Source organism: Candidatus Flexicrinis affinis (assembly GCA_016716525.1).
GTDB classification, from domain to species: Bacteria; Chloroflexota; Anaerolineae; order Aggregatilineales; family Phototrophicaceae; genus Flexicrinis; species Flexicrinis affinis.
In genome coordinates, this window is sequence record JADJWE010000001.1 from 1,499,459 (window position 1) to 1,730,144 (window position 230,686).

Annotated in this window: 221 protein-coding genes, 2 tRNA genes and 1 riboswitch (2 of these 224 cut by a window edge); of the genes, 79 read left to right on the forward strand and 144 right to left on the reverse strand. The window is 62.3% G+C overall.

The features are described from left to right. The 4 genes from IPM16_06385 to IPM16_06400 all read right to left on the reverse strand — a co-directional run. On the reverse strand, positions 1 to 247 hold the 5' end (the start) of the coding sequence (locus tag IPM16_06385) for an ATP phosphoribosyltransferase regulatory subunit (GenBank protein MBK9122734.1). 1,082 nt of this gene lie to the left of the window's left edge; only the first 247 of its 1,329 coding nucleotides appear in the window; it begins with the start codon at positions 245 to 247; the stop codon falls past the left edge of the window. 74 nt (positions 248 to 321) lie between these two features. Beyond that, positions 322 to 1,119, reverse strand: coding sequence for an SH3 domain-containing protein (locus tag IPM16_06390; protein MBK9122735.1), 798 nt, complete (start codon positions 1,117 to 1,119; stop codon positions 322 to 324). Next, positions 1,112 to 2,674 carry a LysM peptidoglycan-binding domain-containing protein gene (locus IPM16_06395; protein ID MBK9122736.1) on the reverse strand — a complete coding sequence of 521 codons (1,563 nt, stop codon included), beginning with the start codon at positions 2,672 to 2,674 and terminating at the stop codon, positions 1,112 to 1,114. Before IPM16_06395 ends, IPM16_06390 begins: the two co-directional genes overlap by 8 nt. 3 nt (positions 2,675 to 2,677) lie before the next feature. Continuing rightward, the gene (locus tag IPM16_06400) at positions 2,678 to 3,979 is read right to left on the reverse strand and encodes a PD40 domain-containing protein (GenBank protein MBK9122737.1); all 1,302 of its coding nucleotides are present in this window, start codon (positions 3,977 to 3,979) and stop codon (positions 2,678 to 2,680) included. A 101-nt stretch (positions 3,980 to 4,080) separates the two neighbouring features. On the opposite strand from IPM16_06400, the gene IPM16_06405 reads away from it, so the two are divergent. Next, positions 4,081 to 4,401, forward strand: a complete 321-nt coding sequence (locus tag IPM16_06405) for an SCP2 sterol-binding domain-containing protein (protein MBK9122738.1) — start codon at positions 4,081 to 4,083, stop codon at positions 4,399 to 4,401. On the opposite strand, the gene IPM16_06410 is transcribed toward IPM16_06405, so the two are convergent. Genes IPM16_06410 through IPM16_06420 form a run of 3 tightly spaced genes read right to left on the reverse strand, consistent with a single transcriptional unit; the run spans position 4,398 to position 10,323 of the window. Then, entirely contained in the window at positions 4,398 to 6,641 is a 2,244-nt protein-coding gene (locus IPM16_06410) for a GAF domain-containing protein (GenBank protein MBK9122739.1), read from the reverse strand. The two genes, IPM16_06405 and IPM16_06410, sit on opposite strands and share 4 nt — an antisense overlap. 19 nt (positions 6,642 to 6,660) lie before the next feature. Continuing rightward, a complete protein-coding gene (locus IPM16_06415) occupies positions 6,661 to 7,344 on the reverse strand; it encodes a response regulator transcription factor (protein MBK9122740.1) in 684 nt (227 codons plus the stop codon). Positions 7,345 to 7,392: 48 nt separating this feature from the next. After that, positions 7,393 to 10,323: a GAF domain-containing protein gene (locus tag IPM16_06420; GenBank protein MBK9122741.1), complete on the reverse strand. Its 2,931-nt coding sequence runs from the start codon at positions 10,321 to 10,323 to the stop codon at positions 7,393 to 7,395. Positions 10,324 to 10,521: 198 nt separating this feature from the next. Here IPM16_06420 and IPM16_06425 point away from each other — a divergent pair, with 198 nt between their 5' ends. From IPM16_06425 to IPM16_06475, 11 genes are all read left to right on the forward strand, one after another. After that, a complete protein-coding gene (locus IPM16_06425) occupies positions 10,522 to 16,533 on the forward strand; it encodes a PKD domain-containing protein (GenBank protein MBK9122742.1) in 6,012 nt (2,003 codons plus the stop codon). A 49-nt stretch (positions 16,534 to 16,582) separates the two neighbouring features. Further along, on the forward strand, positions 16,583 to 17,605 hold the full coding sequence (locus IPM16_06430; protein ID MBK9122743.1) for a methyltransferase domain-containing protein: 1,023 nt from the start codon (positions 16,583 to 16,585) through the stop codon (positions 17,603 to 17,605). A gap of 33 nt (positions 17,606 to 17,638) precedes the next feature. Then, positions 17,639 to 19,246, forward strand: a complete 1,608-nt coding sequence (locus IPM16_06435; GenBank protein ID MBK9122744.1) for a DPP IV N-terminal domain-containing protein — start codon at positions 17,639 to 17,641, stop codon at positions 19,244 to 19,246. Continuing rightward, positions 19,246 to 22,383 carry an O-antigen ligase family protein gene (locus IPM16_06440; GenBank protein MBK9122745.1) on the forward strand — a complete coding sequence of 1,046 codons (3,138 nt, stop codon included), beginning with the start codon at positions 19,246 to 19,248 and terminating at the stop codon, positions 22,381 to 22,383. Before IPM16_06435 ends, IPM16_06440 begins: the two co-directional genes overlap by 1 nt. Positions 22,384 to 22,431: 48 nt before the next feature. Beyond that, a complete protein-coding gene (locus tag IPM16_06445; GenBank protein ID MBK9122746.1) occupies positions 22,432 to 23,379 on the forward strand; it encodes an SDR family oxidoreductase in 948 nt (315 codons plus the stop codon). Then, positions 23,376 to 24,848 carry an O-antigen ligase family protein gene (locus IPM16_06450; GenBank protein MBK9122747.1) on the forward strand — a complete coding sequence of 491 codons (1,473 nt, stop codon included), beginning with the start codon at positions 23,376 to 23,378 and terminating at the stop codon, positions 24,846 to 24,848. The genes IPM16_06445 and IPM16_06450 overlap by 4 nt, the downstream gene beginning before the upstream one ends. Beyond that, positions 24,845 to 25,438: a GtrA family protein gene (locus IPM16_06455; protein ID MBK9122748.1), complete on the forward strand. Its 594-nt coding sequence runs from the start codon at positions 24,845 to 24,847 to the stop codon at positions 25,436 to 25,438. Before IPM16_06450 ends, IPM16_06455 begins: the two co-directional genes overlap by 4 nt. 1 nt (position 25,439) lies before the next feature. Beyond that, complete coding sequence (locus tag IPM16_06460) at positions 25,440 to 26,570, forward strand: glycosyltransferase family 4 protein (protein ID MBK9122749.1); 1,131 nt, start codon at positions 25,440 to 25,442, stop codon at positions 26,568 to 26,570. A gap of 101 nt (positions 26,571 to 26,671) precedes the next feature. Further along, positions 26,672 to 27,100: an acyl-CoA thioesterase gene (locus IPM16_06465; protein ID MBK9122750.1), complete on the forward strand. Its 429-nt coding sequence runs from the start codon at positions 26,672 to 26,674 to the stop codon at positions 27,098 to 27,100. A gap of 158 nt (positions 27,101 to 27,258) precedes the next feature. Continuing rightward, positions 27,259 to 28,287 carry an AAA family ATPase gene (locus tag IPM16_06470; GenBank protein ID MBK9122751.1) on the forward strand — a complete coding sequence of 343 codons (1,029 nt, stop codon included), beginning with the start codon at positions 27,259 to 27,261 and terminating at the stop codon, positions 28,285 to 28,287. Next, complete coding sequence (locus IPM16_06475; protein MBK9122752.1) at positions 28,256 to 28,900, forward strand: hypothetical protein; 645 nt, start codon at positions 28,256 to 28,258, stop codon at positions 28,898 to 28,900. The genes IPM16_06470 and IPM16_06475 overlap by 32 nt, the downstream gene beginning before the upstream one ends. 42 nt (positions 28,901 to 28,942) lie before the next feature. On the opposite strand, the gene IPM16_06480 is transcribed toward IPM16_06475, so the two are convergent. Beyond that, positions 28,943 to 29,176 (reverse strand): acyl carrier protein, encoded by a 234-nt coding sequence (locus IPM16_06480; protein ID MBK9122753.1) that lies wholly within the window; start codon positions 29,174 to 29,176, stop codon positions 28,943 to 28,945. 153 nt (positions 29,177 to 29,329) lie between these two features. On the opposite strand from IPM16_06480, the gene IPM16_06485 reads away from it, so the two are divergent. Beyond that, a complete protein-coding gene (locus IPM16_06485; protein MBK9122754.1) occupies positions 29,330 to 30,376 on the forward strand; it encodes a type 2 isopentenyl-diphosphate Delta-isomerase in 1,047 nt (348 codons plus the stop codon). Next, positions 30,373 to 31,389, forward strand: a complete 1,017-nt coding sequence (locus IPM16_06490; GenBank protein ID MBK9122755.1) for a polyprenyl synthetase family protein — start codon at positions 30,373 to 30,375, stop codon at positions 31,387 to 31,389. Before IPM16_06485 ends, IPM16_06490 begins: the two co-directional genes overlap by 4 nt. Here the strand turns inward: IPM16_06490 and hemW are convergent. Beyond that, positions 31,386 to 32,549: a radical SAM family heme chaperone HemW gene (gene hemW, locus IPM16_06495; GenBank protein MBK9122756.1), complete on the reverse strand. Its 1,164-nt coding sequence runs from the start codon at positions 32,547 to 32,549 to the stop codon at positions 31,386 to 31,388. The genes IPM16_06490 and hemW overlap by 4 nt on opposite strands. Before the next feature lie 128 nt (positions 32,550 to 32,677). Here hemW and IPM16_06500 point away from each other — a divergent pair, with 128 nt between their 5' ends. The 6 genes from IPM16_06500 (at position 32,678) to IPM16_06525 (ending at position 38,781) form a co-directional block, all read left to right on the forward strand. Then, the gene (locus IPM16_06500) at positions 32,678 to 34,639 is read left to right on the forward strand and encodes a PQQ-binding-like beta-propeller repeat protein (GenBank protein ID MBK9122757.1); all 1,962 of its coding nucleotides are present in this window, start codon (positions 32,678 to 32,680) and stop codon (positions 34,637 to 34,639) included. Positions 34,640 to 34,722: 83 nt separating this feature from the next. Continuing rightward, entirely contained in the window at positions 34,723 to 35,637 is a 915-nt protein-coding gene (locus IPM16_06505) for a serine/threonine-protein phosphatase (protein MBK9122758.1), read from the forward strand. Positions 35,638 to 35,665: 28 nt separating this feature from the next. Next, complete coding sequence (locus IPM16_06510) at positions 35,666 to 37,156, forward strand: VWA domain-containing protein (GenBank protein ID MBK9122759.1); 1,491 nt, start codon at positions 35,666 to 35,668, stop codon at positions 37,154 to 37,156. Positions 37,157 to 37,320: 164 nt separating this feature from the next. Next, positions 37,321 to 37,728, forward strand: a complete 408-nt coding sequence (locus IPM16_06515; GenBank protein ID MBK9122760.1) for an FHA domain-containing protein — start codon at positions 37,321 to 37,323, stop codon at positions 37,726 to 37,728. 45 nt (positions 37,729 to 37,773) lie between these two features. Then, entirely contained in the window at positions 37,774 to 38,019 is a 246-nt protein-coding gene (locus tag IPM16_06520; protein MBK9122761.1) for a hypothetical protein, read from the forward strand. 9 nt (positions 38,020 to 38,028) lie between these two features. After that, positions 38,029 to 38,781: a response regulator transcription factor gene (locus IPM16_06525; protein ID MBK9122762.1), complete on the forward strand. Its 753-nt coding sequence runs from the start codon at positions 38,029 to 38,031 to the stop codon at positions 38,779 to 38,781. Here the strand turns inward: IPM16_06525 and menH are convergent. Further along, a complete protein-coding gene (gene menH / locus IPM16_06530; protein MBK9122763.1) occupies positions 38,753 to 39,517 on the reverse strand; it encodes a 2-succinyl-6-hydroxy-2,4-cyclohexadiene-1-carboxylate synthase in 765 nt (254 codons plus the stop codon). The two genes, IPM16_06525 and menH, sit on opposite strands and share 29 nt — an antisense overlap. Positions 39,518 to 39,691: 174 nt before the next feature. Between menH and IPM16_06535 the strand changes: the two genes are divergently transcribed. The 5 genes from IPM16_06535 (at position 39,692) to menE (ending at position 45,805) form a co-directional block, all read left to right on the forward strand. Then, positions 39,692 to 40,303 carry a TetR/AcrR family transcriptional regulator gene (locus IPM16_06535; GenBank protein MBK9122764.1) on the forward strand — a complete coding sequence of 204 codons (612 nt, stop codon included), beginning with the start codon at positions 39,692 to 39,694 and terminating at the stop codon, positions 40,301 to 40,303. Further along, positions 40,300 to 41,667, forward strand: coding sequence for an isochorismate synthase (locus tag IPM16_06540; GenBank protein ID MBK9122765.1), 1,368 nt, complete (start codon positions 40,300 to 40,302; stop codon positions 41,665 to 41,667). The genes IPM16_06535 and IPM16_06540 overlap by 4 nt, the downstream gene beginning before the upstream one ends. Next, positions 41,664 to 43,418, forward strand: coding sequence for a 2-succinyl-5-enolpyruvyl-6-hydroxy-3-cyclohexene-1-carboxylic-acid synthase (gene menD / locus IPM16_06545; GenBank protein MBK9122766.1), 1,755 nt, complete (start codon positions 41,664 to 41,666; stop codon positions 43,416 to 43,418). Before IPM16_06540 ends, menD begins: the two co-directional genes overlap by 4 nt. A gap of 26 nt (positions 43,419 to 43,444) precedes the next feature. After that, positions 43,445 to 44,272, forward strand: a complete 828-nt coding sequence (gene menB, locus IPM16_06550; protein MBK9122767.1) for a 1,4-dihydroxy-2-naphthoyl-CoA synthase — start codon at positions 43,445 to 43,447, stop codon at positions 44,270 to 44,272. A gap of 75 nt (positions 44,273 to 44,347) precedes the next feature. Then, positions 44,348 to 45,805: an o-succinylbenzoate--CoA ligase gene (gene menE, locus IPM16_06555; protein ID MBK9122768.1), complete on the forward strand. Its 1,458-nt coding sequence runs from the start codon at positions 44,348 to 44,350 to the stop codon at positions 45,803 to 45,805. A 25-nt stretch (positions 45,806 to 45,830) separates the two neighbouring features. Here the strand turns inward: menE and IPM16_06560 are convergent, their stop codons facing one another. The 8 genes from IPM16_06560 to sufC all read right to left on the reverse strand — a co-directional run bounded on the left by IPM16_06560 (position 45,831) and on the right by sufC (position 56,832). Continuing rightward, the gene (locus IPM16_06560; protein MBK9122769.1) at positions 45,831 to 50,390 is read right to left on the reverse strand and encodes an efflux RND transporter permease subunit; all 4,560 of its coding nucleotides are present in this window, start codon (positions 50,388 to 50,390) and stop codon (positions 45,831 to 45,833) included. Between the two features lie 216 nt (positions 50,391 to 50,606). Beyond that, entirely contained in the window at positions 50,607 to 51,350 is a 744-nt protein-coding gene (locus IPM16_06565; GenBank protein MBK9122770.1) for a zinc metallopeptidase, read from the reverse strand. A 62-nt stretch (positions 51,351 to 51,412) separates the two neighbouring features. Further along, a complete protein-coding gene (locus IPM16_06570) occupies positions 51,413 to 52,099 on the reverse strand; it encodes a methyltransferase domain-containing protein (GenBank protein MBK9122771.1) in 687 nt (228 codons plus the stop codon). Continuing rightward, on the reverse strand, positions 52,099 to 52,845 hold the full coding sequence (locus tag IPM16_06575) for a glycerophosphodiester phosphodiesterase (protein ID MBK9122772.1): 747 nt from the start codon (positions 52,843 to 52,845) through the stop codon (positions 52,099 to 52,101). The genes IPM16_06570 and IPM16_06575 overlap by 1 nt, the downstream gene beginning before the upstream one ends. 60 nt (positions 52,846 to 52,905) lie before the next feature. Beyond that, complete coding sequence (locus IPM16_06580; protein ID MBK9122773.1) at positions 52,906 to 53,226, reverse strand: non-heme iron oxygenase ferredoxin subunit; 321 nt, start codon at positions 53,224 to 53,226, stop codon at positions 52,906 to 52,908. Positions 53,227 to 53,230: 4 nt separating this feature from the next. After that, a complete protein-coding gene (gene sufD, locus IPM16_06585; protein MBK9122774.1) occupies positions 53,231 to 54,574 on the reverse strand; it encodes a Fe-S cluster assembly protein SufD in 1,344 nt (447 codons plus the stop codon). Further along, the gene (gene sufB, locus IPM16_06590; protein MBK9122775.1) at positions 54,574 to 56,022 is read right to left on the reverse strand and encodes a Fe-S cluster assembly protein SufB; all 1,449 of its coding nucleotides are present in this window, start codon (positions 56,020 to 56,022) and stop codon (positions 54,574 to 54,576) included. Before sufB ends, sufD begins: the two co-directional genes overlap by 1 nt. A 21-nt stretch (positions 56,023 to 56,043) precedes the next feature. After that, the gene (sufC, locus tag IPM16_06595; protein ID MBK9122776.1) at positions 56,044 to 56,832 is read right to left on the reverse strand and encodes a Fe-S cluster assembly ATPase SufC; all 789 of its coding nucleotides are present in this window, start codon (positions 56,830 to 56,832) and stop codon (positions 56,044 to 56,046) included. A 174-nt stretch (positions 56,833 to 57,006) separates the two neighbouring features. Between sufC and IPM16_06600 the strand changes: the two genes are divergently transcribed. Together IPM16_06600 and IPM16_06605 are read left to right on the forward strand one after the other, a co-directional pair. After that, positions 57,007 to 57,318 carry a DUF59 domain-containing protein gene (locus tag IPM16_06600; protein MBK9122777.1) on the forward strand — a complete coding sequence of 104 codons (312 nt, stop codon included), beginning with the start codon at positions 57,007 to 57,009 and terminating at the stop codon, positions 57,316 to 57,318. A gap of 63 nt (positions 57,319 to 57,381) precedes the next feature. Beyond that, a tRNA-Pro gene (locus IPM16_06605) sits at positions 57,382 to 57,455 on the forward strand. Positions 57,456 to 57,637: 182 nt separating this feature from the next. On the opposite strand, the gene IPM16_06610 is transcribed toward IPM16_06605, so the two are convergent. Both IPM16_06610 and IPM16_06615 read right to left on the reverse strand, forming a co-directional pair. After that, positions 57,638 to 58,126, reverse strand: coding sequence for a hypothetical protein (locus IPM16_06610; protein ID MBK9122778.1), 489 nt, complete (start codon positions 58,124 to 58,126; stop codon positions 57,638 to 57,640). 81 nt (positions 58,127 to 58,207) lie between these two features. Further along, on the reverse strand, positions 58,208 to 58,456 hold the full coding sequence (locus IPM16_06615; protein ID MBK9122779.1) for a hypothetical protein: 249 nt from the start codon (positions 58,454 to 58,456) through the stop codon (positions 58,208 to 58,210). Between the two features lie 197 nt (positions 58,457 to 58,653). Between IPM16_06615 and IPM16_06620 the strand changes: the two genes are divergently transcribed. The 10 genes from IPM16_06620 (at position 58,654) to IPM16_06665 (ending at position 65,389) form a co-directional block, all read left to right on the forward strand. Beyond that, positions 58,654 to 58,881 carry a hypothetical protein gene (locus IPM16_06620; protein ID MBK9122780.1) on the forward strand — a complete coding sequence of 76 codons (228 nt, stop codon included), beginning with the start codon at positions 58,654 to 58,656 and terminating at the stop codon, positions 58,879 to 58,881. Positions 58,882 to 58,987: 106 nt separating this feature from the next. After that, positions 58,988 to 59,479 carry a hypothetical protein gene (locus tag IPM16_06625; GenBank protein MBK9122781.1) on the forward strand — a complete coding sequence of 164 codons (492 nt, stop codon included), beginning with the start codon at positions 58,988 to 58,990 and terminating at the stop codon, positions 59,477 to 59,479. Positions 59,480 to 59,496: 17 nt separating this feature from the next. Next, positions 59,497 to 60,333 (forward strand): ATP-binding protein, encoded by an 837-nt coding sequence (locus IPM16_06630; protein MBK9122782.1) that lies wholly within the window; start codon positions 59,497 to 59,499, stop codon positions 60,331 to 60,333. Positions 60,334 to 60,512: 179 nt separating this feature from the next. Beyond that, positions 60,513 to 60,725 (forward strand): hypothetical protein, encoded by a 213-nt coding sequence (locus IPM16_06635; GenBank protein MBK9122783.1) that lies wholly within the window; start codon positions 60,513 to 60,515, stop codon positions 60,723 to 60,725. Continuing rightward, the gene (locus IPM16_06640) at positions 60,722 to 61,129 is read left to right on the forward strand and encodes a hypothetical protein (GenBank protein MBK9122784.1); all 408 of its coding nucleotides are present in this window, start codon (positions 60,722 to 60,724) and stop codon (positions 61,127 to 61,129) included. The genes IPM16_06635 and IPM16_06640 overlap by 4 nt, the downstream gene beginning before the upstream one ends. Beyond that, positions 61,126 to 62,295, forward strand: a complete 1,170-nt coding sequence (locus IPM16_06645; GenBank protein ID MBK9122785.1) for a hypothetical protein — start codon at positions 61,126 to 61,128, stop codon at positions 62,293 to 62,295. Before IPM16_06640 ends, IPM16_06645 begins: the two co-directional genes overlap by 4 nt. 292 nt (positions 62,296 to 62,587) lie before the next feature. After that, a complete protein-coding gene (locus tag IPM16_06650; GenBank protein MBK9122786.1) occupies positions 62,588 to 62,932 on the forward strand; it encodes a hypothetical protein in 345 nt (114 codons plus the stop codon). An 8-nt stretch (positions 62,933 to 62,940) separates the two neighbouring features. Then, positions 62,941 to 63,903, forward strand: coding sequence for a hypothetical protein (locus tag IPM16_06655; protein MBK9122787.1), 963 nt, complete (start codon positions 62,941 to 62,943; stop codon positions 63,901 to 63,903). A gap of 30 nt (positions 63,904 to 63,933) precedes the next feature. Further along, on the forward strand, positions 63,934 to 64,305 hold the full coding sequence (locus tag IPM16_06660; protein ID MBK9122788.1) for a ParB-like nuclease domain-containing protein: 372 nt from the start codon (positions 63,934 to 63,936) through the stop codon (positions 64,303 to 64,305). Between the two features lie 70 nt (positions 64,306 to 64,375). Then, the gene (locus tag IPM16_06665; GenBank protein MBK9122789.1) at positions 64,376 to 65,389 is read left to right on the forward strand and encodes a hypothetical protein; all 1,014 of its coding nucleotides are present in this window, start codon (positions 64,376 to 64,378) and stop codon (positions 65,387 to 65,389) included. A 150-nt stretch (positions 65,390 to 65,539) separates the two neighbouring features. Here the strand turns inward: IPM16_06665 and IPM16_06670 are convergent, their stop codons facing one another. Next, on the reverse strand, positions 65,540 to 66,067 hold the full coding sequence (locus tag IPM16_06670; GenBank protein MBK9122790.1) for a hypothetical protein: 528 nt from the start codon (positions 66,065 to 66,067) through the stop codon (positions 65,540 to 65,542). Here IPM16_06670 and IPM16_06675 point away from each other — a divergent pair. After that, a complete protein-coding gene (locus IPM16_06675; protein ID MBK9122791.1) occupies positions 66,066 to 66,260 on the forward strand; it encodes a hypothetical protein in 195 nt (64 codons plus the stop codon). The two genes, IPM16_06670 and IPM16_06675, sit on opposite strands and share 2 nt — an antisense overlap. A gap of 222 nt (positions 66,261 to 66,482) precedes the next feature. Here the strand turns inward: IPM16_06675 and IPM16_06680 are convergent, their stop codons facing one another. Beyond that, entirely contained in the window at positions 66,483 to 67,838 is a 1,356-nt protein-coding gene (locus IPM16_06680) for an excalibur calcium-binding domain-containing protein (protein MBK9122792.1), read from the reverse strand. 153 nt (positions 67,839 to 67,991) lie between these two features. Here IPM16_06680 and IPM16_06685 point away from each other — a divergent pair, with 153 nt between their 5' ends. Further along, positions 67,992 to 71,039: a class I SAM-dependent DNA methyltransferase gene (locus IPM16_06685; GenBank protein MBK9122793.1), complete on the forward strand. Its 3,048-nt coding sequence runs from the start codon at positions 67,992 to 67,994 to the stop codon at positions 71,037 to 71,039. Positions 71,040 to 71,421: 382 nt separating this feature from the next. On the opposite strand, the gene IPM16_06690 is transcribed toward IPM16_06685, so the two are convergent. The 39 genes from IPM16_06690 to IPM16_06880 all read right to left on the reverse strand — a co-directional run bounded on the left by IPM16_06690 (position 71,422) and on the right by IPM16_06880 (position 100,199). Continuing rightward, entirely contained in the window at positions 71,422 to 71,868 is a 447-nt protein-coding gene (locus IPM16_06690; GenBank protein ID MBK9122794.1) for a hypothetical protein, read from the reverse strand. After that, positions 71,865 to 72,698: a hypothetical protein gene (locus IPM16_06695; protein ID MBK9122795.1), complete on the reverse strand. Its 834-nt coding sequence runs from the start codon at positions 72,696 to 72,698 to the stop codon at positions 71,865 to 71,867. The genes IPM16_06690 and IPM16_06695 overlap by 4 nt, the downstream gene beginning before the upstream one ends. Next, positions 72,698 to 73,528, reverse strand: coding sequence for a hypothetical protein (locus tag IPM16_06700; protein ID MBK9122796.1), 831 nt, complete (start codon positions 73,526 to 73,528; stop codon positions 72,698 to 72,700). The genes IPM16_06695 and IPM16_06700 overlap by 1 nt, the downstream gene beginning before the upstream one ends. Positions 73,529 to 73,547: 19 nt before the next feature. Next, positions 73,548 to 73,958: a hypothetical protein gene (locus IPM16_06705; GenBank protein MBK9122797.1), complete on the reverse strand. Its 411-nt coding sequence runs from the start codon at positions 73,956 to 73,958 to the stop codon at positions 73,548 to 73,550. Between the two features lie 12 nt (positions 73,959 to 73,970). Beyond that, the gene (locus IPM16_06710) at positions 73,971 to 75,176 is read right to left on the reverse strand and encodes an SH3 domain-containing protein (protein MBK9122798.1); all 1,206 of its coding nucleotides are present in this window, start codon (positions 75,174 to 75,176) and stop codon (positions 73,971 to 73,973) included. Beyond that, the gene (locus IPM16_06715) at positions 75,176 to 75,424 is read right to left on the reverse strand and encodes a hypothetical protein (GenBank protein ID MBK9122799.1); all 249 of its coding nucleotides are present in this window, start codon (positions 75,422 to 75,424) and stop codon (positions 75,176 to 75,178) included. The genes IPM16_06710 and IPM16_06715 overlap by 1 nt, the downstream gene beginning before the upstream one ends. Positions 75,425 to 75,673: 249 nt before the next feature. Next, positions 75,674 to 76,141, reverse strand: coding sequence for a hypothetical protein (locus IPM16_06720; protein ID MBK9122800.1), 468 nt, complete (start codon positions 76,139 to 76,141; stop codon positions 75,674 to 75,676). After that, a complete protein-coding gene (locus IPM16_06725) occupies positions 76,095 to 76,859 on the reverse strand; it encodes a hypothetical protein (protein ID MBK9122801.1) in 765 nt (254 codons plus the stop codon). Before IPM16_06725 ends, IPM16_06720 begins: the two co-directional genes overlap by 47 nt. 28 nt (positions 76,860 to 76,887) lie before the next feature. Next, the gene (locus IPM16_06730; protein ID MBK9122802.1) at positions 76,888 to 77,418 is read right to left on the reverse strand and encodes a hypothetical protein; all 531 of its coding nucleotides are present in this window, start codon (positions 77,416 to 77,418) and stop codon (positions 76,888 to 76,890) included. Positions 77,419 to 77,590: 172 nt separating this feature from the next. After that, positions 77,591 to 79,600, reverse strand: a complete 2,010-nt coding sequence (locus tag IPM16_06735) for a hypothetical protein (GenBank protein ID MBK9122803.1) — start codon at positions 79,598 to 79,600, stop codon at positions 77,591 to 77,593. A 3-nt stretch (positions 79,601 to 79,603) separates the two neighbouring features. Beyond that, positions 79,604 to 79,852 (reverse strand): hypothetical protein, encoded by a 249-nt coding sequence (locus tag IPM16_06740; GenBank protein MBK9122804.1) that lies wholly within the window; start codon positions 79,850 to 79,852, stop codon positions 79,604 to 79,606. Between the two features lie 43 nt (positions 79,853 to 79,895). Next, positions 79,896 to 82,328, reverse strand: a complete 2,433-nt coding sequence (locus IPM16_06745) for a phage tail tape measure protein (protein ID MBK9122805.1) — start codon at positions 82,326 to 82,328, stop codon at positions 79,896 to 79,898. Positions 82,329 to 82,724: 396 nt separating this feature from the next. Continuing rightward, positions 82,725 to 82,967 carry a hypothetical protein gene (locus tag IPM16_06750; protein ID MBK9122806.1) on the reverse strand — a complete coding sequence of 81 codons (243 nt, stop codon included), beginning with the start codon at positions 82,965 to 82,967 and terminating at the stop codon, positions 82,725 to 82,727. Beyond that, complete coding sequence (locus IPM16_06755; protein ID MBK9122807.1) at positions 82,936 to 83,538, reverse strand: hypothetical protein; 603 nt, start codon at positions 83,536 to 83,538, stop codon at positions 82,936 to 82,938. Before IPM16_06755 ends, IPM16_06750 begins: the two co-directional genes overlap by 32 nt. A 59-nt stretch (positions 83,539 to 83,597) precedes the next feature. Continuing rightward, positions 83,598 to 84,044 carry a hypothetical protein gene (locus IPM16_06760; protein MBK9122808.1) on the reverse strand — a complete coding sequence of 149 codons (447 nt, stop codon included), beginning with the start codon at positions 84,042 to 84,044 and terminating at the stop codon, positions 83,598 to 83,600. A gap of 12 nt (positions 84,045 to 84,056) precedes the next feature. Further along, positions 84,057 to 84,494 carry a hypothetical protein gene (locus tag IPM16_06765; protein MBK9122809.1) on the reverse strand — a complete coding sequence of 146 codons (438 nt, stop codon included), beginning with the start codon at positions 84,492 to 84,494 and terminating at the stop codon, positions 84,057 to 84,059. 4 nt (positions 84,495 to 84,498) lie between these two features. Beyond that, positions 84,499 to 84,909 carry a hypothetical protein gene (locus IPM16_06770; GenBank protein ID MBK9122810.1) on the reverse strand — a complete coding sequence of 137 codons (411 nt, stop codon included), beginning with the start codon at positions 84,907 to 84,909 and terminating at the stop codon, positions 84,499 to 84,501. Beyond that, a complete protein-coding gene (locus IPM16_06775) occupies positions 84,906 to 85,283 on the reverse strand; it encodes a hypothetical protein (protein ID MBK9122811.1) in 378 nt (125 codons plus the stop codon). Before IPM16_06775 ends, IPM16_06770 begins: the two co-directional genes overlap by 4 nt. Next, entirely contained in the window at positions 85,283 to 85,669 is a 387-nt protein-coding gene (locus tag IPM16_06780) for a hypothetical protein (protein ID MBK9122812.1), read from the reverse strand. The genes IPM16_06775 and IPM16_06780 overlap by 1 nt, the downstream gene beginning before the upstream one ends. Before the next feature lie 12 nt (positions 85,670 to 85,681). Next, a complete protein-coding gene (locus IPM16_06785) occupies positions 85,682 to 85,921 on the reverse strand; it encodes a hypothetical protein (protein MBK9122813.1) in 240 nt (79 codons plus the stop codon). Between the two features lie 27 nt (positions 85,922 to 85,948). Continuing rightward, the gene (locus tag IPM16_06790; protein ID MBK9122814.1) at positions 85,949 to 87,025 is read right to left on the reverse strand and encodes a hypothetical protein; all 1,077 of its coding nucleotides are present in this window, start codon (positions 87,023 to 87,025) and stop codon (positions 85,949 to 85,951) included. A 30-nt stretch (positions 87,026 to 87,055) separates the two neighbouring features. Next, entirely contained in the window at positions 87,056 to 87,493 is a 438-nt protein-coding gene (locus tag IPM16_06795) for a DUF2190 family protein (GenBank protein ID MBK9122815.1), read from the reverse strand. A 24-nt stretch (positions 87,494 to 87,517) separates the two neighbouring features. Continuing rightward, the gene (locus tag IPM16_06800; protein MBK9122816.1) at positions 87,518 to 88,072 is read right to left on the reverse strand and encodes a hypothetical protein; all 555 of its coding nucleotides are present in this window, start codon (positions 88,070 to 88,072) and stop codon (positions 87,518 to 87,520) included. A 141-nt stretch (positions 88,073 to 88,213) separates the two neighbouring features. Then, positions 88,214 to 88,618: a hypothetical protein gene (locus IPM16_06805; GenBank protein ID MBK9122817.1), complete on the reverse strand. Its 405-nt coding sequence runs from the start codon at positions 88,616 to 88,618 to the stop codon at positions 88,214 to 88,216. 92 nt (positions 88,619 to 88,710) lie between these two features. Further along, positions 88,711 to 89,775: a hypothetical protein gene (locus IPM16_06810; protein ID MBK9122818.1), complete on the reverse strand. Its 1,065-nt coding sequence runs from the start codon at positions 89,773 to 89,775 to the stop codon at positions 88,711 to 88,713. Then, on the reverse strand, positions 89,759 to 91,144 hold the full coding sequence (locus IPM16_06815) for a phage portal protein (protein ID MBK9122819.1): 1,386 nt from the start codon (positions 91,142 to 91,144) through the stop codon (positions 89,759 to 89,761). Before IPM16_06815 ends, IPM16_06810 begins: the two co-directional genes overlap by 17 nt. 8 nt (positions 91,145 to 91,152) lie before the next feature. Beyond that, a complete protein-coding gene (locus IPM16_06820; GenBank protein ID MBK9122820.1) occupies positions 91,153 to 91,317 on the reverse strand; it encodes a hypothetical protein in 165 nt (54 codons plus the stop codon). An 11-nt stretch (positions 91,318 to 91,328) separates the two neighbouring features. Beyond that, on the reverse strand, positions 91,329 to 92,669 hold the full coding sequence (locus IPM16_06825; protein MBK9122821.1) for a hypothetical protein: 1,341 nt from the start codon (positions 92,667 to 92,669) through the stop codon (positions 91,329 to 91,331). A gap of 28 nt (positions 92,670 to 92,697) precedes the next feature. Next, positions 92,698 to 93,174, reverse strand: coding sequence for a hypothetical protein (locus tag IPM16_06830; protein MBK9122822.1), 477 nt, complete (start codon positions 93,172 to 93,174; stop codon positions 92,698 to 92,700). A 92-nt stretch (positions 93,175 to 93,266) separates the two neighbouring features. Further along, entirely contained in the window at positions 93,267 to 93,674 is a 408-nt protein-coding gene (locus IPM16_06835) for a hypothetical protein (GenBank protein MBK9122823.1), read from the reverse strand. Between the two features lie 49 nt (positions 93,675 to 93,723). Beyond that, complete coding sequence (locus tag IPM16_06840) at positions 93,724 to 93,918, reverse strand: hypothetical protein (protein MBK9122824.1); 195 nt, start codon at positions 93,916 to 93,918, stop codon at positions 93,724 to 93,726. Next, positions 93,915 to 94,154, reverse strand: coding sequence for a hypothetical protein (locus tag IPM16_06845; GenBank protein ID MBK9122825.1), 240 nt, complete (start codon positions 94,152 to 94,154; stop codon positions 93,915 to 93,917). The genes IPM16_06840 and IPM16_06845 overlap by 4 nt, the downstream gene beginning before the upstream one ends. Beyond that, the gene (locus IPM16_06850) at positions 94,147 to 94,680 is read right to left on the reverse strand and encodes a hypothetical protein (protein ID MBK9122826.1); all 534 of its coding nucleotides are present in this window, start codon (positions 94,678 to 94,680) and stop codon (positions 94,147 to 94,149) included. The genes IPM16_06845 and IPM16_06850 overlap by 8 nt, the downstream gene beginning before the upstream one ends. Continuing rightward, a complete protein-coding gene (locus tag IPM16_06855; protein MBK9122827.1) occupies positions 94,677 to 96,677 on the reverse strand; it encodes a DUF87 domain-containing protein in 2,001 nt (666 codons plus the stop codon). Before IPM16_06855 ends, IPM16_06850 begins: the two co-directional genes overlap by 4 nt. Beyond that, positions 96,674 to 97,345 (reverse strand): hypothetical protein, encoded by a 672-nt coding sequence (locus IPM16_06860; GenBank protein MBK9122828.1) that lies wholly within the window; start codon positions 97,343 to 97,345, stop codon positions 96,674 to 96,676. The genes IPM16_06855 and IPM16_06860 overlap by 4 nt, the downstream gene beginning before the upstream one ends. Continuing rightward, the gene (locus IPM16_06865; protein ID MBK9122829.1) at positions 97,342 to 98,163 is read right to left on the reverse strand and encodes a ParA family protein; all 822 of its coding nucleotides are present in this window, start codon (positions 98,161 to 98,163) and stop codon (positions 97,342 to 97,344) included. The genes IPM16_06860 and IPM16_06865 overlap by 4 nt, the downstream gene beginning before the upstream one ends. After that, positions 98,160 to 98,810, reverse strand: coding sequence for a hypothetical protein (locus IPM16_06870; protein MBK9122830.1), 651 nt, complete (start codon positions 98,808 to 98,810; stop codon positions 98,160 to 98,162). Before IPM16_06870 ends, IPM16_06865 begins: the two co-directional genes overlap by 4 nt. Positions 98,811 to 98,833: 23 nt before the next feature. Continuing rightward, the gene (locus tag IPM16_06875) at positions 98,834 to 99,073 is read right to left on the reverse strand and encodes a hypothetical protein (GenBank protein MBK9122831.1); all 240 of its coding nucleotides are present in this window, start codon (positions 99,071 to 99,073) and stop codon (positions 98,834 to 98,836) included. A 1-nt stretch (position 99,074) separates the two neighbouring features. After that, on the reverse strand, positions 99,075 to 100,199 hold the full coding sequence (locus IPM16_06880) for a hypothetical protein (protein ID MBK9122832.1): 1,125 nt from the start codon (positions 100,197 to 100,199) through the stop codon (positions 99,075 to 99,077). Positions 100,200 to 100,438: 239 nt separating this feature from the next. Here IPM16_06880 and IPM16_06885 point away from each other — a divergent pair, with 239 nt between their 5' ends. Beyond that, entirely contained in the window at positions 100,439 to 101,356 is a 918-nt protein-coding gene (locus IPM16_06885) for a tyrosine-type recombinase/integrase (GenBank protein MBK9122833.1), read from the forward strand. 135 nt (positions 101,357 to 101,491) lie between these two features. Further along, positions 101,492 to 101,803 carry a hypothetical protein gene (locus IPM16_06890; GenBank protein MBK9122834.1) on the forward strand — a complete coding sequence of 104 codons (312 nt, stop codon included), beginning with the start codon at positions 101,492 to 101,494 and terminating at the stop codon, positions 101,801 to 101,803. A 26-nt stretch (positions 101,804 to 101,829) separates the two neighbouring features. Here IPM16_06890 and IPM16_06895 read toward each other — a convergent pair whose 3' ends face one another. The 4 genes from IPM16_06895 to IPM16_06910 form a co-directional block, all read right to left on the reverse strand. Then, positions 101,830 to 102,753: an rRNA adenine N(6)-methyltransferase family protein gene (locus IPM16_06895; protein MBK9122835.1), complete on the reverse strand. Its 924-nt coding sequence runs from the start codon at positions 102,751 to 102,753 to the stop codon at positions 101,830 to 101,832. A 7-nt stretch (positions 102,754 to 102,760) separates the two neighbouring features. Beyond that, positions 102,761 to 104,419, reverse strand: coding sequence for an LCP family protein (locus tag IPM16_06900; GenBank protein ID MBK9122836.1), 1,659 nt, complete (start codon positions 104,417 to 104,419; stop codon positions 102,761 to 102,763). A 99-nt stretch (positions 104,420 to 104,518) separates the two neighbouring features. Beyond that, positions 104,519 to 106,162: a hypothetical protein gene (locus IPM16_06905; GenBank protein ID MBK9122837.1), complete on the reverse strand. Its 1,644-nt coding sequence runs from the start codon at positions 106,160 to 106,162 to the stop codon at positions 104,519 to 104,521. Positions 106,163 to 106,166: 4 nt separating this feature from the next. After that, positions 106,167 to 109,283, reverse strand: a complete 3,117-nt coding sequence (locus IPM16_06910) for a hypothetical protein (protein MBK9122838.1) — start codon at positions 109,281 to 109,283, stop codon at positions 106,167 to 106,169. Positions 109,284 to 109,426: 143 nt separating this feature from the next. Here IPM16_06910 and IPM16_06915 point away from each other — a divergent pair, with 143 nt between their 5' ends. Both IPM16_06915 and IPM16_06920 read left to right on the forward strand, forming a co-directional pair. Further along, the gene (locus IPM16_06915; GenBank protein MBK9122839.1) at positions 109,427 to 109,927 is read left to right on the forward strand and encodes an NUDIX hydrolase; all 501 of its coding nucleotides are present in this window, start codon (positions 109,427 to 109,429) and stop codon (positions 109,925 to 109,927) included. Next, on the forward strand, positions 109,917 to 111,536 hold the full coding sequence (locus IPM16_06920) for a serine hydrolase (protein ID MBK9122840.1): 1,620 nt from the start codon (positions 109,917 to 109,919) through the stop codon (positions 111,534 to 111,536). The genes IPM16_06915 and IPM16_06920 overlap by 11 nt, the downstream gene beginning before the upstream one ends. Positions 111,537 to 111,540: 4 nt before the next feature. On the opposite strand, the gene IPM16_06925 is transcribed toward IPM16_06920, so the two are convergent. Both IPM16_06925 and IPM16_06930 read right to left on the reverse strand, forming a co-directional pair. Beyond that, positions 111,541 to 111,960 carry an ATP-binding protein gene (locus IPM16_06925; protein ID MBK9122841.1) on the reverse strand — a complete coding sequence of 140 codons (420 nt, stop codon included), beginning with the start codon at positions 111,958 to 111,960 and terminating at the stop codon, positions 111,541 to 111,543. A 23-nt stretch (positions 111,961 to 111,983) separates the two neighbouring features. Beyond that, positions 111,984 to 112,316, reverse strand: a complete 333-nt coding sequence (locus IPM16_06930) for an STAS domain-containing protein (GenBank protein MBK9122842.1) — start codon at positions 112,314 to 112,316, stop codon at positions 111,984 to 111,986. Positions 112,317 to 112,431: 115 nt separating this feature from the next. Here IPM16_06930 and IPM16_06935 point away from each other — a divergent pair, with 115 nt between their 5' ends. Continuing rightward, positions 112,432 to 112,707, forward strand: coding sequence for a hypothetical protein (locus IPM16_06935; GenBank protein ID MBK9122843.1), 276 nt, complete (start codon positions 112,432 to 112,434; stop codon positions 112,705 to 112,707). Between the two features lie 16 nt (positions 112,708 to 112,723). On the opposite strand, the gene IPM16_06940 is transcribed toward IPM16_06935, so the two are convergent. The 10 genes from IPM16_06940 to IPM16_06985 form a co-directional block, all read right to left on the reverse strand. Further along, positions 112,724 to 113,779: an Mrp/NBP35 family ATP-binding protein gene (locus IPM16_06940; protein ID MBK9122844.1), complete on the reverse strand. Its 1,056-nt coding sequence runs from the start codon at positions 113,777 to 113,779 to the stop codon at positions 112,724 to 112,726. Between the two features lie 2 nt (positions 113,780 to 113,781). Continuing rightward, positions 113,782 to 114,228 carry a hypothetical protein gene (locus IPM16_06945; GenBank protein ID MBK9122845.1) on the reverse strand — a complete coding sequence of 149 codons (447 nt, stop codon included), beginning with the start codon at positions 114,226 to 114,228 and terminating at the stop codon, positions 113,782 to 113,784. Continuing rightward, positions 114,225 to 115,076, reverse strand: coding sequence for a deoxyribodipyrimidine photo-lyase (locus tag IPM16_06950; GenBank protein MBK9122846.1), 852 nt, complete (start codon positions 115,074 to 115,076; stop codon positions 114,225 to 114,227). Before IPM16_06950 ends, IPM16_06945 begins: the two co-directional genes overlap by 4 nt. Positions 115,077 to 115,096: 20 nt before the next feature. After that, positions 115,097 to 116,359: a glycosyltransferase family 1 protein gene (locus tag IPM16_06955; protein ID MBK9122847.1), complete on the reverse strand. Its 1,263-nt coding sequence runs from the start codon at positions 116,357 to 116,359 to the stop codon at positions 115,097 to 115,099. A 77-nt stretch (positions 116,360 to 116,436) separates the two neighbouring features. Continuing rightward, positions 116,437 to 117,303: a 4Fe-4S binding protein gene (locus IPM16_06960; GenBank protein ID MBK9122848.1), complete on the reverse strand. Its 867-nt coding sequence runs from the start codon at positions 117,301 to 117,303 to the stop codon at positions 116,437 to 116,439. Between the two features lie 11 nt (positions 117,304 to 117,314). Beyond that, complete coding sequence (locus tag IPM16_06965; GenBank protein MBK9122849.1) at positions 117,315 to 119,183, reverse strand: NADH-quinone oxidoreductase subunit D; 1,869 nt, start codon at positions 119,181 to 119,183, stop codon at positions 117,315 to 117,317. Between the two features lie 23 nt (positions 119,184 to 119,206). Beyond that, positions 119,207 to 120,046, reverse strand: a complete 840-nt coding sequence (nuoB, locus tag IPM16_06970; GenBank protein ID MBK9122850.1) for an NADH-quinone oxidoreductase subunit NuoB — start codon at positions 120,044 to 120,046, stop codon at positions 119,207 to 119,209. Further along, a complete protein-coding gene (gene iscX, locus IPM16_06975; protein ID MBK9122851.1) occupies positions 120,043 to 120,246 on the reverse strand; it encodes a Fe-S cluster assembly protein IscX in 204 nt (67 codons plus the stop codon). The genes nuoB and iscX overlap by 4 nt, the downstream gene beginning before the upstream one ends. A 43-nt stretch (positions 120,247 to 120,289) precedes the next feature. After that, positions 120,290 to 121,795: an aldehyde dehydrogenase family protein gene (locus IPM16_06980; GenBank protein MBK9122852.1), complete on the reverse strand. Its 1,506-nt coding sequence runs from the start codon at positions 121,793 to 121,795 to the stop codon at positions 120,290 to 120,292. Between the two features lie 73 nt (positions 121,796 to 121,868). Further along, on the reverse strand, positions 121,869 to 122,825 hold the full coding sequence (locus IPM16_06985) for a homoserine kinase (GenBank protein MBK9122853.1): 957 nt from the start codon (positions 122,823 to 122,825) through the stop codon (positions 121,869 to 121,871). 73 nt (positions 122,826 to 122,898) lie between these two features. Here IPM16_06985 and IPM16_06990 point away from each other — a divergent pair, with 73 nt between their 5' ends. Beyond that, positions 122,899 to 124,191 (forward strand): threonine synthase, encoded by a 1,293-nt coding sequence (locus IPM16_06990; GenBank protein MBK9122854.1) that lies wholly within the window; start codon positions 122,899 to 122,901, stop codon positions 124,189 to 124,191. 8 nt (positions 124,192 to 124,199) lie between these two features. Here IPM16_06990 and IPM16_06995 read toward each other — a convergent pair whose 3' ends face one another. Then, positions 124,200 to 125,441, reverse strand: coding sequence for an aminotransferase class I/II-fold pyridoxal phosphate-dependent enzyme (locus tag IPM16_06995; protein MBK9122855.1), 1,242 nt, complete (start codon positions 125,439 to 125,441; stop codon positions 124,200 to 124,202). Between the two features lie 150 nt (positions 125,442 to 125,591). After that, a riboswitch (SAM riboswitch) is annotated at positions 125,592 to 125,703 on the reverse strand. Between the two features lie 107 nt (positions 125,704 to 125,810). On the opposite strand from IPM16_06995, the gene IPM16_07000 reads away from it, so the two are divergent. After that, a complete protein-coding gene (locus tag IPM16_07000; GenBank protein MBK9122856.1) occupies positions 125,811 to 126,971 on the forward strand; it encodes an FAD-dependent oxidoreductase in 1,161 nt (386 codons plus the stop codon). Position 126,972: 1 nt separating this feature from the next. On the opposite strand, the gene IPM16_07005 is transcribed toward IPM16_07000, so the two are convergent. The 3 genes from IPM16_07005 to upp form a co-directional block, all read right to left on the reverse strand. Further along, positions 126,973 to 128,784, reverse strand: a complete 1,812-nt coding sequence (locus IPM16_07005; protein MBK9122857.1) for an ABC transporter ATP-binding protein — start codon at positions 128,782 to 128,784, stop codon at positions 126,973 to 126,975. Then, positions 128,784 to 129,416, reverse strand: coding sequence for a hypothetical protein (locus tag IPM16_07010; protein MBK9122858.1), 633 nt, complete (start codon positions 129,414 to 129,416; stop codon positions 128,784 to 128,786). Before IPM16_07010 ends, IPM16_07005 begins: the two co-directional genes overlap by 1 nt. Positions 129,417 to 129,558: 142 nt before the next feature. Next, positions 129,559 to 130,179 (reverse strand): uracil phosphoribosyltransferase, encoded by a 621-nt coding sequence (upp, locus tag IPM16_07015; protein MBK9122859.1) that lies wholly within the window; start codon positions 130,177 to 130,179, stop codon positions 129,559 to 129,561. Positions 130,180 to 130,314: 135 nt separating this feature from the next. Between upp and ruvB the strand changes: the two genes are divergently transcribed. From ruvB to IPM16_07055, 8 genes are all read left to right on the forward strand, one after another. Beyond that, on the forward strand, positions 130,315 to 131,349 hold the full coding sequence (gene ruvB, locus IPM16_07020) for a Holliday junction branch migration DNA helicase RuvB (GenBank protein MBK9122860.1): 1,035 nt from the start codon (positions 130,315 to 130,317) through the stop codon (positions 131,347 to 131,349). Between the two features lie 6 nt (positions 131,350 to 131,355). Continuing rightward, positions 131,356 to 132,426 carry a tRNA preQ1(34) S-adenosylmethionine ribosyltransferase-isomerase QueA gene (gene queA / locus IPM16_07025; GenBank protein ID MBK9122861.1) on the forward strand — a complete coding sequence of 357 codons (1,071 nt, stop codon included), beginning with the start codon at positions 131,356 to 131,358 and terminating at the stop codon, positions 132,424 to 132,426. 59 nt (positions 132,427 to 132,485) lie between these two features. Next, entirely contained in the window at positions 132,486 to 132,878 is a 393-nt protein-coding gene (locus IPM16_07030; protein ID MBK9122862.1) for a hypothetical protein, read from the forward strand. A 175-nt stretch (positions 132,879 to 133,053) separates the two neighbouring features. After that, positions 133,054 to 133,365, forward strand: coding sequence for a 50S ribosomal protein L21 (gene rplU, locus IPM16_07035; protein MBK9122863.1), 312 nt, complete (start codon positions 133,054 to 133,056; stop codon positions 133,363 to 133,365). 29 nt (positions 133,366 to 133,394) lie between these two features. After that, entirely contained in the window at positions 133,395 to 133,712 is a 318-nt protein-coding gene (gene rpmA / locus IPM16_07040; protein ID MBK9122864.1) for a 50S ribosomal protein L27, read from the forward strand. Positions 133,713 to 133,786: 74 nt separating this feature from the next. Further along, complete coding sequence (gene rpmE, locus IPM16_07045; protein MBK9122865.1) at positions 133,787 to 134,257, forward strand: 50S ribosomal protein L31; 471 nt, start codon at positions 133,787 to 133,789, stop codon at positions 134,255 to 134,257. 95 nt (positions 134,258 to 134,352) lie between these two features. Continuing rightward, positions 134,353 to 134,946 carry a thymidine kinase gene (locus tag IPM16_07050; protein MBK9122866.1) on the forward strand — a complete coding sequence of 198 codons (594 nt, stop codon included), beginning with the start codon at positions 134,353 to 134,355 and terminating at the stop codon, positions 134,944 to 134,946. A gap of 94 nt (positions 134,947 to 135,040) precedes the next feature. Next, positions 135,041 to 136,219 carry a hypothetical protein gene (locus IPM16_07055; protein MBK9122867.1) on the forward strand — a complete coding sequence of 393 codons (1,179 nt, stop codon included), beginning with the start codon at positions 135,041 to 135,043 and terminating at the stop codon, positions 136,217 to 136,219. Positions 136,220 to 136,288: 69 nt separating this feature from the next. Here the strand turns inward: IPM16_07055 and IPM16_07060 are convergent, their stop codons facing one another. Genes IPM16_07060 through IPM16_07070 form a run of 3 tightly spaced genes read right to left on the reverse strand, consistent with a single transcriptional unit; the run spans position 136,289 to position 139,526 of the window. Next, positions 136,289 to 137,743 carry a LysM peptidoglycan-binding domain-containing protein gene (locus IPM16_07060; protein ID MBK9122868.1) on the reverse strand — a complete coding sequence of 485 codons (1,455 nt, stop codon included), beginning with the start codon at positions 137,741 to 137,743 and terminating at the stop codon, positions 136,289 to 136,291. 20 nt (positions 137,744 to 137,763) lie between these two features. After that, complete coding sequence (locus tag IPM16_07065; protein ID MBK9122869.1) at positions 137,764 to 138,141, reverse strand: DUF192 domain-containing protein; 378 nt, start codon at positions 138,139 to 138,141, stop codon at positions 137,764 to 137,766. Beyond that, positions 138,138 to 139,526 carry a LysM peptidoglycan-binding domain-containing protein gene (locus IPM16_07070; protein MBK9122870.1) on the reverse strand — a complete coding sequence of 463 codons (1,389 nt, stop codon included), beginning with the start codon at positions 139,524 to 139,526 and terminating at the stop codon, positions 138,138 to 138,140. The genes IPM16_07065 and IPM16_07070 overlap by 4 nt, the downstream gene beginning before the upstream one ends. 191 nt (positions 139,527 to 139,717) lie before the next feature. Here IPM16_07070 and IPM16_07075 point away from each other — a divergent pair, with 191 nt between their 5' ends. Further along, the gene (locus IPM16_07075) at positions 139,718 to 140,596 is read left to right on the forward strand and encodes a hypothetical protein (GenBank protein ID MBK9122871.1); all 879 of its coding nucleotides are present in this window, start codon (positions 139,718 to 139,720) and stop codon (positions 140,594 to 140,596) included. Beyond that, a complete protein-coding gene (sucD, locus tag IPM16_07080; GenBank protein ID MBK9122872.1) occupies positions 140,596 to 141,462 on the forward strand; it encodes a succinate--CoA ligase subunit alpha in 867 nt (288 codons plus the stop codon). The genes IPM16_07075 and sucD overlap by 1 nt, the downstream gene beginning before the upstream one ends. On the opposite strand, the gene IPM16_07085 is transcribed toward sucD, so the two are convergent. From IPM16_07085 to IPM16_07135, 11 genes are read right to left on the reverse strand one after another with little or no spacing between them, the layout of a single operon-like run. Beyond that, positions 141,446 to 142,183 (reverse strand): hypothetical protein, encoded by a 738-nt coding sequence (locus IPM16_07085; GenBank protein MBK9122873.1) that lies wholly within the window; start codon positions 142,181 to 142,183, stop codon positions 141,446 to 141,448. The two genes, sucD and IPM16_07085, sit on opposite strands and share 17 nt — an antisense overlap. Beyond that, on the reverse strand, positions 142,167 to 143,387 hold the full coding sequence (locus IPM16_07090) for a BatD family protein (GenBank protein ID MBK9122874.1): 1,221 nt from the start codon (positions 143,385 to 143,387) through the stop codon (positions 142,167 to 142,169). The genes IPM16_07085 and IPM16_07090 overlap by 17 nt, the downstream gene beginning before the upstream one ends. Before the next feature lie 8 nt (positions 143,388 to 143,395). Further along, positions 143,396 to 144,148: a hypothetical protein gene (locus IPM16_07095; protein MBK9122875.1), complete on the reverse strand. Its 753-nt coding sequence runs from the start codon at positions 144,146 to 144,148 to the stop codon at positions 143,396 to 143,398. Beyond that, positions 144,149 to 145,102 carry a VWA domain-containing protein gene (locus tag IPM16_07100; GenBank protein MBK9122876.1) on the reverse strand — a complete coding sequence of 318 codons (954 nt, stop codon included), beginning with the start codon at positions 145,100 to 145,102 and terminating at the stop codon, positions 144,149 to 144,151. 9 nt (positions 145,103 to 145,111) lie between these two features. Then, positions 145,112 to 146,119: a VWA domain-containing protein gene (locus IPM16_07105; protein ID MBK9122877.1), complete on the reverse strand. Its 1,008-nt coding sequence runs from the start codon at positions 146,117 to 146,119 to the stop codon at positions 145,112 to 145,114. Next, positions 146,112 to 146,906, reverse strand: coding sequence for a hypothetical protein (locus IPM16_07110; protein MBK9122878.1), 795 nt, complete (start codon positions 146,904 to 146,906; stop codon positions 146,112 to 146,114). The genes IPM16_07105 and IPM16_07110 overlap by 8 nt, the downstream gene beginning before the upstream one ends. Further along, positions 146,903 to 147,796, reverse strand: coding sequence for a DUF58 domain-containing protein (locus IPM16_07115; protein ID MBK9122879.1), 894 nt, complete (start codon positions 147,794 to 147,796; stop codon positions 146,903 to 146,905). Before IPM16_07115 ends, IPM16_07110 begins: the two co-directional genes overlap by 4 nt. Then, positions 147,793 to 148,761, reverse strand: a complete 969-nt coding sequence (locus IPM16_07120) for a MoxR family ATPase (GenBank protein MBK9122880.1) — start codon at positions 148,759 to 148,761, stop codon at positions 147,793 to 147,795. Before IPM16_07120 ends, IPM16_07115 begins: the two co-directional genes overlap by 4 nt. A 2-nt stretch (positions 148,762 to 148,763) precedes the next feature. After that, positions 148,764 to 149,054 (reverse strand): hypothetical protein, encoded by a 291-nt coding sequence (locus IPM16_07125; GenBank protein ID MBK9122881.1) that lies wholly within the window; start codon positions 149,052 to 149,054, stop codon positions 148,764 to 148,766. Positions 149,055 to 149,060: 6 nt separating this feature from the next. Then, the gene (locus IPM16_07130; protein MBK9122882.1) at positions 149,061 to 149,477 is read right to left on the reverse strand and encodes a hypothetical protein; all 417 of its coding nucleotides are present in this window, start codon (positions 149,475 to 149,477) and stop codon (positions 149,061 to 149,063) included. Between the two features lie 58 nt (positions 149,478 to 149,535). Then, positions 149,536 to 150,060 (reverse strand): 8-oxo-dGTP diphosphatase, encoded by a 525-nt coding sequence (locus IPM16_07135; GenBank protein ID MBK9122883.1) that lies wholly within the window; start codon positions 150,058 to 150,060, stop codon positions 149,536 to 149,538. A gap of 248 nt (positions 150,061 to 150,308) precedes the next feature. Here IPM16_07135 and IPM16_07140 point away from each other — a divergent pair, with 248 nt between their 5' ends. Next, entirely contained in the window at positions 150,309 to 155,012 is a 4,704-nt protein-coding gene (locus IPM16_07140; GenBank protein MBK9122884.1) for an ExeM/NucH family extracellular endonuclease, read from the forward strand. Between the two features lie 298 nt (positions 155,013 to 155,310). Here the strand turns inward: IPM16_07140 and IPM16_07145 are convergent, their stop codons facing one another. Further along, positions 155,311 to 157,233 (reverse strand): substrate-binding domain-containing protein, encoded by a 1,923-nt coding sequence (locus IPM16_07145; protein ID MBK9122885.1) that lies wholly within the window; start codon positions 157,231 to 157,233, stop codon positions 155,311 to 155,313. Positions 157,234 to 157,351: 118 nt separating this feature from the next. Here IPM16_07145 and IPM16_07150 point away from each other — a divergent pair, with 118 nt between their 5' ends. The 3 genes from IPM16_07150 to IPM16_07160 are packed head-to-tail and all read left to right on the forward strand — an operon-like array spanning position 157,352 to position 159,204. Next, complete coding sequence (locus tag IPM16_07150) at positions 157,352 to 157,753, forward strand: globin (GenBank protein MBK9122886.1); 402 nt, start codon at positions 157,352 to 157,354, stop codon at positions 157,751 to 157,753. Beyond that, positions 157,743 to 158,120: a hypothetical protein gene (locus IPM16_07155; GenBank protein ID MBK9122887.1), complete on the forward strand. Its 378-nt coding sequence runs from the start codon at positions 157,743 to 157,745 to the stop codon at positions 158,118 to 158,120. The genes IPM16_07150 and IPM16_07155 overlap by 11 nt, the downstream gene beginning before the upstream one ends. Positions 158,121 to 158,127: 7 nt before the next feature. Further along, positions 158,128 to 159,204: an undecaprenyl/decaprenyl-phosphate alpha-N-acetylglucosaminyl 1-phosphate transferase gene (locus tag IPM16_07160; GenBank protein MBK9122888.1), complete on the forward strand. Its 1,077-nt coding sequence runs from the start codon at positions 158,128 to 158,130 to the stop codon at positions 159,202 to 159,204. Here IPM16_07160 and IPM16_07165 read toward each other — a convergent pair. From IPM16_07165 to IPM16_07195, 7 genes are all read right to left on the reverse strand, one after another. Then, entirely contained in the window at positions 159,156 to 160,379 is a 1,224-nt protein-coding gene (locus tag IPM16_07165; GenBank protein ID MBK9122889.1) for a hypothetical protein, read from the reverse strand. The genes IPM16_07160 and IPM16_07165 overlap by 49 nt on opposite strands. A gap of 9 nt (positions 160,380 to 160,388) precedes the next feature. After that, positions 160,389 to 161,159 carry a triose-phosphate isomerase gene (locus IPM16_07170; GenBank protein MBK9122890.1) on the reverse strand — a complete coding sequence of 257 codons (771 nt, stop codon included), beginning with the start codon at positions 161,157 to 161,159 and terminating at the stop codon, positions 160,389 to 160,391. Continuing rightward, complete coding sequence (locus tag IPM16_07175; GenBank protein MBK9122891.1) at positions 161,156 to 162,346, reverse strand: phosphoglycerate kinase; 1,191 nt, start codon at positions 162,344 to 162,346, stop codon at positions 161,156 to 161,158. Before IPM16_07175 ends, IPM16_07170 begins: the two co-directional genes overlap by 4 nt. 90 nt (positions 162,347 to 162,436) lie before the next feature. Beyond that, the gene (gap, locus tag IPM16_07180; GenBank protein ID MBK9122892.1) at positions 162,437 to 163,444 is read right to left on the reverse strand and encodes a type I glyceraldehyde-3-phosphate dehydrogenase; all 1,008 of its coding nucleotides are present in this window, start codon (positions 163,442 to 163,444) and stop codon (positions 162,437 to 162,439) included. Between the two features lie 72 nt (positions 163,445 to 163,516). Next, positions 163,517 to 164,674, reverse strand: coding sequence for a YvcK family protein (locus IPM16_07185; protein MBK9122893.1), 1,158 nt, complete (start codon positions 164,672 to 164,674; stop codon positions 163,517 to 163,519). 1 nt (position 164,675) lies between these two features. Then, positions 164,676 to 165,410, reverse strand: coding sequence for a TIGR01906 family membrane protein (locus IPM16_07190; protein ID MBK9122894.1), 735 nt, complete (start codon positions 165,408 to 165,410; stop codon positions 164,676 to 164,678). Beyond that, positions 165,410 to 166,993 carry a fused MFS/spermidine synthase gene (locus tag IPM16_07195; protein MBK9122895.1) on the reverse strand — a complete coding sequence of 528 codons (1,584 nt, stop codon included), beginning with the start codon at positions 166,991 to 166,993 and terminating at the stop codon, positions 165,410 to 165,412. Before IPM16_07195 ends, IPM16_07190 begins: the two co-directional genes overlap by 1 nt. Before the next feature lie 216 nt (positions 166,994 to 167,209). Between IPM16_07195 and IPM16_07200 the strand changes: the two genes are divergently transcribed. The 6 genes from IPM16_07200 (at position 167,210) to clpX (ending at position 173,480) form a co-directional block, all read left to right on the forward strand. Next, the gene (locus IPM16_07200) at positions 167,210 to 168,877 is read left to right on the forward strand and encodes a hypothetical protein (protein ID MBK9122896.1); all 1,668 of its coding nucleotides are present in this window, start codon (positions 167,210 to 167,212) and stop codon (positions 168,875 to 168,877) included. A 133-nt stretch (positions 168,878 to 169,010) separates the two neighbouring features. Continuing rightward, a complete protein-coding gene (locus tag IPM16_07205) occupies positions 169,011 to 169,634 on the forward strand; it encodes a GNAT family N-acetyltransferase (GenBank protein MBK9122897.1) in 624 nt (207 codons plus the stop codon). 49 nt (positions 169,635 to 169,683) lie between these two features. Further along, positions 169,684 to 169,765: transfer RNA gene (locus IPM16_07210), tRNA-Leu, on the forward strand. Between the two features lie 118 nt (positions 169,766 to 169,883). Then, positions 169,884 to 171,494 (forward strand): trigger factor, encoded by a 1,611-nt coding sequence (tig, locus tag IPM16_07215; protein MBK9122898.1) that lies wholly within the window; start codon positions 169,884 to 169,886, stop codon positions 171,492 to 171,494. A gap of 36 nt (positions 171,495 to 171,530) precedes the next feature. Further along, positions 171,531 to 172,145 (forward strand): ATP-dependent Clp protease proteolytic subunit, encoded by a 615-nt coding sequence (locus IPM16_07220; protein ID MBK9122899.1) that lies wholly within the window; start codon positions 171,531 to 171,533, stop codon positions 172,143 to 172,145. Between the two features lie 3 nt (positions 172,146 to 172,148). After that, positions 172,149 to 173,480 (forward strand): ATP-dependent Clp protease ATP-binding subunit ClpX, encoded by a 1,332-nt coding sequence (gene clpX, locus IPM16_07225; protein MBK9122900.1) that lies wholly within the window; start codon positions 172,149 to 172,151, stop codon positions 173,478 to 173,480. A 60-nt stretch (positions 173,481 to 173,540) separates the two neighbouring features. Here the strand turns inward: clpX and IPM16_07230 are convergent, their stop codons facing one another. The 11 genes from IPM16_07230 to IPM16_07280 form a co-directional block, all read right to left on the reverse strand. Continuing rightward, the gene (locus IPM16_07230; protein MBK9122901.1) at positions 173,541 to 174,158 is read right to left on the reverse strand and encodes an MBL fold metallo-hydrolase; all 618 of its coding nucleotides are present in this window, start codon (positions 174,156 to 174,158) and stop codon (positions 173,541 to 173,543) included. Positions 174,159 to 174,161: 3 nt separating this feature from the next. Next, on the reverse strand, positions 174,162 to 174,956 hold the full coding sequence (pyrF, locus tag IPM16_07235) for an orotidine-5'-phosphate decarboxylase (GenBank protein MBK9122902.1): 795 nt from the start codon (positions 174,954 to 174,956) through the stop codon (positions 174,162 to 174,164). Beyond that, positions 174,953 to 175,591 (reverse strand): orotate phosphoribosyltransferase, encoded by a 639-nt coding sequence (locus tag IPM16_07240; protein ID MBK9122903.1) that lies wholly within the window; start codon positions 175,589 to 175,591, stop codon positions 174,953 to 174,955. Before IPM16_07240 ends, pyrF begins: the two co-directional genes overlap by 4 nt. Further along, the gene (locus IPM16_07245; protein MBK9122904.1) at positions 175,588 to 176,700 is read right to left on the reverse strand and encodes a hypothetical protein; all 1,113 of its coding nucleotides are present in this window, start codon (positions 176,698 to 176,700) and stop codon (positions 175,588 to 175,590) included. The genes IPM16_07240 and IPM16_07245 overlap by 4 nt, the downstream gene beginning before the upstream one ends. After that, positions 176,676 to 177,761: a dihydroorotase family protein gene (locus tag IPM16_07250; GenBank protein MBK9122905.1), complete on the reverse strand. Its 1,086-nt coding sequence runs from the start codon at positions 177,759 to 177,761 to the stop codon at positions 176,676 to 176,678. The genes IPM16_07245 and IPM16_07250 overlap by 25 nt, the downstream gene beginning before the upstream one ends. Continuing rightward, positions 177,761 to 178,825: an aspartate carbamoyltransferase gene (gene pyrB, locus IPM16_07255; GenBank protein MBK9122906.1), complete on the reverse strand. Its 1,065-nt coding sequence runs from the start codon at positions 178,823 to 178,825 to the stop codon at positions 177,761 to 177,763. Before pyrB ends, IPM16_07250 begins: the two co-directional genes overlap by 1 nt. Continuing rightward, positions 178,822 to 179,160, reverse strand: a complete 339-nt coding sequence (locus IPM16_07260) for a DUF971 domain-containing protein (protein ID MBK9122907.1) — start codon at positions 179,158 to 179,160, stop codon at positions 178,822 to 178,824. The genes pyrB and IPM16_07260 overlap by 4 nt, the downstream gene beginning before the upstream one ends. 97 nt (positions 179,161 to 179,257) lie before the next feature. After that, the gene (locus IPM16_07265) at positions 179,258 to 179,704 is read right to left on the reverse strand and encodes a hypothetical protein (protein MBK9122908.1); all 447 of its coding nucleotides are present in this window, start codon (positions 179,702 to 179,704) and stop codon (positions 179,258 to 179,260) included. 142 nt (positions 179,705 to 179,846) lie between these two features. After that, complete coding sequence (locus tag IPM16_07270) at positions 179,847 to 181,193, reverse strand: CpXC domain-containing protein (GenBank protein ID MBK9122909.1); 1,347 nt, start codon at positions 181,191 to 181,193, stop codon at positions 179,847 to 179,849. 24 nt (positions 181,194 to 181,217) lie between these two features. Further along, a complete protein-coding gene (locus IPM16_07275; GenBank protein MBK9122910.1) occupies positions 181,218 to 182,798 on the reverse strand; it encodes a PAS domain S-box protein in 1,581 nt (526 codons plus the stop codon). A gap of 63 nt (positions 182,799 to 182,861) precedes the next feature. Further along, a complete protein-coding gene (locus tag IPM16_07280; GenBank protein MBK9122911.1) occupies positions 182,862 to 183,842 on the reverse strand; it encodes an ROK family protein in 981 nt (326 codons plus the stop codon). Positions 183,843 to 184,114: 272 nt separating this feature from the next. On the opposite strand from IPM16_07280, the gene IPM16_07285 reads away from it, so the two are divergent. The 4 genes from IPM16_07285 (at position 184,115) to IPM16_07300 (ending at position 189,134) form a co-directional block, all read left to right on the forward strand. Then, on the forward strand, positions 184,115 to 185,458 hold the full coding sequence (locus IPM16_07285) for an AAA family ATPase (protein ID MBK9122912.1): 1,344 nt from the start codon (positions 184,115 to 184,117) through the stop codon (positions 185,456 to 185,458). A gap of 83 nt (positions 185,459 to 185,541) precedes the next feature. Beyond that, on the forward strand, positions 185,542 to 186,807 hold the full coding sequence (obgE, locus tag IPM16_07290; GenBank protein MBK9122913.1) for a GTPase ObgE: 1,266 nt from the start codon (positions 185,542 to 185,544) through the stop codon (positions 186,805 to 186,807). Further along, on the forward strand, positions 186,804 to 187,424 hold the full coding sequence (gene nadD, locus IPM16_07295) for a nicotinate (nicotinamide) nucleotide adenylyltransferase (GenBank protein ID MBK9122914.1): 621 nt from the start codon (positions 186,804 to 186,806) through the stop codon (positions 187,422 to 187,424). Before obgE ends, nadD begins: the two co-directional genes overlap by 4 nt. Then, entirely contained in the window at positions 187,425 to 189,134 is a 1,710-nt protein-coding gene (locus IPM16_07300; protein MBK9122915.1) for a transporter substrate-binding domain-containing protein, read from the forward strand. It begins immediately after the preceding gene. On the opposite strand, the gene IPM16_07305 is transcribed toward IPM16_07300, so the two are convergent. The 14 genes from IPM16_07305 to IPM16_07370 form a co-directional block, all read right to left on the reverse strand. Next, positions 189,131 to 189,562 (reverse strand): hypothetical protein, encoded by a 432-nt coding sequence (locus IPM16_07305; protein ID MBK9122916.1) that lies wholly within the window; start codon positions 189,560 to 189,562, stop codon positions 189,131 to 189,133. The two genes, IPM16_07300 and IPM16_07305, sit on opposite strands and share 4 nt — an antisense overlap. A 42-nt stretch (positions 189,563 to 189,604) precedes the next feature. Beyond that, the gene (locus tag IPM16_07310) at positions 189,605 to 190,456 is read right to left on the reverse strand and encodes a sulfotransferase family 2 domain-containing protein (GenBank protein MBK9122917.1); all 852 of its coding nucleotides are present in this window, start codon (positions 190,454 to 190,456) and stop codon (positions 189,605 to 189,607) included. A 2-nt stretch (positions 190,457 to 190,458) separates the two neighbouring features. Beyond that, positions 190,459 to 191,520, reverse strand: coding sequence for a 3-isopropylmalate dehydrogenase (gene leuB / locus IPM16_07315; GenBank protein MBK9122918.1), 1,062 nt, complete (start codon positions 191,518 to 191,520; stop codon positions 190,459 to 190,461). Positions 191,521 to 191,545: 25 nt separating this feature from the next. Further along, positions 191,546 to 191,908: a cupin domain-containing protein gene (locus tag IPM16_07320; protein MBK9122919.1), complete on the reverse strand. Its 363-nt coding sequence runs from the start codon at positions 191,906 to 191,908 to the stop codon at positions 191,546 to 191,548. Next, positions 191,905 to 193,491: a citramalate synthase gene (locus IPM16_07325; GenBank protein MBK9122920.1), complete on the reverse strand. Its 1,587-nt coding sequence runs from the start codon at positions 193,489 to 193,491 to the stop codon at positions 191,905 to 191,907. Before IPM16_07325 ends, IPM16_07320 begins: the two co-directional genes overlap by 4 nt. 7 nt (positions 193,492 to 193,498) lie before the next feature. Continuing rightward, the gene (gene leuD, locus IPM16_07330) at positions 193,499 to 194,104 is read right to left on the reverse strand and encodes a 3-isopropylmalate dehydratase small subunit (GenBank protein ID MBK9122921.1); all 606 of its coding nucleotides are present in this window, start codon (positions 194,102 to 194,104) and stop codon (positions 193,499 to 193,501) included. 7 nt (positions 194,105 to 194,111) lie between these two features. Further along, positions 194,112 to 194,747, reverse strand: a complete 636-nt coding sequence (locus IPM16_07335) for a hypothetical protein (protein ID MBK9122922.1) — start codon at positions 194,745 to 194,747, stop codon at positions 194,112 to 194,114. Between the two features lie 8 nt (positions 194,748 to 194,755). Beyond that, positions 194,756 to 196,180 carry a 3-isopropylmalate dehydratase large subunit gene (gene leuC, locus IPM16_07340; protein ID MBK9122923.1) on the reverse strand — a complete coding sequence of 475 codons (1,425 nt, stop codon included), beginning with the start codon at positions 196,178 to 196,180 and terminating at the stop codon, positions 194,756 to 194,758. A 15-nt stretch (positions 196,181 to 196,195) separates the two neighbouring features. Beyond that, positions 196,196 to 196,453, reverse strand: a complete 258-nt coding sequence (locus IPM16_07345) for a hypothetical protein (GenBank protein ID MBK9122924.1) — start codon at positions 196,451 to 196,453, stop codon at positions 196,196 to 196,198. 2 nt (positions 196,454 to 196,455) lie between these two features. Next, the gene (locus IPM16_07350) at positions 196,456 to 198,060 is read right to left on the reverse strand and encodes a 2-isopropylmalate synthase (protein ID MBK9122925.1); all 1,605 of its coding nucleotides are present in this window, start codon (positions 198,058 to 198,060) and stop codon (positions 196,456 to 196,458) included. Positions 198,061 to 198,196: 136 nt separating this feature from the next. Next, complete coding sequence (ilvC, locus tag IPM16_07355) at positions 198,197 to 199,204, reverse strand: ketol-acid reductoisomerase (GenBank protein MBK9122926.1); 1,008 nt, start codon at positions 199,202 to 199,204, stop codon at positions 198,197 to 198,199. A gap of 53 nt (positions 199,205 to 199,257) precedes the next feature. Then, positions 199,258 to 199,827, reverse strand: a complete 570-nt coding sequence (ilvN, locus tag IPM16_07360) for an acetolactate synthase small subunit (protein MBK9122927.1) — start codon at positions 199,825 to 199,827, stop codon at positions 199,258 to 199,260. Further along, on the reverse strand, positions 199,824 to 201,530 hold the full coding sequence (ilvB, locus tag IPM16_07365; GenBank protein ID MBK9122928.1) for a biosynthetic-type acetolactate synthase large subunit: 1,707 nt from the start codon (positions 201,528 to 201,530) through the stop codon (positions 199,824 to 199,826). Before ilvB ends, ilvN begins: the two co-directional genes overlap by 4 nt. Positions 201,531 to 201,597: 67 nt before the next feature. Next, on the reverse strand, positions 201,598 to 202,518 hold the full coding sequence (locus IPM16_07370; GenBank protein ID MBK9122929.1) for a branched-chain amino acid transaminase: 921 nt from the start codon (positions 202,516 to 202,518) through the stop codon (positions 201,598 to 201,600). A 540-nt stretch (positions 202,519 to 203,058) separates the two neighbouring features. On the opposite strand from IPM16_07370, the gene IPM16_07375 reads away from it, so the two are divergent. Continuing rightward, entirely contained in the window at positions 203,059 to 203,985 is a 927-nt protein-coding gene (locus tag IPM16_07375; protein ID MBK9122930.1) for a DMT family transporter, read from the forward strand. Between the two features lie 79 nt (positions 203,986 to 204,064). After that, a complete protein-coding gene (locus tag IPM16_07380; GenBank protein ID MBK9122931.1) occupies positions 204,065 to 205,042 on the forward strand; it encodes a Gfo/Idh/MocA family oxidoreductase in 978 nt (325 codons plus the stop codon). A 4-nt stretch (positions 205,043 to 205,046) separates the two neighbouring features. Here the strand turns inward: IPM16_07380 and IPM16_07385 are convergent, their stop codons facing one another. The 5 genes from IPM16_07385 to IPM16_07405 form a co-directional block, all read right to left on the reverse strand. After that, entirely contained in the window at positions 205,047 to 205,679 is a 633-nt protein-coding gene (locus IPM16_07385; protein MBK9122932.1) for a ComF family protein, read from the reverse strand. A gap of 3 nt (positions 205,680 to 205,682) precedes the next feature. Beyond that, positions 205,683 to 207,053, reverse strand: a complete 1,371-nt coding sequence (gene argH / locus IPM16_07390; protein ID MBK9122933.1) for an argininosuccinate lyase — start codon at positions 207,051 to 207,053, stop codon at positions 205,683 to 205,685. 110 nt (positions 207,054 to 207,163) lie between these two features. Further along, complete coding sequence (locus IPM16_07395) at positions 207,164 to 208,426, reverse strand: argininosuccinate synthase (GenBank protein MBK9122934.1); 1,263 nt, start codon at positions 208,424 to 208,426, stop codon at positions 207,164 to 207,166. A 213-nt stretch (positions 208,427 to 208,639) separates the two neighbouring features. Continuing rightward, positions 208,640 to 209,665 (reverse strand): PPC domain-containing protein, encoded by a 1,026-nt coding sequence (locus IPM16_07400; protein MBK9122935.1) that lies wholly within the window; start codon positions 209,663 to 209,665, stop codon positions 208,640 to 208,642. 136 nt (positions 209,666 to 209,801) lie between these two features. Continuing rightward, positions 209,802 to 211,175, reverse strand: a complete 1,374-nt coding sequence (locus tag IPM16_07405) for an SH3 domain-containing protein (protein ID MBK9122936.1) — start codon at positions 211,173 to 211,175, stop codon at positions 209,802 to 209,804. Between the two features lie 186 nt (positions 211,176 to 211,361). Between IPM16_07405 and IPM16_07410 the strand changes: the two genes are divergently transcribed. Then, the gene (locus IPM16_07410; protein MBK9122937.1) at positions 211,362 to 211,667 is read left to right on the forward strand and encodes a hypothetical protein; all 306 of its coding nucleotides are present in this window, start codon (positions 211,362 to 211,364) and stop codon (positions 211,665 to 211,667) included. 69 nt (positions 211,668 to 211,736) lie between these two features. Here the strand turns inward: IPM16_07410 and IPM16_07415 are convergent, their stop codons facing one another. The 4 genes from IPM16_07415 to IPM16_07430 all read right to left on the reverse strand — a co-directional run bounded on the left by IPM16_07415 (position 211,737) and on the right by IPM16_07430 (position 215,240). Continuing rightward, the gene (locus IPM16_07415; protein MBK9122938.1) at positions 211,737 to 212,993 is read right to left on the reverse strand and encodes a glycosyltransferase; all 1,257 of its coding nucleotides are present in this window, start codon (positions 212,991 to 212,993) and stop codon (positions 211,737 to 211,739) included. Beyond that, a complete protein-coding gene (locus IPM16_07420) occupies positions 212,990 to 214,036 on the reverse strand; it encodes a GNAT family N-acetyltransferase (protein ID MBK9122939.1) in 1,047 nt (348 codons plus the stop codon). Before IPM16_07420 ends, IPM16_07415 begins: the two co-directional genes overlap by 4 nt. Positions 214,037 to 214,113: 77 nt before the next feature. Next, entirely contained in the window at positions 214,114 to 214,779 is a 666-nt protein-coding gene (locus tag IPM16_07425; GenBank protein ID MBK9122940.1) for an LON peptidase substrate-binding domain-containing protein, read from the reverse strand. Positions 214,780 to 214,856: 77 nt separating this feature from the next. After that, positions 214,857 to 215,240, reverse strand: a complete 384-nt coding sequence (locus tag IPM16_07430) for a VOC family protein (GenBank protein MBK9122941.1) — start codon at positions 215,238 to 215,240, stop codon at positions 214,857 to 214,859. Positions 215,241 to 215,314: 74 nt separating this feature from the next. On the opposite strand from IPM16_07430, the gene IPM16_07435 reads away from it, so the two are divergent. Both IPM16_07435 and IPM16_07440 read left to right on the forward strand, forming a co-directional pair. Then, positions 215,315 to 216,730, forward strand: a complete 1,416-nt coding sequence (locus tag IPM16_07435; GenBank protein MBK9122942.1) for a glycosyltransferase family 4 protein — start codon at positions 215,315 to 215,317, stop codon at positions 216,728 to 216,730. A gap of 32 nt (positions 216,731 to 216,762) precedes the next feature. Then, positions 216,763 to 217,929, forward strand: coding sequence for a radical SAM protein (locus IPM16_07440; GenBank protein ID MBK9122943.1), 1,167 nt, complete (start codon positions 216,763 to 216,765; stop codon positions 217,927 to 217,929). Between the two features lie 33 nt (positions 217,930 to 217,962). On the opposite strand, the gene IPM16_07445 is transcribed toward IPM16_07440, so the two are convergent. From IPM16_07445 to IPM16_07465, 5 genes are all read right to left on the reverse strand, one after another. Continuing rightward, on the reverse strand, positions 217,963 to 218,835 hold the full coding sequence (locus tag IPM16_07445; protein ID MBK9122944.1) for a patatin-like phospholipase family protein: 873 nt from the start codon (positions 218,833 to 218,835) through the stop codon (positions 217,963 to 217,965). Beyond that, a complete protein-coding gene (locus tag IPM16_07450) occupies positions 218,832 to 221,303 on the reverse strand; it encodes an alpha/beta fold hydrolase (protein MBK9122945.1) in 2,472 nt (823 codons plus the stop codon). The genes IPM16_07445 and IPM16_07450 overlap by 4 nt, the downstream gene beginning before the upstream one ends. A 72-nt stretch (positions 221,304 to 221,375) precedes the next feature. Further along, positions 221,376 to 222,326, reverse strand: coding sequence for a glycosyltransferase (locus tag IPM16_07455; GenBank protein ID MBK9122946.1), 951 nt, complete (start codon positions 222,324 to 222,326; stop codon positions 221,376 to 221,378). Further along, positions 222,323 to 223,282 (reverse strand): glycosyltransferase, encoded by a 960-nt coding sequence (locus IPM16_07460; GenBank protein MBK9122947.1) that lies wholly within the window; start codon positions 223,280 to 223,282, stop codon positions 222,323 to 222,325. The genes IPM16_07455 and IPM16_07460 overlap by 4 nt, the downstream gene beginning before the upstream one ends. A gap of 3 nt (positions 223,283 to 223,285) precedes the next feature. Beyond that, the gene (locus IPM16_07465) at positions 223,286 to 226,330 is read right to left on the reverse strand and encodes a hypothetical protein (GenBank protein ID MBK9122948.1); all 3,045 of its coding nucleotides are present in this window, start codon (positions 226,328 to 226,330) and stop codon (positions 223,286 to 223,288) included. A 138-nt stretch (positions 226,331 to 226,468) separates the two neighbouring features. Here IPM16_07465 and IPM16_07470 point away from each other — a divergent pair, with 138 nt between their 5' ends. Next, a complete protein-coding gene (locus IPM16_07470) occupies positions 226,469 to 226,840 on the forward strand; it encodes a roadblock/LC7 domain-containing protein (protein MBK9122949.1) in 372 nt (123 codons plus the stop codon). A gap of 18 nt (positions 226,841 to 226,858) precedes the next feature. After that, positions 226,859 to 227,713, forward strand: coding sequence for a response regulator (locus IPM16_07475; protein ID MBK9122950.1), 855 nt, complete (start codon positions 226,859 to 226,861; stop codon positions 227,711 to 227,713). 167 nt (positions 227,714 to 227,880) lie between these two features. Here the strand turns inward: IPM16_07475 and IPM16_07480 are convergent, their stop codons facing one another. Further along, the gene (locus IPM16_07480) at positions 227,881 to 228,303 is read right to left on the reverse strand and encodes a hypothetical protein (GenBank protein ID MBK9122951.1); all 423 of its coding nucleotides are present in this window, start codon (positions 228,301 to 228,303) and stop codon (positions 227,881 to 227,883) included. Between the two features lie 160 nt (positions 228,304 to 228,463). Between IPM16_07480 and IPM16_07485 the strand changes: the two genes are divergently transcribed. Together IPM16_07485 and IPM16_07490 are read left to right on the forward strand one after the other, a co-directional pair. Continuing rightward, the gene (locus IPM16_07485; GenBank protein MBK9122952.1) at positions 228,464 to 229,663 is read left to right on the forward strand and encodes a hypothetical protein; all 1,200 of its coding nucleotides are present in this window, start codon (positions 228,464 to 228,466) and stop codon (positions 229,661 to 229,663) included. A 2-nt stretch (positions 229,664 to 229,665) separates the two neighbouring features. Next, on the forward strand, positions 229,666 to 230,337 hold the full coding sequence (locus IPM16_07490) for a CYTH domain-containing protein (GenBank protein ID MBK9122953.1): 672 nt from the start codon (positions 229,666 to 229,668) through the stop codon (positions 230,335 to 230,337). Between the two features lie 44 nt (positions 230,338 to 230,381). On the opposite strand, the gene thyA is transcribed toward IPM16_07490, so the two are convergent. Then, positions 230,382 to 230,686, reverse strand: the 3' end of a protein-coding gene (gene thyA, locus IPM16_07495) for a thymidylate synthase (protein ID MBK9122954.1). It continues 676 nt past the right edge of the window; 305 of the gene's 981 nt are visible here — the last part of the coding sequence; its start codon lies off the right edge, out of view — the gene reads right to left on this strand; its stop codon occupies positions 230,382 to 230,384.

Below are 230,686 nucleotides of genomic sequence, written 5' to 3' on the forward strand. Positions count from 1 at the left end.
CGGGGCCACTGAACTGCCAACGCACCACAGCCTCGGGTGCAGCACCATAGCCTCGCACGGCCGACGCGGTGAACTCCGGGCGCAAGGCGTATTCTGCCCCGTGATGGTTGAGTGTTAGCAATCGGGAAATCACCCGATCCCCACCTTTTGTCGAGTACAAATCGGATCGTTCCAAAAGTGGAGTATCGCGCTGAACGTAGCCGGCAGCTGCTAGATGCGACTTGAAGCCATCGAGCGAAAACGACATGGTCTGACCTTGTGTCGGAGATTGGCAGCAATAATACGGGCAATCCCGTGGGATTCAATGCCACATCCGGCTACCTACCGGCGCCTGAAACTGACCACCAACCCCAACATACCAAACCCTACCAGCGCGACAATAGGAATTAGCGGAGGAACTCCGCCGCGCTCAAGGGCAATCGGCAAGATAGAAGGTTCCGTAGTTGCTGTAGGTTGAACCGACGCCGCCGCGATATCTTCCTCGATATTCGGTACCGGCGTGAACGTCGGAAGGCGTTCGCTCCCTTGAGCATCGACGAGGACATCCGCCGCGGTCGCATTTGCGTCTACACCGACCGGGCCGGTCAGCACCCGCGCACCTGCCGTCGCGGTCAGGTCGCCGCCGGGCTGTGACGCAACCGCCTCCGCCGTCTGGGTTGCTGCTGCCACAATCGGGTCGGCAGTGGGCTGCGTAACGGAAAGGTCCGGGATCAGACCCGGATCACCAATGATCTGAACGAGTTCGTCATAGACCCATCCGTAGCCCGTCGGCGAATTCGGATAACGAAACTGGATCCAGCGGAAGTAGCGACCCGTCGCCGCATATCGCTCGCCGGGGACAATCAACCCGAGCCGTGCCGCATCGGTCGATGCCTCCGCGCGCACATTGACGCTCGAAAGCGCCTCGATCTGCGTCGGTCCGATGTCGGTCGCGGTCGGATCAGGGACGACTGGTGTTGCCGACGGTGCGCCAAGTACCGGAAGTGGCGTGGACGTCGCAAGCTGTACAACGATAGGCGTTGGCTCGACCTGTGCTGTGGCCTGTCCAGCAAGCGGCAGAAGTGTCAAGGCAGCGGCGGCGATTACGACAATCCGCGCTGTCAGGGGTCTGTTATTCATGTGTAACCCTATTGATCGGATCGGTACGTGTCTGCTCTGCCACGCGCTCATCCGTACCACGGACAAGCCGGCCCTGATACTCCTGGCCAAATAGGCCCGTGCTTTCCCAGCCGCCCAGGACCAGGCTGAAGGCGGATCCGCCGGTACATGCGGAACAGTCGGCAGGGACCCACTCGCCGTTGAATCGGCGCGCGATGTGAAGATGCGTCGCCGTTGACACGCCACCCTCGCACGAGGGATAGCCGAGTGCATCTCCAGTCGCAACACGCATTCCGAGTGGCGGCATACTGTCCGTTGTTAAGTGTAGATAAAGCAAGTTCCATCCCGTACGTTCGTCTCCGTCGCCGTCGAGATCTAGTATCAGCGTTCCCGCATCGCGATACGCGATTACTCCGTCTGCCGCAGCGCGGGCCGGAAATTCGGAGATGAAGCACAGGCTGTCGCGCGATTCGTCAGGCGGCGCGAAGTCCAGCGCAGACCACGCGCTGCCTGATCCCCACCCGCCATGCGGGCCGCCGGTGAACAACCATGTCTCCCCGCGCGCAAACGGCAAAGCGAGCGGTCCGGGTTGTGCCCATACAACCTCACCTGCCGACTGCGGTTCACCGAAGAGCGTCGTGTACGTTGCTCGCCAACCCGACAGGCTGACGTCAGCCAACCAGTCGGCGGCGGGCCGGTCCAGCGACAGCGCGCGTAGGATTGCCACGGTCTCGGAATTCAGGCTTGGATCGATCAGGAGGCGGATGCCTCCCTCTAGCTCGAGAATCGACAGGTCGCCGTACTTGTGCTGGTAGTAGCCGCGGTTCAGCTCGTTGGCCAGCCAGGAGACCTGACGGTAGAGACCGGTGCGATTGACGGGAAGCGACTCTTCGATATCGACGAGAGGTTCACGCACGTTGGCCGGGTTCGATTGTGTAATCCAACCTGCCCGATACTCTAGGAATGCCAGCAGCACGCGCGGATCGACGCTGGTTTCGACAGCCACGCGGTCGACAATCTGCGCAGCCGTAAGCGAACGTGTCGTGCGGTCTCCGGTCGCCGTGCGCTCCTCGACCGGTTCCACGAGGCCAGCGAAGTAACCGGCAAACCGTGAGGTCAGCTCGACCGATTGACGTGGGCTGGTTGGTCCGCGCACCAGGCTGCCGGAAGGCAGCAGCAGGACCGATGGCGTTACGAGGGTCGGCCCGCCGGGAACGCGCAGCTCCTGTCCGACAAAGAGCAGATTGGGGTTCTCCAACTGGTTCAGCTCGACGAGAGTGTCCATTGTCGTTTCGTACTGTTGCGCGATGGCAAACAACGTTTCCCCTGCGACGACGGTGTGGATGCGTGTGTCCTGCGAACTCTCCGCGAATTCAAGCCCACCGCTCGTCAGGGTAGCCGCAGTGTCCACAGTATCGGCCGTATCGGCCGTCGCAATAGGAGATTGAACATCAGCCGTTGCGTCTTGCGGGGGAACAGTGCTCGGTGTCGCCGTGACAAAGACAACACGTGACTCCGGCGCACCTGTGCAGGCCGCAGCGAGAAGGACGATCAGTCCGAATACAACGCGTTTCAAGGGCTAATTGAAGCTCCAAGTCGAGAAGTCACCGTGCCCCGGGCTCCAAACTACTGGAGGGTCCGACTGCGTGTCAAGGACGGAGATCAGCGACGGTGCGTTTTCAACCCGCTCGGCATAAGTCAGATACCTTCCGTCAGGCGACCAAATTCTGTGGCTCTGCGAGTACTGATCGAAATAGGCGAGGAAGTACAACATATTGGAGGTCGGTACGAATGACACAAGGTCAGTCTTGCTGTCGCTCACAACGTCGAGGATCGACCACGTGAACGCGGGGGTTGGTTCGCCTTGAACACGCGTGACAACCCCACCGCCGGCGCTTGGTTCTCCGCGCGTTCCCGGTGTGATGTAGGCGATTCGCTCGCTGTCTGGTGCCCAGAAGAAGGCAAGGACGTTGAGATCTTCAGAACTGGCGACGAGTTCGGCCGCTTCCACATCCACTACGAGGACCGCACTGGCTCCGAGGCGGTTCACGGCCCGATAAGCGAGGTATCTCCCGTCAGGGGACCAACTCATCGCTACAGTGTTGGGAAACCCGCGGACGGCCTGAGGTATTCCCCGCACCAGAACGGTCCGGTCGCTTCCGTCGATTACGACCAAGGCATTCGTCTGTCCGGACCTTTCAGCGAGAACTAGGGCCGCCCTATCGCCGGTTGGCGCCCAGACCGGTGCCTGAAATCCGTTAGGCACGACGAGCAGATCGCTCGCCTCTGCTTCGGATGTGGTGTCAAATACGGATACCTGGCGATTGTTCCGATGCCACAACATGCGGTGGCCGTCGCCATTCCAACTGAAATAGAACGGCGCGCCGGTACCTGCCGTACGGGCAGATACGGTCCCATCAGACTGCCGGATCAGCTCGACCTTGAACGTGTCGCTGAAGCGCGTAATGAGGATAGCGAGATCACGGCAGTCGACTCCTTCGCTGCAAGCTCCGGGTGACCAGTAGGCGTAGGTGTAACCCTCATTGTCAGCTTCATACAAGAGCTTTGCGGCGGTCAGGTCAGACGACGCAACAAACGCCTGCAAAACGAAGTCATCTGAGAATGTGATGTCGCAGCAGAAGAACGCAAGGCGGTCGTCAGTGGACCACGTCGGGAAAACGTAGCGTCGAATGCTTGACGCGTCTGACGTCAGTGCGGTTGGCTGCTGCTCCCCGCCGGGCTGCAAGACGTAGATATTGTGATCCACGCCGACGTATGCGATCGTGCCCGTCTCGGGCCGCTCGGTCGTACTCTGTGCGCCAACCGAAGCACCGAGTGACAGCAAGCATGCAATGGTTAGAATGCGTAGGTATGCGCGCATCGAGTAAACCTCGCGACAGCCTTGGGTGGCGTGGACTTTGCGAGTATACTACCCGCATCGTCATATCAATCATTGGAACGACAGATTAGGAGCCGGTGAAGATGACTGACTTGTCATCCGTGTTTGAGGAGATGGTTGCGCGCTTCAAGCCTGATAAGGCAATGGGTGTGGACGCCGTCATCCAGTTTGATTTTAGTGGCGAGAACGGCGGCATGTACTGGGTTAAGGTGGCCGATGGAACGGTTGTCGCCGGTGAAGGCGCCGCCGAGAATCCCAAGATCACGATCAAGTCGTCGGCCGAGACATGGCTCGACGTCGCAACTGGCAAAAGCCCGGTCATCAATGCCTTTATGATGGGCAAGCTGAAGGTTCAAGGCGACATGGGCTTGGCCATCAAGATGCAGAGCATGTTCGCGCTCTAGTCGTGTGTTTCGGGCGGGCCAAGCGCCCGCCCCGTCTCCCCCTGTGAAGCGACCTGTCGCACGCCCTCCGACACTGTAAATAGCAGTGTAAAACAACTCCCCTGCCCTTCCACACTCTTCAGCGCGACTGTGCCGCCATGCAGTTCCATAATGGCTTTGACCAGCGCAAGCCCAAGGCCGCTGCCGCTGACGTGCTCGAATCCGCGCTGTCTGCCGCGAAAGAATCGGTCGAAGACGTGACTTTGGATGTCGGCCGGTATCCCGATTCCAGTGTCTATCACATGGATCGCAACCTGCCTGCCGGCCTCACGGACCTCGCTCGAAACAGTAACGCTGCTGCCTTTCTCCGAGAACTTGATCGCGTTTTCGATGAGATTGGAAAGTGCTCGCTCGAACTGCTCGCCGTCAACATCGAGGATCAACGTCCGATCAACCGCGTTCGTGATCGATACATCCCGGTCGAGCCGTGTCCGGTCAAGATCCTGAATGACCTTCGCTGCAATCGGATAGATCTCGTGTGGTAGCCGCTGCAGCCGGCCTGTGCGGATCCGTTCAAGATCCAGAACGCCGCGAATGATGCGATCCATTCGATCGAGTTGACGATCGAGTGCGTCCAGTGACTCGTTGAGCGCCGAGTCCTCGCGAGTCCGCAACAGGTCGACATTCAACATCGCGCCCATCAGCGGATTCTTCAGATCATGGCTGACCATCCGAATCATCTCGCCCTTCATCCGGTCGAGTTCCTTGAGGCGGCTCACGTCGTGCATTACAGCGACCCAGCCTTCATGCCGTGTCTTGCCGAGCCGCGCCACATGGCACTGAAAAGTAACCGAATCGAGGCCGATTTCGTACTCGTGAACCTTGAAGAGCTGCAAATCGCGCGCCATTGCCTCAAGCGATGGCGGAAAGTACTGCGCCGGAATTCGAATGTCACTCGCATCGGTGCCCTGTTCGACATCGAGCAGGCTGAGTGCCGCAGGGTTTGCAAACAGTACCTTCAACCGCCGATCGACTGCAATTACCGGATTCTCTGTGCTCAACAGGAGCGACTCGAGCTGGGCGCTGTTGGCTTCGATCTGGCGCAGCAATCGGCGCTGCTTGTCGAGAAGGGCGCTGTATGCGATTGCCACGGCGGCCTGCGGCGCGAGCAATTCGAGTCGAAATACGTCGTCCGAGCGAAACATGCGTCCCTGATGACCGGATACGACGAACAACACACCGGCAACCGAGCCCTGATACGTCAGCGGCACGGCCGCAAATGAACCGAAAGTCTGCTCAGCTAGCGGCAAATCGGGCTCAAAGCGCCAGTCTCGACCGTAGTTCTCGACAAGTTGCGCCTTCTCCGACCGAACGGCTTGCCCGCATACACCGTTGTCGATCGACATCTTCAAACCGTGATACGACGACGGCAAGTTGTGTGTTGCCGCAAGGTACAGATGGTCTTCATCGCGCAGGAAGACACCCGCAGCATCACCGCCTATCCAATTTGTCGCTTGGAGTGCGATTTGTCCGAGGACCTCGTCGAGCTGCGGCTGACCGGCGATCTCCTTGCTCAAGCTGTGAAGCGCCGCAATCTGCTGCTCGCGCTCGGCAAGAGGGCGAATGATCTCGCGCCGGATGACTCCGATCGTCATCAGGAGAAGGCCGCCAGAGCACAGATTCGTCGAGATCGCGACGATTCCAAGCGCCGGATTCGCGAATGCCAAGCCCTGACCGGCAACAAACAGCGCAGCGCCGCTCAATATGGTCGGCGAGGTCAGTTTGCGCCGGTTCGCGAACAGCTGATACACGCCTAAAACGCTGTAAGCGAAGAACAGCAGCATGGGCAGGGGCGAGAGCTGCGACGTGGCCTGGCCGGATTCGACCAGAACCAGCGGAGAGAACACCAGTCTTGAAACAACAACCGCGCCAATGCCGAGCAAAGCAGCGCGGAGCAGCGGCGCCGCGCGTGTACCGGTGAGCGACGCGGCGAAGGCGTAGAACGCCACACTTGACGCAGCAAACCCCGCATCATGTACCACTGCGGCGGCCGACACCATCGTGCTGTTTAAGGCGAACTGGCCGGCCAGCTTGGTGACGATGGAACCGAGATTCCATGCAACTACCAAGCCAAGCAGCGTCACCAGTAGTGCGATATGACGCTTGTTCAGGTTGTGCCAAATCAGGAGCAGTGCGAATGAAAAAGTGAGTGCAAGCACCACGCCGTCAAGGACAATTGTGACGATCGTGGAGTCAATCATCCGCTAAACAGCCGTGACGCTACTTGGGCAGATGCTTCTCGAACCGATAACCGATGCGGTGTTCGGTCAGGATATAACGCGGGTTTCCGGCGTCTGGTTCGATCTTGCGGCGCAGTTGGCTGATATAGACGCGCGGATAATACTTGTCGTCGATATATTCGTGCCCCCAAACCTGTTCAAGCAGATCGCGCTGGTGGACCACACGCCCGGCGTTTTCGAGCAGGACGATCAGCAGCTTAAATTCGGTGGGCGTCAAGTGGACGCGCCTTCCCTGAACACGCACGTGCCTCCGCTGCGGATCCACGCTGAGGTATCCGTCATCATAATCGGCAGATGCTGGCGATGCGCGCCTTAGGAGGGCTTGAACGCGGGCCGAAAACTCGTTCAATCGCACCGGTTTGACCAGATACTCGTCGGCACCAGCCTGCAAGCCTTCGACAATATCCTCTTCGGTAATCGCCTGCGCGGACATCAACATGATGGGTACGTCTGATGAATCGCGGATTCGGCGGCATACATCGAGGCCGCTAAGCTCTCCCGGCATGACTATATCCAGCACGACAAGGTCGGGTCCCCACAGTTCATAGGTTTTCAACGCATCCAGACCGTTGTACCGCGTCTGGACTTCGAAGTGATCGTTCCGCAGCCGAGTGGAAAGCGCTTCGCCAATCACCAACTCGTCGTCAACAATTAAGACCTTCATCGCCTCGCACCCGTTTGGCTTCGACCGACAAGAGTTATGACAACCATATCACTGTTCGGATACCGTCGTGCGTTGTTGTGCGGGCGCGGTCGGCAGCGTAAACGCAAAGATGCTGCCCCCACCCGGATTGTCCTCGATCCATACACGCCCGCCGTGAGCCTCGATGGTCAATTTGGCAAACGTTAGGCCGAGGCCAACGCCGCCTCGAGCGCTGCGCCGGCCTTCCACCTGCACAAAGCCGTCAAACAGGCGTGACTTGTAGTCCTCCGGGATGCCAAGCCCCTGATCGCGCACCTCAATGCGCACGAAGCCATTATCTGGCTCATGCGGGAAACAGTGGATCGAGACCAGCGAGTGTTTCGGGCTGTATTTGAGTGCATTGTCGATGAAGTTGAGCATCACACGCTCGATCTTGTCGGAATCGACATTGATATTGGGAATGTTCCCGTCCCCGATGAGTTCGACCTCGATGTCTAGCTCCTTCGCTAGAGGCGCGAGTTCCTCAATAACCGAGCGCGCAATCTCACCGAAATCGATACTGCTGCGCTCCACGAGCATGCCACCGCTTTGCATCTTTGCGATATCAAGCAGCGAGTCCACCCGGTTAAGGATTTTCTTCACCGCTCTCCGGCTAATCCCGGTCGCAGACTCCACGACCGACCAGTAAGGGCTATCCTTCGGGATCATCTCGTAGAGCAGGCGTTGGCTTGTGGTCACGGCCGTCAATGGGCTTCTCAGGTCGTGGATGATCATGTTGGTGAGTTCTTCCCGTGACCGCTCGAGTTCTTGCTGGGCCGTTCGGTCGTAAAACACCAACATTAGGCCGATTGATGCGCTGTCGGAGCTGCTTACAGGTACGATGCGACGCTCAACCGCACGCTGCGAGCCGCTGGGAAGGGAGACGTTGTACGTCGTGGCTTCATGCTGTTCCGAGTAGGTGTCCATGTGCAGCACAAACGCCACCGCTTCCTCGCGTGACGCGAAACCTACGCGCTCGGCAAACAGCAGTCCATCGACTTCAAGCAGCTCAAGGAAATTGGCGTGGAGCAGATCCTCGGAAGCCAGCCCAACGATCGACATTCGGGGATTCGCCAAGACGACATCCCCTTGCCGATCGATCATCATGATGCCCTCGACCATGGTATCCAGCAGGCGCGCGAGCCGTTCGCGATCGGCCTCACGCCGCTGGAACAAGCGACCGTTCTCAAGCGCAATTACGGCCTGGTTGCTGATCTGTTCGACAAACCGGATGTCCTCTGCACCGAACCCGCTGGGCGAGCTGTGTTCCAACCAGATGACGCCGAACAAGAAACTTGCCTGCACCATAGGCACAATCAGCAGCGAATTGGATTCTTGTGTGAGAAACGGCGGCATGCCAACCGTATGCATGTCCCGCCGGATCACAAACGCGCCGCTAGCCGGGTCGATCTGCCGCAGCGCTGCGATAACGCTGGCAAACTGCGTCTGGTCGTCTTCGATGCCACGTGTCGCACCGATTTGAGGGGTCGAGGCGATATCGTCCAGCAGCACGAGTAAACCGGTCTCTGCGCCTGTCGCCGACAGGACCTCGTCGAGCACCTGCTCGCACATGCTCCCAACATCTACCGATGACGAAAGCGAACGGCTCAGCACGGCCAGAGTCATGAGGCGTTCGGCGTTGCGCTGGAAGGCTTCATTGGCCTCTACGTACTGCCTCGCGTTGTACAACGACTGTGCCGCCTGTGTCGTAAACGCCCGGAGAATCTCGAGCCGCCGGTCATTTGGGTCGATCGTGTGCGTGAAGTACAGCGCGAGTACGCCGAGAACTGCGCCGCCTGCCACCAGCGGAAACTCGATCAGCGATCGCTGCTTGCGATGAACTCCAACACTCCGCAGCATCTCGGCCCGTGGATCTCTGGCGATGTCGGGGACGACCAGAGGGTGTGCGTCGAAGCGGTCGCTATCGTCCACTTGTAGAGACATCAACGGCACGGAGATGGCTTCGAACTCAACGTCGGAGAGGCCGACAGCCCGCGCCAGCAGATACTGGTCATTCCAGTTCAGATAGACGGCGTAGCCGGTTGCGCCAGTCAGCACGGAGGCGCACGAGATAATGTGGTCCACCAGCGTGTCCGGGGACAGCGTGCCGCTGAGCGTGGCCACGACTTCGTTGAGCAACGACATTTGGCTGATCTGAGAATCTTGATCGGCCATCAGCACCGTATTCTGCACGGCTAGCGACTGCTGGACTTCGAGGTCGTCGCGCAACTTCTGCTCTGCCCGCCCAAGCCCGCTAAGGGCAATCACGATGAGCATTGCGCCGTAAGCGAATACGAGTTCGGCCGTTGTCCCGAGTTTTGAAGCGATCTCACCCCCAAGCACGGCTAACGGAAGCGGAAGCGCCAAAACAACCACGATCGGCGGCAATTCGCGAATCAGAACCTCACCCGGCCGCAGCGTATCGAGCCTGAGTAGCAGATACGCGCCGGAGTAAACGGCCAGAAAGGCGAGCATCGACAGAACGAGTGCACCAAAGTTCTCGGCCGGGTAAGCGCTGACAGGCGCCGACGGCACGACGCCGGCGACCTGACGAAATACTGTGACAAAGGAGTATGCGCTCAGCACGACGCCAGCGAATGGGGCCACCAGCTTGGGCCAGTCTCGCAGGGCGTTAACGCCGCGCCGCTGCATGAGGGTCAGATGCAGAACCGTGCCAAGGAATGTGGACACGGCTGCGGCGACAATCATGGCGTCGACGCCGCTGGAACTTGCGCTCAGCAGTCCAACAAGCACGAACACGTGCCCGGCACTCAGCCGTAGTGACTTCAGCTGAACCGGTATCGCATACGCGAACAGTATGAGAACGCCGTACAGAATTGTGCGCTGAACGTCGCTAGGCTCATTCAGGCGTGCTGTACTCACTATGCCTGCAATGACGGCTGCGGCGAGAATTGTGAGTAGAACCAGCAGCCCGCGCGCTGCATTTCGAACTGTCGACACTGACATTCAGCCCAATTGTGATTTCCGGCGTGATGACTCCGCCTATCAATGATAATAGGCAGCGATCAAATGCGCCAAAGCCGCCCAATTGAAGATCAATCATAGGTCAAGCGTCGGACCACTGTCGTGTCGTTCGCTTGGCCTGCGTTATCATAATACTATGGGTAGTATACGAATCCGCCTTGAGAGGACACACTTATGGCCACTCGAAGAGTTCTAGTGTTGGTCGTCTTGGCCATGTTCGCGCTTCTAATGGCGGCATGCAACTTGACGGGTGGACCAGAGGAGACGGAACTCACACCCGTTCCAACCTCAACGCCTACCCTGTCGGCGCAGGTGACGGGCAGCGTGCCGACGTCAGTCAGCGTCACAACGCTGCCTGTCCTTACACAAGTCGGGCCACCCACGTCGATCGCCATCATTCCGCCGACCGCGATATCGGTGATCCCGACCGCTACCCCGTCCACGATCAGCATTGTGCTGCTGTCGCCGATTCCCGGAAACGTGGTGACTAGCAACGTTCAGGTGCTGGGCTCGGCGATCCATCCGAACTTCCTCCAGTATCAGCTCGAGTATGGCCCCGATCCAAACCCGGGCAACTTGTGGTACGCCATAGGCGGACCGCGCCAATTCCCGGTGCTCAACGGCGTTCTGGGTATTTGGTCGACGAACGCGATCCCGGACGGGAACTACCAGCTCCGCCTGCGCGTCTACTTGCGCGATGGCAGCAATCCCCAAACGGTTGTAAACAACATCCGCGTGCAAAACGCCATACCGACTCCGGTGCCAACCGCGACCCCGTCGATCCCGCGGCCAATTGCGGCCTTTACACAGGATCGCACCTCGGGCGAGGCGCCGCTGGTGGTCCGCTTCACGAATCGCTCAACGGGGCAAATCTCAGGCTACAACTGGTCGTTCGGAGACGGCAGCAGCAGCGCCGAGATCAGCCCGGTACATGTATTCCGTGCGGCTGGCGAGTATGAGGTCAAGTTGACGGTTGTTGGCCCGGGTGGGCAGTCCAACGTCTCGCAAATCATCACGGTCAATACCAACCCGCCGGTGGCGTTGTACGAACAGAGTGCGGTTAGCGGGCCTTCGCCGCTCACCGTTCAGTTCACGGACCGATCCACGGGCGTAATCGATAGTTGGCGCTGGGACTTCGGCGACGGTACAACCTCGACCGAGCGCAGCCCGCGCAAGGTGTTTACAGCAGAAGGCACCTACAATATCTCGCTGCGGGTGCGCGGGCCGGGTGGCACGGGCCGTGCCTTCAGCGTCGTAACAGTGTCGAACCCGCAGGTACCGCCCCCTCAGGCAAACTTCACGCCGACCAACACCGGGGGTATCGCACCGCTTTCGATCCAATACACGGACACTTCCCAAGGTCAAATTACGTCGCGGCTTTGGGAGTTCGGGGACGGCACGACCAGCACCGATCAGAACCCAATTCACCAGTTCGTCAATCCGGGCGTCTACACGGTTCGCTTGACGGTCAATGGTCCGGGCGGCACGGCGACTCAGAGTGGAACAGTCACGGTCACGCGTGCGCCGCAGGCCCCTGAGGCGCGCTTTACCGCCAATCCTACATCTGGCGATGCTCCGCTTATCGTGACGTTCCAGAATTTCACGACCGGTGACGTTACGGGTTATCGGTGGGACTTCGGCGACGGGACACCGATCGATCAGACTCAGGCGCCCACGCATACCTACACCAGCCCGGGAACTTACCGTGTTCGTTTGACTGCGCTCGGCCCTGACGGGTTATCCGATACGGCTGAAGCCGACATCAGCGTGACCCGCCCGCTGGCGCCGCCGAGTGCCGACTTCAACGTATCGCCGCAGGAAGGGTCTGCGCCGCTGGACGTGCAGTTCAACAACTTGTCTTCAGGCGACGACATCCAGTCCAACTGGGACTTTGGCGATGGCGAGTCGCTGGCGACCAACGAGCCGATCGTGTTCCACACGTACGAGGAAAACGGTACGTATACGGTCATCCTGACAGTCGTCGGGCCGGGTGGCCCTGCGAGCAGTGCAACGCGTACGATCACGGTCACGGACCGCGTGCAGGCGGCGTTTGAAGTCGTGAACCTCACCGATCCGCCGGGTCTAGGTGTCGCGTTCCAGGATCGTTCCACAGGCAATCTCACGTCTTGGAACTGGTCGTTTGGAGATGGTGGTTCCAGCACCGATCAGAATCCGTCGCACACCTTCGGTCAGGCGGGCACGTATCAGGTGCGGCTTGTCGTCACCTCGCAGGACGGGGTGCAAAGCGAAGCGACCCAGAGCGTGACCGTTTCGGCTCCGCTGCCGCCGGCGCCTGAGGCGAGCTTCGAGGTCACGGTCGATGACCTGACCGCGCAGTTCACGAACACATCGACGGGTCAAATAGATTCCACGTCGTGGAATTTCGGCGACGGGCAGACTTCTTCCAACTCGAACCCGTCTCACACGTTTGCCGCCGCAGGGACATATACTGTCGAACTGACTGTATCCAACGCTGGCGGTTCGGACAGCTTCAGTCTGCCCGTGACGGTCAACGCCCCACCACCTGCCCCGCCGACTTCGGCATTTAGCTTCTCGGTTGAAGACCTGAACGTTACGCTTACCGACGAGTCGACCGGCGAAGGCATATTCTCGTGGGCATGGGAATTCGGCGACGGTTCATCCTCTAACGAGCAGAACCCGACCCACACGTTCGCCGCCGCGGGCACCTACCGCGTACGCCTCACAGTGACCAATGCCGGCGGCAGCGATCGCAGCGGGCAGGACGTCACCGTAACGGCGCCGCTGCCGAGTGCGCCGCAGTCTGCCTTCACCTTCAGCCCGAGCGGTTTGGACGTTGACTTCACGGACGAATCGACGGGTCAGATCGACACTTGGCAGTGGGACTTTGGCGACGGGGCATCGTCTACCGACCAGAATCCGTCCCATTCCTACGCGGCCGACGGTACATACACCGTTCGATTGACGGTCGCCAACGCAGGTGGTTCGAACTTCAGCGAGCAGCAGGTAGAGGTTACCGCCCCGCTGCCGAATGCGCCGGTGAGCTCCTTCACGTTCTCTGTGCAGGACTTGACGGCGTCGTTTACCGATACGTCGACCGGCGAGAACATCACGTCGTGGTTCTGGGAGTTCGGCGATGGCAACACTTCGAACGAACAGAATCCGACTCATGCCTATGCGGCGCCGGGCACCTATCGCGCTCGCCTGACCGTTGAGAACGCAGGCGGCAGCGATCGAAGCGGGCAGGATGTCACTGTATCGGCCCCGGTGCCAGACGCGCCGACGTCAGCCTTCACGTTCAGCGTAAACAACCTCGATGTGCAGTTCACTGACCTCTCGACCGGCCAGATCGACACTTGGCAGTGGGATTTCGGCGACGGCAACACGTCTGATCAACAGAGTCCGGCACACAGCTATGAGAGTGACGGCACGTATACTGTGCGTCTGACGGTCGCCAATGCCGGCGGTTCGAACTCCAGCGAGCAGCAGGTGACGGTATCAGCTCCACTGCCGAACGCGCCGACATCGGTATTCACGTTCAGCGTGAACAACCTCGATGTGCAGTTCAACGACCAGTCGACCGGCCAGATCGACACGTGGCAGTGGGACTTCGGCGACGGCAACACGTCCAACCAGCAAAGCCCGTCGCACAGCTACGCCAACGGCGGGACGTACATCGTCCGCCTTACGGTGGCTAACGCGGGCGGCTCGAACTTCAGTGAACAGCAGGTGGCGGTGTCTGCCCCGCTGCCGAACGCGCCGACATCGGCATTCACGTTCAGCGTGAACAACCTCGATGTGCAGTTCAACGACCAGTCGACCGGCCAGATCGACACGTGGCAGTGGGACTTCGGCGACGGCAACTCGTCGAATCAGCAAAGCCCGTCGCACAGCTACGCCAACGGCGGGACGTACATCGTCCGCCTAGCGGTCGCCAATGCCGGCGGTTCGAACTTCAGCGAACAGCAGGTGGCAGTGTCTGCCCCGCTGCCGAACGCTCCAACATCCGCGTTCACGTTCAGCGTGAACAACCTCGATGTGCAGTTCAACGACCAGTCGACCGGCCAGATTGACACATGGCAGTGGGACTTTGGCGACGGCAACTCGTCGAATCAGCAAAGCCCGTCGCACAGCTATGCTAACGGCGGGACGTACCTCGTTCGCCTGACGGTGGCCAATGCGGGCGGTTCGAACTTCAGCGAGCAGCAGGTGGCGGTGTCTGCCCCGCTGCCGGATGCGCCGGTGAGCTCCTTCACGTTCACTGTGCAAGACCTGTCCGCGTCGTTCACCGATACCTCGACCGGCGAGGACATTACGTCCTGGTTCTGGGAGTTCGGCGATGGCAACACCTCGACGGAGCGGAATCCGAGCCACATGTATGGTGCGCCGGGCACCTATCGCGCCCGACTGACGGTTGAGAACGCTGGAGGCAGTGACCGGAGTGGTCAGGACGTAACCGTAACCGCTCCGCTGCCGCCCGCCCCACAATCGGCATTCACGTTCAGCGCCAACGGTCTGAACGTGCAGTTCACCGATCTCTCGACAGGTCAGGTCGACTCGTACTTCTGGGAGTTTGGCGATGGCACGCAGGCGTTCGACCGGAATCCGGCGCACAGCTACGCGACGGACGGCACGTATACGGTCCGCCTAACCGTCAGCAACGCCGGCGGCTCGACTGCGAGCGAGCAGCAGGTGTCGGTTTCGACGCCGCTGCCACAGGCGCCGCAGTCGGCATTCACGTTCAGCGCCAACGGTCTGAACGTACAGTTCACCGATCTCTCGACCGGTCAGGTTGACTCGTACTTCTGGGAATTTGGCGATGGCACGCAGGCGTTCGACCGGAATCCGGCGCACAGCTACGCGACCGACGGTACGTACACGGTCCGCCTGACGGTAAGCAACGCGGGCGGCTCGAATGCCAGCGAGCAGCAGGTATCGGTAAAGGCGCCGCTGCCGCAAGCGCCGCAGTCGGCGTTTACGTTCAGTGCCAACAATCTCGACGTCCAGTTCTCCGATCTTTCGACCGGGACGATCGACAGTTGGTTCTGGGAGTTCGGCGATGGCGCAACGGCCACCGATCAGAATCCGTTCCACACCTATCCGGGTCCGGGTACGTACCGCGTAACCTTAACCGTAGCGAATGCGGGCGGCTCGAATCAGTCCGCGCAGGACGTGACTGTCAGCACACCGGTGCCCAACGCACCTGTGCCTGACTTCACGTTCGATGTCAACGATCTCACGGTCACGTTTACCGACGCAACGTCGGGCGACGTAACGGACCGGCTGTGGGAGTTTGGCGACGGCGCGACGAGTACCGAGACGAATCCGACCTACACTTACGCCGGCTACGGGGAATTCACGGTGCGGCTGACGGCATCGAATGCTGGCGGTAGCAACGCTGTCGAGTATCCGGTGCTCCTACAAGCCCCTGAGCAGCCCCCGCAGGAGAGTATCGCCGATACCGCCCCCGTAGAGCCCAACGTCAACGACCTCGCGGGTCGCCTGTCGACCATCCTGAACGGCTCCGGCAACAATGCCGCGTCGTTCGCCGTCATCGGCGACCGGTCGATCGACCCGAGCATGTTCTTGAGTCCGTTTGGCGACGGCCAGTACGAACTGTCCGAGGCAGGTTCCAGCGTGGACGGAATCATCCAGTTCTATCTGGCGACGACGCTAGACGACGGATCGAACCCGTTCCAGCGTGTCGGCTCGGCGGTGGACAGCAACTTGCGTGCTGCCAACTTCGCCTACGACTTTGGTGATTGCGGCGATACGTTGGTCGCCTGCGAACTGGACGCAATCTCACCCGCCATCACGATCATCAGCCTCGGCTATCAGGACGGTCGTGACGGCACGAGCCCTGACGACTTCCGCTCATCGCTGAACGAGATCGTCACAACGACAATTGGCCGTGGCAGCATTCCTGTGCTGCTGACGCCGTACACGCGCCCCGGCGACGACGTGAACATCAAGGCCTTGGCCGAGGTGATCATCAACTACGGCCGCGATAACGATCTGCCGGTCGTCAACGTGTGGCGTATGTTCAACGAGTTGGTCGAGCCGCTGAACGGAAACAATCCGTCGGTTGCCAATCAGGGGGCCGATCGGCTTGGCGACAACCAGATCGCGCGCTTCGGTGAAAACGCTCGCAACTACTACGTGCTCAATACGCTGCGGCGAGTCCTTCAAGCTGTCGGTCAGTTCTAAGCTGCCGAAATCTGGGGCGGTCGAATGGCCGCCCCAGCGGTTTCCCCTTATGCGAAATGACGAATTCGAACTGGAAGTCCTGCCCGGCTTGGAGCACATATGCGCCCAAGAAGCAGTCGAGAAGTTGGGTGGCGGGCAGGTTGTCACGGGTCTGCGCAGCGGTGCCGTCTCGGTTGAGCCGACTGTCGACGTCGACGCGCTGCGCACACTGCGCACCGCAAACTCGGTGTACGCTGTCGTTACGGCGCCCGTGCCTCGCCCAAAGGCGCTGTTAGGCCATCAGTATTGGACCCGGATTGTGTCGGTTTGCCGTGAGATTGTCCGGGGCGATCCGTCTTTCCGAACGCTCGGTTTGGACGCGGCAGGCGCACAGAGTTCAGTGATGCAGCGAATCAAGACCGAACTGGCCGATTCGCTTGGTCTTGTCGTAGCCGACGAGAAAGGCGATCTCCACGTCCGGATTCGTCCCGTACGCGATGGCAATGGCTGGCAGGTTCTTGTCCGCGTTACGCCGCGCCCGCTTGCAACCCGTCCATGGCGTGTCCACAACTATGAAGGCGCGCTCAACGCCTGTGTCGCCGCTGCGATGATCCGTCTCGCCAAGCCGACTCCGGCGGACTGCGTGTTGAATGTGTGCTGCGGGTCCGGCACGCTGATGGTCGAGCTGAACCAAGCGGCTATTGTGCGCCAGTGCATCGGCGTCGACGTCAACACCGATGCGCTGTCTCTGGCATCCGCACATCTCGCAGTCGCGCAGGTCGATACGTGCGCGCTTCTTGCGGGCGATGCAACCGCCCTGCCGTTACACGACAACTCCGCTAGCCTCATCTTGGCCGACTTGCCGTTCGGTCAGCGCGTCGGCTCTCACGCCGAGAACCTTGTCCTCTACCCCGCCCTCATCGACGAAGCGGCGCGTGTCGGTGCAGCGGGTGCCCGCTTGGTCCTCATCACTCACGAGAAACGCCTGATCCGGCAGATCGTCCATGACCACGCGGCTTGGGAGGTTGTCAAGGAACTCGAAATCAACCAGAACGGGCTGCATCCCGTGATCGTCGTGTTGGAGCGCCGTTGAATTGGCTCTTCTGCTCGTGATAGGATTCCAGCCATGATGCGTATGACTCAAACACTGCTCGCTGTCCTTCTCCTGCTCTTCGCGGGTGGATGTCAGCCGCCTGCCGACGACACCCAAATGATCGTGTCGCTCGTTGTCGATGGACGTAGCCTGACCTACGATGTGCCAGAGCCGATCACGGTTGCCGAGTTCCTCGCCCAAGTCGACGTGACGCTGGGCGATCTGGATCGCGTCGTGCCTCCTCCGTTCACACAGATCTCCGATGGCCTACAGATTACCGTCCGGCGAGTGGCTGAAGAAACCGAATGCGAGGATCGCGACCTGCCATTTACCCGTCGCACGCTGATCAATGAACAGCTCGAACCGGGTGCAGAAGTGCTTTTTCAGGCGGGTCAGAACGGGCGAGAACGTCAATGTTTCCGGGTGCAGTTTGTCGATGGAATCCGCGCCGAATCCGTTCCGATCGGCGAGCCCACCGTGCTGGCAAGCGCGGTCGAAGAGATCGTGTATGTCGGGCCGACGACGCGCCTGTCGCCCGTCGACATCCGTGGGACGCTCGCATATGTCAGCGGCGGCAACGCATGGGTGATGCGCGGCAGCAGCGATTCGCGCAGGCCAGTGACGAACACAGGCGACGTTGACCCGAGCCGCGCTTACAGCTTGAGCGCAGACGGGCGGCAGCTGCTGTACACACGAACCACGGCGACCGGAAGCGAGTTCGGCAACCAGCTTAGCGTGGTTCTCGACGTTACTGCGTCCTCTCCGCAGTCGGTCGATTTGCGGCCGACCAACGTGCTTTGGGCCGAATGGGTCCCCGGGCGGGCCAACACCGTCAGCTACACGCGAGCGCAACCGCGATCGACAAGCCCGGGCTGGGGAGCCTACAACGACCTTTGGCTCATCACACTTGACGCCACGACCGGCGAGGAGATCGACATCGACCCCTTGATCGACGAGTCGCCGGGACGCGGCGGTCCGTTCTCGTGGTGGGGACGGGGCTACGCATGGTCGCCCGATGGCGGCGCGCTGGCGTGGGTCCATGCCGACAGTGTCGGCCTTGTGGACTTGGAGAGCGGGACGCTGGACACGCCGCTCGTCTCGTTTGTCCCGTTCACACCGCGCAGCGATTGGTCATGGCGCACGTCAGTGTCTTGGTCGCCTGACGCAGATCTGCTCCTGACGGTCGTTCACGGCGAGCCGGTCGGCAGCGAGGCGGCAGAGCGTTCTCCGATCTTCGACGTGGCCGTGCTTGCACGCGACGGTTCCTTTTCGGCGACCGTGTACGAGCAGTCCGGGATATGGGCGTTTCCGAAATTCGCGCCGCCAAATAGCGGCCCCGGCGCTGCAACAGGACGGCGGCCCGGGATGTCCTACTTGCTGGCGCGCCAGCCGCTTGTCAGCGTCGGTGACAGTGCCGAGTACGACCTGTACGTCGCCGACGTAGATGGCAGTAATGCCCGACGGATATTCCCGCCGGAGGATCAGCGGGGGATCACACAGCGCGATTACTCGTGGAGCCCTGACGGCAGCTACATTGCGATCGTGTATCAGGGCAACGTGTGGGTTGTGGATGTCGTCACTGCGGCGTCCTTTCAGGTTACGTTGGACGGTTCTGCGTCGCATCCCGTTTGGGCCCGGTGATGCGCTCGCCTCTGCGCAAGCTTGCCCTCGTTTTGATCGCCGTCTTGGTTGTGATACTGACAGGCACGGCCGCGATTGCTGTCGAGGTTTCGGTCAATACGCTTGCGCGCGGCACGGTTGACCCCGTAAGTGCCGATTCACTGCCCTATTGGCAGGAACGGTTCGGCGTAAACGCGGAGCTTCGCACAATTCCGGCCGACCAGCTTGACGATCAGCTCGCGTTGATGCGTGCTGCGGGAGTGCGGTGGGTCCGGCAGGAATTCGACTGGAATGCGCTTGTACCAGAGCGCGGCCGCTACGAATGGGTGGCATACGACCGGATCGTGTCGGCGGTAGACGCCGTCTCCGAAATCGAACTGCTTGCGGTGTTGGTCAACACGCCTGCGTGGGCGCGCGATCCACGCGCGCCGAACAACCTCACGTCCCCGCCGCAGAGTACGGCAGAATTTGCCGAGTTTGCAGGGTCCGTCGCCGCGCGCTATGCGGATTCGGTCGATTACTATCAAGTGTGGGACGAGCCGAACCTCCTAACCAACTGGGGCATGCTAGCACCCTCCGCCTCGCGTTATGCTGCGCTTCTGGCGGATGCGTCGCAATCGCTGCGGGGGGCCGACCCGACGGCATTCGTCATCGCTGCCGGCCTTGCCCCTACGCAAGAACGCGGTCCGGACAATATCCATGAGATCGCCTACCTCAATGACCTACTCACGTTTGGCGCGGCGCAGTCTGTCGATGCCTTCGCCGTGAAGCCTTACGGGTTGGATATCGGGCCGTACGATCGCACGATTGCGGATCACGTCTTGAACTTCTCCCGTGCCGTCACTACCTACGAAGCGCTCGCCCAGCACGGGACACCGGTACCGCCGATTTGGGCGACGCAATGGGGGTGGAACACGCTCCCCGATTCGTGGCGCGGCCTGCCATCCATCTGGGGCTCCGTAACCCCGCAGCAGCAGATCGAGTACACGCTCGGCGCGCTCGACCGCATCCGGGCCGAATGGCCGTGGATGGGCCCGGCGATCCTGCATCATTGGAATCCGCCCTACCCCCCCGACCATCCGCAGCAGGGCTTCGCACTCACTCGGCCCGACGGAACGGCGACCCCGTTGTTGACCACGCTGCTGGAACGCGCACAAACATCATCGGTGGGCGCGCCCACCGGGTGGCATGCGGTGCGTACCGCATACGCCGAGTACTCGGGCGTATGGACCTTTCGGGGTGATTCCGCCGACATCGGGTGGCTGCGTGATAGCCGTCTCACGTTTACGTTTGAGGGAACCTCCGTCGCCCTCCTCCTGCGCCAAGGCGATTACGTGGCAAACCTCTATGCGGAAGTGGATGGCGAGCCGGCCAATGCCCTCCCGCGCGATGCCGCCGGGCGGGCTTACGTCGCGCTGCAGAGCGCCGATCGGCTGCCCCGGCAGGGTCCTGTTCTAATCGCCTCGGGGCTGGCGCCCGGCGTGCACACGCTTACCATCGTGGCTGATCAAGGCTTTGACCAGTACGCCCTGATCGGGTATGCCGTTGGTCCGCCATCCCCCGTGCCGTCATGGACGCATTGGCGCGCCGCGTCTTGGATTGCCGTTGTGGTGGCGTTGGCGGGCTTCGCTGGCGTGCTATGGTACGTGGACGGCCTCTCAACCTTACTTCGTTCGGCGCGGCGTGCATTTGATCGCCTTAACACGCCGGTGCAGTTGGCGATCGCGGGGCTGAGCTCTGCGGCGCTCATGCTCACGATGGCGGTGTCCTTTGGCGCGACGGATGGCGCATGGGCCCGCCGCGATCCCCTGCTGGCGCTTATCGCTGTGGTCAGCGCAGGCACGGTATACGTCAATCTAACGCTTCCGGTCACGCTTATTGCGCTCGTTGTTCTACAGTGGTGCATCTTTCAACGCGTCGTGCTCGGCCTCGCGTTGACAGCATTCTTCGCGCCATTTTTCTTGTTTCCGGTAGAACTGTTCACGTTCGCGTTCCCGATGGTCGAGATCGTTCTCCTGATGACGCTTGCCTCGTGGGTCGTTCAGTCTGCCGCGGGTGAAGCACGCCGACGCCAAGCTGGGACTACCCGTAGTTCGATACGTCTGTCCGGCCTTGACGTGCTCGTCATCGCATATGTGGTTCTGGGGATCGCCGCCGCCTCATGGTCGGCACTCAAGGGGCCAGCTCTCACCGAACTGCGCACGCTCTTCTTGGAACCGGCGGCTTTCTACCTCGTTGCGCGGACGACCCTGCGTTCGCGGTCCGATTTGCTCGTCGTCATCGGCGCGTTCCTCGCGGCGGGGGTTGCGGCAGCGGGAATCGGACTGGCCCAGTACTTTACCGGAGCGGCGATCATCACCGCAGAAGACGGCAGCAGACGGCTTGCCGGCGTGTACGGATCGCCAAATAACCTCGCGCTGTACCTCGGCCGTGTCATCCCGTTCCTTGCCGCGGCGGCGCTGTCGTTCACCAATCGCTGGCGGTGGATGGCGATCGGTTCGCTGGTTGTGACGGTCTTGGCGGCGATTCTCACACAAAGCGTCGGCGGGCTGTTCATCGGAATCCCGGCAGGCGTGACTATCGCCGTGTTGGCGCTCTACGGTCGTCGCGCCGTGCCGTGGCTGATCGGCGCCGCCATTCTCGCGGCTGTCGTATTTGTCGTGCTGGCCGGGCAGTCGGATCGGTTCGGCCGCGCGCTCGACTTCACGCAGGGCACGAACTTCTACCGTATCCGCGTGATGCAAAGCGCGGTCAACGTGATCGCGGATCACCCGCTAACCGGCCTCGGGCTGGACCAATTTTTGTACGCGTTCCGCGATCGATACATTTTCCCCGATGCGTGGCCCGAACCTGACCTCTCGCACCCGCACAATATGCTGCTCGACTTCTGGGTGCGCCTCGGCATTGGCGGCGCTGTGCTGGCGATCGCGTTCGTCGTGGTCAGTCTGCGTACAGCTCTTGGCGCAGTTGGCGCGATTGGGCAGCGCGTCGAGTCTCGCTGGCTAGCGGCGGGCCTGCTTGGCGCGCTTGCGGCACTCTATGCGCACGGCATGGTCGACAACAGCGTGTTCGTGATCGATCTCGCATTTGTGTTCATGCTGCTGTTGTGTGCCGTCCAGTTCGTGCGGCGCGCCGAGCCAAGCAGCCCTTCGGCCTGACGTCTGGTATCGTGCGATGGTAAACTGGCGGACGTTCACGGAGGGCCAATGCGCGTAGTTATCGCTGGCGGTGCAGGATTTATCGGGTCGCATTTGTGCGACCGCTTCATTGCGGACGGGCATACGGTCGTCGCCGTTGACAATTTGATTACGGGAAGCGAGACCAACGTCCAGCACCTCTCAGATCGAGCGGCGTTCTCCTTCTTGAAGCAGGATATTTGCGAACCTTTTGAGATTGACGGACCGGTTGACCTCGTGCTCAACTTCGCGTCACCTGCCAGCCCGGTCGACTATCTTGAGCTGCCGCTGGAAACGCTGATGGTCGGCTCGTACGGGACTCGGAACACCCTCGAACTGGCGCGCATTAAAGGCGCCACGTATGTTCTGGCGTCGACCTCCGAAGTCTACGGCGATCCGCTTGTACATCCCCAACATGAAGGCTACTACGGCAACGTAAACCCGATCGGCCCGCGCAGCGTCTACGACGAGGCCAAGCGATTCGCCGAAGCAATGACGATGGCGTATCACACGAAGTTTGGTTTGAACACGCACATCGTCCGCATCTTCAACACGTATGGGCCACGGATGCGTCTCAATGACGGGCGTGTCGTGCCGAACTTCGTCGATCAGGCGCTGCGCGGCGAACCGTTGACCATCTACGGCGATGGCAGCCAAACTCGCAGTTTCCAGTACGTTTCCGACCTGATCGAGGGGGTAGTCCGGCTCTCGCAGTCGAATTATCACCTGCCGGTTAACATCGGTAACCCGAACGAACTGGCGATACACGAGTTCGCCGAGGTCGTCAACATGCTGGTGGACAATCCGGCAGGCGTCGTCTACGTGCACGATGGCCGTACTCGTGACGACCCGCAGACGCGCCGCCCGGACATCGCATTGGCCGCCCGGCTCCTCGGCTGGGAACCTCACGTCTCCCTGCACGATGGCTTAGTAGACACGTTCGCGTACTTCGAGGAACAGCGCAAACGCGCGCCATGAGCGTAGGATCGTTGACGCCGTCCCGTGCAATCCTGCCGATCGGCGCACTTGTCGCAGCGGGCGCGATCGGCGCGGCGTCTGCAGTCCTCCCAGCGTCCACGCTGGCATTAGTCGTTGCCACATTCGTCATTGTTCTGGCCTTACTTCTGGCCACACCGGTCGCCGTATTTGCGCTTCTGATCCTCGCGCCCCTTTCGGCCCTCCTGTCGGTACGCATGCCCGGCGTGCTGCCGGCGGACCTCGGCCAAGTGCTGCTTGCATTGTCACTGAGCGCACTCATCGCAGCGGCTGTCATCCGCCGTCGCATTTCGCTGCCGCGGCTCGGCAGTCCGATCATGCTTGGCTTGCTTGCATTCGTCGTCGCAGGCGGCATCAGCGCGTTTTCCGCCGCGAGCCTATCTGCATGGACGGTCGAGTGGCTGAAGTGGCTCCTGATGGCCGCCGTCGCCGCGTGGGTAATCGCCTACCGGCGCTGGGAGTGGGTGCTCTTCGCGGTGACGATGGCCGGTGTCGCAAACGCGATCGTCGGAATCTGGATCTACTTTGGGGGAAGCGGGGCGGAGCACTTTCTCATAACCCCGGGCTCGTATCGCGCCTTCGGAACCTTCGAGCAGCCCAATCCATTCGCCGCCTTCATGGGGATAGTCGCGCCTGTGGCGGGTGCCGCGAGTGTCGGCTACATCCGCGCGGCATGGGCGATGCGCCGCAGCAGTTATCGATCCAGATGGGGAACAAACGTGCTCTGCGCCGGTTATTACGGAGTGGCCTCGGCGCTGATGCTTGCTGCCCTCGTATTCTCGTGGAGCCGCGGGGCGTGGCTTGCGGCCGGGGTGGCTGGTGTCGTCGTCGCCTTAGCGATGCCGCGCCGGCGTTTGCACAGCGCCGTCCTGCTGGCTGGCATCGTCGCTGCGAGCGTGTTGGCGATCGCATCCGGTAGGCTGCCAGCTTCGATTACCGAGCGGGTCGCGAGCGCATTCACCGACCTCGTCAATGTGTCGGACGTCCGCGGCGCCGATGTTACGCCTGAGAACTATGCGGTCGTCGAACGGCTGGCGCATTGGCAGGCTGCGGTCGAGATGGCGCGCCTGTCGCCTGTCACGGGTGTCGGGCTGGGCAACTATGAGGTCGTGTACCCGCAGGTGCGGTTAATGTCTTGGAAATTCGCTCTCGGGCATGCCCACAATTACTACTTGAATGTTCTTGCCGAGACTGGCATGATTGGCGTCTTGGCCTACGCTGGAATGTGGGTGGTGTTCGTTGTCGTTTCGGCGCGAGCGCGTGCCCATCCCGACCCGTTAGCTTCGTCCATCGCGGCCGGTCTGCTTGGGAGTTGGACGTATATCATCGTCCACAGCGTGACCGACCAAGTCTTTGTGAACTACGCCTTTCTGCACGTTGGCGTGCTGATAGGTCTCGCCGGTCTTCTGCACGGGCAGACGTGGAAACTCAACAGGCTGAATCCCCAATGACGACAACCGAGGCAGCCGTGGTCGAAACCACAGACGTGCGCCACTTCCGCACGCCGCTGGATGGAATCATTCGCTACGCAGCGAATCGGTTCGGCCCGACGCGTGCAAAGGAAATGGAACGCTTCTTCCGGTTCGCCGTGGTCGGCGCTTCGGGTGCAGTCATCGACCTCGGCCTGCTGTTCATCCTTCAGCAGACGATCATTCCGCCCACCCGTGGCCTTACAGTCGCGCTTGCGAGCGGGATCGCATTCTTTACTGCGGTCATCAGCAATTTTGTCTGGACGCGTCTATGGGTGTATCCGGACTCGCGTTCGCGCTCGATGCGTCGCCAGCTCGCGATGTTTACCCTTGTGAGTGTCGCGGGCGGCCTTTTCCGACTTCTCTGGATGGCGCTTATGGCGTTTCCGATCGGCGCGCTCGTCACACCGATCGCCGCGCCGGTAATTCAGGCCGTCGTCGGTGAGTTCGAGGTCAACCAGTTTACTGAGGCGCGTATCGGCAGTATCGTGGCGCAGATGATCGCGATGGTCATCGTGATGATGTGGAACTTCTACGCCAATCGTCATTGGACGTATAACGACGTGGATTGACATGGCGCGCGTCGCCATTGAGTACTCCCCTGCCCTGCTTCAGGCCGGCGGCGTTGGTCGCAGCGTCCGCGAGATGACGGCGGCACTGCTCCAGTCTGCCCGACACGAATACACGCTGGTCACCAGCGGCCTTCCCGCGCCTCGCCTTCCGACTGAATTAGCTGCCCAACAGCGCAGCATTCCCATTCCCGACCGCGTGTTGACCCGCCTCTGGCATCGTGCCGGCGCAGCGTTTCCCGCGTCCCTGTTCGTGCGTGGCCACGACCTGTTCTTCGCGACGAACTTTGCGCTGCCGCCGCTTCCGCGCGGCATGCGATCTGCCGTGTTCATCCACGACCTGACCTACTTGCATGCCGCTGATGCCGCTGTTCCCTCATTGATCGCATTCCTCTCGAGCGTCGTCCCACGGGCCGTGGCGACTGCCGACGTCGTGGTCGTCAATTCCCTCTCCACCAAGTCCGATCTCGTCGCTGCGTACGGTGTCGACCCGGAGCGTATCCACCCTGTTCAGTTCGGTGTCGGCACGCAGTTCCGTCCGGTCGAAAAAGCGGTCGCGCAGTCGACCGCCGCGCGCTATGGCCTCGGCGGTACACCTTACGTTCTTGCCGTCGGAACGCTGCAGCCGCGAAAGAACTACGCACGGCTGATCGAAGCCGTCGGTAGTCTCCGCAGCTCAGGGCATAACGTTCACCTTGCGATTGCCGGCCCCGAGGGCTGGATGACGGAAGAACTCCGCGTAGGCGCGAACGGTTCAGGCGACTTTGTGCACCTGTTGGGTAAGGTGCCCGACGGCGATCTGCCGGCCCTATACAGTGGCGCGCTCTGTTTTGCGATGCCTTCGCTTTACGAGGGGTACGGCCTGCCGGTGCTAGAGGCGATGGCGTGTGGCGCACCGGTCGTAACGTCGAATGTTTCGTCTCTGCCCGAGGCGGCAGGTGGCGCTGCGCTTCTAGTTGATCCGCGTGACGTGGATGCGCTCGCCGACGCGCTTGGCGGTCTTGTGACGAACGCGGAACTCCGGGCGGATCTCGCGCAGCGTGGGCTTGACCGGGTGCGCGGCCTGACTTGGGCTCGCACGGCGGCGGAACTGGAATCGGCGTTCGACTTCGCGCTTGCCAATCCCCGGTCGTGACGAACGCCGGGTATAATCGCAGCACACGAGAGGGGGTACCGGTGGCCGACTCACATCCCGCAAAATCGATCGCCAAGTCGCGCGTGTCGCTTAGTTCCGTCATGGGGCCGCACGATACCAACATTCACGGCAACATCCACGGCGGCGTCATCATGAAGCTTGTCGACGAGGTCGGCGCGCTCGCGGCCGTTCGCCATGCTCGCATGCCGGTGGTGACGATCGTGATCGACAGCATGATGTTCCTTGAGCCGATCCGGGTCGGAAATGTGGTTACGTTGAACGCAGAGCTGACGTGGGTCGGCCGAACGTCAATGGAGGTGCGTGTCGAAGTTACGGCCGAGAACCCGCTGACGGGCACCGTTACCATGACGAACACCGCCTATCTCGTCTACGTCGCGCTTGATCCGGACGGCCGCCCTGCCCCGGTGCCGCGTTTGATCTATGAGAATGACGAGCAGCGTAAGCGTGCCGAGGGCGCCGAAGTCCGACAGCAGGAACGCAAACGGCGTCAAAGCGAGGACTCGCGATGACCGACGATCGCCAAGACGCGGTTAGCTCGCCAGATTCGGAAGGGCCGACGACAGGTCGCTCGGTTCTGCTGGAACTGCTCAGGTCGTCGGGTGCGAACGCGGTATTGGCGGAGCGACCGACCGACCTCGGGCTTGCCGAACACCGGCCTTACCCGTTTATGGCGCTGGTCGGCCAGACCGACATGCGGGTGGCGCTGCTGTTGGCAGTGATCAATCCGAATATCGGGGGCGTGCTGCTGATCGGCCAGCGCGGGACCGGCAAGACGACAGCCGTGCGCAGCCTGACCGACATCCTCCCCGCTGTAGAAGTCAGTGACTGTGAGGAAGGCGTCATCGAGGAAGACCTCAAGTCGCCGTACGCCGAGACGCTGTACCCCGACTGCTACGAGAAGCACAAGCGCGGGGAACCCATATCGCATTTCGAGGCGGTCAAGCTCGTCGAGCTGCCGCTGACGGCGCGACTCGATGACGTCGTCGGTGGCATCAACGAGCGAATTGCTGTACAGCGCAATCGTGTTCGCCTTGAGCGTGGCATTCTGGCGCGTGCCGACCGCAATATCCTCTATGTCGATGAGGTCAACCTGCTTGACGACACGATCGTCGACGCGATCTTGGATGCTGCGGCGCAAGGAAGCTACAGCGTGCGCCGGGGGCCGATGGTCGGGACGTATCGGTCGCGCTTTGTACTTGTCGGCAGCATGAACCCGGAGGAAGGCAACCTGCGGCCTCAAATCCTCGACCGGTTCGGCCTGCGTGTCGGTGTGCGCGGGCTGTTCGACGGGGACGAGCGTCGCATCGTGTTCGACCGGATGCGGGCGTTTCGGACGAATCCGTCAGCCTTCATCCAGAGCTTCGAGTGGGCGACCGCTGAGGCGCGCGATGAAGTACAGGCGGCAAAGGAGCGGCTGGAAAAGACGTCGCTTTCCGACGAGGCGTTCGACGTGGGATTCGAGCTTATTCGACAGCTCGAGATCGACTCTCATCGGGCCGATTACGTCATGTTCGAGGCGGCGCGCGCCTACGCAGCGATTGACGGTCGCACACGTGCTACCGTGGACGACTTGTTGGCCATCGCACCGCTTGCACTCCGCCAGCGCCGCAGCACGTATATGAAACAGTTTTTCCTTGAGCAAACCCAAGAAGACGAGGAAATTCGTGCAAGCATCGAAGCACTTCGGCCGAAGTGAAGCGGCAGCGGCGGCGCTGACCGTTGTCGCCGCCGTCGGTTATGCGCTGCCGTGGGCCACGGCCACAGCCTCGGCTCTGACCTTCTCCGCGTACGACCTCGCGGAGTGGACAAGCCTGATTCCCGGCGTAAGGTACGGCGTGGAGCCCATGGCCGTACCGGGGCAGCTGCGTGCGGTCCTGATTTCCCTAACGCTGTTGGTCGTCCTTCTCCCAGCGCGGCGTAAGTCTATCTTCGGCGTGGTGTCCGCTGTCGCCGCGATTACACTGGTGGTCGCGCAGCTTCCGCCATTGGAGTACTTCATGGGCGCGGGTTTCCGTGCCGACGTGAACTACGGCCAGCAGTTCACCTTCTCGCTGTTAGCGCTGATCGGCGCGACCTTGTGCTGGATGGTCCCGCGTGGGGCGCCCCGGACGATCGCGATGGTGCTCACGGGTGCGTCGGGTGCGGTCATCGCGGTCACAGCCGCCGCGCGCGGACTGGAAGCCATGGCCGGATTAGCTGTCGGTTTCTCACTGGGTATCGGGCCGTGGATAACCGCCGGGAGCATCGCCGCGCTCGCGGTGATTGCGCTTCGAAGCTACGTCCGCCCGAAATCAAAAGGGGCGCCGTAAGCGCCCCCCGAGTCGTTCGATGGATAATGCGGGCCGCAGCGCCTACATGCGCTCCTTGATGTATTCGATCGCCGCACCGACAGTCTCGATCTTCTGGGCGTCCTCGTCCTTGATCTCGCCGCCGAACTGACGTTCAAATTCCATGATCAGCTCGACGAGGTCGAGCGAATCCGCTTCCAGATCATTGCGAAAGTGCGCGTCCAGCGTCACTTTTTCCTCTTCCACACCGAGAAGATCGATGACGATCTTTTTGACTTTTTCCTCAACCGTCTCCATGGCTCCCTACCTGCCTCCTGCTAGGTCATCCTCAAGTGATAGCGCAAGATTATACCGCCGAATGAAATCGGTGCTAGTCTGCTTCTGCCGTCATTGACACACCAACACCCCGGAAGTACGATTGCGCCACTCCGACATAAGGAACACCTAAGCATGTCAGAAGTGACGCCACCAACGACCGAAAGCCGCAAGGTCGACCACATCAAGATCAATCTCGAACGCGACGTCCAGTTCCCCCGGCTTACGACGGGCTTGGAGCGCCTGCGTCTGCTGCACAACGCAGTTCCCGAGCTTGACTTGGCTGAAGTCGATACGACGCTTACGTTGTTCGGCAAGCGGTTGACTGCGCCGATTCTCGTCTCGTCCATGACCGGCGGGACAGGCATGGCGAGCACGATCAACCGCAACCTCGCCGCGGTCGCAGATCGACACGGCTTGGCGATGGGTGTCGGCTCGCAGCGTGCAGCAGTCGAAGATCCGGCGCTGGCCGAGTCGTACAAGATTCGCGCCGTGGCGCCCAACCTGCTGCTGTTCGCGAACATCGGTGCGGTGCAGTTCAACTACGGCTACGGCGTCGACCTATGCCGCCGCGCGGTCGACATGATCGAAGCGGACGCGCTGATCTTGCATTTCAACGTTCTGCAAGAGGCCGTGCAGCCGGAAGGCGACACCAACTTCAGCGACCTGCTCGACAAGATTGCGGAAGTCGCAACACACGTCGGAGTTCCTGTGATCGCCAAGGAAGTCGGCTGGGGATTCAGCGAACAAAACGTACGCGACCTTGCGGCGGCGGGTGTAGCCGCGATTGACGTGGCAGGTGCCGGTGGCACGTCGTGGAGCCAGGTCGAACGCTTCCGGGCGCCATCCCGCTTCCACGAGGAAGTTGCTTCGGCGTTTGAGGATTGGGGCATCACGACCGTCGAGGCCCTGAAGTATGCGCGGCTCGGCGCGCCCCAGCTCCCGATCTTCGCCAGCGGCGGGCTGCGTACCGGTGTCGACATCGCCAAGTGCATCGCGTTAGGGGCCAGCCTTGGCGGAATCGCCGGGCAGTTCTTGCGTGCCGCGACCGAATCCGAGGACGCGGTTGAGCATGTTGTTTCCGTCTTGACCGCTCAACTGCGGATTGCCATGCAGTGTACGGGAAGCCATACGCTCGGCGACCTGCGCAGTGTCACCCTGCTCGAGGATACGCACGCTTGAACCTGTCTCTGATCTCCGACTTCGTCATTGCCACAGAGAAAGCCATTCGTAGCGCTCTCGATGTGATCCCAATGGACAGCTCCGGCTTCGGAACGATGGTGCGTTATCCATTTGGACTCGTCGACGAATACGGTGTGCCGTTCGCTGGGCAGACTGGCAAGCGCATCCGCCCTGCCCTTCTCTTGCTGTGTGCCGACGCCACCGGGTGCGATTGGCGACCCGCCGTGCCCGCAGCTACAGCCGTCGAGCTGCTGCATAACTTCTCGCTCGTCCATGACGACGTGCAGGACAACTCTCCACTCCGCCATGGCCGCCCGACAGTCTGGCGCGTCTGGGGAATCGCCAACGCTATCAACGTCGGGGACGCGCTCTTTGCGCTGAGTCTGCACGTGCTGCAGAATTTGAGCAGCACCGGTGTGGCGCCGGATGTCGTCATTGCCGCAAGCCGGTTGTTCACTGAGACCGCGCTGAAGCTCACGCGTGGTCAGCACCTTGACATGCGCTTCGAGACACTGGATGACGTCTCAGTGGACGCATACCTTGAGATGATCGCCGGCAAAACGGCTGCACTGCTCGGTGTCTGCGGCCAGCTCGGGGCGTTGATCGCTACGGGAGATACGAAGCGTGCCGAGCACTTTGGCGCGTACGCGCTCAACGTCGGCATGGCCTTCCAGATCAGGGACGACATCCTGGGTATATGGGGTGACGAAGCCGTTACGGGAAAGTCGGCATCATCCGATATCGAGGCGCGCAAAAAGTCGCTGCCTGTCCTGCATGGGCTTCCCGCCAGCGAAGAACTGCGCGACTTGTATGCCCGCCCGGCTATGTCCCCATCCGACATCGCTAGTGCTGTCCGGATTCTTGACGAGGTTGGGGCGCGTGACTACGCCGTTCAGCTTGAGCAGCACTACACCCAGCAGGCGATGCACGCACTGGATCGCGCTGCGCCGACGCCCGAGGGCCGGGAGAAGCTGCTCGCCCTGACCACCGCCTTGTTTGCGAGAAGCAGCTAGATCAAATCGCGCAGGACGACGTTGCTCAGAAAGCGCCCGCGTTCGGTTAGTACTACGCGGGTTTCGTTGACGTGCAGCAGTCCCGCGCTCACATGCTTGGTGATCACGTCGCCGTGGAGGTCGAGCAGCGAGACACCGAATCTCGCCGCGAACGTGTCCAGAGAAATGCCTTCCCGCGTCAGCCGAAGGCCCATCATCAACGTGTCGGCGATTTCATCTTGTTGGTCGACTGCCGTCGATTCGGTAATGGCGGGTGTCAGCGGGAATTGAGCAGTAACAGTCTCTTGGAGCAGCCGAACGTACCGCTGGGGCGAGAGTTCGGTCGCGTAGCGCAAACCTCCGGCGTAGCCATGCGCGCCGGGGCCGACACCGATATACGGGAGATTGCGCCAGTACTGAAGGTTGTGACGGCACTCATACCCCGGCCTGCACCAATTCGAGATCTCGTACTGCTGATAACCGGCGTGGTCCAGCATCTCAGTCGCCAGATCGTACATGTCGGCCGCGAGGTCGTCGTCAGGGCGCGGAACCGAACCGGTGTCGACCCAGTCTTTGAGCGGCGTTCCGTCTTCAAGCCCGAGCGCATACAGCGAGACGTGCTCAGGCGCGAAACGCAGCGTTTCGTCCAGTGTATGTCGCCACGAATCAAGCGTTTGGTACGGGGATCCGTAGATTAAGTCGAGATTGACGTTATCGAAGCCGGCCTGCCTGATCAATGGCCAGATGCGTGTCACGACCGTATGATCGTGCCGGCGTGCAAACAGCCGCAGTTCGCGCTCATTGGCCGACTGCATCCCGATGCTGAGCCGGTTGTATCCCTCGCGTCGCAAACCGACAAGGTACGGCAGATCGAGGTCGTTCGGGTTGGTCTCGATCGAAATCTCCGCATCGCCTGCGAGATCAAACCAAGTGCGAATTGTGTTGAGTAGTCGTGCATGCTGATCGATCGAAAGGAGGCTCGGTGTTCCACCGCCGAAGAACACGGTCGCAAGCGGCGTCATGGGTTGTGCCGAGGCAACCATTTCAAGCTCGCGCACGAGCGCATCGACGAACGCCGGAATCAGCGATTCGAGATGCGTATATGTATTAAACGCGCAATACGTACATTTCGTGGTACAAAAGGGAATGTGGACGTACAGCGCGTGGGGAGCAGGAGTCATCGGTTTGAGGGATCGCTTACCTGATTTGCAGGATTGTTCTGCAGGTCCTATACTTTTGCAAGGCGCACTGAGACTAGAAGTTGCGCTGCATTCTGAGCAGCAGATAAGTTGGTGGGAAGACAGTACCTATGTCTGATACCCGGAAATTCGATGTGCGCCCTGCCGATGCGCCGAGCGGAGATGGTTTACAAGTCGACTCTCTGCTGATGGAGCGTTACCGCATCGTTGGTGTGATCGGCGGCGGCGGTTTCGGCACTGTGTTTCAAGCGCGCGATACACATTTCCCCGACGCAAAGCGGCTCGTTGCCATCAAGGAAATGATCACACATCAAGGCGGGGATGCTGTCCAGCTCACGTCGATGATGAAGACGTTCCAGAAGGAAGCGAACCTACTTGCCGCGCTCAGTCACCCCGCGATCCCCAAGATTTTCGATTTCTTCGCAACCGAGTCGCGTGCGTACCTCGTGATGGAGTACATCAACGGCAGCGACCTCGACGCGCTGCTGGTGCGCACTCGGTCGCTTCCCATCGAGAAGGTGGTCGATTGGGGAATCGAGCTTTGCGACGTGCTGGATTACCTGCACAACAATAAGCCGCAGCCCATTGTGTTCCGCGACCTCAAGCCGGCGAACATCATGATCGACAGCCTTGGCCGTGTACGGCTCGTCGACTTCGGCATCGCCAAGATCTTCGAGGGCGACAAAAAGCACACGATGATCGGTACCGAAGGCTACTCCGCGCCGGAGCAGTACCGCGGCGAGGTCACGCCAATATCGGACATCTACGGCCTCGGTGCTACGCTCCACCATGTCATCACGCGCAAGGACCCGCGCGTCGAGCCGCCATTCAGCTTTCACGAGCGACCTATTCCGTCGTACAACCCTAACGTACCGCCCGCACTTGTTACGGCGGTCGAGAAGTCGCTCTCGCAGAAGCCTGAGGAACGCTTCCAGACGGCGGCCGAGTTCAAGGCGGTGCTCGAACAGGTTCGCGGCGTACGCACCGGTCGCATTTCGCGCGCAGGGACCAACGGCTTGGCAGTGGCGGCCGGTGACGCGCCGAGCGAAACGAGCGGCGGCTCGAAGACCGATTTCTTCGGCGACGGCGATCGTTCCGAACTGGAAGTGCGCTGGAAGTTCAAGACCGAGGATGAAATCCGCGCCAGCCCGACGATCTTCCGGACCACAGTCTTTGCCGGGTCGTATGACACGAACCTGTGGGCGATCAACGCGGAGGACGGTTCGCTGCTTTGGAAGTTTCCGACCGGCGGCGGCATCGCCTCGTCTCCGAGCGTCGACCCTTCGAACAAGATGGTCTACTTCGGGTCCGAGGACCACATGTTCTATGCGCTCGACATTCAGACCGGCCGCGTCGTGTGGACGTATCAGACAAAGGATCGTATCCGGGGCGCGCCGCGTATCGCGCATAATCATGTGTTCTTTGGTGGTGACGACGGTCGCATGTACGCCTTGGCCGCTAACACCGGCCGCTTCCTCTGGAACTACGAGGCGGGCGCGCCGATTCGCTCACGACCATTTGTGACTAGTGACATCATCATCTTCGGTGCCGACGACGGATCCATATATGGCCTTGAGCTGTCCGGCAAGCGCAAATGGGTGTACCGCGCGAAGCGCAGTATTATCTCGTCGCCGGCGGTCGATCAGAAGAACGGGATTTGCTACATCGGCTCGTTCGACGGCTACCTTTACGCACTTGATGCAAACAGCGGCTTTACACTGTGGCGGTTCAGAACCAATGGCCCGGTCGTGTCCTCCCCTGCCCTAACGGCTGATACGGTGTACTTCGGATCTGCCGACGGCATCATGTATGCCGTAAACGTTGACTCGGGCAAGGAGCGTTGGCAGTATACGTGCGGCAAGCCGATCGTCGGAAGCCCAACCGTCGCCGGCAACATGGTGTATTTTGGCGGCACGGACAATGCGTTCTACTGCTTGGATGTCAAGACCGGACGCATGCTCTGGAAGTATCCGACCCACGGACAGATCACGTCGACACCGGTGCTCGGTGAGAATCTGATCGTCTTCGGGTCGATGGACAACACGATTTATGCGCTGCCAACCGTTGGCTAGGCTGTCGGCGCGTCTGCCGGTTTTGGTGAGAGATCGTGCAACTGCGCAAACTGCTGTATCGTCTTGGTTCAGTTAGGCTCCGAATGTCTGATATCCCGACCACTCCGCTTCCACAGGTTGACCCTCAGCAGGACATCAATACTGCGCCCATGCGGTCGGTTGACGATCGCCGCGCGATTATTGAGGAGGGTACGCAGGAACTGAGCAAGGCAGCGATGGTTTCTGCTGCAAACTCGCACCTGACTTTCGGCCAGACGACCGACGTTGGGATGATCCGCACCAACAACGAAGACAGTTCGTATGCGTTCGTGTCGATCAGTCGTACGGCAGATGCGATCCCCGAGTTTGGAATCTTCGTCGTCGCTGACGGCATGGGTGGGCACGTCGATGGAGAGTTCGCGTCGGCGGCTGCCGTCCGGATTGCTGCGGCTGAACTGATGAAATCGGTTTACCTGCCGTTCCTGACAATGGCTGATGCAACCAGTCGCATGCCGATTAGCGAGGCATTGGAGAGCGCCTTCGAGGCTGCACACAAGCATATCTCCGATGAGCTGCCGGCCGGCGGCACGACCATGACCGCACTCGTCGTCATGGGCAATCTCGCACATCTCGCCCATGTCGGCGACAGTCGCTGCTATCTGGTCACGGACGGCAAGATTGACCAGATTTCACGCGATCATTCGTACGTGGCCCGCCTCATCGAAATGAACGAACTTGCTCCGGAAGAAGCCGAAAATCACCCGCAGAAGAGCGTGCTCTATCGCGCGCTCGGCCTCAGTGAAGAGCTCGATGTCGATACGATGACCCGTCGGCTGCCACCGGGTGCAATGTTGTTCTTGTGCAGCGATGGATTGTCAGGGTTGGTGCACGAAAGCGAAATCCTGTCTTACTTGCAGAAGTTCCCGCCGCAGCAGGCGTGCGATCACCTCGTGACGCTGGCGAACGCACGAGGAGGAAACGACAACATCACGGCCGTTGCCGTGAAGTTGCCGGGGTGAGCGAAGCGTCAACACGGGGAATAAGGCTATGGATTCGGGTGAACAGCAGTTTGATCCCTATGCGGCGCTTGGCATTCCGCAAGACGCGTCTCAAGACCTCATGGAGCTTGCGCTAGAACACATCGAGCGGCGCTACAAAGCGCAGGAGCGCGGCAAGCGCGGTGTGGTGACCGCAGCTCACGTCAAGAACGCCCGACGTGCCTACGAACTCCTCACCAATCCCAACATGCTCTTCACTGCGATGAAGCAGACCCGGGCGATCGACAGTCGGTACTACTTCAACATGAAGGTCACCACGAGTCGTACGCAGCTTCCGGTCATCGACGAACCGCAGATCCTTTACATCCGCGTCGATTTTGCCCCCGGTGAAGTGACGGCGAATACTGCTGAACGCGGTACCAGTAACCTGAACCTAACGCTGGTGCTGGATCGCAGTAACTCGATGCATGGCGCGCGCATGGATCGTGTCAAGGCGGCCGCCTCGCAGATCATCGACAACTTGACGAGCGACGATGTCATCTCGGTCGTTGCGTTCAGCGACCGGGCATCGGTGCTTGTGCCGGCGACGAAAGTCCGCGACAAGCCGGCACTTAAAGCGCAGGTCGCCATGATGGCGGCGTACGGCGGAACCGAGATCTACCACGGTCTGAGCGAAGGCATTCGGCAGAACCGCGAGTTCCTCGACTCCAAGTACGTCAACCACATCATCCTGCTGACTGACGGCAACACGTACGGTGATGAAGAGCAGTGCATTCAGCTTGCGTCGAACGCCAGCGTCGAGGGTATCGGGATCAGCGCGATGGGCCTCGGCACCGACTGGAACGACGACTTTCTGGATCGACTGGCCTCCAGTACCGGCGGTTCGTCACAGTACATTCGAAACGTCAACGAGGTCGGCAGCTTCATCAACAACCATGTCCGTCATCTATCGAGCACGTTTGCCGAGCGCCTCCGTGTGGTCCTTCAGATCGCCGATGGTGTCGAGATCGACAGCGCGTTCAAGATCGCTCCCCTACCTCAGCCGGTAGACGTGAACGATGGCGAGATCCTGCTGGGTATTCTGGAAGGACGCCGCTCGACGACGGCCATTGTTCAGCTCAAGTTGGTGCCGGGGCTGGAGGAAGGCTTGTTCAAAGTTTGTCGCGTTGTGGGAATGGGCGATGTGCTGTTGAACGATCAACCCGCGTACCACGTACTGCACGATGTCATGACTGAGGTTACGACGTTGCAGTTCGAGGAGGAAACCAACACGGCCATTCTTGATGCGCTCAGCCGGTTGGCGTTGTACCGCATGCAAGAACAAGCCAACGATGCGATCCGTCGCGGCGAAATTGAAGAAGCGACACGCCGGCTTGAGAAGCTGGCGACGCGTTTGCTTGCGATGGGTCAACAGGCGCTGGCGACGCATGTGCTTCACGAAGCACACATCGTCAAGACGACGCACATGCTGTCGTCCGAGGGAAAGAAGACCATCAAGTACAATACGCGCATGCTGGTCAATGCGCAGGAGAGCGAGTGACGCGTTGCCCGCCGGTTGGCAGGGTGTAATCGTGCGCCGCTCACCGCTATAATCTAGCAGCATGCGCGGAATTCGAGGTAAGGTCATCGATGCGCAAGTGCCAAGAATGCGATCATGACAATTTTGTCGGGGCTATGGTCTGCGAGGACTGTGGCTTTCCGTTGATGGCTGGTCAATCGACCGGTCTTGTAACGCCTGTTCATGGCCTGACGCCCGTTCACACTGCCGGCTTCGACCTGCAGGACGAAATGCGTGTCGTTGTCGAATTCGTCGGCTTTGAGACGCGGATCGAGCTGAAGCCTAACGCGCGAACGACATTCGGGCGGCAGGATACCAATGGCGCGGCGAATCCGGATGTCGACCTTACGCCGTATGGCGCGTTTGAGAAGGGTGTTTCGCGCATGCACGCATCAATGCAGCGGCGCGAACACACGTTGACCCTGCTCGATCTGGGAAGCTCGAATGGCACGTTGGTGAACGGCAGACGCGTTGCGGCGAATCAACCGAGGTTGATTCAGGATGGCGACGAGATTATGTTCGGGCAGCTTGCTGCACGGGTCTACTTTGTATAGTCAGCACGATATGCTGCGCCGTGGATTGTGGGGGACAGTTCCGAGATGATGAGTATTCTGGTGCATCTAGCGAATACCGAGCCGATCAAGCTCGACGTTGAAGCGCTGCCCAATCCAAACGATACAGTTCTCATCGGCCGTAACCCGCGCGACCATGTCGATCGCGAGTTGAATTGGATCGACGAGGGAGTCCGTATGGTGATTTTGCCGTGGTGGCGAATCAACTACGTCCAGGTGCTGCCGTCGGCTGAGGAACAAGAAGAATTCCCGCTGTTGTTCCGCAACGACTAGGCGACGTCAATGGCACTTCCAACGTCCAAACCTGCAGGCAGCCCTCGTGGCAAGCTTATCTTGGTGGTTGATGACGAACCGCATCTCGTCCGCATGGTGCGCATGAACCTTGAGGTTGAGGGATTCCGAGTTATCGAAGCGCGCAACGGCTTGCAGGCGCTCGAGCAAATTCGCACCAAGCTGCCGGATCTTGTGCTATTGGATGTGATGATGCCGGAGTTGGACGGCTTCGCGACACTCAAGATGCTGCGTGAGTTCTCGTCGCTGCCGGTCATCATGCTAACGGCGAAGGGTGATGAGAACGACCGCGTGCGCGGCCTTGAACTTGGCGCCGACGACTATTTGCCCAAGCCCTTCGGCCCGCGCGAGTTATCCGCTCGTATTCGTGCGGTGCTGCGCCGCGCGGAAAGTTCGGCGGTCGCGCCCGAAGATACAGTGCTTGCGATTGACGACTACCTGCAGGTGGATTTTAACACGCGTTCAGTGATCGTCGGCGGAGAACGCAAGAAGCTGCGCCCGCTCGAGTTTCGCCTGCTCTACCACCTCATCGAGAACGCGGGGTGGACAGTCACGTATGAGCAGATTCTGGCTAACGTCTGGGGCTACGAGTACCGCGAGGAGACCCACTACGTTCGCCTGTACGTGAACTACCTTCGCAAGAGTATCGAGCCGGACCCCGGCAATCCCCGGTACATCTTGACCGAGCGAGGCGTCGGCTATCGATTTATGGATTTCAAGCGCGCCGCAGGTCAGCGGAGTTGATGAACTCGATCAAGGCAGCGCGCCATGAACTCGGCGCTTCGACGTGAATGGCGTGCCCCGCGCGGGCGATGCTGACTCGTTGGCAGCTACGAATGTGCAGCGCCATCTCATCGGCGATCGCCTCGAACTTGGCATCCAATTGCCCCGACATGAGCTGAACCGGCATCTCCAGCCTACCGAGCTTATCCCAGAGCGACGGCTGAGTACCGGTGCCCATGCCTCGCAGCGAAGCGGCTAGGCCAGCGGCTCTCTGCGACAGTCGAATCGCTCGCTGATGCAGTCGCACCAGCTCGGGCATAGTCTCCGCTTGATGTCGAAACAGTGGTGTCTTTTCCCAGTAGTCGACGAACGACTCGACACCGTTGTCGGTGATGCGCTGGGCCAGCTCCTCGTCGGAGGCGACACGCGCTGCGCGTTCGACGGGTGACGCCAGCCCGGGCGACGCCGATTCAAGGCTAAGTGCGGCGACACGGTCGGGGAACGTCAGCGCGGTATAGAGTGCGAGTCGGCCGCCCATCGAGTAGCCGTGAAGGACGATCCGGTCGATGTGAAGGTGATCGAGAATCTCGATGAGGTCGCCCGCAGCACGGTCGATCGTGTAGCGGGCTGGGTCGTCGCTTGAGCGCGTGCGTCCGTGTCCAAGCAGGTCCGGCGCGAGACCTGACACGGCTGTGGCAGGGCCTGCTAGCGGTATCGTCCATACATCGGCCGCACCGGTGAAGCCGTGCAGCAGCATGATCGGAACGCGTCCCCTGCCCCAACGGAGCACGCGATATGTGGCGTTCTGGATGTCGACACGGACGCTTGCAATCGAAGGTGAGAAATCGATCAAACTTGTGTCAGCTTTCACAAGACGATGATAGAATATGAATTAGACTGACCAGTCGGTTTGTCACTAAGGAGCACCGCTATGCTCAAGCGTGGAATTCCAAAGGACCCTGAAAATACGAAGGCGCGAATCCTTGATGCCGCCTTGGATGTGTTTTCGACCAAAGGGTATCACGATACGACAGTCGATGAAATTGTCGAAGTCTCCGATACTTCCAAGGGCTCGGTCTACTTCCACTTTCCCAACAAGCAGCGCCTCTTCTTGGCGCTGGTCGATCGCTTCGCAGACCTTCTCGAACGGCGCGTTATCGAAGCCATTTCGAAGCATGACGCCGGCATCGACCGGGTGCGCGCAGCGCTCGAAGCGTGTCTCGAGACCTTCGGCAAGTATCGACGGCTGGCGAAGATCCTTCTTGTCCAAGCCGCAGGTCTGGGCGTGGCGTTCGAAGAGAAGCGTCTTGAGGTCCTCGATCGGTTTGCGACTCTCGTAAGGACGTACTTGGACGAAGCAATCGCGCAAGGCGATCTCGACCCTACCGACTCTGAAGTTGTCGCTCATGGTTGGATCGGCGCAATCAACGCGGTCGTCATTCGCTGGGTCTATACCGGCAGTCCATCACCGGATCGAATCCTTGCGAGTCTGCTGCCGAACCTACTCCGTGGCGTCGGATTTGAGGAGCCACGTGCGCCATGATTGGGCATGTTGCGGGCGAACGGGCTCAGGAATCGAGCCTCTGGGACAGCCCGATCCGGTACGTTGTCCGTCCCCTTCGCGCCAAGATTCCGTTGGTGAAGCTGCTTCAACACGGGGCCGGCAAACCCCGGATGTTCTGGCAGAATGCCTCTATCTCGACGGCATATGCGGCGTGGGGCGCAGTCAAGACAATTCAGGCAACGGGCCCCGATCGGTTTGACACGGTACGCGAAGCGGCGTGGGGATTGCTGCCTCAAGACGGCGATGACGTCGCACCGGCCGATACCGCCCCTCGGCTGTTTGGCGGCTTCGCGTTCTCCCCGGATCCCAATGACGATCCGCTGTGGGCAGAGTTCGATGCCGCGCACTTCATCCTGCCGCGTGTCATGATTACCGACGCCAACGGACAGCTTTGGCTCACGGTTGCGTCGTCAGTCGATGGGCCTGCCGAAGATCTGGCTGCAGCAGCCGATCGTTGGGTTCAGCGGATCGAACGAAACGACATTCCAGACATCACTGTCGCTGACTACAGCCATCCTGTCTCGTATCCGTTGACACGCGATGACTGGGTTGACCAAGTGACGCGTGGTATCGGCTTGATTCGCGACGGGACTCTGCAGAAGATTGTGTTGTCGCGTGTCGCCGATCTGGTGTCAAACATCGCATTGGATCCTGTCTCAGCTTTAGTGCGTCTGGAGCGTGCCTATCCTGCGACCTACCGGTTCATGTTCGAGCCTGCGCCCGGTCACGCATTCCTTGGCGCAACGCCTGAGCTGCTGCTTGAAGTGATCGGGCGTATATTGCGCACTGCCGCGGTAGCCGGGTCGGTGGCACGCGGGGCGACGGTGGCCGAAGATGCGGTGTTGGCCGCAGAGTTGTTTACGAGTCCGAAGGAACGCCACGAGCACGCGCTGGTGGTCGACGCGCTGCGCGATCTCCTTGAGCCGGTCAGCGACCAGCTCTCGTTCCCGGAGGAACCGCAAATTCTCAAGCTGGGAAACATTCAACATTTGTTCACCCCGTTTACCGGCCATCTGGCTGACGAAGTGGACATTCTCGAAGTAGTGTCGCGGCTGCATCCGACTCCTGCGCTGGGTGGCTACCCTGCGGAAGCCGCGATCGAGGCCATCAGAGAGATCGAGCTGTTCGAACGGGGTTGGTATGCCTCCCCTATCGGCTGGCTTGATGCAGGTGGTGGTGGAATGTTCGCCGTAGCGATTCGCTCCGCGGTCGTGAGCAACGATCGCGCGCGATTGTATGCTGGCTGTGGAATTGTCGAGCAGTCCGATCCGCTGCGTGAGTGGGACGAAACCCGGATCAAGTTCCGCCCGATGCTCGATGCGCTCGGAGCACGCGAATCGTGAAGCCGGAAAACCGCAACATCCTGTGGGCAAGCATGATCGTGGATGAACTCGCGCGGCACGGCGTGCGCTGGGCAGTCATCGCGCCCGGGTCGCGGTCGACACCGCTGGTCGTTGCACTCGCGCGTCATCCCCAAATCAAGACGATCTCGATCATTGACGAGCGAAGTGCGGCGTTCCTTGCGCTCGGTATCGGGATGGCGACTCGCTTGCCGGCCGTCGTTGTCTGTTCATCCGGTACCGCCGCGGCCAACTTCTACCCGGCGGTGATCGAAGCCCGGCAGGCAGGTGTTCCCCTACTAATACTGACGGCCGATCGCCCGCCCGAGCTGCGCGACAGCGGTGCGAATCAAACGATCGATCAAGTCCGGATGTACGGAAGCCACGCACTCTGGTCAGTCGATGTATCGCTGCCTGAGCAGGAACCGCCTGCGCTGGCTGTCCGCAGTCTTCGTACGCTGGCGGCGCGGGCTTTTGCGCGTGCGTGCGGCGTGCCTAGCGGTCCGGTGCACCTGAACCTGCCATTCCGTAAGCCGCTTGAGCCGACTGTTGTGCCGACGGATATCACGGATTTGTTCGACAGCGGACGCCGTGGAAGCATGCCGTTCTCGCGCGTTAGCGAGGGGGCGCTTGAGCCGACAACCGCACAGGTCCAAACGCTTCTCCATGCTGTGGAAAACGCGCGGCGTGCAATCATCTTTGCCGGACCGTTCACACCCGCAAACGACGTGGCCGAGCCGTTGGCGGAGTTCGCCAAAGCGACAGGGATTCCCGTTTTTGCCGATCCCCTGTCGAACTTGCGCTGGTCGTCAGTTCGGACACTCGGGGCGTATGATTCGTTCGGCTCCCTTCGCGAGACCTTGGGGACGGTCAACCTGTGGATTCAGCTTGGAGGCCAGCCAGCGTCCAAAGCGATCGAGGACTATTTGGTGTCCGGCGCGGCGTCGCGTGTGATTCAGATTACTGACGATGGTGTATGGCGCGATCCTTATCATCAGCTCTCGGAGATGATTCATGTTTCCCCTGCCCTGCTCTTTCGCCGAGTGGCGCAAGCGGTGCAAGATAGGAATCAGATTGATCGGGCGTGGGTCGAGCTGCTATGGGCGCGTGAACGCGCGGTTTGGCAGGCGTATGCTGCGAGTTCGGAGTGGTTTGACGGCGCGATTGTCGCCAGATGCATTGAAGCCCTTCCTGAAGACTCAAACGTAGTGGTAGCCAGCAGCTTGCCAATCCGTAATGTCGAGCAGTTCACGGCGCCGCGCCGTCGAGCGCTCCACGTATACTGCAATCGCGGCGCGTCGGGGATCGACGGCACGGTCTCTACTGCCTATGGAATCGCGGCAGCGAGTGAGCGGCCGACCTGCCTGATCATCGGAGACCTTGCACTCCTACATGACATCGGTGGTCTGCTGAGCGCATCGCGAGTGGCTGCTCCTGTAGTCATTGTTGTCGTCAATAATGACGGTGGTGGTATCTTCCGGCGGCTGCCAGTCAAGGAATTCGAGCCTGCGTTTACTGATTTGTTCTTGACACCGCATGGCCGCACGTTTGAAGGAGCGGCGTCGATGTATGGGTTGTCGTATGTGCTGGTGGGCGATCTAGAGACGCTTCAGTCAGCAGTTGCGTCCGCTATGGAAGGGAGCACAAGCTGGCTTATCGAAGCAAGAACGGATTCGGCCGCTGATCTACGCCTGCGCGCCGAGGTGATGCAGGATGCTGCGCAGGCGGCAGAGCGTGTCTTAGTCGAGGGATAAGTGAGGCAACGGTGAAGGAAAGCGCGATGAATTGGATTGAAGTCAAGTCGTATCAAGACATCACATATCACAAGATGGACGGGATTGCTCGGATCGCGTTCAATCGGCCTGAGGTGCGCAATGCCTTTCGGCCTGAGACGATCAACGAGATGATCGATGCGTTCATGCACGTGTGGCATGACGCAGAGGTTGGTGTGGTACTGCTGACGGGTAATGGGCCGGCGGCAGACGGCAAGTATGCGTTCTGTTCCGGTGGCGACCAACGCGTTCGGGGTCATGCAGGTTATGTTGGTGGCGATGGTGTTCCGCGGCTGAACGTGCTGGAGCTGCAGCGGATTATTCGCACTATGCCGAAGCCGGTCATTGCCTTGGTTGCGGGTTACGCAATTGGCGGCGGGCATGTGCTTCATGTTGTCTGTGATATGACGATTGCTGCGGACAATGCGATTTTCGGTCAGACGGGGCCGAAAGTGGGTAGCTTTGACGCGGGATATGGCTCTGCGACGCTCGCGCGTATCGTCGGGCAGAAGAAGGCGCGTGAGATTTGGTACTTGTGTCGTCAATACGATGCACAGCAGGCGTTGGACATGGGCTTGGTTAACGCAGTGGTTCCCGTGGATCAGCTTGAGTCTGAAGGTGTGCAGTGGGCTTCGGAGATCTTGGAGAAGAGTCCGATAGCCATTCGTTTCCTAAAGGCCGCGATGAATGCTGACATGGACGGTCAGACTGGGCTGCAGGTGCTGGCGGGCGACTCGACGATGTTGTACTACATGTCTGAGGAAGGTACCGAGGGCAAGAACGCGTTTCTTGAGAAGCGTTCGCCGGATTTCCGCAAGTATCCGTGGCGTCCGTGATGTTATTGGGCGTGTGTGGGGTGAATTTGGGGGAGGCGGTGGCCTCCCCTTTTGAGTAGTGGTGGTGGAATGGAAATGCGAGATTGGCTTCGGCGAAGTGCTCAGTTGAGTGGCGATTTGGTTGCGTTGCGAAGTGCTGGGCGTGTTGTGCGTTTTGGTGAGCTCGATGGTGAGGTCGATCGTGTTGTGGGACATCTGTCTCATGCGGGTGTCGCGAAGGGTGAGTGGGTCGGTGTATTTGGAGGTACAAGTATTGATTTAGTGTTGATTCTGTTGGCGCTGGCGCGGCTGGGGGCGGTCGCTGTGCCGGTGAATGTGCGTTGGTCGCGGTTGGAGGTCGCGCGCGTGGTGGGTGAATATGGTGTTGTGAGGTGGTTCGTTGATGGTGATATAGATGGTTTAGGATTAGGTTCGTTGGTGTTTGACTACACGAAGTTTACTCACGAAAAGAACAACACTCCGGGACTCCCCCCCACGCCGGTGCCGCTGGAATACGACACTGTCGCCTGCGCTGTATTCACCAGCGGCACCTCAGGCACGCCAAAGGCGGTGCAAATCACGTATGGCAGTCTCATACATAACGCCGCGCTGACCGCGCTTCGCCTGCGTGTCCACCATGACGACCATTGGCTGTGCTGCCTGCCGTTGTTTCACGTCGGGGGACTTGTCATGTTGTTCCGTTCGATCATCAGCGGAACGTCGCTCTCGTTACACGAGCGATTCGATGTTGACGCCGTGAATTATGCGATCGACCACGACGCCATTACACACGTGTCGCTTGTTCCTACCATGCTTGCCCGCTTGCTAGACGCCCGAACGTCTCCCCCACCGCGCCCCGTCACAGTGCTTTTGGGCGGAGCAGCCGCCTCAACGGCTCTCATCGAACGAGCGCGCCGCATAAATCTCGATGTCCTTTCGACCTATGGCCTGACCGAAGCGACTAGTCAAGCCGCCACACAGACACCCGGCGACCCGCGAATCAAGGTCGGCAGTGCCGGCAAATCCGTGCCCTTCGTTACTGTAAGCGTACGCAGTGAGGACGGTGCCATGCGCCCTGCCGGCGAGATCGGCGATATCTACGTCAAGGGGCCGACGGTCATGAAGGGGTACGCAAATGACCCTGCAGCGACTGAATCGGTCTTGACGCCGTACGGTCTACGTACAGGTGACCTCGGCTACCTCGACGCAGACGGCGATCTCTGGATCGTAAACCGCCGAACCGACTTGATCATCTCGGGAGGGGAAAACATCTATCCCGCAGAGGTCGAGGCTGCCCTTCTGCAGATCCCGGGAATAAGGGCCGCATGTGTCGTGGCCGTAGACGATCCGGTATGGGGCCAGTCACCCGCCGCGGCTGTGGTTTCAGATCGGACCCTCAGCCTTGACGACGTGCGCGCGGAGCTCAATCCGATTCTCGCGCGATACAAGCACCCGAAGCGACTGGAGTACGTCGATGCGCTGCCACTGCTCGCCAACGGAAAGGTCGATCGCAAAGCTGTCGCTTCGAGGTTTGAAGACGGCCCCGACCGTTAAAGATCGGGGCCGCTGTAGTCACAGGTTAATCTGCGCTGCTCGCTGCCGGAGCCTGCTGCCGCCGCGATGAAAGCGTCAGCCGTCGATGTATCGGTGTGAGCAGCTTGTAGGCGACGGGTACAACCACCAGCGTGAGTACGGTGCTGCTGACCAGGCCACCGATAACGACGGTGCCAAGTTCAGACGCGATAAGCGCCCCTTCGGACAAGCCAACCGCCAACGGGATAAGCGCAGTGATCGTCGCGAGCGCCGTCATCAGAATTGGCCGCAGACGACGCTCTCCCGCCTCAAGCAAGGCCTCGCGCACCGGCATGCCGCCAGCGGTGTTTTGCCGTACTCGATCGATTAGGACGACGGCGTTCGTGATCACGATGCCGATCAACATCAGCAGGCCGATCAGAGCGGAGATGCCTAGGACGCGGTTCGTAAGCGTGAGGGCCACCGCCGCGCCGACCGGCGCCACGACGACGCTCAGGATGATCGCCAGCCAGTAGATCGGCGATTGCAGCGAGAGTACGAAGATCACTATGACAATGACAATGGCAATCAACATCGCGACAAAGAGACTGGCGAAGCCTTCCGTCTGGATTCGGCTCTGATAGCCCTGCGTGACGGTCAGCGTGTCGGGGAAGTCCGGAATTGCATTGATCGCCGTGATGGCTTGCGCTGTGACGCCGATTGTGTCCTCGGTCGCAAGGGAGGCGCTGTACTTGAGTGCCGGGCGTCCGTCGACCCGCAGATACGTTACCGGTGCGTCTGGGCCGGCCAGCGCCGCCATTGAAAGGTTACTGCTCACCTGTTCGATCCCGTCGATGCCGTCGATCGCTGCGATGACCGTCGAGTCCATGGCCTCAAGGTCCTCAAGCGGTCCATACACAACGACCTCGAACCCGCCGAAGCCACCGCTCGAAAGCGATGCAACCGAAATCGACACGTTACCTGCGCCAAAGATTGCGTCCGCTTCAGGCGCCAGTTCCTCAACAAGCGTCTCAAGTTCGTCAACGCTCAATTCCGCGTTGATCACGATATTGGCGCGGTTCTCGGACACCGATCCGCCGCCAAACAACGATTCGAGACTCAGACCTGCCCCGCCAATTTCGGTGCGTATCGTCCGGTGTTCTTCTTCCGGCAAGCGCTCGGCGACGACTGTCTCAAACTCGCGGACCATAGCGTCGGTCTCGAGAATCCGGGTTGCCTGAGGGAGCGACACGTCGACGGTTATCTGAAGCTCACCCAATTCCGGCAAAAACGCCGCGGGCCGGGTGCCGAGGAGGAGACCGCCGATCCCCATGCTGCCGACCGCAAGCCCGAGCACGATGAAACTGTTCACCGGATGATTGAGCGACCAGCGCAGAACCGGCACATAGATTCGGCTGAGGATGCCGCCTTCTTCTTCGCTGGCATCACGTACGCCGATGAACATCAGCATCAACAGCGGGATTACGGTGATCGCCACCACAAACGACGCGCCAAGTGAGTAAGTTACCGCCAGTCCGAACGGAAGGAAGAACTCTCCGATGAGGCCCCCGGTCAAGCCCAACGGAAGGAATACGACCACGGTGACCATCGTCGCCACGAAGATCGCGCTCGACACGTCAGTCGTTCCCTTGAGGACGGCGGCGCGCTTGTCTCCACCCGCCTGGATTTCACGAAACGCGTTTTCGAGTACGACGATCGAGTCGTCGACGATGCGCCCGACAGCTACCGTCAGGCCGGACAGCGTCATGATGTTGAGTGTGAGCGACTCGGGGAACAGCCGCAGGACAAACAGAAGGAACGGAGATCCTTCAGACATGGGCGCGAGCGCGTTGTGCACCGCCGGCGGAAGCCAGCGCATGAGTGCAAATGCGGCGAGCACGGAAAGCGGCAGACTTACGCCAATTACAAGCGTCGCGCGCCACGCAGGTACCGGAAGGCTTCCCGGCCACAGCAGGATGGCAAAGCCGGACACAATGCCGACGATCAACATCACGCGAATCACGACGTCAACCTGCTCGAAGCCCTCTGTGATGCTTACGCCTGAGGCCTGTGCCTGCACAAGCGACAGCACGATCAACAGAGCCACCGACCCCGCCAACAGCACCATTCCTGCGCGCGAGCGCGGCGAGCGGTTCCATGTTCCGCCGCTTAGGAAAAGCATGATGACGATCATGGCGAAGCCGGCGCCAGTCAGACCTTCTCGCGCCACGCCGCTAATTGACTCCTCGACGAAGCTAGACTGTTCGAACACGGTGCTCACGACGATCTGGGGGTTCAAGCGCTGAATATCCTCCACGACCGCCTTAGCGTCGTAGTACGCCTGAACTGTATTGGCGTCGTTGGGCTTGAACACAGTCACCAAGAGGCTTGACTCGCCATTGCTGCGGGTCACAGAGGCCGTAGGCACAAACGGAGTTCCACCCTCTGCCGCGCGGTCTTGCAGGGTTTGCGGCAGCTGTGACAGCACATCTTGCGGGATCAGCTGGACCACTTCGATCCGCAGGTTCGGCAGCACGGTCGCGTCGCGCTGATCGATGTACTGCCACGCCTCGGCTGACATGTTGCCGAACAAGTTACTGGCGAACGCTGCGCCTTGCGCGCTCTCGAAGAAGCTGTTGAACCAGCCTGCGACATCCGGGAAGAACCGGAACGGATCGTCCGCCGTGTCCATCTCCACACCGAAAAACGAAGCAACCTGCCCCCAGTCCGCGTTGAGCACGGGCGCGTTTGGATCGGCAGCAGGAACATCGGTAGCATACAGTTCGCGCAGGGCGTCAAATGCCGACGGCTGCTCACCGGTAGATATGGCAGCAATGGCTGCTACGGTCTCTCCGGACCGGCCTGCGAGCGCTTCGTCCGGTAGTTCAGACAGCACCGCCGGCGACAGTTTGAGAAGCACGTCATCGTCCAGTGCTTCCCAGAAGCCGGGTTCATTCACAGCAAGATACTGGAACAACCCGAGACTCATGCTATCAAACAGTCGCACTTCGTAGCCGGCAAACGACTCTGGAACGGACCCGTTGATGGTGTTGAGTACGGAAGAGGCGCTGCCGTTTCCGACCGCGATCAGGTCCGCGCCGTTTGCCAGCGGCTGACCTTCGAACTGCGGCTGGCTCGCAAGCGTATTCCATACATCTGACAGCGGCGGCGAAAAGCGCGTAAGCCCTTGCAGCACGTTCGGGAGCTGCACAGCGCCCGCCTCAGACGGATCGCCGGATGGTTCGGCGGCCGGATCGGTGACAGGCGTGACAGGTTCGGAGCCCTCAACCTCCCCTACTGCGTAGACACTGAAGGTGGCTAACGGCAGATCAGAGAAGCTGAACGTCAGCATCTGAGGCGGGTTAACGCGCCACTGCGAGGGCAGTCGAACGTCCTGCCCATTGGACACGACACCCGTGATTTCGGCGGCCAATGTGCGAGCAGCCAATGCGTCACGAGTGAATCCGTCCAGACTCGCGATGAAGTCGTCCGGCAGGGCGTTGAATACGTCGTCCGGAAGCGCTGCAAGGTGTTCCGCATCGAGATAGCCGAGCAGCGACGGGGCGAGCCCAATCATCTGCTGAATGATCTCTGGCGTGAGGTCGCTGGTCTGGCCGAGCGCCCCAACAATCCGGCCGTTCCGTTCGAACTGATTGAGGACTCCCGCGGCCGTTGTCGTTAGGGTACGAATCTCCAGCAAGTCGGCGGCGGTCGAAAACGCTGGCGCCGTCCACGACTCGGGCAGCGCAGGCGCGCTGTCGGGTATCGCCAGTTCGATTGAGGCGAGCCGATCGGCCGCGCCGGCGTTAAGGGCTAGTCCGGCAAGCTCGGGTACGATGGCTGTAGCTGCGTCCCACGACTTCGGCGACAGTTGAAGCAGCAAGCTGCGTTGTGCCGTCAAATCGACGCCAGGCAGTCGGCTGGGTACGACTTCGCCGGGCAGCGCTTGCCCGCCTGAGATTTGAACGCTCGCGATGTTTGGTAGGGCACTAAGCTGGGGAACAAACTCGCCTTCGACGAGCTGAAGTAGTGCGCTCTTGTCGCCAGTAGCTTCGTCCGTTAACTTGGCGGCATAGCTGAGCAACGCTGTGATTGTCTCAGGTGAGAGCTTAGCCCATGTTGCGGGGCTGAGCTCAAACACGAAATTTCGGTCAGTGATCGCCATCCACAGCGCGACGTCTGGTGTGATGTCGCCTAACAGGCGTGTTGAGAACGCTTCGGGGCTTTCGCCTTCAGTAGGCTCGATGCGGCGCAGCGGTAGCCACACGTCGTCGATGCCCGCCTGGATATCGGATAGCAGTCGGTCTTGGTCAATCCCGAACTCGCTCAGCAGAGTCAGCACACTGCCAATTGCGCCTGTCGTCGTAGACTCGATGTTGACGATTCCGGGAACCGCGGCGAGGCGGTCTTCAAGCCGTTCGGTAAGAAAGGACAACGCTTCTTCCGAGGTTAGGCCGGATACTTGTGCGAGTACGATGGTTTGGGGGAACTCGACCGGAGGAAGGAGTTCCTGGTTGAGCTGTGTTACGGCGATGCCACCTGCAACCATCACCAGAAGTGAAGTGGTGATGGTGACTATGCGAAAACGAAGACTGAACGCCGTAATTGCGCGGAAGATCCCTCTCATGCGGATTCCTTCATCGTGGTGTATCGGGCAGGGTTTCTCTCAAGTCAACGATAATGCAGGATTTCACAAGACACAATAGGCGAAGGCCGGATATGTGCCTGAGATTGCCACGGGAGTTCCGAGTGTTTCAAAGCAAGTGCCCCCGTGAACGATCCTCGTTCATGAGAAACGCCGCAGCGGACGAGCAACTCGTGACCTGCGTCGGCCCGGCCTCCCCTATCGCTTCTTGAAGTACCTTGCGTAGCTGAGGACCTTCATGGCGTAGTGAAGCAGTTGAAGCAGCGACTGTATCATCGCAGCGATGTACGTAAACGCCGCAGCGCGCAGCACTTCGCGAGCGCCTTCCCGATCAGCGTCGTTATACAACAGCCCTGACTTCTCCAGCATTGTAAGGCCTCGCCGGCTTGCATCAATCTCTACTGGAACTGTGAGGATCATGAACAACGCCACGGCGCCAAAACACACCACGCCCAACCACATCAACTCGGCAACCTCGACGATGAGGCCCAAAGTGATCAACGGAACTGCGACGTACGGGGAGATTACCGCCGCGGGAGCAGCAATGCTTCGCACTGCCAGCCACGCGCTCCGCTGCGCATGCTGCTGAGCATGCCCGAGTTCGTGCGCCACGATCGCCATTGATGCCACCGAATTCTCGGTCGCTATGGCCTCGCTCAGGCTAACGACGTTTGACGACGGCGTATAGTGGTCGGTTAGTTTGCCCGGTATGGTCTCAAATCGGACGCCACTCAGCGCTTCCGCAGTAATCAATTGCTGGCCGATTTGCTTTCCGGTCATGTTGGGGGCGTTGCGGTGGGCAATCCACTTGGAGTACGCATCGTCAACGAAGTACTTGGCCAGAGCGCTAATGACAAGGGTGGGGACCACGACGAGGAGCATGTACAGCAAGTCACTGGAGTAGCCGTAGGTGTACATCGAAACCTCCGCAGAGATGCTCACCTACATTTACTATATGGCGGATTCTCGACTAACAATAATGCCGATGTTGACCATATCCTCAACTAATGAGGAACGGATTGCCCCTTCAGCACGACCGCATAACCCCGAGGCGTGATCATCGGCACGGCGTGGACGTCCAGCCCGGCGGCGAGAAATGCGCTCGTCAGGCGAAGGTACCGCATCTCAAGGGGTTCGGGCGATGGCACATAGCTGCCGGTAATACTCCCCTGCCCTGTTGCCTGAAACAGTACATCGGTGAAGCGCCGCCAAACTCCGCGCATCAGCACACCATGCACTACCACGGCAATTTCAGCACCCGGCTTCAGAACACGGTGCAGCTCGGCGAGGGCGGCGGCGTCGACGATGTAGTCCGAGGGAAATGTACAAACGAGCGCATCGACTGCACCTGTTCCGAGCGGCACTGCCATCGCAGACGCTGTTAGCAGACACGACTGAACGCCCGACCGCGCAGCACGGCGTCGAGCGATCCGGCCCATTGCCCGCGAACGGTCGACTCCGATTGATTTCCAGCCGCGCAGTGCCAACTCCACGTGCAGCGATCCGGTGCCGAAGCCGACTTCCAGCACAACAGCGCCGCGAGGCACGGTGATGCACTGCAAGGCTGTGCGCCGCCATGACGACCACTCGCCACCAGACACGACCCAGGCGACGGCGTCATACGTCCATGCAAGCTGGTTATAGAGAAGATGAAACCCGAAGCGGACCAGTCGCCGCCACGCCGCGAGCACTAGCTGCTCAACGCATGAAGTATCCGGTCAGGATAATCCGTCATCACGACGTCGACTTCGAGGTCGCGCAGTTCGCGGGCGCGCTCGGGATCGTTTACCGTCCAAGTGTTGACCTTATACCCATACTGCCGGGCGATCCGCATATAGGCCGCGTCAATCATCTGGTGATACGGGTGCCGGGCGTAGATTGGTACCCCAGTCATCATCTGGGCGAGCTGCGTATACGGTTCGCCGTCCATGTACAGATAACCAATGCGAGTCGTTGGATACGCCGCCGAGAACCGGCGCAGCACCACCGGATTGAATGATGACACGACGACAGCGTCGCCCACCCCATACCTATCGACCAGGTCCGCTACTTTGTGTTCAATATCGGCCGTGTCCGCCTTGACTTCGATATTGAAGATGAGCTTGCCCGCGAAGGCTGACAGCACTTGATCCAACGTCGGAACCTGAACGGGTGCATGAGCCGGCCACTTCGGACCCGAAGCATTGAGCGCTTGGACCTGCTCTAGCGTGAGGTCAGCCACCTTACCCTGACCGTCGGTCGTGGTGTGGACGTCAAAGTCGTGGATCACAACCGGCACGCCATCGGCGGTCAGGTGTACGTCGAACTCAATGCCATGCGCCCCCTGATCCAGCGCGAGGCCGAACGACTCCATCGTGTTCTCCGACGCATATCCTGAAGCGCCTCTGTGCCCAAACACCAGCGTGCCATGTTCCGCAAGCAGCGTGTCGATGTCCATGGTGGGTCCTCAATTCAAACGGAGAGGCGGCCCCCGGAAGTCCCGAGAGCCGCCTCAATCTTACCGCTTCTTGGCCACTGCGATGTAGACCATTCCGTCTTCCACCCGCGTTTCGTACACAGGAACAGGCACTAGTGCCGGTGGTGCCGTTACCCGGCCATCACGCAGGTCGAACCGCGCGCCGTGGCGCGGACATTCGACCTCGTAGCCGATTACCGGGCCGTCACCCAATGGTCCATCATCATGTGTGCAGCGATCCTCCACGGCGTGGAACTTGCCGCCCACGTTGAACAGCGCGACCCACGTCTTGCCCACTTGAACAACGACTCGTTCCCCGGGCGGCAGATCCGCGACCGCCGCAGCAGCGACAAATCCATCCATGGTTCTACCGTCCGATGATCTTGGCTTCGATTTCGGCCTGCAGGCGCTCGCGCACCTGATCGAATGGTACCCGCTGCAGGAGTTCGTCGAAGAACCCGTCGATCACCATCAATTCCGCCTGATTGCGTGGAATTCCGCGGCTCATCAGATAATGGATCGGCGCCTCTTCAAGCGTGCCGAACGTCGCAGCATGGCTGCACTTCACGTCGTCCGCCTCGATCTCAAGCCCGGGTATGCCGTCCATGCGCGCATCGTCGCTCAGCAGCAGATTCCGATTGGCCTGATAGCCGTCGATCTTCTGCATCTTCGGCAGCGACTTAATCATGCCCTGCCACACGGTGCGTGCCGTATCACGGGCCGCGCCCTTGAACAGCAGGTCAGTGACCGTCAGCGGGGCGTTGTGGTTCTGCTGCGTGTCGAGGTCGAACACCTGATCTTTGTCCGCGAAGAAGAACCCGCTGATCCGCCCGTTGGCGCCCTTGCCGTCGGCGTCGAGGTTGATGTAGTCCTTGAGCAGGTCGCATCCCATGACGCCGAATACCCAGTCAAGCGTCGCGTCAGCGCCGACACGACCGCGCTGATGCGTGAATTCGGTCGTCGTACGGTTCCAGTTCTGCAGCGACACATATCGCAGGTTTGCACGATCCCCGACGAGCAATTCGGTTGCGCCAATGTACAGCGACGGGGCGTCGCTCGCCTCCGACGCGTATTCAACCTGAACGGTCGCCTGCGCGCCCTCCTCGATCACCACTAACACGTGGCCCATCGTGGCGCCGGGTGTGTGATTGTAAAAGACCGCGTGGAAAGGCCCACCTACGGCTACGCCTCGCGGAACATACAGGAACAACCCGTGTGTCCATAGGGCTGCGTGCAGCGCCGCGAACTTGCCATCCGTCGGCACGACCGCGCTTGTCATCAAGTGTTTGCGGACGAGTTCGGGGTGCGACTGAGCCGCAGACGCGAGGTCGGAAAATACCACACCGCGCGCGCTCAGCGCGTCGTCCACGCGGTACTCGACGACCTTGCCGTCGACGAATACCAGCGTGCCGCCTTCTGCTCCGCCAACGAGCGGCTGCCGCGCCTCTGCCGGGACGACCGCCGCCGTTACGCCATTTGCATGCACGAGCTGGCCGGCCGTCGCCCACTGTACGCCGCGAATGTCCGTCCGTCGCCAATCCTCGTCCGTGCGAGATGGCATCGGGAGCGACTCATACACATCCCACGCCTTGGCGCGGAACTCGCGCAGCCACTGCGGTTCGTTGTTGCGCTCGCTAAGCGCCTTGACGTCCTCATTCGTATAGGTGGGACCTGTGACGGCCCCACGCGTACGTACTGCGTTCGCTACCATTAACCAATCGACCCTTCGAGCTGAATCTGGATAAGGCGGTTCAACTCCAGCGCGTATTCCATCGGCAGTTCCTTCACGAGCGGCTCGATGAACCCGTTGACGACCATTGCGTTCGCTTCGTCTTCGTTCATCCCGCGGCTCATGAGGTAGAAGAGCTGATCTTCGCCGACCTTGCTTACTGACGCCTCGTGCCCCATCGTGACGCGCTTTGCGTCCACTTCGATGGTCGGGTACGTGTCCGACCGGCTGGCGTCGTCCAGCAGCAACGCGTCGCACACGACGTTCGACTTCACGTTGTCCGCGCCTTCGACAATCTTGAGCAAGCCTCGATAGCTCGCGCGACCGCCGTCCTTGCTGATCGACTTGCTGATGATCTGGCTGGTGGTGTTCGGAGCCAAGTGTGTGATCTTGGCGCCTGCGTCCTGATGCTGGCCCTTGCCGGCGAACGCGATGGACAGCACCTCGCCGTGCGCGCCCTCCCCTGCCAGGATGACCGCGGGATACTTCATGGTCAACTTGCTGCCGAGGTTGCCGTCGACCCACTCCATGGTGGCCTTCTTGTGGGCAACCGCGCGCTTGGTGACGAGGTTGTACACATTGTTCGACCAGTTCTGAATCGTGGTGTACCGGCAGCGTCCGCCGTCCTTGACGATGATCTCCACCACTGCAGAGTGCAGGCTGTTCGAGCTGTACGTCGGGGCGGTACAGCCCTCGACATAGTGCACATACGCGCCCTCATCCACGATGATCAGCGTCCGCTCGAACTGACCCATGTTCTGCGTATTGATGCGGAAGTACGCTTGCAGAGGCATCTCGACGTGCACGCCCTTCGGCACGTAGATGAACGACCCGCCCGACCACACGGCCGTGTTCAGCGCTGCGAACTTGTTGTCTGCTGAAGGAATCACCGTGCCGAAGTATTCCTTGACGATCTCTGGGTGCTCGCGCAGGCCCGAATCCATATCTAGGAAGATGACGCCCTTCGACTCGAGATCCTGCCGAATGTTGTGATACACCGACTCGCTGTCGTACTGCGCGCTGACGCCTTGCAGGAACTGCTGTTCTGCTTCAGGAATTCCAAGCCGGTCGAACGTGCGCTTGATCTCCTCCGGAACCTCCTCCCACGAGCGCCCGACCTTGTCAGTGGCGCGCATGTAGTAGTAGATGTCGTCGTAGTCGATTCCGCTGAGGTCACCACCCCACTGGGGCGTTTCCTTGGTCAAGAAGATCTCGTATGCCTTGAGCCGAATATCGGTCATCCACGCCGGCTCGTTCTTCAGCCGGCTGATATTGCGGACGACCTCGGCATTGAGGCCCTTCTCGCTGACAAAGCTGTAGCGCACGTCGTCGTCGTGGAAGCCGTAGGCCTCGTCATATCCGCCGCGAACGTCGGTGAGGCGCGCTTCTTCTTCGGTCAGCTGCTTTTCGCTTGGGACAAAGTCCACCATGTCTAGCCTCCCGTAGGTTTCCTATTCGGTTACGACAGCCGCGCCGTACTTCTCACGGACCAGCGCGTAACCGGATTCTTCCAGTTTGAGCGCCAGTTCGGGGCCGCCGCTTTCCACAATCCGGCCGTCAAACATGACATGGACGAACTGCGGCTTGATGTAGTTCAGCAAGCGCTGATAGTGCGTGATCACGAACACGCCCATTTCGGGGTTCATCAGCTTGTTGACGCCATCGGCCACGATTCGCAGCGCGTCGATGTCCAACCCGCTGTCGGTCTCGTCGAGAATCGCCAAAGACGGTTCGAGCGTCGCCATCTGCAGGATTTCGGCGCGCTTCTTCTCGCCACCGCTGAAGCCTTCGTTCAGGTAACGACCGGCGAAGCTGTGATCCATGCTCAGCATGTCCATCTTCGAGCGCAGCAGGCGGCGGAAATCGGGGATGCTGATGCCCTTGCTCTCCGGGTCGACGGCCTTCTTGCGTGCATTGATCGCTTGGCGCAGGAAGTTCGCCAGCGTGACGCCCGGAATTGCAACCGGATACTGGAACGCGAGGAATACGCCTGCGCGGCTGCGCTCGTCGGGCTCCATCGCCAGCAGGTCTTCGCCGTTGTACAGCACCTCGCCGTCGGTGACCTCGTACGCAGGGTTGCCCATAAGGACGTTCGCCAGCGTGCTCTTGCCGCTGCCGTTGGGGCCCATCAGGGCGTGAATTTCGCCCTGCTTGATCGTCAGGTCCACCCCGCGCAGAATCAGGCGTTCCTCGCCTTCGACCCGCGCGTGCAGATTGCGAATTTCCAATGTCGCCGTCATCGGGCTGCTGCCTCCATGTTGTTTCACACGGGTTAAAAGCGAAAGTTACCCGTGGTATAATCCTCTTGGCAGTATATCAGCCGGCAAGACAGGGTGTCAATGACACCTCGCCGTGCCTATAATCGAAATGACGGTACGTTAATCAAACGCTGAGACAGCCGACGAGGAGATCCGATGACTGACGTGGCACAGCCGAAAACCGAGGATGGCCTGCGCGAAGCTCTGCGGGCCGTGGTTGACCCCGAAATTGGCATGAATATCATCGAACTGGGACTGGTTCGCGACATCGACATTCAGGACGACCGCGCGCACGTCACCATGATCATGACGACACCCTTCTGCCCGTACGCGCCGCAGCTGCTGGAAAAGACCCGACAGGTCGCGCAGCAGTACGCCGGCAGGCCGACCACGATCGAGATGGGCCTCGAGATGTGGGACCCGTCGATGATGGAAGAGGGCGCTGCTGACGACTGGGGCCTGTTCTAGTCTTCACTCGAGGTTGCCGCTTGACCCTGCCCTAGCACGAGGACTATACTCTAGGGACACCCACGGGGTATGGCGCAGCCCGGTAGCGCGCTTGCATGGGGTGCAAGAGGCCCTCGGTTCGAATCCGAGTACCCCGACTGGCTTTGAGGGACGGCGGCTCGATGGACATTCAAGATGCCTTCCCTCAAAAGGACCCCCGCGATTTCACACCGGTTTCAGCGGAAAGTGGAATTGCATTGTTAAGGCACTGAGGCGACGGCGTCAACCGTCGCCTCTCTGCTTTATCAGCGCCATCTCCGGCGCTGGAGCATACTCATCATTATGACTCGCGCCACGTCTTATTGAGCGTCGACCACCGCCACGTACTGCGGTCCGTCGGCGTGATCAGCGTCACCACGATCAGGTCGAGCGCCTGCCCGGTCGTCATTTCGATCATCGAACGCACGCCCATCGCGCCCAGCCGCCCGTTGAGAACCCCGTCCTCAATCTCGACGTCCAGTTCGACCGACGCCAGATTCGCGCTCAGATCGATCGACACGACATTCCCCGGCAGATCGTTGGCGATCCGCGTCTGAATCAGCCCCTCGTACGTCGTGGCCACGTTCCGCGCCTCCGCGTCGTTGCGCGACGCCTGCATGAACCGAGGCAGCAGATACACGCCCGCAATCCCCAGCAGCATCAGCACCGCAATCGCTGTATAGATACGATTCTCCTTCGATCGCCGGCGACGTCGCGGAACGGGCGGCATCGCCACTGGCACGTACACCACCTGCGCTGGCGGCCGGTAGGCCGTAGGCGGTCGCGGCATCGATGGCGGCGCCGGCGGCCGTGGCAGCGGCATGCCTCGCGGTGGGGTCGGATCGTCGGGTCTCATGCGCCCACCCCCCTGCTAGTTGTCCGCCGGCGGCACGACAGAATCGACGTACAGAAGTCGCCCGATTCCGTTTTCTCCAAGTTCAAGCCAATTGACCAACGCCACTACAACCTTGTCGTCGATGCGTCCGATCGGTTCGGGGGACATCCACTTCGAGATCGTCGCTTCGCGCAATCCGGTCTCGCGGGCAATGTCCTTTTGATAAATGCGCCGACGCTCGCGGGCCTCACGTTCGCTCACAAGCTGCTTCAGTCGACTGCGCACGACGCCTCCTTGAATCTGATCTGCCATGACTCTACCCCCGTTTTTGCGACTAGTCAACATTCGCAAGCGCAATCGGAAAACAATTTACTTTATCCCATTGACAAGTTACGCAATCGAGTTATCATTACTGTATCGCGTAATTCTTCAATCCTTGCGCGCATCAAGTTTAGCGCTGGTCAGATCGAAAGGCCAACCCAATGCTCGCCACTCAACGCCCCCGTCGATTGACACAAGCCCAGCTCGCACGCGTTTCCATTGCCGAACAGGCCACGTACCACGCCGCGCAGGCACTCGAATCGCTGAAAGCGCTCAATGCTCTGATGCGCGACGAAGCCTCTCTTGCCGCACGTGACGAGCTGCAGGCGCTGGGCAGCACCATCGAGTGGTGGGTCAACTTCGCCGGTCTGCACGACAACCAGGACTAGGAGGCCCATGACTTGACGTTAAACAAAAGCGCCGCCGGCGATGCTACGAACACCGCCGGCGGCCAAGCAGCTCATCGCCCAGACAAGCCACAAGGATAAGCATACCATGACTCCACTTTCCCGCATCGCCTACGACATCCTCTCCGCCGCCCAGGACGCCGCCGCCGAAGTCCGGCGCGACTCCCTCGCCGCCCTCGACACCGGCGATCACACCGCCGCCGCCGCTGCCCTCCCCGACTGGGAGCGCGCCCAGTCGCAGGTCGCCCGCGCCGCCGAGGTCTATTCCGACGCCCTCGCCCGCGAGATCGGCCAGCTCGCCGGCTTCGCCCACATGACCGAACTCGAAAAGCTGTGGGTCACCCACGACCCCGAATACCCCCAGTACCGCAAGGCCTTCGACGACCTGCGCGCCGCCTCCGCCAAACGCACCACCCGCTATTTCCTCGTCGAGCGCCTTCCCATGTGGCTCCCGCACGACGACACCCCCTTCCACGTCGACTCGGTCGACTCCTGGGCCGCCGCCTATGCCGCCTTCCGCTCCAAGTCCGACGTCCTGGCTATCGCCCACCGCGGCCACATCGTCGCCTGCAAAAAGTAGTCCCGTTGACAGGCTAGATAGCATCCGAAAAACAACTTTCGCCCGTCCAGCGAGGTTCGTGCCATGAAAAACCCCTTCCAGCTCGCCACCCCGTCGCCAAGAAGCTCAAGGTCCTGCTCTACGGCCCGTCCGGCTGCGGCAAGACCACCGCCGCCCTCACCTTCCCGCGCTGCGCCGTCATCGACACCGAAGGCGGCACCGATCTCTACGCCGGCCGCCCGGGCATCGCCCCCTTCCACGGCCTGCGCGTCAAGACCGCCTCCGAGGTCGAACAGGCGCTCACCTTCATTGAACAGGATCGCGGCAAGACCTTCGACACGCTCGTCATCGACCCCGTGACCGTCATCTACGACGTCGCCAAGGCCGCCGCCGAACGCGCCAGCAAGAACGGCGACATGTCCTATCGCGAGTGGGCGTCCGTCAACAATAAGATGAAGGCGCTCTACACCCGCCTCACGAACCTGCCCGTCCATGTCGTCGCCACCGCCCGCGAAGCCGTCGAGTACGAAGGCTCCGGAACGTCGCTCCGTAAGGTTGGCGTCAAGCCCGACGCCGACAAGGCGCTCGTCTACGTCTTCGATTTCGTCGTGCGCCTCACCGCCGATCGTGAAGCCGAATCGCTGGCCGACAAAGCCGTCGCGCAGGCCTTCTACGATCACTGGGCGGGTCAGGGCCTCACCAGCGCCGACATGTGCAAAGCCCTCGACGTCGAACGCTTCGGCCAGTGGACCAACGGCCGCGCCGCCGCCGACAAAGCCGTCGCCGACTGGCTCCAGGCCCAGCTCGCCAAACCAGCCACCCCCGCGCCGGTCGCGGAAGCCCCCTCGCCCCTTGAGGGAGAGGGGTTGGGGTGAGGGGGGATCAGATTCCCCTCTCCTCGGGAGAGGGGCTAGGGGTGAGGTTCCCCCCTCTCCACTGTGGAGAGGGGCCGGGGGTGAGGTTTCTTCCCCTCGCCCTGACGACCAACGGGAGCACCGCAGGTCGGGAGAGGGGCTAGGGGTGAGGGCGCTCGCCCAGGCGATCGGATAACCCCATGCCTGACCCCGTCCGCCCCGATCATCTCGCCGCCCTCGCCGAGGACGACGTCCAGGCGCTTGGCCGCATGTGTGCCGGCCGGGCGCATCCCACCCCGCGCGAACAGCAGTTGGTGCACGCCATCGACCAGCTCGAGCGCAACCTGCGACGCAGCCGCAAATCAAAAGACCGATTGAACCCAGACACCCGAACGAAAGGCGGTTCCTCATGATCATTACCCCGAAGGTCGGTGCCGCAATGTCCACGGCCGTCATCCGCGCCAACGACAAGTCCTATCAGCAGCTCGCCGACGAGCTGGCCGACGCGCTGCAGCAGATCGACGCCCTGCGCGCCCAGCTTCGCGAGGCCCAACGCGCCGTGTGGGACGCCACCACCGCTCCGGCAGGTGGGGAAATTCCCCACGTCGCGCCCGATGGCTGGGCCGGTGAAACCTACGCCGGCCGGCCGGTCGTCCGCCTCGGCGCCGCCGCCAAACATCTCGGCAGCTACTCCGCCGCCTACCGCCGCGTCGCCGGCCCGCGTCCGTCCTGGGATGCCGTGCAGCTCCCCTCCGGCGACTGGCTCGTCTTCGTCGACGCCGGCGGCGTCCCCCTGCCGCGAGGAAGCCGCTCATGAACACGCTGCAACCGTTCCACCTCGCCGCGCTTCACGCCGCGCACGCCCTCATGCTGGCCGCTGCCGAAGTCGGCAAGCCCTACGCCTGCTGGGCCAATCACCGCGCCGTCGGCGGCGCCCGCACTGCCGATCAGCTCGTCGACCTCGGCCTCTTCGAGAAGCGCCTCGGCGCAACGCCCGGCGACGTCGACACCTACTTCTATCGCATCACCGGCTACGGCTGCCTCTGTATCGGCCGCCCCTATCCTTTGGAGGATCTACCCATGACCGAGCAAACCACCGTCCGCGAACTCCGGTTCTTCGACCTGCCCGACACGTCCGATCCGCCCCAGCCTACGCAGCCCGTCTCCCCCTCTCTTCGGGAGAGGGGGCCGGGGGGTGAGGTTTCTGAGGAAGAGGGGCTAGGGGTGAGGGCTTCCGACTCCTCCGTCATCGCCGAGCTGCGCGCCGACCGCGACGCCCTGATCGAACAGATCATCGCCCTCGAGGCCCGCGTCAAGGCTGCCGAAGCGGAGCGCGATGCCGCCATCGCCAAGCCGGCCGAGGACACTCGCGCTGACTTCGAGAAGCGCATCTCCAGCCTCTCCGACATGTACATGAACGAAGCGGCCAAAGTCGTCGAGCTGAAGACCAGCCACGCGCTCGCCCTCAAGGCCGCCGAAGACGCACAGGCTGAGCGCGACGCCCTCAAGCGCGAACACCGTGCCCTCGAGCAGCAGATCGCCACCGTCCACGGCACCGATGCGCAGGTCGAATGCGATTTCGTCTTCGACATCACCCCGCACGATCTACGGTCGCGCTGGCTTGCCGGCTGGAAGGTCGAGCACTACGCGCTGGACGGATCGTCCGTCAATGTCATTCTCCGCCGCGACCGCAAACCCGGCCGCAAGGGCAAGCGCGCCCCGCGTGCCGCACAGCAGCCCGTCCCCGCCCGCGCACCCCACGCCCCGGCACCATCAATCCCCACCCGCGCGCCGTCCGCGGCAGTTCTGACCGGCGGCGAAGTTAATTCCCCTCTCCCTGAGGGAGAGGGGCTAGGGGTGAGGGCGCATGTCGTCCCCGACCTCCTCGCCACCTTCAAGCGCAATCTCGCCGATCAGTTCGCCGCCAATCCCGTCGCGCCCATGCGCGCCATCCACGATCTCACCGGCAGCCAGCCGGTCTAGCCCGCGCCATCGCACAAGGAGCATCCCATGATCGACGAAACCGCCATCGCCGTCATCAAGCAGCAGGTTCTCGCCCTCGCCGACCCGGCCGACACCCTCAATGACATCGGCCACAAGCTGGGCGCCCTCTGGCAGGATCACACCGACGCCGGCGACCACGACGGCGCCCGCGCTATCTCCCTCATCTGGGAGCGCACGCAGGAGGTCGGCGTCATCGCCCACGCCGGCGCCAACGTCGCCCGGGCCGCGCTGCAAACCGCCGTCGAGATCGCCGACGCCATCCCTGAACCTCATGGAGGAATCCTACGAGCAGGGCATCGCCGACGCCGAGGAAATGATCTTCGAGGACCTTCACAGCGGCTACGGCGATCAGATCTACTTCGACGATCCCGCGTCCGAGATCCTCGACGTGCTCACCTACGAGCTGAGCCATGGCAGCACGCACTACGTCGACGCCCGCGATCGCTGCACCGAAGACGACGTGACCGCCTTTGCCCTCTACCTGGCCGGCCGCACCCCGCAGATGACCGGCGATCTGGCCGCCATGGTCTGCGACTTCATCGCCAAGTTCGGCGCCGAATACCGCCGCTGGCACGCCGATCAGGTCGCCGCCCGCCAGTCCGCCAAGTCCGCCTGAGGCCCGCCATGTTGACGCCTTCGCCCGATGCCACCCTGCGCGCCCAATGGACCGACGCGCTGCGCCTGCTGTACGACGGTTGGAACACCGCTGTGCCGCCCCGCACGCTCAATACGCTCGTCAATTTCGGGTTTGTCGTGCCGGTTCCCGGCGGGTTCCGCCTCTCGGACGCCGGCGTCGACTTCCTGCACGGTGTCGAGCGCCCGTCCCCCGAACCCGAACCCCGCCGAATCATGAAGGAGATCGTTCCAGTGGACATCACCCTGCAAGAACAATTGTGGCTGCGCGACCTGCGCGAGCTGCAGCAAACGCCCGTCCTCAAGATCCACGGATCGCGCATCAACGCGCTGCTCAAGCGCGGTTGGATCGCGCCCCGCCGCGACGGCGGCCATGACCTCACGCCCGACGGCGAGGCCTTCGTCGAGCAGCACGCCGGCGTCGTGCTCGACCTGCCTCCGCGCCAGGACGACGGCGCCCCAGCCAAACCGAAGCCGCCCCGGCCGCCGGCTGCCATCGTCGCGCCCGCCCCCAAGCGCACCAACACCGAAAAGCGCGAGGCGATCGCGCAGCTCCTGCGCGACGGCGATTGGGTCCAGTACGCCGACCGCGAAATCGCCCGCAGTTTGGACGTCGATCACAAGACGGTCGCGGCCATCCGCGCCGAGCTCGAGGCCGCCGGCGAGATAGAAACCGTCGACACACGCCTGTTCCTACGCGGCGACGCCGTCATCCCCATGCAGCTTGGCGACAACGGCGCGCACATGACCGTCGAGTTCGCCGAAGAAGTTCAGAATCTGCGCTACGAACGCGACACGCTCAAGGATTCGGCCGGTCTGCACGAGAACCGCATCGACTCCCTGCGCGGCGCCCTCCGCGACGTCCGCGAGCAGGCCTTGACCGGCCTCACCGCCCGCAAAGTCGACAACTACGCCGATATCGTCCGTACCGCCAGCTCCGCGCTCGAAGGTTAGCGCCGTCATCGCTCACAAGGAGACATCCTCATGCACGTCCTTACCCTCGATTTTATCCGCCTGGACGGCGGCACGCAGACCCGCGTCGGCATCGAGCAGGCCATCGTCGCCGACTACGCCGAACAGATGGCCGCCGGCGCCGTGTTCCCGCCCGTGATCGTCTTCCACGACGGCACCGACCACTGGCTCGCCGACGGCTTCCACCGCGTCGAAGCGGCCAAACAGGCCGGCTGTGCCGAGATCGCCGCCGACATCCGCGACGGATCCAAGCGCGACGCCGTCCTGTTCAGCGTCTCCGCCAACGCCGCCCACGGCCTGCGCCGCGCTCATTCAGGACCCCGCGGCACAGAAGCAGGCGTTCCAGGCATATTGCGGTCTCTCCGTCGAGTGGAACTGGCGTGATCGTCTTGTCAACGCCGGCGTCATCCTCTTCTCGCCCCCCAACGTCAATCTCACTGCCGTCGGCCGTGCCATGGCCGAGGCGTACATCGCATCCGACCCGTTCGCCAGGCTCGAGTACGACCGGTACGGTAAGCGCAAATCGTATTTCATCCCCGGCCGGCTCCGCGACGACTTCAAGTCGCTCTACCACCGCCAGAAGGCGACCAGAGAGTACACGCACCGCCTCAACTTCCACGCACTGGACAGCTTCGAAGAGAAGTTTGTCAAGGACGGGCTGCTGCGCTCCATCGAACGCCCGCGCGTGCCGCGTTGGCCCGGCGACCGCGATACGACGGCCACGTTTTGGGCCATCACCGCCGCCGGCGCCGAAATGCTCGGCCTCCCCGCCCTGCCCGATCCCGCCGAGCCGCCAGAGCTGCCCTACCACGAAGGCGCCAAGCTGTTTGTCCCGCCCGACGCGGCGCATACCGTTGCCGTCGGCGACCCGGTCCGCGTCGGCAAGCACCTCGGCCGCGTCCACGAACTCCGCGAATGGCCCGGTCTGAATGTCATCTTCGCCGGCGAGTCGTGGCACAACCATGTGTACGCCACGCAGGTTCACCCGGTGGACGTCGAGGACGATCAGCCCGACCCGGTCGCGCTCGAGGATCTCAACCACGCGGTCGCGCGCGTCAACGACCATCTGGCCATGCTGCAGCGCGAGATTCGCCGCTGGAAGTCCGGCCCGGCCGACGCGCTCGATGGCCAGACCGACACGCAGGCCGAAGCCCTGCGCCTGCTGGCCGAGCTGTCCGCCGTCATCTGCAAAACGCACAGCGCCGCCCGCATTGAGATGGAACCCCTCGAGGCCTCCGTCGCCCCCGCCGGCGATCCCGACGACGATGAAGGACGACTACGACTACGAAGACGACGTCGACGACATCATCTACGACGAAGCGGAAGTCGATTGATTTACGATGCTGGGAGCGGCCCCAAGACTGCGGAGAAGAAAACCACTAGCAGCAGCAGGATCAGGATAGCAGCCAGAATCCTTCGCGAAAGTTCGTACATGCGAGATCACCTCAAGCACCAACGGTCGAAGTGATATACACCTGTTCTACAGATTTCCCTCACATCAAGGCCCCCGATGGCCGTCGGGGGCGTTCGATTCCACCCGAGAATTTCGTCGGCAACTTTTGCAGGAGATCTTTGTCCGCTGCCGTGTTTCCCCGGCAAGCAGTCGTCGCGTTCACGCTTAGGCAACAAGTAGGGCCACGATTGCAGCAACAATAGAGATGCCAGTGGCAATCAGCTGTCGATGCATCCACGCGGACTTACCATCATTGATCTTCTGCAGGCGCTCGAGTGCTCCGGGAGCTTTATCCGTGCCAAGAAAATCGACTAGCAGCACATCGACGTGCGAATAATCGGGGCTGACGTACCGCTCTAGCATGGACATGGCGGACATTGTCTCACCCGCGCCGACTCCAGGCACGTACGTTACTTTACGTGACCGCACACATGCGCCGCCGCAGAAGATCGACACAACGAAAGTTCCCAATGCGATGATCGTGGCGACGATAGACGCGTCGCCGTCGGAAAACATATCCTTTCCGAAGGTCGCAAGTGCCACGACGATGCCCGAGCCGGCCAGCTGCAGCTGCCAGGACTTGGAGTCTAAGGTGTCGTTGTTGGCTTCGAGCTTGTCAAAGAGCGCAGTGCACCGCGCGAGTAGTTCGTGCTTTATAATCAGAGTGCTGTCCGCGTTTTGGAGATTGTTCATGTCAAAGCCCGATCCACGTCAACCGAAACCCAATTCCGAAACCAACGATAAGCCGAAGTCCCCAACAATTCGCAGGGATGCAGAAAGGGAGAAGCCGCTGATCGATCCCCGCATCCAGCCTGGTGGCACGACCAGTCGAAAGGGTGGCATTATCATTCGCGAAAGTGATGACGAGAAGCGTAAAGGCAAGTAGTGCCGCGCCACGGACACTCGATTCTGGTCACAGTTCATGTGACATGATACGTGCATCAATTGAAAGTTGTCCATAAGTCTCCAAGCCAGTCAGTCTTCGCGCGCCTTCGCGCCTCCCCTCTACTCGCTTGCGACGACTAACCGGAGCACCGCAGGTCGGGAGAGGGGCCGTGGGTGAGGGGTTCACCAGCCACCTTGCCCACGCCGCCAGCCGCGTGCCCCCTCAGTTCTCGCACGGAATCCCGTCTTTGTCCCCGTCCAGCCGCGACGGATCGCCCGGGCACGCGTTCCAGTAGCTCATCAGCTCGCTGCGTGTGGCGAAGCTGCTGCAGTTGTACAGGTCCCCGCTGCAGTTCCACGTCACCGGCGGCGGACCGCTGGTGGGCGGCACCGTGCTCACCGGATTGCCTCCGTTTGACGGCGGAGAGGTCGGCGGCGCTGCCTGCCCGGGGATGAAGTTGTTTGCCCCGGCGCGCGCGGCGCTGCTGTGGATGAACCCGCGCGTCCCGTCGGTCGTCTCCATGTCGTACCACTCCGTACTGCCGGACACGCTCTGACCGTCCGCAACGCCGTTGACGTAGATCAGCGTGTTCTGCGGCAGCGTGATCACGACGTCGCAGTTCGTGCTGGCGCAGCTCCGCATCCGCGCCGTTCCCGTCGTTCGGTAGGGCTGCCCGGTGATCGTTCGCACCCGGCTGGTCGGCGTCGACTGCCGCACGCTCGTGTTGGTCGGCGCCGGAACCTTCGGAGTCGCCGTCTCAATCGGCGCCACGTCGACGAGCGACGCATGAATGTAGCCTTCGCCTTCGCGCAGGATCAGCCTGTACCAGTCCGAACTGCCGAGCACCGACTCGCCCGTCTCGACCCCGACCGTGATCAGCGGCCCGGCGTTGACGATCGCGAGGACGTCGCACGACGTTGCCGCACATTCGCGAACGCGCGCGTTGTTCGATCGTACGCGGATCGTGAAGAATGGCGTCGGCGTGATCGTCGCCGTCGGACTGGAAGTCGCTGTGAATGTCGCTGACGACGTGAACGTCGCCGTCGGGGTCGATGTCGGCGACGGTGTAGCCGTCGGTGCGTTCAGTTCGGCGATCATGACGTTCCAGTCGGTCAGCACCAGACGCCCCGCGAAGAGCGTCAGCTCGGCGTCGGCCGGCCGGTTCGGCACGTCGAATACCAGGAACGACTGGGCGTCCCGATTGCCGCTGAAGCACTGCCCGACAATCCCCCAGCCCGGATAGTCGCGGTTCCCCGCATACGCCTTGAGTCGGTCCATCCACTGCGTCGACGCCTCATACAGCCCGCCGTCCAGCACCAGCTTGAAGTCGTAGCCGTGCAGGCAGCCGTCCCGCGCCGATCGAATCCGCCCGACGAACAGCGCCAGCACGCCGACGTCTGCGCGTGCGCCGGCCGCCGACGTCAACAGCTCGACACGGTCGACGATGAAGTCGATCTGTTGGCCTTGGTACACGCCCGACAGCGTCCGCGGATCGGTGTTCGGACTGGTCACTTGCTGCGCGCTCGAGGGAATGAACAGGAGAAAGAACACGGCCGTCACGGCGAAAAGTATGCGCATCAACTTAACTCGTCCCGTAGTATTGAACACTGTTGATAGTGTATACCAATCGCTCCTGCGCAACACAAAGAAGCGAATCGTTCAATCTGCTTGCCCACGCCCCCACCCCCGCGCTAAACTGTCCGTAACACTCGCACGCGGAGACCGCCCGGCATGCCCCTTACGCCCGATGAGTTCGTCGCTCACTGGAGCGACAGCACGCGCAACGAAATCCAAGGCTACCAGTCGCACTTTCTGCAACTCTGCCAGCTGGTCGGCTTCGACCCCAACGAGCCGCGCATCCTGACCAGCGACGCGCCCATCCTCTTCGAAGAGAACGTGCCCAAAGCCGACGGCGCCGTCGGCCGCGCCGACGTCTACCGCCCGCGCCATTTCGCGTGGGAGTACAAGGCCAAAGGCCGCAATCTCGACCTCGCCTATTCGCAGCTCGTCAGCTACGCCCCCGGCCTCAACAACCCGCCGCTGCTAATCGTCTGCGACTTCGAGGAGTTCCGCATCTTCCCGCAGTGGCCGAATATCGACCACCAGCCGTGGGTATTCCGCAACACCGACCTGCGCCGGCAGGAGATCCGCGACCTCGTCTACGCCGCCATCGCCGATCCCGAGCGCCTGCAGCGGCAGCGCCTCGATGCCGCCGCCCAACGCGAGCGCGTCACCGAACAACTTGCCGGCCGCTTCGCCGACCTCGCCGTCGTCCTCCGTGACGAAAAGGAAGGCGGCGACCCGTCAATCACGCCGATGCAGGTCGCCCGCTTTCTCACCAAGCTCATCTTCGCCATCTTCGCCGAAGACGTCGGCCTCCTGCCGCGCGTCGGCGATCAGCCCGTGTTGGAATACATCGTCGATACCGCCCGCTCCGACCCGGCCAGCTTCCACGACGCCGTCGCCGAGCTGTTCCAGGGCATGGCTGGCCAGCGCAATCGCGTCTTCGCCCAGCCGATCGCCTACTTCAACGGCGGCCTCTTCGACGCCAACGCCGACGACGTCGTGATCGACCTCACGACCAACGCCAACGCCCGCAACATCCTCTACGAGGTCAACCGCTCCGACTGGCGGTGGGTGAGTCCCAGCATCTTCGGCACTGTGTTCGAGCGTGCCCTCGACCCCTCCAAGCGCGCCCAGCTCGGCGCCCACTACACGTCCGAGGACGACATCCGCCTCGTGATCGACCCCGTCCTCATGCAGCCGTTGCGCCGCAAGTGGGACGCGATCATCGCTGAGACTGGCGCCCTCTGGCCCGAACTCGACAAATCCCCGCGCGAAGCCGACGCCGCGCGCCGGCAGCTGGCCGGCCTTTATGACGACATGCTCGCCGCGCTGCGCGACACCACCGTGCTGGACCCCGCCTGCGGCAGCGGGAACTTCCTCTATATGAGCCTGCGCGCCATGAAAGACCTCGAGGACAAGGTGCACGAGCACTTCAAGCCGCTCGGCCTGCCGCGCCGCGACACCGTCACCCCGCTGCAGCTCTACGGCATCGAGCTGAACACCTTCGCCGCCGAACTGGCCCGCGTCGTGGTGTGGATCGGCTACCTGCAGTGGCGCTTCGCCCGCGACGGCTATCTCAAGCCGCAGCTTCCCGGCAGGCCGCCGGAGCCGGACGCGCTCCCGTCCCCCATCATCGCCGACGACGGCACCGAGCACATCGAGAACGCCGACGCCATCCTGCGCGCATACGATGGGCGGATTGTCGAACCCGAATGGCCTTCAACGACGGTGATTGTTGGCAATCCCCCGTTCTTAGGCGGCAACAAGATTCGCGGCGAACTTGGGGACTACGTCGACACGCTCTTCGATCTTTACGAGGGCCGTATTCCCGCCTTTGCGGATCTCGTCTGCTACTGGTTCGAGAAAGCGCGCTCGAGCATCGAGGCAGGCAGGACGCAGCGCGCCGGCTTGATCGCTACGAACTCAATTCGCGGCGGGGCGAATCGTGTGGTGTTGGAGCGTATCAAACAGTCCGGCGACATCTTCATGGCCTGGTCGGACAGGCCTTGGTTGCTTGATGGCGCATCAGTGCGCGTTTCTATCGTTGGATTTGGGTTTGGTGGGCACGAGCACAAGCTGCTGGACGACAGATTCGTAGGCGAGATTAACTCTGACCTGTCCGCAACAGTTGACGTACAGGCCTCAGCTCCACTGCCAGAAAACGCGGGCGTCGCATTCAGAGGTGTTCAGAAGGGCGGCCCATTTGATATTCCTGAAAACACTGCACGTGCGATGATCGAGAAGGTCAATGCATCAAAACGAAGTAACGCTGAGGTAGTCAGACCGTCCATCAACGGAAATGATGTTGCGAGTAGGTGGCAAAACCGCTGGATCATCAACTTCGGGGATATGTCGATTGACGAGGCTGAAGCATTCACAGCGCCGTTTGAGTACGCGAAGATACACGTGAAGCCGACAAGGGACGGCAATCCCGTCCGCGCCGAGCGTGAAAACTGGTGGCGACCCCTTAGGAGTAGACCTGAAATGCGTCGAGCAATTGCTGGCATGGCCAGATTCTTGGCTACGCCGCATGTGTCGAAGCACCGCCTAATCGTATGGTTGGATGCCAACGCGGTGCCGGATCATCAGTTGATCGTTGTCGCACGTGACGACGACTATGCCTTCGGCGTCCTGCAGTCCTATGTCCATGATTTGTGGTCTCTTCGCCTCGGTACCTCGCTTGGCCCAACGCCTCGGTATACACCTTCGACATCGTTCGAGACCTTCCCGTTCCCGTATCCGCCCGGCCACGAACCCGGCCGCCCCGAAGCCCTCTACGCCGATCGTGCGCTCAAGCTGGCAACCAACGGCACGCATCACCCCGGCGAAGGCCCCGCCTCTGCGCAGGCCCGCGCCGTCCGTGCAATCGCCTCGCTGGCCGCCACGCTCCACCGCGAGCGCGACCTTTGGCTCAATCCGCCGGACGTCGATGACCCGTCCGTGCTGCGCAAGCTCACGCTCACGAATCTTTACAACGCGCTGGCCGACCACCGCGCCGGCAAGCCGCTGTCGCGCGAGCTGTTCCCGTTCAACGGCGTCCAATTCGTCCCGCGCCTGCGCGAGCTGCACGACGAACTCGATGCCGCCGTGCTGGCCGCCTACGGTTGGACCGACCTCGCCGACGCCCTCCGCACCCCCGCCGGCGACGAGGAACTCCTCAGCCGCCTCCTGGCCGAAAACCTCCGCCGCGCATCGAATGAGGCAGAAAAGTAGAATTGGCAATGGTGCGACTCATAGCGATCATAGCGGTTGTGGTCGCCCTGATCGGCAGCCTGGTCTTCGTCGCCCTGAGTGTGAACGCCGGGGGGCACGCTGAGCGCGATCTTGCGCTCCTGCAGACCTTGATTATGGCGCTCGACCCACCAGTCCCATGTGGCGTTCGCTTCGTGGTGCCACGCCACGCCATACGTGCGGAAAATGCGCGGGATCTCGTGAAGCGGTTCTGTGAACGTACCGTCCGCCGTGTTCGTCGCGCGTGCCACGTCGATGGCCCGCAGTTGTTCGCCCGATACCCACTCCCATCCCTGCGCAAACTCCGCCTGGAAACACATGTTGGCGACGCCCTGATCGAGCTGCGTGACATGGCGAACACGTATCACCGCGCAATCTCCCACCCGCCGCACGGGTGATGCCCGTAGTGGTCGCCGTTGACATCGGCGTACCGTTCGGTGTTGGCGAACACGTACACGACGCTGTACGCTGCCCCGACCTTCACCAGCGCCCACCAGCGCGCGCCGTCCTTCAGCCCGTCATAGAACACCGTTTCGCCCCGTATCGCCGCCCGTTCCGACCAACCGCCGCGCTCGTACCCCACCCACAGGCTTTCGCCTTCCAGCGCCCACAGCGCGGCCAGTTCGTCGGGCGTCACCGTCTCGCGCGCCGTATTCGTGATGCGTATCGCGCTCGCGCCGTCCACGTCTCCGAGGCACGCAAACGGGCGCTCCGCCGCCGCATCCGCCACGTTCAGGCCGTAGTAGACCAGCACGACCAGCGCGATAAGTTCCGCGAGTAGGCGCAGGTACGACGGCGCGGGGTCGGTCACGGTGCGAGTATCCAGATCGCCGTCATGCCCGGCGCATCAGGTGCCCACGCCGGTTGACTGGTGTGCGTCTGCTGACAGCGATATACATTACCGTTCCGCGTCACAAACGACGCATTGGCGGGGTCGTTGAGGAAGCCGATATACTGCACACCCGCGCCCGACCATTCGCCAACCTGTGGCGCACTTTCGTCAATCCAGCCGGATTGAAACGTTCCCGGTTCCCAGACGTTCGGAATTTCCAGACCGTTGCGCCACGTCTTGTCGTTGTGCGTTACCCGTGCGCCGGGGGGGAAAGCGTCGACGCTGCCGATAGGCTGTACCCATTCGGTGACTTCACCCGGCGCGCGATACCGCCTGAACAGCGTCCGCGCGGCCTTGTATTGCCCCGTATCGGCAGGAGGCCAATCAATCTGTGTCGTGTGAGACGTGATGACCTCGTAAAGCGCCCCCTGATATTCCAATACTTCAGGAGCGATCACGTCGATGTCCGGCTCCCACTGCAAGCCCTTCCCGCCCGTCTTCGCCGGGTCGTTGGTGTCGATCAGGTCGCCCGTCTCCGCGTCGAGCAGATACCACAAGCCGCTAACCCCGGCTAGCGCCGTGACCAGCGCACTCGCCACCGCCGGGGTCAACTGTGAACTAATCGCCGCGTGGGTCTGTGTCAGGCCGTAGTCGGTGCTCACCGGCGCGGCCTTGTCGAACATCAGCCGTTCGTTGGCGAACGTCTCCAGCCCGGCCACCACGAAGGCGTTGGCGCAGGCGTCCTTGCGGGCGTTATCAAACGCCGCTACGGGATAGATCAATGTCGCGCGTCGTGTCCAGTCGCTCATCAATACACCGCCCATTTCGCGTTTAGGTACGCTTCAACTGCCGTAATGTCATCTGCGCTCATTGCGCTTGACGGCGTATAGACTAATACCTCAGCGATGTCTGCCGGGCTAAAAAACGCCCCATTATCCGCAGCAAACAACCGCGCCGCGAATGACGCGGTGTTGCTTGTACTGCCTGTCGACGGCGTGGCTGTTCCCACCTGTGTCCCGTTTTGGCGCAACACCGCCGAACCGCTGGCAAATGCTACCGCCGCTGTGAGAAGCACGGGTACACCGCCGTGATTGGTGCCGGAATACGCAACCGTCGCAGAATCGCCGTCTAACCGCCGCCCTCGCCAATCCCATTTGTTCGCGGACAATCCGTCTTCGATGTAGTATCGCGCGCCGTTTGTAATGTGGTATCCAAATGCAAACGCCACCTTCTGGCCCGATGTCGAGTTGGCATCTACGACTATGAACGTATAGGCATAGGCGACGTTTTGAAACAACGCCAGCCCGCTTCCTGTAAATGAGAGCGAGTCATCCGTGCCGTCTCCGCGCACCGTGTTTAACCCGTTCTGTACCGCCGTCTTCAGCAGCGGCTTATTTGCCGTCGTCTCCTGCGTCGCGTGGTTGCCGTTCCCGCTTTTGTCCGCCCACCGGCCAATCACGTCGTCATTCGCCGTCGCAGGCGTCGTGCCTGCGCTGTCCTGAAACAACGTCGTGCTGTCGCTGGCGTCTAACCACAACGCCAGCCCGCTGATGTCGGTCGGCACGAACGCCGCCCCGCCCCCGCCGCGCCTATGCAAAAGCAGCAGCTTCGCCGCCGTCGAGATGCCTCTGCGTGCCATGTCTGCCGCCCTTCCGTCCCTAGTGCGCCGCGATCAGGTCGAACTTCACCGTCACCGCGTCCACCTGCGCATTCCCGCCGCTGATCGTCAGCACCAGCAGTTGCCCGCCAAACAGCGCGTGCATGTACTGCCCGTCGATCGCCGCCCCGGTCTTGTCCGTCATCGGCAGCCCCAACCGCACCACGCGCGGCGCCCCGCTGTTGTCCCCGTCGAGGTCGACGTAATCTTCATCCGACTCCGAATCGGTCAGCAGCACGTTGATCGTCCCCGGCTGCGCGTCGTCCACCGTCACCACCACGCGCCCCGCTGCGTACCCGCGCGTCACCGCGTACGTCACCGTCGCGCCCGCGCTCCCGTCGGACCCGGTGATGTCGATGCTGTGCTTCACCCCGGGATCGAGGCTCACTGTTAACCCGTTCAACGCTGCCATGTCCTACCCCTCCTAGAGTTTTGCGAGTGCTTCGTCGATCATCGCCTTGGCGCCTTCGAGCAGCGTCCGGGCGTCTTGCTCGGCAGACGACGGCGCGAGCTTCCACGCCCCGCCAATCGTCGCCATCTTTCCGACAATCCCGCCGGCCGTCTCTACCGTCTGCCACACGTACGTCCCGTCGTATGCGCCGTCGTCCTGCAGCACGAACACCGACTCGCCGTGCGACACCCGCGTCAGCACCGGGGCGCCGAGGTTCGCGTCCTGCCGCACGTTGATCCGCTTCCCCGGATAGTCCAGCCGGTACCGGCCACGTGCCAGCCCGGGTCGCGTTTCCGTCCCGCCGTCGGCCCGCAGCGCCGTCAGCAGATTTTCGCGGATCGTCCCGTCGTGCCGTACCACGCCCACGCTCGTGTGCATCCCGTCGGCCCATGCGAACCACACCGCCGCCCGCGCCCACACCGCGGCCCGCGCCCCCACCGCTTGAGACAGACACTCGCGTGCATACGCCGCGAGCTGAGCATCGCTAGCCGAGTATTCGCCCGGCATGCCCCACTCGGTGATATACAGCGGCTGACTCGTCGCACGATCCCACGCGGCAATCTGATCGCCGAACGACGGCGACGTGCCGTAACCCGCCGCTTGCGCCAGATACGGGTGAAATGCCACGCCGTCGGTCGCCGGACCGACCCCCGTAGCCTTGAAGTACGCCGGCCCGGCCACCGGCCCGCTCACGAACCCCGCCGTGATGACCTTCGCCGTGCTGTCCACGCCGCGAATCGCCCCGCGCGCCCGGCTGAACAGCGCCCCGTACGTGATCGGCGGCATGCCTACCGCCGCCTCGCTGGCCTGATCCGGTTCGTTCCAGATCTGGTAAGTCATGCCGCGGCCGCCGTACAGCTGCGCGATCCGCCGCGCCATCTCGACGTACCCGTTGATCAGCCGCGCCCAGTCCGCCAGGTTCATCCGGCCCCAGTCGAACCCCTGCGCCTCGCCCCAGGCCTCATGCGTCAGCGTCACGATCGGCTGCACGCGCGCCCGGGCAAGTGCATCGAGGTACGGCCCGTACACGCCGTGTGCCTCGCCGAGGTCGGTCGTCCCGGCCCCGAGGCTCACCCGGTACGAAAACCGCGCCCAGCCGATGCCGTTGTCGGCCAGCAGGCTCGCTGGCGGCCGTCCGTTCGGAAACCGCGGATCTACGTTGACGCCGGCGACGGCCATCACAACACCTCGGCGACCAGTTCGTCCGACTCGTTGTAGCGCACCACCACCCGCGAGCCATCACGGAATCGCGCTTCGCCCGGCAGGTTGGCAAACCACGCGATCAGCCCGCCGGCGTCTTCCGTCAGGTCGCCGCTCACCGACACAACGTCGCGCGGTTCCATCGTCCCCAGCCGGAAACCCGTCGCCCCGCTCGGCCGCACCACCAACACCAGAAACGCATCGGTGCGGATGTCCCGCGCCGCCACGTCCTCGACGACATCCCCACCGGCATCGTCTTCTCCCCTCCCCAATGTGGAGAGGGGCTGGGGGTGAGGTTCCTGCAGGGCCGGGGGTGAGGGGTCTACCTGGGGAATTTCCCCACCGTCCAGAGCGTCCGCTTCCCCTCTCCCTGAGGGAGCGACGTGCGTCACTTGCGCCGTCAAGACAGAGGGGTCAGGGGTGAGGGTTTCTGAGGTGAGGGCTTCCTCGCTCTTCTTCTTTTTGTCCGCCATCCCCTATCCCTCCGCGTCTTCGGGCGGCGCCGGCGTACTCGGCGGCTGCTCGTCCATCTTCGTCCGCACGTCGCGCATCACCGTCATCAAGAACTGGTAGAACGCGTCGTCATACCCCTGCGGGGTGCCCTTCGCCAGCTCGTAACGTCGTTCCGCCTCCCGTTCCAGCGCCGCCACCAGGTCGGTCGAAATCGCCCGCGCGGTATCCAGCATCGGCTTCAGCGCACTGTTCGGCGTCTGGTTGCGTGTAATCAACACCAGCAGGATGGCGAACACCGCGACCGCGGCGTAGGTAAACAGGTCGCGCGTCTGAATCCAGGTCGTGAACTCGGTGTAGAGCGTCTGCGTGCTCGTCACGAAGAAGTTGACGAGCGCCGGCAGCGCGCTGTTGACGGCGTCGTCACCGCCTGCGTCCCCGGGCGGATCAACCGGCCCGCTCGGTTCCCCCGTCGCCTCCGGCAGCACCAACACCGCCGCTTGATTCCCCTCGCCCTGAGGGAGAGGGGCCGGGGGAGAGGGGTTCAGGGGCGCTTGCGCCGCCGTCACCGCCCCCGCCATCAGCACCAGCACCAGCAGAATCGGCAGCAGCGCCGCCCATCGGTTCAGCTTCACGTGAAACATGCGGATATCCTTTCTCGACCAACGACTTGAGTTCTTCCAATCCGGTGCGGATCTGTTCGACCGACTGCAGCACGCTCGCGTTTTCCGCGTCCTGGCTGCGGTCCTTCGCCTTGCCCGCCTCGATCTCCAGCCGGATGACGTTGATGACGCCCAACACCGGCTCCACTTTGTCGATCAGCTCGCGCACGTCGCTGCGGATCTGCGCGTTTTCCTCTTTGTCTGCCGACATGGCCGTTCCCAGCCTCGCTACGTCCCGCCGCGTCCGCACGTGCTCCGATGACACGCGCCCACGCAGTTGTTTGATTTCGCCGGCCTGCTTGTTCGACCGGTTCGACAATTCGTCGATCCACTTCCCCGCCGCGTTGATGGCGTACTGCGAGCTCTTTCCGATGTCGCGGATGATCAGGTGCAGGTACCGCAGCCCGACGATCCCGCCCCCCAGCGCCACGATCGCCACGCCCGCGTCCTGCGCCGCCTTGATCGCTCCCGCATCCTGCGCCGCGACCGGCGCCGGCGACACCATCAGCGCCAACAGCAGCAGCACCGCCGTCATACCCGCCAACGACATCACCGCGCCCCTCGGATGGCCCCGCACATCACAGCACCCGCGCCCAGAACTGGCTCCGTGCCTGCCGCGTCCCGCCGCTCTGCGTGTACAGCGTCGCCGTGCGCGCCCCGTCGGACGTTTTCCAGCGCAGCTTGATCGCCTTGGCGCTGTTGTCTTGCCCCTGTAGCAGGTAGTTCAGCGTCACGGGGAATATCTGGTTCGTGGCCCCCTCTACGAAGAAGATCCCGTTTGCGCCAGAAACGCTCACCCCGTTGACCATGAGATCGAAATGGATAATCGCCGGCGTCGCATCGCCGCTGCAGCGTATAGCGAACATCCCGCCCACCAGAATGTCGCACGTCTGCCCGCTCCCGATCGACGGCGTCAAATCGACCTGATAGTCCGTCGTGTTCACGTCCGCGAACGACGTCGAGGTGGTCGTGTAGTTCGTGCCGCTTGTGATGTTGATCACCTCGCGGTCCGGTTCGGCCAGATGCCGCAGCGCGTCGCGTAGGTACGTGTTGAACCCGCTCGCCGTCAGCGCCTCGTTTGCCGCCCATGTCTTGTCCGTATACGCCATCCAGCGCCCCTTTCACTGCCGACAGTGTATGTCCCGCGTCAACCACCCGCCGCCCCACAGCCCCACCCGCCGCCTCTCCCGGTGCTATTCCCCCCTCTCCTCCGGGAGAGGGGCCAGGGGTGAGGGCTGTTCTCCCCCTCTCCCTGAGGGAGAGGGGCAGGGGGTGAGGGCCCTAGTAAAAGCTCAGCACGTTCCCCGCGTCGAGTTCCCCGTACACCGCATCGTCGAGGATCGTGAACGGGTGAATCTTTTCCACCGTCCACGTCACTGTCCACGCCCCCAGCCCGCTGTCGAGCCGGTGCTCTTCGCCAACGATCGTGTAATTGGCGCTGTGCCCGTTGCGCGCGCTCACGTCGATCGACACCGTGTCGAACACGCCCATCTCGAGCATCGCCGCGCGCAGGTCGTCGTCGCCCTCGAGCGTCTTTAGCGTCACGCTCGTGATCTCCCCGAACGCCGTCCCGAACCGCCCAACCCGATAATCTGCCGTCCGCTGCGCCAGCTTGCGGTTCTGCGGCAGCCGGTAGTCCAGCAGCTCCGCCCGCACGCCGTGAACGTCCAGCGACGTCGCGTCCGTCGCGCGGTGCTCCGTCTCCGCCCATGACGTCAGTTTCTTGCCGCGAATCTTCAGCGCCGACACCGTTTTCTCGGCGCTCGTGCCGTTCACGATCGTCACGTCCGCCGCGCTCGCGTACTCTTCGGTGAGCGTCGCCGTCACGCCGGCGTCCGCCGTGTATTCGAGGTAGATGTCGGTGCCGGAAACGGTCTTGTCGTCTTCGAGGTCGTTGTCCTTGAACCGCGCCCGCAGTACCTGCGTCTCGTTCGGTTCCAGCGTAATCGCCTCTTCGATGTCGTACAGCACCTTGTTCGTCGCCGTGCTGATCTTCCGCTTGCGCGCCACCACCGTCGAATCGTTCACGATCGACTCGCCGAACTGGTAGCGCGTTCCCGGCTGCAGCCGGCTCGAATCCAGCGCGATTCCGATCGACGACGTCGTCAGGTCGTGCACGAACTTGAACGTGTAGTCGTTGGTGTAGAACTGCCGCGCGTTGTACAGAAATTTCCCCTGCACTGCCCCGGCGCAGTCGGCGATGATGCGTATTGCGTCCGCCTCGTCTTTGTTCGCCGCGTCCAGCCCGTACGGGTAGACTTCCTCCCAATACTCCGAGGGTGGCAGCGGTTGCCCGGCGTCCAGCTCCCCGGCCGGCAGCTGCAGCAGCGAGTTTACAGTCCAGATGATCTGGTGCGCCGTCTTGTCGATCTGCAGCGGCGCGCGAATCGTTTTTCCATGCGCCATGCCGCGCAGGTCGACCGCTTCGATCCGGCACTCCGCCACCTCGCCGACGTCCGCGTTCGGCCGGAACCCCTGCGTGATTCCCCACCACATCACGACGTCGTCGCTCAGCACCGCGTCCGCCCCAACCACCGCCACGAACCGCCCGGGCAGCAGCGACCCGTACAGCGGCGAATCCGTCCGCTCCGGCGAGAAGATCCCGTCGTCGTCCCGCAGCAGGAACGACGCCCGCCCTACGTCCGACACGTGCCGGTACTGCTGCCGGAACCCACAGTTCCACGTCGCCGCCTTCGCCCACGCCGTCACGTTGTCGTACCGCGTCAGCGCCCCGTTGTTGAACCCGGCCGGCGCCGTCCCGCCGGCCACGATCATCTCGCCGGCGATGTCGAAATTGAGGTTCACCGCGGCGCCGTTCTTGACCACTTCGAGGTACAGCGGCAGGCTGCTGCCCAGCACGCCCGTCACCGCCACCCGCTGCCATTCCGCAGAAGACGTGAACGTCGTCGTCGCCAGAATCCCGGCGCTGCTCCGCAGCCGCAGCAGCATGCTCGTGGCGCTGCTGATCACGTGCCGCACCCACACGACACCGCTGTACGTCCCTGCAGCTTGCGCCCCCAGCGAGTACGTCACTCCGTTCTTGCCCAGCGTCACGCCTGCGTTCGGATTGCCGGCCGTTGTCAACACCTGAAGATAATCGCTCCGGCCGTACCGCATCCGGTCTGTCCGTGTGTGCGGCAAACGGCTGACGAACAGCGTCGCGCCGCTGATCGCTTCGTAGTTCGGAAACGTCGCCGGGAACAAATTCACCGCGTCACCCGGCCGCGCCTCGCGGTGGAACCCCTCCGCCGCCGTCCAGTTGATCAGAATTTCAAATGTCGGTGCCGTCATGCCCTACCCTCCGAACATCCCGCCGCCAATGCTCTGATCGCGGAACCGCCGCGCCACCAGCCGCGCCAGCTCGTCCGGCGCCTCGCCATACGTCGAGATGTTCACCTGCCCGATGTTCGTCAGCGGCGCGCCGTGCCCGCTGCCCGCCATCGCGAACCCGCCGGCCTTCATCCGCCGCCACACCGCCGCCTCGGGCGCCGTCAACACCGCTTCGTCCTCGTGCAGCTCCGACACGTACCCGTCAAACGGCACTCGCTCCAACCCCCACGCGTTGCTCCCGTCCGGGTCCGGGCAGCTATCCGCGGCGTCGGTCTCCGAACTCCGGGTTGTTCTCGTAAAACTCATTGACCAGAACGGTCACGTTCGACGTTACCGTCGTGTCGTAGTTCTGCGCCTGTATGGCGGTCGTCACCTGCGACACCACGTCCGGCCCGTTGATGATTGCCGTGGTGGCCAGATCCGCGTCAACCGGCGTCGGCGTGGCCGTTTCGATCGCCGTCGTGATCTGACTCGCCGCGTCGCGCCGGATCGCCTCCACGTCGATTCCCAGAGCCACCGCCAGGGGCGTCAGGACGTCGATCGCCTCATAATTACGGTTCGTGATCGCCTCGGTCAGCCGTTGGACGACAATCGGTGTCAGCGTGTCGGCGTCGATGTTGATCTGCGGCAGGACGTCGACGTACATCTGAACGACGCCGAGTTCGTTCTCTTCGAGTGCCGTGTTCAGCGCCGCCGTATTCGCCACGCTGTCGAGCTGAATCCCCATCTCCACCGCCACCGTCGCCAGCAGATCGTATGCCGCGCCGTCTCCGCTGGTCTGCGCCGCGATCAGCGCATCCGTAAGCGCGCGCCGGATCTCGGTCGTCGCGTTGGCTGTGAACGTCTCCAGCATCCCCGGCTGAAGCTGCATATTGCTGAAGAACGACTCCAGCGATATTGTCTCGACTTGGTCCGTCCCCGGCACCGCCTGTATCGCAACCGGAATCGTTAGATCAACCGACCCGTTCGGAGCCACGGCCAGCTGAAGAGCGGCCGTCACCCGCGCCGCGTCGATCTCCGCCTGAATCATCGCCGGGTCGGCTCCCAGGTTCAGCAGGTTCAGCCGCATGTTCTGGACGTTCATGTCCCATTCGCCGACCGGCTTCAGGACCGTTCCGCCCATGTCCGACAGCGCCTCGGTGAACATCGCCGCCATCACCGACCGCATCCGCGTCATGTCGACGTCGCCGAGTTCGTCCGGCAGCAGGTTCAAGTTGGCCAGGCTGATCATCAGCGGCGCCGCGTCTTTCAGGAAGTCGAGGTCGCCCTGTTCGCTAGCCCGGTTCCACGCCCCGACAAGCAGCAGCCGCGTGTCGTAACCCAGCTTGGTCGCCAGCGTGTTCGGGTCCTGTGTGATCTGAACCGCGAGATCCGGCGTAATCGTGAACGGATCGCCCGTCGCGATGGATTCGTCCATCTGCTGCTGCAACTGGCTGTAGATCTGATCGCCGACACCGTACAGCGCACGCTCGTTGACCAGCGGCGTCAGTTCTTCGACCCGTATGCGCATCGCTTCGTCGGGATTGTTGACGAGGTCGGCGAAGCGCGCTTTGAGGTCCGCCGCCCAAATCGCGATGTCCAGTCGGGCGATGTCGAAACGCCGCTTGATGTCGTCCATGACCGAGTTGACGGCCACCATCAGCACGTCGAACACCGTTACGCCCTCGCCAACCTGTGCGTTTAGTACGATGAACGCCCCCGCGGCCAGCAGGATCAGCGCCGTAGCCGGCCCGCCGAGCAGCGCCGCTGCCCCCGAAATCAGTCCGATCCCGCTCGAAACCGCCCGCGCGACGGCGCTCATCCCCCACAGCACCGGCACCGCAATCGCGCCAGCCAGCACCAGCCCCATGATCGAGCTGACCAGCTCCGGGTTTTCGTCCGCCCACTCCGTGACCTTGTTCACCGCGTCCGTCAGCCCGCTCGCAATCGGCTGCAGCACGTTTTCGATGAACGGCGTCCCGGCCGTGATCATGAACGTCTCGATCGACCCCTTCAGGCTGTCCACCGTGCCGCTGAACGTGTCCATCCGCGCGTCGGCCACTTCGCTCGCCGTCGCCGACTCGTGCATCTTGGCCAGCATCTCGTCGATCGACACCGCGCCCAGCGCCGCCCGCAGGCCCAAAATGCCGTACGTGCCGGCCAGGTCCTGCAGGATTTGGTTCTGCTGTTGCTCGGTCTTGCCGTCCAGCCCCAGCCGGATGTCCTCGAGCACGTCTTGCAGCGGCCGGATGTTGCCGGCCTGGTCGTACATGCTCGTGCCGAGCGAATTCCAGGCGGCCTTGACGTCCGCCGTCTCGCGCGTCATGTTCGTCAGCATCGAGCGCAGCGCCGTCCCCGCCTCCGCGCCCTTGATGCCGTTCTCGCTGAAGATCGCCAGAATCGCGGATGTCTCTTCGACGCTCAGCCCGAACGCCCGCGCCTGCCCGCCCACGTTGGCGAACCCTTCGCCGAGGCTGCCCATCGTCGCGCTCGACGCGCCGGCCGCCTGCGCCAGCGCGTCGACGACCATCTGCGAATAACTGCTGCCATCCTCGAATACGCCCGCCGACAGCTGGAACGCCGCCATGATGTCCGTGATGACATCCGCCGTCTGGCCAAGATCCTCGCCCGACGCCGCCGCCGCGTCCAGCACGCTCGGCAGCGTCGCCAGCGCTTCCTCTACCGTCGACCCGCTGGTCAGCAGCTGCAAGGTACGCGTCCGCCGCCTGCTGCGCGCTGAACGCCGTATCCGCGCCCAACGCCAGAGAGGCCTCGCGGATGTCGTCGATGCCCTCGGCCGTCAGCCCGGCGCGCACCTCGATCTCGGTCAGCGTCGACTCGAAGTCGCTCGCCACGCTGATGCCCCAGCCCAGCGCCGCACCGGCCGGCAGAAACACCCCGGCCAGGTTCCCCGCCAGCTTGCTCGCGCGGTCGCCGACCCGGTCCAGCGCCCGGCTCATGCCGTCCAGCGACAGCCCGCCCGCCTGCGCCGCGCTGCGCGACCCGTCGCGTACGCTCTGCATCCCGCGCTGGTAGCCCGAAAGATCGGCGCCGACCAGTACGCTCAGTTCTTGGATCGTAGCCATACAGCCGTCTCGTTACGGGATCACGGCCACCAATCGAACGGCGACAGCTTCATGTCCGCGCGCGTGCCGTTCAAGGTGTTCTGCACCTCGATGGCGTCGAAGATCCGCGCGACCACGCTCGGCCGCTGTTCAAGCAGCGTTTCCGCGTATTCCCATGTCCAACCCCGGAACATCTGGCACAGCCGCAGCGTCAGCCACGTCCGGTGCTCGGCGTCCGGCAGGCGGTGTTTTTCATCCGTCGGATGAGACAGGTGTTGATACAATCGCTCCGAGAAACCCGGCCCGGAACTCCTCGTGGGCCTCCTCGCGCGCCTTCTGCAGCAGCGGGATGAACTCCGGGTAGTACGTCAGCTCGAGCACGTCGCGCGCCGCCAGCGAATCGCCCTCCGGCGCCGCCTCCTGCCCGTCCTCGCCCAGCCGCTTCAGCACCGCCGGCCGCGTCCGTTCCAGCAGCCCCGTCGGCATCCCGATCGCGTACTTGGCGATCATGCGCGCCCCGTCCCGCACCTGCCCGCGCAAAAACGCCGCATCTAAGGTGTCCAGGTCGTCGACCACCAGCGCCGCGAAGTTGAACGTCCAGCCCGTCGGTTCCACGCGCACCCGCTTGGCCTCGAGGTGCAGCTGCTGCATCACCCCGGCCAGCGCCCGCGTCGGCACCTTGCCCGCCCACGTCGCGATGTCCGCCGGGTCGCCCCACGGGCACTGGACGACGATCTTCGGCAGCACCGAGATCGCCGCGCGCGCTGTGTGCGTGCTCAGCCGCGGAAAGTCCGCCGCCGCCATCTTCGTCAGGTCGAACGTCAATTCGCTTGCGCTGACCGCGTTTTTCGCCATCTCTGCCTGTCTCTCCGTTTGATAAACGAGCGCGGGCGCGTGTCACCGCGCCCAGCGCCTTAGAACGTGTCGCCGTACGAAGGGTGATACACCCAGTCCGACCCGATGTTCACGAACTCGATCGTGATGACCAGCAGCTTCCCCAGCTTGCGCGGCGCGTTGGCCTTCTTGACCTGCAGCATCGCGCCGTACTTCGGCTTGCCGGCCGCGTTGCCCTCCGGCCCCTCGATGAGGATGCCCTTGGTCTTCTCCAGCAGCGCCTCCCGCACCGCCGCGCCCCCGACGCTGTCGCGGTACGCCAGCGTCATCTTCGGCGCGATCTTGCCGCGGATGTACTGCTCGGTCTCGAGCAGAAACGCCGCCGACGTGTTCATCTCGGTGTTCGAGTCCGAACCCCAGTCGAAGTCCTGCACGTACTCCGCCAGCGTCAGACCGCTCTCGCCTGTGGGAGTCCACAGGTAGTAACTGCGATCGCTGACGACATCTTGAATTTCAGTTGCGGGCATCGGATACCCCTCCTAACTCGCGTTGATCGCGCCGATTTCGTACAGTCCGCCGGCGCTGTTGTAACTCCGTCGATCCACCAGCTCGGGAATGCGGATGCGCGTCGTCTGACGGCACCAGTGCACCCCCCAGCCGTTCTCTACTGTCAACGTGCAGCGGTCAAACACCGCTTCGATCCGGTCGCCCAGCCGCACCGCCAGCCGGTCGCCATCGCGGTCGGTGTCGACCACCGCCCGGATGTTCGCCACCGCGTCGATCTCCGGCGCCAGCGTGCGGTGGTTCTCGTTGCGCCACCGGTACCACGAGATGATCAGGTACGGCGTCGGCGCGTCCGACGGCGCGATGTCGATGTACACCCGCCCGCCGATCGCGCTGTTCAAGGCGTCGTCGGCCAGCGCCACAGTGCGCAGCGCCTCTTCAAACGCCTCCTGAGTCCCGACCGGCAGCACCATCGCGTCAGTCCGCCAGCTGCGACATGATCGCCTGCACGATCCGCGGCGCCTGCCGCTGCGTGCGCTCGGCCGCCGGACCGACGAACGGATGCCCGCCGAACTCCAGCGCCTCGGCGTATTCCGCGCCGATCACCACTCGCCGCCTCATCCGGCCCGCCGGCTCGACCTGCACCGACGCCACCAGGTTGCCCGTGTCCGTGTTCGGTGGCTGGCCCGCGGCCGCCGGGAACACCACGCGCTTCGGCTGATACCGCATCACCGGCCCGCTGCTGGCGCTGCGCCGCTGCACCGAGGTCGTGATTTCGCCGCTCAGGTACTCGGCCACCGCGCTCACGGCGTTTTCCGCCGCGCGGTCCATCTGCGCCATGTGCGCCGGGATGCCGTCGAAGTCGATCCGGATGCGGAAGTCGCTCATGCCGTCGGCTCCTCGATACGGGCCAACCGCGCGCTGCGGAACACGGCATCCGTGTTCGCGTCGTACAGCTGCACCACCGTGTACCGCACGCCGGCGACCGTCACGTCGTCCCCGTCCTGCAGGTCGGCGTCCTGCGCAACCGCCATCCGCCAGAACGTGCGCCCGGCTTCGCGCTCGGCCACCATTCCGCGCGAGTCGCGCTCGCGTTCGGCCATCAGCCGGCACGCCACGCCCTCTGCGATCGTCTGATGCCCGCCGCGCCGGTACCCGTCGTCCGAGCCGGAAAACCGGCGCCGGATCGTACAGGTCTCGTTCAACGCCTTGCGGCTGAACCGCCGGATGCTGGCCAGCGTCTGCGCGTCCACCAACGGCATTACGGCCGTCCTTCCGTGAAGTCCGGTGCGCTGGTCTGCGCGCTGTCGACCCGGTACGTCATCACGTTCGAGCCGCTCAACCCGCCGTCATCGCCCGGCACGTCGAAACCGAATTCCGACTCCAGCCGCGTCAGCACGCGCCGAAAGCTCGCCTCCGCCGTCGATCGCTTCACTTCCAGCCAGTCGGCCTTGAAGTCCGGCCGGCTGAACTGCGTGAGGACGTACTGCACGGCCGCGATCGCCGCGTGCTGTTTGCTGGCGCTGGTGGCGAGCAGCGACGCGATGAGCGCGTCCGACAGGTACGCTTCGTCCGCGACCGTGTCGCCGATCTTGAAGCGCACCCAGTCGAGGTCGTTGCTCAGGTCCTCGCCGAACGAAAAGCTCATCGCGCCGCCGCCCTATTTCTTCGCCTTGGCCTTCGTGTCGGCGCCGCCAGACTGGGGAATTTCCCCAATGTCCTCGACGCCGACGGCCGCGGCGATTCGTAGCACCATGTTCTGCAGGGCGTCGAACGCCTCCGCCAACGTCGCGACCATCGCCTTCACGTCGCTCACGTCGCCGGCGGTGGTTTCCGCCGCCTCTGCCTGTTTCTTCTGCGCTTCCAGTTCCTGGATGCGCACCGCGACTTTGCTTGCCATCGTCAACCTCGCTTCGCTAGCGTACGACTAGAGGTCGTACGCGGCCGGCACGGTGTAGCTGCCGCCGGTGTTCAGCTCGAGCACCACGCCGTTCAGACGGTTGCCTGCGCCGAACCCGTAGCGGGCGCGGTAGTGGCTCATCTGCATCGGGTAGCGGTCGCTCTCGCTGACCAGGTTCAGCCCGGGCGTGATGCCCGTGTCCGCCGGGTCCACGCGCTCGATCAGCGGCTTGGGCTGATCGGCGTCGACGAACACCATGTAGGTCGCCGGGATCCACGGATACACCGACGCCCACACCCCGCTCACGCGCCCCACGCGCCGCCCCGGCGACATCGGCCCCAGCAGCGCCAGGTCCGAGTCGTTGCCGTAGCGCACGCCCATGTCCTCGACGTCGAACCAGTCGGTCAACGCCTGGCTCTTGGACAGCTCCGCGTTGTTGATCAGCGCCACGATGTTCCCGAACCCGGTCGGCATCCCGAAGTGCTCTTCCAGCTCTTCGCGCGCCGCCTTGTACGGGTTGTTCGTGTCGCTCATCGATGCCGTCGCGTAGTTCGTCTCGATGTAGTGCGATTCCGTCGCCTCAGCCGACGACCCCAGCACCGGCGGATACACCACCGAGTCGCCGTTGGCCAGCGGCTGAATCGACAAGCTGCCGTGCTGCTTGTCGAGGAACGTGCGCGCCGTCGAGTCGAACATCGCGCTCAGGATGTCGCGCCGCAGCGTGTTCATGTACTGCACGCGGATCGTCTCGAGATAGTTGTCGAGACTGTTCGGCGTCATGTACGCGAATTCGATGTCGGTCCATGCCAGCTGCGAGCCGCGATCCCACAGGGGGAACGCGACGTCCCATTCGCCGTACGGCTTGACCGCCGCGGCTTCGGTCTGCTGGCTCCGCTCCTGCAGGAAGCCGCCGCCCGGCAGCTTGTACCGGCGCTTGAACTCGCTGGTCCGCTCCTGCACGAAAAACGAACGGAACTGCGCCGCTTCCTCTTCGATCGCGCGCACGTACTCCTGTGCCGCCTCGAAGACCACGCGCTGCCCGACCGTCTGTCCGAACTTGCGGTCGCCGTCCGGCAACCCCAAAAGTCCTGCAATGATTCCCATGTCTCAGTCCTCGTCTCTGGCCGCAGCCGACTACTCGATCGTGTCGACCACGATGCGGAACGTCCACGGGATGTCGACGTACAGCACCTTCGTCAGTGTCGGCACGTCCGTCAGCGGGACCACCATCCCGACCGGAAGCACCGCCGTGCCTGCCGCGTCGGCCAGCTCGCCGACCGTGTCGCTCACGTACGCGAACGAACCGACGTCCCCGGACACCGTGTACCCGTACACGTGCCCTTCCTTCAGGATGCCGACCGCCGCGCCCGCCGCCGCGTCTTCGAGTGCGATCCCGTGAATCTTGGTCGTGCCGGAGCCGTTGGCGTCCGACAGCAGGACCTTTTTCGTGGTCGTATCGAAGTACACCGGCTGACCCGCCTCGATGGCCGCGCCCGCCACGGCGGAGAAGATCACCGCCTTGCTCGGGAAGACCACCGCGATCTGTGCCTTCGTCCTTACGATGTCTGCCATTTGGAACTCTCCGTCCCTTGTGCGCTACCAGCTCTTCTTCGGCAGCGTTACCTTGTTTTTCTGTGTGCCGCGCTCACCCGTGCGGCCCGCGTCCGTGTCCGGCGCGATCCGCGGCGAGAGCGCGTCCGCATTGCTGTCCAGCCACGTCAGCGCCGCCAGCGGATCCATCGTCTCCAGCAGCGTCTTGATGTGGTCCGGCACCCGTTCCAGCCGCGCCGCGAGCATCCCCGCAAACGCTTTTTCGTACTCCGCCGCCCGTTGGGCAGCCGGCTTCAACTTCGCCAGCTCGGCCTGCGAGGTTTCATAGAGCTTCTTGAACTCGCCCTTTTCCTCGTCTGCCTTGCGCTGCGCTTCCGCCTCGGCCTGGGTGCGCTCGTTTGCGGCCTTCTCCAGATCGGCAATGCGCTTTTCCAATGCGTTCTTCGCGTCGTTGACCTTCTTGAAGCGGTCATACGGTACGGCCTGCTCCTCGGGTTTTTGCGTCTCCGCAGACGAGGGTGGAGCGGCATCGGTATGATCCGGCTGCGGCGTTTCACCGCCAGCATCGGGCTTCTGTGGGTCGTTCGCTTCAGGGGGCATACGTTTTTTACGACTCCGAGTCGGTGTGTCCGTCTGCCCAACACGATACAAACCCTGTCAAGCACGCCCCGCCCGACAGCAAAAAGCCCCTGCGTGAGGGGGACACGCAGGGGCGCAATCTGTACGACCAGGACGACGTCGCTAGATCGTCAGCCCGGTCGCGTTTATCGCCAGCTTGATCTTGTTGCCGGTCACGCCGAAGCCGAACAGGGTGACGTAGTCGCCGCTGCCGAGATCCGCGAACGGTGCGATGCCGCCAGCGCCGGTGCTGACGAAGTACGGCGTGCCCTGCACGGTCGTCGCGCCGGCCGTATACGTCCCGTCCGACTGGAACGCCACGACCTGCCCGGCCGCCGCGCTGCTGACGGCCACGCCTGCCGCCTTCGCCGACGCCGCCGCGTCAGCGTCGGCCAGCAGGTACGTGTTTGTGGTGCGATCGAGGTAGATCACCTCGCCGGCGTCGATCGCCTCGCCGGCGATGCCGTGCCCGATCCGTCCGTCGGTGCCGGCGTCCACGTTCGCGGGCGTTACTGTCAAGTCTGTCATGGGGTGTTGTGCTCCTGTCTCCGCTGTCACGCAAACAGTACGAAGCCTGTCAAGCCACGCCGTTTATCCCAACCGGTTTGGGTTATCCGCGCTTACGGTTGCGGGAAGCCGCGCGGATCGCGGATCTCGCCGTACCAGCGCCGGGCCTCCGCATGGAACCGCTGCGCTTCTGCCGGCCCGAGGATCTCCGTCAGGCTCCGTTGGGTCAACATCACGCCGTACAGGTCGTCCCGGTATCGTCCCACCACGTCCCCGAGCTGCACCGCTCCGGCCTGCCACGCCTCCCAATAGCCCGGTCCCAGCACGTGCCGCTGCCATTGTTCGTCCAACCCGCGCAGCCATTCCTCGCCCGTCGGGCCGAATGCCAGACTCCCGCCGATCACGTCCGTCACCGAAATGCAGCGGCACTGTTCGTGCATCTCGACCGGCTCGCCGACGGGGATTTCGGTGCCGTGCAGCGCAACGCACACCGGACAGACCCGGTTGTCGAGCGTCGCCATCCGCCGGGCGCGCCGGATGATGTCGCGATTGGCCGCCTGTGCCGCCGCCGTCGCGTGCTTGTACGTCTGCAGAAACAGCGTCCGCAGCAGGATGTTCGCCTGCGATCGCGGCAGCGCGTCGACGAGCCGCGCCACGTCGGCCGCCGTCCGCAGCGGGTTGCGCCCTGCCGCGAAGTCGCGCAGGATCAGCTGGTTGATAAACGCCGTCGGCGCGCCCGCGAACTGCGCCAGCCGGGCCGCCCATGCCGGCGCGTTCTGAAACGCCACCAGCTGCGCCAGCGCCTCGGCGCTCACCACGTTCCACGCCGTCAGCACGCTCCCGCTGATGCCCAGCGCGGCCGGTAGCGCCGTCTGCAGCGTCTCCGCCGCCGCCAGTGCCGCCGACGACACCGACGCCGATCCGTCAGCGATGCGGTTGGCCGCCACCCGCGCCGCCGCGTCGATCTCCGCCGTCAAGTTGCGCAGGATCGGGTTGTCCGGTTGAAGCGGCAGGTTCAGCCGGCGTAGGCGCTCCACTTCGGCCTCGAATTCCGCCAGCGCCGCGCGAACGCGCGCCGTGTCGAATGCCGACGCTGCCGACCGCACCGTTTGTTTCGCCGCGTCTTCATAGCGGCGGTCGAGCAGCCGCGCCAGCAGCTCGCTAAGACTCTCCGCCACCGTTCGCCCCGTTCTGTGCGTCCGGCGTGCCCGTCGACTGCTGCGGCGCGCTCAATTGCGGAACCGCCGCCGGCCGGCCGCTGAACCCCGGCGCGAGCTGCATCATCTGGTTCAACGACGCTTCGTCGCTCGCCTGCCGCTCCGCCACCAGCTCCTCGATCTTCTGCGCGTCCCAACCCGTCACGCGCGCCGCGTAGACCAGCGCTTCCTTGAGGCCGGCCAGCTTTTCGAGGATCAGCGCTTCGGCCAGTACGTCCGAGTTGCTGCGCAGCTCCGCCGCCCGCCACTGCGTCGTCCACCGGTTCGATTTCGGCGCCGATCGCGGCGAGAACGCGTCATAGACACGTGTCGTCAGCCGCGCCACGTCCTCCCAACAGTTGCCGATCGTCACGTGGAACCGCGCGATCTTGCCGAGCAGCCCCTTCTCCGCCTCCTTGCGTGACTCACCGCTCGCGTCGTCCGACACGCTCAGCGACGACGGCGTGCGCGTCGTCTCGGCCAGCTCGGTCTTCGTGTTGCGGTAGGCGTCCAGCAGCGGCGACACGTCCGCTTGGTCGAACGTGCCGACCTGAATCGCGGCGATGTGCTTGGCCTGCTGCTCCGTCACCGCCGGAATCGCGCCGTTCTCGGCTTTCTTCGGCGCGGCCATCACCATGAACATCCCTGGCGCAATGCCGGCGTCCGGCTGCCAGCCTTTCACCCATCGGATCGGGAAACCGAGCAGTTCGGTCGTCATCGCGATACTGTGCGTCGTCCGGTTGAGCTGATCCTGCTGCGGCACCACGCCGCGCAGTTCGGACAGCCCGAACCCTCCGCGTCCGCGCCGGCGGTTGGCGAAGTGCACGAACGGCACGCCCAACGGCCGGCCGGCCTTGTCGACCCACGGCAGCGGCTTGCCGCCGTCATCGTCGAGAACCCGCAAGCCGCCCTCGTTGGCGCCGCGCACGTAGCGGTAGATCCGGTCCGGCAGGTACAGGTTGACGCGCAGCGTGTCGGCGAATTTCTCCGTCGTCTCCTGCCAGATCTTGATCGCCGCCGCCAGTTCGCTCGTGCTGCGCCCCTTCGGAAACCCGATCACGCCTTCGATGCCGTCGTAGGCCAGTTCCTGCACCCACGAAATGCGCGCGTTCTCGTTGTCCCACACCACCGCGACGTACGTGTCGCCGTCGCACAGCGCCGACTCGTGTACGTTCATCTGGAAGCCATCGAGCCGGTTGTCCTCGGCGATCTCGCGCAGCCACGCCGTCGCCGCCGCCGTCGCGCCCTCGATGCCGGTCACGGTCAGCCGGTCGGTCATCGACGAGATGACCAGTTCGCAGTGGTTTGCGCCCAGTTCGCGGCCCTCGGGAATACGCAGCTGCTGACGCATTTCCTCCGTCATATTCGCGTCGAAGTCGCCGTCCGGTACCGTCGGTACAGCGCGACGGACCGCGCGCGAATGGCGCTGTCGACCGACCACGCGTCGCCGGCGATGCCCTTCGGCAGCAGCTTGCGAATCGTGTCGATGATGGCGTCGCCGGTGGTCATCGGTTCGCTGGCCATGTCTCACCCTTTCATGAAATCTTCCGGCGCCGCATGCGCCCGTCCGTGCTGAACGACCCGCCACGGTCGCGCTGGTCGCGCCCGTCCGTGCTGAACGATCCGCCCGAATTGAACAATCCGCCGCCCGACACGCCCATACAGAGATAGCGTAACGAATCGACCGCATGATCGTTCACCTTGCGCGGCTGATCGCGCAGCCCGTCGCGGTTCGTCATCCACTGATACTGCCCGAACTCGGCGATCAGGTTCGCCGCCGATCCGGTGACGATCAGCCCCGGCTCGTCGACCCCTCGGCCGTAGTCGCGCCGCACCAGTCGCCGCCGCACTTCCTGCAGCCCGGGCAAAACGCGATTGTCCGCCGGCTGCGCCGGCAGTCCGGCCTCGGCCATCTTGTTGATGTTGTCCGGGTCGGCCGGGTCGCAGTAGAACGTCTCAACACGGAATTGGTCGCGCAATTCCACGCCGATCCTCACCCACTCTTCGATCCGCTGCTGCCGCTGATATTCCTCATGCAGCACCCACAGCCTATCATCGGCGTCAACGCCCGCCACCAGCATCACGCCGGGGTTGGCAAATCCCCAGTCGACGCCGGCGACGATCTGCTTGAACTTCGACAGACCTACGCTCTCGCGGAAGACGTGCGTGTGTTCGCCAAACTCGGGATAGATCAAGCCTTCGAAGGCGACGAACTCGCCTTCCAGCTCCTGCCGCAGGAAGTCGCCGGTGTATTCGTGCTGCAGCGACTCGACGAAGCCGCCGTCGAGGTGATAGTTCTCCGCCGTTCGGCCGCGTATCAGCCGATAATCCTTATCCGGCTCCGCCACCCACAGCTGATAAATCCAGTCGCGCCCCTTGGGCGTCGTCGCGATGAACGCGTAGCCGGCGATCCCGTTCTCGCGCAGGCGCCCGATCATGATGCGGAAGACCATCCGCGTGTACAACGCCGCTTCGTCGCCGGCCCACCAGCTGATGTTCGGCCCGCGCAGCTTTTCCGGGTTCGACGCCGACCGGAACAGGATCGTCGAGCCGTTGTGCAGCACCGCCTTCATCTCGGCTTTGTTGAAGTCGGCCACAAGCGGCTCGAAGAGGCTCATGAACGTCGTCAACGTCGCGTCCCGCAGCATCGGGAACGTCGGCGCCGTGATCACGCCGGTATTCGGCGTCGGAATGTGACGTTTGCCGACGATTCCATACGCCGCCAGCGCCGCCCGCACGCACAGCGCGTACGACTTCCCCCAGCCGATGCCGGTGACGACGGCGAGAAACCGCTCGCTGGCGGTGACGAATTGCAGCTGCTTGTGGTGCAGCGTGATCGGTATTCGGAGGTCGGGTTGAACGTTGCGCAGCGCCATACCGTTACAGTACGTGCGCTGTCCAGCCTCAGCCGGCGGCCAGCATCGCCAACGGCCGCATAACCGGACGTTCCACGCGCGGCCGTGCTGTCGGGGCCCGCCGTTTGCGAGGTCGCTTGCGCCAGTCCTGCCCGTCGCCCACCGGTGGCGGAAGCGACGGCTGCCTCGTGCGCGGCGTTGCCGCAAGCGCCGGGTTGGCCAGCTCCTCGAGCATCCAGAACGCCGGCATCGATTCGCGTAATCGCGCCCGCGCCACCTCGCGCAGCATCGCCGCGCCGGTCTCAGCGTCAGGCGCGTTCTCCAGCATGTTCGAGATCGCCAACGACTCCGCCGAGCTGCGACAGTCATCGTCGTCGACGAATACCGCCGCGCTCAACGGTGGGCGTGCCGCCGCGTCCTGCCGCTTCCGTTGGCGATCCTCGGCCGCCTCGCGCAGAATCTTGGCGAAGATCCCGCCGTCATAGGCGGCCTGCGTGGCCGGGTCGAGACTGGACCGTGGTGTCATTGCACTCCGCGTCGAAATGGTCGAAAATAGGTTTTCGGTCGCCCGCCGACCCGCGCAAACGTTGCCGGCGGGCGTCACTCCGGCCCAGCGGACTAATCCTCCGCTGAGTCGTCCGGCTCGGTCGAGGCGTCGTCTTCGGCCGAGCCTTCTTGAATCTCGAACAGCACGTTTAGCGGTTTCCCGCCGCTCGTCACGTCCACGTTCGTCGGCGCCGGCCCGTCCAGGTGCGCCAGTACGATCCGGCTCAGGCTGATGTACTCCTGCCCTGTCAACCCGATCCGCACCGGTTTTTCATACTGTTCGGTGGACGTCGGAAACTCGATGTAACCGCGCGTTAGTCCGCTGATCACCGCCTCGGCGAAGGCCTGTTTGCCCGTCCGTCCGTCGGCGCCTTTGCGCTTCAGCAGCTGCTCGAGCTGGTTGGCCAGCGCCCGGGCCTTGGGTGGCCGGCCGCGCGGGTTTCCGCTCTGCCCCGGTTTGAACTGTCCTGCGTTCGCCATCCTCAGTAGCTCCTGTTCTCGGCCTGTATTTCAGGCTCGCTCGCTGTCCTCACCACCACCACTCGTACCCCTCCCCGTCGCACCACTCGCACGGCATGAACGACTCCCAATGGTCGCGCCCGGTCCCGTTGCACTTCGGGCATGTGCGGTCCGGTTCGTCGTACATCGCGTCCAAGTCGGCCTCGTCAAGTTCGTACGCCTCAATTTCTTCCGGTGTCGGGTGTTGTTCGTTCTGCTGGCTCATAGCTCACCCCCGCACACGGGGCAGTAGTATTCGCCGGCGTAATCGAAGAATCCGCATTCCGGGCAGCGTTCCGATCCGGCCCCTCCGTAGTCACCCGTCAGCGGTTCGTCGTCGTTCGGATCGCTGGACCGGTGCATCATCTCGCTGTACTCGGCCTCGGCCACGTCCTCCGCTGTCAACGGCGCGTCGAGTTGGTCGTCTGCCCACACCTCGGACTGTTCGATGATGTCACTCATGGATCGCCTCTTTTCTGTCCTTCCACATCACCCGGCCGCTCTCCCACGAAAACAATTTGTCGGGATTCGCTGCCTCGACCATCTTGGCGATGTCCCGTTCCAGCATGTTGAACGGCTGTTCTGCAAGATACTCGATGGCAAACGACCGGTCCGTGCGATTGCCAGACGCCCCGATGCACGTCACTGACACGTCTCCGCCACTGGCCGGCCGGTACCAGAACATCGCGATGCCCGTACGCTGCAGCCACTTCGTCAGGTCGTCGAATCGGTCCTGCGCGCGTTCTTCAGGCGTACGAAAATGCGCGTCCGGATACCGCTCGCGGATGTCGTCGACCGCGTCCGTGAGCGCCGCCAACTGCGCACTCAGTTTGTCGCAGATCGCCGCCAACCGGCGCTTGTCACTCACCAACGAGTCCACGATCGTCAACAGCGTCACGACCTGGTCCATCCGCAGCGGCGGCGAGTACATCAGTGCGCGCGGATCGCGTTGAACCGCGCGCCTCATGTCCGTCAGGATGTCACTCATATCAACCTCCGTGTCAATTCGTCAGGATCGAGATCGGGAAACTGGAACTTGAACAGCACCGGCGCGTTCCAGCTGTACACCGGGTTCGTGCGCGGACCCGTCCGCTGGGCGATTCCAAGCCGAACCAGCGTCAGCGGCGGGTTATTGACGAACGTCGTGCGCGACACGCCGAGGTACTGCACCGCCTGCGCCGTGCTCAGCCGTTCATGCCGCGCCAACAGGGCCACGAAGTCGCGCTTCCAGCTGCGCCGGCTGCCCACGCCCGTGCCCGTCCAGGCCCGCAGTTTGCGCACGAGCTGGTCGAACTTCTCGCGCTGCCGCCGGATCGCGCTCTGGCGCGCCGCCTCCTGCCGTTCCTCGATTCGCTGGTCGAGTTCGTCGACGAGCGGCAGCTCGCCGCGTTCGCGCAGGGCCGCCGTCAAATTCGCCATGCGCTCGGCCATGCTCGCGCCGTTCGGATAGTCCGCGTTGACATACTTTTCGACATAATCCGGGGCCTTTTCGGCATCCGCCTTCGCCTGCGCGTCCGCCGCTTTCGCCGGCGATATGTCCGCGTCGTACAGGACGATACTGGTCCCGTGCAGTACATGGCCGTTCGACACGGCCGCATGTGCCGCCGGGTCGAACGTATGCCCGTTGAGCCAGGCCCGCAGCTTGGCGATTTCGACGTCCTTCGCGCGGATCTCCGACTCGAGCGCCGCAATCCGCGCCTTCAGGGCCGTCAGTTCGTTGTCCGGCGCGGTGTCGGACTGGGGAATTTCCCCACTTGGCGCGCCCAGCAATGCCGCAAACGCCTCCAACGTCGCCGCATCGACCTGCTGCGCGGTCTGCTCGCGGCTCCGCAGCCGGTCGACACCCGGCGTATACCCGGCGTGCGTCGTCTCCGCCGCCGTCACTTTCACCCGCGTCACGCCGCGATCGTTGACGACCAGCGCCTCGCCCCGCCCCATTTCGAACGCCGCCGCTTTGACCTCGGCCGGCGTCATCCACGCTGACGGGATGTTCGCGATGTACGTCTGTGCGTCCGTGTCGTACCGCACGAAGTGGAACACCTTGACCACCGCCTGCGTCAGCACGTCTTTGTCGACTCGGGCTGCCCGCTGGCTGGCCAGGATGATCCCCAGCCCGCGTTTGCGCCCGCGCGTCGCGATCTCGGTGATGATGTCCGTCGCGTCCGTCGGCGCCGACTGCGGCACGTACAGCTGCGCCTCTTCCAGTACGACGTGATACGGCCGGCGCAGCTCCTCGGCCACGTCGAGCAGCCGGTTCAGGAACGCCGCCACGATCGCGATCCGTTCGCTGGCGCTCCGCCATCCGCTCAGGTCGACGATCACCGGCTGCTGCTGCCTCAGCGACGCGTCCGCGATCCGGTCCGCCGTCTCGGCCGTGATCGGCAGGTCGACCGTCTGGCCAGGCGTCTTGCCGAAGATCAGCACGTGGTGCGCTTCGCGCAGCGTGTGGTACTCGCCCTCGATGTCAAACACGCACATCGGCAGGCCCGCGCCCAGCATCTGCTCGACGATCCGCCGGACCGTCATGCTCTTGCCGCTGCCGGTCGTCCCCAGCACCGCCAGCGTCTGCCCGATGATCGACTCCATCGGCAGCTGCAGGCCTGGCGCCAGGTCGATCGCGCTCTCAATCGTCAGTTCTCGCTGCATGTCCGTCTCCTTGTGCGACGTGTCGCGTTCAGCGTCCAAGCGATCAGGTTTTGCCGCCGGCGTGATGCGGTTCCAGTCGACGACCAAGCCGCGTCCGCGATCCAGCCGCGCATACCCGCCATCCAGCAGAAACCGGCGTGCGCGCCGCCCGATCTGCGCCTGCCCGTACACGTCCAGGCCGGCATCCGCCTTTCTGCACAGCACGTGAACGTCCGGCCCACCGGCGAGGCTCTTCGACCGGACCCGTACCAGCGTGTCCGGCGCATCGCGGAAGGCCTCTGCCCCCACGAACGACCAGCCGTCGCGCGCATCAAATGCGAGATACACCGCGTCGGTCATTTCGGCCCGCTTTCGAGCCGCGCCTTGACCGCGCGCAGCCACTCTTCGACCTGCTCCACGATCGTGGCCAGCTCGCTCGCCGGCGCCGAGTTCAACACCCGGTCGAGCCGGTTGTACGTCGGCTGCCACGTCTTCACGTACCACGATTTGGCGGCCTTGTCCCCGCGCAGCTGGTCGCGCATCTCGCCAATCGACCAGTTCGCGGCGACCGCGCGCGCCAGCCACAGCCGCTGCATTTGCGGATCCATCGCCGCTATTAGCTTGTGGTGGTTGAAACTCAAAGCATCGGTACGTACCGATAATTTGACGCTGCGCGCGACATACGCGAAGTCGCGCAGCGTCGCCACTTCGAAGCCCAGCCCGACGGCGGCGCCCATGTACGTGTCGCGGTAGCGTATTTCGCCCTGGTTCAGCCAGTCGCCGATCGCCCACTGCAGGCCGGCCTCCACTTCGCGCAGAAACTGCCCGAACGCCGCCCATTCCTCGAAGTTCTGCGCGAACCCCTCGAGGCCGATCCGCGTAACCCGCATCTTCGGCGCCGGTTCCAGCGCCCGTCCGCCCGCGGACGGGTATGCCACAGCCGCCGCCTCGTCGAGCGACACGTGCGGAAGCTGCCGGATCGCACCCGGTCCGCCCTTGCGCCGTACCGGATTGCCGCTGTCGTTCATCGCGTTCCCTCCCCGGCCGGCGTCCGCCGCTTCGTCCGCAGCTGAACCTCGTCGACGACTTCCCACGCCTCGTCTGCCGCCTCCGTGTCCGGCGCGAATGCGAAAATCGATTTGCCGTTGCGCGCAGCCTCCGCCCATACGATCCGCTCTCGCACCGGCGGCAGCACCGCGTCATGCCCGAAGTGGTGCCGGGCGTCGACCAGGTTGTCCTCGTGTTCGATCACGCGCCGCATCCGGCACGGCTGAATGCCCACCAGCTGCGCCGGCGGCAGGCCGTACTTCTCGCGGAAGATGTCGAACTCCCGCACGCGCGCCACCGTCGCCGCCAGTCCGCTCAACGACAGCGACTCTGCCAGCGTTACGAAGACGAAGTGGCTCGTCGCCGCGTAGATCAGCGGATGCAGCAGGCTCGGCGTCGGCGACGTGTCGATCAGCACGTAGTCGTACTCGTGCCGGATCTCTTCGAGCCGCCGCAGCACCGCGAACACCTCGCCGATCGCGCCGGCGACGTTGCGCGTTTCGTGGTTGCTCGCGATGATCCGCAGGCAGGCGCGCAGGTCGTGCGGGTGTTCGCCCGGAATGATCCACTGGCCCATCGGCACGTCGTCGACCACCTCGGCCCAGTCGCCGCTGCGCACCAGCCAGTCGTAGAACGCCGGCCGCTGTTCCATCCCGAACATCGCCGCAATGTGCCCCTGCGCGTCGGCATCGATGATCAGCACCCGCGCCCCGCGCTGCGCCAGGCCGGCGCCGACCGTCACGCACGTCGTCGTCTTGCCGACCCCGCCCTTTTCGTTCAGAAATGTGATCGACTTCATAACAGCCTCGGCTGTTCCATCGCCTGTTCGTCGAGCGGCGCAAAGTCGTACGCTACGTCGCGCGCAAACAGCTTCTGCCGCGTGTACGCCGCCACGCTGCGATCCTTCGGCGCGATCGGATCCACGCCCAGCAGGTCGAACATGAACGTCTCGGCCCGAACGGCCAGCTTGCGCTTGCCCGGGCTGTCCCATCCGTCCGGATCGCCGAATGCGTTCACCGTTCGCACCCAGCGGTCGGCATGCCACAGGTACCCGCCAATCGCCCGGATCGAACTGCGTTGCATGCGGCCCATCACGTACTGGTTGGCGTCTCCCGGCCCCGTCCGAAGCCACGTCTGGAACCCAACGTTCACCCAGTCGGCCATGAACAGCTCGATGCGCAGGCCCTGGAACAGCAGTCCACGGTATTTGTCGCCCCATCGCGTTGTGCGACGGTCGCCGTAGAGCGCCTTTTCGATCTCGCCATCCAGCACCATCCGGTCCAGCCGCTGGTACAGGCCCGCCGTCGGGATGATCACGATTTCGGCGTCCTTCACCACCGGCTTGCTTCGCCGGATCGACCCGGCCACCAGCCACCACTGGCAGTCGCCGGCGATCAGATCTGTGAATGCGTCGACGATGTCGCTGGCCACATGCAACTCAGGCATGATCGTTCTCCTTTACCTTCGCGTCATTCATCGAGCGGAAGCCTCATGCTCGCGGCGACGTAACTCGCCACGGTGTCCGCCCGCCCCAGCCGGTTGATGATCGCCCAGTGCAGCAGCAGCGGCGGATGACCGGCCACCTTGAAGCTGCACAGCGAACTCTCCCGGTGCACCGCCGCCTCGACCATCACGCCTCCGTACGTGCGTTCCACCGCCGCCGCAATCAATGTCGTAGCCCAAGCCGCGTTTTCGCTCGTGATCTCCATGTCATGCCTCCCGAACACGGTAGAACGCCGGTGTCGGCGCAACGTCGGGCGACTCGAACAACACGCGCACCGGCCTGCCGCACGCGTCGCTCAAGACGCGCGCCACGTTTCGATACAGCCGGTGCTGCAGCATCTCGCGCGCCGCCGGCGATCCGACGTTCACGACGAATTCGTCGCCCTCCGTACGGTGCAGCCGCGCCCCCTCCAGCCACGGACTGCCCGGCATCTGCAACCGCAGCTGGTGCAGCGCGGTATTCCATGCGTCGATGTCGCGCGCCGACGCGGCCGGCGGGGGTGTCGGACCCGCGCGCATCGGGGCAGGCGGCGTCCATGAAGCGGCAGGGGCAGCCGCGCCGGTCTCGCGCAAATCGGTTGTCGCGGGTTTCGGCGCCGGCACCTCCACCGCCGGTATCAGCGCCAGCTGCCGCCCGAAATCTCCGCTGTTCGCCTCGGTCTCAAGAGCGACCGCCACGTAGCTCCAGGTCCGCCCGCCAGCGCGTCGGCACCGCGCAAGTACCGTTCGGACAATCGAATCGGTCAGACGCGCCGCCGCCGCCAACAGCCGATCGCGAATCGCTTCGAACTTCCCACCGAACACCAGACGAAACCGGCTGAAGAGTTCCAAAACTCCCTTTTCTCTCTCTCTTTGAATCAGGTGTACGTTTCGTGCATCCCCGTCCACGTCGCTTCCCGTACCGGCTTGTTCGTCACGTACAGACGGGTGTTCGTTCCGTACAGGGGGGTGTTCGTTTCGTACACCCCCGTCTGGCCCTTCGTCGTCCGGAGCGCACAACTGCAAGGCTGTCTCGAAAGCGGGCCAGAACACCGGATCGTCGATCCGCCAGCTGCTGATGCCGTCGTTCGTGTTTCGCACGCCGGCAGCAGCGAGCAGCCCGATCGCGTTACGAACACGCGTCCGGCCAAATCCGTACTGCCGCTGCCAGTCTTCATTGGAGATGTGCACCTCGCTTTGCCGTCGCTCGTCCATCACGTCGATGATGTGCCGCAGTACGATGCCCGCCACCGGGTTGCGGCCCGCCATCTGGTGCGACACCAGCGTCCAGCTGCAGCGTGCCGCGTGGATCCGCTGCTCGACCCGGAACCGAATTGATGAAATGCTCGACACGCTCTACTCTCCTTTGATTGCGCCGGAAGTCGATCGGTGTTACACTTCCGACATCTCCTTTTTTGCTTTGCAGACCGCCCGGGCGCCCTCGGGCGGTTTGCATTTCCCCACACAAAACAAACGCGCGTGGGGAATTCGTCACGATTGCGCCTTATGCGAAAAGGCGTTTTCGCTTGCAATTCCACACGCGCGCGCTATAGTGCGAAGTAGCTAACCAGTTGTTACGAAGTCACCGCACCATGAAACTGAAGAACGCAGTCGACCTCTTCCTTCTTAGTTACCAGAACCCGGACACCCGCAAGTCCCATCGCATCGTGCTGAGCCACATGCTCAAACATCTCGACGGATACCTTGAGGTCGACAGACTTCGCCCCGCCGATCTGGTCGAGTACGCCGCCGTGCTGGACACATGCGACACGTGGTCGCCGGCGACTCGGCGCAAGTACCAGAAAAACGTGAAGACGTTCTTCAATTGGCTTGTCAAAATCGAGGAGATCGACCGGTCCCCGGCCCGCAACGTCATCCGCGCAAAGTCGCTGCCGGCCTACATCAGCCGCGATAAGGCCATCTCGGACGACGAGCTGGAGACGATGCTCACGTGGTCGCAGTTTCACCCGCGCCATGATGCGCTATTCAAGCTGCTGCGTGATTCAGGATGTCGCATCGGGGGCGCGGCTGGTTTACGCGTCGACGATATCGACTTCGAGCGTAATGTGGCATTTGTCACCGAGAAAGGTGACAAATCGCGCTTGATCGCGTTCGGTGTCGAGTGCGCCAACGCCATTCGCGTCTGGCTGCTGCAGCGCCGCGCCGGCGCCGGACCGGTTGTCTTCAGCATCACCGGCAGGCCGATCAAGGCGGCCAGCCTCGCCCAGCTCGTCAGCGCAGCCGCCAAGAAACTCGGATTGCGCGCTTTAGGGCCGCATCACTTCCGGCACCGCAAGGGCCACCAGCTTGCAGATGCGAAGGTCGCGCCGTCGATCGCAGCGACCGCCCTCGGCCACAGCGGCCCGGACATCACACTCAAGCACTACTACCCGGCGGACTGGGAGACGGCCGAGCAGCATTTGCGTGCGCTCACGCAGGCCGACGAAGCACGTCAGCCCAAGCAGGTGCTCAAGCTGCCCATCGACAACCGCAGAAAGGCGGGGGGTTAGGAGTTCCGCCAGTATCGCGGAATTCGCATATGGGCCAAGAGGCCCTCGGTTCGAATCCGAGTACCCCGACAGAGAAGCATCCGCGGCCGAAGGCAAACCCTTCGGCCGCGTTGATTCCTGCGGAGGCGTGACGTCTTGGACTTCCTCCTGAGTCAGTTCTTGGGCTGCTTGCTCGGCATCGGCTTGATGCTATTTGCCTCGTGGGCATGTCGCAATACGGAACGACAGTATCGGAAGAGCGTCGCAACCGGCGTAATGGATCGGCGCAGACGGACGTATTGGCATGGACGGTATATCGAGACGGACGACCAGCGAGTACTTAGATTCTGGGCATGGTTGGCTCGCTACTGGCAGATTGCCGATAACATCTGCCTTGCTGTGGCGTTCCTGCTCATTGCCGCCGCCGCGTACTGGCTGATCCTTCTGATGGCTGCACACCTCGTGTAGTCGCTCGAATTACTTTGCGGGCACACTCACTGGGGTCGCCGTGTATCTCGCGTCTTCCGCCGGTGGCCGCTGCGTTCGTTGATCTGCTCGCGCCGCGCCTGCTCCTCGCGCAGCGCATCTGCCGCTCCGTGAACAAGTACGGCCCGCTTCCTGTCGGCGTCCAACGCACGAAACGCGGCCGAAATCGACTCGGCGGACTGCGCCTTGATACCTCGTCCAACTACCAGGCCGGATTCTTCGGCAAGCCGGCCAATGTCACGCGCGGACAGAATCCGCTTCCAGATGCCCTCACCTACCCGATCCTTCGACACGGCAGCGAGGAAATCGCGGTAGGCGTCGTAACGCTGAACGTCGATTAGCGACGACGCGCGTCGTTCAAACGCGAACAGCGCCGTATTGACCGCAGGGCGCGGGGCAAAGTCGGACCGATCGAACCCGTACACTGGCGCAATGCTGTACCACGGTGCAATCGCCAGCGACTTGAGCGTCGGCCCGCTGCTCCCATCCGGTAGCGTAGATTCGATCGCCGCCCGTTCGAGTATCAGATGCGCGCGGCGTGGCCAGTGCCGCGGCTGAAACAACTTGTCCAGCACGGCAGACGTGATCGCGAACGGCACATTGGCGAACGCGACGTAGTCCTCCGGCAGCCATGCGAGGTCGACGGTCAGAAAATCGGTCTCTACCACTACAACGTGTGCTTGCTGCGAAAACGTGCCGCGCAGGAATGCCGCCAGCTTCGGATCAAGTTCGATGGCGATCACCCTTCCGGACCCGCCTACCGCATCACGCAGCGCGAACGTGATGATCCCGCGCCCCGCTCCGATCTCGAGCACCGTGTCACCGGGTGCGACATGCGCAAGTTTGACAATGTGCTCTACCAGATCGCGCTTGTGCAAGAAGTTCTGCGAGTCTCGCAGCTTCTCGAGCCGCCTTGCATGATCTTCGGACACCGTCGACTTACTCCGGATCCAGCACCGCGCCGCCGCACGGGTTGAAATCTGCGCCGACGATGACCTCGTAATCCACTGACCGATTGGGGTCGGGCTGCACGACAACGGCACCGACATTCAGATTGAGTGCGCGCATGATCTGCTGCGCCGCGCCGCCGCGTTCACTGCCAACATAGTCGATCAGAACCGTGCGTGCCGGATCGCGATCGCCGGTCGTGCCGGCAGCCACCGCTGACAGCGTCACCTCGCCGAGGCGCGCCGCGCCAACTTTGTCCCAGTCCGGGTTGTCGGTCGCATTCAACACACGGATCGTCGCCTGACGCAGCGCCACCTGATTGCCGGTCGGTGGGGTGTAGAAGTCAGTCATCAGGTCGAACACCGGACCGGGCTGCGGCAGTTGTACAAACTGGCCGTCAGGTGGCTGCCACGGCAGCGTGTGATACGTCCGAATCAGCCGGAACGTCTCGATGCTGTCCGGGTCTAGCTGCAGCGCCGTCGGGATCAAGCCCAGCACGTCCTCGACCCGGAGATCGGTCTCGACGCTGGCAAGTCCGTCGCCGATCAGGCCCGGAAGCCTCCCGACGTCGGTCAACAGGCCTTGATCGCGCGCGGCACGGAACGCCGCACGAATGATCGCTTGTTGGCGCCGTCCACGGTCGAAGTCGTCGCTGTTACCGCGCGACCGGGCGTACCACAACGCTTCCTGCCCGCTCATGTGGTAGTAGCCGATCGGCAGCGTGTATTGCAGCGCCTCGGGGTCGGTGAGCAGCGCGTCCGCCGGCACTTGCGCCCCATAGATCTGATAGTCCTGAATGGCGCAGTCCACGGCGATGTCTACCCCGCCGATCGAGTCGATCAGCGCCGCAAAGTTCGACAGATCGACCATCGCGAAGTAGTGAACGTTGATCCCGAGGTTATACAGGATCACCTGCCGCATGTAGAAGAACGGTCCGCCGTCCCAACCCAGCGCACTGCCGACGCCGTAGGCCACGTTGAGTCGGTTCATCCCGACTTGCGGCATGTAGACGTACAGATCGCGCGGCAAGCTCAGCATGGACACCGTGTTTGTATCGCGGTTGATCGACACGACGATCATCGTGTCGGTGCGTGCCAAGTTGTCGCCTGTCACCTCGTTGTCCTGCCCCATGAGCAGAATATTGAACAGATTCTGGCCGCGTCGGTCTATCAATGGAAACGCGGTCGGGATGGCTGTTGGCGCGTTTTGGACATCCTGCGGTTCCGGCGCGAAGAGAATTGTCGGCAGCGGCGCGAACGTCGCCGTAGGTCCAGCCTGAGGGGCCTCGGTCGGTGCCAGCGTGACGACGGGCTCAACGACCGTTTCCGGTGTATTGGTGGCAAACATCGCCGGTGCTTCACCACGCGGGGTATTGGTGGCGAACAGCTGAGCGACATCGGGCAATGCGCCCATCACGATCGCCACACCGCCGAATCGGTCGAAACCCGTGTCCGCAGGTGCAATCGCGGTCGCGGTTGCGGCTATCGGCGTGCCGAGTGCGGCGTATGTAGGCGCGCCCTGTTGATATGCGCTGCGCTCACCTGCCTGATCGATGAGCGTGCGCACAATCGCTACGACGGCAAACATGAGCAGGATCGCGGCCGCAAGCGGCAGACCAAAGCGGTAGGCCGCGCGTAGAAGTCGACGCATGGGACCTCGTTACAGTCGAATGTGCATGCGCATCACTATAGTCAGCGGCATACGCGCTGTCGACTGTCGAAATGCGCCGCCTAACCGCCGATCACGCGACTATTCAATCCCGATCCGGATCGCACACGCCGTGGCGGGCTTCTCCGCGTCTTGTTCGTTAACGACGACACGCAGCCAATACAGACCAGGCTCCAACTCGGTCGGTTCGATGACGCCCAAGACCGACAGTACCGCTGGTACGCTGTACTGATCCGCGATCACCGGTATGCCGGCCGTGTCTGCGCGCATTTCGATCACGTAGGACCGGATCCGCGGCGAGAACGCAGTGCCAATAACCCGGAACGTTTCGGTGAACGACGTGTTAGGAACTGGCGCCGCAATCGTCACCATCATCGGAATCTCACAGCCTACGATGCCGGGAGCCAACAAGTCCTCAAGCCCGGCAGAATCGTAGGTAGCAGGCTTAACTGCAAGGACGTCGCCTGCGGTCAGGTCCTCTGCTGCCTCGGCGCAGCTTGCGATCAGCGTGTACGCGACTTCGTCGTCGCTAACGCCATCTGCGATCGCGTCGAGCACGTCAGGCGCATACGGTACGAAAACGTGATCAGGCGGCAGCACGCACCGCCCATCGTCGTCGAACTGCCCCAACACAAACGGTGTCTCGGTAGCTGTTGGCACAAGCGTTTCGGTCGGCGTGGCGGTCGGAGTCGGCGTGCTGGTCGCCGTTTGCGTCGCAGTCGGCGTGCGAGACGCCGTTGGCGAGGGCGTTGAAGTCGCCGTGGGTTCGTCCGTGGCCGTAGGCTCTTCCGTCGCGGTGGGCTCATCGGTCGCCGTCGGCTCGTCTGTCGCCGTTGCTCTCGGGGTTGCCGTCGACGTAGATGTCGCGCTGGATGTTGCTGTCGACGTGGAAGTCGGCTCAGGCGTACGCGAAGCCGTCGCTGTCGCGGTAGACGTCGGCCTCGGCGTATTGGTCGGCGTTGCGCTGGATGTCTGCGTCGGTTCGACGGTGGGTTCTTCGGTCTCCGTCGGTACATTGGTCACCGTCGGCGTTATCGACGGCGTGCGTGTTGCGGTTGGGATCTCGGTATGTGTTGCCGTGGCAGCTGCGGTCAGGATACGTGTGGGCGCATCGGTTGGATCGGACGTGGCCGTGGCGCTGGGTTCGCGCGTCGCCGTCGGTTCGTCTGTGGCAGTCGGCTCGTCGGTTGCAGCAGTGGTCCGGCTTGGGGACGGCGTCGCGGTGAACGTGGCGCTCGGCTCGTCAGTCGCCGTCTGTGTCGATGTGGGACGGTCTGTGGCGGTCACTACGACGCGCTGCTCGGTCGCCTGAGCTTCGGTCGCGGTGATACTTGGCGTGCGTGTTGGGCTTGGCGCGCTGGTTGCCGTTTCGGTTGCCGGCGCTGGTTCCGTCTCGCTTGGTTCCGGCGTAAACGTCAAAGTCGCCGCAGCAGTCACTTCCGCTGGGGTTTCCGTCGCAGCTTCAACACTTGCGCTCGGCTCGGGCGAAGTCAACGTGGCGGGCGAAACTTGGGTCACTTGCACCGCGGTGATCGTCGCTCCAGCGGTTGGGCTGACGCTCGGGAGGGGCGTACCGTCAGTCGATACGGCCGCAATCGCCGTAGGTTCGTCCGCCGAACTGCCCGGGCTAACGACCGACAGGATCACGCCGAACACGACCGCGAGCGCGATCACGCCGACGGCAACGATTGCGATCAGGACTTCGTCGCCAAAATCTCGCTGCATCGACTTAGTTCCTCGCCTGCGGCATGAACTCTAAGCGAATATTGAACCGGGTTGGGCCGCCGACCGAGGACTCGACGTCGATCGTTCCGCCGTGCGCCTCGATGATCTGCTTGGCGATCGCAAGGCCGATGCCGGTATCGCCTAAGCCGGGGAGCAGCGGATTCTCACCCTGATAGCGCCGTCCAAACACACGTGGCAGGTCCTCAGGCGCGATTCCCGCGCCCGCATCGGTCACCGCGAGATGCACCCACCGCCGCCCTGCCTGCCGCTCGAGGTCGATCGTGATCTCGACAACGCTGCTCTCGGGAGCAGCAAGATAGGCATTGGTCAGCAGTTGCAGCACGACCTGCTTAATCGCTTCACTATCCGCGCTGACGATTGCCTCGTCGACTGCAAGGTCGAGGTTTACCTCGATTCCCTTTTCGCGCAGTGGGACCGACACCTCGCTGATTGCGTCTTCAACGATCCCAACAAGGTCGACGTGCTCGCGCTCAAGCGAGAAACTTCCCGAGTCGAGCGCGGCCATGCGGATCAGGTCTTCGATCATGTTCGACAGGCGGGTGACATTGGACGCCACGCGCTGAAGGAAACGTCGCTGCATATCGCCCAGAATGCCGACCGATTCTCGCAGCATCAGATCGATATAGCCGCGCATGGACGTAATCGGCGTCCGCAAGTCCTGCACGAGGCCCATCACGGACTCGGTTTCCAGCGCAGGTTTGCCGCCGTCGCCCGGTGCAGGCCGCGATCGCAGTGTGGCCAGCTCGCCTTCGAGGTCTGCAATGCGAGCCGTCGCCCGGTTCAACTCGATGGTGATGGGATCGGCCGCGCCTTCTTGTGTCGTCTTGCCGCTCGTAGCAAGCAGCTGCGTGTAACGCTGCTGCAGTTGCTTGAGCTGCGCTTCAAGCAGAGTGACGCGCTCCACCACCCGCTCGCGGAACTTGCGCACGGCCTCGAATCGCTCGACCAGTTCATCACGCTGACGCTTGTACGCGTCGCGCTGTCGAACGACCGTTTCACGATCGGCCAGCACGTTCTGGACTTCTCGTTCGAGGCGCTTGATCGAATTGTCGCTTTCGCGAAGCTGCGCGAGACGCTGCGCGAGACGTATGCGGTCCTGCGCAATCGTGTCTTTCTCGGCCGTCACGGTCGTCACACGGGCCATGAGCGACGTGCGCTCGGCGTACAGCTCGCTGATGAGCTGCGCAATGCCTGACGGGCTGGCGTCCAGCCCGAACGATTCGAGCTGCTTGGCGAGCGACTCGAACCGGCTCTTGAGTTGGTTGCGCTCTTCAACAAGGCGCTGAACGTCTGCGTCCATCTCGGACACGACTTGCTCCGCCACTGCCGGGCTCGACTGGGATGCCGCCGAAAGATCGTCAAGCTGGGCTTGAAGCCGCTCGCGCTGAGCCGCCAGATTGTCGCGCTCCTCGCGCAGCGAGTCGATCAGTTGGCGCAGCGCGGTCTCGTCACCGTGTTCGCCTGCCCCGCTCAGGGCGCTCTCCATCTGGCGCAACCGCTCGGCCAACTGGTCGCGCTCGTCACGGAGTGCGGCGCGCTCTTGTCCAATCGATTGAATACGCTGCGAAATGCTCAGGTCTGTGTCGCTGTCACTCAACGACATCGCAAGCCGGTCGCGTTCGATAGCAAGGCGCTCTTCTAGCCGCTTGACTTGCGTCGATAGCGCGTCGATGTCGAGGCGCGATTTCTGCAGCTCGGCAAGCGCCGATTGCCGCGCGGCGTACACCTGATCGTCGCTCACTTGCGAGAGCGGCACGCCTTGTGCCATGGCCTGAATGGCGCGCTCCTCAGCGAGAAGGCGCTGCTCCTCGGCCATGTCGCTCAACGCCAGCAGACCGGCAGCGATGACCCCGAGGCCTTTGAGCGCCTCGGACTCCGACTCACTTAGCTCGCGGTCGGCAAACGGGAAACCGACCATCAGCACGCCTTCCAGCTCGCCTTCGCGTGTCAGAGGCTGGAAGTACGCCGGCCCGCTGGTCTGATCCAGGCCGAGTCGCGTATAAAGGTCGTCGAGTTCGGCTTGGTTTCGGTCAGGGAACAGTGGTCGCTGCTGCAGCCGCTCGATCGCATTCTTGAGCGTGGGCTGTGCTGCTAGGCTTACCGCCAGCCCGGACTCCGACTTCTTACGCGCGCGATCCGTCACTATCACAAGGTCGGCGTAGTTAGCGTCTTGGACGCGAATGAGCGCGCCGATGTCCGCCCGCAGCATCTCGAGCGCAGCGCGCACTACTTGGCCCGGAATAGCTGACGGGTGCGTGTCTTCGATCATCAACCCGAGCGCGCGCAGAAGTTGCGTTGACTCGCGTTCACCGGCGGTTGGCGCGCGGACAACAACCGGCGGCGGCTGTCTCTCAGACACGCTCATCTGAGACGAGGCGCGCTGAACCTGATCCTCCAGGCCGCGCATCTGTTCCAGCACGCCCGACAGCAGCGCCCGATAGGAGATCACAGCGATCACCGACATCGCGCCGATGAACGCCAGCCGAAGCGCGCCGATCGATCCTTCATCGCTGCCGAGGCTGTACTGGAGGATGCCAATGATCGCGCCGGCAATCAGCAGGCTGTAGAGGACGAGTTTTAGGGGGCCGTCTGCCGACCGTCCGCCCTGCACGAGCACACCGGCGACGAACACTCCGCTCGCGGCTGCAGGGAGTAGACCCCAAATCAGCGCCGCGACTGTGGACCCACCGGACAGCCCGTCGGTAATCGCCCCGCCGGTGGTCAAGTAGAAGACCAGCGTCACAACCGCAATCGCTAACGACCCGCGGCGAAGGTTGACTTCCAGCGGCGAATCTGCCGCAGGGCTGAGGGCCAACCCGACAGCAGTGATGATCCATACCTGAACCGTACGCTCGAGCGCCTGAAGGCTATTGAGGTGGAACTCCTCGCCGCGCAGTAAAGCGAACACCACGGCTAACAGAATCAACATCCACGCACCGAAACTGAATGTTAGCCCCGCTGCAAGCCGCGATGCCGACTGCGTGTTTCGACGCACAGCCTGCCCGACCGTCATCAGCAAGCACGCCATCAGCACGACGACGATCAGCACGAAGTAGACAAGATCGCCGGGCGGACGAACGAACACTGTCAGGAAGTTCATGTGGGCTTACACCATCCGGTTGCGCACCGCGTGAGTCCTCCGGCAGTATACCCCACCTTTCGCGTGGCTGTCACTCACCGCGTTCGGGTTGCGTCGGTTGAGCGCACTGGTCGGTTGAGGTCTCGTCAGGCATAATGCGCGCCATGACTGACCCAACCCGTCCCCGCCGCATCGCCAGCTTGCTGCGCCGTGCGCCGTGGATCATCGGCGTTCTCTATCCGTTCTATCAACTGACGCGCCCGCGAGTGACGATGGGTGTGGTGGGTGTCCTACTGGATGACGTTGGACGCGTTCTGCTCGCCGAACATGTATATCACCCCCGCCTGCCGTGGGGATTGCCGGGAGGCGCCATCAACCGCGGCGAAGATCCGGCAGCAGCCCTCCAGCGCGAGATGCGCGAAGAGCTTGGGATTGAGGTCACAGTAGGCGTGCCGCTGCTGGTCGAACGCACATACCTCGGCCATGTCGATCTTGCCTTTCTGTGTCACGGCCACGTCGAGCCATCCGTCTCGAGTCCCGAAATTCTGGACTTCAGTTGGTACCGGCGCGGCGACGTTCCGCCAATAACGAACTTCCAGCGACGTGCGCTCGACCGTGCGTACAAGTACTTCGACTCGACTGTGGGAGTCGCGTATGACCTATAGCAAACGTCCGAACGGCCGGCGCCGCTCCCGTATTCCCGTCCTGCGCATCCTTTCGTTGTCCATGCTCATCGCCGGTATTGCGCTGTTTGGGGTCGAGTTGTACGGTTTCAGCCAGCGTGAAAGCCTGCTGGCCGACGACGTCACGGTCGGCGGTGTTCCAGTCGGTGGCCTCACGGTCAACGAGGCGTTTTCACGCTGGGAACAGGTGTTCAATCAACCGGTCGTGCTGCTGTACGGCGACGCTCCGCCGATCCTGCTCGACCCCAGCACGATCGATTTCCGGCTTAACAGCAATACGATGCGCGCCAACGCGCAGGCTTCGACTGGAGATTTCTGGCCCCGATTCATCGGGTACCTGACAGGCACACAAGTTGAACGGCAGGGCGCATCCGTGCCGCTGCTCGCCGACTATCAGGAGGGGCTTCTGCGCAGCGTGCTCGAGGATATCGCGCGCCGGTACGATCGCGCCCCGGGCCGCCCAGGCTACGACATCGGCACGCTGACCGTATTCGCCGGTACGCCCGGGTCGCAGCTCGATATCGAGTCCGCAATCGACGCGATCGATGCCGCCTTGCGCAGCCCAGTGGAACGCGTCGTTGAGCTGCCGATAGGTACCAGCACCGCAAACCGCCCGAACCTTCAGCTGCTCCGTCAGTTGATTATCGACTACCTAGACACGCAGGGATTCATCTACGACAGCCCGACCAGTATTGCCAGTATTTTCATCCTCGATCTGCAGACCGGGGAAGAAGTCAACATCTTGGGTGATGTCGCATATTCTGCCGCCAGCACGATGAAGCTTCCGATACTCATCGACTTCTACCGGTCGATCGACGCGCCGCCCTCGCAAGAGGAGGCGTTCATCATGGCAAACTCGCTGCTGTGCAGCCGGAATTCATCGTCAAACCTGCTTATGCGGCTGATCGGACAGAACGACATCCTCGCGGGTGTCCGCAGTGTAACGAACACGGCGCAGTTCTTAGGCGCGAACAACACGTACATCAGCGCCCCGTTCGTCGAAGGCGTCGCTGGTGAGCAGTTCGGCAGCACGACGGCCCCGCGGACCGAACCGAACCCGAGCTTCAACACGGACCCCGATCCGTTCAATCAAACCACGCCCGAGGACTTAGGCACGCTGCTTGGGCTGGTGTACGACTGCGCGAACTACAATTCAGGCCTCGTGTCCGCTTACCCCGGCGGTGAATTCACCCAGATCGAGTGCCGACAGATGCTGGAGCTGATGAGCGGCAACGACATCCAGCGCTTGATTCAGGCGGGACTGCCGCCCGGAACGCGCGTGTCGCACAAGAACGGATGGCTGACCGAGACGGTCGGCGATGCAGGGGTCGTATTCCCGCCCAACGGGCGCGATTACATATTCGCGATGTTCATCTGGGAAGATACGGGGTTCCAGAACTACGAACGTCTGTGGCCGCTTCTCGAAGGCGTCAGCCGCGCGACATGGAACTACTTCAGCCCGGAAGAGCCGGTGCTCACCACCCGAACCGACATCCCGGTGACCGCTCAGGACTGCGAAGGCAACTACCTTCCGCCGTCGCCCGAGCTTACGAACTTGGACGACATCGACGCGTGGCGCCTGCGACCGTAGAGCGTTAACTCAACCGCTTCTCCATCCGGAAATGATTGCGTCCATCGGAGCTGGAATACTCGACTCGATCCATAAACCGGCGTACGAACTGGATTCCCCAACCCCCTTCCGTGCGCTCAAACAGAGGCGTCGAGGGATCGGGTTCCGGCCGAGCGAGTGGATTGAACAGCGGGGCATCGTCGATCACCTCGATGATGAACGTCTCTTCGTGCGTGAAACACCAGATTTCGACCTTTCCGGTGCGCTCGACGTTCTCGTAGCCGTGTTCGACGATGTTGGTGCAAATCTCTTCGACCGAGAGCTGGCAGCGGTAGACACCCTCGTCGTCCATGCCGTGACGCGCCGCTACACGCGCAACGAACCCGCAGGCTTCATGTACCTGATCCATGAGTGCTGGTATGGTGATCCAGCCGTGCTCGTCCAACGCGTTTCCCCTAGCAGTGCACTCTAAAAGCTCTCGACTGCATCAACCGACGTCTCGAAGATCAAGAAGATTGTATCGAGGCCAGCCATTTCCATGACTTCGCGCACGCGTCGCGTCGGTTGCGAAAGCCGGAGATCGCCACCAATCCGCTTGACCTTTTTAAGCGCGTTTACGAGTTCTCTAAGGCCGGCGCTGCTCATATAGTCGACGCCAGCGAGATCAAGCACAAGATGCGCCACGTTGCCAGAAATCTGTTCGGACAGGGCTTGGCCGAGCTTCGCAGCCGACATACTGTCGATTCGTCCGCGCGCGACCAACACCATCACACCGCCCTGATCGGAACTGTAGATTTCCATTCAACGCCCCGTGATCTATCTCTAAGTCCGGGGGTAAAGACTCACTGCGTCCTCACCCCCAGTCCTTATAATACAAGCTACTGCGGAGAAAAGCTTGAGGATTCATCCCCTTCCGATGAACGACACACTGCTCATCATCACCGGATTCATGACATTTCTGCTGTTTCTCGTGCAACGCAGTGAACGCAAGGCGCGCCGCCTCGTCCTGTTTCTCGCTGCCGCGGTCTTCGTCGCCATCCATCAGGTCGTACTCAGCCGGGGCGACGCTTCCGCTGCTTGGCAGGGGCTCGCGATCGCCGTCGTACTCAACGTTGTCTTCTGGTTCTTGATCGGACGCTACAACCCGCCCGGTTCAAGCGACGACATTCAAGTCCTCGGCATGGACGACTGACGCTCGGCGCTCACACTTAGCCGATGATATTCAGCGGGATCACGTCCAACTGCTGCATCAAGGTTACGCTGACTCGCGCCGCCACCTGCCGTGCGATCTGCAAGAACGCCTGCCCCGCCGGGCTATCAGGCTCCGAAACGACGACTGGCCGACCATAGTCCCCGCCTTGGCGCACGGTCGCCTGAAGCGGCACACGGCCGAGGAACGTCGTTTCGCGCTCTGCCGCAAGCCGTTCGCCGCCGCCCTCCCCGAAAAACTCGCCTGCCATATTCTCGATGATCCCCAGAATCGGCACGTTGAGCTGATCGAACATCGCCATGCTTCGCAGCGCATCGCCGACGGCGACTTCTTGAGGTTGCGTCACAATGACAGCACCGGTCACCGAAAACTGCTGGGCGAGGCTTAGCGGCGCGTCACCGGTACCGGGTGGCAGGTCGACGATCATGTAGTCAAGGCTCTCGCCCCAGTCGACGTCGCGGAAGAACTGCGAGATCGCGCTGTGCAGCATCGGCCCACGCATGATCATCGGCTTGTCCGGCGTGGTCAGGAAACCAGTGCTCATTACCTTGACCCCGTACACCTCGATCGGAATCATTTTCGTGCCGATGACCCGGGGCCGGCCCGAAGTCAGCCCGACCATCTGCGGAATGTTTGGATTGGTGATGTCGGCGTCGATGAGGCCGACGCTGGCTCCCGCCTCCGCCAGCGCCACGGCGATGTTGGTGGACACCGTGCTCTTTCCGACACCGCCCTTGCCGCTGCTCACGGCGACAATGCTGCGGATTCCGCCGACGTTCTGGCGACCCAACCGGCGGTCGGTCGGGACGAGCGAGTCCCACGCAATGTCGAGCTTTGCGATTCCCGGCACCTTCCCGATCACCGCCTCGTTACAGCGCGCCTGGAAGACGTGCTTGAGCGGGCATGCCGGCGTCGTCAGGACAATCGTGAACGCGGCAGTGTCCCCCTTGATTTCGAGATCGCGCACCATGTTTAGGCTGACAATATCACGGTGGAGTTCAGGCTCGATCACCGTGCTAAGCTGCTGCATCACAAGCTCTTGAGTCGTACTCATTGCTATTCTCCCTGGCTACCCAATACATCGTTCTTCACGGCGTTCCAGTAATACGTGAAACGCTTCAAATCCAACTTTCGCGCTGTCTTGACAAACGGCGTGCGCTCAACGACTTCCACCCGCAAGCGCCCGCCCGACGACTCCGCGATCTGTTCCGCGATCGCGGCGAGTCGCGGGCTGGGGCTTCGGCTCGTCAAGATGCGGGTCGCGCCGTGCCCGACCGCAAACGCGGCAACCTCGGCGGCGACTTCTCCACGCCGGATGATGACCGGAAGTTCAAGCAAGCATTCATACATAAAGACGATGCGCTTGAGGCTGATCTTCCATTCGCGGAGCAGCTCGTCGTCAAAGACGAATACCGCAGGGACACCGCTATCAGCCATCAGTGGCGGGCTGTTCGGGCTCAGATCGTCCCCGTGGACCCACACAATCGTTCGTTCGACGGTCATCGCCTGCCCCGCCCTCTGCCGCGCCCCGGCCCGCGCCGACCGTCGCCAAAAACCGCCGGATCGGCGTCAGGAAACAGCCGGCGTTGATGCCGTTCGTAGCTGCCTTCGAAGTCGCAGTTGCCGTACAGCGGGCACTCTTTGCAGTATTCGCCTTCGGTGAACTTCTCGAGATTCTCGCGGTTGAACACATAGGGCTTGGCACTGAACGTGCTCGCCACCCACTGCCATGACAGATTATTGCTGGCCGGGTCGCCATCGATCAAGTGCGATAGAAACCAGCGCGCGCCCGCCTGCCACTTCACGCGCCGCCAATGCACAACATACGCCGCAAACCACATACGCACGTGGTTATGCAGGTAGCCTGTCTCGACAAGCGTCCGCGCAAACGCGTCGATGCACGGGAGTCCGGTGTCGGCTTCGACGATGTCCTGCGGCATCTCGTCGGCGTAGCGCTCCGTGTGCCATCCGGTCTTGTACGGCTCGCGGTCATCCCAAATGCCGTCGCCAATGTCGTCATAGATCCGCTGCCAGTAGTCGCGCCATGCCAGTTCATTGACGAACTTCTCGGCATCCTCGGGCAGGCGCTCCTTGGCGACCGCGTAATCGCGCACCTCTGCAAGCGAAAGCACACCGTGCCGGATGTATGCAGACAGTCTCGACACTGGGCCGTGGACGTAATTGCGCGACGCTTCGTAGTCCTTGCCCTTGCCGAGCTTAGCGAGCTGCTCCTCAGCGGCCTTACGCCCGCCGCGCGTGCCGCTCACGTGATCGTCAACGGCGGCAGCCTCGGGGAACTCCTCACGCAGGTACGCAATCAGTTCGTCCCGGTCGGCAAATTCGCGTTTCATGTCTGCCATACTTGCCGCCCCTATTTAACACCCAATGCGTCGGCGAAACGCTCCACAGCGGCCACGCCGTTCGCGATGCCGTCTTCAGCGCGAATCAGCTCCCCGAGCCGAGAGGCGCGCTCTGCGAACGACGCTGTCCCGACGAGTTCCTTCAGCCGAAACGCCAGCGCCTCTCGAGTCAGCACCGGCTTGAGGATCGGCTCGGGGCCAGCACCAATCTCACGCACGCGACGGCCCCAGAACGGTTGATCCGCCATGTGAGGGACGCTCAGAGTCGGTTTTCCGGCGCGTAACCCTGCTGCCGTCGTGCCTGCGCCACCGTGATGTACGACCGCGCTCACGTGCTGCATGAGCCAGTTGTGCGGCGCGCGGTCGAGCACGTACATCGTTTCGGGAACCTGGATATTGTTCTCCACTGCCCAACGCGACATCACTACGGCCCGCACGCCGGCAAGCTCGACTCCCCCGCGGATCATTCCGAACAACCCAGCCGGATTGCGACTGCTCATGCTTCCGAATCCGATATAGACGGGGGCAGGATCGCCTTCGAGAAATGTGACAAGATCCGGCGGCGGTGTCCAGGCACTCGCTTCCTCCAGAAACCAGTAGCCGACCGTCGCGCTGAGCGCTGGGTAGTCGGCCGGATGCGGGACGACATGCCGGCTGAAGCCATTGACCACCGGAACGTCACTGAGCCGGCGAACAATGTCCAGCGCAGATGCGGCAGGCATCGACAGCCGCTCTCGCATGCCGGCAACCGGCTTCTGCACCATTCGTCCGATCATGCGCTGAGCGAACAAACCAAACCAGCGGTTCAATCGACTGTCGCGCTTGGTGATGGGGCTCAAGGACGCCGCAGCAGACCGTGTTGCGCGGTACGGTTGCAGGGCCGCTTCGATCAGGGGCAGGCCGTGCTTCTCGGCGATCACCTGCGCGAATGGGGTCGAAACGAAACCGGACACAAGCAGGTCGCAATCGCCGCCATACGCCTCAAGCGAACGGGTCATGTCGTCGCTGTGCTCCTGCAGCAGCTTGCGCATGACGCGAAGCTGGACCATCGGGTTGGTCCCGCGCTCCGACCACTCGACCGCGTCCTCGGTGCTCATCATCGAGTCCATGTCGAGGCCGGGATGCGCCTTGAATCCGTACGATTCGACCCACGGCACGAAGTTCGTCCCGCAGAAGATCACGACCTCGTGGCCGGCGTCACGCAATCCGAGCGCCAATGCCAGCGCCGGCTGCACGTCGCCACGGGTTCCAAAAGCGATCAGGTTGATCTTCATGGCATCCCCTAAAAAAACGGGCACCTGCTTCGACTTCTGCCGCAGGTGCCCGAGAATGCTTCGCTTCAGCGACCCGGCTAGTTGTCGCCGCCCTCTTGCTTGGCCTTCTTGCGGGCCAGCGCCGCTTCGCGCTTGGCGAGACGTTCCGCCTTCTTGCGCTCTTCCTCGGCCGCGTCCACGGCGGGTGGTGCCTCTGCCACGGCCTCGGCCGCTGGAGCAGCACCACTGGCAGCCTCCGAAGCGCCTGACGACGCTTCCGCCTGCGGCGCAGGAGCAGCGGCAGGTTGTGCCGCAGCAGCGGCAGCGGCCTTCGCGGCGGCTGCTTCCTTCTTCTTCCGTTCCTTGATGACGTCGGTGTGCTCCCACCCGCCGCGCGCTTCGGCTTCTTCCGCCGCGGTCGTCGGCGCAATCGACTTCCAGTAGCTGAACGGCTTCGACAGTTTCTCGTGGTCGTGGATGTGCACGGTCGTGCGATCGTAGCTCGCCATCTCGTAGTCGTGGTCCATCTTGATCGCGTCGAACGGGCAGAACTCCGCGCAAAAGCCGCAGTTCATGCAGATGTCGATGTCGATGAAGAACTCCTCAGGCTGCGGGACAGGCCGCCCGGTGTTCGGGTCGGTACCGCGCACGATCCAGATGCACTGCGGAGGGCATACTTTTGCGCAGATACCGCACGACGTGCACCAGTCCTCGCCGGGTGCGTCGGGATGGTCGGGGTCGTTCACGACGAGGAACGGCACGAACCGGAAGCGTTCCGGAACGGCGATCTTCTCGTCGGGGTACATAACGGTGAAAGCCCCCGTCGACTCCGGCCCCTGCCGTACTTGGAAGTTATCCGCGTTCTTGGCGTACTTCCGCAGGCCGTACTTGATGTCGTCGGTGTACGTCGCGAAAAAATGCTTGATCGTGACGCCGAGGCCCTTGAGAATTCCGAGTCCGTACATTCAGCGATCTCCTAGCGATCCGTTTCGCCCAGCACAATGTCGATGCTGCCCAATATCGTCACGACGTCTGCAATCTTCATTCCGTGTGACATCGGGCCGAGCGCGGTCAGATTGATGAAGCTTGGCGCGCGAACGTGGTAGCGCCACGGGTTCTGATTGCCCTTGTCGTCGCCATAGCTGACGACGTAGTAGCCCAGCTCGCCCTTCGGGTTCTCGACACGCCCGTACGCTTCGCCCGGTGGAACACGCGGGCTGTACTGCTGTGTAACGGCCACGATCGGCTCGCCCTTGGTCTGTTCAAGGCGCGGAAGGATCTGACGCAAGATGCGCAGCGACTCGTGCATCTCCAGCATACGTACCTTGTAGCGATCGAAGATGTCGCCGTTCTGGCCCACCGGGATGTCGAAGTCGAGTTCCGGATAGATGCTATACGGCTCGGCACGGCGAATATCGTACGGCACGCCGCTGCCGCGCATCAGCGGGCCTGCGGTGCTGTAGTTGATGGCATCTTCTGCCGTCAGGATACCGACACCGATACACCGCTCGCGAAGGATCTCGTTACCCGTCAGGTAGCGATCGTACTCGTCGAGGAAGCGCGGCAGGCGCTCGTTGATCATCTCGGTCAGGAACTGCATCGTGTCATAGTCGCGCACGCGGTCGTTGACGAGGTTCGCGACGCTCTTGATGCGCTCGGGGATGTCCTTGAACACGCCGCCGAAACGCATGTAATTGCACATCAGCCGCGAGCCTGCCGTCGCTTCGAAGAAGTCAAGGATCTTCTCGCGCTCGGCGTTTGCGTACAGCATCGGCGTGAAGAACGCGCCGAGGTCGTTCAACAGGAAGCCGATCGACCACAGATGGTTGACGATACGCGTCAACTCGGTCATCAATACACGGATGACTTCCGCACGGTAAGTCGGCGGGTTGTAGCGCGCACCGCGAGCAAGAAGCTGCTCCACAGCCAACGCATAGCCGAGGTTATTTCCCATGCTGCTGATGTAGTCGAGGCGATCGGTGAACGGCATGTTCATCAGGAACGTGTTGCGCTCGCCGATCTTCTCGTGGTTGCGGTGCAGATAGCCCATCACCGGCTCCAGCGTGTCGATCGTCTCGCCGTCGAGCGAGATAATCATGCGGAACACGCCGTGCGTGCTCGGGTGGTGCGGCCCCATGTTGACGACCAGCTTGTCCGTGCGAATGCCCGCTTCGATCGTCTGCATTTCGACGCCAACGCCGGACATCTTGTACAGCGACTCTTCTGACAGATCCGTCAGTTTCGCCAGATCGAAATCGGCGGGATACCGGACGTTTTTGCCGAATACGTTCTTCTCCTCCGAACGGTGGACCCATCCGGAAGGCCAGCGGCTGTCGAACGGCTTGCTTTCCTGCTCGTAGTAGGCTTCTTTCCAATCCTTGCGCATCGGGTAGCCGTCGAAGCCTTCCCATAGCAGGATGCGCTTGAGGTTGGGGTGCCCGTCGAAGTGAATTCCGTACAGGTCGTACGCCTCACGCTCTTGGAAGTCTGCTCCGCCCCAAACCCCAACAAGTGACGGCAGTTTGGCATTCTCGCGGTCGGTCTGCGCCTTGAAATTGAGCGCGGGGCCGCCGGAGATTCGGTAAGCGTGGTAAACCATCTCGAGGTGGTCGCCGTGGCCGAGGTAGTCGACCGCCGTAGCGCTCGACAAATAGTCGAAGCCCAGCTCGTCCTTGATCGTCTGCGCAACCTCGACCAGCTTGGCCGGGTCGACGATCACGCCTTGAAAGCCGGGGCGGGTATCGGCGCTAATTGCGCCGGGGTACTTTTCCAGCAGGAACGCAACTGCTTCATCGGTCGTGCCGGTCTTGAGGGTCTCTACGGGCTCTGCCGCATGGTCAACCATCGTGTCGCTCCCTATCGTGTGTCCTAGTTGGCCTTGGCAGCATCACGCGCACGCTTGCGAGCCAGAGCTGCAAGCCGACGCTTAAGGATCTCTTCCTTGCGCGGATCTTCATCCCCGTCAGACGCCGTGGCCGTTGCAGCGGCCTTCACCGCCTTGCTCGGGATCGCCTTCGCCTTCTTTACGACTGGCGGAAGCTCGCGCACATATGTCGGTTCGCCGCGGGCCGCAAGCTCGGCCTGGCGACGGATCAAGTCCATCTGGCGCGGGTCGATGATATCCGGTCCGAGAATGGGGATCGGAGCAGGCTCGCTCGGGCCGACGCCATACCACGGCACGTCGTCCAGGTTGGCCAGCGACTGGCCGTCGATCTTCTTCTGCAGCGCAATCAGGCCGTGCAGCAGCGCTTGTGGTGTCGGAGGGCAGCCCGGTACGTACACGTCGACCGGTAAATACTTGTCGATGCCGCTGACGACGTTATAGCCCTCTTTGAACGGGCCGCCGCCGGAAGCGCACGCGCCCATAGCCATGATGTACTTCGGCTCGGGCATCTGGTTGTACAGGCGCACGATCGGCACGATCATTTTCTTGGTCACCGTGCCGCTGACGATCATCAGGTCGGACTGCCGGGGCGTCGCGCGCATCACTTCCATGCCGAAGCGGCTGAAGTCGAACCGGGACGCCGCCGTACCGATCATTTCGATCGCGCAGCACGCCAGGCCAAACAGCATCGGCCACATCGAGGAACGCCGGCTCCAGTTATAGATTCGGCTCAAGCTCGTGACGGCTACGTTGCCCTGCATCTCTGCCGGCAGGGGGAACTCCGTATCGTGAACCTGCCTGAGGTCGAGTTCCTTACTGCTCATACACCGCTGCTCTCCTCATACCAATCCCGAAGGATCGCCTCCAACAGACCTTGATTGGCCATCGCAGGGTCGTCGGAAAAGTCCGGCAACGCGATGACCCATTGCTCAAGTTGCTCTATGCCAACACGCTCGAGATCCACGTCGGGATGCGCTTCCCTCAATGCAAGCGCAATTTCGTAGCTCGCGTCCCACGTCAACATCAGCCCTAGTTTAACCTACGTTTCGCACGATTTGCCAGAACACTCAACTTCCGTTCAAGTCGCCGGACAAAACGGCATCCGTATCGATCTGCGCGCGCTGAAGTCGTCCACTAAAGTCGACATAGACCGACTTCCATTCAGTGAAGCTGTCCAGCCCGGCCTGCCCTGCCTCGCGCATTCCGTTCCCTGTGCCACGCGTACCGCCGAACGGGAACTGAATCTCGGCTCCGGTCGTACCGTGGTTGATGTACACAATGCCAGTCGTTAGATCGCGGATCGCCTGAAACGCCTTGTTGACGTTCTCGGTGAAGATACTGCTCGACAGCCCGTACGCCGAGTCGTTGTTGACCCGCACCGCTTCTTCGAGCGACCCGACTTCGATCATCGAAAGCACCGGCCCGAAGATCTCTTCGCGCGCAATCCGCATCGTGGGCGTCACCCCGCCGAACAGCGTCGGCTGGAAGAAGTAACCCGGCCCCGCATCCACGTCGCGTCCGCCGCCAATGAGCAGCTGCGCGCCGTCTTGACGGGCGACGTCCATGTACGACGACACCTTCTCCAGCGCCTTCTGGTTGACCAGCGGCCCGACCGTGACGCCGTCCTTCAGGCCATCGCCGACAACCAGCGTCTTCGCCTTGGCGAGCAGCGCCTCGGCCAGCTTCGGCCGAATACCGGACTGCACGATCAACCGGCTGCACGCGGTGCAGCGCTGGCCGGTCGTCCCGTACGCGCTCCACGTGATCGCTTCTACCGCGAGATCGAGGTTGGCGTCGTCCAGCACGATGATGGCGTTCTTGCCGCCCATTTCCAGCGTGACCTTCTTGCCCAGCGCGGCGGCTTTGGAATATACGGCCAACCCGGTCGTCGTCGAGCCGGTGAACGACAGGATGCGCACGTCGGGATGTTCCGTGAGCGCCGCACCCGCATCGCCGTAACCAAGCACGAGATTGACGACACCAGCCGGAAACCCGGCGTCGATGAACGCTTGCACGAACATCGCCGAAGACGCTGGCGTATCCTCACTCGGCTTCCAAACGACCGTGTTGCCGGCGACGAGTGCGGGCAGCATCTTCCAGCTCGGCACTGCGACCGGGAAGTTCCACGGCGTGATTAGGCCAACGATTCCGACCGAATCGCGAAGAGCCATGCCGAACTTGTTTGGCATTTCGACGGGCGCTGTATAGCCCTTGAGCCGCCGCCCCTCGCCGCCCATGTAGTACGCCATGTCGATGGCTTCCTGCACGTCGCCGCGGGTCTCGGCCAATGTCTTACCCATCTCGCGAGTCATCAACCGCGCGAGGTCGTCCTTGCGTTCGGTGAGGATCAGCGCAAGCTTGAACAGTAGCTCTCCACGCCGTGGAGCCGGTGTCAACCGCCACGCTTGATAAGCGGACTTCGCGGCAGCAACCGCATCGGCGACATCTTCTGCCCCGCTCCGAACCACAGGCGCGATCAACTCCAGCGTCGCCGGGTTGGACGTCTCAAACGTCTGACCGGACCGGCCTTCTACCCAGCGACCACCAATGTAGTTCTTGACAAGGTTTGTCATAACGTCGGTGTCCTTTGTTTATGATCGGGGGCAATCTGAAATTTAGCCGCAGTATAGCGGATTGTTGTGAATTTCACAATTCGTTCTCGCGCCCGGCTGACAGGACGTGCGCGCCTCGTTGATGCACCGCCGCAACTCGCGCGTCGCAGGCCATCCCCACTTCGTCATACACCGCGATAAGCGCCGTGCGGACGCGCTCGGCCACCTCGCGATCATCGCACACCGCGGCAAGCGTCGGCCCCGCACCGCTGATGACCAGCCCGTAGGCGCCGGTGGCTTTCGCGGCCGCGCGGCACTCCTCCAATCGCGGCATCAGGTGCTTGCGAGCCGGTTCAACAACGATGTCGGCCTCCATCGCAGCCGCGAGCTGCTGAATGGTGCCGTTGTGCAGCGCGTCAACGACCCGCGCGGCGTACGCAGTTTGATGAATCATCGTCTTAAGAGGTACGGACTGGGGAAGGACTGCGCGTGCCTCTGCCGTCGGCACCGCAACGCTCGGCGTAACGATGGCAAACACGAGCGACGCTGGCACAGGCAACCCGAAAAGCGTGTCAGGCGTAGTACCAGCGATAAGCAGAATTCCGCCAAGTAGCGAAGGACCGACATTGTCGGCGTGGTACCCGCTTACGGCCGCCTCGCCCTCAAGGCATGCCGGAAGCAGCTGCCTGCGGGACAGTGGATCGCCCAGCAGGGCGTTGACAGCTACGGCTCCGGCCACAGCACTTGCCGCACTGCTTCCAAGTCCGCTCGCCAGCGGGAGCCCCTTGGTGATCGACAGCGAAACGCCCCGTTGCGTTCCGGTCATCTTGAGCACGGCAGCAGCAGCGATGCCTGCGGTGTTTCTGGTTGGCTCGAGGGGAAGCCGGCCGCCATCGCCCGAAATCGAGGCGATCGTGACGCCCGGCGTCTCGGACCATTCGGCCCGCACGATATCGCCGCCGGAATCGAGCGCCAAGCCGAGGATGTCGAACCCGACTCCGAGGTTCGCCATGCTGGCTGGGGCGAAGGCCTCTGCCCTAGAAATCAACATGAACGGTGCTATCCTTGGCGCCGGGTTAAGCGAGTCGCACGAGAGGTTGAACTTGGCGAGCATCTTACAGTGCATGGATTGTGAGCGACAATACCCAATCGACGCGGTCATCTACGTGTGCGACTCGTGCGGGGGACTGCTCGACGTCAGCCATGACCTCGGCGCGCTCAAGTCGACCGCGACTCGTGAGTTGTTCGACAGCCGGCTAGGCGCGCTCGACGCCCCGTACAACTCCGGTGTCTGGCGCTACAAGGATCTGATCTACCCCGACATCGACGACAGCTTGATCGTCAGCCGGCCCGAAGGCAACACGAACCTATACCGCCAGCCGAGCCTCGCCGCCTGGTGCGGCGTCGACACGCTGTATCTCAAGCACGAAGGCGAAAACCCGACCGGGTCGTTCAAGGACCGCGGCATGACCGGCGGCTTGACGCAAGCGCGCCGCTTGGGCATGAAGCGCGTCGCGTGCGCCAGCACCGGCAATACGTCAGCCTCGTTGGCGGCTTACGCGGCGTTTGCTGGCCTCGAAGGCATCGTGTTCTTCCAGAACAAGCAGGTGGCTGTCGGCAAGCTCGCGCAGGCCGTCGCGTATGGCGCGACCGGGGTGCGCATCGACGCCGACTTCGACAAGAACCTCGAGCTTGTACGCACCGTCTCAGAGGCGCTTGGTATTTACGTCCTCAACTCGGTCAACCCGTTCCGCCTCGAGGGCCAGAAGTCGATCATGTTCGAGGTGCTTCAGCAGTTGAAGTGGAACGTGCCGGACTGGATCGTCGTCCCCGGTGGAAACCTCGGCAACTCGTCGGCCTTCGGCAAAGGACTGTGGGAACTGCACCACCTTGGCCTGATCGACCGCCTGCCCCGCATCGCCATTATTCAGGCAGAGGGGGCGTCGCCGCTTTACGAGGCTTACCTCCGTGGCTTCGACCGCCTGATCCCGCAGAAAGCCGACACCATCGCTACGGCGATCAAGATCGGCAACCCGGTCAACTACGCAAAAGCCGTGCGTACGATCCACTGGACGAACGGGGTGGTCGAATCCGTCACCGACCAAGAGATCATGGACGCCAAGGCGCTGATCGACGCGTCGGGCATCGGCTGCGAACCTGCCTCGGGGTGTTCCCTTGCCGGGACCCGCAAGCTGGTCGAGGCGGGGATCATTCAACGCGGCGACACGGTCGTCGGCATCCTGACCGGTCATGTGTTGAAGGATCCGGAAGCGATCATCAACTATCACAGCGATCAGCTTCCGCACATTCGCCCGGCCTACCCCACCCGCCTATACGAAAGCGGGCCGTCCGTCGAAGAACTTTCGCGCATTCTGCTGCGCGAACCGGCCAATCCGCTTCAGCCTGTGCGCGAGTAGTCTCTGGCCTAGACCGAGCCTAACGCCTGTTCGAGATCGGCGAGCACGTCGTTGGCGTCTTCGATTCCCACGGCAAACCGCACCAGATTGTCCTTGATGCCAAGAGCCAGTCGTTCTTCGGTCGTCTTTTCGTAGAAGCTCATCAACGCAGGCTGCTCGATCAGGCTCTCCACACCGCCAAGGCTTGGCGCGATGAACGGGATCCGCAGCGCGTCGATGAAGCGTGACGTCGTCTTCAGGTCGCCGGCCACCTCGAAACTAATGACGCCGCCGTAGCCGGACATCTGCTCAACGGCAATCCGATAATCCGGGTGCGACTCCAGACCGGGATACCACACGCGTTCGATGCGCGGATGCTGCTCCAGGTAGCGTGCCACGGCGAGTGCGGTCTCGTTCTGCTGCCGCACCCGGATTCCAAGCGTCTTGATCCCGCGTTCCAACAGATACGCATTGTGCGGATCGACCACACCGCCGAGTACCCCGCGGCTGTCTCGCAGCGCCTTGATGCGATCCGCCCGCCCGCTTACGACACCGGCAAGAATGTCGTTGTGGCCGCTGAGGTACTTGGTCGCGCTGTGCACGACGAAATCGATCCCCCACTCGATCGGCCGCTGATTGACCGGCGTCGCAAACGTGCTGTCAATCAGCGACATCACGCGGTGACGCTTGCCGACCTCCGCGATCGCCTTCATGTCCGCGACGCGCAGGTACGGGTTCGTGGGCGATTCGCTGATGATGAACCGCGTGCGCCGTGGGATCACCGCAGCGTCCAGCGCGTCGTAGTCGCCACACTCCACCACCGTCGTCTCGATGCCGAGCCGGGCAAGGAACGTATTGCAGAACTGGCGAGTCCGGCGGTAGCAGTCGCTTGTCATGACGATATGCGACCCCGTCGGCAGCACGGTCAGCAGCAGCGATGTCACGGCCGACATGCCGGAGGCGAACAAAACCGAGTCTTCAGCGCCATCGAGGGCCGCGATGCGCCGTTCCACAGCGTGCACCGTCGGGTTGCCGTAACGCCCGTACTCCTCGCGCGCCTCGCCTTCGCCCCAGACCTTACTTTCCATGAAATCGATCAGGTCCTGGGTATCGCGAAAGGTGTACGTTGCCGTTTGGACAACCGGCGAATTAAGGCTGTGATGCGCCTTTTGCCTCGCCACCCCTGCATGCACCGCTCGGGTGCTCGCGCCGGGTCGGGTTTCGTCGTTCGTGTTGTCGTCTGCGATCTGTTCCAAGCTCACATCCACCATCGTCTACTCACCCTCGGACTCTCTGAATCAAAACGCCGGAACCTTATCGACGTAGGCTCCGGCGCGGATGGCAGATGCTTCTGAAAACAAAAACACCTCGCTCAGAAGGAAATGAACGAGGCTGGTTGGCGTAGGACGTTGCGCAACACAAGCTTATCTGTCAGAGCCGAAGCTCCGCCGGAGTTGGCACCTTCCCGTGTTCTGAGGCACGGGGGTTGCCGCGGTTTCACAGGGCCGATCCCTCCACCGCTCTGGATAAGGTACAGAGTTATGTGCTACTCTGTGGCGTTGTTAACCTGCGTGCAAACACTGTACCCCAATCTCGGCACGGATGCAAGAGAGACACGCAGGGTCAGACACCAAACGCTCATGACTCTTTCGTGGCTCGTTGTCGGCGCGGGAATCCACGGCATGCACGCCGCCTTGCAGCTCGTCGCGCGCGGGCGCGTTCCCCACGCCGAGATTCGCATTCTTGACCCGCACGAAACGCCGCTGCATGTGTGGACATCCACGACTCGTGCGGTCGGAATGTCGTACCTGCGGTCGCCTTCCGTACACAACCTGCATTGGGATCAAGGCTCGCTCAACCTGTACGCCCGCGTCCAGCGCCGCGACAACGCGACCGAATACATCGCGCCCTATTCGCGTCCGTCATTGTCTCTGTTCAACGCGCATGCGTCGCACGTTATCGCAAAACACCGGCTCGACTTTCTGCTGGAGTGCGGAACAGTTCACAATCTGCGAAAGGTCGGTACCACGTGGATCGCCGAGACTGAGCGCGGCACACTGCAGTCGCGCAACGTGGTGCTTGCGCTCGGCCGTTCCAATCAACCCGATTGGCCAGGTTGGGCGAGGCCGTTTCGCGGCACCGGCCGCATTGTTCACGCGTTCGAGCGCTATCATCCCCCACCGGCTGCCGGCGAGACGACGGTCATCGTCGGCGGCGGACTCACCGCCGTACAGATTGCGGCGTTCTTCGCGCGCGACGGTTCGGGCCGTGTAGTGCTCATCCACCGGCGTCCGTTCCGCGTGCATGACTTCGATGCCGACGTCGGCTGGATGAACCCGATCCACCTACGTGGGTTCGCACACGTGCCATCTTGGATCGAGCGGCGGCGGATCATTAGCGAGGCGCGCCACCGTGGATCGATCACGGCAGACGTGGCCGAACGACTTCGCACGTTTCAAGCAGACGGGCTGATCGACGTGATCCAGTCGGAAGTTCAGGGCCTACAGGACGTGGACTCGATGCTGGCTCTGCATACCGATGCCGGACCCGTATTGGCCGACCGCATCATACTGGCGACCGGATTCGAACGGCGCCGACCCGGTGGTCCCCTGATCGACTCCCTTGTCTACGATCATGGGCTTCCCGTAGCCGAGGACGGCTATCCGATCCCGTCCCTCGCCTTGCGCTGGGCGCCGGGACTGTACGTCATGGGCGCACTCGCCGAGCTTCAGGTCGGGCCAGCAGCCAACAACATCGTTGGCGCGCGCCTCGCCGCCCAGCGCATCCTCTCGGACCTGTAGGCTAATCGGCAGCGCTGCTCCGCTCGCCCATCTGAACCCGCCACAACGCCGCGTAAAGGCCGCCGCTTCGAACAAGCGTGTCGTGCGTACCCAGTTCAGCCAACCGGCCACCCTCGATGACGAACACGACGTCGGCGTTGCGAACGGTCGACAGGCGATGTGCGATCACGATTACCGTGCGCCCGACAGCCAGCTTCTCCAGCGAACGCTGGATCGCCGCCTCGGTCTCGTTGTCGACACTCGAGGTCGCCTCGTCGAACACCAGCACGGGCGGATTCTTCAGCACGGCACGCGCAATGGAGATGCGTTGACGTTGACCGCCGCTCAGTTTCTGGCCGCGCTCGCCGACAATCGTGTCGTATCCGCTCGGCAGCGCCATGATGAACTCGTGCGCCTCGGCGACTTTGGCGGCCGCGACGATCTGTTCGTCAGTCGCGTCGAACGTCCCGTATGTGATGTTTTCGCGCACCGTCCCGTGGAACAAGAACACGTCCTGACTGACATACCCGATGGCCTGTCGCACGTCGGACAGCCTCAACGTTCGAACGTCGTGCCCCTCTAGTGTAACCGCGCCTGACGTCACGTCGTAGAGACGCAGCAGCAGCTTGATGATCGTGCTTTTGCCGGCGCCCGTCGGCCCGACAAGCGCGGCAGTCTGCCCCGCCTTGATGGCGAATGACAGGTCAGTCAGAACATCGCCACCGCTGGAGTACCGGAACGTCACATCTTCGAACGCCACCGCGCCGGTTACCCCTTCGGTCGGCAGGCCGTTTGCCCCATCGACGATCACCGGTTTCGTTTGCAGCAGGTTCAGGATGCGCTTGATCGACGCCATGGCCCGCTGATACTGGTCGAACATTTGCCCCAGCGACGTCAGGGGCCACAGCAATCTCTGCGTCATAAACACGAGTATGCTGTAGGTGGCCACTTCGAGCTCGCCCGCCAGCGCCAAGCGTCCGCCAAATATCATGATGGCGATGAACCCGGTGACGATGAACATTCGGATCAAAGGCACGAACGCCGAACTCAGCGCGATCGCACTGCGGTTACGCTCGCGGTAGATGTCGCTCTCTTCGCTGATCCGTTCGACCTCATACGACTCGGCCGTATAGCTCTTGATGGTCGCGATTCCGGACAGATTGTTGTTGAGCTGGCCGTTGAGGATACCAACCTGTTCGCGCACGGCGGCATAACGTGTTGCGAGCCGGCGCTGGAACCACAGTGAACCCATTACGATAAACGGCATTGGAATGACGGCGAGCCACGCCACGGCCCCCGCCGTCGAGAAGAACAGGATCCCGATTAGCGTGATGCTGGTCACGACTTGAATGATGTAATTGGCGCCGGTATCGAGGAACCGTTCGAGCTGATTCACGTCGTCATTGAGAATCGACATCAGGCCGCCTGTGCTCTGATCCTCAAAGTACGCCAGTTCGAGGCTCTGAATGTGCCGATATGTGTCAACCCGGATGTCGTGCTCGACCGCCTGCGCCAGATTGCGCCAGTAGATCGAATGGATGTACTCGAAGAGCGACTCGAGGATCCACACGACGGCCGTTATCACGGCGAGCACGAGGAGCTGCGTGAACGTATCGGTAATGCCTGCTCGACCGAGGAACGACGCTTCCTGCTGCACGACGATGTCTACGGCAGCCCCGATCAGGACCGGTGGCGCCAAATCGAACAGCTTGTTCAGGACCGAGAATAGAGTTGCCGCCGCCGCACGCCTGCGATACGCACCGGCGTAACGGAGCAATCTTATTAGCGGGTGTCCCCGCTCGTCGCGACCGACGGCTTGACGTGTATCGTTCATCACCCGGCTAACCCAGACGCTGCGGTCTTGCCCGTCCTGAAGTACAGGAATAGGAGACCCAACCCGGAAAGCAGGAAAATGAACCCGAAGATCACTCCGATCAACGAGTTCTCGTAACCGCAGTATCCACACATCTCAACGAACGTATCGGTGAACAAGAACCTTGCAAGCTGAGCGTTGTTTGTCAGCGCCTGCTGGAGTTCCTCATCCATTGCGTACAGATAGCCCGTGGGCTGCGTGTCTGTCACGTCATCACAGTCGACCGCACCCGAGAGAGTCACATAAGCCGCCGTATCGCGTGAATTGCTGACGAAGAACGCTTCGGTGTATCTTGTTTCCTCTCGCAACCTGCCATACTTGAGCAGTGTAAGGCTAACACCACGCACTTCGTTGAATGAGTCGCAGTCCCACGCCCCACCGGTGAGCGTCACGTACATGCTCTCACCGCTGACCACTGCCGGTGCTGCGTCGAGGTCGAGGTCCGACGGCCCGGCCATCGCGCGGATCGTGTCCGGCAGCAAGAACGCAAGGAGGTATATGCTGAAGGCGACAAGGATGAGCGCGCCGATGAGTAACCATTTGCGGTTCGGCTTCACGGTGTTTGCAGCGATTGTGTTAGGGCGTAAGGTCATGGGTCAGTTCCTCTGTGCGATGCTCAAGTCATGGTCGTCGCTGCACCCAATGACTCAGTGCAGCATAGTTGTGCGTGATGTGTCGCGTTTGACGGTAGAAGGAAGCGCCTAATGCGGGTGTGCCGCACAGGCGCCGAGCAGCTTACGTCCCGAACTGCCGATCGCCGGCGTCCCCTAGCCCTGGGACGATAAAGCCGCGCTCGTTCAAGTGGGAGTCGACGGCGCCCACATGGATCTTCACGTCGGGATGCGCGCTGTGCAGCGCCTCGACGCCTTCCGGTGCGGCGATGAGGCCCATGTACTTGATCCGCGTGATGCCGGCATTCTTCAGCAGCGTAACCGCCGCGACAGCCGTACCGCCGGTAGCGAGCATCGGGTCGAGCACGATGCAGAAGTTCATGTGCGATTGGCTCGGTAGGCGGTTGTAGTACGTGATCGGCTGAAGGGTTTCCTCGTCTCGCCGCATGCCGATGTGCCACACCTGCACGCTTGGCAGCATGGCCATGACCCCTTCGAGCATCCCGAGGCCGGCGCGCAAGATCGGCACCACACCGACATCCGCGCATCGGTAGCCTTCAGCCGTCGCAAGTGGAGTTTGCACCGAGCGCACGATTCCCGGCAAGTCCTGTGTCGCTTCGTAGCACAGCAGCATCGACAGCTCGCGCACGAGGTCGCGGAAGTCGCGCGGGGGCGTCTGCACGTCGCGCAACGCAGTCAGCTTGTGCTTGACAAGCGGATGCTGCGAGACAAACACGTTTTCCATGGGTGATTTCCTGTTCGCTAGAACCATGCCGCTAAGTATGCGCTATTCGCCGGAGTCGATGCAATGTCAGGCTCCGACCGTGCAGGCCGCTGTGATATACTCGCGGCAGATTGGAATGGATGTTCGGATTGACCCATGTCTGAAGAGCGGTTGGTGAGCGGCGGCTTGAAGCGAGACGAACGCGAAAACGCCGCGCTCCGCCCTAAGTACCTGCGCGAGATGGTCGGCCAAGACCGCGTGCGGGAGAATCTGTCGATCATCATCGAGGCGGCGCGCATGCGCAAAGAGCCGCTCGATCACACCTTGTTCTACGGCCCGCCCGGCCTCGGCAAGACGTCGCTGGCGCACGTTATGGCCAACGAGATGGCGACCAATATCCGTATTACCTCCGGCCCGAGCATCGAACGCGCCGGGGATCTCGCCGCGATCCTCACCAACCTTAAGGCGGGGGACATCCTGTTCATCGACGAAGTGCATCGGCTTGGCCGTGCCGTCGAGGAGATTCTGTATCCCGCGATGGAAGACTTCGCGCTGGACATCGTGATCGGCAAGGGCCCGGCGGCTAAGAACGTTCGTCTGCGGCTTCCGCGTTTCACGGTGATCGGCGCAACGACCCAGTTAGCGCTCTTGGCAGCCCCGCTGCGTGATCGATTCGGCGCGCGGTTTCGCCTCGACTACTATGACCTTCCCGCGCTGGAACATATCATCAAGCGGGCCGCCGAAATGCTGCATGTCGATGTCAAGCCACCGGGTTTAAGCGAGATAGCCCGCCGTTCGCGCGGGACGCCGCGCATTGCCTTGCGACTGCTGCGGCGCGTGCGCGATTATGCCCAGACGCGTGCCGAAGGGATTATTACCGGCCCGGTCGCCGGAGAGGCACTTGAGCTGCTGGAGATCGACCAACTTGGGCTGGATGACATCGACAGGCGCATGATGCGCGCGATTATCGAGAAATTTGGCGGCGGTCCGGTTGGCCTCAACACGGTCGCGGCGGCGATCAGCGAAGATCAGTCGACCATCGAGAACGTCTATGAACCGTTCTTGATTCAGCTTGGCTTCATCGCACGGACCCCGCGCGGACGCGTCGCTATGCCCGCCGCCTACGAACATCTCGGCGTACCCATTCCGCCGACCGCCCCTGCTCCACCGGATCAACCCAGCTTGTTCTAAAGTCCCATGACGCACATTTCCGAATTCGACTACGAACTGCCCCAAGAGCTGATCGCGCAGACTCCCGTGGAACCGCGCGACTCGTCACGGCTTATGGTGGTGGATCGCGAAAACGCCGCGATCGACACCGGCCGTGCTTTCCGCGATATCGCCGACTTGCTCAACCCGGGCGACGTGCTGGTGCTCAACACGACACGCGTCGTGCCAGCCCGGATCCCGGCCATCAAGCCCACCGGTGGCGCCGCCGAGATTCTGCTGCTGCGCCAGCTCGCGCCTACGCGCTGGAATGCGCTGGTAGGCGGCAAGAACATCGCCGTTGGCATGCAGCTCTCCTTCGCGAACTCGACGCTGACAGCGACGATCGTCGAAGACCTCAGCGGCGCGGAGCGCGTTGTGGAATTCAGCGAGCCGCCCGGTAGTCACCTCGCGCAGATCGGCCAAACGCCGCTGCCTCCCTACATCCACACGCCGGTGAGCGATCCCGAACGGTACCAGACCGTATATGCGCGGCAGGAAGGTTCGGCGGCAGCGCCAACGGCCGGCCTGCACTTCACGCCCGACCTGCTGATCGAACTTCGCCGCAAAGGCGTTGTGTTCGCCCACTGCACCCTGCATATCGGCCTCGATACGTTTCAACCGGTCAAGGTCGAGACGATCGAAGATCACGAGATCCACAGCGAATACGCCGAACTGAGCACGCAGGACGCCGAGATCATCAACAAGGCGAAGCTGGCCGGCGGACGGATCGTCGCGGTCGGTACCACCAGCGCGCGCACGCTCGAGACTGCCGCGCTCGTGAGCGCGGGAGGCGACCCGCAGCACCCGGAAGAGAGTATGGACCTATGCCCGTGGCGGCCGGTCGCGGCATTTACAGCCGACACGCGCTTGTTCATCACGCCGGGCTATCGCTGGAAAGCAGTCGATGCACTGGTCACCAACTTCCACCTGCCCAAGTCTACGCTGCTGATGATGATCTCCAGCTTCGCCGGGCTTGACCTTACGCGCAAAGCCTATGCGACCGCGATCGCAGAACGTTTCCGCTTCTATTCGTTCGGCGACGCCATGTTCATCATGTAACTGCCACACTGATTCCGATTTCACCTATAGACTTGAACTATTCGCCGGAGGTGATTTCGATGCTCAAGCTGAGTGTGCTGCTGCTCGTGATTGGCGGAATTGTGCTGGCTATGCTTCTGGCGCTGCCGCTACTGGCACCGGGGAATGCCTTGTCATCAGCCCTACTCACCCCGCTGCTGTGCGGTGGCGATACGTATGTGTCGGATGCTGTGGAAGGCACGAACCTCAGTCGCGCGCCGACTCTCTCGCTGCGGGCTTACTGCGTGCCGACGACCGGACCACGCCGTGAGGTGACATCGGAGCAGGTCAATATCGCTCTCATCGCCGGCGGGGTGCCACTTGTCATCGGGCTTGTACTCTTCTTCGTTCGGCGCAGTCTGCGACTGATGGCGCAGTATGCAACGGTGGGGCGAGGAAGTGCGGCCGACAGAGATCGCAATCCGACGAACTGACGCCAGCCTCCGTCACGTCCAAAGCCGAGGATTGACCGGCATTTCCGGCTGTGCTATAAATGGCGGGTCACGCCCCGTGCTTGGGGCGTTTTTGAACGCCGTCTTCCCCGCGCGCTTGACTTAATCGGTACCAAGCTCAGCCGTGGAAGCAAGCGAAGATTGGAGCGCATTTCGCATGTATGCCATTTTCCGTTCAGGCGGGCGTCAATTCCGTGCCGAAGTCGGGCAAGAAATTGACGTTGAACGCCTCCCCTTCGACGAAAATCAGTCCGTAACGATCGAGGATGTCCTGCTCATTGGTGACGGCGACGACACCGTGATCGGCACGCCGACCGTGGAAGGCGCCAGCGTGACAGTCACCGTCACCAAGCAGTTCCGCGGCGACAAGGTCATCGTCTTCCGTTACCGTCAGCGGACGAACTATCGCCGCAAGACCGGACACCGCCAGTATTACACCCGTCTGCGTATTGACGCGATCAATCGGTAATCATCCGCAGTTTTTCAGGAGACACGACCATGGCTCATAAAAAGGGCGGCGGCTCTACCAAGAACGGGCGCGACTCGAATGCGCAGCGGCTGGGCATAAAGGCCTTCGGCGGCGAATTCGTCATCCCGGGCAACATCATCGTGCGGCAGAACGGCACCAAGTTCCACCCGGGCGACGGCGTGGGCATGGGCCGCGATTACACGATTTTTGCGGTCGAGGAAGGCTATGTCTACTTCGAGCGCATGCGCGGGCGCGGTGCGCAGAAGCAGATCAGCGTACGGCCCGAGAACCCGAACAAGACGACTGCTCCTGCACAGTCGACCAGTTCGGAATCCGCCGCAGACTAAGCGGCAAATCTTGTGAGTTCTGGGTGCGCTACCCTCCCTTCTGGGGCCGCGCCCTGTTGTCCTAGGAGACATCTATGAAGGCCAAGATCCACCCGAAGTGGTATCCCGCCGCGACTGTTGTTTGCGCATGTGGAAACACATGGACGACCGGCGCGACGATCCCCGAAATCCGCACAGATATCTGCTCGGCTTGCCATCCGTTTTACACCGGCGAGCAGCGCATCGTTGACACCGAAGGCCAGATCGACCGCTTCCTCAAGAAGCTGCAGGTCCGGACCAATATGGCCGCCGAGGCCGAGGCCCGCGCTGCCACCAAGGCCGCACCAGCCAACCCGACAATTCAGGACCTGGGCCTCGACAAGCGCACCGTCAACTCGCTGAAAGAGGCGGGTATCGAGCTGACCAACGACCTGCTTGGCAAGCTGGTCAACGAGGGCGAAGAGGCCATCCTCGCTATCGGCGGTATCGGCCGGCAGTCGCTGATTTCGATCAAGAAGGCGTTGCGCGCCAACGGTTTCGACGTTCCGGGCGCAGATTCCGAGTAGGCTCCCACAAGGCCAACCCACAAAAGGCAGGCCGCATCGCGCGACCTGCCTTTTTCGTTAGTTACCGGCATGGAACCAGTTGGAGGATCAAGTCCATGCGCCATCACAGCGGCCACCTCGAGGTCATTTGCGGGAGCATGTTCAGCGGCAAGACGGAAGAACTCATTCGCCGCGTCCGCCGAGCCGAATATGCGCGCCAAAGCATTCAAATCTTCAAGCCCGATATCGACACGCGCTACGCGGCCAAGTCGGTCGCCAGCCACAGCGGGCAGTCGGCGACCGCGCACCCGATCAGGCAGGCGTCCGACATCGTACGCCTGCTTAAGCCCGATACGACCGTTGTCGCGATCGACGAGGTGCAGTTCCTCGACGAGGAGATCGTACCGGTGGTCGAGACCCTTGCGAACAAAGGCATTCGCGTCATTTGCGCCGGCCTCGATCTGGATTTTCGCGCTGAACCGTTCGGCTCGATGCCAGCCTTGATGTCGATCGCCGAAGAAGTGACGAAGCTGCGCGCAATTTGCGTGATTTGCGGGGATGTCGCGTGCCGCTCGCAGCGGCTTGTGAACGGTCAGCCTGCGCGCTACGACGACCCGATTATCATGATCGGCGCACAGGAAACCTACGAGGCTCGCTGCCGGCAGCACTTCGCCGTACCGGGCAAGCCCGGCTTTCGCCTAACCACATAGGGGGCAAGGTACTGGCAAGCCCGCCTGACTTCCGCTAGAATGCTCACCAGCAGGTTAGTGAGAGCACCTGCATAGCTGCTGAAGGGAGCGTGTCATGGCAGTTGCAGCATCGGTTTCTGATAGTGTCGTGCGCGGCGACACCAACAGCATGTGGTTACGCACACGTCGCTGGGACTTGATGTACATCACGTTCAGCGTCATTGTCGTACCCCTGCCGTATTTGGTGTATTTGCTGCTGCGCGCCGCCAACCCCGCCGACGCGGGATGGGACGACTGGGCGCGTAATCTCGTAAACGCCTTCGTCGCCATCGCGGTCGGTGGACCGCACATGATGTCGACGTTCCTTCGCACCGGGCTGGATGACAACTTCAAGAAGCGTTATCCCATGCTCATCCGCTCGTCCATCATCATTCCGATTGTGGTGGTGTCGTTGGCCTTTCTCAACCTGACGCTGCTGCTGACCGTGTTCTTCTTCTGGGCTGCGCTGCACGTGCTGCATCAAGTGACGTTCATCGTGGAGCTGTACAACCACAAGGAGACCACACAGGTTCGCCGCGGAAGCGCCGTCTCGCCGGTCGCCCGTGGAATCGACTACGCCGTCATCCTCACCTGCCTGTTCCCAATGGCGGCCTTCAAGATCAGCCAAGGCTCGTTCGACATTGGCGTGAACGATCTCACCCGTGTCATCCCCGAATTCTTCCAGCAGGCGTGGTTCTTCTACACCATGACCGCCGTGTTCCTCGCTGCGGTCGGCGCCTTTGTGGTGAAGTCGGTGCGGGAGTATCGCGACGGCATCCTGAACGTCCCCAAGACGACGTTTGTCGCCTTCACCGTGGTCATCGCCTTCGTGATGCCTGCCCTGCCGAATCTTGACACGGCATTCCAGGGGCTGAACACGTGGCACTCGTTCCAGTATCTGGCGATCACGTTCTACATCATCAAGATCAAGGCCGCTTACGGTGGACTTGAGAAGAGCGCGCCGCTGGTTGCGCGGTTTAGCAAGGGCAAGGACTCGCGCGGGCTGTATCTGCTCAGCGCAATCATGCTGGTCGGTTCGGCGCTGGTGTTCGCGGTCGTCTACGCGCTGTCGCACATAATCACCCCACAGCCCGGCCTGCTCACTCAGGGAATTCCGTACGAACAGGCGCTAGGCAACTGGAGGTTCGATGTCGCGTACTACACCGCGATCCTCTCGTTCCTCTGGATCCACTACTACCACGACCACTTCCTGTTCACCGATTTCGAGTCGCTGGACGACGCCTACGCCAAGTAGCGTCGCAGCAACAGCACAACAGAAAAGGGCCGCACGTTGTGCGGCCCTTTCGATTCGTCTTTGCGCGCGTTACGGGAATGCTTCGGCAGCCCACTGCATTGGGTCGACCGGCGTCCCGTGCAGCCACACCTCCCAATGCAGATGTGCGCCGGTCGCGCGTCCCGTCGAGCCAATAGTGCCGATCGCTTGACCGGCCTGTACGAAGTCACCGAGGTTGGCGTACCGGTCGTTCATGTGGGCGTAGGCCGTATATACGCCCCAGCCATGATCGATGACCACGCTTACGCCACGGATATTGAGGGTATCGGCAAGCACCACACGCCCGGCGGCGGCGGCGATCACAGGCGTGCCGGGCGCGCCAGCGAAGTCCGCGCCAGTGTGGTAGCGGTCGAAGCCGCCGCCGTTGTAGGCACGGGCCGCGCCAAACGCGCTGAACATCGAGGCCGCTGCAGGCAGGCCCATCGGCCCGCCAATATACAGGTCGGGTGTGTAGCGCGACGTTAGCGTCTCCAACAACCCGCGCTCGTTGTCCTCGACTCCTTGGGTGAGCAGCGGCACCTTGCTGGAGGGCAGCGTGATGTACTGCCGCCCGTAACCGCCGGACGTGACCTGCACGTTGAACCGGAGCACCTCGGAGCGCCCAGTGACGTCGGCCACCGACACGGAAATGTCGTAGATTCCCGGTGCCGTTCCGAGCGCGACGGGTAGAAATGCACGGTGCGTCGTGCCACCGTCAGACGACGACACGGGAATCACGCGGTTGAGAAACGTAACGTTCACGGTCGCCGCGGCCGCCGAGGTTACCAGCAACCGTCCCGACTTGCCCTCGGTCAGCACCAATGGCGTGAGGTCGATAGTCGCGATTCCGTCCGGCAGCGCGCTTACGGCGCTGGCGGTTCGCGCATCAGGGATGATCAAGTCCTGCCCGGCGAAGATCCGCGACGCGTCCTGAATGTCGTTCGCCTCTTGAATTGCGGACATATTCACGTCGTACCGCTGTGCGATGCGAAACAGGGTCTCGCCGCGCTGCACACGATGAATGACCTGTTCCCGTGGCGGTTCTTGCGCGTCTGGTGCCTCTTCTACGGGAGCGCTATCCTGCGGAATCTCGCCGTTGAGGCGCAGAACTTGCCCGACATATATCGAGTCCGGGTTGGCGAGGCTGTTGAGGGCGACAAGCGTCTCGACATTCACACCGAATGCAGCGCCGATCGACGCGAGCGTGTCGGCAAACTGAACGACATATGTCTCGGGCGTATCGACCTCCGGAATGAAGTCGGGGCCGGGAATAATCAACCGCTGACCGACGAGGATGTTCGACGGGTTGAGAATCCCGTTCACGCGCGCGAGCACTTCAGTCGTCAGGCCGTACGACTGCGCGATGCGAAACAGGGTCTCGCCGCGTTGTACGACGTGAATCGTTCCCCCTGCGGGGGGCTGCTGGGCGACGACGAGCGCTGCGCTAAGGACGATGATACACAGGGCCGTTCGGGCAAGGGCCGACAACTTGGTGTGAAGACTCATAACGTGTACTGCCTGAAACGCTACGTGGCACGATCCGAGAACGCCAGCACGTCGCCGATTTCAACTCGGTCCAGCACGCTGACGTTCGCCTCAACATAGTACTGGGCGGGAGCCTTTGGTGCATAGGCCGGCCTCCACGGTTTGGCCAGCGCCTTATCGATGACCCGGCCATCCTTTGCCAACCACACGACGCCGATCGAAAAGCGCATGAAGAACATGTGGATGGTCGTCGCTGCCTTGCTCTCGCGACCGGTGACGAAGAGCAGCCCTTCACCTTCCGGCAGACCCGCGCGACCCATCAAGCCGAAGAAGTGGCACAGGAAGCTCGCGCACCAGCGCGCGCGCCCAAGTACCACTTCTCCGGTGCGGGTGTTGTGAAGCACCCGATAGTCGCTCATCTCGGGATGAGCAGCAGCTGCCCATAGAAGATCCGGTTCGGATTTTCGAGGTTATTGGCCTCGATAATCGCCTGCGCCGTAACACCGTACCGCGCAGCAATCCGATAGACCGAGTCGCCGAACTGCACGAAATGACGGATCGGGGACGGTGTGTTGGTCGGTACCGGGGTCGTCTCCGCGGTCTCCTGTTCAACCGGGATGATCAACACCTGCCCCACCGAGATCAAGTTGTAGTTCAGAATGCGGTTGGCCTGACCCAGTCGTACAACGTCCACGCCATACTGCTTGGCAATCTCCATAAGCGAGTCGCCGGGCTGTACGCGGTAGGTGACCGGCTCAGCGGTCGCTGGCGCCGCCTCGGTCGCGGAGGCATCCGGTTCGTCGGTTTCAGCCGGCGTAGCCTCTTCGGTTTCCGCTGGCGTGACTTCTTCGGTCTCCGCCGGTGTCGGTTCTGCCGTGGCTTCCATACCCTCGAGCGTCGGTACAACAGGCGTACTGACCGGGACAATCAGGCGGTTTCCGGGGTAGATGATCGCAGTTTCATTCAGTCCGTTAGCCGCGCGAATCGCCTCGATCGAGCTGCCGTAGACTACGGCAATCGAGTACAGCGAGTCGCCGGGCTGCACAACGTGTTCGATCGAACCGGGCGGGACGACGACCTCTTCCGGTGTAGCGGGAGCCTCGTCAACCTGTTCGGTCGGTGCTGGGACATCGGTCGGCTCTGGTGCCGGCGTGGACGAATCGACCGGCTCGTCCGTCGGCTGGGCATCGTCGGCGGCGGACTGGACCGATAATGATGCATCGTCCACGTAAACATCCGTGACCAAGCGCGCCTCGGCCACCGTCGTACGAACGAACACTGTCGCAAACTCGCCGCTGGGCGCGGCTGACACTGACGCAGGCACGAATGTGTCGTATTGGCTGATCGGCTGTGACCAGATGATCGTCGTCGCTTCGGGGTCGATGCTTCCGGTCGGGTCGATTCCGACCTCGATCGTCACACCGCCGGGGTCGACGCTCGCTGCAGGGTCGCTGTCGTCCCGTGTCGACCATACCCACACGTTGGCCGTGAAGTTCAGCGGTACGCCCGGTGTGAGGCCGGTCACCGTCTGAAAAATGCCGGCGCGGTGCGTTGCCAAGAACGACGAGTACATCTGCGCACTGCCTTCGATCGCTCGATTGGCTGGCGCCTCCAAGAAGTCCGGGCGCTCGGTCAGCGGGCCAACAAACCACGGCAGCCAGCCATCTGCGACCGAACCGCCGCCCGTGTCGACGTATGGCCCGTCAAACCCCGGGTTACGCAGGAGTTCTTCGCCCTGCGCGCCTGCAAATCCCACCGCTAGACTAAACAACGCCACTATCGCGATGAATGCGAGTCTTCGCATTGTTGTGTCCCCCTAGCAAAGCATTACTCGTCTTGCCTCAGTGTAAATCATTCGTGCGACTTCAGCCAATAACGTTTGGGCAACCTTCTCGGCTGAGCTATAATCACGATTTCCCTACAATGGCGAGGCTGGCGTTGGAACAATCGACGGAACAGGTGTTTGACCTTCTGCGACGGTATGGCGCCGCCGCGATGTCTGCCACCGAACTGCAAGACCGCCGCATCGTAACGGCCCGCGACGTGCCCGCCCTCAGCATTGACCTGTCGATTGATCAGGAGCGTGCGCTTACGGTACTGCGAGTCGCAGTACCCGGCGAGGATATCTCCGTCGCCGTAGAAGCCGACCCCCTCTACGGTCTGCACACCTATCAGGTAACCGCAGTCGCCAACGAACTCGAGATTCCGCGCAGTTCGTGGCAGCCTCTAGCCACCTTGATGCAAGCAGTCTACCGCGCATTCGTCACGGCCGACCTGCTCTCGCTACATCTTCAGCCGGTCATGTACACAGAGTCGGGCGTGTGGTACGTCGGCGGCGCGCGCTCGGTCTTCGACAGCGCAGCGCTGTTTCGCCATCCCGAAGTCGCCAACGCGACGTCAGAAACGCTCGTCGGCCCGCGCTCCGCGAAGGCGGCAGGCATCACGTATATCAAGCTTGGCGGTCAGATTGCCTGCATTGCAAATGGCGCAGGCCTCGCCATGGCCACAATGGACGCCGTGGCGCGCCTTGGCGAACCGTATAAGCTATCGCCGGCCAGCTTCGTGGATATCGGCGGCAGCGCGCGTTCGGAGACGGTACGCACGGCGCTCGGCACTGTGCTCGAGGACGCCGCTGTACTCAGCATCATCCTGAACGTCTTTGGCGGCCTGACACGCGCCGACGACGTCGCACAGGGGTTGATCGGGGCGCATTCGGCCTCGATCCGTACGGTCCCGATCGTGGTTCGGCTCCACGGAAGCACAGCGCAGGCTGGCCGGAGCCTCATTCAATCGGCCGGGCTGGTCTCGGTTACGTTCGCTGACTCGTTGGACGATGCGGCATCGCAAGCGCTCTCTGCTGCACGAGGCGGATAATGGGACTCTTCACGCGGTCTGACCTGCGCGTTGTGGTACAAGGTATCACAGGGCGAGAAGGGGCATTCCACACGCAGGCGATGCTTGCCTACGGGACGAACATCGTGGCCGGCGTCACCCCCGGAAAAGGCGGCGAATGGGCTTTTGGCGTTCAGGTGCTCGACAGCATGGCCGAGGCGGTGAGCATGTCCGGCGCCAACACTTCGATCATCTTTGTGCCGGCCGCACAGGCGGCAGACGCGATCTTCGAGTCGATCGACTCTGGCATCGAGCTTATTGTGTGCGTGACCGAAGGCATTCCGGTGCACGACATGCTGCGAGTATGCGCACGCCTGCGTGCAAGCAGTGCGCGGCTGATCGGACCGAACTGCCCCGGCATCCTCGAGCCCGGCCGCGTCTCAATCGGCACAATCCCAACCGAAGCCGCTGCGCCCGGCCGCGTCGGCATCGTATCGCGCTCCGGTACGCTGTCGTACGAGGTGGTCGCCGCCCTGACAGCCGCAGGGATGGGGCAATCGTGTGTTGTCGGAGTCGGCAGCGATCCGATCGTCGGAACCACGCTGACCGATGTATTGACCGCTTTCGAATCCGATCCGAATACCGATGCGGTCGTGCTGATCGGCGAGATCGGCGGGACGGCGGAACTCAACGCGGCGGAGTATGTCGGCGGCAACATGACGAAGCGGGTCGTCGCCTATATCGCAGGTGTGAGCGCCCCGGACGGCATGCGAATGGGTCATGCTGGCGCCGTTATTCGCAGTCCCGAGGAGCGCGCCGAGTTCAAACGAACCGCGCTGCGTGCGGCCGGCGCGCAAATCGCGCAAAGCATCAGCCAGATTCCCTCACTGCTCAGGCCGGCGCAGTAATCACAGGCTGGTACGCGTCGCGATCGACCCAACCCTGTCGCCCATCCGGAAACGTCAAGAGCGCACGTGCCCCGTCGATCGCTTCGATTCGCGCCTCGGCGCCCGCGTAAGCCCTCCCCAGTTCGAACCCAGCGGCATCGCTTCTGCTGTACAGCACGGTCTCGAGTGCCGTAACGACTGCAGGTGGCGCAAGCCGAACGGACTCGGCACGGGCCAGCATCAGCACAACCAGTAGGCACGCAACAACCGTGAGCGCGATAGCAAGGGCCCAGCGTGGCCGGCGCGTGACATGAATCAACCACGCCACACCTGCTCCGGTCAACGCGATCACGGCGAGCCACTGCAGCTCGGCTGACGAGACCAATTCGGCTGTCATGCGTTCCAGCGTCGGAAGGATGCGCTGGTCTTCCTGATACACGTCGACTCGCAGCGAACGAACCAGCGCGATCCCGAGCTGAACTTCCGGCGCGCGCGGCATCTCAAGCTGCGCCCGCTTGAAGTAAAGCATCGCCCGCCCGAGGTCGTCGCTCATCAGCAGGGCTTGCCCGGCATTGATGTACGTAGCCGGGCGAGCCTCTTCCTCTGCGGCCAGCACCCACAGGTCTGCGGCTCGCGCGTAATCGCCAGCCTCGTACGCGGCTTCGGCCCGGTCTGCGGTAGATTGGCCGCCCGCCGAAAACGCAAGCAATAGCAGCGCGACGACACTAACCAGCCACCGCATTACGCCGCTCCTCAACCGCCTTGACAAAACTGTGCGCCCGGTCGATCGCGTGCGGCATTACAGCCTGCGTATCCGGGGCATACGCGAGGCCCTCAAGCTCAGTCAGGACGGACGCGGCCGCCGAGTTGGTCGATACATCTCGCATGCCGACGTCGGCAAGGTAGCGTCGCACAAGGTCGCCAAGCGCAGCAATCCGGTAGGCATCTGATGCACGCCGCAGTCCGGTCTGGAACCGCACGAATGCCTGCCGCGCGCGCCGTTTCCGGCGCCATGCCTCGAACTCGGAACGGGCCGTTGGCAGCATGAGCGCTGCGACCGCGAGGACAGGGCCGAACACCCAAAGCAGCCACGCAGGTGCCGGTACGCCGCCGACATCATCGACCAACGGCAGCGCGTCGCTGGGGACAATCGCTGTGGTGTCGCGCCGAATACTGCCGTCTGCCGCCGGGAGTACGTCCACACGCACAGCCGGCACGGTCACATCGACAAACCCTGTTCGCGGGTCAAAGACCTTGAACGGTGCGACTCCGACTTGAACTGTCCCTGCCTCGTCCGGTACGGCCATCCAGCGCAGTGTGATCTCCTGCGTGGCCAGCGCTCCGCCAAACGATGCTTCCGTTTGCGTGACATCGTCGTACAGGCGCCACGCCTGCGGCAGGACGAGTTCAGGCGCAGGATTTGCCGCAAGGTTAGCGCTCCCCGACAATCGCAGCGAAATGCGAACCGCTTCGCCAAGCCGAATCGTCGTCGGTTCGACCGTGAGCTGCGGAATCACTGCACCGACCAACCCGGCGAATCCATCGGGTGCTGGCGGAACCGGCACGGCTTCGACCGTAAGCGGCTCGCCTGACACGATCACGGACTCCTCAGTACCTGTATCGATAAACTGCGCACGAGGCCGTCCAATCGAGAGGGTGCCGTCCCGCAGCGGATACAGGCTAATTTGGAAAATTGCCGCGTTGTACTGCTTTCCGTTGAGAGTTGCTGCCCCGGAGAAAGGATCACGCATCTCACCGTGCCAGAATCCTTCGAAGTCGGGTGGATAGAACACGATCTCTCGCTCGGCGTCCGTGTAGGCCGTTACGGTGTAGATGAGCTGTTCCCCGACGAACACGCGTGCCCGATCCAGTTCGGCGGTCACAAACACCGGTTCGTCCTGAGCGGCGACAGTCCCCGTCAAAACGCACAGCGCACCGAGAAGCATGAGCCACCTCACCACTTGCGCCCTCCAGGCTCGCCACTGTCGACTGAAGTCTCGTCGAACGGCAGGATCATGTCGGCGTCTCGCGCGGCCGCGTCGAGAAGCCTCAGCGCGTCCTCGATCGTCATGCTGCCGCTCTCGACCGGCACTGGCGTCGAATCCGCCTCTGCGCCGAAGTCGCCCGAGCCGGTTTCGGGGGTCGCGGTCGGATCGGGTTCCGTCTCTTCGCGCGGCGGTGTTGGTGTCGGGCCGTCGAAACCGCCCGGTTCGGGTGTAGGCGTCACGGTCGGGTCGGTGCTGCCATCGTCGGGTTCGGTGCGCTGCTGCTGCTCGTCCGGCAGCGGATCCTCGACAAACTTCAGCGAGAGTTCGTAGTTGTAGCGGGCATAGGCATCGGCAGGATCCCGCTCGAGGATCTCCCGGAACGCGCGTGCCGCATCCGCGTACTCACGGGAGTAGAATCGTGCGACGCCGAGATTGAACGTCGCGTCGCGCCACTCGCCTGACGCTTGGTCTTCCGCCGCCAGTTCGAGCCATTCCTCGGCACGAAGATCGTCAATCCCGATCCATGCGGTTCCCGCGCGGAACACGTCGAATAGGCTTGCTTGGGGCTGCACGGCGATCCGCTCGAACAGCTCGGCCCCTCGCTCCGTCCCCATTTCGCGACCGGCCCGCACGGCGTCCGGTACGGCGTGTGACAGCACAAACGCAACGATCAGCGTCGCAAGAACGGGCAGACCGAAGCGACGGATCGCTGCGCGCATCTAGCCCTCCCGCCGGCGCCATATATCGACGCCCAGCAGAATGAGCGCCGCGACGACGGCCCATCCATATCGAGACACACCAAGCGACTGCAACTGCGCGCCGACCGCGCCCAATTCCAACTCCTGCACCGAGTCGATCACCGCAACCGATTCGATGCCGGTGTCGGTGGCGCGCTGATACGTGCTGCCCGCTGCCTCGGCAATATCGAGCAGGCTGTCCTCGTCCAGCCGCGTCGTGACGATCTGTCCCGCATCGTTCGCCACGACGCCGATGCGATTGCCGGCCGCGTCATACACCGGGATCACGTCTCCTTCGGGCGTGCCGTAGCCGATCACATGCACGCGAATACCGAGGCTCCGCGCGCGTTCGGCCGCTTCAAGCGGGTCACCGACCTGATTCTCGCCGTCGGTCAACAACACGATCACGCTGCTGTCCGAGCCTCTCGATTCGAGTGGCTCGATTGCCCGATCTAGCGCGTCAGCGATGGCCGTGCCCTGTCGCGTAATCATACTGGTCGATGCGCTTTGTACGAACAGCCGTGCCGTTTCAGCGTCGAACGTCAGCGGCAGGTGTACGTAGGCTTCTTGCGCAAACACGATCAGGCCGAATTCGTTGCCTTCGGCCCGGTCGACGATGTCCAACGCCGTCAGCTTGGCGCGTTCAAGACGGCTTGGGGTCATGTCGATGGCGTCCATGCTCGCGCTGACATCAAGCACCAGCATGACGGCCCCGCCGCGCGCGTCGATCAAGTCGAGTTCGACGCCAAACACCGGGTTCGCCAACGCGATGATCACAGCCGCCAATCCGCCAAGCCAGAGCAGCCTTGGCCGCCACGTCGCCGGCGCTCCCACTGCCCCGCCACGTGAAGCGCGACGGCGAGCACGGGCGCGTTCGACTAACGGAACAGCAATTGCAACCGCAAGGAGGATCAACCACAGGGGCGACGTGAACATACCAGCGGCCTACGGTACCGAATCGAACGCGAACGTACGCAGCGCCCACTCGGCGAACAGGCACGCCAGCGCCATGCCCAGTATTGTCGGCGCCCAGTCGCGCCACGGGATGTACACCTGACGGCGAACCGGCGTGCGTTCGAGGCGGTCGATGGCCGAGGCCGCCGCTGCTAGGCCATCAGGATCGGCCGCGCTGAAGTAGCGCCCTCCCCCGACGTCGGCTGCTCGTTGTAGCGCCGCCTCGTCCAAATCGGACTCGATCAATACGATTTCGCCGTCTTCGTCGGGGATGGGCACCTGTCCTGGGCGACCGACTCCGATCGTGAAAACGCGAATACCCAGAGCGGCGGCCGCCTCTGCGGCCAGCCCCGGATCGATCCCCGAGTTCGTCGCGCCGTCTGTGAGCAGAATGATGACCTTGCTTCGGGCAGTGCTCTCGCGCATGAGCGCAGCCGACGTCAACAGCCCGACGCCCGAAGCTGTGCCGTCCAGCGCCGACTGATTACCGCCTGTCGTACGCAGTTCGGTAACCAACCGAATGCCGTCAAGCGCCGTGCGCACCGTCTGGTAATCGAGCGTCAGCGGGACCAACGTATAAGCAGAGCGAGCGTAGACTACCACGCCGATCCGGTCGAACTCGCGACCTGCCACGAAGTCGCCGATCACGACCTTCGCCGTCTCGAGGCGGTTCAACGGCTGAAAGTCCAAAGCCGCCATGCTGGTCGAAATGTCGAGCGCAAACACGATATCAATGCCTTCGCCACGGATGACTTCCTGCGCGGTTCCGGCCTGCGGCCGGGCCAGCGCGAGCACCAGCAGGCACCACGACGCAGCACGAAGCGCATCCGGCAGCGGATGCAGGCGCACCTTCCAGCTTCGGACACTAGTTCGCGTCAGGCGGACGTCACCGTACAAACGCGCAGGGATTCGCCTCCGCCAGCGGCCTTTCCAAATCACCCAACCAGCCAAGAGAAGTAGCGGAAGTGCCCACGCATGCGCGAACCGGAACTCATCCATCGCGAAGCTCGCTGAGCGCCCGCTGCGCCAACCGGCGCAAATCGTCGACTTCGGCGGCCGTCACGGGAGCCGTGCGATAGAGCAGCGCCTCGGCTGTCTCGCGCGCACGCTGCAGCACGTCCGACTCCGGCGCCAGCCTGCACGCCTGCTGTACAGCCCGCATCACGGCACGCGATGCGGCGCGTGGATCATCCGTCTTGACGCGTGAAAGCGCCCGGGCCAAGGCGTCTAGCGGGTCGGGAGGCGCCGACACTGCGGTGGCAGGACGTACCTGGGGGGCGGCATACAACACCGCGACAATACCCGCCCCGGCCAATATCGCGAGGGCCGGCCACGGCCATAATTCGCCCGCGAAGCCGACCGCGGGAATCGGATCTTCGGCGCCCAGCTCCAATACGGTCGGCACGCTGAAGAACGCCTCCGTCACAGGGACGCGTCGTATGTCGCCACCGCCAGCGCCGTAGCCGAGGAACGTCGGTGGCGTTACCGCGTCCTCGGGACGCCACAGCACAACGACGAACGACTGCGAAACGAGGTTTCCGTCTTGCTCAACCGGCTCGAACGAGCGCACCTCGAACGGCCCCCACGGGTCGGAGATCTGTGGCCACTCGACCAGCGAAGTATCCGGCGTCAACTCGACGCGCAGCGTGAGCACGAACGGCTCGCCGGTCAGGGGCGAATAGGTGCTCGCCTCGAACCGGGCGCTGACAATCGGCGAGTCGAAATCTGCGGCCAAGATTGGCCCGATCACACACAGCGCAATCGCAGCGATCAGCCAGCGTCTCACAGCCGCCGCCCTTCTGCAGCTCGACGGCGCATGAACCGCGCCAGTGCAGCGATCGGATCCTCGTCGGTCAGGACGGTCATGCGATGCGCACCGCTGCGGACGATCGCGCGCGTGCGCGCCGCGTCGAACTGTTGCGCGCGCTGGACAAAACGCACTCGCCATGCCGCATTTCCAGAGTCGACGACGATCCGACGCCCGGTCTCTGCATCTTCAAGTGAAACCAGCCCGGAATTCGGCCAAGCGTGTTCAAGCGGCTCAGTGACAACACACGCGACGACATCGTGCTTGGCCGCGGCCAGCGTGAGCGCCGTCTGATAGTCGCCAGCGGACGCCAAGAAGTCGGACAGGACGAAAATGATACCGCGCTGGCGCTGCGCCTGAACCGTCATCCGCAGCGCCGTGGTCAAGTCGGTGCCGCGTAGGCTGGCATCCTGCCCCAGCACCGCACGGATGACACGCAGCACATGGTTTCGGCCCCGGCGTGCGGGCACAAGCGTAGTCCCGCCGCTGTGGACGGTGAGTGCGCCGACCCGGTCGCCCGCGCGGCCCCCGATCCACGCGACCGCCGCCGCGAGTTCTGCGGCAACCTGACGCTTGGAGCGCGGCGCACCAGCACGCATCGAGCCGCTGTCGTCAATCACCAGCATGACCGAAAGATCGCGCTCGGCGGCGAACTGCTTGACGTGGGGTTCTCCGGTACGGGCGCTGACCTTCCAATCCATGTGGCGCACGTCATCGCCGGGCTCATACGGGCGCACGGCGTCAAACGTCACGCCTCGCCCGCGAAATGCAGCGCGATACGCCCCGATCAGACTGCTGTCGACCAGCTTGCGCGTTCGCAGCTCGATGCGCGCGACGCGGCGTATCAGGTCGGGGTCGATGGCGCTCATGCCGGTACCGCAACCCGTGCGATAAGCTGCTCGATGATCGAGTCGCTGGTCACGCCTTCCGCCTCGGCCTCGAAGCTCAAGCTGATCCGATGCCGCAGAACATCCGGCGCAACCTTCCGGATGTCGTCAGGCGTGACGTGGCCCGAGCCGCGCAAGTAGGCGTGCGCCTTGCCCGCACGCAGCAATCCCAGCGACGCACGCGGCGACGCCCCGAGGGCGATCAGGGCGGCAAGCGGCTTCAGGCCGTACTGATCGGGGTTGCGCGTCGCCTCCACCAACGAAAGCACGTACTCCTTGAGCCGGTCGTCGACGAAGATCTCGTTGTGAACGGCATGCTGCGCCGCCGTCAGATCGCGGGCTTCCATCACGGGCGCTGGTAGCGGAGGCGCCTCGCCGCCCATCCGCTCCATGACCTCTCGCTCCTGCGCACGCGTGGGATAGCCGATTACGACCTTGAGCAGAAAGCGGTCCAGTTGCGCTTCCGGCAGCGGATACGTCCCTTCCTGCTCGATCGGGTTTTGGGTCGCCAGCACCATAAACGGGGACGGAAGCAGTTCGGTCGCTTCGCCCAGCGTCACCTGACGCTCCTCCATCGCCTCAAGCAAGGCCGACTGCACTTTCGCCGGCGCGCGATTGATCTCGTCTGCCAGCAGCAGGTTGGCGAACACCGGGCCGCGCCGCGCCGTGAACTCGCCCGTGCGCGGGTTGAAGATCTGCGTGCCGATGATATCGCTGGGCAGCAGATCGGGCGTGAACTGCACCCGTTGGAACGACACGTGCAGTGCAGACGCCAGCGCGCGAACAGTCAGGGTCTTGGCAAGGCCGGGGACGCCTTCGATGAGGACATGCCCGCTGCACAGCAAGCCGATCAACAGGCGATTCACCAGCTTCTCTTGCCCGACGATCACGCTGTGTACCGCCGCTTCGACCTCTTGGATGCGCGTCTGAACGACCGTGTTTGCCATACCTAGTATCCGAAGAGCTGACAAAAGTTAACTTGCTGCGGTGTTCCGCACGTTTGCAGCACGCTGTTGACCGCCAGCGCAGTGATGACGCACAAGGCAATCACGCCGACCAGTACTACGCATCCGCACCCGGGGACCGGTCCGAAATTGAACAGGTTTGCCGCAAACTCGGCCAGCCCGCCGATCAACTCAAAAACGATCCCCAGCGCGTTCAGCAACGTGCCGATCACAAACAGGACGATACACAGAATACCGCACCCTGCCGCGATGAGAATAAGCGTTCCGCTGTCCATAGCTGATTACCCCGGGCAGTCCCCCGCCGCCGTCGACTGCAGCGCCCAGCGTTCGCCGCTGCGCGCGTAGCAGTCGCAGTAACTTGAAGGTTCGCCCTCACCCTGCCAAAGCATATAGCTCACGTACGTCTGTACGCAGACCGCGTCGCTACCCTCCCCTGACGCAATGAACGAGCGCGTGAGGTTCAGGCCGCGCGTATCGATGTCCATCAGCAGCTTGGCCTGAAGGAACGGATGCTCGTGACTGTCGGGAAAATCCGACCTGTGCCACAACGCGATCTCGCCCTGAACAGCGAGCGCAAGCAGTACGATCGGCAGCAGAATGAGCGGAAACCAAATGATCAGACAGCCCGCGCGCCACAGGCATCCGCGTACGGTCATCGGCGGCTTGACGACAATTGGTTCCGGCGTCGTTTCGGTCACTATAAAGCCTACCTACCCAGAGTTGTCCGGTCGGCAGTGTAGCAGATTGCGCGAACGATTACGCATACCGAATCACGATCCGGTCGTCGGCGTCATAGCTGACATGCGCGAAGTACGGCGCAGCTACACGCTCCATGGTGAGGATGCGATCGAGCGTATGCGGAAGATCTTCGACCAGATCGAGACCAAGCACACGATCCAGCGACACCCACTCCAGCACGCCTTCGTGACTATGCGAAAGCGGAGCCTGATCGTCGGCGTCTGCCGTGAACACGAACATCAGTATCCCGCTGTCCGCGCCGGCGTCGATGTGGTGGACGCCTCGCAGTTCGAGGTTGGTCGCCGTAAGCCCGCTTTCCTCATGCACCTCCCGCAGCGCTGACGAGTACGGGTCTTCGTCGCGCTCGATATGGCCGCCGAGGCCGTTGTACCGGTTCGGAAAGATACGCTTGTGCGGGCCGCGCTTCATCAACAGCACACGATCACCGCAGCGCACGAACACCAGCGTACGCGCGCTCACCATCCAGCGCCCGTCCACCTGCCCTGCCCCTTGATCCGCCGCGCCCATCCGGCCCTCCGTCATCGATTCCTCCAGCCGACGTCTGACGGTCGGCGGACTTAGTCTTCGGTGCAAGTGAGTTCAGACGAAGACGAATGTCGCGGTATCTCATCACTCGTCACTCATCACTTCAGACTTCCCACGAGGCCAATTAGACCACACGCTTAAAGTTGGATCGACCCACTTTAACAATCGCGTGTTAAACTTCCGCTCATCCGGCGCGCGCGTGTAATACCGTGTCGCGCATTCGTCCATTTACGATCGAGGTCCTTATGAAACACAGGGGTTCAGGGTTATGGTTGGTGGCCGCGCTGGCGGTCGTTGCGCTGGCGCTTGCGCCCGGCGCGCACGTCACACAGGCGTCCGCCAGCGGCGTTGTGATCAGTGCAGTCTATGGTGGCGGCGGCAACGCCGGCGCCGACTTCCAGAACGACTACATTGAGCTGTTCAACGCCGGCTCAGCGGCAGTTGACATTAGCAACTGGTCGCTTCAGTACACGTCCAGTACGGGCAATACGTGGAACAATCTGACTGAGATACCTGCAACCACAACGTTACAGGTCGGCCAGTACTACCTCGTTCAGGGCTCCGGTAGTACGGCGAATGGTATACCGCTTCCCACAACGCCGGATCTCACGGACGCAAGCCCCATCAATCTCGCTGGGGCTTCCGGAAAGATCGCGCTGTTCAACACCACGACGCAGTTTGTTGGCGGAACGGATCCTCAAGTCAGCCCAAACTATGTCGACTTCGTTGGCTATGGGGCCGCTAATCCGTATGAAGGAAGCGGTGCAGCCCCCACCTTGTCCAATGGAACGCATGGAGTCCGCGCCAACAACGGCTGTCAAGACACCGACGATAACAGCGCCGACTTCGCTGCCGTCGACGTCTTCACCCCGCGCAACACGTCATCGACGCTCAACCCGTGCCTCGCGCCAGACCTCGTTACAGACGTTTCCGGCGCGAGCAATGGCGTCACCGGCAGCCCTGTCACCTACACGGCAACGGTGACCAATCAGGGCACGGCGCAGGCCGACAACGTTGTGATGACCGTCGACCTGTCCGGCACGGCGTTCGCCGGTGCGACGGTCGACAACTTCAGCGAACCGCAGGCCTTCTGCTCCTACCTCAGCCCGACCATCACGTGCAACATCGGCACGCTGGCGGCGAGCGGCGGCAGCTACGCCGTGATGTTCGACGTCACGCCGGCGGTTGACGGTACGCTGACGATCGACAGCGATGCCACGTCCAACCCCGCCGACGCCGGCCCGAACACCGATCAGCTCACGACGACGTTCAGCCCGCCGGCCGGCGATCTCACCGTCAACATCATCGAGAGCGACGACCCAATACTGTCGACCGACACGCTGACACTGAGCTTCGAGATCAGCAACGTCGGCACGGCGAACGCCACCAACTACACGCTCTCGGCATCGCTTAGCGGCGGCATCGGCACGTTCGTCACGGCGCCGTCTGGCTGTTCGCTCTCGAACGGCGACACGACGCTGGATTGTTCGTTCGCCGGCCCGCTTGCCAACGACAGCGACCCAAACTACGTGGATGCTAACGTGGTGTTCTCGGGCGCTGGTACGCTGACGACCGACGCAGCGGTGCAGGTCGCGGGCGATCCGAATACCGGCAACGACACCGACAGCGAGACCACAACGGTCGATCAAGGCTGCGGCGTAGCGTGGGACAGCATCCACGACTATCAGGAAGGCGGCGTGAACGAGGCCGTCCGCGGAGTCGTCATCACGACCGAAGGCGTCGTCACGGCGGACTTCCAGCCCAGCAGCCCGAACGGCATCGGCGGCTTCTTCGTGCAAGAGAAGTTCCCCGACGGCGACGACACGACATCCGAGGGCATCTTCGTCTTCAACAACTCCTTCCCGGTCAACGCAGGCGACTACATCCGCATCACCGGCACGATCAGCGAGTTTGACCCGAGCGGCAGCACGCCGGGCGGCACGCTGACGCAACTTTCGTCGATCACGAAAGTGACACTGTGCGCCGTCGGCAATACGATAGCTCCGACCGAGGTCGAGCTTCCGATCGCCGACCTCGCCGACTGGGAAAACTACGAGAGCATGCTGGTGGAAATCGTCGGTTCGAGCGGCTCGCTCACCGTCGCCGACATGTTTGCGCTCGGCAGCTTCGGCGAGATGATCGTCAGCGACGGCAAGCTCTACCAGCCGACTCACCTGTACTATCCGAATACGCCCGACGTGGCGAACCATCTCGACCTCGTCGCCCGCGCGCGCATCGTCGTGGACGACCAGCGCAACGGAACCGGCCCGAACCCCGTCCCGCACTTCCCGGTGGATCCGAACGGATTGATCCGCATGGGAGATGAGACGGACTCGATCACCGGCGTAATCCTCTACACCGAGTTGTCCAGCACGCCGATGTTCCGGCTGCATTACACCGTCCCGCCGGTGTTCGCGGAGGTAAACCCGCGCCCGACATCGGTGCCGGCGGTTGGCACGACCACGCTCAAGGTCGCTAGCTTCAACGTGTTGAACTACTTCAACGGCAATGGCGCCGGCGGCGGATTCACGACATCCGATCAGCGCGGCGCTGGTAACCTGACCGAGTTCGTCCGCCAGACGGACAAGCTGGTGTCGGCCATCAATAAGCTCGACGCCGACGTTATCGGCCTGATGGAGATCGAAAACGACGGCGAAATTCCGCTTGAGAATCAGGCCATCTTCGACCTGATCGCCGCGTTGAACACGGCGGCCGGCGCGGGAACGTGGTCGTTCATCGACACCGGCCCGATCGGCACCGACGACATCCGCGTGGCGCTCATCTACAAGACGGCCACGGCGACGCCCGTAGGCCCGTTCGCCGTGCTCGACTACAGCGAGCCGTTCATCTCCTTCAGCCGCCCGCCGCTCGCGCAGACGTTCGAAGACATCAACGGCGGCAAGGTCACGGTCGTCGTCAACCACTTCAAGTCGAAGGGCTGCGGCGGCGCGTCGGGTGACGACCTCGATCAGGGCGACGGTCAGGGCTGCTTCAACGCAACCCGCGTGCTGTCATCGACGCTGCTGAACGACTGGATCAACACGGGGCCTACCGGTACCAACGATCCCGACTATCTGGTCATCGGCGACCTCAACAGCTACGCCAAGGAAGACCCGATCACATTACTTCTGGCCTTCGGCGGCTACACCGATCTCCTTGCCGATGCCTACGGTGAAGACGCCTACGGCTACTACTTCTCCGGTCAGGCGGGATACCTCGACTACGCGCTCGCCAATGACGAGCTGAACGCGCAGGTCACGGGTGTCGATGTGTGGCACATCAACTCGGACGAAGCGACGATCTTCGACTACAACGACTTCGCCAACACGGCACCGTACTACGCCGTGAACGAATTCCGCACGTCCGATCACGATCCGGTACTGGTCGGCCTGAACCTGGTCGGCACTACGGCGGAAATCGACAGCGACGACTTCATCCTCGCCGGCGACGACGTAACCGTCACGGTGCAGGATTTGGACGTCGACGCCGCATCCGTGCAGATAACGGTCACCAGCACCGAAGGCGAGAGTGAAACGTTGACGCTGTTTGCGACCGGCACCCCGGGCGAATTCAGCGACACCTTCAACGTCGCCGACGCGGCGCCGACGGCCTCCAACTCGATCCTTGAGGGGGTAAGCGGCACGCTGACCTTCTCGTACATCGACGGCCTCAACGCGCTCGGCCAGATCGACACGGTAGTTCAATCGGACACGATCGTCTATCAGCCGGGCAACGACGCTGTTCTGGTCGTGCCGGTCGAGATCGTGCCGGGAGAAGACGACTGGACGATCAACGTCACCGACGCCGACCTGACTGGCCCGACGGTCGATGTCACGGTTACCAGCGCCAGCGGTGACTCCGAAATCGTCACGCTGACGGACGTCGCTGGTACCTACACGGCCGCTGTCGAGACGGTCTTCGTACTGGGTACGCCGGTGGCAAGCAATTCGACCATCGAGGTTCAGGCCACCGACACGCTAACGGTAACCTACAACGACGTCAACACGGTGGCTGGCCCGCCCGCCCAACGCACAGAGAACATCGCGGTCAACTTCGACTGGGTGCCTGAAGCGTTCACACTCGTTGAGACACCGCCGACGCTCCGCGAGGCGAGCTTCGACCTAAGCTGGACCGAGCCAGACGGTTCATCGGTCTTCCGTATTGTCGTCACCCAAATCTCGACCAACACGCGCCTCGGCACGTTTGTGGACGAGATCGTCGAGGCCGACGATGTTTGTGCGGCAGGTACATGCACTTACAACGTGACCGGGTCGCCGGCGGGTCTGTTTAGTTGGACCGTTGTGGCATTCGGTACCTCCGATGTCGAGGCCAGCAACGCGCCGGGCTTCTACACGGTGATCTTGGACGCCATCGAACTGATATCCAACGGCGGCTTCGAGTTGGACACCAATGACGACGGCACGCCTGACGGCTGGACGGGCAAGAACCTGAGCGGCGACAAGCGTAAGTGCGGCGCCAAGGGTGACGGCTCGGACTGCGCACTGCAGTTCAAGGGCGGCGTCGGACCCGCCGGTCAGTTCAAGCAGGACTTGGCGGATGCGACGCTCATCCTCGGTACCGACGTGCTCGACATCAGCGCGGCGGCGTCGGTGAACCGTGACAACACAGGCGTGTTCGTCACCGTCAAGGTCAAGTACGCCAACCCGACCGCCGGCGCCAACGCTGACGGCAAGGACAAGGTCAAGCTCGCGCTGACTGGCGTTGCTCCGGTCGGCTACTCGACCATCGCTGGAACGTTGACCGCAGACGACGCCGTGACGTCGGCATCGGTCAAGGTCGCTTACAAGCTGACCAGCGGCAAGCTGTTCGTCGACGACGTGTCGGTAGTGCTGCAACCGATCGCACCGCGCACACGCCTCAGCGACGGTGCCGCGCTCGACATCCTGCCTGTCCCGGCAGTGCCGGACGGGTTCCGCGGCAACAACTAGGCGCACAGTCAGAAACGGGGGTGCCGGTCGGCACCCCCGTTTGCTTTACACCCCACAGACGATCGTGCATGCCCCAAGCAAGACGTTGGAAGTGATAAGTGATGAATGATGGGACACCGCCGCAGTAGGGCGGTCACCGACCGCTACCCAACTCGGCAGCCAGCCTAACGACATTCGGCTAGTGGCCGAGGTCGGTCATCTGTGAAAGCGGCCCCCTACGACATCGTACAGGGTGACCGGAATCAAAAGCGGCGGATCGCGTGTGCAATCCGCCGCCTGGATTCGGGTTCAGGAGACCCTAGCTGCCGGGTGTAGCCTCGGGTGTCGGCTCCGGCGTGACCTCACCCTGCGGGGTCAACGTCGCTATTGCGGTCTGCGTGGCCGCCACCTCGGCTGCGAACCGCTCGGCCTCCGCCGCGTCCGCCTCCGCAAACTGCTCCGCGAGCGCCGCGCGCACGCCGACGAGATCGGTGAAGCTAAGCCCGACCAATCCAGAGCTGACGAAATACTGGTAGCTCGTATCGGCAAACAGGGTGAACAGCGTGGCCTGAATGATGTCCCGCTCAAGCGACGCCTTCGTGACCGCCAGCGATATCGGGCGGGCAAGCGCATAGGTGCCGTCACTGGCCGTTTCGACCGACGGTTCAACGCAGCCCGCGCCGGCATCGACGGAAACCACTTGATAGCCTTCCTGCCCCGAGTCAGCGACATCCGCCAGCTCGGCCCAAGACAGAATGGCGACGGCGCCCGGCGTGTTCGCTACTGCGGCCGCGCGATATAGCGCATCTGCATTGACTTGAACATCCTCACGCACAACAGCGTTCGCCTCGCCCAAGCCACTCAGCGCGACCTCGACCGGTACGGCGCTCTTGCCCGCGACGAACACGTAGATCGGATCGGCGGCAAATGAGGGGTCAACCTGATCCCACGACGCGGGAAGCTCGGCCGACGCGGTCACTGCCGCGGCAAGCTGCGCGGTCGTGAGGCACGACAGATACTGAGAGCTGCCGTTGCCAATCAACACCGACGTTTGGCTGCCGAGAGGCTGGGTCACGACTTCGATCTCAGCCGCCTCACAGTTGGCGCGTTCTTCGTCGGTGAGATCGCGAGTCAGGGCAAGCAGTTCGCGGTTACCGTTGCAGAACTCGCGGATGCCTTCGGCCGCGCCGAGAATGGTCTCCTCGACGGTGATCGTGCTGTAGTTGCGCGACACGGCGGGCAAAGCCAAGGAAAGGTAGTCCGCCGCGGCCGAGTCTCCCCCAACACGAAGCGTGCCGGTGGTGTCCCCGAGGATCTGATAGGTCACGACATCGCCGCTGAAGACGCGGCCGCTGGTCCCGTTGGACAGCACGTCGGCGTTCTGCGCCGCAATCGCCTCGGTCGGCGCGACAAATCCCGCCGCGTCGAGGCTGGCCGCCGCGTCCGCTGCGATAACTGCGCTCAGCGCGTCCGCCACGCCCTCGGCTTCCAGCGCGCCGGTCGAAACGTACGCGAAGAGCCGCGTTCCACCCGAGTACTGCCGGTCGAACGCCTGCGCAACGCTTGGCGCATAGCAGCCCGTCAGGGTCGGGTTGTCGAGTTCCAACACACGAACACCCTCGGCGCTCAACGCAGCGTTGAGCGACACGAGTCCAAGCCGTCCGCTTCCGGACGAGACCAACGACACAACTTCGTCGCTGTCCGCTCCGGTCAGTGCATCGGCGCGGAATCCGTCTCCGACGACCAATGGGTCAAGCAGCGCCGCTGGCTGGCTAACACCCGCCGGCAGCACGAACTGGAACGCAAGATCGGGATATTCAGGGTTGGCGTCTCTCCACGAGGTCTCGTCACCTGCGGCGCTCGGCACGATCAGCGCAGACAACAACCCTGAACTCACGCAGTCAAGAAAGTCGACATCTTCCGAGGCGATCAGCGCGTAACCGTCATAGGCGAAGAGCAGTTCGCTGTACTCGACGCCATTCGCCGCGCAAGCGGTGTCCTCGGCCACCGAAAGCGGCCGGCTCGTCAGCACGATATCAGCGCCGCCGCCGCAAAACAGACCAATACCGGACTGGGTGCCACTGAACTCGTAGGCAAACGGAGCGTCGGTTACGATCGCTTGAAACGCACGGCCGGCAACACCTGACCCGACGACGTTGACCTCGTCTTGAGCAGCGCCTATCGCGGCGAACGCCGTTAGCATAAGCAGCGCGGCAATCGCGCGCCGCAGCATTTTCGTCATTGAAACCGACTCCTCACGAGAAAACTTACCGGCAAACAAACGTCTGGATTGTACTGGCCTGCCGTCAATTGTCCAGCCACGGTTTAGCCGCTATGATTGGACGGAGGAGGTCCCGGCGATGGACGGCGAGCACACAATCTACGAGTTGGCAGGTGGCGACGCCGCGTTTGAGGCGCTGGTCGAACGTTTCTACGCGTATGTCGAACAGGATGCCGCGCTTCGCCCGATGTTTCCCGACGACCTCGAACCCGGCAAACGGTACCAGTACTTGTTCCTGACGCAGTTCTTTGGCGGCCCCGCCCGTTATGGCGACGAGCGCGGCCACCCTCGCCTTCGTATGCGCCACTATCCGTTTCCAATCGACTCCGAGGCGCAGAAACGGTGGCTGAAGCACATGCTGCAAGCGATCGACGACGTGGGCATTCCTGAACCGGCACGTACGTCCATGCGCGAGTACTTCGAAAACGGTTCGCGCTTCCTGATCAACCGGACCAACCCGGAGCAGGCCGATGGCCAATAAGACGCACCGACCCGAGGACCGCCCTCGATTCTCGTTGACTGAACGCGTGATGGCGTGGCCCCGATACGGAAGAATGGGACTCGTGTTCGTCAGCGTGCTTGCTCTTGCGCTGGCATTGCAAACCGTTGCCGACGAAATCTACATTCGCCTGTTCTACACAGGGGAGCAGTCAACCGCGTCGACGTGGGTGGTCGCGATCATCTGTCTGTCGATGTATATGGCCGGCTACGTCTTCGTCATCGGCACGCCGGGCATCAAGCCGCAGGTCGGCCGAATTCAGAAGCTCTACATCGTGACGTCGTTTTCCGTGATTATTGTTTCGGTTTTGTGGCTGGTCCTGCGTACGGTGTCTGCCGTACTCCAGTGAAACAATCGTGCCCGATTACCTTGCATTCTTCATCACTTTCGCGACTGGGCTAGCCGGAGCGCTGCTGCTTACGCCGCTGTCAATCCGGCTCGGCGAGCGCTGGGGCTTCATGGCAGTGCCGGGTGGCCGGCGCAAGCATCGCGAACCAGTGTCCAAGCTGGGCATCCTCCCGGTGTTTGGCGCATTCATCGCGGCGATCCTCGTCGCCCAACTGCTGCCCATTCCGCGGTTCGATCCGCGCGAAGTGCTGCGGCTGGTCGGCCTCGTCGGTGGCGCGGTGGTGCTAGTCGTCGCCGGAATCCTCGACGACCGGTACGACCTCAGCCCGATCCAGCAGTTGATCGGTCAATTGATCGCGGCAGCCATCGCGATTCTGTTCCAGATCTTCATCGAGACCATCAACAATCCGCTGACCGGCCAACAGACCGAACCGTGGCCGTATCTCGTCACGGTGATCGTTACAATCCTCTGGCTCGAAGTGTCGATGAACACCGTCAACTTCCTCGACGGCCTTGACGGGTTGGCTGCTGGCATGGCGTTCATCGCCAGCGCGATGCTGTTCATACACAGCGCATTCGTGCTCGAGCCCGCGCAAACCAGCGTAAGCCTACTGCCGCTTGCGCTGATGGGCACGACGATCGGGTTCCTGTTGTTTAACTTCTATCCCGCACGCATCTTTCTCGGCAGCGGAGCGCCCCTGCTCGGGTACCTGCTCGGCACGCTGAGCATCATCGGCGGCGCCAAGATGGCGACGATCCTGATGGTCATGGGCCTGCCCCTGATGGACTTCGCGTGGCAGGTGTTTCGGCGTGCGCGTGAAGGCCGCAACCCGATGGCGGGCGACCGCGGCCATCTGCACTTCCGCCTGCACGACCACGGCGTCGACCAACGCATCATCGTCAGCCTGTATTACGTGTTCTGCGGGTTCTTCGGCGCGCTTACCCTGCTGCTCGAAAGCGCGGTGTTCAAGGCTATCGCACTGGGCGTTATGGTGGCGCTGCTGATCGCCAGCTTTGCGCTGGTGGCGCGCATGTCTCAGTCGACGATGTCTTCGTCTTCGGAATCCTCGTCGCCTTCCGCTTGACCGCGAACCGGCCCGCTGCTGCCAGCCCGGTCGAACTCGTCAGCGCTATCGTCGTCCCCATCGACTTCTTCGCTAAGTGCAGCTTCACCGGAACTGCTGCCGTATGGCAGGCCGAGGGGCTGAGGCCGCGGTGGTGGCGGCAGTGACGGCGCGTCTCGCTCTCCTTCAATGACGCTCGGGCCGCGCGGTACGCTCGACCTCGGTTCCAGTGACGGGGGTTCGTTCGGCGCCACGATCACCGGGCGTTTCGCGGCGGACGCATCCGGCAGTGGAAACGACATGCGGTAGATTGACGGGATGCCTTCCAGCGGCGACGGACCATGTTCCTTGGCCTCCTGCCTGGCGCGTTCGGCGCGCTGTCGCTCCTGTTCGCGCTCGGCAAGGATTTCGGACCGCTTGCGCGCGACGAGCCGGCCATTTCGGATCGACGCGCTGTTCCCGGTGATGCGTTCAATGCTGTTCTCGATGATCGCCAGTACGAAGATCGCGATCGCGTCAATCACGACGACGACCCCGATCGCTGCGGCCACCGTATTGATCGCCGCCGTCACGGTGCTCGCGGCAGATGCGGCGGACGGATCGCCGGCCCCGGCCAGCACCAGAACGGCCACCAGAACAACGATCAACGCAGTCACGACACGCTGGTCCGGAGGTGCGCTCAGGCGGGGCGTCAGCGTATTGCCAATCGTGAAGATGACGTACATCCACAGCCAGAAGTTCGGCCGGGAGGTGAGGATTTGCAGGCCCGCGCTTACATCGTTGACCGTTCCTGTTCGCATCACCTGCAACGCCGGTTCGATGTTGAGAACGGTGCCGGCGAGGATTTCGATGACGATGACGCCCGCCAATGCCGGCGAGAACTGGATGAGCGTAAGCTTCCAGCTTGGCGCGCGAGGATGCACACGCACGAAGTTCATGCGCAGTTCAGGCGTCTCCTGTGGCTGCGGGAACTGCGTCTGCCGGTCGGCCCGGACGTTGAAGATGCCGGCAACCAGCCACAACGTGAACTCGTGGAGGATCACACCGGGCAGGAAGAACACATAGTAGAAGACGGTGGTAAGCCGGAAGTCGCGGGTCACCAGCCACCCGACCTTGAACAGATGCTGCTGAAGCCATCGCTCCATCCATCGCAGCATCCAGAACAAGAAGGCGGCGGTGACCGCGACTCCCAGCACGTCGAATCGTTATCCCTTTGCCGCGGCCGCAGCGGCTACCAGCGCGGTAAAGTCGTCGACCTTGAGCGAAGCGCCGCCGACCAACGCGCCGTCGATCTCGGGCTGCGCCATGTAGTCCGCCATGTTGTTCGGCTTGACACTGCCGCCGTACTGAATACGGACTGCGTCAGCAGTGGAATTGCCATACAGCTCGCGGACGACACTTCGGATCAGGCCGATGGTGCGGTTGGCGTAGTCGGGGTCGGCGTTCAGGCCAGTGCCAATCGCCCATACCGGCTCGTACGCGATCACCATGCCGGCCATTTGCTCGACCGTCACGCCTGCGAGGCCGCCTTTGACTTGACGGGTCACGACCTCCGCCGTTGCGCCGGCGCGATACTCGGCCTCGACCTCGCCCACCGCGAAGATCGGCTTGAGTCCCGCCGCGATCGCCGCGTGGAGCTTCTTGTTGATGCGCTCGTCCGTATCCCCCAGATAGGCGCGGACTTCGCTGTGCCCGATGATGACGTACTCAGCGAGGCCAACCAACATCCCCGGCGCGATTTCGGACGTGTACGCGCCTTTCTCGGCGAAGTGAACGTCCTGCGCGCCGACCTTGATCGGAGAGCCCTTCAGCGCGTCTGCCACTGCGGCGAGCGCCACGAAGGTCGGGCAGACGACCCGCTCGACGGTCGGGTAAGCGCTCAACGGTTCGACCAACTGCGTAACGAAGTCGACCGACTCCGCCACCGTGTAGTGCATCTTCCAGTTGCCAGCGAGGATTGGTGTTCGCGCCATCATGCCCTGTCCTTCAGTGCTACAACGCCCGGCAGAGCTTGACCTTCAAGCATTTCGAGGCTCGCCCCGCCGCCGGTGCTGATATGCGTGATCTTATCGGCTAAGCCGCTTTGCTCCACAGCGGCAGCGCTGTCGCCTCCGCCAACGATCGAGACCGCGCCTGCCTCGGTCGCCTTCGCCAACGCCTTTGCGACGGCGAACGTGCCCTGAGCGAACTTCTCGATCTCGAACACGCCCATCGGGCCGTTCCACACGACCGTCTTGGCGCCGGCCAGTCGCTCTGCGAATAGTGCCTGAGTCTTGGGTCCGATGTCGTACATCGCCCAGCCCTCGCGAACGCCCGCCGAAATGTCGATGGCCTGCACCGCCGAGTCTTCGGCAAACTTGTCGCCAAGCACGGCGTCGACAGGCAGCACGAGCTTTCCACCGCCGCGTGCCAACAGCGCCTTCGCTGTATCGACCGCATCCGGCTCAACAAGCGACTTGCCGAGCGCAACGCCTTGCGCGAGGAAGAAGGTGTTCGCCATACCGCCACCTATGATGAGCGCGTCGCACTTGTCGATCAACGCGTCGATCACGGCGATCTTGTCACTGACCTTCGCGCCACCGAGGATCGCGACAAACGGCCGCGCCGGGCTTTCCAGCGCGGTCGCCAGATAGTCGATTTCCTTCTCCATGAGGAGTCCAGCCACGGCGGGCAGATGCGAACTCACGCCGACGTTGCTGGCGTGCGCGCGGTGCGCCGTGCCGAACGCGTCGTTGACGAATACGTCCCCGAATGCAGCCATTTTCGCGGCCAACTCGGGGTCGTTCTTCTCTTCACCTTTGTAGAAACGCGTGTTCTCAAGCAGGAGAACCGCGCCCGGAGCAGCGGAGGCCACCGCCGCCTCGACCTTCGGCCCCACGCAGTCTTCTACGAAAGTCACCGGCGCGCCGAGAAGACTCTGAAGCACCGGGGCGACTGGCGCCATTGAATACTTCGGATCCGGGCCGTCTTTGGGCCGCCCGAGGTGGCTCATCAGCAGCACGACCTTCGGCCCCTGATCGAGAATGTACTTGATCGTCGGTACCGCGGCACGCACACGCGTGTCGTCGGTCACGGTCTTGCCGTCCAGTGGGACGTTGAAGTCAACCCGGACGAGCACCCGTTTGTCAGCAAAGCTGACGTCACGAACTGTCTGCTTGTTCATCGCTCACTCCTGAGTTACGAGACAGAAAGCGAGGCCGTTGCCTGCATCGATTGGCACCAGAAATTCGTGCATGCGAGGCCCCGCAGATGGCTAGAGACGATCGCCCATGTACTTGGCGAGTTCCGCGCAGCGCACCGAGTAGCCCCACTCGTTGTCGTACCACGTGATGACCTTGACGAGGTTGCCGGCGGCGTCGGACGCGAGTCCGTCAACAATCGAGCTGCGCGGGTCGCCCTTGAAGTCCATGCTGACCAGTGGCTCATGCGTCACGCCGAGGATGCCCTTCATGGGGCCGTTGGCGGCGGCTTCAAGTGCGGCGATCAGAGACTCTTTGGTGACTTCCTTGTCGACAGTCGCCACGAAGTCGACCAGCGATACAGTCGGCGTCGGCACGCGTACCGCCAAGCCGTCGAACTTGCCCTTGAGTTCCGGCACCACCAGCGCGACCGCCTTGGCCGCCCCGGTGGTCGTCGGGATGATATTGAGCGCCGCTGCGCGCGCACGGCGCAGGTCCTTGTGCGGCAGATCGAGAATCTGCTGATCGTTGGTGTAGCTGTGAATGGTCGTCATGAATGCCTTCTGGATACCGAACGTCTCATGGACAACCTTCGCCGCGGGCGCGAGGCAGTTGGTGGTGCAGCTCGCATTGCTGACGATATGATGATTCGCAGGATCATACTTCTCGTGGTTCACGCCCAAGCACAGCGTGATGTCTTCGCCCTTAGCCGGCGCGCTGATAATGACCTTCTTTGCACCCGCTTCGAGGTGCTTACCAGCCCCTTCGCGAGAGGTGAAGATGCCGGTTGACTCGATGACGATGTCGACTCCGAGGTCTTTCCACGGCAGAAGCGCCGGATCCTTCTCCTTGAGCGCCTTGATCTCGTCACCGTCGACGACGAGCGCGCCTTCTTTCACCTCGACTGTGCCGTGGTAGCGTCCGTAGTTCGAGTCGTAGCGGAACAGGTGCGCCATCGTATTCAAGTCCCCAAGATCGTTGAATGCGACCACGTCGATCTCGGACGCGAAGTTCTCCTTCAGCGCCTTGAGCACCTGCCGGCCGATACGCCCAAACCCGTTGATACCTACCCGAATTGCCATGTCGTGAAGCTCCTTTTGTGTTTTCTCGAAAGGCGGGAGGGCCGCCTGTATCACGCGGATTGCAGTCCGCAGCTAGCTCGCTGCGTCACCCGAACGATCGGCATCGACCAGTTCGCGGATAACATTCGATAATTTTAGCGCATCGTGGCGCCACGGTCGCTGATTATCGGTCAAATCATACGAACGAATGTCATATCTTTGACGAACTTCATGATGTGGCTGTGGCGGCTTCACGTAGACCGTGTTAGGACCAGCATTCTCTATCGGAAAGTGCCCGTTTGAGACGACAACCTGAAAGACGCCCCGTCCAATATGCCGTTCTAGCGCGAGGATGTGATCGGCGACGGTGTAGCCGACGGTCTCGCCGGGCTGTTCAGCGACGTTGCACACGTAGACCTTGATCGCCGCGCTGGCGCGCAGCGCGTCCAATATTCCGGGAATCAGCAGCGATGGCAGGATGCTGGTGTACAGGCTGCCGGGGCCGACGAGGATGACTTGAGCGTTCATGATCGCCGCAACGCTGTCGGGAAACGCACGCACGGTCTCCGGTTCTATCGAAACGCTCTGGATGCGTCCGCCCGCCTCGGGGATCTGCGACTCGCCTTCAACGCGGAGGGTCACGCCGCTGTCGGGCTGAAGGACAGTCGCGACAAGCTTCACGTCATCGAGAGTCGTCGGCAGCACCCGGCCACGTAGGTTGAGTACGCGTGCCACCTCGGTCAGCGCCTGATCGAGGCTGCCGGTTACGTCTGCCAAGGCTGCGATGAACAAGTTTCCGAAGGCATGTCCGCTCAACGCGCCGTTGGAGAATCGATATTGCAGGAGCTGCGTCATCAGGCTTTCGTCGTCGGCAAGCGCGGCAATGTTGTTACGAAGGTCGCCCGGCGGCGCAACGTGCATCTCGCGCCGCAGCCTGCCCGAACTCCCACCGTCGTCCGCCACGGTAACAATCGCCGTGAGGTTGCCGGTGTGCATCTTGGCCGCCCGCAGCGTCACCGGCAGCCCGGTTCCGCCACCAATCGCTACGATGCGCAGGCCGCGCCCGGGCCTGACGCCTCCCCGCCACTCGCCGCGAAACCGCCTGATGTCGTTGGCAATGGCGACCAACAGCGCGGCCAGCGCGATGGCGGCCGCTGCCGCCTGCCCCGCCGCAGACCGTGCGATGCCATCGACCAACAGCACCAAGCACGATACGACACCGACGATCAACAGCCCGACAGTTCCGGCCATACTACTTCACCTGTTCCACTGCTACAGCCTCCGATTGGTTCTTACTGTCGCCCCCGTCTATGAATTCACGGCGAGTACGCGCAAATCGCCAATTCGCCGCGATGAGCAGCAGCGCACCGCCAATCGTAATTGCGCCGACGACGAGGGCACAGTCGAACCAGAACTGTTCCGGGTACAGCCGGATCAGCGTATCGGATGTCAGAAAGATCCACGTGCCATCGGCGAAAAAGGCCCGGTGAAACAGCGTGAAGAACGAATCCCACGCCACAACCGCGCCGACGACGACCGCGCCGATCAGGCCGAGAACCAGCAGGCCGCCGCGCGCCATCGACGCCAACACGGTGTCCAGCCTCCGACGCGCGAGAAGAATTGCGCCGGCGGCGAACGCGGCGATCGACACGCCACCGAGGACACCAAACGCCGCCTGCGTGACAACTTTGACGTCTTCCATGTGCTTCAACTCGCGCGGCGTGAAGAGGGCGGCCCCGTTTTCGAACCGCAGGTCGGCCAGCAGGTCGATGCCGGCATCCGTCAGCAGATACTCGATTCCCAGCGGTCCCCAGCGAAGGCGGTCCTCGGTCGTGAAGCCATAGACATCGGCCGGAAACCCGGGACGTTGGTACTCGAACGCCAGAAACCCCGGCGACATCATCAGCCGAACACTTCCGAGCACGAGCATCACCGGAACAGCCAGCGTCAGGACGAAACCGAGAACTCCTTCAAACCCGCGTTTCATCACCGGAGGTCGTCCATATCATCCGACAGCAGGAAGTTGAGCACTAGCGAGTCGAACAGCGCCTCGACCGGGGCGCGGTCGTCCGTGAACACGACGTCGGATGGCGTGACCGGCACCAACGCACCGAGGCTAGCATCGAGCACGTCACGGAGCAGGCCGGGAGCCTCGGCGGGCAAGCTCGCCACGTTGGCGCGTAAATCGGCCTCGGTTGTCGGCATCACCGTCGCATAAAGGATCGTATTGAACGAGCGCGGCACGTCGATGGCGTGCACGCTCGGAAACACCTGCGCCAAGACGTTGCTGAACGCATCGACAAGCCGCCGGTCGGTCGAGGTCCGCCCGACGTTGAGCGCTACAACCCCACGGTCGGTCAGCTTGGACCGTATTTCGCGGAAGAACTCGACCGTCGTCAACTGCCACGGGATATACGGCGGTCGATACGCATCCAGTGCGATCACGTCGTAGGTCCCGGGCTGTGCGTTCAGGCCGGGCCGACCGTCCTCGGCGATCGATTCGAGCGTCGGCAGGTCGTCGGCAGACATGCCGAAGTACGCCTCGCCCACCGCGATGATCTCCGGGTCGATCTCGAAACCGACCATACGGATGTCACCGAACGCGTGCTGGTACTGCCGAGGGATCGTGCCTGCCGCAAGCCCGACGACCGCCAGCGACTGCACGTCTGACGGCTGGGTACCCGGCACAAAGAACGGCGCGGTCAAGAAGAAGTCCCACGTCCCGTTGTAGCGCAGGATCGTCGGATGATAGATGCTGTGGACTCCCTGCCCTTCGTTAAGCGCCAGCGACCGGTAGCCAGCCGGGTTTTCAAGCACCTGAATGTAGTTGTATGCGCTTTCGCGCTCGTCAAGCAGCGTGAAGCCCTCGGGCGCAGCGCGCAGCGGACCAGTCACCAACAGCAGCAGCGCAATAACCGGGAGCGGCATCCACAGCCATCGCAGCGCGCGACGCCCGGTTATGCGCAGCAGCATGACGAATGCCGTCATCCATAACCCGCCGGACAGCACGAGGAACGTCGCCGTCGTACCGATGGACCCAAGCAGCACCAGCGTCGGGAGAAACGTGCCGATCAAGCTGCCGAGCGTGCTGACCGCGTAGATCGTTCCGCTGACGCGACCTGCATCGTTCGGGTCGGTCACCGCGAGGCGAATCGCGAATGGCGAAACGCAGCCGAGCAGCGTGATTGGCACGGAGAACAACGCCAACGTGACCACGAACGATCCGATCGCCGTGCCAGCCTGCGCGGCCACGACGGCTTGCGCTGCAGCCTGCAGGACGGGACGCGAAACGAGTGGAATAATCGCGCAGAGGAAGCTGGCCCACAGCAGAATGCGAAATAGCGTCGCGGGGTACGGCGACCGGTCGGCCCAGCGGCCGCCGATGAAGTAGCCTGCCGTGAGATACAGCAATATGAGGCCGATGATGTTGGCCCAGATCAAGTTGCTCGTCCCGAAGACGCTGCCGAGCAAGCGGGCCGCGCTCAGTTCAATCGCGAGTGTCACCAGGCCGCTGGCGAACACGGTGACGTACAACGAAAAACGGTCGATTCGTGGCGAAGCGTGTGTCAAGACCACCTCGTATCCAGCGCAAACTCGGCGGCTAGTGTATCATGACTGTTAGGCAGCGATACTACGCTGATTCTGCTTGTGCGTGATGGCTGAGAGCGAAACCATCCGAAGCCAGGTCGTTTGCCCAGTCGTCATCACCACTAGCCCTCCCATCCGCCGTGCCGTATGCGCCGGCCAACATCGCCCCTTACCTTGAGACCGAGCGAGGAGGTAACGATGTCACGTTTTATCCGTCTAGTTCTCGTCATGGCACTGCTACTACCGCTTCCTACGTCGGCGCAGAATGAGTCACACACCTGCGCTCCGGGCCCGTGGATACTGTACTATGCTATCGGATTCCGCTACGGAAGTACGATATTGCCGGGTTGGGCCGATTGGACCGAGTACGCTAAGTTCGACGTTGAAGTCACATGCAGCGGTACAAACGGCACGTTCACCGGCAGTGGCACCGGCAAGCTCGAAATCGAGAACAGCCTGTCAGCATATTGTGAGAGCGACTTCAATGCGGATGTATCTGGACCGGTCGACTATTCGACCGGATTTCCGGTGTACACGGCTAATATCGCGCTTCAGTACACCAGCGGCGGATGCGGCGGCGGCAGCCCGGGCGGCGCGATCGTACGCAGGCTCTTCACCAATGAGCTGTTCAAGTCAACCCAGTTCGAAGAATTCCAGGGAAACTATCTTGACGGGTTCTTGCTGGCGGAGACGTTTTCCGACGAGGAGATAATCGTTGAGGCCTACGTGGTGGCCGCCCAGCGCAATTATGATCCCAAACTCGTGTCAACCATGCCGCAGTTGATCCGCTACTTCATCCGCGATGTGCCGCTTACAAACACGTTCACGTTCAACTTTGACTGGGACGGCGCTCCCGAGCCTACCGCGGAACTGTCGGTGCTGGGTGGAGACTGGCAGCCACTCAACATATCCGGAGATACCGCCAGCCACCTTTTGTCAGTCACAGGCCTACCCCTGACGGCAGCAGACTTTGCAGGCAGCGAATCCATTGAAGTCACCATGGACATGCGATTCCCATTCATGAACGGAGATCCTTTCCCCGTCTCACCCGATCAGATACGCACGACAATCGTTGATGTTCCGTCATGGGCGGTGGCGAGCGACTTCGCCCACATCGGCGCCCCTGGAAGTCCGATGCACATCATCTACCAGACGTACAAAGATGTCCCGGCGCAGGCGATTCAGACGCCGATCATTCCTGTTCCGGAGTTTGTCCCGGTCGTTGGCGGGTCCTGGGGTCTTGAGCCGGTGCAGATGCGCGTCAACGTTGGCGTCCACTCGGCAGGAATCATGCATGAGGAGGATATCCAGGGGTCGGGCACGCTGCATTTCGCTGGAAAGCTGCACAACTTTCAATATGAAGGCAAGGTTCGCTCAAGTGTGACAGCTAGCGATGGAATAGTCGTCCTTGATAGCCCGTTCACATTTAGCCTCGAACCGATCGTCATAGAAGACGTGATTCCCCTCAGCGAGTTCATACCGGTCGTCAACTTCCTATTCGAGATTCCCGTCATAGGCGGACTGCTTGAAGACCTGTTCTCGCCTGTATTCATTCAGGTCAAAGTGACGGGCACGGCAAACGGATCGGGCGTAATTGGCGTTCTACCGACTGGCGAACTGGGAATCAAAGAGGGAACGGTAACGCTGACAGTGACAGGACAGGCCGCCGGAGGTGCCAATTTGCTGAACCTCTTCTGGTTCGGGCTCGGAAGCACAATCGCAGGCAATCTCGAGTTGGACCTCGCGCCCGTCCTTGAGACGAAACAATGCAACTTGCAGATGGGTGTGTTCATCGTGGGCGGCACGCCGTTCGGTACTTTGGACGTCCCGCAGGCATTCGTCCAGATTCCCATATGCAATCCCTGAGTGATTCGAGACTGCGGCCCCGTGGTTGACAGGGCTGCCGATTTCAACCACCGTAGATCGGAGCAACACTGTGGCGACTTCGCTCTTAAGGCGTCAGCTGAACGCACGGGACAGCGTGAGTCTTGCGGAATGCGTGAGAGAGAGTTTTCGACATGAAGATACAGTCGTCGAGGCGTCTCGCGTCGAGCGTGTCCTTCACAGCGGCGAACACCATGTCGTTGGAACTGTTGAGCAGGATAGCGACCGACTAGTCGGGTTCTGCGCCAGTTTCGCAACCCGCTCCGGCACTTCATTGCATTGGGAGATCGACCTGCTTGGCGTGATTTCGGCCGCGCGCGGCAACGGCATTGCGCCATGGCTGGTCCAGGACTCCGTCTCCGAAGGGTTGAGGCGTGGCGCCACCGTGGCGCGCGCGCTCGTACGCCGCGACAATCACGCGGCCCGAGCGGTGTTCTCAGGGCTGCAATTCGCAGAAAGCAAACCGCAAACCCTTTGGGTCGCAGAGCCGAACGGCGTTTCGATGACGATCGAAGCCGTAAGAGCCGACTGTATTCCGGTGTCGACCTTGACCTACGATGGGATTTGGGTCGAAGATCCGCGAGATGCCTCGGCGCTTGAGCAGGCCCGTGGGCTTACACAGAACCTCTCGCAAGTGATCGGCGCCGTGCTGCCCGTCAAGTCGGAAGCCGAAACGTGGGCCGAACACGCGGGGTATCACCGCGTCGGCGCTTACAACTGGTGGACTCGAGACCTCTGACCCCGCCCTTGTGACGCCGGTATTTGTTCCCGTATAATTTGCGTGCCGTGGGGGAGTGGCGGAACTGGCAGACGCGCATGACTTAGGATCATGTCTCTCACGAGGTGAGGGTTCGAGTCCCTCCTTCCCCACAAGTCGGTACCTCGGGCGTCTGAATTCGAGACGCCTTTGTTGTGTTTTCTGATGAAAGATTTACGCCCTGCCCTCTCGGCCGGGTGCTATAATCGCGCTACACGTGAGGGTAAAGCAGTGAACGTCCAGACTGAACGGCTCGAAAACCATACCGTCCGCTTGACCGTCGAGGTTCCCAAGGAACGATTCGATCAGGCACGCGCTTCCGTAATCCGGAAGGTCAGCGGCAGGATCAACATTCCCGGCTTCCGCAAGGGCAAGGTTCCGCCCAGCATGGTCGTCAAGTACGTCGGCGAAGCGTACATCCTCGAAGAGGTGATGGAAAGCCTCGGACAGGACGTCTACAAAGAGGCGCTTGAATCGGCTGGTATCGAACCTGCTGCGCCGGGTTCGATGGACGACTTCGCGCCCGAGCCTGAGGTCAAGTTCACCTACACTGTTCCGCTGGCTCCCGAGGTCACCCTCGGTGACTACCGCTCGTTCCGGCTCGAATTCAATGAGCCGGAGACGACCGAAAACGATGTCGATGTCGAACTCCGTATGCTTCAGCGCGAGTTCGCAGAGACCACCGAGTCCGAGGGCGCAGTTGAAGCCGGCGACCGCATCACATGCGATCTGCACAGCTTCTTCGTCGCCGAAGATGCCGAGGCGGCCGAAGGTGAGATCGACGTACACGACCGCGAGGAAGAACCCTACGTCCATCGCCACGGCGCGGTGATCGATCTGCGCGAAGGCGACGATGAACCGCTTGCGCCCGGGTTCACGGCGCAGATGGTCGGTGCTGCTACGGGAGAAACGCGTACCTTCCGCATCACGCTCCCTTCCGGCGACCCCAAGATCAACGAAGACGCGGCGGGCCGCACTGTCGAATTTGTGGTGACGGTGCAGAAGATCGAAAAGGTCACGCTGCCTGAATTGAACGACGAACTCGCCGCTCAGATCAGCGAACGGTACGGGTGGGACACGGTCGACGAATCGGCTACGGCCACAGAAGCCGAAAATGCGGCTTCGGACGAAAGCGAAGCGGTCGAAGAGGCAGAGGTCGCAGACGAAGCGGCCGATGCAGAGGTCGCGGCTGAAGAGTCGTCGGACGAGTCCGAACCTGAGGAAGACTCTGAGTCGCTGCCGCCGGCGACGCGGCCGCTCAACCTCGCTGAGCTGCGTGAGCGCATCCGCGATGTCATCGAGTCGCGCAGCAAGGACGAAGCGCGCCAAACCTATGCCAACAGCGTCCTCGAGCACGTGATCGAGACCTCAACCGTGGCCTATCATGAGGCCTCCGTCGAACAGCAGATCGACGACATGATCGAGGACTTCAAGGAGCGTCTTCAACAGAACCGGCTCTCGCTCGACCTGTACCTCAAGTCAACCGGTCGTACGATGGACGATGTTCGCGCGGACTATCGACCCTCTGCCGAGAACCAACTGCGCCGGTCGCTAGCCGTGCGCGAATTCGCGCAGGCCGAGCGGTTATCGGTCTCGCAGGAAGACCTCAACGCCCGCCTGCAGACTGTGTTCGCGGACATCGGCGCGGAAGCAGTCGGCCAGCTCGGCCTGCTGAACAACCCGCAGTTCGCGTCGAACCTGATCAATAACCTCATGTCGCAGAAGATCGAGGAGCGCGCGGTCGCGATCGGACGCGGCGAGGCACCGGAACTGGGGCAAGCCGAGGAAGCCCCCGAGCAGGAACCATCGCCCGAAGCAACTGAATCCTCTACCGAACAGTGACCTGAAAGGAGCGGCGCGCAGCACGCGCCAATACGCATGGACGTCTCCAACATCGTTCCAATGGTGATCGAGCAGGGAAACCGCGGCGAACGGGCCTACGACATCTATTCGCTTCTGCTCAAGGAGCGCATCGTCTTCATGGGCATGCCGGTCAACGATCAGGTCGCTAACCTGATTGTCGCCCAGCTGTTGTTCCTTGACCGAGAGGATGCCGAAAAACCCATCCAGATGTACATCAATTCGCCCGGTGGCGTGGTGTATGCTGGCATGGCTATTTACGACACGATGCAGGCGATCCACCCGCCCGTGAGCACCACTGCCGTGGGTTGGACGGCCAGCTTCGGCACCGTCCTGTTGACCGCCGGAACGACCGGGTATCGCATGGCGCTCCCGAATGCCACCATTCACATGCATCAGCCGTTGGGTGGCGCGCAGGGTCAGGCCACCGACATCGTGATCCAAGCCAACGAAATCGTTCGACTCAAGACGCGTCTGAACCAGATCTTTGTCCACCATACGGGGAAAGCTTTGGAGCAGATCGAACGTGATACCGATCGGGACATTTACTTTAGTGCCGAACAGGCGGTAGAGTATGGATTGATCGACTCGGTGCTAAACCCGAACGTCAAGAGTGCGAACGGAAAGGGCTAGTCTGTGGCACAGAAAACCCAGAGCCATCGGTGCTCGTTCTGCGGTCGGCATCAAGAAGAGGTCGAACGCCTGATCGCCGGGCCGGAAGACATCTTCATCTGCAACTTCTGCGTTGAGCTTTGCCACAATCTGCTCATCGACGAAGTTGACAGCGCGGAACGCAAGGCGCTCGATGACCTGGATGTGCTCTCCCCGCGCGAGATCGTCGCACTGCTGGACGAGTACGTCGTCGGGCAAGACAAGGCCAAGCGCGTCTTGAGCGTGGCGGTGTACAACCACTACAAGCGCCTCAAGAACCGCGGCGGTGGAAGCACCGACGGAATCGAGATCGAGAAATCGAACATCCTCTTGCTCGGCCCGACGGGCAGTGGAAAGACGCTGCTCGCCCGTACGCTCGCGCGCATCCTCGACGTGCCGTTCTGCATCGTCGACGCGACCGCACTGACGGAAGCCGGCTATGTCGGCGAAGATGTCGAGAACATCCTACTGCGCCTGATCCAAGCGGCTGACGGCGACATCGCGTCCGCTCAGCGTGGGATTATCTACATCGACGAGATCGACAAGATCGCGCGCAAGTCCAACGACAATCCGTCGATCACGCGCGACGTGTCCGGCGAAGGCGTACAGCAAGCGCTGCTCAAGATCATCGAGGGCACGGTTGCGAACGTGCCGCCGCAGGGCGGGCGCAAGCATCCGCATCAGGAATTCCTGCAGATCGACACGACGAACATCCTGTTCATCTGCGGTGGGACGTTCGAAGGTATCGAGGACGTGATCGCCAAACGCATCGGCGCACGCGGAACCCTCGGTTTCGGCAGCAAGGCACGCTCCGACGACGATCGCGCTCAACTGCTGCGGCACGTCTCGCCGGAGGATATGATCCACCGCGGCCTGATTCCCGAGCTGGTCGGCCGTCTGCCGGTGCTCGTCACCATCGACCCGCTTGACCGTGACGCGTTGGTGCACATTTTGACCGAGCCGCGCAACGCGCTGGTTAAGCAGTATCAGCAGCTCTTGGCGATGGATTCCGTCAACCTCGAGTTCGGGCAGGACGCGCTCGTTGCAGCCGCAGAAATGACGATCAAACGCGAGACTGGCGCACGCGGCCTCCGCTCGATCATCGAGGCGTGCTTGCTGGATGTGATGTACGACGTGCCCGGGCGCGGCGACGTTCACACCGTGCTGATCACGCCGGACGCAATCACCGGCACAGCTAAGCCAAAGCTCTTGGACGCGCGCGGCATCGAAGTCCCGTGGGACGCTCACCGGGCAGCCCAACCCCAGCCAGCCAACGACGCACCCAATAAGGCCAAGAGCGCCAAGCCCGCGGCCTAGCGCATCACCAACCGCAGTCTACAACCGCCCCTGCTCTTCTGTTCGAAGCGCGGGGGCGTTCTATTTTGGCTGAGGCGGGATGTGAACCACGGCGCGGTCGCCGACCAACTGCTTGAATCGCTCGACGTCGGCGCCGGTAATCCCACCCGCGCCCCAGTTGCACGGAATGACGTAGCGCGGGCGTGTTTCAACAACGTACTGAGCCGCAACCTCGACCGACATGGTACCGTTGCCGTCAATGGGTACGATCGCGATATCCGGCGAAATACGCTGCATCTCAGGCGTCACTTCCGTATCGCCCGTGTAGAAGATATCAAACAGGTTCACCGAAATCAGAAAGCCCAGCCCGCCGTTCTCGCGCGCGTGCAGTGAACTCGTCGTCGAGTACGCCGGAAGCGCGGTGATCCGTGCGCGATCCACGACCCGGCTTTGGAATTCGCGGAGCACTTGAGCCTCCGGAAGCTGACGCGCGACATCCTCGTTGGTGAGTACAAGTGTGTCTGGACCGCGTACTTTCTCGATATCGCTAGGCGAGAAGTGCTCATAATGGGCATGGCCAACCAGAATAACGTCCGCTGTAAACGTGACGCGGCCAAGGCGCCACGGATTGATGTAGATAAGCGGCGGTCCATGGATGATGAACCCGCCATAACCGAGCCACTGGATCTGGTCGATCATCGGCTACCGGCAGGCGTTGATAGCGTCACGAAGCTGGCGAGCAGCGTTTGCCGGATCGTCAGCATAAAGGATTCCCCGGCTCGCGTTGATGATCAGCCCACGCCCGTTCCGCGCCCGGCCGAGCTGTACCGTCTGCTCCACGCTGCCGCCCTGTGTCCCGATCCCCGGCACGAGCAGAGTCATGTCGCCGACCATGCTGCGCACGTCGCGCAGTTCATCCGGGTACGTCGCGCCCATGACCAGCATGCAGTTGTTATTGGCGTTCCAGCGATCGCGGACTTTCTCGGCCACGATCTGCCAGAAAGGCTTGCCTTCGACCTTGAGCGTCTGAAGCTCGCCACTGCCGGGATTCGACGTGCGGCAAAGGATAATGCACGTCTTGTCTTTCCGTTCAAGAAACGGCTTGAGCGCCTCTCCACCCAGATACGGATTGAGCGTGACCGCGTCGAAACCGAGAATGTCGAAGATCGCGCGCACGTAGCCATCGTTTGTCGTGCTGATGTCGCCCCGCTTGGCATCGCAGATCGTCAACGCATCCGGGCACGCCTCGCGCAGATAGTCGACCGTCATCTTCAACGAGCGCATCCCGTTCTCGCCTTGCCCCTCGTAAAAGGCGATGTTCGGCTTGTAAGCGGCGGCAAACGGCATGGTGAGGTCGATGATGTGCTTGTTGAATGCGAACTGCGGGTAAGGATCCGACTGAAATTCGGCCGGAATACGCGCCGGATCGGTGTCAAGGCCGACACACAACAGCGAGTCTATTGCGATTGCACGCGCGTCGAATTTACCTACTGTCATGCGATACCGCCTGTCATCCAACCCGCCGGATCGGCAAGCCACCGCTCGACCGATTCCTGTTCGGCACCGGTGAGCGTCTCTCGCACGTGTTCGAACAACAGGGCGAAAGGCGCGAGTACGTGGAGTGCAACGTTCGCTTGCTCAAACCGGATCTGGGCCGCTGAGAACCCGTAGCTGGTCAGGGCGAGGCATGCTGGAACTTCGGCGCCTTCGCTGCGCAGTGCGGAGACGGCGCTCAGACTGCTGCCACCGGTCGTAATCTGATCTTCAAGCAGCACAACGCGCCGCCCAGCCACGCTGCCGCCTTCGACGCGCTGCTGAAGTCCGTGGCCTTTCGCTTCTTTGCGCACGAACACAGCAGGGAGCCCCATGGCATACGCCAGTGCCGAACTGTGGGGTATTCCGGCGGTCTCGACCCCAGCTACGACCACGTCGCCATCAGGATAGAGTCCGCGCAGCACCCCGGCAAGGCTGTCGATGACCGCGTGCCACGCCTGCGGATGAAACATTAGCTTGCGATTATCGAGGTAGACCGGTGCAATCAGGCCGGATTTGAACGTACGCGGCGAATCGAACGCGAATCCGACGACCCCGGCTTCGATCATGGCCTTGGCGGCGGCGGACGGGGGCGTCACGGTTGTCCTTCCTTCAGCATAGCCAAGTACTCCCGGGTCATGTCTTCGGGCGCGAACGGCCCGCGAAACACCAGCGCCGACCAGACCTGCACGGCCAGTGCACCTGCGTCAAGATACGCGCGCAAGTCCGCGCCGTCCATTGCGCCGCCACAGCCGACGATGTCGACGTTGTAGCTTCGCCGCTCTCGCATGGCATACAGCCGCAGCACGACCGAGAGCGCACGATCGAATAGGCGTTTGCCGCCTGCTCCCGCACGGATATCCGAGTTTGGTACAATGCCCGGCAGCGTATTGGTCGCCACGACGGCGCGCACCCCGGTCTCCTCAAAGACCTCCAGCAGCGAGTCATACTGCGTATCGCCGAGATCGGGACCGACTTTCACCCACACTGGTACCGTACCGGCGCGTTCCACCGCTGCAGCGCACACGGCCGACGCCAGCGCGGCCGTCTGGTTTGCAGTCGGATCCTGCTCGGTGTTCGGGCAGCTCAGGTTGACGGTGAACCAGTCGGGCCGCACGCCTTCCTCGACGAAGCGACCGAGAGCCTGCGCCACGTGGGCCGCCTGTACCTCGGCAGCGTCCACTTCGGGCGTCGTAGCAACGCTGATCCCGTACGTCCCGCCGATTGGGTTCCGCGAGAGGAACTTCGCGGCCGCCGCTGCCCCTGGATTCCTCAAGCCGATCCGGTTCATGGTCGTTCGGCTGTTGACGTCGCGCCAAAGCACGGTGCCGCTGTTTCCCTTGCGCGGCATCAGCGTGAACGAGCCGACCTCGACTGGCCCGCACATCAGCGGAATCGAACGCCAACCGGGGATCAGACCGGAACGGCCCACGGCAGACAGCGCTTCTTCCTCGGTATCGAATCCTTGACCCTTCACCAGTCCCGCCGCGACGATCACCGGCTGTGGCAGCGTTACGCCCCCCACGGTTGTCGGTCGCAGCGGCTGCTCGCCTTGCGCAAATAGCCGCGCCAGCCACGGAAGTCGATCCATCAGGCTCGCCGCACGCAGTGTCAGCCGGTGCGCGTCGTCGGGATATGCCGCAAATAGCAGCGGCTTAGCGACGGTGCTGTAGAGTGCACGCGCTACGCGTCGGCTAGCTGCGGCCACACGCCCCTCCCCGCTCCCGGCAGCGCGACGACACGCCCGCCCTCATAGACCGTATTGCCACGGATGAACGTCTCCTTCACCCGGGCGGTCACGCGCATTCCGTCGTATGGCGACCACCCGCACCGTCCCGGCAGGCGGGTCCCGTCGATCACCCACGGCGCGTCTAAATCGACCACACAGCCCGAGTCTTGTGGACGCTCGACTCCCAGCACGCGTGCCGGACCCTCCGACATCAGGTCAATCGCACGTTCGAGGGACAATCTGCCCTCACCCACCGCCGTCAGCATGAGCGGCACGGTTGTCGGCAGACCGGGGACGCCATACGGGGGCCGATCGCTCCGCTTCTCCGCCACGGTGTGCGGCGCGTGATCGCTTTCGACGACATCGACCGTTCCATCAGCGATCGCGTCCCACAGCGCCTCACGATCGGCAGGCGATTTCAGGCCGGGTTTCATGCGTCCGAATGCCCCGAGGCGCGGCAGGTCGTCAGTTGTCAACCACAGGTGATGCGGGCACACGCCAAGCGTAACCGGCAGCCCTTCTGCTTTGGCCGCGCGCAGCAGGTCGATCTCGAACGCCGTCGAAATATGCACAAAGTGCGTGCGCCGGCGATATCTGCGCATCAGCGCCAAGATTTCGGCAACCGTCTCCCCCTCAGCATGAACAAGGATCGGCTTGTCGAAGTCCCACGCCGCAAAGTGGCGCTCGCGCACGGCTTGATCGGCGATCAGCAGGTCGCCAGTCGTCTCGTTGCAATACATCTTCAGGCCGGCCACTTCAACACCGACCATGGAATACGCCGCTGTGTTGTCGACAGACGACGCACCGAAGTAGATCCCGTAGTCGCACACGGCCTGCGCGGCCATGTCGGCCTGTTTCACAGCCAGTGCATCCGGCGAGATCGTCTCCGGCGGCGTGTTCGGCATATCGCACACGAGCCAGTATCCACCTGCCACTGCAGCCTGCGTCTCGGACAGGAAATCGCCTTTGTGAGACCAGTGCATCCCGCGCAGGTGCACGTGCAGGTCGATCAACGCTGGCAGTTCAACCCGTTGACCCATCAGTCCACATCCGCCCCGAGGACGAGCGCCAAGAGCGCCATGCGGACGAACATACCGTTCTCCATCTCCTGAAAATACACCGCGCGCGGGTTCTGATCCAGGAGATCGTGATCGGCGAGCGAGCCCATTTCGTGCTTCCGTGGAAGTGGATGCATCAGAATCACGTCCCGCCGAAACTGGTTGAGCAGCGCCGGAGTCATGATGAACCGGTCGCGAACGGCCTCGTAGTCGGCAGGGCGCTCGAAACGCTCGTGCTGAACACGCGTCCAGTAGATGACGTCCGTCTCGCTCACGACTTCTCGCAGGTCTTCGGTCTCGTGTACTTGGATCCCGCGTGCCGTGACATAGTCGAGCACGGCATCCGGCATGCGTAGAACCGATGGCGCGACAAAGTTCAAACGCGTCGCCCCCTTATGATAAAGCGCAATCAGTTTCGCCAATGAGTGCACCGTGCGTCCGTACAGCAAGTCGCCGACGAGGGTAATGGTCAGGCCGTCCAGCGACTTCTTCTGGTCGAGGATCGTGAACAGATCGAGCAGGCCTTGGGTCGGGTGTTCGCCGATCCCGTCGCCGCCGCTGACGACCGAGCACGGATTGAGGATGCGCTCGTTCAGCCGGTCGATGTAATAGGCTGCCTGAAACGACGATCCTTCCATCGGGTGCCGGAGGGTAATGACATCGGCGTAACATCCCGCGGCACGCACCGTGTCTGCCAGATTCTCGCCTTTGTACACCGACGAAAACTGCACGCCGTTGCTTGCTACCACGACCGAACCGCCAAGCCGCCGCATGGCCGCCTGAAACGACATGTCCGTACGTGTACTGGCCTCAAAAAACAGGGAGGCCATGATTCGCCCCTCGCAAAGCTGCACCACGCTCTTGTCCCGGGCGAGGACACGGTCGCGCAGGTTGCCGGCAACGCGGATGACGCGTTCGAGATCATGGGCGCCAAACTGCTCTACGGTGATGATGTGCTTGCCTGCGAAATCACCCGCAATCGGCTTCGGCGCGTAGATATGGCGAAACTGCGCGCTCGTTCGCGGATCCGCAACGTCTTCGGTCATTCAGCCTGCTCCTCAGGAGGGCAAATCCGCCGCAAGTACTCCCACGTGTAGATCCCGGTCGAATGGCCGTCGTCCCAAATGGGCTGCAGCGCATAGTTCCCGACCAGTTCGATCGACTTGATCTGATATGACCGCTTCGGCACGAGCTTGAGGATATTGTCCGGGTCGAACTCGCGGCCCATTCGGCTGTGCCCGCCGCGACACTCGACGCACGGGCACGCCTCGCGCAGATGGCTTAGCGGATAGGCGCAGTCGCGCCCGTCGTGCCAACTGATGCGTAGTTCGCCTTGCTGCTTGTCCAACGTGATGCCGGTCGGCCGAAGCATCGTGCTCATTCGTGCCGTGTCCCTTCGTTTCGAGAGATTGTAACTTGCGTGGTGTCCCCGCACACGCGGTCCGTATCGCAGGCAGAATCCGCGGGGGATGTCATCGTTAGTCGCCCATCCACCACGGCACGTCGGTCGAGATCACCGAGTCCAGCAATCGGGTCAAGTCGTCGACCTTCTCCGAGCTGGCCGTTCCCTCGGTACGCCACAAGACGACCCCGGCATTGTCGACCAAGAACACGTATAGATTGTCTTCGTGCGGGATGTCGAGCATCGTGCAGAACTGCTGCTTTCGTACGTAGATGGTGACGACCGTTTCGAGGGAGAGTTGATCTTCTAGCACGAACGAATCGCGGAGGTTCTGATCTTGGCGCTGCTGATCGTGCGCGGGCAGCACTTCTAGCGTGGGTATCTCGTAGAACTTGACGCGCTCGTACTGCTGGCGGATGCGTTTCAAAGGTCGCAGCCACGTCTGCACGGCAAACTGGTGGCTAGGCTCGAATACCACAAGCAGAACGTTGAACTCCCCTTCCAAGGTGAACGGTATGGTCATGTGGCGACCATCCAGGCTGTAACCGCGAACCGTCGGAAAATACACGGGGGCTTGCTCCAGCGCACCAACTGCGCCGGATTATAATCGAAAGGCCGGGGTCGTTTGAACCCCGGCCTTCGCTCACTACCACAACATTGCGACCCTATGCGTTTGGCCCGAGCGCGCTTTGTGCTTCGGCAATCAGCGTGTAAAGCCGCTCCGACAAATCGCCACGGCCCTCGTCGTCAAGCTGCTCGGCAATGCTCGCCATCACGTCGATCAACGTTTCGCCGTACTGCGCCATGCCGTCCATCACCATGACGCGTGCATCTTCGATCGTCGGTGCCTGCAGGAGCTTGTCGACCAGCACGACTTCTTCGGGCATGGACTGCTGGATAAGCGCGACAACGCGCTCGTAGATCGCCTTCAACTTGGCAGACATCTGTACGTCACGCCGGCGCTGCGCCTCCTGCAGGTTGGCGTTGAGCACGGCGATCAAAGTCTCGTCGATGGCATGTGCGTTGCGCGCAATCGCAGCGTCGATGTCCTGCTCCTCGAGCAGGGCCTGCAGCACAGCGACAGCGGCCGACACGCGCATCTGCGCCTGCTGGTCGATCGCCATGATGTACTGCGGGAGACGCTCGTTAAGCAGAGCAAATTTCGGCTTGTCGGCCTCCGCTGCGCTGCCTTCCATCTGATTCAACAGCTCGAAGAACGGCGCATCAAGCGCCGGCCGCGCCAGCCCGACAAGCGCCTGCAGGCGCATCTCGTCGTCGGCGTACGACAGCGCCAACGCTGCGAGATCCTCCCGCTGAGAGTCCGCGCCAAGCGCCTGAAGCTGGTCGGCAACCTCTTGGACGACCGCCTCTTGATCGGCTTGCTGCTGCTGCAGTTCCTTACCATAGGACGACTTCTGCACGACAACAGCCTGCGTCGCCAACACCGCCTGCGCCATGTCCGGTCGCCCACCTTGGGCGAGCCGCTGCGCCAAAGACGTAAACGTCTGGATGAACGTCATATCGATCTCGGCGTCGTGCGCAGCGATCAGCGAATCAAGTTCGGCGTCGCTGGCCTCGACAAATTTCTGAACGCGGGCGGTCCGTTTCTTGGCCTGATCGATCATCTCAGGCGTGATTCCGTCGGCACCCAGCACCATCTCGATCAACCCGTTCATGGTTAGCGCCCGCTTCGGGTTGAACATGTATGACCTGAAGCCTTCTTTCGGCAGCTGCTTCATCAGATCGCCAATGACCCGCTCCTGCTGATCCTTGCTGAAGTTCAACTCCATCGGCACGCAAGTGATCAGGAGTTCCTTCGTTGCATCGTGGTACAACAGCGGCGCAAGCACGACATTCACATTGCCGCAGTGTGGGCACGGGAAACGGTTGATCTGCTGATTGACCAGCAGCCCTTTCGCCTGCGGGTCCTTCTGAACGTCGATATACGAGTGTACACGTGCGTTGAACGGCTGCCCGCAGTTCGAGCAGCGGATTGCGGAGCCTTGTTGCATTGCGGGTTGCCTCCTCAGTCGGGGCTAAAGCGTCATGTTACGCGGAAGGCGGACGAAGAATGTCGACCCTTCCCCGAGTTTGCTCTCCACGTCGATCACCCCATGATGCGCGTCGACGATGGCTTTTGCCAGATACAATCCAAGCCCGGTCCCTTGGGTCGATCGGCGCAGGCTGCCCTCGGCCCGATAGAAGCGTTCGAAGATGCGGGCCTGATCGGTCTGTGATATCCCGATACCCTCGTCGCGAATCACGATCTCGACCCAATCGTCGTCGAACGATCCCTCGATTTCTACCGTCCCGCTGGCTGGCGAGTACTTGATCGCATTGCCGATCAGATTCTCGACCAACTGGCGCAGCCGCATCTCGTCCCCTTGAATGGACGGAAACCCGGGGTCGAAGCGGACTGCGAAATGATGCTGCTCAGTCTGGGTCTTGAACCGTTCGACCACCCTGTTCACCAATTCGGGCAGCCACACGTCACCGATATCGAGAGAGAGCTGCCGTTCGACGTGCAGTTTGCTGGTCGTCAGCAAATCCTGAATCAACAGCCCGAGCCGGTCGGCCTCGTCCTCGATGATCGTCAACGTGTCGCGCACGGTCGCCTCGTCCCACTGCGCGTCTTCGCGCCGGAGCGTCGCCGCATAGCCTTTGATGATGGCGACCGGCGTCTTGAGCTCGTGTGAGATCACCGAGATGAACGTATTCTGGGCCTCTTGCGCCTGCCGGAACGCCGTGATGTCGCGCACGTTAGCGATGACGTTTGCCAGTGCGCCTTCTGCGGTCAGCATCGGCGCATACGTAATGCCAACACTCAGCGACTGCCCGTTCTTGCAGATCAAGTCGCCTTCGACGTACAGCGTATTGTGCGCCGGATCCACCGGGCTGTTGAATGGATATCCGTCGTCGACCACCTCGCGCAGGTCGGCGTGTTCGTCATGCATCCAGCGGATGATCGCGTCGTGCTCGGCGCCGACGGCGTCGCGTTGGCTCCAGCCCGTCATGCGCACCAACGCCTCGTTGAACTGCTGTATCGTCAGGTCGCGGTCAAGGATCATCACGCCATCTGCGCTGTGATCGAGAATGGCTTGAAGCTGTTGGCGTTCCTGCGACACCGCCGCGTACAACTGTGCGTTCTTGACGGCAATCGCCGCCTGATCCGCGAAGCTCTGCAGGATTTGCACATCGTTCGGGCTGATTGGCGTGCTGTACGTACGAAACACGATCAGCAATCCGAGTGGGGCGCCGGCAAAGATCAGCGGAAGCGCGAGAGCCTGTCTCAGTGCGGGGTCGATCGCAACGGCGAGCGCCTTGAGCTCACGATCCAACAGGGACGGGTCGCCGTGCCGGCTGATGCTCTCGACGAGGCTTTCGAGGTGCGCATTTGCTGTCGCGACCTGCTCGTCATCCAGCCCGCTGTACGCGCGAACGACGAAACGCTGTTCGACGTTCAGCGCTACCAAGCCGACCTTCGCCGCCGTCATCACGACAGAGGCTTGCAGCACGCGCCGCAGCACCTCGTCAAGCTCAAGCTGCGCGGTGATCGCGCGCGAAATCTGCAGCAGAAAATCGCGCTGGCGTATCTGGACGTCGGGAAGGGTCAACATAGCGCTATTGTAGCATCGGGTCGACCGGCGGCGTGTCGTCAGCCGAGATTTCTATGACACTTCTTACGGCGACCGCCCCAGCAGCGCGGCGACTTCGCTCAGCCGTGTCTTGCCGCCGTTGGTGAGCACCAGCATACCCGCTCCGATCAAGCCGACATCGGCGCCGCACTCCGCCGCGACCATGTCCACGCCGTCGTAGAACGCCGGATCGGCGCAGTACTGCCGGATCGCGTCCCATGCGGGGCCGAAATATAACTCGGCCAACTGGCTTGCGCCGCCGCCAACGACAATGCGCTGCGGGTTGAACAATTGCAGCAGCGTTATCACGCCGAGTCCAAACACGCGCCCCGCCTTTGCGATCACGTCGATCGAGAGGGCGTCCCCGTTCCGTGCAGCCATCCCGATCGCCTCGGTCGTGATGTCTACCTCACCTGCGGCGAGATCCGACGTCTCACCTGCGGCGACACGTGCCTGAAACGCGCGCACCATGTCCGGACCCGCGGCGAGGTCTTCCAACGTCAGTACCGGCCCGTCAGGTCCTACCAGCATCGGGATCAGCCCGGCCTCGGTCGCCAGCCCTCGCGCGCCCGTGTGGAGACGTCCATCAAGGATCACGCCGCTGCCGATCCCGGTACTGACCGTCAAGTACACGAAGTGGTCGAACCCCCGCCCGGCGCCAACGCCCCCTTCTGCCAGCGCGGCGGCGTCTGCGTCGTTACCCAGCCACACGGAAACGCCAAGCCGTGCCTCGAGCTGTGCCTTCAGCGGCACGTTGTGCCACTTCAAGTTGGGCGGCGACAGCAGCACGCCGCTGTGCGGGTCGAGCGGCCCCGGCGCGGCAATGCCTACATCGACGCCGGCGTGACTCTGTGGCCACAACGACTGCAACATTTCGACCATCCGGTCAATTGCGTCGTCCGGACCGCGCTCGGGCCGCGTCCAGTCCTCGACGCGGGCCTCTACGTCGAGCGCGCGGTTCAGCCGCGCCACGCGGATCCGCGTTCCGCCCAGATCGACCGCCAGTATCGAACCGTTCTGTGTCATGGATTGTACGTCTCTGTGTCTGGCACACCGCTGATCACACGACTGCAACGGTGCGCCAAGGCGAAGCCGAATAGAGGCATAGTGTACCCCGCACGCCGGGAATGTCATATCCGCCCAACCGCAAAGTCCGCGGTGAGCAGTCCCTTCCCGTTACGCCGGAACCACTGGCCTACGTTCCCCGACACCGGTGTCCTAATGCGCTAGAGCACGAACCCGTGGTACTATCGTCTCGAACTAATTCCCGAGACCGATTCCGAATTGGAGCAGGTGCAATGACCACACCACTGCGGCCACGCTCGTTGCAGAGCCTCAGCGATCAGCAGCGCTACGCCCAGTCAGGCGGACGCTGGTCGCCGCCGCCTCTGGCCTCCCTCGAAGACACCGGCCTGACAAAACTCAGTGTTGCCGACCATGTCCTCAAAATCCTTTACTTCGGTGGCGACCTGACCGGTTCGGAAGTCGCGGATCGCATTCGGCTGCCGTTCTCCGGCGTGCTGGACAGCGTGTTTGAGTTCCTTAAGCGCGAAAAGTTCATCGAGGTGCGCGGCGCAACGCAGGGTTACAGCGAAGCCACCTATCGCTACCTGATCTCTATGAAAGGTACCGAGAAGGCACAGGAAGTCCTGCTGCGTTCGCAGTATGCTGGCCCTGCCCCGGTCCCTCTCGATCAGTACATCACCTCGGTCAACGAGCAGAACCGCGAGCGCAAGCTGGTCACGCAGGACGTACTGCGCGGCGTCATGGATCAGCTCGTCATCAGTGACGAAATGCTCAATCGCGTCGGCCCGGCGGTCAACGGCGGGCGCTCGATCTTCCTCTACGGCCCGCCCGGCAACGGCAAGACCACGATTGCGGAGCGTGTCGGCCGCATGGTGCTCGGCGAGGACCTCTGGATTCCATATTCGATCGACGTCGATGGACAGGTCATCCAGATGTACGATTCGCTCAACCACGAGCTGTCCGACGCGCAGGAGCGCGTGCGGTATGCCACCGGCCTCGTGGCCGATCAGCGCTGGGTGTGCATCAAACGGCCGATGATTATGGTCGGCGGCGAACTTACGCTGCAGGGACTCGACCTCACCTACGACGAGTCGAACCGGTTTTACGAGGCGCCGTTCCAGATGAAGGCCAATGGCGGCCTGTTCCTGATTGACGACTTCGGCCGGCAGCAGGTGCGCGCCGTCGACCTGCTCAACCGGTGGATCGTTCCGCTTGAGAAGCGCGTCGACTTCCTCACGTTGAACAACGGCCGCAAGATCGAGATTCCCTTCAACGTACTGGTCGTATTCTCGACCAACCTCGACCCGAAAGATCTGGTGGACGAGGCGTTCCTGCGCCGTATTCGCCACAAGATCGAAGTCGGCAACCCGAACATGAACCAGTTCCGCGAAATCTTTCAGGTTATGTGCAAGGTGATGAAAGTTCCGTACGACGAAGGCGGCCTGAAGTACCTGCTGCGCAAGTGGTACATCGAGAAGGGCCGCGACCTGCGGGCCGTGCATCCGCGCGATATCCTGTCGCAGCTGCTCGATATCGCGAATTACCAGCAGCGGCCGCCCGAACTCACGCCGGAACTGCTCGATCAGGCGGCAACGTCGTACTTCGTCGAGTTGTAGTCGGTTACGCGCACCTATTCGCGCCTCACAGCTTGCGGGTACAATGAGCGCCGTTCTGATCAGATACGGGGCTGTACCCGCGCATGTTCTTTGATGAAGTGAAGATATTCGTACGCAGCGGAGACGGGGGCGATGGCACCGTCTCGTTTCTGCGTGAGAAGTTCATGCCGATGGGCGGTCCTGCCGGCGGCGACGGTGGACGCGGCGGAGATGTCGTGTTTCGTGTCAATCATCGCACAAATACGCTAAGTGCATTCGGCCAGAAGGCGCACTTCAAGGCGGAGAACGGCAAGCGCGGCGGTGGCAAGAATATGACCGGCGCATCTGGCAAGGATGTCGTCATCAAGGTTCCGCCCGGCACCGTCGTGAAGGACGCCAACACCGGTACCGTACTCGCCGATCTGGTCGATCGCGACGCAGAAGTTGTGCTATTTACCGGCGGGCGCGGCGGGCGCGGCAACGCGCGCTTTGTCAACAGCCGCAATCAGGCGCCGCGCTACGCCGAACGGGGCGAACCCGGCCACGAACGCTGGCTCATTCTCGAGCTGAAGCTGATCGCCGATGTCGGCATCGTCGGCGTGCCTAACGCCGGAAAATCAACGCTGTTGTCAGTGGTGAGCAACGCCCGCCCCAAGATTGCCAACTATCCGTTTACGACGCTCGAGCCGAATCTCGGGGTCGTGCTCAAGGACGACCGCGACCTCGTCTTCGCAGATATTCCGGGCCTGATTGAAGGGGCGCATGCCGGCGTAGGACTCGGACACAGCTTTCTGCGCCACGTGCAGCGAACCCGCATGCTGATCCACCTCATCAACGGTGAATCCGAAGACCCGATGGCCGACTTCAGTCAGATCAACAGTGAATTGGCGCTTTACGACGAACGGATGGCCTCGAAGCCGCAGATCGTCGCCTTCAATAAGGTCGACCTGCCTGACGTTCAGATGAAGTGGGAAGCACTCAAGCCGGAGTTTGAACGCCTTGGCGTCGATGTCCTCCCGATCAGCGCTGCCACGCAGACCAACGTGCGGCAGCTAGTCGACGCGGTGTTCGCCAAAGTCGATACGCTGCCTGACGAAGAACCGCTTCACGTCATCTCGCCGGCGGTTCCCGAGCCGGACACCACCGCCGTGCCGTTTACGATCACGGTCGACGATCACGGCGCCTATCGCGTGTCGGGTCACCGCATAGAACGCGCTGCAGCGATGACCCATTGGGACAACGAAGAAGCAATCATGCGCTTTCAAGAGATCCTCGAAGTTCTCGGCGTGAGCCAAGCGCTCGAGGAGCACGGCGTTCGAGTGGGAGACACCGTCATTATCGGCGATTACGAATTGGAGTGGTCCGAGTGACCGACTATCGGCGTATCGGCATCGTAGGCGGCACGTTCGATCCTCCGCACATCGCACACATGATTCTGGGCGAGCACGGCTACGAAGAGCTTCGCCTCGACAAAGTGCTGTACATTCCAGCGGGTACGCCGCCCCACAAGGAAAGCACGCGCACGCCGGCGAAGCATCGCGCGGCTATGACCGAGATCGCGATTTCGGACAACGATCACTTCACAATGAGCCGTGTCGACCTCGACCGGCCCGGCCCACACTACACGGTGGATACCATCGCTATCCTGCGTGAGACGTATCCGGGCGCAGAGTTCACGTTCATCATGGGCGAGGACATGTTCAAGGAACTGCCGCAGTGGGAGCGCGCCGAAGGGTTGTTCACTGCAGGCGCCCTGAGAGTGGCGGTCATGCGCCGCCTCGGTGTCCACGGTGTGCTGCGTGCCGACGAGCACGAAGCGAAGCTGCCCGGGCTTGCCCGCAATGTAACCATGCTCAAGTCGCCGCTAGTCGAGATTTCGTCCACGGACGTCGTGCGGCGACTCCGGAACGGCGACAGCGTGCGATACCTCGTGCAGGATCGCGTGCTCGCCTATATCAAGGACAACAGACTGTATCAGGAGGTCTAGTTGACTCGCTCGATATTCTTTGCTGCAGCGCTGCTCTGCCTCGCTTTCGGCATCGCTACCGCACAACCCGGACCCGTGGCGACGCTTGTGCCACCCACTCCGGTCCCCTACAACACTACGGCCACAAGCGAGACCGCGCTGTCTGAAAGCGGGATCAAGCGCATCGTGGATACTGGTCGCGTTCGCGTGGGAATCCTGTACACCGAGCCGCCATTTGGCACGTTCACCGAGCGCGGCGAGCTGCTGGGGCTCGATGCCGTACTGGCACAGTCGTTTGCCGACCTCTGGGGCGTAGAGCTTCGCCTGAGGCAAGTCACACGGCAGACCGCATTCGAGCTGCTTCAGGACAACGACGTCGACATGCTCATCGCCGCGCAGGTCCACCGTCGCGAACTGGACCGCGCGGTAGACTACAGTCAGGCCTACTACGTCGGCAGCCAATCGCTGATGGTGCGCGTTGACGACGGCGCGCAAGCCCCCTCCGATCTCGCGTCGCGCCGTATCGGCGTCGTACTGGGGTCCGAGGCAGAAATCGCGATACGCGCGTGGGCAGCCGAAACCGGATTTGCCGGCGCGATAGAGACCTATCTCACTGTCGACCGGGTGTACGGCGCGCTCGGCGCAGCCGCGGTTGATGCGATAGTCGCGCCACGCCATCAGCTCGAACAGCTCGCCCTGCTAGCGCCCGATACGATTCGCATCCTTGACGAGCCGATTCAGTCCGAGCCGTATGCCGTTGTCGTACCCCGCCAGGATCTGCCGCTTCGGCGTTTGATCGACCAGTCGCTGCAACATCTGCAGCGCGAGAGCTCACTCGATCAAATCCGACGGGATCACTTCAATCAAGGTACGTTCAGCGTTGTGCCGGTCTGGGCGAACCTTCCCGAATCGCCTTCTCCCGAGGCGTTTTCGGCCGACATCCCCTACCCGACCACCTACACGATCCCGCGCCTGCAGACAAACGGCGTAGTTCGGGTCGCTGGGCCGTTTCTCGACAACAATGCCTTGGCCGCCGCGCAGCAATCGGAGCGCAGGCTCGACCGCTTTAATCGCGACTTCGTCGCGCAGCTTACACGCAGTTGGAACGTGACCGTCGAGCTGATCACAGCGGACCCGGCCGACGCAGCGCGTCTGGTTGCGGAAGGTGGGGCCGACATGGCCGTCGGTCTTGAGCCGGACTGGAACCTCGCCGCACAGGTCGACTTCAGCGAGCCCTACTTGCTGCGCGGGACACGGCTGATGGTCAAGGCGAACAGCCAGATTTTCGGTTTCGAGGAACTCCGTGGTGGAGGGACGGTCGCGACCGTGTTCTCCGAGCCGGGGGCAGCGGCAGACGCCGTGCGCCAAGCAGAGCGCGCCACAGCCCGCATCGAAGGCTTCCAGACCGACGAATCCAGCCTTGCCCTGCAGATCCTCGACGACCTGAATGCAGACGTGGCCTATGCGGACATCTTCAAGCTGATGGCGCACCTCGAGGCGTATCCGAACGACCTGCGCTTGACTGACGACTGGTACAGCCGGTCATACTACGCCGTCGCCTTGCCGCTGAATGATGCGGACTTCCGCCTACTGGTCGACTACTCGATCCAGGCGCTTGCCGAAGACGGCACGCTGCGTCAGCTCTGGAATGGTCTGCTGCCGGCCGACGAGCCGATCCCGGTCGAGATCGTCCCCGGTCCAGACGCGTTCCTCGGCTACGTGATCGACTAGTCGGACCTTGCGTGTGGGCCGAATTTGCGCGTCATCGACTTGATGTCGCCGACGGGCTTGAAGCGCAGCGCCGACCACGTTTCGTCAATCGAGATTTGCGTGACCGGCGCCCAGTCCAGCGCCTCGACCGGTCCCCAGCCGCTGTCCCGGCTGATGTCGGTCTTGATCGGGCCGGACTTCTTCGGATAGGCAAACCATACGACCGCGCCGACTTTCGCGTTCTTGACAGCCGCGGGGCCGTGCTTGGCGATTGCCGCCGCATCCTTGACGAATGCCAGCCACACATCTGCGGACTTGTCCGCCTTGATCGATACGTTGGCGGTGTCTGGTAGGCCGTCAAGCGACGCGACAAATCCGTCCGGCGCATTCAGTATGCACGCGCTCACGTCTGGCTTGATCTGCAGCCGTCTTGCGAGGGTCTGGGGCATCTCTCTCACTCCTGACTGGGACAACAACTATGTCGGACGGCACTAAAGCCAGAACAGACGCCGCAACACGCGTTTGAGGCGGTCGCTGCGTATGCGATCGACCGCCCGCGCCACGTTGCCGTAGATCGTATTCGACCGCTGAAATGCGGCGAGGTCGCGTTCAAGATCGGGACCGTATGACGCGCAGGCCGCGTCGAATAGAGCGCGCCCAGCCTCGACGATCGCACCGTCTACGGCCAGATGCCCGCGCAGCTCGGCTTTGAGATCGGCGCTGATCTCGCTGCGCTCATGCACCTGCTTGGTCGTGTTGCGGCGCACATAGTACAGCCGCTTCCAGCCGAACGCCCGCCGAAGCAGGAGCAGCGAGGTGTCAAACTCGGACGTCAACCCAACCACCGCATGGCGCTTCAGGTTCGCGACGGCTAGATCGATCATCTCGCTCGCGCTCAACTCGCCCGGCTTGAACGGCACGTGATTCACCGGATCGGCATAGCCTGCGAGGCGGCGCGCAACATATGAGCCATGGCGCTCCTCCAACGCGAACTCGCTGAACGTGACGGCGCTTCGCTTCTCGTAGTTGCGGTGGTCGCGCGACGTCGTGACGTAGTAGTACTGCGAGATCAGCCTGTCGACCGGATCGCGCAGCATCGTGAAATACGCGGCGGGCTCGGACCAGATCGCGTGTATTCCATAGTGTACGTGCCCGGCAACGTAGGCCAGTGAGTCGCGCTCATGTTGCGGCCTCTCGAACAGCGCATGTTCGCCAGCGCTTCGCGTCTCGAACTGCACGTAAGCCGGCAGTCCCGCGTAGTTTCGCCGCAGCACGTCGTACAGGCTCATCCCGCCGGTTTTCGGGATGTGCAGAAAGACGACGCGCTGACGGTCGCTGGACATGGCTACAGGGCGTTGACGACCGCTTGCGTGAACTCGTCGGTGCTGACGAATGCACTGCCCTTCGGCGCAATGTCGGCAGTGCGTGCTCCGTCTGCCAGCACGCGCTCGACAGCCGCTTCGATGGCCGCCGCTTCGGCTTCCAGTCCAAGGCTGTACCGGAGCAGCATCGCCGCGCTGAGCAACTGGCCGATCGGGTTGGCCTTGCCCTGCCCCGCGATGTCCGGCGCGCTGCCATGGACCGGCTCGTACAGCCCAAACGTTCCCGTTCCGAGCGACGCCGATGGCAGCATCCCCAGCGATCCGGCCAGCACCGACGCCTCGTCACTGAGGATATCGCCGAACATGTTTTCTGCTAGGATGACGTCGTACGACGCGGGCCGCGTCATCAGGTACATGGCCGCCGCGTCGACGTACTCGTGATTGAGTGCGACATCCGCATAGTCCTCGGCGACCTTCATGACGGTCCGTCGCCAGAGTCGCATCGACGCCAGCACGTTGGCCTTGTCTATGGACGTCAGCTTTCCACTACGCTGCTGCGCCGCGCGGAAGGCGACATGCGCCACGCGCTCGATCTCGCCGATAGTGTAGTTCATCGTGTCGAAGCTGTAGTCGTCCCCGTCCTGTTCTTTGCGCGCGCCGAAATACAGGCCGCCGGTCAGCTCGCGGACAATCAGCATATCGACACCGTCCAGCAGCTCCGCCCGCAGTGGCGCATGACCGAACAAGGCTGGATAAGTCTTGACCGGGCGCAAGTTGGCAAACAAGCCGAAATGCGAACGGATCTTGAGCAGCCCCTGCTCCGGGCGCACCGGCGCGGTCGGGTCGGCATACTTGGGCAATCCGACTGCGGCGAGTAGGATAGCGTCTGCCTGTTCGCCTGCGCGCAGCGTCGCGTCGGGAAGCGGCGAACCGGTCGTCTCGATCGCGATACCTCCAATCAACTGCTCGTCATACGCGAACTGATGGCCGAATTTGGACGCGACAGCATCCAGCGCCGCAACAGCCGATTTGATCACCTCCGGCCCGATGCCGTCTCCCGGCAGCAGAACGATATTCGCCTTCATGTAAGGCCGCTCCCTTCAGCGTGAATCAGATTTCGACTTGATCTGTTACCGTTCGATCCGACACGGTTGAGCCAGTGTGAGCAGTTGTCGCCCGCTCGAAAAGGACGACGCGGGTTTCGACTGGCGCAAACGGGTTGTGCTCGGTGCCTGCCGGCACGACGATGAACTCACCGGGCAGTACGGTCACCGTTCGATCGCGGAACTGCATGTGCAGCTCGCCGCTGATGACCAGAAAAAGCTCGTCCTCGGCCTCGTGCGCGTGCCAGACGAACTCGCCTTCGAGCTTTGCCAGCTTGACCAGATAGTCGTCCACACGGCCGACGATCTTCGGCGACCACGTCTCGCTGAACAGCGCGAACTTCTCGGCCAGATTGACTTTGTCGGTCATTGAGGCTGCCGCTCTCTGCGGGCGTCGTTGGCAAGCAGGACACCGTATTCGATGCTGTCGACCAGCGCCAACCAGCTTGCGATGATGATATTTGTGCCTGCGCCGACCGTGCTCCAGCGCCGGTTGTGGTTCTGAGTATCGATCAAGACCCGTGTCATTGCGCCGGTGCCGTTGGCCCCGTCAAGGATTCGCACCTTGTAGTCGGCGAGCTGGAAGTCGCGCACCTGCGGATAGCGTGGAATGAGCGCCTTGCGCAGCGCCAGATCGAGCGCATTGACCGGTCCGTTCCCTTCTGCTGCGGTGTGGACGATGTCGCCATCCAACTCGATCTTGACCATCGCTTCGGCCAGATCGCCCCGCCCGCGCCGGTTTTCGACGATGCACGTGAAGTCCACCAGCGAGAACACAGGTACGTAATCCTGTGAGGCGCGCCACACTCGAATGGCGACGGACGCCTCGGCGCCTTCGAACACGTAACCGGTGTGTTCCAGCGACTTGATCTCGTCGAGCACCTTCGCCGCGGCCGCGCTGGAGATATCGAGGCCGAACTCCTCCGCCTTGCTCATCACGTTGCCGCGCCCGCTCAGGTCACTCACCAGCACGCGCATCTCGTTGCCGACCAGTGCAGGGTCGATATGCTGGTAGCTGTCGACGTTGCGCCGGATCGCCGCAACGTGGATGCCGCCTTTGTGCGCGAACGCCGACCGGCCGACATACGCCAGATGATGGTCCGGCGCGAGGTTGCAGACTTCGGCGACCGTCCAACTCAAACGCGCCAGCGTGCGCAAGTTCTCGGCTGGAACGCAGTCGTAACCCATCTTGAGCATTAGATCGGGGATGATGCTGCACAAGTTTGCGTTGCCGCAGCGTTCGCCGTACCCGTTGATGGTGCCTTGCACGTGGATGACCCCGGCTTGTACGGCAGCCAGTGTATTCGCAACCGCGAGTTCGCCGTCGTTGTGCGTGTGGATGCCGAAGTCGACGTTCGGAAATGCGTCGCGCGCCTTGATGACGAAGTCCGCTACTTCCCACGGCAGCGACCCGCCGTTGGTGTCACACAATACGACCGCGTCTGCCCCGCCATCCGTCGCCGCACGCAGCGTCTCGAAAGCGTACTCGAAGTCAAGCTTCGCACCGTCGAAGAAGTGCTCGGCGTCGTATATCACTTCTTTGCCGAGCGACTTGAGATAGGCGACGCTCTCGCGGATCATGCGCAGGTTTTCTTCGGCGGTCGTCTGCAGCACATCGACCACGTGCAGCATCGATGTCTTTCCCACCACCGTGCAGACCGGTGTTTGCGCGTCGACCATCGCCTTGAGGTTTTCGTCGTCCTCGGGCCGCGCGCCCTTGCGACACGTCGCTCCGAACGCCGCGATCTTCGCATGTTTCAACTGCAGGGCGCGTACCTGCTCGAAATAAGCGGCGTCCTTCGGGTTGCTGCCGGGCCAACCGCCTTCGATGTAGGCGACGCCAAGATCATCCAGCATGCGCGTGATTTTGAGCTTGTCCGCGACGGAGAGCGAAATGCCCTCGCGCTGAGTGCCGTCCCGAAGGGTTGTGTCGTAGATGGCGATGCGGGTCATGCGAATCCTAGATCGTGGTGACTGGTGCAGGATGTGCGGCTTCGTATGCGGCGGCTTCGCCTTCAAGGCGGAGCAGGAAGCCAAGCTGATCGACTCCGTTGAGCAGGCAGTAGCGCGAGAAGCCATCGACCGGGAACGTCACTGCGCGACCATCAGGCAGCGTGAGCGTCTGTGCCTCGAGGTCGACGCGTACCTGCGCGGTCGGGTCTTCCTGTGCTAACGAGATCAACTGCTTCTGCGTGTCTTCGTCTACCGTGATCGGAAGCAGGCCGTTCTTGAGCGAATTGTTCTTGAAGATGTCGGCGAAGTCGGTGCTGACGACTGCCCTAATCCCGGCGCCGAGCAGCGCCCACGGTGCGTGCTCGCGGCTTGAACCACAGCCGAAATTGTGGCCGGCGACCAATACCTGCGCGTCCTGATACTGCGGTTGGTTCAGCGGAAAGTCCGGCTTAGGCGAACCGTCGGTGTTATAGCGCCAGTCGCTGAACGCCGCCTGCCCCAGACCGGCCTTGTCGGTCACCTTGAGGTAGCGTGCCGGAATGATCTGGTCGGTGTCAATGTCGTTGATCGGCAGCGCCACCATGCTGCCAGCAAATGCTTTGAAGGGTTCCATTGTCCTCTTATTCCCTCGTCATGAACCGTTCCAGCGCATCGAGCAGCGTCGAAATCGCGGCCACCGACGCGCGCACGTCGCCCGGTCGTTCCAGGCTGTGATTGGCGCCATCGAGCACGAGCCTGCTCCCGCCAGTCGCGGAGATCGCGCGCTCCATTCTGGTGCTGTCGAACGTCGCGTCCGACGTGCCGCCAACGAATAACGAGCGCGGTTTGTGCTCCTCGATCGACTCCATCACGGCGTTATCGGCGAAGATTGGCGTCAGCCATACACAGCGCGCCAACCCAAGATCGGAAGTATGGTCGATTAACCGCGCCATGGCTTGTGTCCCGAGCGATTTGCCGACCAGCGCGATGCGCGAGTAGCGATGATTGAGCGTGGCGGTCGACCAGACTGCAGCGGCGCACGCAACCGCGTGCGCGACCATTTCCGGATAGCTCATCTCGCCAAACTCGTAGTCCACCGAGATAAGATCGTAGCCGTGTTGGATGAACCAGAGGCCGGGATAGTGCAGTACCGGCCCCTGCGCGGTATAGCCACGTCCCGGCAGGATCAGCGCAACGCTCGACCCATCGCCACGGATCCACGTGCTGGGAACGGGTCGCCCATCGGGAAGTCTCGCGTGAAGCCGGTCGGTTGGCATGGCGTCTCCTAGTTCGTCACCAGCGTGCGCGGGTCGGTGACGACACCGGTCAGCGCCGTTGCCGCTGCAGTCAACGGGCTGGCGAGAAACGTGCGTCCACCCTTGCCCTGCCGGCCTTCGAAGTTGCGGTTGCTGGTGCTGACGGCATATTCGCCCGGCGCGAGCTGATCGCCGTTCATGGCAATGCACATCGAGCAGCCCGCCTCGCGCCACTCTGCGCCCGCCGCCTTAAAGACCTCGTCCAAACCCTCGGCCTCGGCCTGCTTCTTTACCTGCTGCGACCCGGGCACGACCATCACGCGGACGTTGTCTGCTACCTTGCGGCCGTTCAGGTACTTGGCAGCCTCGCGCAAATCGGTGATGCGCGAGTTGGTGCAGCTTCCGATGAACACGACGTTGACCGGCTTGCCCAGCAGGCTTTGCCCCGGCTGAAGGTCCATGTAGCGCAGCGCCTTGTCGAGCGCCATCTTCGCGCTGACGTCACCTATCTGATCGGGGTCGGGCACGCGATCCGTGATGCGCATGCCCATACCCGGGTTGGTACCATAGGTGATCATTGGGGTGAGCGCGTCGCCGTCTAGCTCAACCGTCGCGTCGAACTCGGCGCCGTCGTCGCTGGGCAGCGATCGCCAGCGCGCTACCGCCGCGTCCCATTCGGCGCCCTTCGGCGCACGGGGCCGGCCCGCAATGTAGTTGAACGTCGTTTCGTCAGGCGCGACCATCCCGGCGCGCGCGCCACCCTCGATCGACATATTGCAGATCGTCATGCGCCCTTCCATCGACAAGCCGCGGATGGCGCTGCCCATGTACTCGACGACGTAGCCTGTGCCGCCCCCAACGCCGATCTTGGCGATGATGGCGAGGATAATGTCTTTCGCCGTGACGCCCGGCGAAAGCGTGCCGTCCACCTTGATCGCCATGGTCTTGGGCTTGTTCTGAAGCAGGGTCTGAGTCGCCAGCACGTGCCCGACCTCGCTGGTGCCGATGCCGAATGCCAGCGCCCCGAACGCGCCGTGCGTGCTGGTGTGGCTGTCGCCGCACACGATCGTCATGCCGGGCTGTGTTAGCCCCTGCTCCGGCCCGATCACGTGCACGATGCCTTGATTCTCGGTACCGAGCGCGAAGAGCGGGATGCCGAATTCCTGACAATTGCGCGTCAGATAGTCGAGCTGAAACGCCGCCTGCGAGTCGGTCACGGGAATGATCCCGTCCAGCCCGCGCGGCGTCGTCGGCGTGCTGTGATCCATCGTCGCCAGCGTTTTGTCCGGCCGGCGGACCTTCAGTCCACGCTCGCGCAGCAGGGTGAACGCCTGCGGCGACGTGACCTCATGCACCAGATGCAGGTCGATGTACAGGACGGCCGGTGTGTCGGCCGTCTGCGGCCGAACCAAATGCGCGTCCCATACCTTTTCGAAGAGCGTCTTTCCTGCCATGCGTCCTCTGTTCCTCTATCCCTCGATCGGCTTTTTGAACCACAGCCGGCGAAAATCGGTGTACGTTGCTTCGGTCAGGACGCGCGTCCGCACCTGCTGCTCGGCGCCCGTCATTTCCCATCCCTCACTGCCCATCTGCGCGATGACGGTGAAGGCCTCTTCTTCAGACCCGACAGCGGTCACGCGGTGGTCGCCATTAGGCATCAGCACGGTAACCTGCGCCTTGCCGCGAATGAAGTCCACCACCGCGTAGAGCCACCGCCGTTCCGTCATGGCTAGGCGCCTCGAATGCCTACGGCGGCGGCTTCGCCTTCCGGCTTGATGTCGCCGTGGCCGAGCGCAACCAGCATGCGGTTGAGCGCCGCCATGTACGCCTTGATGCTGGCAACCACAATATCCGGTTCGGCGCCGTAACCGCCAAACGTCCGGTTGTCGCCGGACGGTGATATGCGCACGGTCACTTCGCCCAACGCGTCGATCCCTTCCGTCACGGCATGAACCGCGTACTCGATCAACGTGTTGGGCGCCTGTACGATCGCGTCCACGGCACGGAATGCCGCATCCACCGGCCCGGTGCCGACCGAAGCATGCACAAACTCGTCGCCAACCTCGCTGCGGATCTTGAGCGTCGCTGTCGGCATGCCCATCGTCCCACACGTGATCTGACAGTCGACCAGCGAGTAGATCTCCTGCGGCTTATGCGTTTCATCGGCGACCAGCGCTTCGAGATCGGCGTCGGTGACATGCTTCTTGGCGTCGGCTAGCGCCTTAAAGCGCGCAAACACACGGTTCAGCTCGTCGCCTTCGAAGGTGTAGCCCAACTCCTGCAAGCGGACCTTGAGCGCGTGGCGGCCGCTGTGCTTGCCGAGAACCAGCCGCGACTCGTGCAGCCCGACCGTCTCTGGAGTCATGATCTCGAACGTCTGCGCATTCTTGAGCATGCCGTCCTGATGGATGCCGGATTCATGTGCGAACGCATTCGCCCCGACGATGGCCTTGTTGGGCTGGACTGGCATGCCGGTGTAGTTGCTCACCATCCGGCTCGTCTTCACGATCTCTCGCGTGTTGATACTGGTCGATAGATGGTAGTACTGCGGCCGCGTGTGCAGCGCCATCACGACTTCTTCGAGGCTGGTGTTGCCTGCGCGTTCGCCAATGCCGTTGACGGTCACCTCGACCTGCCGCGCACCGGCCTGTACGCCAGCCAGTGTGTTCGCAGTCGCCATGCCAAGGTCGTTGTGGCAGTGTACCGACCAGATGATGCCTGAGCCGGGGCCGGCACCGGGCGTTTCGTGGATCAGGTTGTGGATCAGCTCGTACCACTCTTGCGGCGCAACGTAGCCGACCGTATCGGGGATGTTGAGGGTCGTTGCGCCACACTGCACGGCCAGCGCGCACACCTCGACCAGAAATGCCGGATCGGCGCGGCCTGCATCCATCGGGCTGAACTCGACGTCGTCGCAGAGGCTCTTGGCGAGCGTGACGCCTTTGCGGATGATCTCCAGCGCCTCGGCTTTCGTGGTCTTCGTGATGTAGTTGAGATGATATTCAGACACACCGAGGAACGTGTGAATGCGCGGCTTGGCCGCGTCCTTCACACCCTCCCAGCACGTGCGAATATCGCTCTCGATCGCCCGGGCCAGACCCGTGATGACGGGGCCGTCTGGCATGCCGACCTCGCGGGCGATACGCTGAACGGCCGCCAAGTCGTCCGGCGACGCAGCAGGGAAGCCGGCCTCGATGATGTCGACGCCCAGCTTTGCGAGCTGACGGGCGATCTCCAACTTTTCCGCGCTGGTCAGCGTTGCGCCGGGGCTTTGTTCGCCGTCGCGCAGCGTCGTATCGAAGATGACGACATGGTTCTCAGGGTACTTGGGCATCACAGGTCTCCTCTGCTCGGTATTGAAAGGACGTCGGTTTGCTGGCTAAGGTCGCTAAGGCCATCCTCTGCCATGCTCACCTCCTTCCCTCCGGTCGCGTCAGAGCGCGATACGCCACTCCCGTCAGACATCGTCGCTAGTCCTGCTTGACCCGCTTGGCGTTCAAGAACGGCATCATGTCGCGCAGTTCCGCGCCGACCTTCTCCAGTAGCAGGTCATGCTCGGTCTTGCGGCGCGGGCCGAAGTTCGGACGGCCGTCCTTGTTCTCATGAATCCACGCGCGCGCGAATTCGCCGCTCTGAATTCGTGAGAGCACGCCCGACATCTCTTCCTTGACCATGTGCTCGAACGAGTCGCCGACGACGTAGCCGCCGTATTCTGCCGTATCGCTCACGCTGTACCACATGTAGCTCAGGCCGCCTTGATACAGCAGATCCACGATCAGCTTGAGTTCGTGCAAGCACTCGAAATACGCGATCTCGGGCTGATATCCGGCCTTCACCAACGTCTCGAAGCTCGCGCGGATCAGCGCAGTGACGCCGCCGCACAATACGACCTGCTCGCCGAACAAGTCGGTCTCGGTCTCTTCCTTGAACGTCGTCTCGATCACGCCGGCGCGCGTGCAGCCGATCGCCTTGGCGTAGGCCAACGCCTTCGCCTTGGCCTGCCCGGTTGCGTCCTGATGGACTGCCACCAGACCCGGTACGCCGCCGCCGTCGAGGTAGACCTCGCGCACGCGGTGCCCGGGTGATTTGGGCGCGACCATCGTCACGTCGACATTGGCCGGCGGCACGATCGTTCCGAAGTGGATATTGAACCCGTGGGCGAACATCAGCATCGCGCCCGGCTTCAGGTTCGGGCCGATCTCGTCGTTGTAGACGTCTGCCTGCACCGTGTCCGGCGTGACGATCATGATGACGTCTGCGACCTGTGTCGCTTCGCCCGGCGTCAGGACGGTCAGTCCATCTGCTTCGGCCTTTGCGCGGCTCTTGCTGCCCGCGTGAAGGCCGACCACAACGTTCAGTCCGCTGTCTTTGCAGTTCAGCGCGTGTGCGTGCCCCTGACTGCCATACCCGATCACCGCAATCGTCTTGCCGGCCAGCAGGCTCAGGTCGGCGTGGTTCTCGTAATACATCGTTGCCATAGGTGCGACATTCCCTCCGTACGTCGGGGCCGATTCCCCGGATGTCCCAGTAACTAAACGCTGTAACGCTCGAGTTCGCCGTCTTGCAGCGTCATCGACGCCGGCTCGTACTCGGTATCCTGTGTGCGCACGCCGCGTCCCATCGCCACCACACCGGTGCGGACCAGTTCAATGATGCCGATCGGCTTGAGCTGGCCGATAAACTCCTCGACCAACTCGGTGCGCGCGGTGATCTCGACGATCGCGACCTGCATGCCCATGTCGATGATGCGGGCCGGGAACCGCTCGCACAGTTCGGTCACGGCGTTGAAGCTCTCGGTGTCGTCGGTGCGTACCTTGACGAGCGCCATGTCGCGCTCGACGTGCAAGTCTTCGCTGATCAGGCGGGCGTCGATGACGTTGACCAGCTTGTAGAGGTTGGCGACCATCTGGCGTGGGTTCAGCCGGTGGCCATCAATCACAATCGTCATTCGGCTGACGTGCTGCTTGTGGGTACGTCCGACCGTCAAGCTGTCGATGTTGAAGTTGCGCCGGCGAAACAGGCTTACGAGCCGATTGAGCACGCCGGGCTTGTTCTCAACCAGTGCCGAGATGATGTGTTTCTTGGGCGTGTTCGTGCTCATGGCTGCTTTTCTCCCAGTTTCGGGCGGCGGATCATCTTGTCCAGATCAGCCCCGGCAGGCACCATCGGATACACCATTTCCTCCTTGAGGATGACGTACTCGATCAGCACCGGGCCTTTGATACTGCGCGCGAACTCGACCGAGTCTTTAATCTGGTCGCGGCTGGTCACGCGCATCGACGGAATGCCGTAGGCTTCGGCCAGCTTGCAGAAGTCCGGGTTGACCATCGGGGTGGCGTGGTAGCGCTGTTCGTAGAAGATCTCCTGCCACTGGCGTACCATGCCGAGGAATCCGTTGTTGAGAATCGCGATCTTGACATCGACGTTCTCCTGCCGCGCAGTCGCCAGTTCGGCCAGCGTCATCTGAAAGCCGCCGTCTCCGACAATCGCCCACACTTCCTCGTCCGGCTTGGCGAACTTCGCGCCGATGGCCGCCGGAAAGCCAAACCCCATCGTCCCCAGACCGCCGCTGGTCAACATCGATGCCGGACGTTGATGCGGGTAATACTGGGCCTCAAGCATCTGGTGCTGGCCAACGTCGGTGACGGTCACAGCGTTACCGTCGGTGAACTTCCACAGGTCGTTGATGACCTGCGCGCCGAGCAGTGCGGTGCCGTCGTAATGCGTCAAGATGTCGCGCTCGCTGCCGTCCTCTTGCCAATCGCGAATACGGCGCACCCACTCCGGGTGCTGTTTGCGCGGGACGAGCGGAAGCATCTGCGTAAGGACGGTGCGCAGGTCGCCTACGATACCGATGTCGACCTTCACGTTCTTGTTAATCTCGGACGGATCGATATCGACGTGGATCTTGCGCGAATTCGGTGAGTACGTCTTTATGTTTCCGGTTACGCGGTCGTCGAACCGCATGCCGAGGGCGATCAGCAGATCCGCTTCCTGAATGGCGTGGTTGCTGGCCGCGTTGCCGTGCATGCCCATCATGCCGATGCACAGCGGGTGATGTTCCGACATCGCGCCCTTGCCGAGCAGCGTGAGCGTCACCGGAATGCCTGCCAGCTCGGCCAGTTCCTGAAGCTGCTGGGTGGCGTGGCTCATGATGAGTCCGTGGCCGGCGAGGATCAGCGGGCGCTCGGCCTCCTGAATGAGCCGGATCGCCTCCACGATGTCGTTATCTTCGGCGCTGTCAGGAACCTTGTACCCGGGCAGGCGAAGCTTCCCGGTCGGATAGCCGAGAAATTCGGCCTTCTCAATCTGCACGTCCTTGGGGATGTCGATCAGCACAGGGCCGGGCCGGCCCGACCGAGCGATGTGGAATGCCTCTTCGACGACGAGCGGGATCTCGGCCGCGGACATGACGAGATAGTTGTGTTTGGTCACAGGCAGCGTTACGCCGGTGACGTCGGTCTCTTGGAACGCGTCGGTTCCGATTGAGCCGCGCGCCACCTGCCCGGTGATCGCGACGATGCCAACCGAGTCCATCATGGCGGTGGCTAGCCCGGTAACGAGGTTGGTCGCGCCCGGGCCGCTGGTGGCGATGCACACGCCGACCTTGCCCGAGGCACGGGCGAACCCGTCCGCCATGTGGCTTGCGCCCTGTTCGTGTCGAACGAGCACGTGGCGAATCTGCGGGTATTTGGTCATCGCGTCATACGTCGGGAGGATTGCGCCGCCCGGGTAGCCGAAAACGACTTCGACCCCTTCTTTGATGAGACACTCCAGTAAGATTTCGGCGCCGGTCAGCAGCATTGTCGGTCCTTCTCCCCGCTCACTACCCGTCCGTACACTAACAAGCGGGCACGATGCCCGCCTTCGATCACTTGTTCACGTAACTCAACCAGCCGTGCTTGTCCTCGGACGAGCCTGACGTTATCCCAAAGAACCGCTCTTGCAGCGCCTTGGTGATCGGGCCGCGCGTGCCGCTGCCCACCGGCATGCGGTCGATCGAGCGCACCGGTGTGATCTCCGCCGCGGTGCCGGTGAAGAAGACTTCGTCGGCCAAGTACAGCATGTCGCGCGGGATCGGCTCGAAGCGCACTTCCACGCCCATGTCCTTCAGCAGCGTGATCGCGCTGTCCCGCGTAACGCCTAGCAAGATCGAGGCCCAGCTTCCCGGCGTGATGACTACACCGTCCACGACGACAAACACGTTCTCGCCTGCGCCTTCGCTTACATAGCCGTTGATGTCGAGCGCAAGTCCCTCGTGGAAACCGTTGTCATGCGCTTCCATGCTGATGAACTGGCTGTTGACGTATTGCCCGCCAATCTTGCCCCAGCTCGACGACGTGCCGGGGGCCATGCGCCGCCACGAGCTGATCTGCACGTCCACGCCGTTCTCGATGGCGTCCGAGCCGAGATACCGCCCCCACTCCATCGTGAAAATCACGAGGTCGGTGGCGTTTTTGCGGCCTTCTAGGCCCATCGCACCCCGCCCGCGGAAGGCAAGTGGCCGGATGTAGCACGCGTCATGCCCGTTGCGGCGGATTGTCTCGAGGATCGCGCTGTTGATTTCGTCCGCGGAGTACGGCAGATCGATCTTTGCCAACTTGCAGGAGTTCACCATACGCTTGGTGTGGGGCTGAAGGCGAAACACGGCCGGCCCCGACGGCGTGCTATACGCCCGAATGCCCTCGAATACGCTTGATCCGTAGTGCAGCGCGTGGGCTGTAACGTGGACGGTGCAGTCCTCAAACGCTACCCATTCGCCGTTGCGCCATGCATAGGTTCCAAAGTTCATGCGGTGTCCTCTCTATCCCAATAAACGCCGAAAGCCCCCGGGCTTGGGGGCTTTCGTGTGCAGGTTCTGCTCACTTGCGGGGTCTGTCCGCGTCCCAAGCCACTAAAGCCCGTTCCCAATAATAAGGACGAGTACGAGGGCAAGGCTAATGACTACGGAACGCGCGGCTTCGCGCATGATCTAGATCCCTGTGGATTTGTTCACAAGTTGGGACAAGGCTAACCATATTTTTGGCACCTGTCAACAAATCTGTCGTACACGCGGCAAATTCGTCTAACCTGACCAAGCCTTGTGCTGCAGGTTGCCCAAGTCGAGGCGCCAATTGAGGATGGCTGGTGGGACCTTCCCGCGCTTCACCTGCTATAATCGGGCGTCCAACCTACAGAGGCAGCTAGGGTTCCGCCGGGATGGCACCGGGATTGGTTCGAGCGCTGCGGAATACCACGTGTCGTGGTCTGCATCTCAAAGGCTAGAAACCTGGAGGAGTGCGGTTGGAGACGATTTCGCGTCTCTATCCGTGATCGCCCGAAAGGAACGGCTATGCCATCGCACGTCCACAGTGTGCTGCAAGCGCTCTTCGTCACGTTTCTGTGGTCCACCTCCGTCATTCTCATCAAGACCGGCCTCGAAACACTGCCCTCATTGACGTTCGCCGGTCTGCGTTACGGGTTGGCGTTCGTGATTCTTCTCCCGCTGGCGCTGCACGCGAATCACCGGAGCGCGAGCACGCGCCTGACACGCGCGGACTGGCGTCGGCTGATCCTGCTCGGCTTGATCGCGTATACCTTCACACAAGGCGCGCAGTTCGTCGCGCTCGACTATCTACCACCTGCCACCCACAGCATGATGATGAACAGCACATCCGCCGTCGTGCTGGTGATCGGCGCAGTCTGGCTTTCCGAGCACCCGACACGCCTACAAATCGCCGGTCTCACGGTGTTCTTCGCCGGCATTGTGCTGTATTTCGCCGGATCGGACTTCTCCGGTACGCAGGGGACCGGCCTTGCCGTTGCGGCGTTCCAAGTGTTTGCGAATGCCGGTGCTGCCGTGCTGGGTCGCTTTGTCAACCGGTCAGCGACACTCTCTCCCCTGCTCATCACCACGATCAGCATGGGAGTCGGCGCGGTCGTGCTGATCGCTGCCGGACTTCTCACGCAAGGTCTACCGGCGCTCGATGTTGGAGAAATCGCGATCGTCGTCTGGCTTGCAGGCATCAACACGGCCTTCGCGTTCACGCTCTGGAATCACACCCAGCGCACGCTTTCCGCTATGGAATCGAGCATGATCAACAGCACCATGCTGATCCAGGTTGGCGTGCTTGCGTGGGTCTTCCTCGGCGATGCGCTGTCGGTTCGCGAAGTCGCCGGCATGCTGCTTGCCGCCTTCGGCGTCCTGCTGGTGCAGGTTCGTCGGCTGCACCGCACGCGACGCTCGTCTCAACTCGAGTCCGCGGACAACGTGGCATGATGGTCTCGTCGTGAGATGCGCTAAAATCGGCATCCGACGTCAAAAACAACCGTTGTCTCAGTTCCGTAAGGAGATTATTGTGACGCCGATCCGCTGGGGCATTCTGGCAACCGGAAAGATCGCCCGAAAGCTAGCCCATGACATTGGCACTATGGAGGACGCGGAGGTCGTTGCCGTCGGCAGCAGATCGCAGGCCAACGCAAGCACGTTCGCGAAGGAATTCAACGTGCCGAACGCATACGGCAGCTACGACGATCTGGTCCGCGACCCGAATGTCGACGTGATCTACGTCGCAACGCCCAACCACATGCACTACCAGAACACCATGGCTTGCCTGCGGGCAGGGAAACCGGTACTGTGCGAGAAACCGTTTGCGCTGAACACCCGTCAGGCGCAGGAGATGATCGACTATGCCGAGCGCCACAACCTCTTCGTGATGGAAGCGATCTGGTCGCGCTTTATTCCAGCCCACCGCAAGCTGTACGATCTGGCGTGGACGGGGGCGCTTGGCGAGATTCGCGCGATCAGCGCCGAGTTCGGCTTCCGCGCGCAATTCGATCCTGCCAGTCGCCTATTCGATCCAGCACAAGGCGGCGGCGCGCTGCTCGATCTCGGGGTCTATGCGCTGGCCCTCGTGGTCAAGCTGTTGGGCACGCCGGATCGGGTGACCGGCTTCGCTCAGCTTAGCGCAACCAACGTGGACGAGCAGTCGGCCATCGTACTGGGTTTCCCGTCGGGAGCAGTCGCGAACATCACCTGCGCGCTCCGCACACAGCTATCCAACGCTGCACGAATCTACGGGACCAAGGGCCGAGCTCGTCTGCACGAGCCGTTTTGGCGTCCGGACGAGCTGACGACGGTGATTGACGACAACGAGCAACACTACGCAATCCCGCGGCAGAATTGGGGCTACCAGCATGAACTCGAAGAGGTGCACCGCTGCTTGCGCGAAGGTCACGTCGAGTCGCCCCTGATGTCGCACGACGATACGCTTACAATCGCCCGCATCATGGACGACTTGCGCAGACAGTGGGGCGTAACGTATCCGGGCGACTGATCGTTCAGGCGAAACAGACTGCCGCGCAAACCACGCTCGCTGCACCCGCTGCGCGCAGCGTATCGGCGCACGCGATCATCGTGGCTCCTGTCGTGACGACATCATCGACGAGGATCGCCGCGGCCGGCACGGGGTCTGCGGAGCACACGAACGCCCCCTGAACAGCCCGATGCCGCTCTGCTGCATCCCGTCCGACTTGCGGCCCGTGCCAAACGCTTCGCTCAAGCGCGTGTACGTAGGGTAGACCGGTATGGTCAGCGAGCGCTTCGGCCAACAGCGCCGTATGATCATAGCCGCGCCAGCGCACGCGGGCGGTATGCGAGGGCACCGGCACGATCGCGCTGCGGCCTAACCCGGCTTTTTCGATCGCTACCGCGATATGCCCTGCCAGCGAGTCCGCAAGCTCCGTCGCCCGCTGAAACTTGAACGCAACCACGGCATCCCGCATTACGCCGTCGTATGCGTGCGCTGCCACTGCCCGCAGGTCCGGCGTTAGCCATCGGGTAAGGTTCTTGCCGGGCATGGAGTCGAGCATGCGCTGGCAGGTTTCGCACCATGCCGCGCCGACCCGGCGGCAATGCGCACAGGTCGGTGGATACAGCAGGTCGAGGATCCAACCAGCCGCATTCCGAAGCATCGTCTAGTCCGCGAGCAGCGCCAAACCCGCGGCTACCTGCGCCCGAACACTGTCGGGCGCCGTACCGCCGGGCGCGTTCCGAGATCGGGCCGAGGCGTCGTAGTCGAACACGTCCATGACGTCGTCGGCGATCAGGTCCGACAGCCCACGCAGGTCGCCGACCGACAACTGGTTGAGCGAAACGCCCCGTTCGCGCGACAGACGCACCGTCCGACCGGCAGCGTGATGGGCCTCGCGGAACGGCATGCCCTTGCGCACGAGATATTCGGCCAAATCGGTCGCGAGCATCTCGGCGACAAGGCCGGCGCGCATGCGGTCGGGATGGAACGTCAACGTTCGGACGACGCCGGTCACCACAGGCAGCAGTTGACCAAGCGTGTCTACCGTGTCGAACAACGGTTCCTTATCCTCTTGCAGGTCTTTGTTGTAGCCGGTGGGCAAGCCTTTGAGTGTCGTCAGCACGCCCGTCAGATTGCCGACAAGCCGGCCAACCTTGCCACGTGTCAGTTCCATCGGATCGGCGTTCCGTTTCTGCGGCATCAGGCTCGAACCCGTGCTGTACCGGTCGGCCAGCGTCACGTAGCCGAATGCCGGATTGCTGAACAGGATCACGTCTTCTGCAAGGCGGCTCAGGTGCGTACCTACCATCGCACACGCAAACAGTAGCTCTGCCACGAAGTCCCGGTCGCTGACCGCATCGAGGCTGTTCTGACTCACTGACGAGAAGCCAAGTTCCGCCGCAAGCGCACTGCGGTCAATCGGGAACGGGACGCCCGCCAGCGCCCCGCTTCCCAAAGGCAGCACGTCGATGCGCGAAATCGCGTCGTTCAGCCGCTGCGTGTCGCGTTCTAGCATCCAGAACAGGCTCATCAGCCAGTGCCCCGCGGTAATTGGCTGCGCGGGCTGCAGGTGCGTGAAACCGGGCATCACGGTGTCGGCGTGTTCGCGGGCACGTTCCGCTAACGCGCGCATGAGCTGCCGAATGGCCCCAAGCAGCTCGGTCGCCGCGCCGCGCGCCCAAAGCCGGAAGTCGGTAGCGACCTGATCGTTGCGGCTGCGGCCTGTGTGCAGCTTGCCGCCCACCGGCCCGACAAGTTCGGTCAACCGGCGCTCGACTGCCGTGTGGATGTCCTCGTCACTGTCGGCGAAAACGAACGTGCTTGACGCGAACTCGCGCGCGACCTCGTTCAGCCCGCCGACGAGTGTTTCGGCCTCGGCGCTTGAGATGACGCCTGCGCGCGCCAGTCCATTCGCCCAGGCAATGCTGCCGCGGATATCCTCAGCTGCCATGCGTTGATCGAACGGCAGGCTATCGTTAAGCAGTCGAAGATCGCCGTCTGTCGGCTCGTTGAACGCGCCGCCCCACAGAGTCATAGGAACACCTCATTGAGTTACCAGTTGGCAGGAGCCAGTTCTCAGAATTCAGACTGCGGCGGACGACACAACGGTCGTCGCTCCAGAGGCTGACAACTGACTCCTGATACCTAATCCCGCTTGAACTTGCTGTAATCCGGCTTGCGATAGCGGCTCTGACCGCCGCCCTCCAGTGCCAGCATCGCCTCCACCTTCATCGGCAGGCCGAACAGTTGGATAAAGCCCTCGGCATCCTTCTGATCGTACACGTCTTCCTCGCCGAACGAGGCGTAATCCTCGCGATACAGGCTGTATTGGCTGCGGCGGCCAAGGACGATCACGTTGCCTTTGTACAGCTTGAGCCGAACGACCCCGGTCACGGGCTGCTGCGTGACGGCCACGAACGCATCGAGCGCCTCGCGCAAACGCGTGTACCACATGCCGTTGTACACCAGCTCCGCATATTTGACCGCGAGAAAGTCCTTGTAGTGCATGATGTGCTTGTCGAGGCAGATCGACTCGAGCGCCTGATGGGCCTTGTAGATCACGGTGCCGCCGGGCGTCTCGTACACGCCGCGCGATTTCATCCCCACCAACCGGTTCTCGACAATATCGATGCGCCCGACTCCGTGCGCGCCGGCCAAGCGGTTAAGCGCGACAAACAGGTCGACCGGGTTCATCTCCGCACCGTTGAAGCTGACCGGGTTGCCCTGCTCGAAGCCAATCTCGATCTCCACGCCTTCGTTCGGTGCGCTCTCAGGGGCAACCGACAGTTGAAACATGGACGTCTCAGGGCTGTTCCACGGATTCTCCAGCGGCCCGCCCTCGTGGCTGAGATGGAAGAGGTTGCGGTCGCGGCTGTAGATCGACTTGGTCGTCGCAGTGACCGGGATGTTGAACTCGGCCGCGTAGGCAATCGCGTCCTCGCGGCTGCGGATGTCCCACTCACGCCACGGGGCGATGACTTTAAGTTTCGGGTTGAGCGCCATCGCGGTCAGCTCGAACCGCACTTGATCATTGCCCTTGCCGGTGCAGCCGTGCGCAATGGCGTCGGCCCCTTCCAATTCGGCGATTTCGACGAGGTGCTTGGCGATCAGCGGGCGCGCGAAGGACGTCCCGAGCAAATACTCGCGTTCGTAGACGGCGCCAGCCTGCATCGTCGGGAACACGAAATCGCGCAAGAATTCTTCGCGCAGGTCGCGGATATACAGCTTGCTCGCGCCGCTGGCTACCGCCTTCGCCTCAAGGCCGTCGAGTTCTTCCTCTTGTCCGATGTCCGCGCAGAAGCACACGACCTCACAGCCGTAGTTCTGCTTGATCCAGTGGACGGCAACCGACGTATCCAAGCCGCCGCTGTACGCCAGTACCGCCTTCTTGATGCCGCTGTCCTTCATGCCCGTCTCTCCTGAGAACTAAAAAGACCCCGAACACCATGGTTCGGGGCCTGTGTGACCTGATCATGTGGTGCATCACCACGTGCCGGCAGCATCAAACGAACCGAACCCGGAAGGAATGGGATCGCAGGCCTCGCCGCACGCGGAAACGCATTTCGCTCAACATAACGCGCTAGGATAACGTGCCCAACGCATTTGTCAAGCGCATTGGACTTACTCCATTGGGCGAATGGACAGGTAGACCGTCATGCTGTCGCCTTCGTAGTACGAGTTGTTGTTGATCCGGACAAACGTCGTTCCCGTTCCGCCGGCCGTAAAGATGATGCTGCCGCCCTCTGCCCCGGACAGTGACAGGCTGGCATACGTGTCGATTTCGTACCCGTCGATCGATGCGCTAAGCGACACCGGATAGTCGGCAGACACGGTCAGCAGATAGCGTTCACCCTCGGTGACGTTGATGAGAACGGCGTCTTCGTACTGGTCGGCGAGGAACTCGATCGGCTGAGGTTCAGCGCTCAAGGTCAGAAACTCGGCCGGCGTTACCTCGAGAGTCAGCGACACGTCCTGCCCCGCGTACGGGACAACCACGAGATAGTAGAGCCGGTCGACTTCCAGCATCGTCTTGGGCAGCTGCAAGACCTGAACCTGGAATGATTCGGTCTGGTCGACGACGTAGCCGTCGGGATCGAACAGCGCCATCGCCGCGTCGAAAGCTTCGTCGCCGCTCAGGGCGATCGAATAGGCTTCACTGGTCGCGGTCAGCGCGCGCACCACCGGTGTGGAATCGCTCAGTTGGACAGAATCCGGTGCGCCCTCCGAAATCGCCGAGATGGTCTTGACCATGCTCAGCGAGAAGTCACCCGTCGCGCCCTCCGAGAACGGGCGCACGAGAACGGAGTACTCGCCGTTCTCTGGCGCGGTAAAGACCAGCAGGGAATTGGTGCTCGGCCCCGAGTCATCGTCGCTGGCAATTGAGTCGCCGTCCGCGTTGAGAATTTCGAGATACGGGTCGAACGCGTCCGAATTCAGGCTGAAGACGATCACCTCGCCGAGTTCTGCCGAGAACGGGAATGTCGAGGTCCCCTCAAGAAACGCGGTGATCGTGCCTTCAGTGAGTGCCGTGCGTTCGGCCTGAGCTTCTTTCGGCGGTTCTTCGGTAGCCTGCGCGGCGGCGATTCCCGCGACAGACATCAGTACGGCGATGAGCACACCAACCGTAACGATAAACTTGCGAGTCATAGTGTCACACTCCGTGATTGGGTAAGCAGCACATTCGTCTCTTCTGAGTTTACGACGAATCGCGAACCTCAGACGTTCCAAAATCAACGCGCCGGCACGCGTTGTTCTGCGTGCCGGCGCGCTTCAAACCCCTGGTTTAGCCAGTCACTGGCAGCGTGAAGAAGTTCACCGGTGTGGTCGCCGTGACGAACGCGAACGCGACCCAGCCGACCTGACCGGCGTACTCGACCTGCAGCCACGACGCATCCGCATTACGACCCAGTACCTTGAGTGTCGAGAACGGCGCGATCAGCCCGAGGCTGGCGGTATCCGTCGACGGACCGGTGCGGAAGTTCAGTCGCACGCCTGATGTCTCGACGAGGACAGCGCCGGTCGGGAGGCCGGTCTCGGTCGATTCAGAGAGCACGGGAACGCCGGACACGTTTGCGGTTGTCACCCACGCGGCGCTGACCCAGCCCTGCACCTCACCCGTGTCGATCTTGAACCACGAGCCTGCAGCGTTGCGCCCGAGAACTGGATAGGTCTCACCAAGCTCAATCTTTTGCAGCACGAGCGTATTGGCAGCCGACGGTGCGCTGCGCACGTTGAGCACGAATGCGCGCACGGTTGCGGTTGGCGAGCCTGCCGGGGGCTGTTGACCGCCAGTCGACGTCAACTGCGTGATCGAGAACTCGATGAACGCATTGTTGTACAGCTCGAGGTACTCCACAGTGATCACACGTGTTCCGGCAGCAATCGCGTAGTCCACGATGTACTCGGCGCCCGGAGACTCGACAAACCGGTCGATGATCGCCACGTTGTCGACGAAAACGCGCACACCGTCATCGACCTTAGCGCGGAAGCGGTAAGTGCCTTCCGCGAATACCTGCGAGGTGCGCCAACGCGCCGACCAGTACTCGGCGGGCATGTTCGGCACCGGGGCAGCGAAGCCCCAGTTGTGTGCCGGGCTTGCCTCATTGAAGATGGCCGCGGCCGGCTGCGCCAACGACGTATTCGGGAAGTATTCGGCCAGCCACGTGCCGGTTGGCACCGGCTGCTCGACGACGTTGAGGTCAGCCCACGTCAGTGAAATAGACGCGCCTCCGGTCCGTTCGCGATAGTCCACTTGCAGCTTGGTGGCGCCGCTGAGGTTGAGGTCAATCGTCAGAACGTTATTCGGTTGACCCGCATTCAGCGTCGTCAGCACGATGTTGTCGTTGACACGCAATTGGAACTCGTCGTCTGCGCGAATGCTGAACCGGTACGTACTCTGGTTGAAGAATACGTCGGTCGAGAACCGTGCAGAGAAGTTGTCGGCCTGAATGGACGCATCGGGCGATCCAGCGCCCCAATCGACACTCAGCCCGTTGGTATAGGTGGTCTCAAAGGCGGGATTGAAACCGGAAAGGAAGAGGTTGTTGTAGAACTGTGCTTTCCACGTGGCAGTGTTCTGAGCTGATGCGGTCGGCACCATCGCTGCGCTGAGCACGATCAATGCGACAGCGGCGAGGAAAAACTTGAAGCGGCGCATACGGCCTCCTAGCAAATTGTTGTCGTTGCTCACAACTAGCGTATCACACCGTCCCTGACGCTCGCTTGACGGGTGGAATACGATGGTCCGCTGGATTGGCCGCGGCCTCTCACTTGTCAGCGGCGCGCCAGCGAAGGTACAATCCCAGCCTTAGGTTGACGATTTATCGCACTGTGGGGAACGCTCATGGCGGCCGACCGGCTCTTCACCAAACGCGACGCGAAGGTTCGCGCGCACCTACTCCAGTATGCTCCGGTGTGGATCATCGACGAGAAGCTGGTTCCCTCCGATGAGTCCATCCAGTTCAACGTGCTGTTTCAGCACAACCTGTACGGTTGGGTCAATCGGCGTTATCTGTACGACGGCTTCAACGACGTGCTGTACCACAAAGGGCAGACCGTCGCGGACGACGACTTGGTCAGCGACGTGACAGCCCGCGAACCTTATATCGCCACGGTCGTTGCGGACATTCCAAACGCATACGGCGGCTGAACTTCCGCGAGATTGGCGTGTAGAATCAAGGGGCGCGGACATCATCCGCGCCTCTTTCGTGTTGTCGCACTATACGTTCAGATGCCTGCGTCCGCCGCGAGCGGCACGCTCGAAGACCTCGATAACCTGATCCACGACGAGCTTCCAGTCGTACTGCACGGCGCGGTCGGCCGCGGCGCGCGCGAGGGTATCGCGTAGGTTCGGGTCGATCAGCATTTGGCGAATGCGTTCGGCAAGCGACTCTGGATCGCGCACCGGAACGAGGAACCCTGTCTCGCCGTCACGTATCAGGTACTGCAGCCCGCCGACCGCCGATGCGATCACAGGCGTGCCGCTCGCCATCGCCTCCAGAGCCACCATACCGAAAGACTCGTAATCCGAAGGCATGATCAACGCTTCGGCAGCGGCGTAGAACACCGGCAGCGACGCATGTTCTTTGCTTCCGGCGAACTGAACGTAACCGTCCACGCCGAGCTGTTCGGCAAGGCTGCACAGCCGCGTGCGCTCCGGGTTGCCCGCCTCGCCACCCACGACCATAAGCCGTACTCCCGCGAGAACGCTAGGCTCCACTGTGTGCAATTCGTGCAACGCCCGCAGCAGAATGTCGACAGCCTTCAACGGCTCTAGACGTCCGACGAACAGCAGCATCTTCTCGCCGTCGCACAGCCCGACCGACGCACGCGCGACGTCCCGATTCATCGGCTTAAACTGCGACGTATCAACTCCCGGCGGCACAATCGACACTTTGCGCCGATCCACGCGATACAGCCACAGCAGTTGATGGTGTTCTGCCTGCGTCGCCGCGATGACCCGGTCGGCGTGGCGCACGATCTGCATCTCGGCCATCACACGTGGATCGATCATCGGCTGATTGGCGATACGATTCTTCATCGCGCCAAGGGTGTGGAACATCTGAACCCACGGGACGTCCCAACTGCGCCGCAGCACGTCGGCCACCAACCCGCTCAGCCAGTAGTGCGCATACATCACGTCGTACGTGCGGTTGTTGAGCGTGGCATACTTGTGGATGCCTGCCGCGAATTCCTGCGTCGCGCCGATCAAGCTGGACGGGTCGGCCGTGCCGTAGCCACCGGCGCGAAGCCGAATGACTCGAACGGTAGCCCCCAGACTCGTATCGACCTCGGGCTGACTGGCCGACTCACGACGCGTAAACACGTCAACCTGAACCCCACGCCTTCCCAACTCGCGCGAGAGTTCGCGCACGTAGACATTCATGCCACCCGTCTTGTACCCGCCGAGGACCGCGAGCGGGCTGGTGTGCATCGAGATAATGGCGACCGACTCAATCGGTTTCGCGGGGGTCATTTCGGCAGGACCGCCTTCAGCATGTACAACGTCTCGTCAACGCCGCCCATGCGATACTTGTAATCTTCATTACCGCGCAAAAAGTCAAACTCGGTATACCCCTGCTCGGTCGCATGCTGGATGAGATAGGCCAGCAGGACAATTCCGGGGCTGAGGTGGCCATGGCTCACCGAGATTCCCGAGTTGTAAACCATCACACGACCATTGTAGACGAAATTGACGTACGCGGCGGTCGGCTCTCCCGCAAGGGTGAGAAACGATAGCTGAAGCCAGCCGTTGCGCTGCATCGCCGGTAGTACTGAGCGGAAGAAGCGTACGTGATACGGGTTTTCGAGAAAGAGTGCCTTCTCCTGCGTGCTGTCCGCCATCAATGCAAGGAAGTTGTCGGTCGCACTGTCGAGATCGTCGTCTGGCGTGACGATGTGCCAATCGAGATCGGGGGATCCGTAGGCGATGCGCATCTTACGCCGAAGTTCGTGGCGATTCTTCTTGTCCAGCTTTTCGATGTAGTTCTCAAACGTACCGCTCAAGCGAATGACCGGACAGACTTCTTGAAACGTCTGCTCGACGTCGAACCCGCAGGAACGAAGCGCCGCACTCAGGCCGGCAATCGTCGCCGATCCTTCATGGATATTACAGATATTGATCCGGTCGAAACGTTCGGCATGTTCGCGCAGGACCTGTGCCCCGGCGTCAAAGACCCGTGAAGCGAACTCCGGTAGATAGATCATGTCGACGTAGTCGGTCACGTCAACGCAGCCAATGCCGCGGACGACACGTTCACCGCCCTCGCCCACCTCGATAAACCACGGTGCGATGCCCACCAGTCTGCCGCCGTCGTCACGCATGGTCGCGAGGAGCAGGTCCCCGGTTTGGTACGCGTCCCACCACAACGACTGCCATTCCCACGTCAGGAACACGGTATCGGTGGGGCTCTGCTTCAACAGCGTGTTCCATTCGGACTCAAGCTGCGTGAAAGCCTCGGCCGTCGTGTGCACTTCGATCTTCAAGCCGGTCTCCAATTGTGGTTCCAGGACGTTCATGCTCGATTCAAACATTGAGAGAAATTCAATTCATACTAGACGCGAGAACGATCGCAAATCTTACAATCATGGCTGCCTTAGCTCGGGGAAAACGGGCCGAGGTGGTCGTCCTGCGGCTCTGCCAACATCGCTTCGAGGAGAACGATCTCACGCCGGTACAGGCCGCGCAGGTCGTCCATCATCACCTGCAAATTGTCGGCTTCGAGCAGGGCCTGCCGCTGCGCGACGTTGATGTCGTGGAGCATGACGGCGGCCAAGCTGCACAGCGTCAACGGATCACTGGGGAGCTTGCGCGAGCCGGGCTGAATTCGGCCGGCATTCTCCAATACCTTGAGATAGCGGGCGATACAGCGGTGGAGGCCGTCGATTGAGTCCTGACGGACGTACTGCCCGGGGTTGAGCATCGGCGCGGACTCAACCGTACCCACCAAATATGACTGGTCGTACTTGAACTCGTTGACTCGAAACCGCTCGCGGCCTACGACGATGATGTTCATGCGGCCTTCAGGCAGCGACTGAACCTGCGTAATGGCAGCCGTTGTGCCCATGATCGTCGGCTTGGCTGCTGCACGGCTCCGTCCCTCCTCGGCCGCCCCCTGCTCGAGCAGGACGACGCCGAATGGCGAGTTCGTTGCGATGCAGTGATTGACCATTTCCTTGTAGCGTTCCTCAAAGATGTGCAGTGCCAACGACTGCAAGGGAAACAACACAAGGTTCAACGGAAACAACGGAAGGTCGAACATTGCCGCTCGTGACTGAAGTACGCCGCGATTATAGTCGTGATGCATGATCGTGGGTGAAATGTGCAGTGAACACTCATCTATTCACGCGGAAGAAATCGCTGAATTTCAATCAGGTAACCGCTTGGATCGCGCACGAACCCATTGTAGATGTGGTAGCGCTCATTCAGCTTCGGCCACTGCTCGACCTTTGCGCCACGCTCTGCAATTGTCGAAAAGAACGTATCGACGTCTTCGGTGACAAGCGTGAAGATCACGTTCGGTTGTTCGCTCACGCGCTGGGCTTCGATCGTTCCTGCGCGGCACACCCCAACATATGCCGCTTGGTTGATCTGATAGATCTTGCACCCACCTTGATCGAGCCACAAAGGAAGCTCGAGGATCGTGCCGTAGAAATGCGCGCTGGCATCGAGGTCGAGTGTATATAGGAACGTGATCTGCGAGTCGATCTTCGGCAGAGCCATAACTCCTCCAAATGTCATGCTCAACAATACAGGCTACAGTAACGATTGCGCGTTAGCCTTGCAAGGACGCCGACATGCGAATCACCATGTTCTCAGTCAATCCGCTCTACCCCAACGTGATCACGGGCGGGGCGTCGAAACATCTCCGGTCGGTAGCGATCCATCTGGGTGAACTGGGTCATCGCGTACGGATTATGTGTACGCGCATCGAAGGCAGCGACTCGCAGTTCTTGTGGCATCCCAACGTCGAGGTCCACCCGGTGCTGCCGTTCAAGCAGCCATTCCCGCAGCCCTACGCGATCAGCGGACATGACATGGCGCAGGTCGTCCAGCGCATGGGCGACGCCTTGCAGGACGCCGACCGGTTCTACGTCCACGACGGCGAACTGCTGTTTCCGTTTTTGAACGAGCGCGTCCCAACCGTCGTCAGCCTGCGCGACAACGTGTACCCCGAGACGCTCCACGGCGGCTTTCTATTTCGCGGCCACCGGCTCATCTTGATTAGCGAGTATTCGCGAAACTTCGTGCTGGCCACGATGGGCCGTTTCTTTCCCGAGCTGCACGAACGTATCGTCGTGATCCACAACGGGATCGACTGGAACACCTTCAAGCCAACGCCGCCGCACGGAATCTTGAACGTCATTCCGGTCGACCCTTCCAAGCACAAGATCGTCGTTCATCCGCACCGGCCAGAGGAGTCGAAGGGACTGCTGCAGACGATCGCCACTGCCGACCTACTCGTCCACAAGTACGGTCACACGACGCTACGCGTGCTGGCACCCAAATGGCTCGAATCGCAGAACACGCCGGAGTTGCTCGACTTCTACGCACGCGTACAGGTCGATATCGACCGCCGTGGCCTGAGCGAGCACGTGGTCTTTCACGACTGGGTTCCGTCCGCGCTGATGCCGGAGTATTACTCTCTGGGCGACGTATCGTTCTCGCTTGGCAGCTTTGCCGAAACGTTTGGTAACTCAGTATACGAGTCACTCGGGTGTGGGACGCCGGCGGTTGCCGCGCGCGTGACGACCCACCGCGAGCTGCTGCCGTCCGACCTGATCGACACGGTGGACTACGACGATCCCGAGGCCGCGGCCGCGATCACCGACGAGATTCTGCGTTCTGGTCGGCGCACATCGCAGGGTACGTTGGACTACCTCCGGTCTCACTACGGGGTGAAGCGCCAGCTCGACTCATACGTCGACGTCATCTTGAACGCCGAGCAAAGCACGCCTTTGACGTACCGGCACCCTGTCCTAGCCGACGACACGCCATTTCGCCTCGCGCCATGGTGCGTGCCGGCGCTGCGGGGCGTGTATCACGACTTCAACGCGACGTATGCCGACATGGGCGCGCTCGGCAACCTGCTGAGACAACACCCAACCGGCGTGAGCCGGCAGCAAGCGGCCCAGTCCGGTGTAACCACCGCAGAGTTCGACCGCTGGTTTGAGTCCGGTTACATCGTGCCTGTCAACAATACGACTCGTTGACGAATAGCACGCATGTTCGATATAATGGAGGTATGGAACTTACCAAGCCCACCCAAGTTCTGGAGTCGCTGGCAAGCCACGGCGACATGATGCGCCACGAGCATGACAGTTCGACGGCGCAGAGCAAGCGCGTGCCGCGTTATCAGTCGCATTCGCTTGAAGAGTGCATCACGAACTTGACGACGCCGCGCGGTCCGAAGCCAGTCCTCAAGTCGATGGTTACGACGGCCTGTGAACGGAACTGCTTTTACTGCCCGTTTCGCGCGGGGCGCGGCAAAACGGCGCGCGTGACGTTCACGCCGGACGCGGTGGCTGGCGCGTTCGATACCTTGGTGCGCGCCAAGAAGGTCGACGGGCTATTCCTGTCGTCCGGCATCATCAAGGGCAGCGTGACGACGCAGGACAAGCTCATCGACACCGTGCAGATTATCCGCCGAAAGTACAACTATCGCGGCTATGTTCACCTCAAGGTTATGCCCGGAATTGAGCGCGACCAGCTTGCGCACATGATGCGGATCGCCGACCGCGTTTCGGTCAATCTCGAAGCGCCAACTGAACAGCGCCTCGCGGATCTCGCGCCGAAGAAGGAATTCCTCGCCGAACTGCTGCAAATGCTGCGCTGGGCGCAGGACATCCGCGCCGCGAATCCTGACCGCAAGTTGGCGAGCACGGTCACGCAATTCGTCGTCGGCGCGGTGGGAGATACGGACCTCGAACTCCTCAGCCTCAGCGAGAACCTGTATCGGCAACTTGGACTGGCCCGCGTGTACTACTCGGCGTTCTCGCCGGTTTCGGATACGCCGCTCGAAAACGTGAGCGCGGCTAGCGAGACGCGCCAGCACCGGCTGTATCAAGCCAGCTTCCTGCTGCGCGATTACGGCTGGAGCGTCGAGGATCTCGGTTTCGCCAGCAGCGGATTCCTTCCCGAAAGCGTCGATCCAAAGCGCGCATACGCCGATGTCGTACTTCGCAACGCACCGATCGATCTTCAGACCGCCGACCGCGAACACCTCATGCGAGTCCCGCATATCGGGCCGAAGGCGGTGGATCGACTGATCAAGGCGCGCCAGCAGACGCGCATCATCGACCTCGCACAGCTCCGTGCGCTGGGTATTGCGCGTCCGGACGATCTCGCTCCATACGTGCTGTTGGACGGACGGCGGCCGCCTCAGCAGCTTACCCTGTTCCCCGGAGCGTAAGCGCGGGCGAATGGTCTACCCCCGGCACATGACCTAGCTGGTCGGATCAAGCAGCTTCTTGATAGCGGGAAGGGCGGACTCTGCGGCCTCGCGCCCGGCCTCCAGCGGCGACTCGAGATCGCGGAAGTTCAGCGACGCCGCATCGCCCAAGTCCGGACGGATCAAAACATCGGGCGGGAACTTGGCGAGCCGTGTCTCGTGCGTGTACCACACAAGTACGCGGAACGAGCGCCACAGCGACGCGCCGACACCGGGCTGCATATCTTTGCCCGACCGCAGCGTAGGCAGATTGAACGGCAGACCGATTCCCATGATCTGGCTCAGTGGGTCGCCCCAGGAGTGGTCGTTGTTCAGCGGCGGATACACATCGACGGCAACAATCCGCCCGCCGTCTTGCGACGAAAAGCCGCGCTCGTAGGCAACGCCCGTCGCCACGCTGTCGATCACGCCGCCGTCAGCCAACTGCATGCCGTTGCTGGGTACAGGCGGAAACGCGCCCGGTACTGCCGCCGAGGCTACGAGTGCCGGCACGACCTCGCCGGTGTCGATTACGACTTCTTGACCGGACACAAGGTCAACAGCAGTGACGACCATCGGGACTTTAAGCTGAGAGAACCTGATGCTTCCCAGTTGATGCCGCAGTACATCCGCAATGCGATTCTGCCGCGAACGCGCGCTGAACGGGTTCGAAAAGACTCGTGTGCCTTGAAACTCGCCGACGCGCTCGGCGAGATGTTCAGGCGGGTTGCCGGCCGCATATAACGCACCGATGATCGCGCCCATGCTGGTGCCGACGATGATGTCGATCGGGATGCTCTCCCGGGTGAGCACTTGCAGCACGCCGATATGCGCTACACCGCGGCTTCCTCCGCCCCCAAGCACAAGCGCGATTTTCGGCCGTGTCACACCGAGTCCCCCGTATCGTTCGGATCGACCAGCAGCCGGCGCAGCACTTTGCCTACGAACGACTTCGGCAGCGAGTCCCGGAATTCGATCTCAATCGGCACGGCATGGGGTTCAAGCCGACGCTGGCACAGCGCGATGAGTTCGTCTTCGGTGAGGCGTGTACCCGGACGAGGGACAACGTAGGCCTTGACGTGCTGACCGCCGTGACCGTCTCCTTCGACCGTCACCCCGACAACGGCCGCCTCCAGCACCTTGCTGTTCTCGTACAGAACCTCTTCGACGTCTCGCGGATATACGCTGTATGCGCCGCTGAAGATCGTATCCTTCTTCCGGCTTACGAGCTGAAAGTAGCCGTCGGCGTCCATCAGCGCGAGGTCGCCGGTATACAACCACCCGTCACGCAGCACCGACTCGTCGTCGTCGCCTTCGCCTTCTTCCTCGCCCCAATACCCGCGCATTACCTGCGGCCCGCGCACCCGCAGCTCGCCGATCTGGCCCGCCGGCAGCACGTCGCCGGTTCGCAAATCGACGATGTCGGCGTCGGTGTTGGGCAGCGGAACCCCGATGAATCCGACCTTGCGCGTGCCGTACAGCGGATTGGCGTGCGTGCTTGGCGAGGCTTCAGTCAGACCATACCCCTCGACCAGCCTGCCGCGGGTCAGCTTCTCGAATGCTTCTTGCACCTCAACCGGCAGCGGCGCCGCTCCACTGATACAGGCCTTGATGGTATTCAGGCCGTAACTGCGTACGTTCGGCGCGTGGTTAATAGCGGTGTACATGGCAGGCACGCCGGGAAACAACGTCGGTTTGTGCCGCTTGATCGCTTCCAGCACTTTGCCGACATCGAAGCGCGGGAGCATCACGATCGTCGCGCCGACCGCGATGGGCAGGTTCATCGCAGTGGTCATCCCGTAGCTGTGGCACAGCGGCAGCACCGCCAGCAGGATTTCCTTCCCGTACTGAAGATCGGGCACCCAGTGCCGAAGTTGCATCGTGTTCGCGACAAGGTTGCGATGAGTCAGGCAGACGCCTTTGGGCCGGTTGGTCGTCCCGCTCGTGAACACAATCGCGGCGAGGTCGTCCATAGCGACGTCGATTGCCGGCCCGCGCTCGACCGCATCCGCTTCGCGCAGGATATCGGCGAGAAACGCGCCGCTCTTGAGGATTTCGCGCCGCCGTTCAGCGGGAACCTCGTGCTTGACCAGTTCAGCCAACACAATCGTGACGCCGGGAATGGCCGGCCTAATCGCGTCGATCATCGGCAGAAACTCGTAAAGCGACACCAGCACCTTGGCTTGTGTCGACATGATCGCGTTCTGCACCTCCGGCCCGCCAGCGTCCGGATTCGGCACGACGACAACCCCGCCAGATTTCAGGATCGCATAGTACGCGACGATGAACTGCGTGCAGGTCGGCAGCACGACACACACCCGATCGCCGCTGCCCACGCCCATCCCGACCAATGCGTGCGCCAAGCGATTCGATTGGTCGTTGAGCGCCTCGTACGTCAGCGTCTCGCCCTGCGATATCGCGGCGATACGCTTGGGAAGCCACTTCGCGGCGCTTTCCAAGAACCGGTGCACCGGCTGCTTCGGGATCGGCACCGAATGCGGCGTGCCCGCGCTGTAGCTACTCAGCCACGGCCGTCGCGGCTGAAGCGGCGTCTCGCCAGTCGCCCGCCACGACGACCTACGCCCATCGTCTGAAATGAATCGGTCGATCGCACGGTTGACAGCGGTGTGGCGTTCGAGCTGCACGCGGTGCTTGGCCGTGCCAATGTCGACGACTTCCGAATTTGGAATCATGCGCCCAATGTCGTCAAACACAAAGCGCGGAAAGAAGTTGTCGCGCGCGCCGGTGATGACCAACGTTTCGCACGCCAGATTTCGTAGCAGCGGCCAACCGCGCCAGCGCCGCATATTGTTGAGGAACATGCGCTTCATGACGTGGATGTCCGCGTTCCAGCGCGGCCGCCAGCGCCATACCGGCCGATAAACCCAATTCGGCAGTCGAAACAACATCGCCGCGGCCCGTGGCAAAGGGTATTCCCCTGCCGTGGCGATCAGAACGAGCTTCGCGACGCGTTCGGGAAACGCATTCGCAAACTCGACGCAGATCGAGCCCCCAAACGAGTGCCCCACCACCACGAACCGCGGCGGCAGTCGAAGCTGGTCTACAACCGCCTTCAGGTCGCTGACCATTTCCGCCATCGTGTACTGCGTATACGGGGCATCGCTGTTGCCGTGCCCGCGCAAGTCGGGCGCGACGACGCGATACGACTTGGCGAAGTGGTTGATCTGGTACTCCCACGTATCGGCGCATCCCGCGTAGCCGTGGACGAACAGCAGCGTCGACTCGACCCCTTCGGGCTGAACGTCGATCACGCTCAACGAAGCACGGTTAATTTCGGGGATGTCCACCGACGACCGGTACAAATCGAAGTCCAGCTCGATGGCGGATCGGGTCATTCCGCGCAGTCTTCCGCTTAAGCTCATGGTCTCAACCCTCACCCCGGCATACGGCGGTGCGGCACGTTTACCTCACCGCCGCAGTAGTTGTAACACGGAACCGAGCAAATTGGCGCTCCACAAGGGCAGGTAGCGAGACGCCAGCACATACAGCCGCCGAGAGGTGGACGGGGCGAGGTCGTACGCACGCTCGAACGCGCCGCGCGCCGCTGTCCGGTCGCCGGCCTTCCAGTGCGCCAACCCGACTGTATGCCAACGTCCTGCTTCCATGTGATTAAGCGCGGTGTTTGAGAACAACCGTTGAACTTCGGGGAGCGCACGCGCGCGCTCGATCGTGCGCAGCCGCCCAAGCGCCACCGCCAGCTTGCGCGCGCTCAGGCCAGTGTCTAGTCGCCTGTAGCGTACGAGGACGTCCTTCAGCGCGCCGAAACGGGTGACCGCCGCGAGCCGTATCCACATATCCCAGTCTTCGGTCGGCGTCGGGATCGGCGAGAATAGCCCGACCGTGTCAAACAGCGACCGGCGCACCATCACGCTGGGAGTCACGCCGAACGTCCCATTCGCCATGACTCCCGCCAGCCATTCCTTGAGCACGTCGCCGCTGGGCAGCTCGGGATATGTCATCGGAATCGGCGTGCGCCCATCATCTTCGACCGGCTGACCCGGCCCATAGACCACGCCGACCGTTGGATCGCCGTCGACGATCGCAAGGCTGGCTTCGAGCTTCTGCGGGAGCAGGTTATCGTCTGCATCCAGGAAATGTATGAATTCGCCGCGCGCCGCCGCAATTCCGGCGTTGCGGGCAGCGGAAACGCCCGCGTTCTCCTGCCGGATGACCCGCAAGCGCGGCTCGTCGGCGTACCGCTCGGCCAGCAGGTCGGCGGTACCGTCGCTCGAGCCGTCGTCGACGACGATAATTTCGAAGTCGGGGAACGTTTGTGCAAGGCACGAATCGACCGCATCCGCGATCGTGCTGCGCGCGTTGTAAGCGGGGATGACGATCGAAATGCGAGGATCAGTCATCGTGGCACGTCCGGCGAACCGACCAGCCCTAGCGCTCGCAGCAGCCCACGAAGCCGCAGGCGGTCGATCGTGCGGCGGATCGGCGCTTTCCACGCTTCGGACCGTGCAACCGCATTGGCCTCCGCCGCTTTCTCAGCCACCCACACGACATACCGTTCGTGTGCGCCCTCGCCGATAAGCCCGGCCTCTAGGTCAGGTGCGAGGTGTAGGTCATCGGCCCATTCTGCGATTGCGCTGCGCATCGCGTCGGGCGGCGCGGGCGTAACGCTGTCGTGCAGTCCGTGTAGCAGACACACGACGTTCTGTTCGGCAAGCTGACGGGGGTTGCCGCTATCGCTCAAATTGCCGCCGTGCAGAACGAACATGCCGCCAAGTTCGTCGCTCAGGCACAGCTCCGTCTGCCGCATCGCCCGAACCACCCACTCCCAATCGCCGACTATGCGAAAGCGCGCGTCAAACGGGCCGACGCGTCGATACAGCGTCGGCGTGAACATGAAGAACGGTCCGGCGCTCATCCGCTGCCGGTGGCGTTCCTGCGTGATCTCCCCCGCAGGCGCGATCTTTCGCCGGCCGTCCCCGAAATCGATAACGAACCGAAAGTAGACGAAGTCATGCCCGTCACGTGCCTTGGCCGCGGCGTCCAACAGGGCGCCGCTGTAGCGCACATCGTCGGCGTTCCAGAACCCGATGACCGACCCTGCAGCGGCCTCGACACCGCGATTCCAACTCGCGTACAGGCTTTCACGGTCAACGTAGAGGATGCGCACGTTTGGCACAGTCCTCGCGAACGCTTCGATGTTCGCGCGCTCGTCGGGCTGCGCGTCGTTCGCCACGATCACGAATTCTACGGTTCGGGCCGCTGCACGCACGGCGGCGTCTAGTTTTGTGGCGGCAGCGAAGAACGCCGGCATGTGTTGTGCGGCGCGGTAAAATGACGTGACCAGCGAGATATCCATAGGTCAGCGCCTCATCACCGCGGCAAAATCGCCACCTGCAGCCAATTCAATGCGCGCGCCCGAGGTTGGATCGACCCACCCTACCCTAAGCTCCTCGCCCGGCCGGAGTTCGAGCGTGACTGTGTCGGCTACAATCTCCCCGGGCAACCAGCTCGTCACGGCGCGCGCGGGCGGGCCATCGACCACCACACGCGGCATGCCGGACTCGTCGATCGCCTGTGCGAAGCGCCGCAGTCCACTGCGGAGAATGGTACTGTTCGACCAGTAGAACGTGATCGTTCCGTCAGCGATCGCGTACGCCTCAAGCACGACCCCGTTTGCCCATGCAGCCCCGTCATCGATCGCCTGTGGTGGCGCGCTGTAGACTCGGGTCGGGGCTGCAACTTGCAGCGTGCCGATCTCGGTGCTGCTTCGATCGCCGGTCAGGATCATCGAGATGCGACCTGCCGCATGCGGCGGTACGACCAAGGCGTGCGATAGACGCCATCGGTCGCCGATCCGCCACTGCGTTACCGGGAAGGGACGATCCAGCGAGAGTGTACTGATCCCGAAGCTGTCGCCGGATTCGGCGCGCCACTCCACGCGAACATCCGACGGCACCGGCAGCACCTTGACCGTCCACACGACGTCAATCACGATTGTGTCACCGGATGTCGCAGCAGCAGGCAGATCGTTGACAAGCGCCGCGCTGACTGTGCTGAGGTCGTACTCGTCGGCCGACGCCGGCACGAGCGCCGGCTCTCCGCGAACAACCTCCAGCTCGCCAACGATGAATGTCACGCCGGCAGGGTTCCCTGCGACATCGACCACGTCGAGCGCACGGCTCATTGCTGGATCGTACACCTCGACCCCGATCGCATAGCGCCCGGGAGGCGTCCCGCCCGGCACGGTCAGCGAGGTCTGCTGCACGACGTACTGCTCCGGCCGCCAGTGCTGCGTCTCGAGTCCGCCCGGCCGATCGTCGGTAGTGCGTGCCACGTCGCGCCCGCTGGCGTCCTTGACGCGAACAACCGGTATCAGTTTGGGCGTGACCTCGTCAGCCGCCGTCCACGCAAAGGTCATGGCCGTGACCGAACCGGCAGGAACAGGCTTATCCGCGATCTCTGCATCGAGCAGTGTCAGACCACTGGCGAACTCGACGGGGCGTTCGAGCCTCGCGTCCGCGAGGACGCCACTCTCGAATCGGCTCGATCGCAACGGATTCGGCAGCAAGTCATACGCGAGCTTGATTCCGATGCCCAGTATCCCGGCGAGTACGGCGGCAATCACGGCACGCTGCACATCACGCGCTGCCTCGAACCGCGTCACGAATACGACTGTGCGCCGGCCGCGCAGGACAGGCCACAACCCCAGCACCCCGATCGTAGCAAGGATCGCGGCCGCGCTCGCAATCGTGGCGATTACCTGTGTGCGCGACGGCACGAGGCTGATCTCGACGGTCGATCGACCAGCCTCGACATCGACCTGAACCAACCCGACTTCCGGGCTCGGACGGACTTCGGCGGACTCGCCGTCGATCATCGCCTGCCAATACGGGAGATACAGCCAGTCGAACGTCAGGGTCGTGGGCCGTTCCGACTCGACCGTGACGCGCCCCCACGTATTGCGCCACTCCGCCGCTTCGATACTGTACGTGTCGCCATCCGCGATACGCGGGACGAACGTATCAGATGCGTACTTGTCACGCAGCGCAGTTTCATCAGGCATCTCCGAGGTCCAGATCGGGACGTATTCGCCAAACGAAGACGACCCGACAAACCCCGACCTCGCTTCAAAGTCGAGGGCATCAACCACCGACTCTGGCTGATGTTCAGGAAGCGGGGTGCGGGTCGTCATCGGCAGCGCCCACAGCACCATCGCTGCGACCGGTATCACGACCGCGACGGCCTTGCCGTTCCAGCGCACCGCACGAGAGGCGATGACAACGCCGCCGAGGCCGGCGACCATCGCGAGCAGCAGGCTCGCCAAGCCCAACAGCCGCGTCGGGTACTGGGTATATCCAATGAGCGGTAGTGTACGCCACAGCGCCTCAGATGCAGGGGTGGTCATGAACATCATCAGGGCGATGGCAGCAACCGACAGAATTACGAGCCATGCCAGCCGCGCTCCCAAGCGGCGTAAGCCGAAAACGCTGATGGCGGCCACCAGCAGTTGAGGCCAGCCAAGCGCGACCGCCGCCGGCGCTTGCTGACGCGACGGATCCGCGGGTGTGGGAACGGCAAACGACTCCCACGCGCTGCGCAAGTTCTGCGTGACGTCGATTTCGGACAACGCGCCGGTAATGGCATCGATCTTAATGTTCGGCGTCTCGCGGATAGCCGGGTACCAGTAGAACGAGGCAAGCAGCAGCCCCAACATCAAGGCGCCGACAACGCGCACCAGCTCCAACCCGCGCGATCGGCTGGCCGCTACGACGAACAGCCCGTATCCACCGATCAGCGCGCCGCCAATCACAGACGTGATGTTGTGCATCGGCACAAACAGCGCGGTCGACAGGACGACGGCGAGGAACGACCTACGCGACGGCGCGTCGGCCAGCAGCTTGATTGCCCACAACACCCACGGCAGGACCGCAAGCGCGGCGGTCTCGCTGGTCGTACCGCGCCACAGCGTATCGTAGACGATATACGGGGCGTAAACATAAGCTGCTGCCGCGACAACTCCGGCGAAACTGCCGGCCCAAGCCGTCATCAGCAGGTACATGCCCAGCCCCGCCACCGCAACATAGAACGCCATCCCGAACAGCCACGCTTGCGTGAAGCTCAGGCCGGCCAGATGGAGCGCATGCATGGGGTACAGCGACAGCGGTGAGTAGTAGTTGAACAGCGGCGATCCGTAACCGTACACTGTCGCGACCGGGAATCTCGGCCAGAGGCTGCCGTCCTGCATGGCGTGCTCAAGGATCGGGAGTCGATACAGGTGAATCGTGCCGTCGGCCGTCTCCGGCATCACGCCCTGCACGAACGGAATGATCGCCGCGCCGCACAGCAGCACGATCGCGGCGATCCCAGGCAGCACCCCAACGCGCGGGGATTGGAATCGAGACATTTAGCGGACCTCCGCCGCCGATTCTAACGACTCCTCCCGCGAACACATAGCGGGAAATCTTTGGCATTGCGACACAGTTTTCGGTTACTATAAGATACATTCAGCGTGTTTGCGCGAAATCCTAAGGAGCGTTTGGCCTTGACCAAATCTCGTACAGAACAACTGCTCGAACGGCTGCGCGAACTGCTTTCGTCAACGGGCGATATCGAGGGCGCCGTTGTCGTGAGCGTGGACGGACTGGCGATTGCATCCGCGCTGCAGGCCGGCGTCGAGGAAGACCGCATCAGTGCGATGTCGGCGGTGATGCTGTCGCTGGGCGAGCGGATTTCGGGCGAGCTGGGCCGCGGCGAACTTGAGCAGGTACAGGTGCGCGGCGTCAACGGGTTTGCGATCCTCAACGCTGTCGGCGAGGAGGCCGTGCTCACGGTCATGGCGCGCAAGGAAGCCCGCTTGGGCTTGATCCTGTTGGAAATCTCGCGCACCGTCAAAGACCTGCTCCCGCTGATATAACCCCTGCGAGGCCCGCGCATGGGCGGCTCTCACCTCCTAATTGTCGAAGACAATGTCGACCTCAACGAGATGGTCTGCGAGCTGTTCGAGCGCGAAGGCTACGTCGTCATGCCGGCCTTCACCGGAACAGAGGCGCTCGAAATCACGCGCAGCAAACGGGTCGACCTCGCGCTGCTCGACGTGAGATTGCCGGATATAGACGGCTTCGCCGTGTTTCGTCACCTGAGGGAAAACCCGGAAACACGCCGCATACCCGTGATCCTGTTGACCGAACGTCGCGAACGTTCCAACAGGCTTCATGGGCTTGAGCTGGGCGTGGTCGACTACATCACTAAACCATTCGACTCCTACGAACTGAAGCTGCGCGTGCGAAACGCGCTCAGCCGCTCGCAAATGCGCAAGTCGTCCAACCCGGTGACGGAGTTTCCGCTTGCACCGGAGACCGATCGCAAGCTGGCGCAGTTGTTCGCGTACGCGTCGGAGTGGACGGCGTTTCAGCTCAGCTTGGTAGACATCGACCGATTCAAGAACGAATACGGGTTCATCGCCGGCGCCGACCTGCTGCGCGCGGTTGCGCTCACCCTGCGCAGCGTTCTGCGCGATCTCGATCAGGAGAGCGCGTACGTCGGACATGTGACGACTGACGACATCGTGTTCCTCGTTCCGCCGAATGTGGCCGACAAGGTTGTGGAGTCGCTCAAGTCCCGGCTAGCCGACGTGTTCCCGCGGTTCCTCCCGCCGAAGGCCCGGCAAGAGGGCGCGCGTCCGGTCGACATTCGCCTCGCGCGCGTCAATCACGACAATCCCTCGGCAAAGAGTGTCGATGCCTTGCGAACGACGCTTAAGTCCTCGTTGAGTTCTATCGTGTACTAAAATGCAAAGTTGAGAGTGCTGAGTGATGAGAGACGCGTATGCGCCGCGCTCTGTCACCCGATCAATACTCCAAGATCGACAGCCGCGTCTAACAACAAACGAATACCGGCTTGAATCGAAAGCGGGGCCGCGAAGCCCCGCCTGCTTTTAACGTTCTGCTGCTAGAACTAGTTCTCGCTCACCTGCGAGCGGCGTGCGATACGGCGCAGGCCCTGATACGCGGGATTGCCCTGAATCTGCGCCCAGCGCCCCGCCCCGCCATCGGTGTGCCACTCGACAACGTACAATCCTTCGGGGTCTTCGTACTCCAGCACGGGCACTAGGCCGAACAGCATCTGGCGCACAACCCCGATCAGGTCCTTGCGCTTCTCGCCCATCCGAAGCACGAAGTACTTGCCCGGTTCCCACTCGAAACGCACCAGCATGCCGTTCCAGTTGCCTTCCATCTTGATCGGCACCGTCCACTGCGTGCAGATCATCGACAGACCCTGCAACCGGTTCTTCCACAGCGTGTGGTTGATGCGCTCTTCGATGTAATACGGGCGTGGTTCCGGTGTACTGTAGAACCACTTGCGGGCGTCCGTCGCCATTGCGCTTCCTCGCTCGTACTGCCGACTGTGCGTGACGGCGGCATTGTACCGCGCGCCTGCCCTACGCGCCAGTGCAGCATCCCCTACAGCGACTTGCCACGAACTGCGTTTTGGTCCAAGATGAACAAGGACATTCTGTATCTGGTCGTGGAGGGTTGTTATGCGAAAGCTTTCTCTGCTCGTCGTCGCGGCAGGGCTTGCGCTGTTGATGTTGTCGGCTGCCGCCGCGCCGTTTCAACAGCAGACCATTGAAGTTGGCGGCAGCGTGACCGTGATCGTGGACGACGAGGGGCCAGCCGCGGCAGCACCGGTCATCCTGACGATCAGTGAACCCAGCGTGGTGACATTGTTGGCGACCTCGGCAGACGAGACCGACCCGGTGATTCGTTTCGGCGACGCCTACGGACGGGAGATTATCACCATCGACAACAACCCGTCGTCAGAGGTTGCGGTCAAAGCGACCGACGCGGCCTTCGACAACACGCTTCTGATCGCCGGGCAGTACGTCGTGCTGGTCGGGCGCAGCGGGCTGGCTGGCTCGGGCGAAATCACGTTGAGCGTGCTTCCCGGCGACGCAGGCGCAATCGGGATCGGCAGCATTCAGGTCATAGAAGGCGAGCTTGCGCCATTCGAACGTTACCAGTTGGACATGAATCTCGAAGCCGGTGAGGTCATCTCGGTCGCTGCGATCGGCAAAGAGCCGGAGTACGACCTGCGCCTGAACCTGCGCGACCCGGCCGGCAGCGTCATTGCGCGCAATGACGACAACGACACGTTCGATTTGTTCTTGAGCGACCTCGATCCCCGCCTGTATCGCGTAACGATCGGCGAGGCCGGCGTCTATACACTCCAACTTCGTCCATTCAACGATCAGGAAACCGGCACGTTTGCGCTTGTCATCCAGCGGCACGGCAAGCTCAGCGGCGAACCACGCACCGAGACCCTGACCGGCTCGTCCGAAGTGCGCGCCCGGAACACGTTCTATGTCGACTTCGAGGCTGGCGAGATCGTCCGGCTGACCGCACGCGCGCTCAACGACAGCCTCGATCCCGAGATCGAAGTTCTGACGCCGGACGCGATCTACGTCGCATCCAATGACGATCACGGCACCGAAGCGACCGATCTTGGCCGCTTTGACGCACGGGTCGAGCGCCTGACTATCGAGGAAACCGGCGCGTACGAACTCAACGTCAACAGCGTCTCCGGCCGCGGCGAGTTCGAGGTCGTGATCGAGCGGTTCGGTGTCTTCAGCGCGGCAGACCTTCCGCCGATCGACACCAGCGCCGGGCAAGTGATCGTTGTGACACCGGCCCCAGCCGACAGCATTCCGCCTGAGGCCACTGCCGAGCCGTCGAGCTAGCGATGACGTACGAGATCGAACTGAAATCGCTGCTCGGCGGGCGTGACGCTGCGGACGCTCTGCGCGCGAAGCTGCTTGAACGTCAAGCGCAGCTCGTCGAGCAGAGCAAGCAGCTCAATCACTACTTCATGGGCAGCGCACTGCCATCGCTCGCGACCCGCATGACGAGTCACCTTTCGCCCCGTGACGCGGCGCTGCTCGACAGCATCACCGTCGCTGCACGTTCGGCATCGGTCCGTACCCGGTTGCTCAATGATGCGGTGCTGCTCATCGTCAAGGCGGCGGTGGACGACACGACCAGCGAAAACGGCATACAGCGCCGCGAGTTCGAGGCCTTAGTCACCACGCTAGACCTGAACGCGCTGGACAACGAAGTGGTGGCGGCTGGATATCAGGTTCAGGCGCGCTGGTCACGGGAACGCGATGCGTATCAGTTGGCGGACGGGACGGTCGTGTGCATCGACCGCAACGCGGGCTATGGTTATCTGGCGGAGTTCGAGCGCGTGGTTGACGACGCCGATCGTGCGGCAGAAGTGGAAGCCGAACTGCGCCGGCTGATGGCCGAACTCGACTGCGAGGAGTTAGCGCAGGATCGCCTTGAGCGCATGTTCGCCCACTACAACGCCAACTGGCCGGACTACTACGGCACGGACAGGACGTTCGTCATCGAATAAGTACCAACCGGCGCGCTGAAGGGTTTCAGCGCGCCGGCCTTCTCTTATGCCCCGCGGCTCTGAAATTCCTTGCGGTCTTCCTCGTTGAAGCCGCCGACCACGGTGATCTCGCCGCGAATGAGCGGGTGCGGGTCGTACCCTTCGAGCGCAAAGTCCTCGTAAACGAACGAGTCCAGCTCGGTCTTGGCCGGGTTGATGCGCATTGCCGGGAACGGACGCGGCTCGCGGCTCAACTGTTCCCGTACCTGCTCCAAATGATTGCTGTAGATGTGCGCGTCACCCAGTGAGTGGATGAACTCGCCCGGTGCGTAGCCACACACTTGCGCCATGATGAGTGTCAACAGCGCGT

Bases quoted from the DNA above. Each gene is read 5' to 3' on its own strand.
- IPM16_06390 (MBK9122735.1), bottom strand. From the start codon at position 1,119: ATGAATAACAGACCCCTGACAGCGCGGATTGTCGTAATCGCCGCCGCT.
- IPM16_06400 (MBK9122737.1), bottom strand. From the start codon at position 3,979: ATGCGCGCATACCTACGCATTCTAACCATTGCATGCTTGCTGTCACTC.
- IPM16_06405 (MBK9122738.1), top strand. From the start codon at position 4,081: ATGACTGACTTGTCATCCGTGTTTGAGGAGATGGTTGCGCGCTTCAAG.
- IPM16_06410 (MBK9122739.1), bottom strand. From the start codon at position 6,641: ATGATTGACTCCACGATCGTCACAATTGTCCTTGACGGCGTGGTGCTT.
- IPM16_06415 (MBK9122740.1), bottom strand. From the start codon at position 7,344: ATGAAGGTCTTAATTGTTGACGACGAGTTGGTGATTGGCGAAGCGCTT.
- IPM16_06425 (MBK9122742.1), top strand. From the start codon at position 10,522: ATGGCCACTCGAAGAGTTCTAGTGTTGGTCGTCTTGGCCATGTTCGCG.
- IPM16_06430 (MBK9122743.1), top strand. From the start codon at position 16,583: ATGCGAAATGACGAATTCGAACTGGAAGTCCTGCCCGGCTTGGAGCAC.
- IPM16_06435 (MBK9122744.1), top strand. From the start codon at position 17,639: ATGATGCGTATGACTCAAACACTGCTCGCTGTCCTTCTCCTGCTCTTC.
- IPM16_06440 (MBK9122745.1), top strand. From the start codon at position 19,246: ATGCGCTCGCCTCTGCGCAAGCTTGCCCTCGTTTTGATCGCCGTCTTG.
- IPM16_06445 (MBK9122746.1), top strand. From the start codon at position 22,432: ATGCGCGTAGTTATCGCTGGCGGTGCAGGATTTATCGGGTCGCATTTG.
- IPM16_06450 (MBK9122747.1), top strand. From the start codon at position 23,376: ATGAGCGTAGGATCGTTGACGCCGTCCCGTGCAATCCTGCCGATCGGC.
- IPM16_06455 (MBK9122748.1), top strand. From the start codon at position 24,845: ATGACGACAACCGAGGCAGCCGTGGTCGAAACCACAGACGTGCGCCAC.
- IPM16_06460 (MBK9122749.1), top strand. From the start codon at position 25,440: ATGGCGCGCGTCGCCATTGAGTACTCCCCTGCCCTGCTTCAGGCCGGC.
- IPM16_06465 (MBK9122750.1), top strand. From the start codon at position 26,672: ATGGGGCCGCACGATACCAACATTCACGGCAACATCCACGGCGGCGTC.
- IPM16_06470 (MBK9122751.1), top strand. From the start codon at position 27,259: ATGGCGCTGGTCGGCCAGACCGACATGCGGGTGGCGCTGCTGTTGGCA.
- IPM16_06480 (MBK9122753.1), bottom strand. From the start codon at position 29,176: ATGGAGACGGTTGAGGAAAAAGTCAAAAAGATCGTCATCGATCTTCTC.
- IPM16_06485 (MBK9122754.1), top strand. From the start codon at position 29,330: ATGTCAGAAGTGACGCCACCAACGACCGAAAGCCGCAAGGTCGACCAC.
- hemW (MBK9122756.1), bottom strand. From the start codon at position 32,549: ATGACTCCTGCTCCCCACGCGCTGTACGTCCACATTCCCTTTTGTACC.
- IPM16_06500 (MBK9122757.1), top strand. From the start codon at position 32,678: ATGTCTGATACCCGGAAATTCGATGTGCGCCCTGCCGATGCGCCGAGC.
- IPM16_06505 (MBK9122758.1), top strand. From the start codon at position 34,723: ATGTCTGATATCCCGACCACTCCGCTTCCACAGGTTGACCCTCAGCAG.
- IPM16_06510 (MBK9122759.1), top strand. From the start codon at position 35,666: ATGGATTCGGGTGAACAGCAGTTTGATCCCTATGCGGCGCTTGGCATT.
- IPM16_06515 (MBK9122760.1), top strand. From the start codon at position 37,321: ATGGCTGGTCAATCGACCGGTCTTGTAACGCCTGTTCATGGCCTGACG.
- IPM16_06520 (MBK9122761.1), top strand. From the start codon at position 37,774: ATGATGAGTATTCTGGTGCATCTAGCGAATACCGAGCCGATCAAGCTC.
- IPM16_06525 (MBK9122762.1), top strand. From the start codon at position 38,029: ATGGCACTTCCAACGTCCAAACCTGCAGGCAGCCCTCGTGGCAAGCTT.
- menH (MBK9122763.1), bottom strand. From the start codon at position 39,517: ATGCTGCTGCACGGCTTCACCGGTGCGGCCGATGTATGGACGATACCG.
- IPM16_06535 (MBK9122764.1), top strand. From the start codon at position 39,692: ATGCTCAAGCGTGGAATTCCAAAGGACCCTGAAAATACGAAGGCGCGA.
- IPM16_06540 (MBK9122765.1), top strand. From the start codon at position 40,300: ATGATTGGGCATGTTGCGGGCGAACGGGCTCAGGAATCGAGCCTCTGG.
- menB (MBK9122767.1), top strand. From the start codon at position 43,445: ATGAATTGGATTGAAGTCAAGTCGTATCAAGACATCACATATCACAAG.
- menE (MBK9122768.1), top strand. From the start codon at position 44,348: ATGCGAGATTGGCTTCGGCGAAGTGCTCAGTTGAGTGGCGATTTGGTT.
- IPM16_06560 (MBK9122769.1), bottom strand. From the start codon at position 50,390: ATGAGAGGGATCTTCCGCGCAATTACGGCGTTCAGTCTTCGTTTTCGC.
- IPM16_06575 (MBK9122772.1), bottom strand. From the start codon at position 52,845: ATGGACATCGACACGCTGCTTGCGGAACATGGCACGCTGGTGTTTGGG.
- IPM16_06580 (MBK9122773.1), bottom strand. From the start codon at position 53,226: ATGGATGGATTTGTCGCTGCTGCGGCGGTCGCGGATCTGCCGCCCGGG.
- sufD (MBK9122774.1), bottom strand. From the start codon at position 54,574: ATGGTAGCGAACGCAGTACGTACGCGTGGGGCCGTCACAGGTCCCACC.
- sufB (MBK9122775.1), bottom strand. From the start codon at position 56,022: ATGGTGGACTTTGTCCCAAGCGAAAAGCAGCTGACCGAAGAAGAAGCG.
- sufC (MBK9122776.1), bottom strand. From the start codon at position 56,832: ATGACGGCGACATTGGAAATTCGCAATCTGCACGCGCGGGTCGAAGGC.
- IPM16_06600 (MBK9122777.1), top strand. From the start codon at position 57,007: ATGACTGACGTGGCACAGCCGAAAACCGAGGATGGCCTGCGCGAAGCT.
- IPM16_06610 (MBK9122778.1), bottom strand. From the start codon at position 58,126: ATGCCGCGACCGCCTACGGCCTACCGGCCGCCAGCGCAGGTGGTGTAC.
- IPM16_06620 (MBK9122780.1), top strand. From the start codon at position 58,654: ATGCTCGCCACTCAACGCCCCCGTCGATTGACACAAGCCCAGCTCGCA.
- IPM16_06625 (MBK9122781.1), top strand. From the start codon at position 58,988: ATGACTCCACTTTCCCGCATCGCCTACGACATCCTCTCCGCCGCCCAG.
- IPM16_06635 (MBK9122783.1), top strand. From the start codon at position 60,513: ATGCCTGACCCCGTCCGCCCCGATCATCTCGCCGCCCTCGCCGAGGAC.
- IPM16_06640 (MBK9122784.1), top strand. From the start codon at position 60,722: ATGATCATTACCCCGAAGGTCGGTGCCGCAATGTCCACGGCCGTCATC.
- IPM16_06645 (MBK9122785.1), top strand. From the start codon at position 61,126: ATGAACACGCTGCAACCGTTCCACCTCGCCGCGCTTCACGCCGCGCAC.
- IPM16_06650 (MBK9122786.1), top strand. From the start codon at position 62,588: ATGGAGGAATCCTACGAGCAGGGCATCGCCGACGCCGAGGAAATGATC.
- IPM16_06655 (MBK9122787.1), top strand. From the start codon at position 62,941: ATGTTGACGCCTTCGCCCGATGCCACCCTGCGCGCCCAATGGACCGAC.
- IPM16_06660 (MBK9122788.1), top strand. From the start codon at position 63,934: ATGCACGTCCTTACCCTCGATTTTATCCGCCTGGACGGCGGCACGCAG.
- IPM16_06665 (MBK9122789.1), top strand. From the start codon at position 64,376: ATGGCCGAGGCGTACATCGCATCCGACCCGTTCGCCAGGCTCGAGTAC.
- IPM16_06675 (MBK9122791.1), top strand. From the start codon at position 66,066: ATGTCAAAGCCCGATCCACGTCAACCGAAACCCAATTCCGAAACCAAC.
- IPM16_06670 (MBK9122790.1), bottom strand. From the start codon at position 66,067: ATGAACAATCTCCAAAACGCGGACAGCACTCTGATTATAAAGCACGAA.
- IPM16_06680 (MBK9122792.1), bottom strand. From the start codon at position 67,838: ATGCGCATACTTTTCGCCGTGACGGCCGTGTTCTTTCTCCTGTTCATT.
- IPM16_06685 (MBK9122793.1), top strand. From the start codon at position 67,992: ATGCCCCTTACGCCCGATGAGTTCGTCGCTCACTGGAGCGACAGCACG.
- IPM16_06695 (MBK9122795.1), bottom strand. From the start codon at position 72,698: ATGAGCGACTGGACACGACGCGCGACATTGATCTATCCCGTAGCGGCG.
- IPM16_06700 (MBK9122796.1), bottom strand. From the start codon at position 73,528: ATGGCACGCAGAGGCATCTCGACGGCGGCGAAGCTGCTGCTTTTGCAT.
- IPM16_06705 (MBK9122797.1), bottom strand. From the start codon at position 73,958: ATGGCAGCGTTGAACGGGTTAACAGTGAGCCTCGATCCCGGGGTGAAG.
- IPM16_06710 (MBK9122798.1), bottom strand. From the start codon at position 75,176: ATGGCCGTCGCCGGCGTCAACGTAGATCCGCGGTTTCCGAACGGACGG.
- IPM16_06725 (MBK9122801.1), bottom strand. From the start codon at position 76,859: ATGTCGTTGGCGGGTATGACGGCGGTGCTGCTGCTGTTGGCGCTGATG.
- IPM16_06730 (MBK9122802.1), bottom strand. From the start codon at position 77,418: ATGGCGTATACGGACAAGACATGGGCGGCAAACGAGGCGCTGACGGCG.
- IPM16_06735 (MBK9122803.1), bottom strand. From the start codon at position 79,600: ATGACGGCACCGACATTTGAAATTCTGATCAACTGGACGGCGGCGGAG.
- IPM16_06755 (MBK9122807.1), bottom strand. From the start codon at position 83,538: ATGGCGAAAAACGCGGTCAGCGCAAGCGAATTGACGTTCGACCTGACG.
- IPM16_06760 (MBK9122808.1), bottom strand. From the start codon at position 84,044: ATGCCCGCAACTGAAATTCAAGATGTCGTCAGCGATCGCAGTTACTAC.
- IPM16_06765 (MBK9122809.1), bottom strand. From the start codon at position 84,494: ATGGTGCTGCCGGTCGGGACTCAGGAGGCGTTTGAAGAGGCGCTGCGC.
- IPM16_06770 (MBK9122810.1), bottom strand. From the start codon at position 84,909: ATGAGCGACTTCCGCATCCGGATCGACTTCGACGGCATCCCGGCGCAC.
- IPM16_06775 (MBK9122811.1), bottom strand. From the start codon at position 85,283: ATGCCGTTGGTGGACGCGCAGACGCTGGCCAGCATCCGGCGGTTCAGC.
- IPM16_06780 (MBK9122812.1), bottom strand. From the start codon at position 85,669: ATGAGCTTTTCGTTCGGCGAGGACCTGAGCAACGACCTCGACTGGGTG.
- IPM16_06785 (MBK9122813.1), bottom strand. From the start codon at position 85,921: ATGGCAAGCAAAGTCGCGGTGCGCATCCAGGAACTGGAAGCGCAGAAG.
- IPM16_06790 (MBK9122814.1), bottom strand. From the start codon at position 87,025: ATGGGAATCATTGCAGGACTTTTGGGGTTGCCGGACGGCGACCGCAAG.
- IPM16_06795 (MBK9122815.1), bottom strand. From the start codon at position 87,493: ATGGCAGACATCGTAAGGACGAAGGCACAGATCGCGGTGGTCTTCCCG.
- IPM16_06800 (MBK9122816.1), bottom strand. From the start codon at position 88,072: ATGCCCCCTGAAGCGAACGACCCACAGAAGCCCGATGCTGGCGGTGAA.
- IPM16_06805 (MBK9122817.1), bottom strand. From the start codon at position 88,618: ATGACAGACTTGACAGTAACGCCCGCGAACGTGGACGCCGGCACCGAC.
- IPM16_06815 (MBK9122819.1), bottom strand. From the start codon at position 91,144: ATGCGTCAGCAGCTGCGTATTCCCGAGGGCCGCGAACTGGGCGCAAAC.
- IPM16_06820 (MBK9122820.1), bottom strand. From the start codon at position 91,317: ATGGCCAGCGAACCGATGACCACCGGCGACGCCATCATCGACACGATT.
- IPM16_06825 (MBK9122821.1), bottom strand. From the start codon at position 92,669: ATGGCGCTGCGCAACGTTCAACCCGACCTCCGAATACCGATCACGCTG.
- IPM16_06830 (MBK9122822.1), bottom strand. From the start codon at position 93,174: ATGACACCACGGTCCAGTCTCGACCCGGCCACGCAGGCCGCCTATGAC.
- IPM16_06835 (MBK9122823.1), bottom strand. From the start codon at position 93,674: ATGGCGAACGCAGGACAGTTCAAACCGGGGCAGAGCGGAAACCCGCGC.
- IPM16_06840 (MBK9122824.1), bottom strand. From the start codon at position 93,918: ATGAGCCAGCAGAACGAACAACACCCGACACCGGAAGAAATTGAGGCG.
- IPM16_06845 (MBK9122825.1), bottom strand. From the start codon at position 94,154: ATGAGTGACATCATCGAACAGTCCGAGGTGTGGGCAGACGACCAACTC.
- IPM16_06850 (MBK9122826.1), bottom strand. From the start codon at position 94,680: ATGAGTGACATCCTGACGGACATGAGGCGCGCGGTTCAACGCGATCCG.
- IPM16_06855 (MBK9122827.1), bottom strand. From the start codon at position 96,677: ATGACCGACGCGGTGTATCTCGCATTTGATGCGCGCGACGGCTGGTCG.
- IPM16_06860 (MBK9122828.1), bottom strand. From the start codon at position 97,345: ATGAACGACAGCGGCAATCCGGTACGGCGCAAGGGCGGACCGGGTGCG.
- IPM16_06865 (MBK9122829.1), bottom strand. From the start codon at position 98,163: ATGAAGTCGATCACATTTCTGAACGAAAAGGGCGGGGTCGGCAAGACG.
- IPM16_06870 (MBK9122830.1), bottom strand. From the start codon at position 98,810: ATGCCTGAGTTGCATGTGGCCAGCGACATCGTCGACGCATTCACAGAT.
- IPM16_06875 (MBK9122831.1), bottom strand. From the start codon at position 99,073: ATGGAGATCACGAGCGAAAACGCGGCTTGGGCTACGACATTGATTGCG.
- IPM16_06885 (MBK9122833.1), top strand. From the start codon at position 100,439: ATGAAACTGAAGAACGCAGTCGACCTCTTCCTTCTTAGTTACCAGAAC.
- IPM16_06900 (MBK9122836.1), bottom strand. From the start codon at position 104,419: ATGCGTCGACTTCTACGCGCGGCCTACCGCTTTGGTCTGCCGCTTGCG.
- IPM16_06905 (MBK9122837.1), bottom strand. From the start codon at position 106,162: ATGCAGCGAGATTTTGGCGACGAAGTCCTGATCGCAATCGTTGCCGTC.
- IPM16_06910 (MBK9122838.1), bottom strand. From the start codon at position 109,283: ATGAACTTCCTGACAGTGTTCGTTCGTCCGCCCGGCGATCTTGTCTAC.
- IPM16_06915 (MBK9122839.1), top strand. From the start codon at position 109,427: ATGACTGACCCAACCCGTCCCCGCCGCATCGCCAGCTTGCTGCGCCGT.
- IPM16_06920 (MBK9122840.1), top strand. From the start codon at position 109,917: ATGACCTATAGCAAACGTCCGAACGGCCGGCGCCGCTCCCGTATTCCC.
- IPM16_06930 (MBK9122842.1), bottom strand. From the start codon at position 112,316: ATGGAAATCTACAGTTCCGATCAGGGCGGTGTGATGGTGTTGGTCGCG.
- IPM16_06935 (MBK9122843.1), top strand. From the start codon at position 112,432: ATGAACGACACACTGCTCATCATCACCGGATTCATGACATTTCTGCTG.
- IPM16_06940 (MBK9122844.1), bottom strand. From the start codon at position 113,779: ATGAGTACGACTCAAGAGCTTGTGATGCAGCAGCTTAGCACGGTGATC.
- IPM16_06945 (MBK9122845.1), bottom strand. From the start codon at position 114,228: ATGACCGTCGAACGAACGATTGTGTGGGTCCACGGGGACGATCTGAGC.
- IPM16_06950 (MBK9122846.1), bottom strand. From the start codon at position 115,076: ATGAAACGCGAATTTGCCGACCGGGACGAACTGATTGCGTACCTGCGT.
- IPM16_06955 (MBK9122847.1), bottom strand. From the start codon at position 116,359: ATGAAGATCAACCTGATCGCTTTTGGAACCCGTGGCGACGTGCAGCCG.
- IPM16_06960 (MBK9122848.1), bottom strand. From the start codon at position 117,303: ATGTACGGACTCGGAATTCTCAAGGGCCTCGGCGTCACGATCAAGCAT.
- IPM16_06965 (MBK9122849.1), bottom strand. From the start codon at position 119,183: ATGGTTGACCATGCGGCAGAGCCCGTAGAGACCCTCAAGACCGGCACG.
- nuoB (MBK9122850.1), bottom strand. From the start codon at position 120,046: ATGAGCAGTAAGGAACTCGACCTCAGGCAGGTTCACGATACGGAGTTC.
- iscX (MBK9122851.1), bottom strand. From the start codon at position 120,246: ATGTTGACGTGGGACGCGAGCTACGAAATTGCGCTTGCATTGAGGGAA.
- IPM16_06980 (MBK9122852.1), bottom strand. From the start codon at position 121,795: ATGACAAACCTTGTCAAGAACTACATTGGTGGTCGCTGGGTAGAAGGC.
- IPM16_06985 (MBK9122853.1), bottom strand. From the start codon at position 122,825: ATGTTGATTTCTAGGGCAGAGGCCTTCGCCCCAGCCAGCATGGCGAAC.
- IPM16_06990 (MBK9122854.1), top strand. From the start codon at position 122,899: ATGGATTGTGAGCGACAATACCCAATCGACGCGGTCATCTACGTGTGC.
- IPM16_06995 (MBK9122855.1), bottom strand. From the start codon at position 125,441: ATGGTGGATGTGAGCTTGGAACAGATCGCAGACGACAACACGAACGAC.
- IPM16_07000 (MBK9122856.1), top strand. From the start codon at position 125,811: ATGACTCTTTCGTGGCTCGTTGTCGGCGCGGGAATCCACGGCATGCAC.
- IPM16_07005 (MBK9122857.1), bottom strand. From the start codon at position 128,784: ATGAACGATACACGTCAAGCCGTCGGTCGCGACGAGCGGGGACACCCG.
- IPM16_07010 (MBK9122858.1), bottom strand. From the start codon at position 129,416: ATGACCTTACGCCCTAACACAATCGCTGCAAACACCGTGAAGCCGAAC.
- upp (MBK9122859.1), bottom strand. From the start codon at position 130,179: ATGGAAAACGTGTTTGTCTCGCAGCATCCGCTTGTCAAGCACAAGCTG.
- ruvB (MBK9122860.1), top strand. From the start codon at position 130,315: ATGTCTGAAGAGCGGTTGGTGAGCGGCGGCTTGAAGCGAGACGAACGC.
- queA (MBK9122861.1), top strand. From the start codon at position 131,356: ATGACGCACATTTCCGAATTCGACTACGAACTGCCCCAAGAGCTGATC.
- IPM16_07030 (MBK9122862.1), top strand. From the start codon at position 132,486: ATGCTCAAGCTGAGTGTGCTGCTGCTCGTGATTGGCGGAATTGTGCTG.
- rplU (MBK9122863.1), top strand. From the start codon at position 133,054: ATGTATGCCATTTTCCGTTCAGGCGGGCGTCAATTCCGTGCCGAAGTC.
- rpmA (MBK9122864.1), top strand. From the start codon at position 133,395: ATGGCTCATAAAAAGGGCGGCGGCTCTACCAAGAACGGGCGCGACTCG.
- rpmE (MBK9122865.1), top strand. From the start codon at position 133,787: ATGAAGGCCAAGATCCACCCGAAGTGGTATCCCGCCGCGACTGTTGTT.
- IPM16_07050 (MBK9122866.1), top strand. From the start codon at position 134,353: ATGCGCCATCACAGCGGCCACCTCGAGGTCATTTGCGGGAGCATGTTC.
- IPM16_07055 (MBK9122867.1), top strand. From the start codon at position 135,041: ATGGCAGTTGCAGCATCGGTTTCTGATAGTGTCGTGCGCGGCGACACC.
- IPM16_07060 (MBK9122868.1), bottom strand. From the start codon at position 137,743: ATGAGTCTTCACACCAAGTTGTCGGCCCTTGCCCGAACGGCCCTGTGT.
- IPM16_07065 (MBK9122869.1), bottom strand. From the start codon at position 138,141: ATGAGCGACTATCGGGTGCTTCACAACACCCGCACCGGAGAAGTGGTA.
- IPM16_07070 (MBK9122870.1), bottom strand. From the start codon at position 139,526: ATGCGAAGACTCGCATTCATCGCGATAGTGGCGTTGTTTAGTCTAGCG.
- IPM16_07075 (MBK9122871.1), top strand. From the start codon at position 139,718: ATGTCTGCCACCGAACTGCAAGACCGCCGCATCGTAACGGCCCGCGAC.
- sucD (MBK9122872.1), top strand. From the start codon at position 140,596: ATGGGACTCTTCACGCGGTCTGACCTGCGCGTTGTGGTACAAGGTATC.
- IPM16_07085 (MBK9122873.1), bottom strand. From the start codon at position 142,183: ATGCGGTGGCTGGTTAGTGTCGTCGCGCTGCTATTGCTTGCGTTTTCG.
- IPM16_07090 (MBK9122874.1), bottom strand. From the start codon at position 143,387: ATGCTTCTCGGTGCGCTGTGCGTTTTGACGGGGACTGTCGCCGCTCAG.
- IPM16_07095 (MBK9122875.1), bottom strand. From the start codon at position 144,148: ATGCGCGCAGCGATCCGTCGCTTCGGTCTGCCCGTTCTTGCGACGCTG.
- IPM16_07100 (MBK9122876.1), bottom strand. From the start codon at position 145,102: ATGTTCACGTCGCCCCTGTGGTTGATCCTCCTTGCGGTTGCAATTGCT.
- IPM16_07105 (MBK9122877.1), bottom strand. From the start codon at position 146,119: ATGGATGAGTTCCGGTTCGCGCATGCGTGGGCACTTCCGCTACTTCTC.
- IPM16_07115 (MBK9122879.1), bottom strand. From the start codon at position 147,796: ATGAGCGCCATCGACCCCGACCTGATACGCCGCGTCGCGCGCATCGAG.
- IPM16_07120 (MBK9122880.1), bottom strand. From the start codon at position 148,761: ATGGCAAACACGGTCGTTCAGACGCGCATCCAAGAGGTCGAAGCGGCG.
- IPM16_07125 (MBK9122881.1), bottom strand. From the start codon at position 149,054: ATGGACAGCGGAACGCTTATTCTCATCGCGGCAGGGTGCGGTATTCTG.
- IPM16_07135 (MBK9122883.1), bottom strand. From the start codon at position 150,060: ATGACGGAGGGCCGGATGGGCGCGGCGGATCAAGGGGCAGGGCAGGTG.
- IPM16_07140 (MBK9122884.1), top strand. From the start codon at position 150,309: ATGAAACACAGGGGTTCAGGGTTATGGTTGGTGGCCGCGCTGGCGGTC.
- IPM16_07145 (MBK9122885.1), bottom strand. From the start codon at position 157,233: ATGACGAAAATGCTGCGGCGCGCGATTGCCGCGCTGCTTATGCTAACG.
- IPM16_07150 (MBK9122886.1), top strand. From the start codon at position 157,352: ATGGACGGCGAGCACACAATCTACGAGTTGGCAGGTGGCGACGCCGCG.
- IPM16_07155 (MBK9122887.1), top strand. From the start codon at position 157,743: ATGGCCAATAAGACGCACCGACCCGAGGACCGCCCTCGATTCTCGTTG.
- IPM16_07170 (MBK9122890.1), bottom strand. From the start codon at position 161,159: ATGATGGCGCGAACACCAATCCTCGCTGGCAACTGGAAGATGCACTAC.
- IPM16_07175 (MBK9122891.1), bottom strand. From the start codon at position 162,346: ATGAACAAGCAGACAGTTCGTGACGTCAGCTTTGCTGACAAACGGGTG.
- gap (MBK9122892.1), bottom strand. From the start codon at position 163,444: ATGGCAATTCGGGTAGGTATCAACGGGTTTGGGCGTATCGGCCGGCAG.
- IPM16_07185 (MBK9122893.1), bottom strand. From the start codon at position 164,674: ATGGCCGGAACTGTCGGGCTGTTGATCGTCGGTGTCGTATCGTGCTTG.
- IPM16_07190 (MBK9122894.1), bottom strand. From the start codon at position 165,410: ATGAAACGCGGGTTTGAAGGAGTTCTCGGTTTCGTCCTGACGCTGGCT.
- IPM16_07200 (MBK9122896.1), top strand. From the start codon at position 167,210: ATGTCACGTTTTATCCGTCTAGTTCTCGTCATGGCACTGCTACTACCG.
- IPM16_07220 (MBK9122899.1), top strand. From the start codon at position 171,531: ATGGACGTCTCCAACATCGTTCCAATGGTGATCGAGCAGGGAAACCGC.
- IPM16_07230 (MBK9122901.1), bottom strand. From the start codon at position 174,158: ATGATCGACCAGATCCAGTGGCTCGGTTATGGCGGGTTCATCATCCAT.
- pyrF (MBK9122902.1), bottom strand. From the start codon at position 174,956: ATGACAGTAGGTAAATTCGACGCGCGTGCAATCGCAATAGACTCGCTG.
- IPM16_07250 (MBK9122905.1), bottom strand. From the start codon at position 177,761: ATGGGTCAACGGGTTGAACTGCCAGCGTTGATCGACCTGCACGTGCAC.
- pyrB (MBK9122906.1), bottom strand. From the start codon at position 178,825: ATGACCGAAGACGTTGCGGATCCGCGAACGAGCGCGCAGTTTCGCCAT.
- IPM16_07260 (MBK9122907.1), bottom strand. From the start codon at position 179,160: ATGAGCACGATGCTTCGGCCGACCGGCATCACGTTGGACAAGCAGCAA.
- IPM16_07265 (MBK9122908.1), bottom strand. From the start codon at position 179,704: ATGACCATACCGTTCACCTTGGAAGGGGAGTTCAACGTTCTGCTTGTG.
- IPM16_07270 (MBK9122909.1), bottom strand. From the start codon at position 181,193: ATGCAACAAGGCTCCGCAATCCGCTGCTCGAACTGCGGGCAGCCGTTC.
- IPM16_07275 (MBK9122910.1), bottom strand. From the start codon at position 182,798: ATGTTGACCCTTCCCGACGTCCAGATACGCCAGCGCGATTTTCTGCTG.
- IPM16_07280 (MBK9122911.1), bottom strand. From the start codon at position 183,842: ATGACACAGAACGGTTCGATACTGGCGGTCGATCTGGGCGGAACGCGG.
- IPM16_07285 (MBK9122912.1), top strand. From the start codon at position 184,115: ATGACCACACCACTGCGGCCACGCTCGTTGCAGAGCCTCAGCGATCAG.
- obgE (MBK9122913.1), top strand. From the start codon at position 185,542: ATGTTCTTTGATGAAGTGAAGATATTCGTACGCAGCGGAGACGGGGGC.
- IPM16_07305 (MBK9122916.1), bottom strand. From the start codon at position 189,562: ATGCCCCAGACCCTCGCAAGACGGCTGCAGATCAAGCCAGACGTGAGC.
- IPM16_07310 (MBK9122917.1), bottom strand. From the start codon at position 190,456: ATGTCCAGCGACCGTCAGCGCGTCGTCTTTCTGCACATCCCGAAAACC.
- leuB (MBK9122918.1), bottom strand. From the start codon at position 191,520: ATGAAGGCGAATATCGTTCTGCTGCCGGGAGACGGCATCGGGCCGGAG.
- IPM16_07320 (MBK9122919.1), bottom strand. From the start codon at position 191,908: ATGACCGACAAAGTCAATCTGGCCGAGAAGTTCGCGCTGTTCAGCGAG.
- IPM16_07325 (MBK9122920.1), bottom strand. From the start codon at position 193,491: ATGACCCGCATCGCCATCTACGACACAACCCTTCGGGACGGCACTCAG.
- leuD (MBK9122921.1), bottom strand. From the start codon at position 194,104: ATGGAACCCTTCAAAGCATTTGCTGGCAGCATGGTGGCGCTGCCGATC.
- IPM16_07335 (MBK9122922.1), bottom strand. From the start codon at position 194,747: ATGCCAACCGACCGGCTTCACGCGAGACTTCCCGATGGGCGACCCGTT.
- leuC (MBK9122923.1), bottom strand. From the start codon at position 196,180: ATGGCAGGAAAGACGCTCTTCGAAAAGGTATGGGACGCGCATTTGGTT.
- IPM16_07345 (MBK9122924.1), bottom strand. From the start codon at position 196,453: ATGACGGAACGGCGGTGGCTCTACGCGGTGGTGGACTTCATTCGCGGC.
- IPM16_07350 (MBK9122925.1), bottom strand. From the start codon at position 198,060: ATGCCCAAGTACCCTGAGAACCATGTCGTCATCTTCGATACGACGCTG.
- ilvC (MBK9122926.1), bottom strand. From the start codon at position 199,204: ATGGCAACGATGTATTACGAGAACCACGCCGACCTGAGCCTGCTGGCC.
- ilvN (MBK9122927.1), bottom strand. From the start codon at position 199,827: ATGAGCACGAACACGCCCAAGAAACACATCATCTCGGCACTGGTTGAG.
- ilvB (MBK9122928.1), bottom strand. From the start codon at position 201,530: ATGCTGCTGACCGGCGCCGAAATCTTACTGGAGTGTCTCATCAAAGAA.
- IPM16_07370 (MBK9122929.1), bottom strand. From the start codon at position 202,518: ATGAACTTTGGAACCTATGCATGGCGCAACGGCGAATGGGTAGCGTTT.
- IPM16_07375 (MBK9122930.1), top strand. From the start codon at position 203,059: ATGCCATCGCACGTCCACAGTGTGCTGCAAGCGCTCTTCGTCACGTTT.
- IPM16_07385 (MBK9122932.1), bottom strand. From the start codon at position 205,679: ATGCTTCGGAATGCGGCTGGTTGGATCCTCGACCTGCTGTATCCACCG.
- argH (MBK9122933.1), bottom strand. From the start codon at position 207,053: ATGACTCTGTGGGGCGGCGCGTTCAACGAGCCGACAGACGGCGATCTT.
- IPM16_07395 (MBK9122934.1), bottom strand. From the start codon at position 208,426: ATGAAGGACAGCGGCATCAAGAAGGCGGTACTGGCGTACAGCGGCGGC.
- IPM16_07400 (MBK9122935.1), bottom strand. From the start codon at position 209,665: ATGACTCGCAAGTTTATCGTTACGGTTGGTGTGCTCATCGCCGTACTG.
- IPM16_07405 (MBK9122936.1), bottom strand. From the start codon at position 211,175: ATGCGCCGCTTCAAGTTTTTCCTCGCCGCTGTCGCATTGATCGTGCTC.
- IPM16_07410 (MBK9122937.1), top strand. From the start codon at position 211,362: ATGGCGGCCGACCGGCTCTTCACCAAACGCGACGCGAAGGTTCGCGCG.
- IPM16_07415 (MBK9122938.1), bottom strand. From the start codon at position 212,993: ATGACCCCCGCGAAACCGATTGAGTCGGTCGCCATTATCTCGATGCAC.
- IPM16_07420 (MBK9122939.1), bottom strand. From the start codon at position 214,036: ATGAACGTCCTGGAACCACAATTGGAGACCGGCTTGAAGATCGAAGTG.
- IPM16_07425 (MBK9122940.1), bottom strand. From the start codon at position 214,779: ATGTTCGACCTTCCGTTGTTTCCGTTGAACCTTGTGTTGTTTCCCTTG.
- IPM16_07430 (MBK9122941.1), bottom strand. From the start codon at position 215,240: ATGGCTCTGCCGAAGATCGACTCGCAGATCACGTTCCTATATACACTC.
- IPM16_07435 (MBK9122942.1), top strand. From the start codon at position 215,315: ATGCGAATCACCATGTTCTCAGTCAATCCGCTCTACCCCAACGTGATC.
- IPM16_07440 (MBK9122943.1), top strand. From the start codon at position 216,763: ATGGAACTTACCAAGCCCACCCAAGTTCTGGAGTCGCTGGCAAGCCAC.
- IPM16_07450 (MBK9122945.1), bottom strand. From the start codon at position 221,303: ATGACCCGATCCGCCATCGAGCTGGACTTCGATTTGTACCGGTCGTCG.
- IPM16_07455 (MBK9122946.1), bottom strand. From the start codon at position 222,326: ATGACTGATCCTCGCATTTCGATCGTCATCCCCGCTTACAACGCGCGC.
- IPM16_07460 (MBK9122947.1), bottom strand. From the start codon at position 223,282: ATGGATATCTCGCTGGTCACGTCATTTTACCGCGCCGCACAACACATG.
- IPM16_07465 (MBK9122948.1), bottom strand. From the start codon at position 226,330: ATGTCTCGATTCCAATCCCCGCGCGTTGGGGTGCTGCCTGGGATCGCC.
- IPM16_07475 (MBK9122950.1), top strand. From the start codon at position 226,859: ATGGGCGGCTCTCACCTCCTAATTGTCGAAGACAATGTCGACCTCAAC.
- IPM16_07480 (MBK9122951.1), bottom strand. From the start codon at position 228,303: ATGGCGACGGACGCCCGCAAGTGGTTCTACAGTACACCGGAACCACGC.
- IPM16_07485 (MBK9122952.1), top strand. From the start codon at position 228,464: ATGCGAAAGCTTTCTCTGCTCGTCGTCGCGGCAGGGCTTGCGCTGTTG.
- IPM16_07490 (MBK9122953.1), top strand. From the start codon at position 229,666: ATGACGTACGAGATCGAACTGAAATCGCTGCTCGGCGGGCGTGACGCT.